Below are 230,686 nucleotides of genomic sequence, written 5' to 3'. Positions count from 1 at the left end.
GCGGTAGCTGGCGGCCCTTATAGTGAATGGAGGACGCTGCCGGACTGATGTTCATATAGCAGGAAAGTGGGTCGAAAATTTCGACCTGATGGCCGCGCTTTGACGCGGCCTCGCGCAGACGTTTACAGGACCAGAGCGTTCCGTCCCGGGACAAAATGGCTATTTTCACCCTACACCTCACTGTGATGACCTGAAAAAGGCAGACTCATCATACATGCAGGTGATTTTATCGGATAGCCCGGCGCGATTACCGAACAGCCCAGCCCTGCTTGTGCAGATACTCCAGAATAAACGGTCGGGTCTCTTTGACGATAGTCCGACGAATATGATCGCTCCAGGTATCCGCCCGGGTATTGCTGTCGCGCGACAGATAGTAATTCGCCACGTCTTCGTCGTAGCGTGCCAGTTCGGCGGCATCGACTGGCTGATAATGGTTTTCGTGCACCACGATACTGGCTGGCAAACGCGGTTTAGTGCCCGGTTCATCTGCAGGCCAGCCGAGACACATGCCAAACAACGGTAACACGTGCTGTGGCAGCTTCAGCAGTTCAGTCACCGTTTCAATGCTGTTACGAATACCACCGATATACACCCCACCCAGTCCCAGCGATTCCGCAGCGACCATAGCGTTTTGCCCCATCAGCGCGGTATCTACCGTGCCAAGCAGTAGCTGTTCCGCACGGCCTAAATGAGCATCGGGGCAAATTTGCAGGTGGCGGTTAAAGTCAGCGCAGAAAATCCAGAATTCCGCAGCCTTCGCCACATGCTGTTGTCCGCCGGTAAGCGTTACCAGCTGCTCGCGCATCTGTGGGTCAGTCACGCGCACAATCGAACTGCACTGTAAAAAGCTCGAGCTGGCCGCCGCCTGCGCGCTGGCAATAATAGCTTCACGTTGTGCTTGGGTAATTGGCTCGTCGGTAAAATGGCGAATGGAACGGTGGCTTAAGAGCAGATCAATGGTCGGCGTCATCACGTTTTTCCTGGTCAGGCGAAGTCGGTTTATCATTACGTTGCATGAGCTGTGGGGCAATGGTCTGCGCCATGCCGCGAAACAGTGCAACCGCGGCAGGGATCATCAACAGTATGCCCACAAATATCATGATTAGCCCCGCCATTGGGCTGGCGAACGGTGCGGGCAAGGCGACATAGTCTTTAAGAGAAAGCCAGGCCAGGACCAACATCACCATGCCAATGGCTTCGAGGATAAGCACGCTTTTAGGGAGGGCGCCAAGTGAGCGCATAGTCAGTCTCCGGTCATCGAGTATAACGGGGAGGATAGCAACTGTGTTTGGCGAAACAAGCCCTCTGCATAGACCCTAAATAATTCGCGTTGCAGTAACTGAAGTATGACGGGTATCGGGTTAAGCCATCGGAACAAAAGGTAGAACCTTCTTTCAACGAGACGCCAGGACGGGCATGATAGCGCCATTCGCCGAAAGGCTCAGTTTCAGGAGAGAAAACGATGTTTACCGTTATTTTTGGTCGCCCGGGTTGCCCTTACTGTGTTCGCGCTAAAGAACTGGCAGAAAAACTGACCGCTGAGCGTGATGATTTTAACTTCCGTTACATCGACATTCATGCAGAAGGGATCAGCAAAGCCGACCTTGAGCAAACCGTCGGCAAACCGGTAGAAACCGTACCGCAGATTTTTGTTGATCAGACTCACATTGGCGGTTTTACCGAATTTGAAGCCTGGGCCAAAGAAAACATGGGTCTCTACGCTTAAGCGTAAATGTGGGCGTCACTGGCGCCCACGTTTTGCCTTTATCATTCCGCTGATAAACAAGAAACATAGCGCACCCAGCGCGCACCAGAACACCGCACTGAAAGTCCACGCCAGTTCCTGCCAGAAAGACCTATCCGCAAACAACCAAAAACGCATCAACACCAGACACACCGGCGTCGCCAGAATCGCCCCGAGTAATGGCACCAATACCCGCTGCTTCGATGACAAAAAACTCGCCACCGCGCCGGGAATAATGAAGAACAGCAGGCCCAGCTCCGCATGACCGGACGCCCGAACGGCCCCTTTCATAGGCAGTAACAGAAAAAGACACACCACAATAAACAGGACAAAACAGCAAATAACGCCCGTCCAACCTCGCTCAGATCTCAAAATTCCTCCTGACTTTGTCTCTATCAAACTTCAACTACGTCCAGTTGGATAAAGTTTCCAGCAATCCATGCCGTGAAGCACCTACTTAAGGACAAACGATTGTTACTAGCCGCGGCAATCAGGAACGATTAAACTAGCGGCCTTAATTTGATGGTGAAAAACAGGCCGCCGTATATTAGATTTTTCCTGGCTACCCGGGGAAAACCTTAGCCTAAATAGCCATTCCTTTCAACAACTTACTCGTAAACAAGAAGTTAGCTTCCGTGAATATAAACGTCGCAGACTTGTTAAATGGGAATTACATCCTGTTATTATTTGTGGTACTGGCGCTAGGCTTGTGTCTTGGTAAATTACGCTTCGGATCCATCCAACTTGGTAATTCCATTGGCGTTTTAGTGGTATCTCTGATATTAGGCCAACAGCATTTTAGTATTAACACTGAAGCCCTAAATCTGGGCTTTATGCTGTTTATTTTCTGCGTCGGTGTAGAAGCTGGACCCAACTTTTTTTCCATATTCTTTCGTGATGGCAAGAACTATCTGATGCTGGCACTGGTTATGGTAGGCTCTGCGTTGGTGATGGCACTTGGCCTCGGCAAGCTGTTTGGCTGGGATATCGGCCTCACCGCCGGGATGCTGGCAGGAGCAATGACCTCCACGCCGGTGCTCGTCGGCGCCGGTGATACCCTGCGCCACTCTGGCATGAAAGGCGATGAACTCGCACTGGCACTTGATCATTTGAGTCTCGGCTACGCTCTGACCTATCTGATTGGTCTGGTGAGTCTGATCCTCGGCGCCCGCTATCTGCCAAAATTCCAGCATCAGGACCTGCAAACCAGCGCCCAGCAAATCGCCCGTGAGCGCGGCCTGGACACCGATTCCAACCGTAAAGTGTATCTGCCGGTGATCCGCGCCTATCGCGTTGGGCCTGAGCTGGTCGCCTGGACCGACGGCAAAAACCTTCGTGAATTGGGAATCTATCGTCAGACAGGCTGCTACATCGAACGTATTCGACGCAACGGCATTCTGGCAAATCCGGACGGCGATGCGGTGCTGCAAATGGGCGATGAAATTGCCCTCGTTGGCTATCCGGATGCGCATGCGCGACTCGACCCGAGTTTCCGTAACGGTAAAGAAGTCTTCGACCGCGATCTGCTCGACATGCGCATCGTCACCGAAGAAGTGGTGGTGAAAAACCATAACGTGGTGGGCCGCCGTCTGGCGCAAATTAAGCTGACCGATCATGGCTGCTTCCTGAACCGCGTGATCCGCAGCCAAATTGAAATGCCAATCGACGATAGCATTGTGCTCAATAAGGGCGACGTGTTGCAGGTCAGCGGCGATGTGCGACGCGTGAAAACCATCGCCGACCGTATCGGCTTTATCTCGATTCACAGCCAGGTCACCGACCTGTTGGCTTTCTGCGCGTTCTTTATCGTCGGCCTGATGATCGGCATGGTCACCTTCCAGTTCAGTTCCTTCAGCTTTGCCATCGGTAACGCGGCCGGATTGCTGTTCGCCGGGATCATGCTCGGCTTCCTGCGAGCCAACCACCCGACTTTCGGCTACATCCCACAGGGCGCGCTGAATATGGTGAAAGAATTCGGCCTAATGGTGTTTATGGCGGGCGTCGGTTTAAGCGCCGGGAGCGGCATTGGACACGGCCTCGGCGTTGTCGGCGGCCAGATGCTGATAGCAGGCCTGGCAGTCAGCCTGGTACCAGTGGTTATCTGCTTCCTGTTCGGCGCATACGTGCTGCGAATGAACCGGGCGATGCTGTTCGGTGCAATGATGGGCGCCCGAACCTGCGCCCCAGCGATGGAAATTATCAGCGATACCGCACGCAGTAATATTCCTGCGCTGGGCTACGCGGGTACTTACGCCATCGCTAACGTGTTGTTAACTCTGGCAGGTACACTGATTATCGTCATATGGCCAGGGTTGGGATAAATCTGAAGAATGCAATAAGCAGAAAAAAAAAGTGTGAACTACCGAACTTTTTGAAGGGGCGGTAGTCATAATTAGTGCCACTGCTTTTCTTTGATGTCCCCATTTTGTGGAGCCCATCAACCCCGCCGCTCTTCGGTTCAAGGTTGATGGGTTTTTTGTTGCCTGAAATTCGTGGCCTTTATAATCAACCAGTTAGAACACACCTTTGACGCCTGTGGCGACAAAATGGCGGCAGAGCTTTTGCCATGGCGGCAACAGCCATTAAAAAACCCGCCAGCGGCGGGTCAGATTCAGTAAGCAAATTGTTCCTGCATACCTTTGGGATGAGGTGGTGCGGCGCTAATTTTTTGCGGACGGCACACAGAGCGCACAAAAGTTTCATGCGTCACGAACGTATGCCCACACTCGATGTTAGTACACTGGTTGTAGCGTTCTTTGGTTTCGTTGGAAACCTGGAAGCTGCTTCGGGTATGTGCAGCCTGGCCGCACATAGGACAATTCATCATTTTCGTCAGCCCTCATTATTAACCAGTTCGCAATAATGATACATCATTGTTCGCAATTTGGAACTAATCATTCCATTTCGAAATCATCAATTTTAACCTCAAAATCAATGCTGGTAGTAAAACCACTGTCAGCACTGACCGTATGCGTGAGCGTGGTTATCGTCCATTCCGCTTCATCAATCGGTTGTTTGAAGCCGCTGACCTTCACGGGCATTTCCGTGTAGAGATCAGCCCGCCCTTCTGCCAGCTGCAGCGAGAAGGAAGCCACGCCACGCTGCAGACGTTCCCACTGCATTTTCGCGGCCCGTTCTGCATTGGCCCGGTTGGCATAGGTCCGGTTCAGGACCAGCACATTTTCATCCGTCCCGACCAGATAATCCCCCTGTTTTGCCTCCGGCTCTTTTGTTGTCGTGGTTTTCTTACGTCGCTTAACGCCAGTGGTTTCTTTCTTCGCAGGCTCCCGCGTGTGTAACCAGCTGGCAATCACACCTGTATAAGCTCCCCGGTCTGCCAGGCTAAAACGGTGACTGTCTCCGGCGCTGCGGGTCAGGGTGATTACCGGCAGCGGCTTTCCGCTCGCAGTTCTGCCCTGCCCCTGGCGGATAAACAGCAGATGCCCGTCTTTGACGGATGCGATGGCACCATACTGCCGGGCCAGTTTCATCAGGAAACTCGCGTCACTTTCGTTGGTCTGGTCCAGGTGTTCCAGCGGTTTGTTGGTCAGGTCTTTGCCCAGCGCCATTGTCAGATTGTGGCGGGCGGCAATGTCTTTCACCACGTCACCCACGGTTGTCTGGTGCCAGGATTTTTCCCGGCGCGTGTTCAGGGTTTCCCGAAAGTCTGCGCTACGGGCGCGGATGGTCAGCCTGTCCGGCGCGCCTGCATGTTCAATCTCATCTACCGTGAAACTGCCCTTTGGAAAAAGGGGCTGCCCTTTCCAGCCCAGCGCCAGGGTGATGACTGCCCCACGTCGGGGCAGCACAATCTGTCCGTCTGCATCATCCAGTTCCAGATCGAGCTGGTCCGCTTCAAAGCCCCGGTTGTCAGTCAGAGTCAGGCTCATCAGGCGCTTGTCCAGCACCTCCGTCACGTTCTTACCTTCAATCACGATACTGAACGCGGGCGTTTTGCTGTTGAGGTCGAGAAGGTCAGAACTGACATTCATGGCAGCAGCCCTCCCACGGTGTTTGTGATGTTACCAATCGCGCCAGCAGCGGAGTCCTGCAGGTTGCTCAACTGGTCGCTGAGGCTGCCGAACATATCAGACAGTGACTCATCCGCCCGTTTGAGCGTCAGCGTAAACTCAATCCGCCTGGCTTCTCCTCCGGCGAAAAACTCCGTTTTGGTCTGGCTCAGACTCTCAATCACAAACATGCCGTAAATGGTGCCGCTGCCCTCAATCAGAGGCCACGACTTGCCCAGCTCCGCCATCTGTTCCAGTGCCAGAAGTGATAACCTGCCGCCAGTAATTTCAGGCAGCAGCACACCGGAAAGCATCAGCGAATCATTATCCGGGCCAAGAAACTGCGTGGAGGGGCGGCGGCTCACCCGACTGTTGGTCGCGTGTCGCCAGCTGCGCTGATACTGCAGCTCCTGATAAGGAATCGTGCGCAGCTGAAACACGTATAAACCCAGCACCATCATCATGAATCGTATCCCCCTTGATCACTGAAATTACTGCGGGCTTTCGCTCTGGCCCGGCGCTCACGCTCATCGAGCTGCCTTGCCACCTCACGGGCAATGTCCTGCGCGTTTTGCCCTGGCTGGGCGACGATATGGATTGGCGCGTTAATTTCATAACGCACAACCGATGGCTGGCTGGCAGGTTTTTCCGACGGTGCCCGATATGTAGCGGCGGGCAGGCTCATCGGGTGAAGTGGCACCGCCTCTGCAGGTACCGCTGCCGTGCCCATCATCCCGGCAACCACGGAAGCCAGCGCGGCAGTGCGCCTGCGGCTGGTCACATTTGCCGGACCGTTGACGATTTCCGGGCCGTTCTCCCCGACAATGCCAAACTGACCGCGAGGAATATCGCCGCCGCTGTCATACATTCCGGCAAAGCCCATGGACGGGAATCCGCCCGGCGGCAACATTACTTTGCCGTCACTGTTCACCGTGGCGGGTTGCTGGCGAACAACCTGATCAGGCAGGCGGGCTTTAGCCGCTTCTTTGCTGACAATACCGAGTTTTTCCAGCAGCCAGGACACCCCCGACTTGAGCGACTCAAGCGGGTGCATCACCATGTTCAGCCCTTCCGCCAGTGCTTCACCAAAGACGCGCCCCATCGCTGCTGCGCTGCTCAACTCCGCAGAAGTCGATTTAATCGGAGCCAACAGATCGGTGAACCATCCCCACAGCGCCTGCACTTTGTCACCTATCCACTGAAACACGGGTTTTAACGGATCGAACGCTGCGCTGATTGGGGCTGCGGCAGCTTTAAATCCTTCAACGACGCCCCCTAAAAATGTACCGATGGGCTGCCAGTATTTCCAGATAACCAGCGCCACACCTGCCAGGGCCGCCACAACCAGTCCTATCGGACTGAGTAGGGCACCCAACAATCCAGAAAGGCCATACAACGCCATGCGCAGGACCGCCAGCGGACCGGATACCAGAAAACGCAATACCCCGCCCACTGCACCCAGGCTGCTGCGCAACAGTGCCAGCGGATTCATCACCTGACCCAGAAGCCCGCGCAACCCTGCCATCCCGGCGCGAAAGATTGCCAGCGGTGCGCCAGCTATCGCTTTCAGGGCATTTCCTGCCAGCCCGGCAGAGCGCCGCAGTGCATTCAGTGGCCCAGCCAGTAAGCCAGCACTGCCACCTGACGAGGCCATGCCACGACGCAGCAGAGAAAGAGGCGCACCTGCCAGCCACGATAATGCACTGCCGGAACGGGACAATGCCGCTGTCAGGGTTGGCAACGTTTTAATGCCCATAACGCTCAGGCCAAACCGCAAAATCGCCAGCGGCCCCAGCACCGCAGCAACGGTAATTGCCAGGGTTCCCAGCACCACGGTGATTGCAGCAACGGCGGCTGCCACCTTCATCAGCGTGCCCACTAACTGCGGATTTTGCTCCACCCAGCGGCGTAACGCGCCAGTGACTCTCTTCACTACATCCATAATATCCATCAGCGGCTGGCGCAGCGTTTCACCCAGACTGCTGAACGTGTTCTGTGCTCCGGTCTTAACCAGCAACCACTGCGAGGACAGGGAGTCTTTGTTAATGTCAGACTCTTTCTGCATGGAGCCACTGGCATCACCGCCGGACGTGAGTTTGAGCTGGCGCTGCAGCTCCGGCAGGTTGTTTGCGAGCTTCGCCGCGTCATCACCAAATTCCTTGCCAAAAACCAGCGTCATTGCGCCCAGACGCTTGTCTTTCGGCAGGTTATTGACCTTCTCCAGCACGCGCTGAATGGTGCCCATTGCATCCCGGGTCATCTCTTTTTCAATCTGCGCCGGGTTCAGTTTCAGCAGGTCCATGCCCGCAAAGAAGCTTTTGCTCTGCATGGTGGCAATGGACAGCTCACGCACCATGGCATTTGCCGCACTGGCGGCCACTTCCGGGGCGGTGCCGAGGGACAGGAACGTGGAGCCGAGCGCCGCAGCTTTGCGATAATCCAGACGGTCTGCCACCCCGCCCATGCGTTGCAGGACGTCGATAATGTCCCCACCTTTTGACATGGCGTTATCGTCCAGGTAGTTCAGCGCATCGCCCAGCTGCTCAATGTTGCGGGTCGGGACTTTGTAGAGCTGGGCAATTTTCCCCAGACTTTCAGAAAGCTCATCTGCCGGAAGTTCAAACGCCGTGGAGGCCTTTGCCGCCGTGGCGGCAAAGGCCAGCAGGTCACGCTTCTGATCAGCCCAGGAGTCATTCGGGTTTGCCACGTTCATGCGTGCGCCACCCTCAACCAGGGCGGCAAAGTCCACCGCGCCATTTGCCATCGGCAGCTGTTCACTGGCGGCCTTGATGGCGTCCTGCATTTCATAAAAACGGGCGGTGCGGTTGCCGTTGTCATCGCGCAGGCCGTTGACCTGTTTAGCCACACCCTTCATGGCATCTTCCATGCTGGCGTAGCTTTTCACCGCCGCCATTACCGGCGCACCTATTGCAACCCCAGCAGCGGTGGTGGTCGCCCCTGCTCCGGCAACACGATCACGCACTTCCAGACGGCGGGAATATTCCGCGCGGGCAGCGTGCATTTTCCGCTGCTGCTCCCCAACTCGCTTTAGCCTCGCTTCCTGGATTGAAAGCTGATTGTTATAGCGTTCTGTTTCGCGGGTAATACGCGCTGTGGCGCTTGCCCCTTCTTTTGCAGAAATCCCTGTCCGGTATAGCTCTGCGCGCACAAGCTCACTCTGGCGCTGTAGCTTTTTCTGCTTTTCCTCCAGCCGTTGCACCGCCAGCCGTTGACGCTCCAGCGCTACAACCTGCCGCTGTGATGGCGGCCCCATAGCCCCCAGCTCATTTTTAAGCAGGGATGATCGCTGCCGGGCGTAGTTAAGCCTGTCACCTAATTTCTGACTTTCGGTCTGGAGTTTGCGGAAACTGTCCAGACTGCTTCCGGCCTGGTCCAGCTGTTTGATGGCATCGCGGGATTTTTTAACGGCAGAAGCCAGCTCTTTTGTGCTGGCCTGCGCTTTTCGGAATGGGCGGGTGAGTTTATCAACCGCATTCAGTACCACCTGCAGGCGCAGGTTGTTATCACTCATCGCTGGCCCCGCTTCTCAGGATTGCTTTATGCCGCCACTCCAGCACCTCAGTCAGCGGCATAACCTCAGTGACGGACGGCGGCCAGTGAAAAATGGTGGCAATATCTGCCACCAGGTCATCAACCGTCAGGCTGTCGGCAAATCGGCAAGCACCGACTTCTTCAACAAAAAAGTGACCACCTCCACGGACATTGCGGTGAGGTCTGCCGGGTCCAGCTCCGCCATTTCCTGCGGGGTAAGTGTCGGGCTGGAAATGCGCGGAATGATGGTCATCATCGCGCTCACGTCCATATCCATAATGGCCTGCAGTCGTGTGCCACGCAGCGCGCCGGACTGGGGTTTACGCAGTACTACCTCTTTGATTTCACTTTTGCCGCGCAGGATTGGGGTATCCAGCACCACGGTTTTTTCGTTTGTTTTGTCGCTCATGTTCTTGTCCTGAAAAAGTGAGTTCTGGCGCGGTAGCCCGCGCCGTTATGGGTTACTGGAGGCCGATGGCGCGGCGGTGCGCTTCCATCAGGTCCACGCCGTCCACGATTTCAACCATGTTGATCGTGTCGACCTCGTACAGCACTTCGCCGTTAATGGTCAGTTTGGCGTAGCTGTTGGTGCTGCTGACTTTGGTGGCGTTGCTCTCCCCGGTTTTCAGCTCGCCGGAATCAATCTCTTTATGACGCCCGCGCACAACCAGCTCGACGGCCTGCACTTCTCCGGTGTCATCGCGCTGGATGGATGCGGTAAAGCGCAGCTGCACGCCGTCGGCGGTGGTCTTCGCCAGCTGTTTAAACAGCAGCGACTCCATCCCACCAATGGAAAATTCGGTATCCAGCGCGCCGTCATCCAGCCCCATGTCCACATCCACCGCGCCAGCCATGCCGCCGCCGCGATACTTCTCAAACTTGCGGGTGAATTTCGGCAGGGTCAGGGACTCAACGATCCCCTGCCAGTTGTTCCCGTCGTTGAACAGGTTCAGGTGTTTTAACTTACGTGGTAAAGCCATGTTGCCCCCCTTATGCGCTGACCTGGCTGGCGAAATTCATCAGGTACTGGTCCGTGATGCGCTGGCGTAACAGCAGATTTTCCAGTGGTGGCACTGGCGTGTAGTCGTAATCAATCAGCAGTTTCCCGGCCTTGAGCGTGTCCTTATCGTTCACGGACTCATCCAGCCAGCAGTCACCGCCAATCAGATAACCCTGACTCACCAGGCTGCGCATTTTTGCGCGGATACCTTCGATAATGTCGCGGGCCAGTGACGGGTTAAGCGGTTTGTCCACCGCCCACATATGGGCTTCTGCCATAGTGTCAGCCAGCACCTGCGCCGTGCGGGTGTAGCTCTCAAAGGCAAACAGCGGATCATCGCTCAGGCAGCGGGAACCCCAGAAGCGGAAGCCATCTTTGCGGATAAGCGTGGTGATGTCGTTCTGGTTTAGCAGGCCCGCATCGGTTGCCGGGTCCTGCAGGTCCCAGAACACATCCGCCGACAGCCCGGTGACGCCATTCACGCCGACGTTGGACAGGGTTTTGTGCCACCCGGTTTGCTCGTCGATTTTGGCGCGCAGACCCAGGGCGCGGGCCGTGGCAAACGCCGTGGCATCGGCCTGCAGCACGGTGTCAAAGTTGATGAAGTCAGGCCAGATCAACATCCCTTCACGCTGGCTAAAGTTCTCACGGTAAGTGATCGCGTCTTCCATCGTTTTGCAGCCATAGGCCGACAGGTAAGCGAACCCGCGCAGACTCTGCGCCACGCCCAGTAATTCGGTGGCAACGGCTTGCGTATCATGGCCCGGCACGCCGAGGATGCGCGGCTTCACGCCCAGCTGAGACTGCGCCGAGAGCAGCGCCTTGATGCCCGTTTTTTTGCCGTCAGCCGTCACACCGCCGATGATGTTGGTGGTGGTTTCCGCTTCGGTTTCACCCTGCGCCACGCGGATAACCACGGTGACAGGTTTGGCCTGGTCGGCAATCGCATCCAGTGAACGGGCCAGGGTGCCGGACTCACCTGCTTTGCCGCTGGCGGTCAGTACGTCGGTCAGTAAGACAGGTTTATTGAGGGGAAACACTGACGGGTCGGCGTCATCCCCGGTGCAGACCATTCCCACAATGGCGGTGCTCACCGTGGTAATAGTGCGGGTGCCTTCGTTGATTTCCTCAACGCGCACCCCGTGGTGGTAATCCTGAGCCATAAGGCATTTCTCCGGTTTACAGGGGTACGTCTATGTTCTGGTGGTTGCGCGCGCGGCGCACGTGATGGCGGTTGTGTCGGCACTGGCACAATAGGGGGCGCTACTGCGTACCCGCTGAAAACTTTCGGTATAGCGACGGAAGAAGGGACTGCCGCATTAGCTGAATGGAAAGAATACCGGGGGCTGCTGATCCGAGTTGATACAGTAGACCCGGAATGGCCTACACCTCCGGGGCACCAGGCCAGTTGATATCCGGCGCGCTGGAGGTGTCCATCGCTTCCAGCGCATCGAGATAGTCCAGCCATACGTTATATTGCTCTTTTTCAGCATCAGTTAATCTGCCTAATGCAGCCTTGCCGGGCCACTGCTTACTGTTGATATAACTATTCGCCTGATCAATTAATGACTGCTTTTGCGTCTCAGCCGCAACCATTTCCTCTTGAGGCGTCGGAGGGGGAATATCATCCCATGCAGGAAATCCGTCTTCACCAACAACACGAACTTTCCCCTTAGGGGGAGCACCAGAAAATTCAGTATATTTTGTTCCACTAATAACCACACCATCAGCAGGCCAGGTTCCTGCTTCGTTATATAAGTCGCGTAATGAAACTGGATAAAATGCATTTTCAGAAGGTGAAAAATAATATTCGCTCATTTTTATTCCTTGCTTATCGCCCAATAGTTAAATAACGACCGTAACATGCCGCATCATCAGCCGCCCGAGTGACATTCCCCCCGACAGTTGAAGCCATTAAAGTCATCGCTGACGCCTGAATAACACTCCGCGAACCAGGCTTGGGTTGCGCTGAGTAAACAGTTGGGCGGGTTGCCTGATTAACGTTGTCGTGACTCACAATTACCTGAGCAATACCTGACGGATAAGCAATAGGTAGCGTGATATCAATTACAGCGCCAGATGTAAGACCTGAACAAAAACCATACTGAATGATTGTTCCATCAGGAAAGCGCATCCACCCACTGCCATTAGTAAAATCTGTCAGATGGACGACATCTCCTAAACCAAGGTATGAGAGAAGCCCGGCAACGTCCTTTCCGCTAAGGTTTGTCAGCGTATTGTCCAGTGGTTGCTTACCTGCCAGGGCATTGGTCATGGTGGTGGCAAAATTCGCATCGTTACCCAATGCCGCCGCCAGCTCGTTCAGCGTATCCAGTGCGGCAGGCGACGAACCAACCAGCCCGGCAATGGCAGCTTTCACAAATGCGGTGCTGGCAATCTGCGTGGTGTTGTTTCCAGCAGCAGCGGTGGGCACTTTCGGCGTGCCTGTCAGTGTCGGACTATCTTTCGGCGCGTACTGGGTGTGCGGATCAGCAGCACCTATATGTTTCGCCATCTGGTCATCCACGTACACCCGCAACTCCAGCACTTTGTCATCCACATACTTGCGGGTTGCCAGCACCACTGCCGGGTCAATTTTCAGGGTGATGTTGTCGGTGCTACTGGTGATCAGCACCATCCGCACGGTCTGCGTGCGCCCGCTGCCCTCAGCCAGCTGCGGCTTGTAACTTTCCGGGCAGTTGCCGACGGCAATCAACGCGCCTGTCTCATCAAACAGTCCGACCTCACGGATCCACCACCCACCTTCTGTTTCGGGAATTACCTGCTCAGCAATAATCTGGCTGCTGTTCTGCGGGTCGATGTAGAGCATGTTCAGGTCGGCGCGGCGCTTTTCTGCAATCAGGTCAGTCTGCTGCGCACTGGGTGTCGGCAGCACACCGCCCCCGTCACCCACCGCCATTTTGGTGATTTTCAGCGGCACACCGAGCGCGGCGGCACTTGCCAGTTTTGCCGCGCCAATGTCCGTCAGCAGGGTATAAAATCTTGCGCTCATGGGTTCACTCTCACAGTGTCGATAACATGGACCGCCCCGCCCGCAAAGGCCGGGCCGCCGGAGGTAATGGTTTCGTTGATATACGGGTAGACGGTGATTTCCTCCCCGATGTAGGTGCCAGCGCCGACCCAAAACGGGCCGCTGGTCTGCAGGTTGATGGACATGCCGATCAGATGGCGGCTGCAGGGTTTGGCGTCACCTATCAGGCGCTCCAGCTCCAGATAGGTTTCCTCCGTGATGCCCTGGTCCTGCACGCCAATATCCAGCCGGAACGTGCCGGGTGCCTCGTTGGTCTGCCACCACTCCAGAATGCGGATCAGGAAACCGAACGGCTCCACCACACGCCGCACGGCACTGGTTGTGCCCTTGTGCTGATGAATGTAAAAGGCATCCTGCACCACCCGGCGTTTCACGCTCTCCGCCCAGCTTTCGTCCCAGCGATCCACGGAAAATGCCCAGGCCAGATAAGGCAAAAAGGCAACCGGACACATTGCCGGGTTCCAGAGGTCACGCAGGGGGACCTGCAGATCGGAAATACCGCTGCAGCTCTCCGCCAGTCGGCGCTCAAGCGGTGACGAACCGGACGGTAGCAGGCTATTCATCCGTGCCCCCGACGCTCACGCTCCAGTCAGTGCAGGAGGCGGCCTGGGTTTTATCCAGCACCACATCCGCCAGGGGCGAAAGCAGTTCCACCCGTTGCACGCCCTCAACATGCAGGGCCGCATAGATGGCGCTCAGGCGAATATCCCGCCCCAGCCGGGTCTGGCTGGCGATGTACTTCTGCAGACTTGCCCTTGCCGCTTCCAGAATGGGTTCAGACTCCGGTCCTGGATAGAGATAGAGCAAGGCGCGCACGCTGTAATTCACAATTGAAGCTCCGCGCACCGTCAGGCGGTCAGCCACCGGGCGCACGCTCTCGCTGTTCAGCGCTTTTTCCACCACCGCCAGCAGGTCTGCATCCGCCGTGCCGTCACCCTCCCGGCTTAATACGGTCAGCACCACCTCAGCCGGGGCCGGGCTGGTTGCGCTGGCATCTGCCACGCGCCCGTCCGCACTTTTGGCGTGAAACTCGTAGGCTGCAGTGGGTCCCGCCACAGACAACCCCTCAAAGGCTGCCGGGATGCGCAGGCGCAGTGCTTCATCAGTTTCCATCACCGCCGCCACGGGCGGTACAGCATCTTTATCGGCAGGCGTGACCGTAAGGCGCTTAACATTGTAGTTAGCGCCGAGCTGCTCCAGGTCGCTGCTATTGGCATAGGCCACCATCACCGCCAGCGCCGCCTCGTTGATACGCTGGCGTAGCAGAATTTCCCGGTAGGCACTTTCCTGAAGCTGTTTGGTTACCGGTTCAGATTCCAGCGCCAGTGTGCGGCGCACCGCGTCCTGCTGGTCAGCTGGATACAGCGCCACAAACGCTGCCTTGCGCTCAGCCAGTAGCGTCTCAAAGTCCGGCACATCCACAATCTGCGGCGGCGGTAGCTGGGAAAGGTCAATAACTGCCATTCTCTGCTCCTGTTGATACGGAAAGGGACACTGGCGCGCCATCAGTACGTCGCCCGGTCAGCTCGACCACCATCGAACCGTCAAAACTGCTGTTGATGGTGATTCCGTCCAGCGTCAGCCGTGGCTCCCAGCGCATCAGCGCGACGTACACCGCGCTCATCATCTGCAGACGCAGCGCCGGGTTTTGTGGCTGGTCAATCAGGGCAGATAGCAGCGAACCGTATTCCCGGCGCGCAATGCGACTGCCCTGCGGGGTGATAAGAATGTCCTTCACGGACTGGCGCAGATGTTCGGTGTCGGTGATGGCCTTGCCCGTGGCACTGCTCATGCCGGAATACATCGTCATACCGGACCTCCTGATGTCTCGCCGCCGGACTTCACTTTGTTGTGCGCATGGTCATCCACCACGATCTCGTTTGAACTCATCGGGCCGCCGCCCTGGGTGACGCCACCGTTGATCACCACCTCACTGTTAATGCGGGTGGTCTCAGCTTCCACAACAAACTCCCCGGTTTTAAAGGTGACATTATCCGCCGCCTCAATCACCATCGATTTAATCCCCCGGACGTACCAGCGCCCGGTTGAAGGCTCATATTCAAACCAGCCACCATCCGGGTATTCCGTCACGCTGCCGTCCTCAGAGTCGGACGGGGGAGGAAACTGATTTGAGTAGACAGCAGGCAGCGCAAACGCGGTTTCCAGATTGCCGCCCAGACTGAACAGCACAACCTGCTCCCCCACGGACGGTTTCCACCAGGTACGTGACGTGCCCGCACGCAGCGTCAGCCAGTTAATCCAGTTGGTTTCAAGGTCGCCCGTCTTCACCCGGCACAGCCAGTTCTCCCGGTCCACTTCCGTTACAGTTCCGGTGCGGATGAGGTTGGTGATAAGGCGCATGATTTCGGTAAGTTGTGCGTTCATAAGCTAATCCTGCACGAGAAGGTGCAGGATTAGTAAGTAAGGCGGGTTGTGTTATCTACTGTACAACTCAGATGGATGCTGACTTGTTGAAATAGTCTCTCAATAAATCCATCTTAAAAATGACTTGAAGATTACATCCTGGAAATGAATCATTTTCCGTCACTGTCATTCCTAGAAATTGAGATTGCGTCCTTATCAAGCCAGCAGGTATTTTCTGAATTATATCTTCGACCGTTTTTTCCACTGCCGTAGGAGCCACATTAATGCCTACAGTGAATTCACTTTCAGGATTGCCTAACACATTAGCTTTGATGTTAATTAATGCTTCTTTGTTAAGCCTGAGGGCATTGAAGATTTTTTCAAGATTATCAAATAAGACATATTGCTTTTCAAAAGCAACAATCTTAGAAGCCAAATCGTTAAAATCGGTTCTCAATCGACCTTTGGCTCCTACCGCAGACTGTAAAGACCTAAACGCGAACTCGAGCCTTGACGCCATATTTGCCTCGATTGCATTCAAGTTGCAAATAGGCTGTGGGAGAGCATTACAAGCCATACCGGAATGACAAAAAGGAAGAGCAGGAACCTCATCCTTTTCCTCCCGCTGATTTAGAGCATTTCTTATCCAGACAGCCCCCAATTCAAAGCTGATCCAACTTCTCGTTACAGAGGCAGGGCTAATTAGATATATCGCTGCAATACAATTAACAAGACCATCCTCTATTACTTTCAGAAAATTTTGCCCAGCCTTAATTGTTTCCCCATCTGAAGAGACAAAAACACTGACAAATCCTGCAAATTCATCTTCGATTGCATCTTTGATGATTTTTGCGAGTGCCTTCTCTTCAGTAATGTGAGATAAAAAAATCATTTTTCCTGACATCGCACATCTCTCTAACGAACTGATAAAGATGCAATTTAGCAGAATTTAAACCGTAAAAATAAGAAGGAGATCATGAGATCAGTAATCCTGATGCGGTATTTGTTCAATCTATACTCCCTGAGCCAGCCAGTTTAAAAGGGTGTTACTTACTAACCTTTCTGTCTTATCATTGACGCCTAATAACCCCCGCTCCGCATACCGTACCTCTGGCCCCCGACGGCTTACACGATCACGTAAGCCGTAATGATGCACCCGTGCAATGCGCTGTACCTGCCCGACAAACTGCACACTGGCAGAATCTGCGGTGGAGGCAGTTTTCAGGTATTTCGTGGTGCGAAGTTTGGCGAACATCTGCCGCTTAATGCGCCCCTTCTTTGTTCGAGCCGTTACCCGGCGCGGCTCGTAGCCGGTGCCATCAGGATTGCGCTGCAGGCGGATATTGCTCTGCTGGTTTCGACGCAATTGCAGCGCCAGTTCCCGCATCATTCGCTTTCGCACCGCTGGCTCCAGATTTGCCAGCAGCGCCGCCAGCCAGGCGTCAACTTTCTGTAGGTTATCCACGCTTCACCGTCCACATTTCTTCCGGCACATCTGGCTCCGGCTCCGCCTTGACGGTGGAGGTTCCGCCCTCCGAACTCACCAGAATGCGCTCCGTCAACTGCAGGTCCAGACTGATGTCACAAATGTCATTGCGCAGAATATCCACCTCAAAAGAAAACAGCTTTTCGCGCAGTTCCGGGTGGTTGATGGCATCAGGCTGATTCTCCGTCAGCCACAGCAGCACCGGGGCCATCAGCAGGTTTTGATCGCCGCTAAAGTCTTCAATCACCACATTCAGGGTGTAACGATATTCCCATGACATGGAACTGGCCCCGGTTGCCACCAGTGAGCCTTTATCCACAAACAGATGCAGCTTGTCCGGGTTCTCCCGAACGTAGGCCACTGACTTATTCAGCGCGGCGCGTAGGGACTGCGGCTTGTTCACTGTCTCGCTCCTGACAGGACACAATGGTGTCCACTTTGTCGGCACAGACCGCCCAGGCGGCCTCCGTTTCATCCAGCAGGGTCAGCAGATCGCCGTTACTGCGTGGCGCTGACCTTTCCAGGCGGCACTGCGTCACCTTTGGACAGCCACTCACGGTAAGCTGCACCTCCTGTGAGGGTGGGTCTGTCGCGCAGCCTGACAACATCAGCAGGCAAAAGAGTATCAGCCCAGCGGCGCAAATCTTCATTTTCACGTTTAAGCTTCTCGATCCGGTTTCGACGCTGATGCAGCAATGAGCGCGTATCTTCTGCCGCCGCATAGAGCCGCGTCTGCTCCCGGCTATTGGTTTCGGTCAGGATGGACAGGCTGATAAGCTGACTGTTTCTCTTCACCAGCTCATCAGCCTTACCTTTCAGTGTGAGGTCCTGTGCTTCGATAGTGTGGCTGGCGTTATTAAGCCGCCACGACTGCCAGCTCAACGCCGCCAGAGCCACCGCCAGCATCACTGCCAGCACGCGCGTCATGCGCCTGCCCCTTTCAGGCACCAGTCCATTTCCCGCGCGCGGCGGTTGTCCAGCCCCTGATTGAATACACCTTTGACATACACCCAGCGCGGCAGCTGGCGACATGCCTCTGCCCAGCGCTGTTGATTGAGCAACTTAACCAGCGTGGAGCTGCAGGCATTGCCCGTGCCGACGTTGAATGCAAATGACACCACCGCGTCATAGACCTTTTGCGGCACCGTCTGCCGCACACATTTTTCCAGGGCCCTTTCCACGCGCTGCACGTTGGTGATAAGCATCCCCGCCGCCTGCCGTTCAGTGATGGCCCGACCCGGCACCACGCCGGAGGTATTACCGATGCCATCAGTCCACACACCCGCGCTGCACTGGTACGGCTGCAGGCGGCAGCCTTCGTAATCCGCAATCAGTTTCAGACCATCCAGCGAGGTGTGGAGTGACTGAAAACCCGGCAGCGTGGCGGCGATGGCCAGCACCGCACCGACCAGGCAGCGCTTAACGATTGATGGAGTCATATGCCTCCCGCGAAAGCCGCCCGGCACGCAGCAGCTGGTAAGTTTTATGTTTGTAGTACCAGTTGATCAGCAGCATCAGTGCGCCAATCAATACGCCGCCCACCGTGGACGCATCCTTGATGGACAGCTCCCCCATCCACGCCAGCACAACGGCGATACACCAGGTGATAAAGGCACTGATTTTTTCAAGCGTCATGGCTCAGTCCCATAGCTGAACGGTCTGCACGGTGGGCGTTTCCGTTATATCCGGCAGCTCCACCTGCAGTCCGTGAGGTAAAAAGGGGCCATATTCAGCCAGCCCCGGATTTGCCCGCAGCACCTGCTCAGTGACACCCTGCGTGCGCCCGTAGTGACGCCAGCAAAGCGCGTCCACCGTGTCATACTGGTGCGCACGCACTTTCATCAGATAAGCTCCACCGTGCAGTGCGGCGTATCCTGCACCCGGCTGATCGCCCAGCGGGCATCACGCCAGAGATCCGCGCTGGCCTCCGTCAGCTCATCCCCGCGCTTTACTGCAGACGCCGTGGCGTCATAGTCCTGGTAACGCTCATTCAGCACCGCCCGCGCCCAGCAATACACCGCATTGCTGTAGTGGTGCAGGCGCTCACTTTTGCCGTCCAGTTCTTCTGCGGGCACATCTGCCAGCATCCGGTAGCCCAGCACCTGCTGGCGCTGGCGGAAGGTGTATAGCTCCGCGTTGACCTCTGACATTGCCGTGAGCGCCAGTTGTTTCAGCCGGGCGGGCGTTACCGTGCCGTCAGTGCGCATCACGCTGCGAAATTCGTACAGGTCCACATCAGGCCAGAACGGCGTATTTTTGATGACCTCCGCCTGTTCCGGGGCCTGCTCAGGCGCAACAAACTGCATACCGCTTTCTCCTGAAAAAGTGGGCGGTGGACGGGATTTTGATAAGGCGCTGCCTGTCGCCATCCCGTGCCGCCCGTGCGCGGGGCACGTTCCGTCACTGGCTGTCATTGCGCAGTCTGCGCTCAAGCCGTTCTTTGTCTTTTTTCACGCCGCAGCGCGGGTCCAGTTGCAGTGCATGCGTCAGGTGATTCAGGGCGGAGGCCGGGCTGGTTTCACTGAGCAAAAGGCCAATGGCTTTATGCAGACGGGCGCGAGACTGATCCGGCATGTCGCTGCCGTCGGTCATATCCAGCGCCTGCAGCAAACACTCCGTCTCAAAAGGTTGTGAGGCGGTGATAGCGACCTGCGCTGCATCTGCCAGCTCCTCAACCAGTACCGTTTGCGTGTTGCGATTGCCCAGCGGCATCACCCAGCCATGGCGCAGCGCGTGGACTGCGATTTGCAGCGCCCCGGCATAATCACCGGCATCAATGCGCCAGAGCATGGCGTACATCACTACGTCATCCTGTTGCGCAGCGTCAGCCGCCAGCACGCCCGCCACCCAGGCGGCATATTTCGGCAGCAGCTCCACCTTAATCTGCGCCTTGGTCACCGTGGACTGGATGCCTTTCAGGCGGCGCTTATCTTCTGCCAGCTGCAGCAGCATCTGGTCATAGCCCGACGCATGCCGAACACTGCCGCCTGTGCGGGCGGCCTGTTCAGCCTGAACGCGCAGGCGGTGTTGCCGTGCGGGACTCAGGCTCATGCGTTATTCCTCCGTTCCTGATTCGGCTGGTTCTTCCTCAGCAGCAGGCGGGGTGAAATCACCGATATCAATGTTTTCCACCAGAGCCACGCAGCGGTAGTCCTCCACCACATACGCCTCGTTGACGGATTCAAAGTTTTCGATGCGGTCACGCTTTGGATTGTCGATAACGGCACGGCGGCGGGTGTCTTCCTGCCAGTAAATGGACAGGTTATCCAGGCGAGTGACCAGCAGAGCATTCGCCGGGAAGAACGGCGCACGCACCGCCTGCAGACCGCCCATGCGTTTCTGGCTGATGATGAGATCGGCGGACATTTTTTCGCTGTTGTCCTGCTCTTTGTTGACCAGCGGGAAATACTTGTCCGCCAGCAGGGCGCGCCCACAGACCACCACCAGACCGTCATCGTCCTGGAAAATCGGGTCGATTAGCTCGTTAACGGCATCCATTACCACCGCGTCCAGATTGATGTACTGACCACCCGGCCCGACTTTTACCGGGGCTGCCGTGGTGGTGCCGTCTGCATCGGTGGTGCTGCCCATCACGCAGTCCGGCGCATCCTCGCGCACTTTCTGCAGCCAGCCTTTGTTCACATCCTGCAGCAGCGGGTTATCAACACGATTGGAGGTTTTGGCACGCTTCACGCCGTTAAAGCCGATCATGATGCGGTCCAGGGCCTGGCGCTGGATGATGGCGTTACGGATGCGCAGCTGAAAGTCCTGGAATTTAGCCCACAGGTCCAGCTTCGCGTAGGTCAGCACCGTGTCAAAGTTGGTCTGCTCGCACTTGTATTCCACGTCCGTCATCAGCGTTGGATCAACCGCTTCGCGCTCTTTGGCGGTGGTGTCGGTGGTCCCGGCAATGGTGCTGCCGACACCCAGCCCCAGCAGCTGCCCGGACTGCTCAGACACACCCATGACGTTAATCAGGGTCAGGAACGCGGCGGACTGCTGAATCTGGTCTTCCAGGGTCTGCTGCACGGTGGGTTCCACCGTGAACTTGCTGGACAATTCCTCCACCGGAACATTGTTCAGGCGGGCCAGCTGCATCAGGTAAGCGTTAAAGGCAAATTTGGTTTTCTGTTTCATCGGGTTGTGTGCTCCATCAGCAGTTAGTCACGGTGCCAGCCGGCGCGTCACCGCCCGGCGCACGCTGGCGGTAATCCTTGCGGCTGTCTTCAGCATTCAGCTGCTGTTGCAGCGCCGCAAAATCGGCCTGCTGCTTCCGCAGTGAGGCTTCCAGCTCAGACAGGCGCGTCTCCTGGTCTGACAGGGATTTATCGGTACGTTCGCCAAAGCTCTGCTGTTCAGTGGCAACCAGCTCCACGGCCTTATGCACATCAGAGAAGCGCGCATCATCGGTCTGCTCTTTTTTTGCAAACAGCGCGGTGACGCGGGAAAAGAGGGATGGCTTGTCGTCCTGGATTTCGTCCAGTTCGATAACCGTTTCGGCGGCAGCAGAAAACAGGTTTTCCGGGTTCTGCTTGCGGTTTGCCAGCGGGTTATGGGTGGCGGTGGCGCTGAACGTCAGCATTTCGGTGCCGAGGCTTGCAGGGTCATCGGTGGCCGCCAGTCCTACCAGATAGGCTTTCCCGGTGTCGGCAAACTGCGGACTGACTTCCATGGAGGTAAAGAGCTTCTGCCCTTTCTTCACCAGGGCCACAAGGGCGTCGGTCGGGGTGACGTCGGCATACAGCGCCATCTTGCCTGCCAGCGGTCCGTCTTTAATTTCCTCAGCAACCAGCGCAGACACGGTGCCGTAGCGGTTAAAGGTGCTGTCCGGCACGTAGGACTTGATGTGCTCAAGGTTAATCTGCGCGGTGTACACCGCCGGGTTGTAACTGGCTGCCATCTGCACCAGCCAGTCACGCTGGATTTCGCGTCCGTCAGTGGTGGCACCTTCCACCCCGATGCGGAAACGCTTTGCTTTCGCTGTCATGAGCCATGCTCCGTTAGAAATAACTTACTGGAGCCTTATGTTTGCTGGGATGGGGGGAGTGAAACAACGCGCGGGCTTTGTGGGGTTCACTACACAAAACGCAGCCGGGGAAAGGTGTCAGGCAAGGCCGTAATCTTGTGTCATGAACACCACACTGACTCCCGCAGATCTCGATCCCCGTCGGCAGGCCATGCTGCTGTATTTTCAGGGATACCGCGTAGCCCGCATTGCTGAAATGCTGGGCGAGAAAGTTGCAACCGTACACAGCTGGAAGAAGCGCGACAAGTGGGGCGAGTATGGCCCGCTGGATCAGATGCAGCTCACCACTGCCGCGCGTTACTGCCAGCTCATCATGAAGGAGCAGAAGGAAGGGAAAGACTTCAAAGAGATTGACCTGCTGGCGCGTCAGTCAGAACGCCATGCCCGCATTGGCAAATTTAACGACGGCGGCAACGAGGCCGACCTTAACCCCAACGTGGCGAACCGCAACAAAGGCCCGCGCAAGCCAGCGGAAAAGAACGTATTCAGCGACGAACAGACCGAAAAGCTGCAGGAGATTTTCCACAGCTCGATGTTCGCCTATCAGCGCCACTGGTGGGAGGCGGGCAACCGTCACCGCATCCGCAACCTGCTTAAATCCCGTCAGATTGGCGCGACCTTCTTCTTTGCCCGTGAGGCACTGATTGACGCCATCACCACCGGGCGCAATCAGATTTTCCTTTCCGCCAGCAAGGCCCAGGCGCACGTCTTTAAACAGTACATCATCGACTTCGCCAAAGAGGTGGATGTGGAGCTGAAAGGCGACCCTATGGTGCTGCCCAACGGCGCAACGCTGTACTTCCTCGGCACCAACGCCCGCACCGCACAGAGCTACCACGGCAACCTGTACCTGGACGAATATTTCTGGATACCGAAATTCCAGGAGCTGCGCAAAGTGGCCTCCGGCATGGCGATCCATAAACGCTGGCGTCAGACCTACTTCTCAACGCCATCCAGCCTGACCCACAGCGCCTATCCGTTCTGGTCCGGGGCGCTGTTCAACCGGGGCCGCGCCAAGACGGACAAGGTGGATATTGACCTAACCCACGGCAGCCTGGCCCCTGGCCTGCTCTGCCCGGACGGGCAGTATCGCCAGATTGTCACCGTGGAAGATGCGGTGCGTGGCGGCTGTAACCTGTTCGACATTGACCAGCTGCGCATGGAGTACAGCCCGGACGAATACCAGAACCTGCTGATGTGTGAATTTATCGACGACCTCGCGTCGGTGTTTCCGCTCAGCGAGCTGCAGGCGTGCATGGTGGACAGCTGGGAAGTGTGGACCGATTTTCAGGCCCTGGCGCTGCGCCCGTTTGGCTGGCGTGAAGTGTGGATCGGTTATGACCCGGCGAAGGGCACGCAGAACGGCGACAGCGCCGGATGTGTGGTCATGGCTCCACCTGCCGTGCCGGGCGGCAAGTTCCGCATACTGGAGCGCCACCAGTGGCGCGGCATGGACTTCCGCGCCCAGGCCGACGCCATCAAGCAGCTGACCCAGCAGTATAACGTGACCTATATCGGCATCGACTCGACGGGCGTGGGCCACGGCGTTTACGAGAACGTGAAAGCATTTTTCCCTGCCGTGCGTGAGTTTGTTTACAACCCGAACGTGAAAAACGCCCTGGTGCTCAAGGCATACGACATTATCAGTCACCGCCGCCTGGAGTTCGACGCCGGACACACCGACATTGCGCAGTCATTCATGGCAATCCGCCGGGCCACCACCGCCAGCGGCAATCGCCCGACCTACGAAGCCAGCCGCAGCGAAGAAGCCAGCCATGCAGATTTGGCCTGGGCGACGATGCACGCGCTGTTTAACGAACCGCTGCAGGGCGAGGCCGCCAATACCAGCAACATTGTGGAGATTTTTTAATGAGTGAACACGACGCCCTGACCAGTACCGCATCAGTGCAGGAAGCAGCGCAGATGCAGAACAGCGCCCGCGCGGAAGCGTTCAGCTTTGGCGACCCGATCCCGGTACTGGACCGCCGCGAACTGCTGGACTATGTGGAATGCGTGCAGATGGACAGATGGTTTGAGCCGCCCGTCAGCTTTGATGGCCTGGCCCGCACCTACCGCGCCGCCGTGCATCACAGCTCACCGATTGCCGTTAAGCGCAACATTCTGACCAGCACGTTTATCCCGCACCCGCTGCTCAGCCAGCAGGCTTTTTCCCGTTTCGTGCAGGACTACCTGGTGTTTGGTAACGCCTATCTGGAGAAGCGCACCAATCGGCTCGGCGGGATTCTGTCACTGGAGCCATCGCTGGCGAAATATACCCGTCGTGGGATCGATCTAGATACTTACTGGTTTGTGCAATACGGCATGACAACGCAGCCGTATGAGTTCACCAAAGGCAGTATCTTTCACTTGATGGAGCCGGATTTGAACCAGGAGATTTACGGCCTGCCAGAATATCTGTCCGCTATCCCTTCCGCCCTGCTGAACGAGTCAGCCACGCTGTTCCGCCGGAAGTATTACATCAATGGCAGCCATGCGGGCTTCATCATGTACATGACCGACGCCGCTCAGAACCAGGAGGATGTGAACAACATCCGCCAGGCCATGAAAAGCGCCAAAGGTCCGGGCAATTTCCGCAACCTGTTTATGTACTCGCCTAACGGCAAAAAGGACGGCATTCAGATCATTCCGCTGTCAGAAGTGGCGGCAAAGGATGAGTTTCTGAACATCAAAAATGTTAGCCGAGATGACATGATGGCAGCGCACCGCGTGCCGCCGCAGATGATGGGAATTATGCCGAGTAATGTTGGGGGTTTTGGGGATGTGGAGAAGGCTAGTCGGGTTTTTGTGAGGAATGAGCTGATGCCACTGCAGAAACGCCTGCAGGAGCTGAATGATTGGCTGGGTGAAGAAGTGATCCGCTTCGAACCTTACGACTTAGGCTTCAAAAGTAAACGTAGCTAATCCCGCCCAACAACTCAACAATCAGACCGCCAATCACAGCGCCTCAGTAGCTTTCTGTGGGGCGCTGTTTTTATTTCGTTCCCAACCCTCACATCATTTGAATAAGATAGCGCGACGGAAATTGCGGCCAATTTCACTGCTTTACCTCTCAGCGCGCGCAGCCCCGCCCGCCTGCCCGCTTCTCTTAATGCGCATGTTTTCATGCACCAGGCTGGATGTTGTAAGAGCCGACAGCCGGGAGGATTGAAGGGGAAAATGATTACGAGGGATCATGCGGATCCATGCGGCATAGACATGCACCAAGCTCGGTGAATGGAGGTTTGCTATTTATGCTGGGTAAAAGCACTTTCCGCATTGCATGCTGTTATAACAATGAAAGCAACTTGGAGACAAAATTAATGCAAATAAAAAAAGAAAACAATTTTTTATAGAGACATTACCTCAGCAAGTTAATCGGGTTAAGCTTAAACTCAAATTTTTGACCTGAAAAACCATACACCACCCACAATAAAACCTGAGAACCATAAATGAAAAAAATCGCACCGTAAAATGCAAAATAAAAACCAATTTTAGCATCCCCCCAGTAACCATCTGAAATGGAATTCATGGCAATTAAAAAACCGATGATGATACTGAGTGCTGCCGCTACACACGCAAGACGTTCAATACCCTTCCTAATATTAATTAACATAACAGGTCACTCATTAGTAAAACCAAGCAATGGTAAAACATAAAACATAAAACATAAACTCATATTCATTTGAGTTATTTTTTCAAGTTATCGCTAACAATATCTGAAAGCATCTTCTCTATTTTATACTCGTGACTTCTTTTTACCTTATGGTTGTACATGTATTGTTTTAAAGCCACATACAATACAAACGCAGCCAGAATAATAGCTATTACCGCAAGAAAATAACCAGTAGCGTAAATTATACCAGCGGTATCAAATCTCTCTGAAAACGAAATACCAAAGATGAGTAGTAATTTCGAGACCAATACAAATACGGCTTCCATCAATTGAGGTCCGCGCCGACTATTGCATAACTAACAATCAGAGTGTCATTTTTAGTCTTAATCTTATGAGTTTCTGTCCATCCATGTTTTATTAGGAAATAATTCGATGATGAATCTTTATTTTTCTCAATAAAACTAACATCCTCTTTTTTAAATGTTACTTTCGCATCATTTAAAGCATCTTGATTTGCATTTTCAACGTCGCTATCCGAAATATCACCAACAACGTCGTTAAACACTAACTCCTTTTTATCTTCATACATATAAATAGGTTCGTTAGGATTTTTTTCATTAAATGCCTTAACCTCATCCTTGACTTTTATCACTGAGGATTCATACATGTTTTTTGCTACCGCAACCCCTCCAAATAATGAGGCAAAAATAGCAGTCTTAGCAAATAATTTAATAGCAACAATAGCAGCTACAGCAACACCACCACTGGCGAGAGAAGATGTTTTGTTCATGATTTCCCCTAAAAATTAATCTCGTAATTATGATGCCTTAAAGTTTCAAAATTTAAGCAATAGATGCTATAAACGCCCCCATCACCCAATTATTGTTGATTCCCGCCAATATTATCCAAATTTAAATAAGATAACCCGTTGCATTCGCATATCCTTTCTATTTCTACAAAAGGAGCAACTACTAAGTTTCGGTCGCTTTAATACTTAACTCCGCAAACGAACTGGCAAGAACGGTCTTGCTGCCCATGGCTAACGCCTCGCTGTACTCGTTGTTCAACGTTACTGACGTCAGAATCACGTTCTCACGCCAGCAACGTTCCTGCTACTAACTGGGAAGATCCATCGAGCGACCGTATTCATGAGCACGAATTTTCGCCATCAGCTCATCCGTCAACTCAGAAACCCACTGGATGGCCAGCCGCTTTTCTTCGTCATCACACTCGCTAGCCGCTACAAGCTTGATAAAAAAATCTATGCGCTGGAGCTTCAACGACTCCAAGAAATAATCCTGCATCTTCCCTCCTATCGGTACTACTGAATAAATAACTGTATATATATCCACTGTTTATATATACAGTAAATGATGCTTTTCCGAATGTAAAACGCTTTTTAAGCTTTCCATAAGATATGTCTCATACTGCCATCGCCATCACGTTAAGCAACATAGCGGCTATGAGTACCACTGCCGCCACTTATCATCCTCCTGCAGCCGTTGATTCCGGTAAAACAGGCGCAGCCCGGCTCCAGATGGAATACTGCCACCACGCAGAAGCAGATCCACCTCCGCTTCACTCGCAGCAAAGCCTCTGGACCTCAGCTCAGCGTCGAGCTGCAGACGCTGGTGATCGGTAATATCCTGTTTGTACCCTTTCCGACGCTTCGGTTTTACCAGCCTCAGCCGGGCGGTCAGCTCCCGGCGTTCCTTAGCGCTCAGATTATGGAGATCCGTCTGCGCCTCCGTCTCACTGGTTTCAGGTAAATCGCCCCCTGATTGGTTCAAAATTTCAACAGGGGGACAGTTATTGCCACGAGTCCAAGGGGCGCAAGCGCCCTGGTCGGCTACCGCCTCCTGAACGTCAACGGCCTTACGGACCATCTTCCACTTGATTGCGTGCGTGCAGATCCGGCCCTCAATGATCGGGGACCAGATGCCATAGATTCGGATGCCGTGATCGCCGTAGGTGCCCGGCTCGTCGTTAAGCTCGTATGCCGTTCTGACCAGGTGATGTTTGCGGGGAACCAGTACGCCGCCCTGCTTCATGATGTAGGTGGCAAAACACCCTGCATCTGCAGCAGCCAGCACTGCGTCCAGTCGTGGATTTTCCAGAATCGGGGCACCTGCTTTTTTATCGCCCTGCACTCTGCCAGCCTGACCCGCCAGCAAACGCAGCTCGCGGTATGCCTGGCGGCCCGGAATGCCAAAAAAACGGAACTGCTGGACGCGATGCAGTGATGCCCAGGCGGTGACGTGCTCCGCGCTGTCGCGCAATGATCTGCCCGTTTCCTTGCTGACTTCTTTAGCCAGCCCGCGTCCGTCGATGTTCTTGCTGATGTATTTTGCGATGTAGCTTGTCGGCGTGCCTTTGCGTGGGTTAATCAGCTCAGACTTGAAACGCGGCCCCGTATTGTTCCCCAGCTCCTCGCGGTCTTCCCGGATGGCAAATTTACGCAGTAGCGCAGTGATGGTCCGACGCTCTTTTTTGCGCATGAAGCACAGCAGATGCCAGTGTACGGTGCCGTCGTGGTGCGGCTCTGCAACGCGGACGCCATACCAACGCAGCCCGGCTTTGTGCATAGCCTTGCGGAATGCGGCGAAGGTATCGACCAGATAATCACTGCTCTGCCGGACCGTTTCGCTGGTCCACTTTGGATTTGGCCTGCCGTTGTTGAGGGTCGCGTGGAAGCGTGACGGGCAGGTGATGGTATAGAACACGGCGCAATCACTGCGCATTTCCGCGATAAGCTCCAGTCCTTTAACACAGGCCATCATCTCGTTGCGACGGTGTGCCGGATTGCTGTTGCTGGCGTTAACCACGTCTTCCATGTCCAGCGTGTCGCCGTCGGCATTCACCAGCTCATGCGACTGGAAGAACTCCAGTGACTTGCGGCGCTGTTCGCGCTTATGGATCACAGCTTCATAGCTGACATACGGGGACGCTTTCTTGTTGACCAGGCAGACGGCGCGCAGCTGCTCCTCGCGCCACTCGCAACGCGTCCGCCATAACTTGCGATACCACCAGTCTGCGCACAGCATCCGCGCCAGCGATCCCGGAATGAGGTCATAGGGCACGGGCTTACGGCGGCGTCTTTTGCGGCGGAGCTGTTCAAAGGCTGGCGGGACAACATCAAGACGCATGGCCTCTGCCGCTACCCTCTCCCATGACTGGCGGATTTCTTCTGGCTTTACGTCATCCGTGACGAACAGATCACCGCAGGCCGCATCCAGGCAAATGCTCATGTGCGCCGCAACCAGCGTTGATAGACGTTTTACCTGGTCCTGATTCATTTCAGGCAAAACCAGCAAGCCTTCCAGCCCGTCATGGCTTGCCATAAAACGGAAGGAAGCAGACACCTGGCTTTCACGCACACGCGCCAGGCGCTCAAGGCATGGCCTGATAGTTTCGCGCAGATAGCGGGAATACGCCTTTGCCCTGCCCAGGTCATGAAAGTATTTAATCCGTTCCAGCAGCGGTTTTCTGATGTGGACTGGCTCAGCGCTTACATCAGCGATGATCACCAGGTCGGGATTTGCTCGCTGTTGTCCCCGTGCCATTTTTGCCCGGCTGATGAGGTTATCCTGCTCCATTTCACGCTGGACAGGATCACGGGATTCATTGAAGAAATAGCGTTCCCAGACCTCATCGCTCAATGCCTCGCGGCGCAGCTTTTCCTGCTCGTTATCCGCTGCGTAGAGAGTGATCAGGTTTGAAAGCGCAGAACCCGGCGTAGCTTCTGCCGGGTCGTGGTATGGATTGACTGCTTTTTTCGGGGCATTCCAGGCAAAAGCAGCGGCGGCATCAGATGCGCCGCCGTAGTTTTTAACATCGTGATGGCTCACGCGTGCACCTCATGCACTGCAGAACAATCAGGACCTCTCGCCGGATCGAATCCAACCCAAAAGCGTTGTTTAGAAACAGCGATAATTTCCGCTGCAGACTTACTGTCTCCGGCCTCAACACCCATGCTTCGTTTTGTGGTGATGCAGTGCCGGGTGAAGTTGTGATAAATGGAACGAATCAGGGAGGTATCACTATTGGAAATAATAACCGGATGACCTTCTGATGAACGACGCTCAAGAATCGACGCCAGGTGATACTGATCATCCTCAGTAAATCCTGCAGTGTGGTATGCCGCAAAAGTACCGTCATAAGGCGGATCGCAGTAAACCACATCACCCGCCTGCAACATTGCCAGCGTTTCGTCATAGCTGGAGCAGATGAACGTGGCACGTTGAGCCTTTTCGGCAAATGCACGAATTTCCTTTTCGGGAAAATAGGGTTTTTTATAGTTTCCGTAAGGGACATTGAAATGTCCGCTCAGGTTGTAGCGACATAATCCACGATAGCAGTGGCGATTAAGATAAAGGAAAAATATAGCTTTCCAGAAATCGCATACATTCGATGAATGATTAAAATCCTGCCGGGCGTTGTAATAAGCAGTCTCGCCCTTCGCGCCCTCAAAAAATCCCTGCGCGTAAGCAATAAACCGTTCACTGTTCAATTTAATCTGGCGATAGAGATTAATCAGGTCAGGGTTAATATCCGCGACAAGATAATGAGGATAGTCTGTCGCCATCATCACAGCACACGAACCCGCGAACGGTTCAACCAAACGAGAACCGGCAGGCAGATGCTTCATCAGCTCAGGCATAACAGCGGTTTTATTGCCCGCCCATTTTAGGATGGTGCTCATACAGCACCTCCGTTGTAGTGCTTGCCTTTCAGCTCTGCGATTTCCTGGCAGGTGATGCAGCACTGCACACCCGGAATAGCGCGGCGGCGAGCTGGCGGGATCGGTGCATCGCAATCAATGCAAAGAACACGGGAAACGCCCGGCGCTTTGTTACGGGCGGTGTGGATGTGCCGCTGACGTTCTTCTTCTACACGCTCTTGCACAAGGTCCATTGAATCAGCCATCAGTGGATCTCCTGCGCTTCGTTCTGGATGGTTTCTGCGGCGTTACGCAGTAGCTCTGCAGCCTCAGTGCCATTGAGTTTGTCGCGGGTGATATGCACTGCCAGTTTTTCCAGATGCGCAGCAAATACATCAGCGCGGCCCCGGCGTTCTTCCATGCGTGCATCAGTCAGCAACTGATTAAGCCCTGCATCGTCCGGGCCTGTTTTGGTAGAGCGGATTTCAATATTTCGCATCGTGTTTCTCCTGAATTTGGGCAAAAGAATGCCCGGCGGGTTTACGCCATTAATTTCTGTTGTGGGTTAATTCGGCATGGTTAGCCGTTTAGGAAATAAGCTCACCACTGCACGAAAATGGTTCATTGCCTTTATCAGCTCCCGCTTTTCGTCAGTCGTCAGCTCACTAATTTTGACGCTGTGACGTTCTGCCGGAATATTTGCCATAAAATAGATGGCGGCTAATGCACGCTTGTTTTGCTTATTGTTAGCGTCCCGTGGGTCACTCATATCTTCAATAAACCGCTCAAGCTCTGACTCAACGTTATGACCGAATATCTTTGCCCGTAATTCGGCTATGTGGTTCAGTCCCTCATAGCGCTCTCCTGGGCTTATCGAACGAGTCGTTGAAGCGCCTTCAATAGCCATGGCTTCCCCTTCTTCGTGGTAGATAGACCAGCCAGTAATTCCGCCTGTGAGCGGGACGGGTGCCAGCGTTTACCATCCTTTCCTGCAATCCAGCCGTGACCGAAATGCATTCCAGGGCTTTGCTTAACCAGTAACGACGCAAATGATGGTTCGTTGTCCAGCATAAACACCTCAACTCAGCCCGAACGATGATCCAAGGCCCGTCACGGTATCGACCACGCTCGCCATCGCTGGGTTAGCCTGCAAACGCGCCTGCAAAGAAATCGCGGTAAGAGCCATAAGCCGGGTAACGGAATTGACGCTCTCGACCACTTGACGGCGAGTAGCGGCATTTAGCTGAGCGCCAGAAACTGCACTCGCTGCTACGCGTCCGATTTCAGCGGTAGCGCTCAATACGTATTGCGGCATTTTCTCCCGAGCCACCTCATTGGTTGGTACGCACGGCAGGCAATGAATCTGTGCCAGAAAGCCATCAACCAGTGTGGAGTCTTCGGTAAGGTCGGTTAGCAGCCATATGTCCGGTGCGGTGAGCTGGTGCGGTTGCTCCGGGTTGAGCTTATTGCGCAAGGTCTGGACGTTCATTCCTGCGCGCTCTGCCAGCTTTGCCATGTTGTGGCGCAAGGCAAAGGTCCGACAGGCTTCATTGAAGTGAGGATGTTTTGATACGCGATAGTCAAACATAGTCAGATGCTCCGATGTATCTCAAAATGGAACTAGTTGATAGTTACATTGCAATCTGAGAGCGCGTCTACGGTAAGAGCAACGATGTTAATCATTACTTTTTCTCGTTTTTTATCTTTACGTAGGCGATGGCGAGGTAAGCGGCCATCAGCCAACATGTCATTGATGGTGTCGATTGGCAGGCCCGTAAGCTCGCTGTAGCGCTCAATTGTGACGTGCGGTGTATTAAGACTGATTGAAATGTTAGGGGTCATGATGCAACATCTCCTATTGGCTTGTGGTGAGCCTGTGGTAATCGTGATAAGTCCCCAAATGGGAACGAAATTGATATTAGGATCGCATAAGAGATATGTCAACACCAAAGTACCCAAGTGAGATCAAATTAAATCCCAATCAGGGTGGTAAGGCTGCGATTGAACGTCTGGTCGAGGCTTATGGTTTTACAACGCGGCAGGCTCTAGCTGATCACTTAGAAGTATCGAAAAGTACTTTGGCTAACCGGTACATGCGAGATACCTTTCCTGCCGACTGGATAATCCAATGTGCTCTTGAAACAGGCACCTCTCTGAACTGGTTAACCACCGGGCAAGGACTTAAGCAAAGTTCCCAAACTGCTACTACTGAAGAGCTTGTGAAGTTTCGTATTACTGCGGGAAAAATGGTTGAAGATGGTTCATACGTGTTTGACTCATCATTTCTTCCTGCGAAGCTTTCGACCCCAATTGTCGTTCTTGATGGGCCTACCACATACATCTGTGAGCAAAAATTCACAGATGTGCTGGATGGGCACTGGTTGATCAATATCGATGGGACGTATTCCTTTAGACTGATTACCAGACTGCCTAAGGGCATGATTAAAATTTCCACTACAGATAATAGTTTTGAGTGTGCTTTTTCAGATATAGAAGTGATTGCATGTGTAAGAAGCACGACAGTTTCAAACTGATAGAGTAAAGGATTTAGTAATGAATTTATTTATCACAGCAGTATTTTTATTAGCCTTATTTTCTCCCATCTTAGCTATCATTTTGGTCAAGAAAAACAAAAAACATAAAACAGAAATGGATATCTTGGCTGCCAGTAATAAAGCCATAGGAAATCAATTAAGCGAAACCCAAGATAAATTAGCCCAATCCATACAAGAGCACTCTGAACTTGAAGGAAATGCCTCCCCCTTATGGCAGTATCAAGAGTTACATGATGCAGTCCAGGATGCTGAGAAAAAGATAAAAACAGCTGACTCTATAGCCAAAGAAAAAATTGATGAAGCTCAAATAAAGGCTGCCAGAGCTATAAATGAAGCTCATAACCAAGCCCGGCTCACAATAAGCAATGCTAACAACGAAGCAGTAGCAATCACCAAAGATGCACGCGATGCTCGTTTGAAAGCTAAAGAGCGGTTAGATAACGCAAATAGTAAAGCTGATGAACTAATTTCCAACGCAAATGACAATGCAATGAAAATAATATCAGACGCAGAGGTCCGAGCAAAAGAGATTGCTGGTTCTGCATATGAAGCGAAAGAGTTTGCAGAAACCTACCAAGCTGTAGCCAAATCAATGAAAAATAAAATTGAAGGGTACGGTGATGAATGGATAGTGCCAAACCGAAGTGTTCTGGATGAACTTGCAGAGAATTATGAATTTACTGATGCAGGCAGAGAACTCCAAAAAGCGAGAGAGTTAACAAAATCTTTAATAAAAACGAGCAAAGCGGCAAGTTGTGAATATGTCGAACCTAATAGACGTAATACTGCAATAAAATTTGTATTAGATGCGTTCAATGGAAAAGTTGATAGTACACTTTCTAAAATCAAACATAACAATTATGGCAAACTTTCCCAAGAAATTAAGGATGCATTTCAGCTTGTAAATTATAATGGCTCAGCTTTTAGGTCAGCTAAGATCACTGATATATACTTACAGGCCCGACTCAACGAACTTAAATGGGGCGTTGCAGTTAATGAGATCATGCTCGAAGAAAAAGAAGAACAAAGACGCATCAAAGAGCAGTTGCGCGAAGAAGAAAAAGCTCGCCGAGAATATGAGAGAGCGATAAAAGAAGCCGAAAAAGAAGAGAAAACGATTCAGCAGGCTATCGACAAAGCGACTAAAGAACTAATGATTGCAGGTGAAGAGCAACGACTTGCTCTTGAGCAAAAACTGGCTGAATTACAAATTAAATTCGAAGAGGCTGAGGCCAAAAATCAGCGTGCGATTTCAATGGCTCAACAGACACGTTCAGGTCATGTCTATGTTATTAGTAATATAGGTTCGTTCGGTGAGGATGTATTTAAAATTGGGATGACGCGTCGACTTGAACCTCTAGACCGTGTTCGTGAACTTGGTGATGCCAGTGTTCCTTTCGCCTTTGATGTACATGCAATGATTTACAGTGATGACGCACCATCATTAGAGAATCACTTGCATAAAGTATTTAATGAAAAACAGGTTAACAAGGTCAATTCTCGGAAAGAATTTTTCAATGTCGGCATTAAAGATATTAAATCAACTGTAGCCAATATGAATATCGATGCACATTGGACGATGTTTGCCGATGCCAAGGAATATAGAGAATCTCTAGCAATTGAGAATGAACGCACAGCAGCGCAGGTTGCAAATGAAGAACTCGTTGTTGCCTGACATGGGTGATTTCACGTAAACATACATTGATCACTGTTTGCATATACAGTTAAATTTAGCCCTCAGATATGAGGGCTTTTTTATGGCAGTACGAAAACTCGACACAGGAAAATGGATTTGCGAATGCTACCCCGCCGGACGCAGTGGGCGTCGTGTGCGTAAGCAGTTCGCCACCAAAGGCGAGGCAATGGCTTTTGAACGGCACACCATGGATGAGACAGAAGCCAAGCCGTGGTTGGGTGAGTCAGTTGATCGCCGGACACTCAAAGACGTCGTAGAACTCTGGTTCAAACTGCACGGTAAATCCCTGACCGCTGGTGAGCATGTTTATGACAAGCTGATCCTGATGGTTGATGCCCTCGGAAATCCCCTCGCTACAGACCTTAGTTCCAAAATATTCGCACATTACCGCGATAAGCGCCTGACAGGAGAAATCTATTTCAGCGAGAAATGGAAGAATGGGGCCAGTCCGGTCACTATCAATCTGGAACAAAGCTATCTAAGCGGAGTATTTAGCGAGTTGGCCCGGCTTGGAGAATGGAGCGCACCGAACCCACTGGAGAACATGCGCAAATTCACCATCGCCGAAAAAGAGATGGCCTGGCTAACGCATGAGCAAATAACAGAACTACTGGACGATTGCCACCGTCAAAGTCCCCTTCTCGCTTTGGTTGTCAAAATCTGCCTGAGCACCGGATCACGCTGGCGCGAAGCTGTGAACCTCACTCGCTCCCAGGTCACAAAGTACCGAATCACGTTTGTCAGGACCAAAGGTAAAAAGAACCGTAGCATTCCGATCAGCAAAGAGCTGTATGAAGAAATCGTTGCCCTTGACGGCTTCAAGTTCTTCACGGACTGCTATTTTCAGTTTATGTCGGTGATGGAGAAAACCTCTATTGTCCTTCCGCGCGGTCAGCTAACCCACGTTCTGCGCCATACGTTCGCAGCACACTTTATGATGTCCGGCGGGAATATCCTTGCCTTACAGAAAATCCTGGGTCACCACGACATCAAAATGACTATGCGATATGCTCACCTTGCTCCTGATCATCTCGAAACAGCCCTTCGATTCAATCCATTGTCATCGCTCACAAATTCAGAAATCTAACAACATATTTTTAGAGGCTTTGGTTTATACCTTTATTGGTCATCAATGAGGATGATCCAAAGGAGAGTGTTAACTATGTGGCCAAGAAATCAGTATACAGGACCAGGTGGCGGACGTTATACCGGACCAGGTGGTGGACTCTATACAGGGCCTAATGGGGGCGCCTATACGGGCCCAAACGGCGGAATGTATACAGGCCCTAACGGAGGAATGTATACCGGCCCTGGCGGTGGACTTTATACGGGACCAGGAGGCGGTTTATACAATGGACCGGGTGGTGGCTTGTATACTGGACCAGGCGGTGGACTCTATACGGGCCCGGGCGGTGGTCTATACAATGGTCCGGGAGGTGGCATGTATGCTGGACCAGGAAGGTCGTACGAAAGTAATATTCCCCCATGGGAGGTATTTGTGAGAATTTTAAGGGAACATGGCTATGGTTCCATTGCAGACACCATCGAAAGATGCCTCTAGCTAGAAACAAAGAAATCGCACCCAACTCTTTGAATTTACTTCGATTATGTTTTTTAGATGTTCAAACAGCGAGCGATTTAGCGGATTAGATTTTATAAAAACTTAGGATTGGAAATAAAAACTATAAATTCTAGGATTGGTGGCGACAAAGTGGCGGCAGCGGTTGGCATTACCCCCTAATCGTCACTTCTCACCACCAACCTAACTTATTGAATATGTTACAAGTCATTGTTTTTACTAACCCGTTTACATAAATGGGTTTTTTGTTGCCTGAAATCTGAGGTGCTTTAAAAGTAGTCACCTTGCACGCGTCCATCTTTCATATTTATCATCGGCTTAAGCACTCTTTCTCGCCGAGAATCCTCTGAAAAAAGCACGCTAATTTATAAGCCGAAGTCTGGGCGACTAAGCTTAAAGTTTACGTTTTGAGGAGGTGCTATGAGCCATCATTCAGATCAATTAAGCCAGTTCCCAACCCCACCATTTAAAGAACAACCTCAGGAAGCGCCTGGCCTCGCGTCTGAGATGACACCGCAACCCGATCATGGCGAAACCAGTTATGTCGGCACCGGCAGGCTGGCGGGCAAGAAGGCGCTGATTACCGGGGGAGACTCGGGCATTGGCCGGGCTGTCGCCATTGCGTTCGCCCGGGAAGGTGCCGATGTCGCCATCAATTATTTGCCAGAGGAAGCGGCTGATGCTGATGACGTCATTGCTCTGATAAAAGCCGAAGGCAAAAACGCCGTCGCGCTGCCCGGAGATATTCGGGATGAAGCCTTCTGTAAATCACTGGTTGATGATGCCGTCAGTGCGTTGGGCGGACTGGATATTCTGGTGAACAATGCGGGTCGTCAGCAATATTGTGAGTCCCTCGAAGATCTCACCACCGAGGCATTTGATGCGACATTTAAAACCAATGTGTATGCGCCATTCTGGATAACCAGGGCGGCGCTATCGCACCTAAAATCAGGGGCTTCGATCATTAATACATCCTCTGTTCAGGCATATCAGCCCAGCGCCATTTTGCTGGATTATGCCCAGACCAAGGCCTGCCTGGCGGTATTTACCAAAGCGCTGGCGAAGCAGCTTGGGCCGAAAAATATCCGGGTGAATGCGGTTGCGCCGGGACCATACTGGACCGTCCTTCAGTCCAGCGGAGGTCAGCCGCAGGAAAAGGTCCGCGAGTTTGGTAAAAGTGCGCCATTGGGACGTCCCGGCCAGCCCGTCGAGATCGCGCCGCTGTATGTCACCCTGGCCTCAGATGCCTGCTCATATGCGTCAGGTCAGGTGTGGTGCTCCGACGGTGGCACGGGCACGCTCTGATGCACTCCGTCTAAACCAGAAGCCGTTCACCAGGCTTCTGGTTCTCTCACCATATGCACAATATTGCACGGGCTCATAATCCATCCGCCCTTAAATCCCTCAGGTAAAAGCTCGACGCTATCGCAGCGGGTGACTCCCTGCTCTGCCAGATGCTTTTCAGCGTGTTTAAAATCAGGGGTGAACAATTCCAGCCAGATCTCGGCCTGGCTCATTGCCGGGGCTTCATCAATCCACAATCGGTTTGGGCCGAGGATAAACCCGGTGGCCGGTGCTTTATCCGTGATTTCCTCCAGCCCAATCGTGTTGCGATAGAAATCCAACGTCTGCTGATACTGATGCGACGGCACTTTGAGCGCGATATCAATTCCACCTTTCATCTCTGCTTTCATAACGTGTGCTCCTGATTCAGGGTTAACGATAAGGTGATGCGTCTGACGAAACCCTGAGTATGTCGCAAGATTTGACGACTCGCCTCGCCTTGCGTCAGCCCCGTTATTACCCATACTTTTGGCAGGTCCGGCAAATGTGTGAGGAAACGCGATGTTACTTCAGGGCAAAGTCGTGGTGATTTTCGGGGGCAGCGGCGCGATTGGCAGCGCGGTTGCGCAGGCGATGGCGCGGGAAGGTGCGCATGTGCATCTTGTTGCCCGGTATCAGGATAAGCTGGACCGGGTGGCGAACAGCGTCCGCTCTGCGGGTGGAACAATTGACACCACGGTGATGGACGTTCTCGACGAGCAAATCACCGTAGATAAAACGGCGCAACTGGCTCAACAGACCGGTGGGTTTGATGTGGTGGTGAATGCCACCGGCTTTATGCACGATCAGGGTAAAAATATTTTTGCGTTGTCGCTGGCCGAATTCAGGCAAGGGTTCGATCCATTTTTGTCGGCGCTGTTCACGATTTCAAAAGCGGTCGTACCGTTTATGGGTGGCGATCGGGCGGGCGTATTCCTGACGGTCGTTGCTCCGGCGGGTGGGATGGTGATGCCGAATCATCTCGGCCATATCGTCGGCTGCGCCGGGACGGAAGCCTTTGTGAAAGCCCTCGCCAGCGAGCTGGGCCCGAACAATATCCGCGCCATTTGCGTGCGCTCGCACGCGATTGTCGATGCGGTTCAGGCGGGTTCGTATACCGGGGAAATTTTCACGCCAAAAGCGCAGGCGATGGGACTCACGGTGGACCAGTGGCTGGACGGCGCGGCGCAGAGCACGATGCTCAAGCGGCTGCCTACGCTTGCGCACGTCGCTGACGTGATGACATTTCTGGCCTCGGATTCTGCCAGCGCCATGACGGCGACGGTGGTAAATATGACGGCGGGCGCAACCACCAGCTGACGCGCCCCGGCGTTATATCGCCGCAATTCTGCCCACCATCTGGCGGATGTCCACCTTGCCAAGCGGCGCTCGGTCGGTAACGAAATGCAGCGTCATACCTTCGATAAATGCATCCAGCGCGCGGGCCGTTGCCGGGTCAAACCACTGCTCAAGCACCTGCTGGCTGTGCTGCATCCAGTTTTGCATGATGTTTTTCAGCGCCGGTTTGCAGCCAATAAACGCATAAAGCTGATACATTACCTCCATGTTTCGCGTCGTCGTCACCTGAGCGCTGAAGATTAACTGGGTGATCGCATCGCAGGCTTCCTGCGGCGACGTGACGTCTGCAAAAAACGCTTTGTACTGCGCCAGCATTTCATCGGTAAAACCGGTGAAAGCTTCCTCCAGCAGCGCATCTATCCCGCTGAAATAATAGGTCATTGAACCGAGCGGCACATCGGCACAGCTGGCGATTTTACGGTGCGTCACGGCCTGGATACCGTGGCGGGCGATGGTGTCCAGCGTTGCATGCAGGATCCTCTCCCGGCGCTGCGGATCGTTCGGTCGGCGGGCCATAATTTTTCCTCTTACGATTTGTGTACAAATGTACACAACCTTGCTAGTGTTGTCTCTCCCTCTTTTTCTACAGGCAGTTTACGGATGACGTCGCATTCCTCCCGCCAGGCCCTGCAATTGCGCATGTGGGCGCTGTTTATGTTTTTCTTTTTACCGGGCCTGTTGATGGCATCGTGGGCCACGCGCACACCCGCCATTCGCGACGTTCTCTCGGTGAATACGGCCGGAATGGGCATCGTACTGTTCGGTCTGTCGATAGGTTCGATGAGCGGCATTCTTTGTTCCGCGTGGCTGGTAAAACGCTTTGGTACGCGCAAAGTTATCCGCACCACCATGTCCTGCGCGTTGGTGGGTATGGTGATGCTCAGCCTGGCACTGTGGCTCGCGTCCCCCTTATTTTTCGCCTTCGGCCTGATGGTGTTTGGCGCCAGCTTCGGCTCTGCCGAGGTGGCGATTAACGTGGAAGGTGCGGCGGTTGAACGCGAGATGAACAAAACCGTGCTACCGATGATGCACGGCTTCTACAGCCTCGGCACGCTGGTCGGCGCGGGTATCGGCATGGCGCTGACGGCGTTTGGCCTGTCGGCCACCATCCATATTCTGCTGGCTGCGCTCTGCGGCATCGCACCCATTATTATTGCCATTAAAGCCATTCCGGACGGTACCGGTAAAAACTCCGCCGAGAACAGCGCCCATCACCAGAAAGGCGTGCCGTTCTATCGTGACGGTCAGCTGATGTTGATTGGCGTGGTGGTGCTGGCAATGGCATTTGCAGAAGGGTCAGCCAACGACTGGCTTCCGCTGCTGATGGTTGATGGTCACGGCTTCAGCCCGACCTCCGGTTCATTGATTTACGCAGGCTTTACCCTCGGTATGACCGTCGGACGCTTTACCGGCGGCTGGTTTATTGACCGCTACAGTCGCGTCGCGGTGGTTCGCGCCAGCGCCATTATGGGTGCACTCGGCATCGCGCTGATTATCTTCGTCGACGTCGATTGGGTCGCCGGCGTGTCGGTCATTCTCTGGGGACTGGGCGCTTCGCTTGGCTTCCCGCTGACCATTTCCGCCGCCAGTGATACCGGCCCGGACGCACCTACCCGCGTCAGCGTCGTCGCCACCACCGGCTATCTGGCGTTCCTGGTTGGCCCGCCGCTGCTCGGTTTCCTTGGCGAACATTACGGACTGCGCAGCGCCATGCTGGCGGTGTTATCCCTGGTCATCGTCGCCGCGCTGGTGGCTCGCGCGGTGGCAAAACCTGAATCTGAACCTGTGACGGAGCGTGCGTGATGACTATTAAACTGATTGCCGTAGATATGGATGGTACCTTTCTCAGCGATGAGAAACGCTATAACCGGGCGCGGTTTCTCGCCCAATATCAGCAGATGAAGGCACAGGGCATTCGCTTTGTGGTCGCCAGTGGAAACCAGTATTGGCAGCTGATTTCATTCTTTCCAGAAATTGCTGATGAAATCGCGTTTGTTGCCGAAAACGGCGGCTGGGTGCGGGATGCGGGCGAGGACGTATTCAACTGCGAGCTGTCGCAGACGCATTTCAAAAAAGTAGTCGATTTTCTGCATACCCTGCCGGACGTGGAAATCATCGCCTGCGGCAAGCGCAGCGCCTACACATTGAACCGTTATGACGACAAACTCAAAGCGATGGCCGCGCGGTATTACCATCGCCTTGAGCTGGTCGACAGTTTCGATAATCTTGACGATACGTTCCTGAAATTTGGTCTCAACCTGCCCGACCGCCTGGTGCCTGACGTACAAAAAGCACTGCACGAAGGCGTGGGCGATGTGATGACCGCGATTACAACCGGCCACGGCAATATCGACTTAATCATACCCGGCGTGCATAAAGCCAATGGCCTGCGCCTGTTGCAGCAGCGCTGGGGCATCGAAGACAGCGAAGTGGTGACCTTTGGCGATAGCGGCAATGACCTCAAAATGTTGCGTCAGGCCGGGTTTGGTTTTGCGATGCAGAATGCGAATGAGGCGGCCATTGCGGCGGCTAATCATCGTGCGCCGCATAATAACGAAGAAGGCGTGTTGCAGGTGATTGATCAGGTTTTGAATCGGGAAGCGCCGTTCCATTAATCCGTTGGCCCGGCAGACCTTGCGTCGCCGGGCGCAACTTCCGCCCTACTGCTGCGAATCACCGACCGTTTTATCTTTCAGGAAGTAGACAATCAGCCCCAGCCAGATAATGCCATTCGCGAGGTTAAACACGCTGAACAGGCCATTGCCACCGAACTGGTAAGCGTGTTTGCTGACTTCAATGCCGACGGTGAAAATCAGCATCTGCAACATGCCCATCGCCGCCGATACCGTGCCTTTGCTCATGTCGCTAGCGAACAGCGTCAAACGCACCAGCCCAGCATTCGCCAGGCCAATCCCGAAGGCATAAACGCTCAGGCCTGCGGTCATCCACAGATAGGCATGCGTGGAGACCACCGTTGCCGCAGCAGCCAGCATCAGTCCCGCCACAATCGGCCAGCCACCAGCAATAATCAACCAGCGCACGCTGCGACGTGAGGTCAGCTTCGCCAGCGCCAGGTTACCGAGAATCAGCGCACCAAAAATCGGCACTTGTAACATGCCGTATTCATACGCGGTGGCATGTTCGCCGCTGATAATAATTACCGGCGATTGCGCAATCCACGCCAACAGCGGCAGGCTGACAAATCCAATAGCCAGCGCTCCGGCAACAAAACGCAGATTTTTCAGTACCAGACCATAATCGTGGCCCAGCTCTTTCAGGGACAGTTTTTCGCCCAGACGGGTCGCTGTTTCCGGCATCGCCCGTTGCAAGCCGAAAAATGAAATTAGCGCCAGCACCGCAAACAGCACAAACATGGTTTCCCACGGCGCGACGTGAACCCAGGCGGCCCCCACCAGCGGCCCCAGCAACGGCGCCATCAGCGCTACGTTCGCCATCAGCGCGGTAATTTTGATGCACACCGCCTCCTCGAACGATTCCTGTATCGCGGCGTACCCCACCGCACCGATAAAGCACAGGCTTATCCCTTGCAGGAAACGCAGAAGGGTGAACTGTTCAATATTTTGCGCCAGCAGCGTCGCGAGGCAGGTAATAATGAACCACACCACGCCGGTGAGCATCACCGGACGGCGGCCAATACGGTCCGACAGCGGCCCCAGCAGCCACTGTAAGAACATGCCGCCCGCAAGATAGGCGGTCATCGATGTCGGTACCCATTCCATCCCGGCGTTGAACTGCCCGACCACCGTCAACATGCCCGGTTGGATCATGTCGTTGCCGATATAGGTAGAGAATTCGTAAAGCACCAGACAGAGCGGGAAAAGTAACGCCTGGCGACCGAGGCGTTTACCGGAAAGTGAAGAGTTGTGCATGCAATCTCTTAAAGGTTTCAAAATCGCGTGAAGTGTAATGAATGATGTGAAAAGGCGATAGCAAAAAGTACGGAAAACATCCTGTTACAGCACAATTTCACTTGTTTAAGGTTCGCTTAAGTTCGGGGCCCTATACTGCGATTCTGCAAGCAGAATTGTAAACGCTGCCGGAACAGAAATCGTAACCACCGGACATTTAAGACAATCCCCCTTTACCGCTCCGGCCACGATTTTTAAGGTGAACATCGTCATCAAACTGTAAGAGTCCGCAAGATATGCTGGAAAATTTGAATTACTCGCTGTTTTACTGGATCAACGCCACCCCGGCGTCGCCGCAGTGGATGATTTCGATGGCGACGTTTATCGCCAAAGATCTGATTAACATCGTCCCCCTTCTGGCCGTGGTGCTGTGGCTGTGGGGCCCGCGCGCGCAGGTCTGCGCTCAGCGCCAGTTAGTTATCAAGGTGGGAATGGCGATTGGTGTCAGCCTGACGATGTCATGGATTGTCGGACACGTCTTCCCGCATGACAGGCCTTTTGTCGACGGTGTGGGCTATAACTTCCTGCATCACGCGGCGGATGACTCTTTCCCAAGCGACCACGGTACGGTGATTTTCACTTTCGCCCTGGCGTTTATGTTCTGGCATCGCCTGTGGTCCGGTGTTGTGTTGTTGGTTGTCGGCGGAGCGATTGCCTGGTCCCGCGTGTATCTCGGTGTGCACTGGCCGCTGGATATGGTCGGCGGTTTCCTTGCCGGACTGAGCGGTTGTCTCGCAGCGCAGATAATGTGGGTACTTTTCGGTCAGACTATTTATCAACGTTTGCAAGCCATGTACCGTTTTTGCTTCTCGATGCCTATCCGCAAAGGTTGGATACGTGACTAAGACCGGATGCGCAGGTAAAATTGCAGCCAGATCCTCTGCCTGACGCAGAGGGCGTTTCGGTTTACAGGGGTAATATGGAAACACGGCGCGATGAGCGAATCAGTCAGCTTATTCAGGCTCTTAAACGTAGCGATAAGCTCCATCTAAAAGAAGCGGCAGCCCTGCTGGGTGTTTCTGAGATGACGATTCGCCGTGACCTGAACAGCCACAGCGGGCCCGTGGTATTACTCGGTGGATACGTGGTGCTGGAGCCCCGCAGTGCCAGCCATTATTTACTCAGCGATCAGAAAACGCGCCTGGTGGATGAAAAACGCCAGGCCGCGCGTCATGCGGCAAAATTACTGAAAGCTCACCAGATGGCGTTTTTCGACTGCGGCACCACCACGCCATGGATTATCGACGCCATTGATGACGAACTGCCGTTTACCGGCGTGTGTTACTCCCTGAATACCTTTCTCTCTTTGCAGGAAAAACCGCTGTGCCGCGCCATTCTGTGCGGCGGCGAATTTCATGCCAGCAACGCCATTTTCAAACCGCTTAGCCCGCAGGACACCCTGAGCCATCTGTGCCCCGATATCGCGTTTTATTCTGCGGCGGGCGTGCATATGCAGCACGGCGCAACCTGTTTTAATCTCGATGAATTGCCGGTGAAACACTGGGCGTTAGCCAGCGCACAGCGCCATGTACTGGTGGTCGATCACAGCAAATTTGGAAAGGTACGTCCGGCGAGAATGGGAGAGTTGAGCCGCTTTAACGTAATAGCCAGCGACCGCCGTCCGGATGATGAACTGACGGCGCTGGCAAAGCAGCATGGGATCACGCTGCTATACGATCGATCATGAGAACCAGCTGCCAAACCACTGGTGGAATTTCATCAGAACGAAATCCACCATTCGGTTAAAGAAGCTGCCTTCATTTACCGCTTCCATGACGATCAGCGGACGCTGTTCGATGGTTTTGTTATTCAGCTTGAAGTCGATGGTGCCCACTACCTGTCCTTTCTTCAGCGGTGCCGTCAGCTGAGGTTCGTTCAGGGCGTAGCTGGCTTTCAGGTTTTTCAGCTGTCCGCGTGGCAGCGTGATGGAACCGGCCTCACCCGCGCCGAGCTTGGCCTGGCTGCTGTCGCCGTACCATACGCGTTGCTCAATGAACGTTGCATCCGGTTTGATAGGGGTGACGGTTTCATAGAAACGGAAGCCCCATGTCAGCAGTTTTTCGGATTCATTAAATCGGATCCGGTCCGTTTTGGTGCCGAGAACCACCGCAATCAGACGCATATCGCCCTGCTTCGCTGACGAGACCAGGTTATATCCTGCACCCGCCGTCGTGCCCGTTTTCACGCCATCAGCGCCCAGGCTGTTGTTCCACAATAGACGGTTGCGGTTCGGCTGCTTGATGTTATTGAACGTGAACTCTTTTTCTTTGTGAATGGCGTACTCATCCGGCACGTCGTGGATCATCGCTTTGGTCAGCAAGGCCATATCTCGCGCGGTACTAAACTGTCCCGGCGCATCCAAGCCGTGAACGGTTTTGAACGTGGTATTTGTCAGGCCCAGCTTTTGCGAATAGCTGTTCATCAGGCTGATGAAGGAGTCCTGGCTGCCCGCCACGTAATCCGCAAGGGCGATACAGGCGTCATTTCCGGACTGAATAATGACCCCTTTATTGAGGTTTTCTACCGACACCTGATCGCCAGGCTTCAGGAACATCACCGACGAACCGCGCAGCGCTGGGTTACCCGTCGCCCACGCATCTTTGCCGATGGTGACCATATCGGTCATTTTGATTTTGTTTGCTTTAATCGCCTGACCCACGACATAGCTGGTCATGATTTTCGTCAGACTGGCCGGATCAAGCTTGTCATCGGCGTTGCCCTCGCTAAGCACTTTGCCGCTGGCATAATCCATCAGGATCCACGCTTTGGCATCGACCGGTGGAGCGTCCGGTTGTTGAACAGCTTCAGCCGCCTGAATGCCAGGAGCCACGAGAAGTAAAAGCAAAGAGCCTGCCGCCAGGCCGCGGGGAGAAACAACTGTACGCGTCATAAGAGCCACCCAAGTATCCATTCCAAAAAACACGCTACGTCACTGACGCCGTGTAACAACAGGCGCTGAGTAATAACGTAGAAATGACCTTAAAGAAACAATGCGTTGGTAAAGTTTTTAAAGTTTACGCAAGAACGCCGCGTTGTGCTTAAAAGTGGGCGTTTTTTTTGATCACGGTTGTGCGAATGTTGAAATTAACCGACCATGAACCTTTATTGATGCGCTGTTTACCGGAGTTTATATGATTACGCTGTGGGGCAGAAACAACTCAACAAATGTCAAAAAGGTCCGCTGGACGCTGGAAGAGCTTAACCTTACTTACGATCAGATCCTGGCCGGGCTTGAATTCGGCCTCAATCACGACGCTGACTATCTGGCTAAAAATCCGAATGGCCTTGTGCCGCTGCTGCATGACGATGCCGAGCAGATTACGCTGTGGGAATCGAACACCATCGTGCGCTATCTGGTCGCGCAGTATGGGCAACACAGCCTGTGGCAGTCCAATCCTGCCAAACGCGCGCAGGGTGAAAAATGGATGGACTGGGCCAATGGTTCACTCTCCCCGGCCCACCGCGTTATCCTGATGGGGCTGGTTCGCACGCCGCCAGAGGAGCGTGACCACGCGGCAATTGACGCAGGCATTGCCCAGTGTGAAAAGCTGTTAACCATTCTGGATGCGGCGCTTGCCGAATCGCCGTGGCTTTCCGGTGACGAATTTGGCGTGGGCGATATTGCCGTTGCACCGTTTATTTACAACCTGCTGGAAACGGTCAAAACCTGGCAACCGCACCCGAACTTACAGCGCTGGTATCAACAGCTGTCGCGCCGTCCGGCGTTCCAGAACGTGGTGATGATCCCGGTCACCTGATGCTCAGGATTGCGGGCTGACCTTCAACAGCTCGCCATCGGACTCGTCGGTTAACACATACAGATAGCCGTCGGGTCCAACGCGCACATCACGAATGCGCTGCTTTCTGTCACCCAGAATGCGTCCTTCCTCGGTAACTTTATTTCCGTCAACGTTCATCACAATAACGTTCTCATCCTTCAACGCGCCGATAAACAATTTCTTCTGCCATTGCGGGAAGGTACTGGCGTTATAGAACGCCATGCCGCTCACCGCCGGGGAGTGTTCCCAGAAGAACAGTGGCGTTTCGGTTCCCGCTACTTTTTCGCCTTTCGCTTCCGGGATCGGCATACCGCTGTAGTTGATACCGTGTGTCGCTAACGGCCAGCCGTAGTTTTTACCACGCTCCGGGATATTAATTTCATCACCCCCGCGCGGGCCATGCTCGTTCATCCACAGTGTATCGCTCCATGGGTTCATCGCCATGCCCTGCGGATTACGAATGCCGTAAGACCAGATTTCAGGCCGCGCACCGGGCTGATTCACAAACGGATTATCCGCCGGGGCTTGGCCTTGATCCGTCAGACGTACCACTTTGCCCTGCAATTTATCGAGTTCCTGCGCCGTCGCACGCTGGTTATTTTCGCCCAGACCAATAAACAGGTAGCCTTTGCCATCGAACACCAGCCGTCCGCCAAAGTGATTCCCGGTTGAGAGTTTCGGCGTCTGGCGGAACACCACCTTGAAGGCATCGATGTGCGTAAGATCATCGTTCAGCCGCCCGTAACCCACGGCAGTGCCCGCTTTGCCATCATCGCCCACTTCGGCATAGCTCAGCCAGACTCGCCGAGATTGCGCGAAATCAGGGGGTAAGGCGACATCCAGCAGCCCGCCCTGCCCGTTGGCCCACACGCGCGGTACGCCAACAATCGGGTCGGACAATCCTTTCCCTTGCTGCCAGAGGCGCAACTGCCCGCCTCGAAGGGTGATCAGCAGACCTTTGTTGTCCGGTAAAAATGCCATCGACCATGGGTGATCGAGCTTGCGCTGCAATACATCGACCCGAACATCGGCGGCGTACAGCGCCGGCGAAAGCAGCAGAGATCCCAGAAGTAAACTCAGAGCAAAACGGTGCATGGCTGGCTCCTTTTACGGCGATTGCGTTAAGGGTAGCCAGCGTGTCGAGTGTGGACGGGATTTTTACAAAAACTTAACCATGAGGGGGAGTCGCCTCCCCCGGAGGGTTCAGGCCTGCACGCGATGCGCAACAAGACAGGCTAAGGTTACTATCGGCCTAATTCCTGTTCCATTCGCGCAACTAACTGATTATCGATCCTGAAAAAGCGGACCGTGATAGCCAGCAACATATGCAGTACACCCGGTATCACCGTGGATAGCATCGTGATACCCGCGAGTGATGCAGATGTCTGATTGTCGGCACCAGACCGATAAGCCACGATAGTCAGTGTCACACTCACTATCACTCCAGCCACCGCCCACGCCAGCTTGACGAAAAACAGATTGAAGGCAAAGTTCATGCCTGATGAGCGACGGCCAGATTTCCATTCACCGTAAGTATCAGCAAAGGTCACGAGCGTAAAATGCATCGGCAATATAAAACCTAGCACCACACAGCAGATAAAGACCAAACCCAGCCACAGAGTGGTCGCCGTGCCAGGAACAAACGCAACCGCAAAGTGCGCCAATGCCAGTACCACATTGACCCAGAAGTAGATGCGTCGAATTTCAAATCTGCGGGTCAGGTACTGCACCAGAATCGAACCGGCGATCCCGCCCAGGGTTGCCATTCCAAAGAACAGCGAAGTATAGGTTGCGTCTCCATGCAATACATAAGTGATGAAATAGAGTGCAGCCCCGCCTTTGGTATTGAAGATACTGATGATCAGTAACGACATGATAAACGTCAGCAATAACTGATCATTATGCCGGATACTTTTCAGGCTCTCACGCAGGTTGAAAGTATGATTAACTTTCGCTACCACGCGTTCTTTAACACCGTAAAAACATAGCAAAAACATAATGACGGCCAGACAAGAGAGCACCCCGACACCATATTGATAGCCGCGCACAGGATCACCCTGACCAAAGTAGTCCACCATAATGGGCAGCCCCACCGATACGGCAAATCCTGCCACGCCACAGAGTGCGAAGCGCCATGACTGGCATGAGACTAACTCCAGCGGGTTGGTCGTGATTTTCGTGACCAACGCACAGTACGGAACGTTGTTCAGCGAATAGAGAACCGAAAGTAAAAAGTAGGTGACAACTGCATACAGCAGCTTCCAGTGGTAGGCCAAATCCGGAACGCTGAAGGTCAGAAACGCAATCAATCCCAGTGGAACAGCGGTCCACAGAATAAAGGGCCGAAACTGCCCCATCCGGGTGGATGTGCGATCGGCCACAATCCCAATCAGCGGATCAGACACGGCATCTATCACACGCAGAACCAGAAACAGCGTACCGACCACCGCAGGGGTTAGTCCAAAGATGTCGGTATAGAAAAAGGTTAAAAAATTCGAAATAAGCCCGGTAACGATAGTGCCACCGGCATCCCCCAGTCCGTAGCCCATTTTTTCACTGACTGAGAGTCTTGCCAGTTCACTTGAGCTTTTTGCCGTGCCGATCTCTTCAGATATTCCACTCATCGTGCTCTCCACTTTTCGCTAGCAGGATTGACGAACGATTGTCAGCACGTCTGCGCCTTCACGCGCAAACAAGGGCAACGTATCCAGTGGGGCTGAGACACAAATCGATTGTCCACCAGCATAACGTTCACCCGTTGCCACATCGACCCACGAGGTGTCGCCAGGCAGCCACACCAGCCGTTCGCGATCTCCCGCATTGACCACTGGAGCCACCAGCAAATCCTCGCCAAACAGATACTCATCGGTTATCTGCCAGGCCTGTTCATCGTGGGGATAGTGGTACGAGAGTGGGCGCATGAGTGGCTCTCCGGTTTCATGAGCCTGCTGCATCAACATACGAAGGTAGGGACGTAGTCTCTCCCGCAGTGCAGCATAACGACTCAGGATGGTGAAGGTTGGTTCGCCAAAACTCCACAGCTCATTACCCGCGCCGGTATTACATTGCGCAATACCGTCCCGATAAGGAATTTCAGGTTCAGTAATCGGATCACGATGACCATGCATACGTAAAACAGGGCTGAATACCGCCCACTGGAACCAGCGAATAAGTAGCTCATGAAATGCCGGGTCACTGACATCTCCGCCGTGAAAGCCTCCGATATCTGTCGTCCACCAGGGAATGCCCGCCATCCCCATGCTGAGGCCTGCGCATAGTTGATTACGCATAGATTCAAATGAAGAGTGAATATCGCCAGACCAAACAAGAGCGCCAAAACGCTGACTCCCCGCCCAGGCACAGCGCACAAGATTCACAGGACTCGTCTGACCGGCAGCCTGCAACCCGTCATAGAATGCCTCGGTATAATGCAACGGATAGATGTTCCCGGTTTCGAGGGTACTTCCGATATGATAGCGATAGTTATCATAGTCATAGACCCCATATTCTGGCTCAGCTTCGTCAAGCCAGAACAGATTCACCCCCTGGTCGAAATAGTTCTTTTTACATACATCCCAAACGAATTTTCGTGTCAGCGGATTAGTGGGGTCGATAAAGCGACTGTTGCCGAGAAAATCAAAATTGATGTTGAGCCCTTTGCGGGTGTTGACTAATAAACCCTGCTCGTTCATCGCTGCATAGTTTTCGCTTTTGACATCCACCGTCGGCCACACAGAAACCATCAATTCAGTACCCATATCCTTGAGCTCTGCGGTCATTGCCGCGGGGTCTGGCCATTCACGGGAGTCGAACCGCCAGTCGCCCTGCACCGGCCAGTGGAAGAAATCCGCAACAATCACCGCCAGAGGAATACCACGATCACGGTATTCGCGCGCCACGCTCAACAATTCATGCTGAGTGCGATAGCGTAATTTCGATTGCCATAATCCGAGGGCAAACTCAGGCATTAACGGGGGTTTACCCGTCACATTGGCATAATTTTTAATGATCTCTGCCGGTGTATCTCCGGCAGTTATCCAGTAATCGATTCGGGAGGTTGATTGAGCATGCCAGCGCGTTTCATTATTCGCGAAAACAGCCTCACCAACGGCAGGATTATTCCATAAAAAACCATAACCTAAACTCGATACCATGAAGGGGACACTGGCTTGTGAGTTTCGTTGGGCCAGTTCAATTGAACATCCTTTTAAATTGACAAAAGCATGTTGATACTGCCCCATCCCACATATTTTTTCATCTGGATTAGATTCGAATCTGACATTTATTTCCATCGCATTACCGACGGATGGTTTTATTTCTCGCCCAGATATTTTTAACGCACTTATTTTCTTTTGTGCAGCATGACCTGCATTCCAAAAATGTTCCCCGTTATCTCTTTGACGCCATAACTCTTCGAGCAAACACTCTTTTCTTTGGTTGTAAAATGCAACCCGACCTTGTTGATCCACGGTTGCGCTGACCTTTCCGTTAATAAGCGTCAAGCTGGATTCTGTATGCTCGAAGCATACTTCAATTTCGGGTTTTTCGAGTAGCGCCCAGCGCGGAATTTCGCCAATGTCGGGTTGAATTCCCGATAGAATACGTAAGCTGTCTTTTCCCCAGGGAAGAATGGCAAGGTAATATCCATTCCATGACCAGTAGATCGAGTTATCTTTAATTTGTAGGGTATTCATCGTGACCTCATGTTATTTATCAGGCATTTTTACAATGATTCCGGAAACGTTTCCGATCCTGATAAACATTCATGCAGTTGTCAATAGAAGATTAGACCCACCCTGCTCAGCTTCGCTTATAACTGTGATCTTCATGTCATTAATTAACTCAACAGAGGAACTTATGATATATTTATGCGACAGTTATCCCATACGGATAAAGTGAGCAAGGCACGATATAGATATGGCATAAATGTCCATATTCAGGGGAATGTATTTGTGAATATCAAAGAGCTGGCGAAAATATTAGATCTCTCTATAGCCACAGTATCGAGAGCGCTTAACAGTCACCCGGAAGTGAGTGTGGCGACGCAAAAACGCGTGCTGGAGGCGGCAAAGCACTACGGCTACCGTCCTAATGCTGCGGGTAGAAACCTTCGTAAAGGCAAGGTGAATACGGTCGCACTGCTGCTGCCTCCCGGTGAACGGGATAATTTCTACACGGCCACCTTTTTCATGCGTGTCGCGGCGGGCTTACAAGCAAGGCTGCGTCGGCACGATATCGATACTATCCTGCATCTGGCACTGGATGAAGAAGATGAGAAACTGTGGTTACAGCGAATTATCGAGCAGCATAAGGCTGACGCGGTGATCCTCACCAACACCCTGCTCCACGATCCTCGCATTGAGTACCTGCATCAGAGCCAATTTCCGTTTGCGACTCTGGGACGCAGCGCGACGTTAAATGGTGCATTTAACTGGGTTGATTTGGATTTTTCCAATGTTGCCTCAAGGGCAGTGGAACAGGGAAAACAAGCGGGTTTTAGGCATATTGCGCTGGTCACACTCGGACAAGAGAGCTCTCAGGGTGCGATCTTTACTCAGTCCTGGCGCGAAGCATTAGTTCAAAATGATCTGCCGGTGAACGAAGAGTATCTGTTTCACGGTGAGCTAAGTGAAGTCTCTGGATATGAGGCGCTACGCTACTTTCATTCGCTGCCTGTCCCGCCTGATTACATTATCTTCTTAAGCGATATTCAAATGTTGGGAGCAAGCTTTTATGCTCGGCAACAGCACTGTCATTATCCATTCTTTGCAGGTGTTTTCAGTAGCGACCTTTCCTCTTTCCTGCCGGTCAAGCCGACAGGGTTTGATATCCCTTTTACATCGTTAGGTGAAGCATTAGCCGATGCCATCCTGAATGCAATGGAGAGCGGGCAACCCCCCATTAATGCGCTGCCTCAATTGCGTCTGGTTACGCAGCGTGAGCATAAAATGGATTAACCTTTATCGTTATTATCTCTCCCTCAAGAATGGGCTCAAGAGGGAGAAGCGAATCGTGGCACCTACCCTTTTATCTTCGGATCCAGCGCATCGCGCAGGCCATCACCCAACAGATTAAACGCTAATACCGTCAGAAATATCGCCAGCGCCGGGAACAGCGCCACATGCGGCGACATCACCATATCCGCTCGCGCTTCGTTGAGCATCGCGCCCCATTCCGGGGTCGGCGGCTGTGCGCCGAGGCCCAGAAACGACAGGCTGGCCGCAGAGATTATCGACACGCCAATACGCATGGTGAAATAGACCACAATCGACGATACGGTACCGGGCAAAATATGGCGGAACAGGATCGTACTGTCGCTGGCACCGATGCTGCGTGACGATTCGATAAACGTCTGCTGTTTGAGCACCAGCGTGTTGCCGCGCACCAGGCGCGCAAACGCCGGAACGGAGAATATCGCCACCGCGATGATGACATTCGCCATGCCGCTGCCCATTACCGCCACTACAGCTATCGCCAGCAGAATGCCCGGGAAGGCAAACAGCACGTCGCAGATACGCATGATGACGCGGTCCCACCAGCCTTCATAATAACCCGCAAGCAGCCCCAACACCGTGCCGACAACAGCGCCGATCAGCACCGCAAACACGCCTGCAGCAAGTGAAATGCGCGCCCCGACCAGCACGCGGCTGAAAATGTCGCGTCCGAGGGGATCCACGCCAAACCAGTGCATCATCGACGGGCCTTCGTTCAGCCGGTCGTAATCGAAGTAGTTTTCCGCATCGAATGGCGCTATCCACGGTGCCAAAAAGGCCACCACGATCAGCAGCACAACAAACACCGCAGCAGCCATCGCCACCGGCTGATTACGGAATTTGCGCCAGAATTCATGCCACGGCGTGCGCACCTGTCCGGGAGCCACTCCGGGCAGAGCGTTCATAATTGCCTGACGTCGCCAGTTTAACAGTCGCACTTACTTGTACCTGATAGCCGGGTTGATGGCGGCATACAGCACATCCACCACCAGATTGATGAGAATAAATTCCAGCGAAAAGAGCAGCACTTCCGCCTGAATCACCGGATAGTCGCGCATCTCCACCGAATCCACCAGCAGGCGCCCAAGCCCCGGCCAGTTAAAGACTTTTTCGACCACAATTGAGCCGCCGAGCAGAAAACCAAACTGCAGACCCATCATGGTCACCACCGGGATCATCGCGTTACGCAAGCCGTGTTTGAGCACTACCCACGTTTCGCTCACCCCTTTGGCCCGTGCGGTGCGCATGTAGTCCTCGTTGAGCACATCGACGAATGACGCTCGCGTGAAACGGGCCATCACCGCTGCCACCGCAGCACCGAGGGTGATTGACGGCAGAATGTAATGCCGCCAGCTGTCCGCTCCCACAGTCGGCAGCCAGCCCAGTTCAACGGAAAAGACTTGCATCAGCAGCATGCCCAGCGCGAATGCCGGGAAGGAAATACCGGTGACGGCAATCGCCATGCCGAGCCTGTCCGGCCAGCGGTTACGCCAGACGGCCGCCGCCACGCCCATCGCCATGCCGAAAATCACCGCCCAGACCATGCTGCACAGCGTGAGCCACAGCGTTGGCATGAAACGGCTGGCAATCTCTTCCGACACTGGACGATGCGATACCATCGAGGTGCCAAAATCGCCCTGCAAAACGTTGACGATGTAGTGCCCAAACTGAACGTACAGCGGCTGGTCGAGCCCCAGCTGTTGGCGCACCATCGCCACGACTTGGGCATCCGCCTCCGGCCCGGCAATCAAACGCGCGGGATCGCCGGGCAGCAGGTGCACGAACAGAAAAACCAGCACCGCCACGATGAGCAGCGTCGGGATCAGCCCGAAAAGACGTTTAATGACGTAGTTAAGCATCGCCGCCCCTCACCCCGACCCTCTCCCCAAAGGGGCGAGGGGGAAAAAAGGATCGCACGGTTTTCTCCCTTCGCCCATAGAGGAAGCCAGGGGGAAGAAAGGAGCACACGGTTTTCTCCCTTCGCCCACAGAGGAAACCAGAGGGAAAAAAGGAGCACGCGGTTTTCTTCCTTCGCCCATAGAGGAAACCAGGGGGAAGAAAGGAGCACGCGGTTTTCTTCCTTCGCCCATAGAGGAAACCAGAGGGAAAAAAGGAGCACGCGGTTTTCTCCCTTCGCCCATAGAGGAAGCCAGAGGGAAAAAAGGAACACGCGGTTTTCTTCCTTCGCCCATAGAGGAAACCAGGGGGAAAAAAGGCACACACGGTTTTCTCCCTTCGCCCGTAACGGGAGAGTGAGAGAAAACAAGAACGCGCAGGTCTGTCCCCTCTCCCTTTTAGGGAGAGGGTTAGGGTGAGGGTCAAATCGGTCACTGCGTTAAATCCGCCTCGTCAAAGCTGAAGCCCGTATCCGGCATGATGTAGAACCCGGTCAGGTTTTTGCTGTGTGCAGAAACCAGTTTTTCCACCACCAGCGGAACCCATGGGGACTCTTTCCAGATGGTGTCCTGAGCCTCTTTGTACAGACGCTCTTTCTCTTTCGGATCATTGGTCTTCAGTGCCCCGGCAAGGTCTTTGTCCACTTGCGGATTACTATAGAACGCGGTGTTAAACAGCGTTGGTGGCCAGTTTTGCGAGGCAAATAGCGGTGACAGCGCCCAGTCTGCTTCACCGGTCGAGGCCGACCAGCCGGTGTAGAACATTCTTACGCCGCTCTCTTTCTGCCCTTTTGCTTCGACTTCTGACGCACGCTGGCCCGCGTCCATCGCCGTCAGCTTCGCCTTGATACCCACCTGCGCCAGCTGCTGCTGTGTAAATTGCAGCACTTTTTGCGCGGTGCTGTGGTTATGCGACGACCACAGCGTGGTGCTGAACCCATTCGGGAAACCGGCTTCTTTCAACAGTTCGCGGGCTTTCGCCGGATCGTACGGCCACGCTTTATACGTTTGAGCATACGCAATCGACGGCGGCAACACGCCGGTCGCCGGGGTCGCATAACCGGCAAAGGCCACTTTCACCAATGCCTGACGGTTGATGGCGTAGTTGATCGCCTCCCGCACTTTCGGGTTATCAAACGGTTTTTGCGTCACGTTCATGCTGATGTAGCGCTGCATAATTGACGGACTCGCCACCAGCTCCAGCTTGCTGTTTTTTTCCAGCAGTGGGGCCTGCTCGTAAGGGATAGGGAACGCAAACTGCGCTTCACCGGTTTGCAGCATCGCCGCGCGGGTATTGTTATCAACGACCGGACGCCAGGTGATGGTATCGAGTTTTGGCAGGCCTTTCTGCCAGTAGCCGGCAAATTTCTTCACCTTCACAAAGTCAGTCTGGTTCCAGGTCTCGAGCGAATACGGCCCGGTGCCCACCGGATGGAAGCCGATATCCTTGCCGAATTTTTTGATCGCCGCCGGGGAAATCATCGCCGTCGCCGGGTGTGCCAGAATGTTGATAAATGCCGAGAACGGCTGTTTGAGGGTGATTTTCACCGTCTGCGGATCGACCGCTTCGGTGCTGGCGATATCCTTGTACAGGTTATAGCGCTTGAGGTGGTTGTCCGGGTTGCTGGCCCTATCGAGGTTGATTTTCACCGCCTCGGCGTTGAAATCGGTCCCGTCCTGGAACTTTACCCCGGTACGCAGTTTGAGGGTGTAAACCAACCCGTCATCTGACACCGTGTAGCTTTCCGCCAACACGTTGTGCATTTTCATGTCTTTATCAAGACCAAACAGCCCCTGATAGAACGACTTCGCCACTGCCTGAGATAGCGTGTCGTTCGCGTCATACGGGTCGAGCGTCGTGAAATTCGAGCCCACCGCCACCACCACATCTTTAGCCGCAAACGCAGGTGCGGCGGCCAGGGCGGAAACAACACCCAGTGCCAGCAGCCATTTACCTGAAATATGTTGTGTCATGTTGTTCTCCTGATTGTTATAGGCGCGACAGTGCGCTGGGGGTCTCGTCCCGGGCGACAAAATGCCCTGGGCTAACCTGAACCAGCGGCACGCTGGCAATCTCTTCTCCCCGCGGATAAATATTGCCGGGCATCTCGTCGGACAGCAGTACGCGCTGCGGTCGATGGTGCGTCGGGTCAGCCACCGGCACGGCGGCCATCAGCTTGCGGGTATACGGGTGCTGCGGGTTTTCAAATACGGCATTACGAGGGCCAATTTCGACAATTCGCCCGCGGTACATCACCGCCACGCGATGGCTGATGCGCTCAACCACGGCCATATCGTGGGAAATAAACAGGTACGCCATGCCCATTTCCCGCTGCAAATCGAGCAGCAGGTTGATGATCTGCGCGCGTATTGACACGTCCAGCGCGGACACCGCTTCATCGGCAATCACCACTTTTGGGTTGAGCGCCAACGCGCGGGCGATGCAAATTCGCTGACGCTGGCCGCCGGAAAATTCGTGCGGATAACGCCAGGCGTGCTCCGGCTGTAGCCCGACGCGTTCGAGCAGCCACGCCACCCGACGCCGGGCATCCGCTTCCGGCAGCATGTTATGCACCCGCAGCGGCTCAAGAATTGAATAGCCGACGGTTTGCCGCGGATCGAGCGAGGCCCACGGGTCCTGAAAAATAAACTGGATGTCGCGCCGCAGCGGCTGAAGTTGGTTGTCCGGCAACGTATCGATGCGTTTCCCGTTGAATGTAATGTTGCCACTTTGCGACGCCACCAGCCGTAACAGCGCGCGCCCGGTCGTCGATTTCCCGGAACCAGATTCGCCCACCAGCGCCAGCGTTTCGCCTGGCCACAAATCGAAACTCACTTTTTCAACCGCGTGGACTTCGCGGGTGACGCGGTTGAGGATGCCGCTGCGCAGTGGAAAACGGGTGACCAAATCACGCACCTGCAAAATCGGTTCACCGGGAACGACGGTGTCCTGCTCAGCGGGTATGGCGTCGGTATTCAGCAGCGGGAAACTGCGCGGCAACGCGCTGCCACGCATGGCGCCCAGCCGTGGAACTGCGGCCAGTAACGCTTTGGTATACGGATGCTGTGGCGCGTGAAAAATTTGCTCGACGCTGCCGGTTTCCACCGCTTCGCCCCGGTACATCACCAGCACTCTGTCGGCGATATCCGCCACGATGCCCATGTCGTGAGTGATAAAAATCACCCCCATCTCCATCTCTTTTTGCAGCACGTCGATCAGCTGCAGAATTTGCGCCTGAATGGTGACGTCCAGAGCGGTCGTCGGTTCGTCAGCAATCAGCACCGCCGGTCGACAGGACAACGCCATCGCAATCATCACTCGCTGGCGCATACCGCCAGAAAGCTGATGCGGGTAGCGCGCCAGAATGGTTTCGGCTTCTGGAATTCGCACCTGATCGAGCATTTTCTTCGCGGCTTTCAGCGCATCATCTCGCCCTAGCCCCTGATGCAGGCGGATAGATTCGGCTATTTGCTCGCCCACGGTAAATACCGGGTTCAGCGATGTCATCGGCTCCTGAAAGATCATCGCGATATCCGCCCCGCGCACGTGACGCATGTGCGACGCGCTTTGGGCTATCACGTCAATCACTTCGCGGTTACGACGGCGAAGCATCAGCGTTTCGCTGCTCACCTCACCGCCGGACTGCTCCAGCAGCCGCATTAACGCCAGCGCGGTGACCGATTTCCCCGAACCGGATTCGCCGACAATCGCCAGCGTCTCGCCGCGTTTGAGGCTAAATGACAGATGTTTTACCGCCTGAACGGGCTGCTGTTCCTGCTGAAAAGTAATGTTCAAATCACGCACCACCAGCACTTCGCTGGGGTCGATTTCATGGCTGTGCGGCACGCTGCCTCCTGTCACCGGTAGATGCCGACGGTAGGTGTATCGCCGACGTACGCGTACGCGCGGTACATCCCTTCGCTGTTAAACGGCATCACTACGTTGCCTTCGCGGTCAATCGCAATCAGACCACCGCTGCCGCCAAGGGCGGGAAGTTTTTCCATGATCACCCGTTCGCAAGCATCCTGCAGGCTTAAATCGCTGTATTCCATCAGGGCCGAAATATCGTACGCCGCGAGGGTGCGCATAAACACTTCACCGGTACCGGTGCAGGACACCGCCACGCTGGCATTATTGGCGTAACAGCCTGCGCCCGGCAGCGGGCTGTCGCCCACGCGTCCGGGTAATTTGTTAGTCATTCCGCCGGTTGAGGTCGCGGCGGCGAGATTACCTGCTTTATCGAGCGCTACGGCCCCGACAGTGCCCATTTTTGTCTGTTCATCCAGCGGCGAATCACTGTGATCGAGCCGCGTTTCTCCCGCTGCCTGCGCCTGTCGAAGTTGGTACAGGCGTTCCGGCGTGGAGAACAAATCGTTGCTGACCTTTTCCATCCCGTGCTGCACGGCGAATTTCTCGGCCCCCTCACCCATTAGCAGCACGTGCGGGCTTTGCTCGAGCACTAAACGCGCGGCGAGAACCGGATTGCGTAAATGCTTAATGCCTGCCACCGCGCCCGCTTGCAGGGAATAGCCGTCCATCACGCAGGCATCGAGTTCGTGCGTTTCATCGGCGGTAAACACTGACCCGGTTCCGGCGTTGAACAACGGGCACTCTTCCAGCAACCGTACGGCCTCGGTCACTACGTCCAGCGCGCTGGCCCCGGCCTCCAGCATTTTCTGACCGGTTTCGACTATCGACGACAGCGCGATGACGTATTGCTGTTCGCGTTCTGGCGACATATTGCCGCGGGTTATCGCCCCGGCTCCGCCATGAATGGCGATCGCTGCATTACTCATTGCGCCCTTCCCTTCGGCTGAAATATGCTTTTTCTATAAATATCATTATTGTGCCGATTAATTAATATGATTTTTGAATATAGAAAGCGCTGTCAGTGCTGTAAAGGCATCCGCGCCCCTGACGTACAGTCGCGGTCACTTTTCTGCCATAATGGGCGCAATAGATGAATTGTCGCAGGAGTAACGTAATGGATTTTAACGCCGGACTGATACCGCTCGACGTGGCGCTGACGCAAATGCTCGACCGTATTTCCCCGCTGCCTGACACCGATACGCTGCCGCTGATGCAGGCCTTTGGTCGTATTACCGCCAAAGATGTGGTTTCCCCGCTCGACGTGCCGGGCTTTGATAACTCGGCGATGGACGGCTACGCCGTGCGTCTGACAGACCTCGCGGACGGTAAAACGCTGCCTTTAGCGGGCAAAGCCTTCGCCGGGCAGCCGTTCGACAGTGAATGGCCAACAGGCACCTGCGTGCGCATCATGACCGGCGCGCCTGTACCGCCAGGCTGCGACGCAGTGGTGATGCAGGAAGAAACCGAACAAGACGATAACGGCGTACGCATCACCGCCAGCGTTAACGCGGGCCAGAATATTCGCCGCCGCGGCGAAGACATCACCGCCGGTAGCGCAGTCTTCCCGCGCGGCACACGCCTGACCGTCGCGGAGCTGCCGGTGCTGGCCTCGCTCGGCATTCCACAGGTTGAAGTGGTGCGCAAAGTGCGCGTGGCGGTGTTCTCCACCGGCGATGAGTTAAAGTTACCCGGCGAACCGCTGGCAGCGGGTCAGATTTATGACACCAACCGCCTGGCGGTGCATCTGATGCTTGAACAGCTTGGTTGTGAGGTGATTAACCTAGGCATTATTCCTGACTCCCAGGAAAAACTGCGCGCGGCCTTTATCGCCGCTGATTCGCAGGCCGATGTGGTTATCAGCTCCGGCGGCGTGTCGGTAGGCGAAGCAGATTACACCAAAACCATTCTCGATGAGCTGGGCGAAATCGCCTTCTGGAAGCTCGCCATCAAGCCTGGCAAACCTTTTGCTTTCGGCAAACTGAACCACAGCTGGTTCTGCGGCTTGCCGGGCAACCCGGTGTCGGCCGCGCTGACGTTCTATCAGTTGGTCCAACCGCTGCTGGCGAAACTGAGCGGTAATCCGGATTCTGGCCTGTCACCGCGTCTGCGGGTACAGACCACCACCCGACTAAAAAAATCACCGGGCCGTCTCGATTTCCAGCGCGGCGTGCTAACTCGAAACGCAGACGGTGATTTAAGCGTCGCCACCACCGGGCATCAGGGTTCACACGTATTCAGTTCGTTCAGCCAGGGCAATTGTTTTATCGTGCTGGAACGCGATCGCGGCAACGTTGACGCGGGCGAATGGGTGGAAGTTGAACCGTTTAACGCGCTGTTCGGAGGCCTGTAATGAGCATGGAACTGAGTGATGCGGAGATGCTGCGCTACAACCGGCAAATCGTGTTGCGCGGTTTCGACTTTGACGGTCAGGAAAAGCTGAAAGCCTCCCGAGCATTGATTGTTGGCTTAGGCGGTTTAGGCTGCGCCGCCGCGCAATATCTGGCAGCGGCTGGTGTGGGTCAGATGACGTTGCTCGATTTCGACACCGTGTCGCTGTCTAACCTGCAACGCCAGACGCTGCACAGCGATGCCAGGATTGGTCAACCGAAAGTCGAATCTGCCCGCGATTCACTGTCTCGGATCAATCCGCACGTGCAGTTTATCTGCATAGATGCCCAGCTCGACGATGCGGCGCTCGCAGAGCAAATCGCAGCGCACGACGTGGTGCTCGACTGTACCGATAACGTGCAAATTCGGAATCAGCTCAACGCAGGCTGTTTTCAGCATAAAACGCCGCTGGTGTCCGGGGCGGCAATCCGTATGGAAGGGCAGATCAGCGTGTTCACGTATCAGGCTGGCGAACCGTGTTATCGCTGCCTGAGCCGTCTGTTCGGTGAAAACGCCCTCACCTGCGTTGAGGCCGGAGTGATGGCCCCGCTGGTCGGCGTTATTGGTTCGATGCAGGCGATGGAAGCCATTAAGCTGCTGGCCGCTTACGGCACACCTGCTGCCGGGAAAATCGTCATGTACGACGCGATGACCTGTCAGTTTCGGGAGATGAAGCTGATGCAGTTTACCGGGTGTGAGATATGTAGTCCGCTCTGAGCCACTGTGCCCAGCACCACCGGGCATAAAATTACAATTCCGTGCGGCCAAACGCCCCCAGCCAATCCTGCTCGAACTTATCAATCGCCGCATCCACCGCCGGTGAAGCGATAAACTGTTGCGCGACATCCAGCGGCAGTGTAATCGACTGACAGCCCACCAGCAGGCAATCCAGCGCCTGACGCGGCGTTTTGAAGCTCGCGGCCAGCACTTTTGACTCCGGCGCGTGCAATGCCAGCAACTGCTGCAACTCTTCCACGCTGCGAATGCCGCAGCCGCCCTGCGCATCAATGCGGTTCACGTAAGGCGCCACATATTCCGCCCCCGCCAGCGCCGCCAGCATGCCCTGTGCCGCCCCGTAAACCGCGGTGCCGAGCGTCGGAATGCCTTCCGCTTTCAGCATTTTAATCGCCGCCAGCCCTTCCGCCGTGACCGGCACTTTAACCACCAGGTCAGCAATAATGCCGCGCAGTTTACGGGCATCGCTAACCATGCCTTCTGCCGTATTCGCCATCACCTGGGCAAATAAACGGCCCTGACCGCCAAGCGCATCCTGCAATTCCGGCAGCAGTGATTCGAGCGGTTTTTTGCCCGCCGCCACGATGCTCGGGTTGGTGGTCACGCCCGCCAACGGGAAAATACGCGCCAGCTTTTTGACCGCCGCGACGTCGGAAGTATCGAGATAGAGTTCCATATCGGTTCCTCAAAATGTGAGATTCATTATGCTTTAAGACTACCACGCAGCAACCGCTCGCTTTGTTGATTCACGTCAAAATCACTTTCATTCGAAAGTTATTTAATCTTTATACGAAACAAGAGGGCGATTTATGATTTTCAATATTCAGCGTTATTCCACCCACGATGGCCCCGGCATCCGCACCGTTGTCTTTATGAAAGGCTGCTCGCTCGGCTGCCTCTGGTGCCAGAATCCGGAAAGTCGGGCCCGCTCGCAGGACCTGCTGTTTGACGCACGTTTGTGTCTCGACGGCTGCGACCTTTGCCAGCAGGCGGCGCCGAAGGTGATTGAACGCGCGCTGAATGGTCTGATTATCCACCGTGAAAAGCTCGAACAATCGCATCTGGATGCGCTCGGCGAGTGTTGCCCAACGCAGGCGCTGACGGTGTGCGGCGAACTCAAAAGCGTGGATGATATTATGGCCACCGTCCTGCGCGATAAACCGTTTTACGATCGCAGTGGCGGTGGCCTGACGCTTTCTGGCGGCGAACCGTTTATGAACCCGGAACTGGCGCTTGAACTGCTTAAAATCAGCCACGGCCTGGGCATTCATACCGCCGTCGAAACCTGCCTGCACGTACCGTGGAAATATATCGAACCTGCCCTGCCATACATCGACCTGTTCCTCGCCGATTTAAAGCACGTCGATGCAGACAAATTTATGCAGTGGACTGACGGCTCGTCAAAACGCGTGCTCGACAACCTGAAACGACTGGCGGCGGCGGGCAAAAAGATGACCATCCGCGTGCCGCTTATCCAGGGATTTAACGCCGATGAAGCCTCGATTGACGCCATTACCGAATTCACCGCGACCGAACTGCACGTCAGCGATATTCACTTTTTACCCTATCACACGCTTGGCATAAACAAATATAGCCTGCTTGGCAGGCCCTATTCTGCCCCAGATAAGCCGCTCGACGCCCCGGAATTGCTGGAATTTGCCCAGCAGACTGCACAGGCAAAAGGGCTGACTGCGACCCTACGAGGATAATACGATGACCACCCTGAAACTCGACCAACTGACCGACCGCATTCAGGCGCATAAAAATGCGCTGGTACAGATCGTGAAACCACCGGTTTGTACCGAGCGCGCGCAGCATTACACCACGGTTTATCAGCGCAACATGGATAAGCCCATTCCGGTTCGACGCGCGCTGGCACTGGCGCATCACCTCGCCGAGCGCACTATCTGGATCAAGCACGACGAGCTGATTATCGGTAACCAGGCAAGCGTTGTGCGCGCCGCACCGATTTTCCCGGAATACACCGTCAGCTGGATTGAGAAAGAAATTGACGATCTGGCGGACCGTCCGGGTGCAGGCTTTGCGGTGAGCGAAGAGAACAAACGCGTTCTGCATGAAATTTGCCCGTGGTGGAACGGCCAGACGGTGCAGGACCGCTGCTACGGCATGTTCACCGATGAACAAAAAGCGCTGCTGGCGACCGGGATTATCAAAGCCGAGGGCAACATGACCTCCGGCGATGCTCATCTGGCGGTGAATTTCCCGCTGCTGCTGGAAAAAGGCCTCGACGGCCTGCGCGATAAAGTGGCCGAACGCCGCTCGCGCATTAACCTGACGGTGCTGGAAGACCTGCACGGTGAGCAGTTCCTGAAAGGCATTGATATCGTGCTGGAAGCCGTCAGTCTGCACATCAGCCGCTTTGCCGACCTTGCGCGGAAAATGGCGAGTGAAGAACGTCGCGAAACCCGCCGGGACGAGCTGTTGGCCATGGCTGAAAACTGCGACGTTATCGCCCACCAGCCGCCGAAAACCTTCTGGCAGGCGCTGCAGTTGTGCTATTTCATTCAGTTGATTCTGCAAATTGAATCCAACGGTCATTCAGTCTCGTTTGGCCGCATGGACCAGTATCTGTACCCGTTCTACCGTCGCGACGTGGAGCTGAACCATTCACTCGAGCGCGAAATGGCGATTGAGCTGCTGCATAGCTGCTGGCTTAAGCTGCTGGAAGTGAACAAGATCCGCTCTGGCTCGCACTCTAAAGCCTCCGCCGGAAGCCCGCTGTATCAGAACGTGACCATCGGCGGCCAGAAACTGGTGAACGGCGACGCAATGGACGCGGTGAATCCGCTCTCCTATGCGATTCTGGAATCCTGCGGTCGTCTGCGCTCGACGCAGCCAAACCTCAGCGTGCGCTATCACGCGGGAATGAGTAGCGACTTCCTTGACGCCTGCGTGCAGGTGATCCGCTGCGGGTTCGGGATGCCCGCTTTCAACAACGACGAAATTGTTATTCCGGAATTCATCAAGCTCGGCGTGGAAAAACAGGACGCCTACGATTACGCCGCCATTGGCTGTATCGAAACCGCGGTCGGCGGCAAATGGGGCTATCGCTGCACCGGCATGAGTTTTATCAACTTCGCCCGCGTGATGCTGGCGGCGATGGAAGGCGGACGTGACGCCACCAGCGGCGAAGTGTTCCTGCCGCAGAGGGAAGCGCTGTCGCAGGGTAATTTCGACGATTTCGAACAGATAATGGCAGCCTGGGATACACAGATTCGCTATTACACCCGCAAATCGATAGAAATCGAATACGTGGTCGACACCATGCTGGAAGAAAACGTACCCGATATACTGTGCTCGGCGCTGGTTGAGGACTGCATTGAGCGCGCGAAAAGCATTAAAGAAGGCGGCGCGAAGTACGACTGGGTATCTGGCCTGCAGGTAGGCATCGCCAATCTCGGCAACAGCCTGGCTGCGGTGAAAAAACTGGTGTTCGAACAGGGCACTATCGGACAACAACAGCTCGCCGCTGCGCTGGCGGATGATTTCGACGGTCTGACCCACGAACAGCTACGCCAGCGTTTAATTAACGGTGCGCCGAAATACGGCAATGACGACGACAGTGTGGATGAGCTGTTGGTGCGCGCGTATCAAACATACATTAATGAGCTGAAGCAGTATCACAACCCACGTCACGGTCGCGGCCCGATCGGCGGGGATTACTACGCCGGAACGTCGTCGATTTCCGCGAACGTACCATTTGGTGCGGCAACCATGGCCACCCCGGATGGGCGCAAGGCGCATACCCCGCTGGCGGAAGGCGCAAGCCCGGCATCCGGCACCGACCATCTCGGCCCAACAGCGGTGATTGGATCGGTCGGGAAACTGCCGACGACGGCTATCCTCGGCGGCGTATTGTTAAATCAGAAGCTCAACCCGGCCACGCTCGATAACGACAGCGACCGTCAGAAGCTTATGGCGCTGCTGCGTACCTTCTTCGAAGTGCATAAAGGCTGGCACATTCAGTACAACATCGTGTCGCGTGAAACATTGCTGGAAGCGAAGAAACACCCGGACCAGTATCGTGACCTGGTGGTGCGTGTGGCGGGCTACTCGGCGTTCTTCACTGCTCTTTCACCGGACGCGCAGGACGATATTATCGCCCGCACAGAGCATACGTTGTAAGGGATTTAATGCCGGTTGCGCTTCGCTGAGCGGCCTACAGGACCGATTTTGTAGGCCAGGCAAGCAACGCGCCGCCGGGCATTTCCTCGCATCCCCTCTTTCGAATGAAATAAATTTGTGCTCCTCGTCACATTGTAATTAGAATGTTGCTGGTCGCAGTCACAGCCAGGAGCCCTCGTATGACCGTTAAAGTTATCGTCACCGATATGGACGGAACTTTTCTCAATGATGCCAAGCAGTACTCTCGCGAACGCTTTTTGGCGCAGTTCCAGCAGCTTAAGCAGCGCGGCATTGAGTTCGTTGTTGCCAGTGGTAATCAGTACTACCAGCTGATTTCCTTTTTCCCTGAAATCCGCGATCAGATTTCCTTCGTCGCCGAAAACGGTGCGCTGGTTTATCAGCATGGTCAGGAACTGTTCCACGGTGAACTGACGCGCCACGAATCCCAGGTGGTGATTGGCGAACTGCTGAAAGATCCTCAGCTGAATTTCGTGGCCTGTGGCCTGGAAAGCGCCTACGTCAGCGATAAAGCCCCCGAAGAATTCGTTAAGCTGATGTCGAAACACTACCATCGCCTGAAGCCGGTTTCTGACTATCAGCACATTGACGACAAGATTTTCAAATTCTCTCTGAACCTGCCGGACAGCGAAATCCCACAGCTGATTGATGCCCTGCACGTTTCGCTCGATGGAATCATGAAGCCCGTTACCAGCGGCTTCGGCTTTGTCGATTTGATTATCCCTGGCCTGCATAAAGCCAACGGTATCAGCCGTCTGTTGAAAAACTGGCAGCTTTCGCCGAGCGATTGCGTCGGCATTGGCGACAGCGGCAACGACGCCGAAATGCTGAAACTGGTGAAATACTCGTTTGCGATGGCCAATGCGGCCGACAGCATCAAAGCCATCGCTCGCTACCAGACCGACGACAACAATCACGACGGCGCGCTGAATGTTATTCAGGCCGTGCTGGATAACGCTTCCCCGTTCGACGCCTGACAAAAAGCCGGAGCGCCCTGTTCCGGCCAACATCTTGTTTATCCTGCCCAGATGTTCCCTACTTTTCTCAACATTCAGCAACTGTGAAATGCATCAAATTATTTAACTTGCATTAACTTTGCTTTAACTTAAAGTGTCACTTGTAAGTTAAATTACTTTCGAATGAAAGATTGAGAGGTTAATCATGGCGCTTACCTTTACCCGTTCAACTCTGCCTGCCGATCACAAAGCGGCTATTCGTGAAATGAAAAAAGCACTGCGCGCGCAAATTGGCGATGTGCAGGCCGTATTCGACCAGCTCACAGCACATATCGAAGCCCACGTGGCAGAGATCGATGCCCTGAAAACCAACGGGGATCCCGTCTGGCCGGTGGTGGACTATAGCGACCTTGCCAACGGTAAGGTGACGGAGGCCCAGCGCGAGGAAATCAGACGTCGTGGCTGCGCGGTGATTAAAGGGCAATTCCCGCGCGAGCAGGCGCTGGACTGGGATCGCTCGATGCTCGACTATCTCGATCGCAATCACTTTGACACGGAGTACAAAGGGCCTGGCGATAACTTCTTCGGCACCCTGACCGCCTCGCGCCCGGAGATCTATCCGATCTACTGGTCACAGGCGCAAATGCAGGCACGCCAGAGCAATGAAATGGCCGCGGTGCAGTCTTTCCTGAATCGTCTTTGGCGTTTTGAGAGTGAAGGCAAACAGTGGTTCAACCCGGACGTGAGCGTCATTTATCCGGACCGCATTCGCCGTCGCCCACCGGGTACCACGTCGAAAGGCCTCGGCGCGCATACCGATTCCGGGGCGCTGGAACGCTGGCTACTTCCTGCCTATCAGCAGGTGTTCGCCAACGTGTTTAACGGCGACTTCACGAATTTCGATCCGTGGGATGCCGCGCACCGCACGGAAGTGGAAGAGTACACCGTGGAGAACACCACCAAGTGTTCGGTATTCCGTACCTTCCAGGGCTGGACCGCGCTGTCAGAGATGATCCCGGATCAAGGCCTGCTGCACGTGGTGCCGATTCCGGAAGCGATGGCGTACGTTCTGCTGCGTCCGCTGCTGGACGATGTGCCAGAAGATGAACTGTGTGGCGTAGCACCGGGCCGCGTGCTGCCGATTTCCGAGCAGTGGCACCCGTTGCTGATGAAAGCGCAGACCTCCATTCCGGCGCTGGAACCGGGGGATTCCGTGTGGTGGCACTGCGACGTTATTCACTCTGTAGCCCCTGTGACCGAGCAACAGGGCTGGGGCAACGTGATGTACATCCCTGCGGCCCCGATGTGCGATAAAAACCGGGCCTACGCGCAGAAGGTGAAAGTCGCGCTGGAAAATGGCGCGTCGCCGGGCGACTTCCCCCGGGAAGATTATGAAGCCACGTGGGAAGACCGCTTTACCCTCAGTGATCTAAACATTCACGGGAAACGCGCGTTGGGAATGCCCGTATAGTGGCCTGTCATCAGGTGTCATTGATGGTCAGGCTCTTAATCGTCGTATAACCCTTCCCGCTCCACGGCGGTACGTCGCGTTCCCGGGCGTATTCGCCGCACCGATTCCCGCACCGCCAGGGTGCCATGCAGCAACAGCGATCCACAGGGTGCTTCCGGGCGAATCAAACGCTGTTGCAGCATCTGCACGGCTTCGGTGCCCAGTTCATCGCGCGGCACATGAATCGCTGTCAGCGGAACGTCCTGGATTGCAGCCAGATTAAAGCCGTCGATGCTCATGACTGATACATCTTGCGGCACCCGCAGGCCATGCTTTTGCAGCGCGCTTATCGTGCCAGCCGCCATAAAATCGCCGCCCACCAGAAACGCCGTCGGCAGCGATTTGCCTGCCTGCGCATCCAGCCAGGCACTGACTTTTTCCTCGGTTTCTTTGGCACTGAAGCTCGGCACCGCAATCAAATCACGCGCATCCTGAAAGCGTAAATTACCGTTCTTCCACGCTTCACGAATGCCCACCAGCCGCTGCTCCATGGTGTAGCGCCGCAGACACATGACGTTCACTACCGCGCGGTGGCCCATGTCAAACAGGTAGCTCGCAGCAAACTGGCCGATCAGCCGGTGATCGGGAGCAATCGATGGCAGACGCATTCGTTCATCGCGGCAGTTGATCAGCACGCAAGGTTTGGCGAAATCCGCCGCCAAATCGTGAATGTGCGGATCGTCGATGCCGAGCAGAATCGCCGCCTGCGTTTCGCCTTCATTCATCCGCGCCAGAAACAGGTTGGCGTCACTGTCGTTCTCCTCCAGCGCGCAATACCGCAGGCGCACCTCATGAGGCGATAGCGCCTTATTGATGCTCTGAATAACACGGTAATAAAAGATATCGGAACGTTCGTCAAAGGCGCGCTGTGGCGCAAACACAATCAGACTGTTGAGCAGCATTCTGCCGGCAGCCATGCCATCCATCACGCCCAGCTCTCGGGCGCAGCTCAACACCCGGTCTCGCGCCTTTTCGCTGGTATTAGCTTTGCCCGCCAGCACCCGGGAAACCGTACTGGCAGACAGCCCGGTTCGCGTGGCAATTTCAGCGATTTTGAGCTTTTTATCCATTCTGTGATCTACCTCCATTTTGCAAATGAAAGAATTTTCACGAGCATTTATCCCGCGATTTAAGGGGATAAAATGCATTCAAAGGGAGTATATCCCTGGCTCATGAAAAAACTTGCATAAATTGCACTATTGCCGCTCATTTTTCTGCCATACCCTAAATTGGCCTGACAACTTCCATACTAGTTATCCGGAAGATTACCAAAAGAAAACCATTAGGTTTCAAGAAAATATAAAAGCGGTATGACAACTCTCACGCTGAGATGGGTCATCTTTCCCCCTACAAACCGTCTTGTGGAGAATTCTATGAGCCAAGGTATTAATAACAATATGACGGCCAGCAAATCACGCCGCGTAGTGAAAAATCTGCGCTGGTGGGTATTGGTGCTTTTCCTTCTGGGCGTCACCGTTAACTACATCACACGCAACTCGTTGGGCATCCTTGCGCCTGAGCTCGAAAAAGAACTCGGGATCAATAGCGCGCAATACTCTTATATTGTCGGCGCGTTCCAGCTCGCCTATACCATTTTCCAGCCGCTGTGTGGCTGGCTGATTGACGTTATCGGTCTCAAACTCGGCTTTATGATTTGTGCGACGCTGTGGGCTATCGCCTGTATCGCGCACGCCGGGGCCGGAAGCTGGCTGCACATGGCGATGCTGCGCTTTGGGATGGGCGCGTCAGAAGCGGCGGCCACGCCTGCCAACGCCAAAACAATCGGTGAGTGGTTCCCGAAATCTGAACGCCCCGTCGCCGCCGGTTGGGCCGGGGTCGGCTTCTCCATCGGCGCGATGTTAGCCCCGCCTATCATCTACTTTGCTCACGCCTCTTTCGGCTGGCAGGGTGCGTTTATGTTTACCGGTTTTCTCGCGTTGGTGTGGGTCGTGTTGTGGTGGGCGTTCTACCACAATCCAGAACAGCACCCGAATCTGGGCAAAGAAGAGCTGGCATTCATTCAGCAGGACAATGAGCCACCGGCCGTTAAGCTGCCATTCCTCAAAGCCCTGAGCAACATTAGTAAAAACAAACGCTTCTACGGCATCGCGATCCCGGCCTTTATGGCAGAACCGGCCTGGGCGGTGATGAGTTTCTGGGTGCCGCTGTATCTGGCAAAAACCTACGGCATGGAACTCAAGCAAATTGCCCTCTTCGCCTGGCTGCCATTCCTTGCAGCCGACCTCGGCAGCATCGCCAGCGGCTATCTGACCAAACTGTATGTCCGCGTGTTCGGCTGCACTCGCGTCAACTCCGTGGTCGCCTCCTCCGTTTCCGGCGCGTTCCTGATGCTGTCGCTGGCGATGATGGCATTTACCACTAATCCCTACGTGGCAATTGCCCTGATCTCCATCGGCGGTTTCGGCCACCAGATAATCTCCTGCATGTTGAGCGCCCTGGTGGTTGAGTCATTTGACAAAGGCCAGATGGCAACGGTGAACGGCATGCGTGGCTCCGCCGCGTGGATCGCCAGCTTTGCCTTCTCGTTAATTATTGGGGTCACTGCCGACAAAATCGGCTTTAACCCGCTGTTTATCGCCATGGGGTTCTTCGACCTGATTGGCGCTGTATTCCTGGTTGCATTTATTGCTGAACGTCGCGCCAAGCGCGCCTGATAACAGGTTTGATTATTATGAAAACGCTTAAACACTGGACATTTGAAAAACAATCCGCCCATCACGTTGAACTGACCGTTGATGGTCAGCACACCCTGTGCCTGTACATGCTGGAAGAAAATCTGTTCCGCGTGCTGCTCAAACGTCAGGGTAAACTGGCCCTCGATAAAACCTGGAGCATTGCGCCTGACCAGGACGTGCCGTGGGAAGGCCGCTCCCGTGACGATATTTCCGGGTTCAGCCTGCCATCGTGGACACTCGATAAGCAGACCGACAAACTGACCATCAGCACCTCACAGCTGCGTGTTACGGTTCATCAGCCGCTGTGGCTCGAGTGGCACTACCGCAATGACGCGGGCGAATGGCAGTATCTGACCGGCGACCGCCCGACCAGCGCCTATCTGGTGAATGCCCATGGCGACGGCGTGGCCCACTATCTGAAACGTCAGAAAGACGAGCGTTTCTACGGCCTCGGCGAAAAAGCGGGTGATTTACAGCGTACCGGCAAACGTTTTGAAATGCGTAACCTCGATGCGATGGGCTATAACGCTGCCAGCACCGACCCGCTGTACAAACACATCCCGTTCACCATCACCCGCCGTGATGATGTGAGCGTCGGCCTGTTCTATGACAACCTGAGCAGCAGCTGGCTTGACCTCGGTAACGAGCTCGACAACTATCACACCGCCTACCGCCGCTGGCAGGCGGAAGCAGGTGATATCGACTATTACCTGTTCACCGGCAAACGCGTGCTGGATATCACCAAAGCCTTCGTGCGCCTGACCGGGAAAACGCTGTTTGGCCCGAAATGGAGCCTGGGCTACAGCGGCTCAACCATGCATTACACCGATGCGCCGGACGCGCAAAACCAGCTGATGAACTTTATTCGCCTGTGCGACGAACACGCCATTCCGTGCGATTCTTTCCAGCTGTCGTCCGGCTACACCTCAATTAACGGCAAGCGCTACGTGTTCAACTGGAACAACGACAAGGTGCCACAGCCGAAAGTGATGAGCCAGGCGTTCCACGACGCGGGCCTCAAGCTGGCGGCCAACATTAAGCCGTGCCTGTTGCAGGATCATCCGCGCTATAACGAAGTGGCGGAGAAAGGGTTGTTCGTGCGTGATTCCGATGCGAATGCGCCAGAACGTTCGGTGTTCTGGGACGACGAAGGCTCGCATCTCGATTTCACCAACCCGGCGACTGTCGCCTGGTGGCAGGCAGGTGTGACCAGCCAATTGTTGGAAATGGGCATCGACTCGACCTGGAATGATAACAACGAATACGAAGTGTGGGATGGCGAAGCCCGCTGCCACGGCTTCGGGAAGGAAATCGCTATCAAGCACGTGCGTCCGGTGATGCCGCTGCTGATGATGCGTGCCTCAATGGAAGCGCAGCAGCGGTTCGCGCCAGAAAAACGTCCGTACCTGATATCCCGTTCCGGCTGCGCCGGGATGCAGCGCTACGTGCAAACCTGGAGCGGCGACAATCGCACCAACTGGCAGACGCTGCGCTACAACACCCGAATGGGCGTGGGCATGAGCCTATCCGGCCTGTATAACGTCGGTCACGATGTTGGTGGGTTCTCGGGCGATAAGCCAGACGCTGAGCTGTTCGTGCGCTGGGTGCAAAACGGCGTGATGCATCCTCGCTTTACCATTCACTCGTGGAATGACGACCAGACCGTAAACGAACCGTGGATGTATCCGGGCATCACCCCGGCCATTCGCAGCGCGATTGAGCTGCGTTACCTTCTGCTGCCGTACCTCTACACCCTTCTGTGGCAAGCACACGCCGACGACGAGCCAATGCTGCGCCCGACCTTCCTCGATCACGAACACGATGCGCAGACCTTTGAAGAGTGCGATGACTTTATGCTGGGCCGCGACCTGCTGGTTGCCAGCGTTGTTGAAGAAGGTCAGCGTCAGCGTGCACTCTGGCTGCCTGACAACGAAACCGGTTGGTACGATTTCTACACCGGCGAGTGGTTCTCCGGCGGTCAGCAGATTACCGTCGATGCGCCGCTGGAAAAACTGCCGCTCCTGGTGCGCGCGGGTGCAGGTTTACCACTGAGCGATCGCATTAAACACGTTAAGCCAGAAACCGACACCCGTCGCGAGCTGAAACTGTTCCCACTGAAAGGTGTGGGTCGCGATCGCGGTATGTTGTTTGAAGATGATGGTGAAACCTGGGGTTATAAAGAGGGCAATGCGCTGTGGCTGGAGTGGGAAATGGCATGCTCCGCCAGCGCCATCAATTTGACGTTCAATCCACGCGGGGATTTCCGCCCGGCATGGAAAGCCTTGCAGGTGACGTTACCTGCGGGCGAAAAACGTCAGCTACTGATTAACGGCGAAGCCGCCAGCGAGTGGTGTCTGATGTAATCTTTGCGAGGCGCTCTCAACCGGGAGCGGCTGAGTAAAGCATGTCCAGCTGTAACAAAGTACGCCACGGGTGTAATCGCTCGTGGCGTTTTTTATGCGCCGGTTATAACGTAAGAGTGCCCTTCCCCTAGCGGAATTCACACAATGAAAGTACTGGCTGCTGTTGTTGTTGCATTGACTCTCTGTTCCACCAGCGCGATGGCATTTCAGGAGAAACCTTCGCCTGAAATCGCCGCGGCGTCGGGTACGACGAAACCCACGGCCATCAGCCGTTTTTCTGGCGATGATAACGACGGTACGATTATCCAGGCTTACGGCCCGGGAACCTTCACCAGCGCGCCGACCACCCGCAACGGTTATCCCGTTCCTGTACCTCATCATCATTAAATTCGTTCTCAATACCCTGCCAAGGCAGGGTATTTTACTTTCACACCGCAGCAATCAGAAAACCTATCAGCACACAGTACAGCGTCAAATTCAGCAGGGTCAGAACGATAATCATCGCAGTGCCTCTCCGGTCAGGTCGCCCGGTTTTAATTGTTAACCATCATCAGGCGAATAAAAGCCAGTACGGCGACGCAACAGATAATCCAGTCACGAATGCCGGTCAGGAGCACTACCCGCTGCTGAGAGTTGGCCTGCGCACTCCGTCGACGGCTGTGCGACAGACATTCCTGGATGACATCGTTGCGGGTGATATTGCGCAGCACTTTGTTGCCGATAACCTGCTCCTGTTCATCCTTGTCGGTCACGCTTATCGTCACATAGTAAACCTGCGCAGTTTCCCGCACGTGGTAACGATAGAGGGTTGTTTCGGCCCCGCTTGTGTAAAACGAAAACTCTCTCATAGCCCCTCCAGCAACTGAAAATTCAGCCGCTATTTCTCCATATAATTGTGCAGAAATGATGGCGAGATTGTGGGTTCGGAGAGTTGTTGTCGAAAGGTTGATAAAAGTGAACGGTGCGTAGTGTCGAAAAAGGGAGGAAAATACCCCGGCGACAGGCGCGCCGGGGTGATTAATGCTTAGTCGTCGATACCTTTGCTGCGCAGGTAATCTTCGTAGTTGCCGCTGAAATCAATCACGCGCTCTGGCGTAATTTCGATAACGCGGGTTGCCAGTGAAGAGACGAACTCACGGTCATGGGAAACGAAAATCAGGGTGCCCTGATACATTTCCAGCGCCATGTTCAGTGATTCAATGGATTCCATATCCAGGTGGTTGGTGGGTTCATCCATCACCAGAATGTTAGGTTTTTCCATCATCAGCTTACCGAACAGCATACGACCCTTCTCACCACCGGAGAGCACTTTCGCCGGTTTTTTGATGTCGTCCTGGCTGAACAGCAAACGGCCAAGGAAGCTGCGTACAACCTGCTCGTCGTCGCCTTCTTGCTTCCACTGGCTCATCCAGTCGAACACGCTGAGATCGTTTTCGAACTCGTATTCGTGATCCTGGGCGTAGTAACCAATTTTAGCGTTTTCAGACCACTTCACGGTCCCGCTTTCCGGCGTTAAATCACCGACCAGGGTTTTCAGCAGGGTAGATTTACCCACGCCGTTGGTCCCGAGGATAGCCAGCTTCTCGCCAACTTCCATCAGCAGATTGAGGTTTTTGAACAGCGGGCCGCTATCGAAGCCTTTGGTCAGGTTTTCCACTACCAGTGCGTTACGGAACAGTTTCTTGTCCTGCTCGAAGCGCATGAACGGGTTCTGACGGCTTGATGCTTTCACTTCGTCCAGCTTGATTTTATCAATCTGGCGGGCACGAGAGGTTGCCTGACGAGATTTGGAGGCGTTAGCACTGAAGCGGCTTACGAAAGATTGCAAGTCAGCAATCTGTGCCTTTTTCTTGGCGTTGTCAGACAGCAAACGCTCACGCGCCTGGGTAGCGGCAGTCATGTACTCATCGTAGTTGCCCGAGTAAACGCGCAGCTCGCCGTAGTCCAGATCCGCCATGTGCGTACAGACCATGTTCAGGAAGTGACGGTCGTGCGAGATAATGATCATGGTGCTGTTGCGTTCGTTGAGCACGCTTTCCAGCCAGCGAATGGTGTCGATGTCCAGGTTGTTCGTCGGTTCATCGAGCAGCAGAATGTCTGGGTTTGCGAACAGCGCCTGTGCCAGTAACACACGCAGCTTCCAGCCTGGTGCGACTTCGCTCATCGGGCCGTAATGCTGTTCCAGTGGAATGCCCACACCGAGAAGCAGTTCACCGGCGCGGGACTCTGCGGTGTAGCCGTCCATTTCGCCGTAGGTGACTTCGAGGTCTGCCACTTTATAACCGTCTTCTTCGGTCATTTCAGCGAGACCGTAAATACGATCGCGTTCCTGCTTCACTTCCCACAGCTCGGCGTGACCCATAATAACGGTATCAAGCACGGTGAACTCTTCGAAGGCGAACTGATCCTGACGCAGCTTACCGATGCGTTCGTTTGGATCGAGAGAAACGTTGCCGAGGGTCGGATCTAAGTCGCCCCCCAAAATTTTCATGAAGGTGGATTTACCGCTTCCGTTAGCGCCAATCAGGCCGTAACGGTTGCCGCCGCCAAATTTGACGGAGATGTTTTCAAATAGCGGCTTACTGCCGAACTGCATGGTGACGTTGCTGGTAACTAACACGGGCGTATCCTAAAAGATGTGACTAACGGCCTATTTTGCCACAATTGGGAATAAAAATCGCCTTGCTCGTGCAGGCGCTATAAACTGGCAGCATTAAGCCAGATGGTGAAAAAAATGTGATTTCGTCCACATCTGATTTCCCTGCGGCGTGGAATGCACATATAATGCGCTCCCATTAAGGGTTCCATTTCTCTAACAACAGCCTGCGTGGCACCGATAATTCGTATAAAATGAAAATGAAAATATCTACGCTTTTCGCGGCAGCTCTTGCCGTTATGGGCTTTTGCAATACTGCATCTGCTGTGACTTATCCTCTGCCAACCGACGGTAGCCGTCTGATTGGTCAGAACCAGGTAATCACAATCCCTGATGAGAACAAACAGCCGCTCGAGTATTTCGCAGCGCAGTATCAGATGGGTCTGTCCAACATGACCGAAGCCAACCCGGGTATTGACGTGTATCTGCCGAAAGGCGGTAGCGTGTTGAATATTCCGCAACAGCTGATCCTGCCAGATACCCCGCATGAAGGCATCGTTATCAACAGTGCGGAAATGCGCCTGTATTACTACCCGGCGGGTACAAATACAGTGATCGTTCTGCCAATCGGTATCGGTCAGCTGGGTAAAGATACGCCGATCAACTGGGTCACTAAAGTTGAACGTAAGAAAGCGGGTCCTACCTGGACGCCGACTGCAAAAATGCATGCTGAATACGCTGAAGCCGGTAACCCGCTGCCAGCCGTTGTGCCTGCTGGTCCGGACAACCCTATGGGTCTGTACGCGCTGTATATCGGCCGTCTGTACGCTATTCACGGGACTAACGCCAACTTCGGTATCGGTCTGCGCGTGAGCCACGGCTGTGTGCGCCTGCGTAACGACGACATCAAATTCCTGTTCCAGAACGTGCCAGTCGGTACGCGCGTACAGTTTATTGATGAGCCCGTTAAAGCGACCACTGAACCAGACGGTAGCCGCTACATTGAAGTTCACAACCCGCTTTCAACCACCGATGCGCAGTTTAACGGCGGAGAAATCGTACCTATTACGCTGAACAAATCAGTTCAAACGGTAACGGGTCAGGCGGATGTGGATACCAACGTGGCAGACCAGGCCGTACAGGATCGTTCCGGGATGCCAGTTCGTCTGAACTGATAACCTGATAAAGAACACAAAAAAGGCGGATTGAAAAATCCGCCTTTTTTTATGATGGCTGTTTTGATTAACCGTTATTCACAATCACAATCCCACCGTGATCGTAGCGGTAATGGCAATGGGCATACTCCAGCGGCGTGCCGTCTTCCAGATAAATGACCTGCTCGACTTCCAGCACCGGGTCACCCGCTTCGCAGATTAGATGCTGCTGCTCCAGTTCGCCCGGTTTGATGGCGCGCACCACGCGATACGACCCCATAATCTTTAACCCGAGCGTTTCGACATACTGAAACACTGAGCTTTCCAGATGGCCTTTATTCAGCCCGGGTACCAGATTCACCGGCATGACTGTCGCATCCAATGACATCGGATCGCCATTCAGCAAACGCAAACGGACAAAATCGTAGACTGGCGCATCGGCGTTAATCAGCAGCGATGACTGCTCTTTTTCGTTAGGAAAACGCAGGTCGAACCGCACGACCTGACTGCTGACCGTGCCCAGATGCTCCCAGGTTTTGGTCGCACCAAAATAGTCGGTACCGGGCAAATCCCACTGTGAAAGCTGAAGGAAATTCTTGCGCACAAAAGTGCCCTGCCCCTGACGCGTGTAAATCAGCCCTTCGACGATCAGCTGGCGAATCGCCTGCTGGATAGTCATGCGGCTGGTTTGAAACTCAGCCGCAAGTGCAAATTGATCGGGCAACGGTGAGCTGGCGGGATAGCGCTGGCTGATAATCCGCTTCTTAATTTCCCGCGCGATAGTAAGATATTTCGCCGCCATTGTTACGCATCCTGGTCATTTATCCCATTGTTTCTTAAGGCCACTCGCTCTGAAATCTTGAGGAAAGGCAGGTAGAAGAATACACCAAAGACGATGATTATCAACTGAACCACGACCGCCCTCCAGTCCCCTGCCGTCGCCAGCCAGGCGCTGAGTACCGGCGGTGTTGTCCAGGGGATCATCACCACACAACGAGACATTAATCCGAGCGTGGTACAGACCCAGGCGAAGAAAATACCGATGGCGGGCAGAAGAACAAACGGGATCATCAGCGGCACATTGAACACAATCGGCAGACCGAAAATCACCGGCTCGTTGATGTTAAACAGGCCCGGGGTTATCGCCAGCCGTGCCACCTGCTTCGACGCTTTCTGACGCGAGAACAGGAAGATGGCAATCAGCAGCGAAATGGTGCTGCCGGTTCCGCCCACCATGCCGAAGGTCGGCACGAAAATGTTGTTAATGATGTGCGGTATAGGCTGCCCTGCGGCATACGCCAGCATGTTCTCGTTGGTGTTAATCAGCAGGAACGGCTCCAGCACCACGCTGTTCACCACCGACTGATGAATCCCTAGCGTGAACAGGAAGTTACCGAAACTGTAGATAAAAAGAGTACCCGGCAGGCTGGTGTTGATCAACCGCAGCGGCTGCTGGATCAGCGTCGTTATCAGATGTATCAGGTCAGTGTGTAGCAGATTGCTCAGTAGTGCTGCGAATACCGCAAATAGCGAAAGCGTGATAATCGTCGGCAGCAGGGATGAAAAAGACTGGCTTACCGCAGGCGGCACGTTATCACCGAGATTGATTTCCAGCCGCTTAAACTGCGCAATGCGGATAAAAATCTCCGTCGACAGCAGGCCGATAATGACCCCGGCGAAAATCCCGGTGGAACCGATGTTGGCGAAGGTCAAAATCGACGTCAGGCTCACCGCCACTTTGCCACCAACCGGCACCATATCGACCTGCATCGGCATCATAATAATGAAACTGCACAGCGCAATGACGACGGCCGAAACCGGGTTACCAAAGTTTTTGTTACGCGCCAGCGACCACGCAATCATTGGCGCGATGAGCAGCGCGGCAATGTTTAGCGTGCCGTTGATAATCGCCTCCCCCCAGACCTTGAAGCGTACTAACGTTTCGCCTTCAAAAATCCACGGGAACACCACGTTGTTCACCAGCACAGCAAGCCCTGCCAGAATAAATATTGGCATGACACCGGCAAATGCGTCGCGCAACGAGCGCAGGTGAACCTGGTTCGCGATGCGCGCCGAAAACTCCACGAAGCGATCGGTAAAAGACTGCATATTGGATGTAACGTTATCAGACATTTGCAGAGACCTTTTCTTCACTCACTCGTATCCCCGCCAACGATCACGCTGACGGGGAGAAACCCGGCTGGCCCTGAGATTACATCTCTTCGCCGTTGCTGCGGATCGCCTGTTTCAACCATGCGTAGCTTTTCTTCGGCACGCGTTTCAAGTCTTTCAGATCGTGGTTATCGCGGTTGACGTACACCACGCCGTAGCGCTTACGCATGTCGCCCTGCGAGCTCAGAATGTCAATAAGCCCCCAGCCGAGATAGCCAATCACCTCTGCTCCATCCTCAAAAATCGCCTCTTTCATGGCGTTGATGTGGTCGCGGTGATAGGCGATGCGGTAGTCATCGGCGATAAGATTCTCGCCATCCCAGGATTCGATGACGCCAATACCGTTTTCAATCGGGAACACCGGCATCCGCCAGTCGTTGTAATAACGGGTGATGATGCTGCGGAAGCCGAGCGGGTCGATTTGCCAGTTCCATTCGGTGGCTTTCAGATACGGGTTATTTTTATCGCCGTACTTCAGGTAATAGTTAACGTCGGTGCCTTCCGGGATCAGATCGGTATCCAGCGTGCGGCTGGCGTAATAGCTGAACGCCATGTAGTCGTTTTTGTTGCGGGCAATCAGCGCTAAATCCTCTTCGCGATAGATATCGTCAAAGCCTTCGCGCTTCACTACCGCCATCACTTCCGGACTGTAACCTTCACCTGCGTACACGCGCAGCAGGTTCTGGTTCAGGAATTCGTCATACTGCTGCGCACAGAAAATATCGCGCGGTTTGCAGGTCGCCGGGTAGATAAGCTGGTGCGCCAGCATGCCGCCCATCAGTTTACCGGGCTTGGTTTCGTGCAGATACTGCGTCAGCTGCACATGTGCCACCATCGTGTGATGCTGAATTTCGTACAGCTCACGCAGGGTTTCTTCTCCGCGCAGATAGCCCGAAATACGGAACGCGATCGGCATGTGGAAAATGTTCTGCTCGTTGAAGGTCAGCCAGTACTTCACCTTGTCACCGTAACAGTCGATCATCTTTTGCCCGTAGCGCACGAACGCATCCATCACGCGGCGGTCGTTAAAGCCGTTGTACTCTTCGGCCAGGGCCAACGGCATGTCGAAGTGATAGAGGCAAATCATTGGCTCGATGCCGCGAGCAATCAGACCGTCGATGAAACGGTGATAAAACGCGATCCCTTCTTCGTTAAACGCGCCGTCACCGGTTGGGCATACGCGGCTCCAGGCAATCTGGAAACGGTAGCAGTTCATGCCCAAATCCTGCATTAAATCAAAATCTTCCTCAAAGCGATGATACGAGTCGGTGGCCACTTTCCAGTCGGACGCAAACTCACTCGGCTCACGAATGTCATACACCGATTTGCCTTTACCGCCCTCGTTCCATGCCCCTTCGGTCTGCATGCTGGAAACCGAGTTACCCCACAAAAAATCTTTCGGCAGTTTGTTCATTGTCGCTCTCCGCTTATATGACTAGTCATTTAAATTTCATGACTAGTCATATAGAACTAAATGACAAATCAGGCAAAAGGCTTGTGTTGTTTTTGTGAGCAGATTCGAAAAGATAGTATTGTCACGCTGGCGTTATTGCCTGTTTATCAACACTTCCTCAATGAACTGATATTTGTCCACGGCGTAAATCGACTTCAGGCTCTACGCTTGCTTCATGGCGAAGAAAACAAAAAATTACAAATAACTCACAGTAATTTTACACAACTGTACTTCACTTCAATGGGGGCACTGGCCTCATGGCTCGCTCGAGCGCCTTGGGTCTCGACAACCACCGCACTACGACCACCAACGCTGTTCAACAATTAGCAGAGGAACTATCTGATGAGAAAAAGCTGGAAAGGTGTTGGCGTCCTGGCGTTTGCCGCCGGTTCGCTAATCCGCACCGGAGGTGCAGTGGCGGAAGACCCAACGAATACGGCTGCTCCGCCCCCCGACAATAAGAAACCCAATATCATCCTGATTGTTTCGGATGATACGGGCTACGGCGATTTGGGGGTTTATGGCGGTGGCCCAGGCCGCGGCATGCCGACTCCGAATCTCGATCGCCTGGCGGATGAAGGAATGACCTTCTTCGATTTTTACGGTCAGCCCAGTTGTACTCCAGGCAGGGCCGCCATGCAGACAGGTCGTATCCCGAACCGCAGCGGGATGACGACCGTGGCCTTCCAGGGTCAGGGCGGCGGCCTGCCGAAAGAGGAGTGGACGCTGGCCTCGGTGCTGAAAACCGGAGGCTATAAAACCTTCTTCACCGGTAAATGGCATTTGGGTGAAGCGGATTATGCGCTGCCTAACGCCCAGGGCTATGACGAAATGCGTTACGTCGGTCTCTATCACCTGAACGCCTATACCTATGCCGATCCGAAGTGGTTCCCGGATATGGACCCGAAACTACGTGAGATGTTCGCGCGTGTCACCCGTGGTGCCCTGTCGGGTAAAGCCGGTGAAGCGCCACATGAAGATTTCAAAATCAACGGTCAGTATGTCAACACTCCGGTTATCGACGGTAAAGAAGGTGTGGTGGGTATACCGTTCTACGATCGCTATGTGGAAAAAGCCGCGATCGACTATCTCGATGCCAACAGCAAATCCAGTGAGCCGTTCTTCATGAGCATTAACTTCATGAAGAACCACCAACCGAACATGCCGGATCCTGACTACATCGGCAAATCGTTGTCTAAAAGTAAGTACGCCGATTCGATGGTGGAAATGGACGCCCGCGTCGGACATATCATGGATAAGATTCGCGAACTGGGTCTCGACAAAAACACCCTCGTGGTCTGGACCACCGATAACGGCGCCTGGCAGGATGTTTATCCTGATGCCGGGTATACGCCGTTCCGTGGCACCAAAGGAACCGATCGGGAGGGCGGCAGTCGCGTGCCCGCCATCGCCTGGTGGCCGGGTAAAATCAAAGATCACAGCCGCAACTACGACATCGTCGGCGGCCTCGATTTGATGGCAACGTTCGCCTCTGTGGCAGACATCAAATTGCCAACGGAGGATCGCGCTGGCAAACCGATGATTTTCGACAGCTATGACATCTCACCAGTGCTACTCGGAACCGGGAAAGATCCGCGCAACAGCTGGTTCTACTTTACCGAAGATGAGCTGTCCCCTGGGGCCGTTCGCGTTGGCAACTATAAGGCACAGTTCAACCTCCGTGGAGACGATGGCGTCAAAACAGGCGGGCTGGCGGTTGATTCTAACCTCGGCTGGAAAGGGCCATCGTCCTATGTTGCCACCGTGCCACAGATCTTCGACCTCTGGCAGGATCCGCAAGAGCGCTACGATATCTTTATGAACAACTACACCGAGCATACCTGGACGCTGGTGACCTTTAATGAGGCAATCAAGAACCTGATGCAGACCTACATTAAATATCCACCGCGTAAAAACCAGAGTGAGGGATACAGCGGCCCGATCACCTTGAGCCAATATGAACGCGTGCAGGGCGTTCGCGAGCAACTGGAAAAACAGGGCTTCCAGATAGCCCTGCCGACCGGTAACTAACGGCATCACCGGCCTCGTTTCGGGGCCGGACTTCTCATTTTTAAGGCCAGACTATGAAAGAGAGCACCTCCCTGCCGCTGACTCCGCTGGTAAATGCCGGACGCTATTTGCCGCCATTAAAACGCCGTTACCATGTGATGGCCAAACCGTCTGGTTCCACCTGTAACCTCGACTGTAGCTACTGTTTTTATCTGCACAAAGAGCAGCTCCTGCACCAGGATCGCGACAAAGGGATGAGCGATGAGGTGCTGGAAAACTTTATTCGACAGTACATCGCCACCCAGGACGGCGAAGAGATTGTTTTCTCCTGGCAAGGCGGCGAACCGACATTGATGGGGCTCGATTTCTTTCGCAAAGTGGTGGAGTTACAAAAGAAATACCAGCCAAAACATCAACGCATTGAAAACGATCTACAGACGAATGGCTTTCTGATTAACGATGAGTGGGCGCAATTTCTCAAAGAGCATCGCTTTCTGGTGGGCGTTTCGATTGATGGTCCGCGGGAACTGCACGACCGTTATCGTGTCACCCGCAGCGGGAAACCCACTTTCGACCGCGTGATGCGTGGTATCGAAACGCTGAAACGCCACGGGGTGTCGTTCAATACTCTGGTGGTCATCAACCGCGTCAATGCCCGCTTCCCGAAGGAGGTGTATCACTTTCTGACCGAGACCGTGGGTTCGACCTATATCCAGTTTATTCCCTGCGTGGAACCCGTGGAATTTAAGCATACCGCACCACAGTTCTGGCGCGATGACACTATTCCGATCACCGGCACGCGCCGGGCGCACCCTGGCGATCTGGACTCGATTGTCACCGACTGGTCAGTCGATCCGGACGACTGGGGTAGCTTCCTGATTGGCGCTTTTGAGGAGTGGGTGAATCACGATCTTGGCCGGGTACAGGTCAACGTATTTGAAACGGCTGTGGTGCAGACCATGGGACTGCCAGCACAGCTGTGCGTCACCGCCGAATTTTGCGGGAAAGCACTGGCGATGGAGAAAAATGGCGACGTTTTCTCTTGCGATCACTATGTCTATCCGGAGTATAAGCTCGGCAACATCCACCGGCAGTCGCTGGCACAAATGGTATTTTCTGAACGCCAGCAGGCGTTTGGCATGGGCAAGAAAAATACCCTGCCTGAATATTGTAAAACCTGCCCACATCTCAAACTTTGCTGGGGTGAATGCCCAAAAAATCGCATCGTCCGCGCTCCCGATGGAGAAACCGGACTCAACTATCTCTGCCCTGGGCTGAAGGCATTTTTCAGCACCGCGAAACCAACGCTGGAAAAAATTGCGGCCATGATTCAGGCCTCTCCCCCGCTATAAAAAAACCGGGTGGCCCCCTGGCCTACCCGGTTTTTATCCACGCCCCGGCACACCGCCGGGGGACATTTTATTGCTGCGCCAGCTGATTACGGCGGTATTCGCCCTGACGTTCGAGCATCCAGCCCGGATATTCACGCGGCAGTGCGCTGACCGCATCCAGCTGTTTCAGCTCGTCGTCCGTCAGACGGATCTCGGTAGCCGCGATGTTATCCGCCAACTGATCCGGACGTTTGGCCCCGATGATCACACTGCTGACCACCGACTGATGCAGCAGCCAGGCCAGTGCAATTTGCGCCACCGACACGCCTTTGCTTTCAGCGATATCGCGCATTACGTCGATGCAATCGAAACCACGCTCTTTGTCTACCGGCGGGAAGTCGAACTCCAGACGGCGTCCGCCCGCTTCGTTTTGCCCGTCGCGTCCGTATTTACCGCTGAGGAAACCGCCTGCCAACGGACTCCAGACCATCAACCCGACGCCTTCGCTTTGCATCATCGGTACCAATTCGCGTTCGAGGTCACGCCCGGCAATGGTGTAATACGCCTGTAGTGAGGCAAAACGCGACAGGCCAAGACGTTCGGAAATGCCCAGCGCCTTCATGATTTGCCACGCCGACCAGTTAGACACCCCGATGTAGCGCACATGGCCGTGCTGCACGAGATTGTCCAGCGCATAAAGCGTCTCTTCTATCGGCGTGGCCGGGTCGAAGCCGTGCAGCTGAAACAGGTCGATATGATCGAGCTGCATCCGGCGCAGGCTCTCTTTGACGCTGTTGATGATGTGATAGCGCGAACTGCCGCGGGAGTTCACGCCCGCGGTGCCGGTTTCGCCAAACGCTTTAGTCGCCACCACCACGTTTTCGCGCGGCACCTTGAGGTTTTTCAGTGCCTGGCCGGTGATTTCTTCCGAGCGTCCTTCCGAATAAACGTTGGCGGTATCGATAAAGTTGATGCCCGCATCCAGCGCGCTGCCGACCAACCGCTCAGCGTCCGCCTGCTGCAGTTGCCCGATTTTGCCCCACATTCCGCCTTCGCCGCCGAACGTCATGGTGCCAAGGCACAGCTCGGACACAAACAGACCGGTATTGCCTAATTTCTGGTAACGCATAACTGTCTCCTCAGGGGATGTCGTTGGTGTGTGTCGTATAGTTATAACCACACTCCTGCGTTTGCGAATGGGGCGATCCTGCCCGTTTCTTGCCCAATTCTCTGAACCTCAACCGTGAGGCGCATCGCCGAATACCGAATAATCCGGCAGATGCACGTCCTGATAAGTTTCCCAGCCGCCGCCCAGGGCTTTATACAGCGCGACTAAATCGATGCGACTTTGTACCTGTGCCTGAGCGTGCTGCTGCTCCGCCTGAGCCAGTTGCCGCTGCGCATCCAGCACGTCAATGAACGTCGCGAGCCCCTGTTTGTAGCTGTCACTGGCGAGGTTAAAGGCGCTTTGCAACGCGTCAATCGTGCGCTGCAATGCCTGTTCTTGTTTCTGGTCGCTGCGATAGCTCACCAGCGAATTTTCCACGTCGCCGAGCGCCGTCAGCACGGTTTGTCGATACTGAAGCACCTGCGCGCCCTGCTGGGCCCGCGCCAGTTTGACGCTGGAGACAAGCCGTCCGCCCTGGAAAATGGGAATCGAAATCTGCGGGCCGACACTGTAGAAATGGCTGCTCCAGTCGGTGAGCCAGTTGGTTTCGGTATTACGCAAACCAAACTGGCCGTTCAGCGTCAGGCTGGGGAACAGTTCTGCCACAGAGACACCAATTTGTGCCGTGGCCGCATGCAGATTAGCCTCGGCTTCGCGCACGTCCGGACGGCGGCGCGCCAGGGTCGACGGGATACCGGTTTGCACCACGTCCGGTAAATTCGGCAGCGGCTGTGGGGTGCGCAGTTCGCCATCCAGCGCGCCCGGCAGTTTGCCGAGCAGAATGGCCAGCGCATTCATCGCCTGTCGTTCCTGCGCCTCATACCTCGGGAGCTGCGCTTCGAGATTGCCCAGCTGTGCACGGGCGTTTTCGACGTCCATCTGCGGCGACAGCCCCCCCTTCTGCCGACTTTGCGTCAGTTCCAGCGTTTCCTGGGCGCTGGCTATCTGCGTATTCATGGTTGCCATAATGCTCTGCGTGCCACGCAACTGGAGCCAGGCGCGGGCGACTTCCGCCTCCAGCGACACCAGCGCATCGTTGCGCTGTTCAATTGCCGCCTGCTGTTGCGCTTTCGCCGCTTCGACCTGACGCCGCACTTTGCCCCACAAATCGAGTTCCCACTGCGCGTCAAAGCTGCCCTGATACAGGTGAATCGGCTCGGTCAGCGGCTGCAGCGCGCCTTTCAAATCCGGGTCAACGTTATCTATCTGGCTATAGACGCCCTGAGAGTTTAGCTCGCCTTCAACACCCAGCTGCTGGCGCGTGGCCTGCAAATTCCCGTTTACCGACGGGAAGAACGCGCCGTTAGCCTGGTTGAGCTGTTCGCGCGCGCCGGCGATACGCAGCGCGGTTTGTTGTAGCGAGAGATTGCCGATGATCGCCCGCTCAATCAGACTGTTGAGTTCGGCTGAATTGAACGTCGTCCACCAGCGGGTATTTACCGCCTGGGTGGCGGTTTTCGAGGCCGCCGCGTTGTCTCCGGGGTCATTCCAGTGCGACGGCGTTTTCGGCTGCGGTGACGGGAAATCCGGCCCGACGGAGCAGCCCGCCAGCAGTAGTGCTATTCCGGACAGGGCAAAAGGTAGGCTTCTGTACATCGTCAGTGTGCTCCTGCGCTGCCTTCGCTTTTGATAGGCGAAAGCAGTAAACAGAACGGGATCAGGCATAGCGCCACCACGCTCAAAATAGTAAAGACATCGACATAAGCCAGGAATCGGGACTGAGCGATGAGCTGCTTATACATTTGTCCCCCGGCCAGACTCAGTGGGTCACCCACCTGAGTGGTGAAGTTGCGGATTCCCTCCGCCACCTCTTTTAGCGTCAACTGGAAAGATTCGTTAAACGGCGTGGCGTTATAGGCCAGATATGCGCTGTGCGTTTGCGCGCGTTCGGTTATAGCCGCAGTGGAAAGTGAAATCCCCACCGATCCCGCTACGTTGCGAAACATAGTGAACAATGCGGACGCATCGGCATTGAGCCGGCGCGGAATGGAGATAAACGCAATCGTCGTCAGCGGCACGAACAGGAATCCCAGTCCGATAGATTGCGCGCAACGGAACATCATCAGCGTCTCAAAATCGATGTCAGGCGTCAGATTTCTTGACCAAAAAAACGAGGCTGCGAGCGCACAAAAACCAAAAGCGATTATCCAACGGGTCTGCACGATCGGCATCAGCTTGAGCACCAGCGGAATGGTAAGCACGATTAGCACCGCGCCCGGCGACATCACCAGCCCTGACCAGGTCGCGGTGTAGCCCAAATCCTGCTGAGCGAGCTGAGGTATCACCACCGAACTGCCGTACAGAATCATCGCCATACCCGCCATCAGCAGGCAAGAAATCGCAAAGTTACGGTCCGCCATACAGCGTAAATTCACCACCGGTTTACGAGCATAAAGCAGCCAGTAAATCGCCCCGACGATGCCAATCAACGTCAGCACCGCGAAGGTGATAATAAAGTTCGAGTGGAACCAGTCGTCGTCCTCACCGCGATCGAGCATCACCTGCAAACAGCCCAGTCCCAGAGCAATAAGTCCGATTCCGGTCCAGTCGATGCTGGCTTTACCTTCGGCTTTTTTCTCCCACGGCGGGTCTTCAAGCAGTTGATACACCGCCAGCACCGTCAGAATGCCGACCGGAATATTGATGAAAAATACCCAGCGCCAGGAGTAGCTGTCGGTTATCCAGCCGCCGAGGGTTGGCCCCATCACCGGCGCAACGATAATCGCTATCGACGACAGGCCAAACGCCTTGCCCCGGTCTTCCGGTTTGAAGTAATCGAGCAGCACCGACTGCTGCGTGGGCTGCAAGCCACCGCCGAAGAACCCCTGCATCACGCGAAAGAGAATGATTTGCCACAGCTCGGTGGCGATGCCACACAGAAACGAACAGATGGTGAACATCACGATGCAGATGATGAAGAATTGCTTGCGTCCGAGCAGGCGACTTAAAAAGGCCGAAATCGGCAGCACGATACCGTTCGCCACCAGATAGCTGGTTAACACCCACGTGGATTCGTCGTAGCTGGCCGAAAGTGACCCGGCGACGTGGGGCAGCGCCACATTGACGATAGTGGTGTCGAGAATTTCCATAAATACCGCAAGGGTGACAACGATCGCCACCGCCCACGGATTGCTGGCGGGCCGCCAGTTTTCATGGCTGCTGTCGGTCATTCCACCGTTACCTTCGGTTCGACGGACAGACCCAGTGGCAGCGGATGATTCGCATCCAGGCCTTTATCAATCACGATTTTCACCGGCACGCGCTGGACGATTTTTACGTAGTTACCGGTGGCATTTTCTGCCGGGAAGGCGGAGAACTTAGCCCCACTGCCCTGCTGAATACTGTCCACGTGCCCTTCCAGTTCGATGTCCGGCCACGCATCGACCGACACGCTGACTTTATTCCCCGGCGTCATTCTTTCGAGCTGAGACTCTTTAAAGTTGGCGGTTATCCATACGTCCGTTGAAACCAGAGAAAACAGCGCCGTACCCGCCTGCACCAGAGTGCCGTTTTGCACATTACGCTTGGTGACGAAGCCGTCAAACGGGGCGCGCACTTCGGTATACGAAAGGTTCAGATCCGCCGTTTCCAGCTGGGCTTTGGCCTGATCGACCTGACGCTCACGCGCCTCAACGTTAGTTTCCTGCTGACGGATTTGCAGCTGCACCTGATCCGCCACTTCGAGTTGCGCCTTGGCGCTGGCTAATCCTGCCTGAGCGCTGCGCAGTTGTGCATTCGCCGAATCGATATTCTGTTGAGTGGTCGCCCGCGGATCGACACCGCGCTGACGACGATAGGACGCTTCGGCATTGGCCAAATCGGCCTGCGCTTTCAGCACCTGCGCCCGCGCTTCGTCGCGTTGAGCAGGATATTGCACTTTTGACAGCGCCAGCTGGGCTTGCGCCTGATGGAGTTGCGCCACCGTCAGCCCCAACTGGGCTTTCGCCTGATCTCGCTGGGCGGTGTTATCCCGAGGATCAATAACCACCAGCAGGTCACCTTTCTTCACCCGCTGGTTATCGGATACTTTCAGCTCGGTCACGTAACCTGCAGTTTTTGGAGCGATAGTCACCGCGTTGCCGTCGGTGAACGCATCGTCAGTGGTTTCCTCATTACGGGTCAAAAACCACCACACCAGCGCAATGATCAGCATCACCACGACCACAATCCCCAGAATGATTAACGGCTTCTTTCCGGGCTTCTTGTTAGTGGGTGTCTCGTTATTTTGTTCTTTTTCAGAAGGGGGGTTCGTCTCTGCCATAGCGTCACAACGGTCCTGTGGGTTAACGGCCTAACACATTCGCCGTTCACTAAACTTAGGAGGTTGCTCTACATTTGCCAGGAATTAGCCAGGAAATCCTGACAAATCCGCACTATCTGACAAGGCTCAACAAAACAAAACCGACCAGGGCGGCCCACAGCAGCATCGGGATAGAATAGAGGTGAAAACGCCACCAGATACGGCGGCTATTGGCCATACGCAGCGCAATCAGGTTGGCGAGAGAACCGGGTAACAGGCCAAATCCGCCCACGTTTACCGCCCAGGCCAGCAGCATGGAAGGTGGAACATAGTTAATCAGCAAAATCGTCGACGGCACGTTACTTATCACCTGTGACAGACCGATGGCCGTCAGCCAGAGCCCCACGTCAGATAAACCGCCGATGCCGGACAGCGCATGATGCAGCACCGGAAGCTGGATCATCAAATGCACATCAACAAACATCGCCATGAACACCAGCAGCAGCGTCCAGTCGACGCTGAGCACCACGCGCCGCTCGAGGATCAAGAAACCGACGGCAAGAACCGCCAGACCCCAGAGCTCCTGACTCATCTCAAGACTCAGCAAAAAAATCAGGTAAAACGCGAGACAGCACCAGACCAGCTTTGGCTTCCAGTTTGGCGTGCGTTCCCCGCTCTGAAAATGCAGCACTTTGGCGGGAAAGCAAAACCAGCACAGCACCAGCAGCGTGAGCATCATCGCCAGCGCCAGCGGAGCCATTTGCCAGCTGAATGACAGGAACGACATTCCGGAACGGCCCCACAGCAGGATATTTTGCGGATTGCCAATCGGCATGAGCAACGAGCCCGCGTTTACCGCCAGTGCCTCAAAGATAATCAGTCGATTGACCGGAATGGCGCTCCACTTTTTCAGCGTCAGGGTCAGCGGCACGACGATAAACAGCGCCACATCGTTGGTGAGAAACGTCGAGAGAACCGCCGCAGCCAGCACCATAAACATCGCCAGCTGGCGTTCGGTCACGAAACGTCGCGCCATTTTACGGCCCAGCACGTCGAAATAGCCGCTCTGCTCGACGCCTTTGGTCAGCAGCATCAGGCCACTCAGGGTGACGATAGTGTGCCAGTCAATGGCGGCGGGCCAGGAAGAAGGATGAAACGGGACAAATAAAGAGAGGATAAAACCGGTAATGATCAACAGATGTAAAAAGCGGTCACGCATTAGCGACCGCAGTAAAGGGAGGTTCATTCAGCGTGCAGTCCTGCCTGAAGGGTAAACTGGCGGAAGCGTTCCAGCGTCTCTTCGCTGACGTGATGTTCCATTCCCTCAGCATCTCGGCGGGCGGTGTCCTGGCTTACGCCAATCGCCAGTAAAAAGGTTTCCACGATTTGATGACGTTCGCGGGTTTCCTGCGCCAGTTTCTCGCCTTCCGGCGTCAGAAACACGCCGCGCCACGGGATCTGCTGGATAAGCCCAACGCCTGCCAGACGTTTCAGCATTTTCGCGACCGTCGGCTGGGACACGCCTAAACGTGCCGCCATATCCACCTGCCGCGCTTCGCCCACTTCACGGATGAGGTCGGAAATGAGCTCAACGTAATCATCAATCAGCTCACGGCGATGCGCTTCTCGCACCTGACGAAAGCCTTCAACATGTTCTTCGACATTTACCAATTGCGTCACTTTTTTTATTCCTGGCGTGTCCGGGCGACGGCTCATTATGCTTCCTCTTCTCGCTGTGACGCGTCAGTGCATCAGACAAAGGAGCACCATTGTATAGGATCGTGACCAGAGCACAAAAATTTAACGTTTTAGCCATAGCTAAGTAATATAGCCTGTGCTATATCTGTATGTAATACGAACATCCTTCATGGAGTGAGGGTCTGAAACGTTCAGGAGGTTGTTATGAACGAACTCAAGAGGTGCTTAAACGTGTTTACCCATTCTCCCTTTAAAGTACGCCTGATGCTGATCAACATGTTGTGTGACCTTTTCAACAATAAACCGCAGCAGGACAAGTCTTCCCACTAATGCGGCGTCGCGGTACGCCGCTTCATTTTTTGTCATTAAAGCCAGTCATACTGCCCCGCTGACAGCAAAAACCCCTTCTTTTTTCCGGATTTGTTATCACCTTCGCAAAACAATTCGTTATGAGTAGTTGACGTAACTATTCATCAACTTTATCTTCTCGCATCCCTGCAGCTTTTGCGCTTCGTTGAACTCCTTTCTACACGCACTGCCAGGCAGGCTTTACCCTTCGACGCCAGGGGACGCACATGGCGGCTTTTTGATTGTGACCTATGAATGTAACGCTGAAAGAAACGCTTGCCGCGCGTGGTATGGCGCTTAACCCATGGACCGGATTTTACTTTTTACAATCGCTGCTGATGAATCTGGCGCTGGGATACTCTTTCAGCCTCCTGTATACCGTCGGATTTACCTGCGTCCTGCATGTGCTGTGGCGTGCGGCGCCGCGCACCCAGAAAGTCCTGCTCGGCATTTATTCCCTGGTAGCGGCTTTTTATTATCCGTTTGGTCAGGCTTACGGCGCGCCAAACTTTAATACCCTGCTGGCGCTGCATTCGACCAATGCCGAAGAATCCACGGAAATCCTGACGATCTTCCCGTGGTACAGCTATTTCATTTCTGTCTTTATCTTTGCACTGGGCGTGATTGCGGTACGCCGTAAGCAGGAAGCCAAACGCGGGTGGAGCAAAATCGACATCCTGTGCCTGCTGTTTTGCGTCGGCGTGGCGTTTGTGCGTCCGGTTCAGGAAATTGCGTGGGATGGCGTGTTCCGTATCAGCAAAATCGGTTACCCGGCGGTGCGCTTTGTCCACGACGTGGCTATCAGCAACCAACAAGTGCTGGATGAACAGGCGCGTCTAGCGCAGTTTTTCCACCTGAAAGATACCTGGAATGTGGTGGCGGTGAAGCCTAAATATCACACCTACGTGGTGGTGATTGGCGAGAGCGCGCGTCGTGATGCAATGGGCGCATTTGGCGGTCACTGGGATAACACCCCGTTTGAACGCGACGTGAACGGCACGCTGTTTACCGATTATATTTCCGCGAGCGGCTCAACGCAGAAATCACTCGGCCTGACGCTCAACCGCGTAGTTGACGGCAAACCGCTGTATCAGGATAACTTCGTGACCCTGGCGAACCGCGCGGGTTTCCAGACGTGGTGGTTCTCGAATCAGGGCCAGATTGGTGAGTACGACACCGCCATTGCCAGTATCGCGAAACGCGCGGATGAAGCGCATTTCTTGAAGAACGGTGATTTTGAAGCGGATAAAAATACCAAAGATGAAGACCTGCTGAAGATGACGGCGCAGGTGCTGTCAACTGAACGCACTCAACCTCAGCTGATCGTTCTGCACCTGATGGGATCTCACCCACAGGCCTGCGATCGTACTCAGGGTAAATACTCTGATTTCGTGAAGTCGAAAGAAACCTCATGCTATCTCTACAGCATGACGCAAACCGACCAGCTGTTGAGCAAACTCTACGATCAGCTGCGCAATTCCGGCGACAGTTTCTCACTGGTGTATTTCTCTGACCACGGTTTAGCTTTAAAAGAGCGTGGGAAATCGGTGCAGTATCTGGCACATGATGACAAGTTCCAGCAGAACTTCCAGGTACCGTTCCTGGTGCTGTCGAGTGATGACAAAACCCATCGCGTGATTAAAGCGCGCCGTTCAGCAAATGATTTCCTGAGTTTCTTCTCGCAGTGGACCGGTATTCAGGCGCAAGAAATTGCCACGCCGTACCGCTTTGTGTCGAACCAGAAGGCTGGCCCGGTCTACATCACCAACTTCCGGTTGCAGAAAGTGGATTACAATCACCTCGGCACGGATGTCTTCGACACCGCCGCCCACTGATTCCTCTTCTCGGAATTACAGACAAAAAAAATCCGCCCTTGGGCGGATTTTTTATCATCACCGAAGTGATTAGAAGCGGTAACCAACACCTGCGATCCAGGTGCCAACGTCCACGTTACGGATACGAGACTGCTCATAGGAGAAGTCCAGTGCAACGTTTTCGATTGGGTTAAACTGCATGCCCGCGCCGTAGGAGAAACCGTAGTCGCTCATGTCAGATTTGCTAGCCGGGAAGTCGTTAGCCTGGAATTTACCGTAGCCAACACCTACTACACCGTAGATGCTTGCCCAATCGTTGATGCGGTAAGCCGGACCAGCAGTGATGCCGTAGTACTGTGATTTGTTGTAAGTACCGCTGTCGTTACCATTTTTTTCGGTGTAGGTGAAAGAACCGATCACGCCGAGTGGGTTATTGTCCTGCTCGTAACGGTATTTCAGGTTGAAACCACCTGCTTTGTTCGCTTCGCCCTGCATATCGCTCTGAGCGTAGCCACCAGTAACGGTAGAAGTTGCAGCTACTGCGGTACCTGCGGTTGCAGCCAGTACAAAGGCCACTGCTGAAAGACGTGCAATTTTATTCATAACCACCTCAAATGTGCTTCAAGTAAGTCCGTAAGTTTTAAATATATCAAAATTTAATTAAAAACTCTTTGCGATTGTCGTTGTCTAAGGGTCTCAATCATGTAACTAAACGTTTCCACCACTGACAATCCCTATTGAAAATCATCAACTTCCTCGCCGATTTTGCCATTATTACGCGCATCAACTGACGCATTCATCCAGATTAATCCTAAACTGGCGGAGTTTTCATCCTTTGACTGAACTTTATTGTACGGAGGTTTTCTTCGCTTTTTTTCAACAATGCATAAACCAGAAAGGGGTAATTCATTTACACTGCCTCTTTTACTTCCTTTGACAAAAATTGACAGGAGAAAGGATGCCAGGCTTATCGCGTAAGCTCCCGGTATGGTTGCCAATACTCGTAATACTGATTGCCATGTGTTCAATTCAGAGCGGCGCGGCGCTGGCGAAATCACTTTTTCCTCTGGTGGGCGCACCCGGCGTAACCGCCTTGCGTCTGGCGCTCGGGACCCTGATTCTGGTATGCATCTTTAAGCCCTGGCGTCTGCGGTTCACGCGAGAGCAGCGTCTGCCATTGCTGTTTTACGGCTTGTCGCTCGGGGCGATGAACTACCTCTTCTATCTCTCCATCCAACGCATTCCGCTCGGCGTGGCGGTAGCGCTCGAATTTACTGGCCCGTTAGCGGTGGCGTTATTTGGTTCCCGTCGTGCAGTGGATTTTGTCTGGGTCGCACTGGCGGTGCTGGGCCTGTGGTTCCTTCTGCCGCTCGGTCAGAGCATCGCGCATGTCGATTTAACCGGCGCGGCACTGGCACTGGGTGCCGGGTCTTGTTGGGCGGTCTACATCATTACCGGCCAGCGGGCGGGAGAAGAGCATGGCCCTGCCACGGTAGCAATGGGCTCGCTGATTGCCGCGGTGGTGTTTGTGCCCATCGGCGCTTTTCAGGCTGGCGACGTGTTATGGCAGTGGTCAATTTTGCCACTAGGTTTGGGCATTGCCATTTTGTCCACGGCGCTGCCCTACTCGCTGGAAATGATCGCCCTCACTCGCTTGCCGACCCGCACTTTTGGCACGCTGATGAGCATGGAACCGGCGCTGGCGGCAGTCTCAGGGATGCTGTTCCTCAATGAAACGCTGACCGGCACGCAGACCCTCGCCCTATTGGCTATCATGGCCGCTTCGATGGGCTCGACGCTCACCATGCGCCGCGAGAGTAAAATAGAAAAAGTCGATATTAGTGAATAACATTGTGCCGCAGGGTTATATCCGCCTGCGGCCTTTAGAATTTATTTTCCTCACTCAATCATTTTCACGCGTAAATATTTCCGCAATAAACAGAACTTTCCTGGCTAATTAAGAATCACTTACAAACCCACGACCCATCCCTTTGTTTATAAACAACTTAATAACCTTCAATGACACCCACGCTATTAAACCGATAGGTATTATCTTTCCGGCAGCATGAACATCCGGTGCTATACTTATTTCCGGTAATTCACTGGGACTATTAGATCAAGAGGATATGAAATTATGAGTACCGCTAAACTGGTCAAAACCAAAACATCTAATCTGCTCTATACCCGTAACGATGTATCGGACAGCGAGAAAAAAGCGACTATCGAGTTGCTTAATCGCCAGGTTATCCAGTTCATTGACCTGTCACTGATTACCAAACAGGCTCACTGGAATATGCGCGGTGCAAACTTTATTGCCGTCCATGAGATGCTTGACGGCTTCCGCACAGCGCTTATTGACCACCTCGATACTATGGCAGAACGTGCCGTGCAGCTGGGGGGGGTCGCACTGGGAACTACCCAAGTTGTAAACAGCAAAACCGCACTAAAAAGCTATCCGCTGGACATCCATACCGTTCAGGATCACTTGAAAGAGCTGGCCGACCGTTACGCGATTGTTGCTAATGACGTGCGTAAAGCCGTTTCCGAAGCCAAAGATGAAGACACCGCAGACATCCTTACCGCCGCATCGCGCGACCTGGATAAATTCCTGTGGTTCATCGAATCTAACATCGAATAAGTATTCGTTTTACTTATCCCTCAAAACCCCTCGCCCGAGGGGTTTTGCACTTTTATGGTGCATCAAAAACCGTTCCACGCCCGCATAAGTAAACCAATTGTAATTATCACTTCACACAATCGTTAACGAAAGATTGTTTTATCAACGCAATTTGCGCTTAATAACCCTACGACCTGGCCTGCGGCTGATGCGCACCATTTTGGTGCCTCACCGTGGTGCACTTCGTGTGCCTTGCAACCTTTTTTGTGCAACAAACGGCTACCGCCTCGTTGCAAAACAACAAGTTGTAAAATTGGCACGATTCTTTCATATGCGGATTGTTCTCGCAGGGGATCGCCCCGTGGTTATAAAAGGAAATGCTATGAAGTCTGTATTTAAAGTTTCACTGGCTGCACTGACCCTGGCCTTTGCAGTTTCTTCTCAGGCAGCGGAAAAGCAGCTGGTTGTGGCCACCGATACCGCATTCGTTCCGTTTGAATTCAAGCAGGGCGACAAATACGTCGGTTTCGATATTGATCTGTGGGCCGCTGTCGCCAAAGAACTGAAGCTCGACTACACCCTGAAGCCAATGGATTTCAGCGGCATTATTCCTGCACTGCAGACTAAAAACATCGACCTGGCGCTGGCCGGGATCACCATTACTGACGAACGTAAAAAAGCTATCGACTTCTCTGATGGCTACTACAAAAGCGGTCTGCTGGTGATGGTTAAAGCCAACAACAACGACATTAAAAGCGTGAAAGACCTGGACGGTAAAGTCGTCGCCGTGAAGAGCGGTACCGGTTCCGTAGATTACGCGAAAGCCAACCTCAAACCGAAAGACCTGCGCCAGTTCCCGAACATCGACAACGCGTATATGGAACTCGGCACCAACCGTGCTGATGCAGTTCTGCACGACACCCCAAACATTCTGTACTTCATCAAAACTGCGGGTCACGGCCAGTTCAAAGCGGTCGGTGAATCTCTGGAAGCGCAGCAGTACGGCATCGCGTTCCCGAAAGGCAGCGACGACCTGCGTGATAAAGTGAACGGCGCGCTGAAAAAACTGCATGAGAACGGCCAGTACAACGAAATCTACAAAAAATGGTTCGGCACTGAACCAAAATAATGACGGTTAATTAGACGTAAATTTATCAGGGGCGGCCTTTCGCCCCTGCTCATTTTGAACCACGGTAAAACGGTAACAGGAACATATTATGCAGTTTGACTGGAGCGTCATCTGGCCTGCCATTCCAATCCTGCTGGATGGTGCCAAAATGACTCTGTGGATTTCGGTCCTCGGGTTAGCGGGCGGTATTATTATCGGCCTCGTCGCGGGTTTAGCTCGCACCTACGGCGGTTGGATTGCCAACCACGTTGCTCTCGTATTCATCGAGATTATTCGCGGCACACCTATTGTTGTCCAGGTGATGTATATCTACTTCGCCCTGCCGATGGCCTTCCCGGATATTCGCATCGATACCTTCACCGCCGCGGTTATCACCATCATGATCAACTCCGGGGCCTACATCGCGGAAATCACACGTGGGGCCGTGCTGTCGATTCATAAAGGATTCAGCGAAGCGGGACTTGCGCTCGGACTGTCGCGTCGTGAAGCCATTCGCCACGTGATCATGCCGCTGGCGCTGCGTCGCATGCTGCCATCGCTTGGCAACCAGCTGATCATCAGCATCAAAGATACTTCGCTGTTCATCGTCATCGGCGCGGCCGAACTGACTCGCAGCGGCCAGGAAATTATCGCTGGCAACTTCCGTGCTCTGGAGATCTGGACCGCCGTCGGCGTGATTTATCTGATCATCACCCAGGTCCTGAACATCGCGCTCCGCATTCTTGAAAGAAGGATGAAAATCCTGTGATTGAATTTAAAAACGTCTCCAAGCATTTTGGGCAAACCCAGGTGCTGCACAACATCGATTTGAACATCACCAAAGGTGAAGTGGTGGTGATTATCGGGCCGTCTGGCTCCGGTAAATCTACCCTGCTGCGCTGCATCAACAAGCTCGAAGAAATCACCAGCGGCGACCTCGTGGTCGATGGTCTGAAGGTCAATGACCCGAAAGTCGACGAGCGGTTGATTCGCCAGGAAGCCGGCATGGTTTTCCAGCAGTTTTACCTGTTCCCACACCTGACGGCGCTGGAAAACGTGATGTTTGGCCCACAGCGCGTGCGCGGTGCGTCCAAAGCAGAAGCTGAAAAGGTGGCGAACGACCTGCTGGCCAAAGTCGGCCTTGCCGAGCGCGGGCATCACTATCCATCCGAGCTTTCCGGCGGTCAGCAGCAGCGTGTGGCGATTGCCCGTGCGCTGGCGGTGAAACCGAAGATGATGCTGTTCGATGAACCTACATCTGCGCTCGACCCGGAGCTGCGCCATGAAGTGCTGAAGGTGATGCAGGACTTGGCCGAAGAAGGCATGACGATGGTTATCGTGACTCACGAAATCGGCTTTGCCGAGAAAGTGGCATCGCGTCTGATCTTCATCGATAAAGGCCGCATCGCCGAAGATGGCAATCCACAGACGCTGATCGACAATCCGCCGAGCCAGCGCCTGCAGGAATTTTTGCAGCACGTGTCGTAATACCCTGCTCTCCCCCGCCCTGGGGGAGAGAATCCTCCCAAAATCTGCCCACCCTCCCTGAGTCGCTATACTTATCATTTTGTTAATGATTTGAAAGGGAGTTGCCTGTGCCGTGGATCCTGTTGCTTATTGCGACGCTGTTCTGTGCCCCGCTACAGGCGGTCACTATTCCCGGCGTGACCACATCTGCCACCAGCACGACGTCTCAAACGCCGCCCGCTGAACCCGACGCGGCGCAGAAAAAAGCCGCTTACGCAGCGCTTGCCGACGTGCTGGAAAATGATTCGTCGCGTCAGGAGTTAATCAAACAGCTACGAAGTGCCGCATCTACACCGCCGCAGGAGAAAGTGCCTCAGCTCACGCCACCGTCCGTCAGTGAAGAAAAGACGGTGCTGGAAAGTGTGACTGACGTGAGTCGTCACTACGGTGAAGCACTCTCCACCCGTTTTGCACAGCTGTGGCGCAATATCTCAACCGCTCAGCATAAACCTTTTAATTCGCAGACCTTTAGCAATGCAGTGAGCCACTTTTTGCTGCTGGCGGGGCTGGTCTTCGCCTTCTATGCCCTGCTGCGCCTTTGCGCTCTGCCGCTGTATCGAAAAATGGGGAAATGGGGACGGAAGAAGAACCGCGATCGCAGTAACTGGCTGCACCTGCCCGCGATGATCACCGCCGCAATGATTATCGACCTGTTGCTGTTGGCGTTGACGCTGTTCGTCGGGCAAGTGCTAAGCGACAGACTCAACGGCGGCAGCCGCACCGTGGCTTTTCAGCAAAGCCTGTTCCTGAACGCCTTCGCGTTGATCGAGTTCTTCAAAGCCATCCTGCGCCTGATTTTCTGCCCTCGCGTGCCGGACCTGCGTCCGTTCACTATTCATGATGAGGCCGCTCGTTACTGGAGCCTGCGTCTGAGCCTGCTGAGCGGGGTGATCGGCTACGGACTTATCGTCGCGGTGCCTATCATTTCCAACCAAGTGAACGTCCAGACTGGGGCGCTCGCCAACGTGGTGATTATGCTGTGCATCACCGTCTGGGCATTGTGGCTCATTTTCCACAACAAGAAGGCCATTACCGAGAGCCTTATCGGGCTGGCATACCGTTCGCTGGCCTTCTTTAGTTTGTTCATTCGTGCCTTCGCACTGGTCTGGCACTGGCTCGCCAGCGCCTACTTTATCGTGCTGTTCTTTTTCTCACTGTTCGACCCGGGCAACAGCCTTAAATTCATGATGGGTGCATCGGTCAGAAGCCTCGCCATCATTGGTATCGCCGCGTTTATCTCCGGGATATTGTCTCGCTGGATTGCCAAAACCATCACACTTTCACCGGAAACGCAGCGTAGCTATCCTGAACTGCAAAAGCGGCTGAATGGCTGGCTGTCGGCTTCGCTGAAGGCCGCGCGTATTTTGACGGTTTGCGTATCGGTGATGCTGCTGCTCAGCGCCTGGGGGCTGTTCGACTTCTGGAATTGGCTGCAAAACGGCACGGGCGAAAAAACGGTGGATGTGCTGATCCGCATCGCGCTGATTTTATTCTTCTCGGCCATCGGCTGGACGCTGCTGGCGAGCCTGATTGAAAACCGGCTGACGTCCGACATTCATGGCCGCCCGCTGCCGAGCGCCCGCGCCCGCACGCTGCTGACGCTGTTCCGCAATGCCCTGGCGGTGGTCATCAGTACCATCACTGTGATGATCCTGCTGTCGGAAATTGGCGTGAACATTGCGCCGCTGCTGGCGGGTGCCGGTGCATTGGGGCTGGCGATTTCCTTTGGTTCGCAGACCCTGGTAAAAGACATCATCACCGGGATTTTCATCCAGTTTGAGAACGGGATGAACACCGGGGATTTGGTGACCATCGGACCGCTGACCGGCACGGTGGAACGCATGTCGATTCGTTCGGTAGGCGTGCGTCAGGATACTGGGGCGTATCACATTATTCCCTGGTCCTCGATCACGACCTTCGCCAACTTCGTTCGCGGCATTGGTTCGGTAGTCGCGAATTACGATGTGGATCGTGGAGAAGACGTTGATAAGGCCAATGACGCCCTGAAAGCGGCGGTAACGGCACTGATGGAGCAGGAAGATATTCGTGGGCTGGTGATAGGTGAACCGTCGTTTGCCGGGTTGGTTGGGCTGACTAACACCGCCTTCACGCTACGGGCGTCGTTCACTACCCTGCCGTTAAAGCAATGGACGGTGCGTTTTGCGCTAGATACGCAGGTGAAGAAGCACTTCGATAACGCGGGGATCCGTGCGCCGGTGCAGACGTATCAGGTGCTGCCTGCACCCGATAACCCGGCATTAGCAGCGCCTGAGCCGCCAACGCCGAATCAACCGACGCTATGATTAACGGGCGCGAGCCACAAAGCGACGACGTTTGTCCTCATCGAGGAAAGTCCAGGCGATGAAGCGGCTTTGCTTCTGACCCTGGGCCATCTCTTTTTTCACCACTTTCACTGCACCGGCTTCAGTCAGTGCGGAATAGAGCATCGGCAGATTATCGCCACGCGACACCAGCGAAGTGAACCACATCACCTGACGACCATACTCACGGCTTTCGGCGATCATTTTGCGGATGAAGGCCACTTCACCGCCTTCACACCACAGTTCCTGATTTTGACCGCCAAAGTTCAGGGTATCGTTTTTCTGCTGGCCGAGGTTACGACGCTTACGTTCGTTACCTTCGCGCGCACTTTCAGCGGAATCATGGAACGGCGGGTTACAGACCATCGCCTCGAAGAATTCATTTTTGTGGATCATGCCCGCGAGGACCGCCTGTTCATCCTTTTGACGACGCAAACGGATCTGACGGCTCATGCCCGGATTGGCATCAATAATCGCCTGCGCCGCAGTCAGGGCTTCGGCGCTCACTTCGGTGCCGGTGAAACGCCAGCCGTATTCGTGGCTGCCAATCAGCGGATAAATCAGGTTAGCGCCGGTGCCGATATCCAGCACGCTGGCGTTTTGCGGCAGGCTGCCGTTCGCTTCAGTCAGCAGATCCGCCAGATGGTGCATGTAATCTGCACGGCCAGGGACCGGTGGGCAGAGGAAACCTTCTGGAATATTCCACGCTTTCACCTGATAAAAGTGCGCAAGCAGCGCCTGATTCAGGGTCTTTACCGCGTCGGGATCGGCAAAGTTGATGGTCTGCTCCCCGGCCGGATTGGAGACGATAAACGCTGCAAGTGCCGGTGTGTCCTTGCACAGTGCGGGTAAATCGTATCGGTCGTGGTGACGATTACGCGGGTGTAATCCTGGCTTTTGAGCTTTCATAGCTTCCTCCTGTTGACGGCGCGTAAGATACCCGTTGACGCGGGTGGCGTAAATAAGTGAGTCTTCTTATTATTTCACGGGACAGGTGCACCATGTATTTTTATCAGCCTTCAGACGGCCACGGACTGCCGCACGACCCCCTCAATGCGATCGTCGGTCCACGCCCAATTGGCTGGATTGCCTCCGTTGATGCGCACGGAAAACGCAATCTGGCACCATACAGTTTCTTTAACTGCTTTAACTATCGTCCACCGATCATCGGCTTCGCCAGTAGTGGCTGGAAAGACAGCGTGCAAAATATCGTTGAAACGCGCGAATTTGTCTGGAACCTCACGACGCTTGAGCTTGCCACCGCGATGAATGAAACCTCGGCCAGTCTCGCTCACGGCGAAGATGAGTTTGTCCGCGCCGGGCTGACGCCTGTCGAAAGCCGTCTGGTGCGCGCCCCGCGCGTGGCAGAAAGTCCGGTGAATTTCGAGTGCCGCTTATCGCAATGCATTCAGCTCACTGGCGCAGACGGTACGGCGGTGGATACCTGGCTGGTGCTCGGCGAAGTGGTAGCGGTGCACATTGAAGAATCGCTGCTAGAAAACGGTATTTATCAGACCGCAAAAGCCAAACCGGTGCTGCGTGCCGGTGGCCCAAGCGCATATTACAGCATCGACGAAAGCCAGCGTTTTGATCTCATTCGCCCCGATGCCCGATAATTTCTCATTCGATCAGCCACTTATTTGTGGCTGATTTGTCAGCTTTTCGTCAAAAAATGTCGTTCAAAAAATGAGCAGATCATCATCAATTTTTTGCGGCATGTCACATTTCCTCAGCACCTACACTTATGTTATCCCCGTGGATACAGAGAGGATGTGCACATGAAAAGATTGTTGATTCTGGTCGCTGCTGGTGCGTTGTCGATGCTCTCTTTTTCGGCTTCCGCCGAACCTCAACAACTGATGAAAGGTGATACCGGACAATTGCGTCCGTCAGGTACAGTATCGGTTTCTGGTGCTGATGACTTTGGCGATCTTCAGGCGAAGCTTGCAGAAAAAGCGCAGCAGGAAGGGGCTAAAGGGTATGTGGTTAACTCCGCCAGCGGTGATAACAAAATGTTCGGCACCGCTACCATCTACAAATAATCTGTTGAAGTCATTCCACTCAGAAAAGCGCCTCATACAGCAGGCGCTTTCTTTTTTCCCCTTCGGAACACCCTCTGAATCGCCACAGAATAAACACTTTAAAAACACAGATAGACTGGTGTATAGTTCCGGCAAGTGGCGCTATACGCAGATTTATTGACGAAACTAAAGCCATCCATACAGCGTAAGCGTTTGTCTTTACGCGCACAGTTTTTTGCAAGAATCGTCGCAATCTGTGCCCTTAAAACATCTCACTCGGTTCCAACACGATTTTCAGCTTCGAGTCTGGTTTTATTTTATTAATAATCAGTAATTTATTAATTGTTCAAAAAATTCGATTAAGTTCATCAAGTCTATTCGATTTTATCTTTCGCAAAAAAACGTGATACTCATCACATCGACGGAACAACGTCACATTTAAAGAATAACCTGCGAGAGATTAACCATGAAAACCATTAAAACTGCTGCTGTTGCCTTCGCTCTTTCTGCTCTTTCTTTCGGCGTGTTTGCTGCACAGCCTGTGTCCCCGACTGAAGCGCAGAGCATGAATAAAATCGGTACCGTATCTGTAGAAGGCGCGACTACGCTGGATGGTATGGAAGCGAAACTGGCTGAGAAAGCCGCTGCGGCAGGTGCTACCGGTTACAGCATTACGTCTGCTAACACCAATAACAAAATCAGCGGTACTGCGGTGATTTACAAATAATCATCGGAACAGATTTAACCCTCATTGACCTTTAGGCTATGCCTGCTGTACCTGAATAACCCTCATTATTTATTCGCCCGTCCACGCCACTGGACGGGTTTTTTTATGCCTGTAAATCACCAGCATTCGTTGACCCGTTGCAGGCCCGCAGCAACATCAGACACTTCTCCGGTCGCCACCAGGCAACAGGCCATCTGAATTTTCAGTGATTCAGGTACCGGCTCGACGCCCGCGACGCAGCGCTCAATCCATCTGGCGGTCACTTCAGGATCTTTCGATTCTGGCAGCAGTACCTCCCGCAACGCATCTTCGCGCTCGACAAGCACCCGCGTCCCGAGGCTATCAATCAGGCTAATCTGCGGGCAACGCTGTGGATTGGCGTAAACCTCGCCTTCCGTGCCATGCATCAGCAGCGCGCGACCTCCGATCCCCTCAAAGAATTTCCCGACGCGCGGCACATATTCCGGGTGTGAAACGCTCGACAAGCGCAGCGCCGCGTCTTCGGCAAACGGGGTGGCGAGCTTCGCCAGGGTGTGTGCGCTGTTACGCACACCCATCCGCCAGCGCATCGCCAGCTGCTTTTCGAGCGGCGGGCAGAACGCGCCAATCGGCATATACACCGGCTGATGGCCGTCCAGCTTCGCCTGCGCCTGCCCGGCATGCAGCGTCGGTTCAATACCCAGCAGAGTGAACACGGTTTCGGTCAGCACACGAGTTGGATCGTGGCTGATGCCGTGAACCAGCACCGGGAAACCGAGTTTGTGCAGCAGCATCGCCAGCAGCGGCGTAAGGTTCGCCTGCTTACGCGCACCGTTATAACTTGGGATAACAATCGGCATCGGCTTCGCCACTGGTGGCGTAAGGCTGACCGTATGCTGCTGCATGGCCTCGAAGAAGCCCTGCATTTCGGCCTCGCCCTCACCTTTTATGCGCAGCGCAATCAGAATGCCGCCAAGTTCCAGCTCCGGCACCTCGCCTTTCAGCATCTGGGCATACAGACCTCGAGCGGTATCGGTGTCCAGGTCACGGGCGTGGTTTTTGCCACGGCCGACTTCTTTAATGATTTTGCGATAGTCCATGTCTCTCTCCTGCAGCATGCCGCGAACATCAGCGTCGCTTCCGCCGGGTCGGCTTTGTTGTGCTTTTGCTTTTTACTATACCTTCTGGCGCCTCCGGTTGCTCTATAGGAAACACCGGTAAGGCATTAAGCAACCTCGGCCCGTAATTTTTGGTCAGCAGACGCTTGTCGTAAATAATCACTTCGCCCCAGCAGCTGTGGCTGCGGATCAAACGCCCGACCTGCTGAATGAGGTTAAACGAGGCGCTCGGCAAGCTTTGCACTTCAAACGGATAGCGGTTCAGGCTTTTCAGCCATTCGCCCTCGGTGATAACCACCGGGCTGTCGATCGGCGGAAAGGCAATTTTGTGGATGTGAACCTGGCTGAGCAATTCGCCTTTCAAATCGAGCCCTTCGGCAAACGACTGCAGACCCACCAGCACGCTGCGTTCCCCGCCTTCTATCCGCTTACGATGAAGCTCTACCAGGCGATAGCGCGGCTGATCGCCCTGCACCAGCAGTAGCAAACGCAAATCAGGTACGTATTCCAGAAAACGTTGCATCGCGCGCCCGCTGGCAAACAGCACTAACATTCCGGGGTGTTTTTTGGCCTCGACCTGCTCGCGGAAATAGGCCGCCATTTCCGCCAGATGCTGCTCTTCGTTATCCATCGACGGCTCGACGCTCATCCGTGGAATGATGATTTTTCCCTGCTCGACGTGATTAAACGGCGAGTCGAGGGACACAAAACGGTCGCCCGCTTTTTCCTTCAGGCCGCTCATCTCCTGCAAGCGCGAGAAGCTGTTCAGCGAGCGCAGCGTGGCAGACGTCACGACGATATGCGGCACGCGCCGCCAGAGTAATTTTTCCAGCTGGTCGCTGACACGAATCCCCACGCAGTGGAACCAGACGTGCAGCTGGCCGTCGCGCTGGTCCCTTGTGGCCCATTTAGTGACCGGCGCACCGGAGGCCTGAACCATCGCCGAGAGCTTCCACAGCTTGCTTTGCGCCTCGAACATCCCCAACGCACGGTTCATTTGCAACAGCACGCGGTGCAGACGCACAATGTCGTGCGAGCCGGTTTTTTCACTGAGATCGTTGAGAAACAGCTCCGATAGTCCGCGCAGCATTTCGGTGAGTTTGGCCAGCCGCTGGCAATGCGCCATGATTTCGTCCGGTAATTCGCCCATCGCGAAGCGGTGCTCGGCTTCCGGCCCGGCAGGCATGTACAGACTGAGAATGTTGTTCAGAGAAACGATGTGTTCCTGCAGCTCGTCACAATGCTCTTTGAGGCGTTCGGGCGCGGCCAACGGCGGGAAGGTTTTCGGGCGAAACTGCTCCATGCAGGTCGCCACCAGCTTGATGAATAAATCCAGCTGCAGGCGATACCAGGAGGCGGTGATTTCAGCGCTCATCTGCAGCGCGTCGCGGGCAACATCCGGCAAATGGTGGCCTTCATCCAGCACCAGCAGCAGATTTTTGGCTTCCGGCAGTACCGCCTCGCTTTCCATGGCTGCCATCACCAGCGCGTGGTTGGCGACCACCACTTCCGCCTCCTGAATTTCACGGCGGGCCACGAAGAAAGGACATTCGCGGTAGTAGTGACAGTTGCGGTTGAGGCAGCTGGCTTTATCCGTGCTCATGCGGCTCCAGAGCGCGTCGTCGATAGCCTGATCGGTATGATCGCGCAAACCGTCCCATTTGTAGCTGTCCAAATCGGCTTTCAGCTTCGCACAACGCTTCTGTTCTTCTTTGTTGTTCGGCGTCAGTTCGTCGTCGAGAAACGCCAGCAAATCCTGATGCGTCGGCTCGCTGCTGGATAGCGCGGTCAGATTTCGTGGGCACACATAGCGCCCGCGGCCAAAGGCGGCGGTAAAGCGCAGATCGGGAATAATTTTTTTCAGCAGCGGCAGATCTTTGCTGTAGATCTGATCCTGTAAGGCGACGTTAGCGGTGCTGATCACCAGCGTTTTTTGTTCTTCACGGGCAATGGCGATGCCGGGAATCAGATACGAAAGGGTTTTACCGACGCCGGTCGGAGCTTCAATAGCCAAATGCCTGCCTTCATCGCCGGCGAGCGTTTTCGCCACATCGGCAATCATCTGCCGCTGCGGTGCCCGGGGGATAAAATCAGGGATCTGTTCCTGGAGCGCTTTATACCATGACGCGATTTGCGCCTTTAGCGCGGCGGTGAGTGCCATCTGAAAGTCCGAATACTGTATAAACAGCCACTATTCTGGCACTTTCCGGCGGCATGAGCAAAAAAAATGGCCGCCGAAGCGACCATTCTTGTTATTACAGCGATTACTGCGCCGCAGCAGGCTTGCGCGGACGACGACGACGCGCAGCGCCATCAGCGGCTTTGCGCGGCTGGTCACCTTCGCTACGACGCGACTGACCGTTTCCGGCAGCCGGTTTATCACTGCGGCGAGCCTGACCGTTTCCGGCTGGTTTGTCGCTGCGACGCGCCTGGCCACCGTCATTACGACGTGGCTGGCCCTGACTCTGACCACCGCGACCGCCACGGCCCTGACGACCGTTCTGAATCGGCTCCGCCTGGATGCTTGGGTCCACTTCGTAGCCTTCAACGGCGATACGTGGGATCTCTTTCTTCAGCAAACGCTCAATGTCACGTAGCAGTTTGTGTTCATCAACGCACACCAACGACAGCGCTTCACCCGTGGCCGCAGCACGTCCGGTACGACCGATACGGTGCACGTAATCTTCAGGCACATTCGGCAGCTCGTAGTTCACGACGTGCGGCAGTTCTTCGATATCCAGACCACGGGCGGCGATGTCGGTAGCGACCAGCACGCGCAGGTCGCCGGATTTGAAGTCAGCCAGTGCACGGGTACGCGCGCCCTGACTCTTGTTACCGTGAATGGCGGCGCTGCGAATGCCGTCTTTATTCAGCTGTTCAGCTAAGTGGTTCGCGCCGTGTTTGGTACGGGTAAACACCAGCACCTGTTTCCAGTCGCCTTCGCCGATCATCTGAGACAGCAGTTCCCGCTTGCGTTTCTTATCAACGAAATGCACGTGCTGGGTAATCTGCTCGGAAGCCGTGTTGCGACGCGCCACTTCTACTTCAAGCGGGTTGTGCAGCAGCTTGGATGCCAGGCCTTTAATTTCATCAGAGAAGGTCGCGGAGAACAGCAGATTCTGACGCTTTGGAGGCAGCTTCGCCAGCACGCGACGGATGTCGTGGATAAAGCCCATGTCCAGCATGCGGTCGGCTTCATCGAGAACCAAAATTTCGACTTTATCGAGGCTCACCGCGTTCTGGTGTTCGAGATCGAGCAGACGACCAGGGGTCGCGACCAGTACGTCCACACCGCTGCGCAGTTTCATCATTTGCGGATTGATGCTTACGCCACCGAAAACCACCAGCGAACGGATATTCAGGTATTGGCTGTATTCACGTACGTTCTCGCCCACCTGAGCCGCCAGTTCGCGGGTTGGGGTGAGGATAAGTGCACGGACCGGACGACGGCCTTTAGCATGGGGTTCTTTCTGCGACAGCAGTTGCAGCAGCGGCAGGGTAAAGCCTGCGGTCTTACCGGTACCGGTTTGGGCACTGGCCATCAGATCGCGGCCCTGCAGCACGGCAGGAATAGCTTGTTGCTGGATAGGGGTTGGCTGACGATAACCCTGCTCTTCGACTGCGCGCAGGATCTCGGCGTTCAGGCCAAGGGTTTCAAAAGACATAACAACTCCGAACCGCCCCGACCATGACAGGTATCGTTTTCAGGGTGATAGTGATAATACGAAAAGACAAAAACGATAATGTCAGCAAGAGGCGGAGTGTAGCAGTTTTTGTGACGCACCGCATAAAATATCCCGCATCTCTTTTTCTACGAAACAATTTACCGCCCGGCATGGACACGGTGAAAAATCAATCATACTCTTAATCAATCGATTGATTAATTTTTAGAGACACCATGAATACCACGCCAATCACCAGCAAAGGTGAACAGGCCAAAAACCAGCTGATTGCCGCGGCGATCGCCCAGTTTGGCGAATATGGCCTGCATGCCACCACCCGTGATATTACCGCGCTGGCCGGACAAAATATCGCCGCGATCCCCTATTACTTCGGCTCGAAAGAGGATTTATACCTCGCCTGCGCCCAGTGGATCGCTGATTTTATCGGGGTCAATTTCCGCCCGCACGCCGAGGCCGCCGAAACGTTATTGCACGAGCCCACGCCGGATCTCACGGCGATTCGCGCACTGATTCTGCAAGCGAGCAAAAATATGATCCTGCTGCTGACCCAAGATGAAACGGTCAGTCTCAGTAAATTTATTTCCCGCGAGCAGCTTTCGCCCTCACCTGCCTATCAGCTGATCCATGACCAGGTGATTGCCCCGCTGCACGGGCATTTGACCCGACTTATCGCGGCGTATACCGGACGGGATCCGGCAGATACGCAGACCATTTTGCACACCCATGCGCTGCTCGGTGAAATTCTTGCCTTTCGTCTCGGTCGGGAGACTATCCTGCTGCGCACCGGCTGGACCCAGTTTGACGAACAAAAAGCGGATCTGATTTTTCAGGTCATCACCTGTCATATCGATCTCTTGCTAAACGGATTAACGCAAAGGAGCTGAAGTTATGAAGAAACCCATCGTCGTCATTCTGGCGGTCATCATTATCATTGCCGCGATTGCCGGAGGAACGCTCTGGTACCAGAGCCGACAAGACACCGGCCTGACGCTGTACGGTAACGTTGATATTCGTACCGTGAATATGAGTTTCCGCGTCGGCGGTCGTTTGCAGGCGTTGCAGGTGGATGAAGGCGATGCGGTGCAGAAAGGACAAACGCTCGGCGAAATCGACCATGCCCCTTATCAAAATGCGCTACTGCAGGCCAAAGCCAACGTAGCGGCGGCGCAGGCGAAATACGATTTGCTGCTGGCGGGCTATCGCGATGAGGAAATCGCGCAGACCGCCGCCGCGGTACGCCAGGCGCAGGCTGCTTACGCGTATGCGCAAAACTTTTATCAGCGCCAGCAAGGTCTGTGGAAAAGTCGCACTATTTCTGCCAACGATTTAGAAAACGCCCGTTCGTCCCGCGATCAAGCTCAGGCCACGCTGAAATCCGCACAGGATAAACTCAGTCAGTATCACGCCGGTAACCGTCCGCAAGAAATTGCCCAAGCCAAAGCCAGCCTCGAACAGGCTCAGGCGCAGCTGGCACAGTCACAGCTGGATTTGCAGGACACGACCCTGCTCGCACCGTCCGACGGCACTATCCTGACCCGCGCCGTGGAGCCAGGCAGCATGCTCAATGCAGGTAGCACCGTATTGACGCTGTCGCTCACGCGTCCGGTGTGGGTGCGCGCGTACGTAGATGAAACCCATCTTAATCGCGCCAGGCCTGGCCAAAAACTGCAGCTGTATACTGACGGCCGCCCGGATAAGCCGTATCACGGCAAAATTGGCTTCGTCTCGCCGACCGCAGAGTTCACACCGAAAACCGTCGAAACGCCGGACCTGCGTACCGATCTGGTGTATCGCCTGCGCATTATTGTGACGGATGCCGATGATGCGCTGCGCCAGGGGATGCCCGTCACCGTGAAATTCCCGGAGGGAGAGACGCATGAGTGAAGCGGGGATCAAGCTCGACGGGCTTATCAAACGCTTTGCTGGCATGGATAAGCCTGCGGTCGCGCGGCTGGACTGCACCATTCAATCCGGGTATGTCACCGGGCTGGTTGGCCCTGACGGCGCGGGGAAAACCACGCTTATGCGCATGCTGGCCGGGTTGTTAAAACCCGACGAAGGTCAGATAAGCGTGATTGGCTACGACCCTATCCACGACAACAGCGCGCTGCACGCGGTGCTCGGCTATATGCCGCAAAAATTCGGGCTATATGAAGACCTCACGGTGATGGAAAACCTGACGCTGTACGCCGATTTGCGCAGCGTCACCGGTGAGGTGCGGGAAAAAACCTTCGCCCGGTTGCTGGAGTTCACCTCGCTCGGTCCGTTCACCGGCCGGCTGGCGGGCAAACTTTCCGGCGGCATGAAGCAAAAATTAGGTCTGGCCTGCACCCTGGTCGGCGAACCGAAGGTATTACTGCTGGATGAGCCCGGCGTCGGCGTCGACCCGATTTCACGTCGCGAGCTGTGGCAGATGGTGCACGAACTGGCGGGCGACGGGATGCTGATTCTGTGGAGTACCTCGTATCTCGACGAAGCTGAACAGTGTCGGGACGTGCTGCTGATGAACGAAGGCGAGCTGCTGTATCAGGGCGAACCGAAAGCGCTGACCGACACCATGCGCGGGCGCAGTTTCCTGATGAATAGCCCGGCGGAGAATAACCGCAAGCTACTGCAACGGGCGCTGAAACTGCCGCAGGTCAGCGACGGCATGATTCAGGGCCGTTCAGTGCGCGTTATTCTCACCAAAGACGCAAATGCCGACGTTATCCGATCGACAGACGGGATGCCTGAAATCGAGATTATCGCAACAACTCCGCGCTTTGAGGATGCATTTATCGATTTGCTCGGCGGCGCGGGGACGTCCGAATCCCCGCTGGCGGCGATTCTGCATACCGTTGACGGTACGCCGGGCGAAACGGTGATTGAAGCTAAAGCGCTGACCAAAAAGTTTGGTGATTTCGCGGCTACCGACCACGTGGATTTTGCCGTCAAACGCGGTGAGATTTTCGGCCTTCTCGGCCCCAATGGCGCGGGCAAATCGACCACCTTTAAAATGATGTGCGGGCTGCTGGTGCCCACGTCCGGTAAAGCACTGGTGCTGGATATGGATTTGAAAGTCAGCTCCGGCAAAGCGCGTCAGCATCTGGGTTATATGGCGCAAAAATTCTCGCTGTACGGCAACCTGACGGTAGTGCAAAACCTGCGCTTCTTCTCCGGCGTGTATGGCCTGCGCGGCAAAGCGCAGGCTGAAAAAATCGAACGCATGAGCGACGCCTTCGGCCTAAAAAGTATTCGTGACCACGCCACCGACGATTTGCCGCTCGGCTATAAACAGCGGCTGGCGCTGGCCTGCTCGCTGATGCACGAGCCGGATATTCTGTTTCTCGACGAACCCACTTCCGGCGTCGACCCGATCACCCGCCGTGAATTCTGGCTGCACATCAACAGCATGGTGGAAAAAGGCGTCACGGTGATGGTCACCACCCATTTTATGGATGAAGCAGAATACTGCGACCGCATCGGGCTGGTGTATCGCGGCAAGCTGATCGCCAGCGGCACGCCGGATGACCTCAAAGCCCAGGCCGCCGATGCCGAAACGGCTGACCCGACGATGGAGCAGGCGTTCATCACCCTGATTAACGACTGGGATAAGGAGCATCATGATGTCCGGTAGCGTTTTGTCCTGGCGGCGCGTGCGGGCGCTATGCGTGAAAGAGACGCGGCAAATCATCCGCGACCCCAGCAGCTGGCTTATCGCAGTGGTGATTCCACTGTTGCTGCTGTTTATTTTCGGCTACGGGATTAACCTCGATTCCAGCAAGCTGCGGGTGGGCATTTTGCTGGAACAACAAAGCGAGGAGGCGCTGGATTTCGCACACGCGATGACCGGGTCACCGTATATCGACGCCACAATCAGCGACAACCGCCAGGATCTTATCCAAAAAATGCAGGCCGGTCGCATTCGTGGCTTAGTGATTATTCCGGTGAACTTCGCCGCGCAGATGGCGCGTGAGGGCGATACTGCACCGGTGCAGGTGGTAACTGACGGCAGCGAACCCAATACTGCGAACTTTGTGCAGGGTTACGTGCAGGGCATCTGGCAAATCTGGCAAATGCAACGGGCGGAAGATCGGGGCGAAAAGTTTGAACCGCTAATAGACGTGCAGATGCGCTACTGGTTTAACCCGGCAGCCATCAGCCAGCACTTCATCATTCCTGGCGCGATCACCATCATTATGACGGTGATCGGTGCGATCCTGACGTCACTGGTCATCGCCCGTGAATGGGAGCGTGGCACCATGGAAGCGCTGCTGTCGACGGAAGTGACCCGCGCGGAACTGCTGCTGTGCAAACTGATCCCCTACTATTTCCTCGGCATGCTGGCGATGGGCCTGTGCATGTTGGTGTCAGTGTTCATTATGAACGTGCCGTTTCGCGGTTCGCTTCTGGTGCTATTTTTCATCACCAGTCTGTTTTTACTGAGCACGCTCGGCATGGGACTGCTGATTTCTACCATCACTCGCAATCAGTTTAACGCCGCTCAGGTGGCCCTGAATGCCGCCTTCCTGCCGTCGATTATGCTGTCCGGGTTTATCTTCCAGATAGACAGCATGCCCGCCGCCATCCGCGCGGTGACCTACGTAATTCCTGCACGCTATTTCGTCAGCACCTTGCAAAGCCTGTTCCTCGCCGGAAATATTCCGGTGGTGCTGTTCATCAATACGCTGTTTTTGATTGCCTCGGCGGTGATGTTTATCGGCCTGACGTGGCTGAAAACCAAGCGTCGGCTGGATTAGGGAGATGTTATGTTTCATCGTTTATGGACACTGATCCGCAAAGAGTTGCAATCACTGCTGCGTGAGCCGCAAACCCGCGCGATCCTCATCGCGCCGGTGCTGATTCAGGTATTACTGTTCCCGTTCGCCGCCACGCTGGAGGTGACCAACGCCACCATCGCCATTTACAACGAAGACAGCGGCAAGCACGCAGTGGAGCTGACCCAGCGTTTCGCCCGCGCCAAAGCATTTACCCACGTATTGTTGCTGCACAGCCCGCAGGAAATTCAACCGACTATCGACACGCAGAAAGCACTGCTCCTGGTGCGCTTCCCGACGGATTTTTCGCGCAATATCGACAGCGGACACACCGCACCTATGCAGTTGCTGCTCGACGGGCGTAACTCCAACAGTGCGCAGATTGCGGCGAACTATTTGCAGCGCATCGTTGAGGATTATCAGCAGGAACTGATCGACGGAAAGCCGAAACCGAATAACAGCGAACTGGTCGTGCGCAACTGGTACAACCCGAATCTGGATTACAAATGGTTCGTGGTGCCATCACTGATTGCGATGATTACCACTATCGGGGTGATGATTGTCACCTCGCTGTCTGTTGCCCGCGAGCGCGAGCAAGGTACGCTCGATCAGCTGCTGGTATCCCCGCTCGCCACCTGGCAGATCTTCGTCGGCAAAGCAGTCCCGGCACTCATTGTCGCCACCTTCCAGGCCAGTATCGTGCTGGCGGTCGGGATTTTCGCCTATCACATTCCGTTCTCCGGATCGCTGCTGTTGTTTTACTTCACGATGCTGATTTACGGGCTGTCACTGGTAGGATTTGGTTTGCTGATTTCTTCGCTGTGCGAGACGCAGCAGCAGGCGTTTATCGGGGTGTTTGTGTTTATGATGCCGGCGATTTTGCTTTCGGGTTACGTGTCGCCCGTGGAGAATATGCCGGTATGGCTACAGAATGTGACATGGATTAACCCGATTCGTCACTTTACGGATATTACCAAGCAGATTTACCTAAAGGACGCCAGCGTCGATATTGTCTGGCAAAGCCTGTGGCCGCTATTGGTGATAGCGACCACGACCGGTTCGGTGGCGTACTGGACGTTCAGGCGTAATGTTGCGTAAGGGATGCCATGCGTCGGGCGGCGATTATGCCGCCTTAGTGCCAGCGGAAGGTTTTAGCGGCGCGCTTTTTCTCTTTAATCAGTAAGGAAAGCAGCGCAGGTCCGGCAAGGATCACAACGGCCGCCAGGCCCAGTAGCAAGTGGTTTTGCACCACGCGGGACAACAGCCACAGGACAATCACCGCCGCGCCAAAATACCAGGTGGTGGTGAGTTCTTCAAGAAAATCACCGATGTCGCGCCAGCGCTCTTCGTGATGACGTTGCAGGAAAAGCATCAGGACAACCGTCACGGCATAAAGCGCGCACAGCCCCAGTCCTACCTGGACCAGTGTGCCGCTCATCCATCCCATTACCAGAACTGCAACAACCAGCAAATGCGAAATAATCTGCCAGCAGCTCAGGCCAGTTACGACACGAATTTGTTGTTGCCACTTCATGTCTTGTCTCCAGAAGCATATTCAACTGTTAATTAGAGTACCGGACTTTACGGAAAATTCCGTAACACCGCACCTTTTTGTGACGGCTACTACACTATTTCATTCAGGACAGTGATGCGGACAGGAGAAATATGAATCAGCCGTCGCGACATTTTTCATTGAAAATTTTGACTATCAACACACACAAAGGTTTTACCGCCTTCAATCGCCGCTTCATTTTGCCCGAACTCCGCGATGCGGTGCGGGCCGTCGGAGCCGATATCGTCTGCCTGCAAGAGGTGCTTGGGGCGCATGATGCCTGGTCTCTTCGCGTCGAAAACTGGCCGAACACCAGCCACTACGAGTTTCTCGCCGATACGCTGTGGAGCGATTATGCCTACGGACGCAATGCGGTGTACCCGGAAGGCCATCACGGGAATGCGGTGCTGTCACGCTTTCCGATTGAGCATTTTGAAAACCGCGATATTTCGGTCGGGGAAAGTGAAAAACGCGGGCTATTGTACTGCCGTATCGTCCCGCCAGAATTGGCGACACCGGTTCACGTCATCTGCGTGCATCTGGGACTGCGTGAAGCCCACCGCCAGGCGCAATTAACGATGCTGAGCGACTGGGTGAACAGCCTGCCCGCAAATGAGCCGGTAGTGGTGGCTGGAGATTTTAACGACTGGCGCCAGCGCGCCAACAGCCCGTTACAACAGCAGGCCGGACTCGAGGAAATTTTCACTGCCGCAAATGGACGCCCGGTGCGTACTTTTCCGGTGAGCTTTCCACTGCTGCCGCTGGACCGGATCTACGTCAAAAATGCCCAGGCAACCCACCCGGCCGCGCTCCCGCTTCGGGAATGGCGACACCTTTCTGATCATGCGCCGCTCAGCGCGGAGATCCACTTATGAAATGCGGCTGGCGTGAAGGTAATCAAATTCAGCTCCTGGAAAACGGCGACCAGTTTTACCCGGCCGTATTCAGCGCGATTGAGAATGCTGAAAGCAAAATCATTCTCGAAACCTTTATCTGGTTTGAAGACAGCGTCGGCTGGGAGCTTCACGAAGTCTTGCTCAACGCCGCCCGGCGCGGGGTGAATGTTGAAGTGCTGCTCGACGGCTACGGTTCGCCGGACCTCAGCGATAAGTTTGTGAGCGAACTGACCATGGCGGGCGTGGTGTTCCGTTATTACGATCCGCGCCCTCGCCTGTTCGGCATGCGCACCAATCTGTTCCGACGGATGCACCGCAAAATTGTCGTGGTGGACGCCGTGGTGGCCTTTGTTGGCGGAATTAACTACTCCGCGGAACACATGACCACGTATGGCCCGGAGGCCAAACAGGATTACGCAGTGCGCGTGGAAGGCCCGGTGGTGGAAGACATTCTGCAATTCGAGCTGGAGAATCTGCCCGGCAATGCCGAAGCCCGACGCTTCTGGCGTCGCCGCCATCGTCCGGAAGAAAATCGCACCCCCGGTGAAGCGCAAACGTTGTTTGTCTGGCGCGACAACAATGAACATCGCGATGATATTGAACGTCACTATCTGAAAATGCTGGCCAATGCGCGTCGGGAAGTGATCATCGCCAATGCCTATTTTTTCCCTGGTTATCGGCTGCTGCACGCGATGCGTAATGCCGCGCGGCGAGGGGTGCGGGTCAAACTGGTGGTTCAGGGCGAGCCCGATATGCCGATTGTGAAAGTCGGGGCGCGGCTGCTGTATCGCTACCTTTTGAAAGGCGGCGTGCAGATTTTCGAATATCAGCGTCGGCCGCTGCACGGCAAAGTGGCGCTGATGGATGATCATTGGGCGACGGTAGGCTCCAGCAATCTCGACCCGCTGAGCCTGTCTCTGAATCTGGAAGCCAACCTTATCGTTCACGACCGGGCGTTTAACCAGACGCTGCGCGACAATCTCAGCGACATTATTGCGCAAGACTGTCGGCAGGTGGACAGCTCGATGGTACCCAAACGCAGCTGGTGGAATCTCAGTAAAAGCGTTCTGGCGTTCCACTTTCTGCGCCATTTCCCGGCGATGGTCGGCTGGCTGCCCGCCCATACACCGAAACTGGCCCAGGTCAGCCCGCCGGTGCAAAATTCGCTTGAAACCCAGGACCGCATCGACCCTGAGAATCCGGGAGTGAAACCCTAATGAGCCACTCTCACCCTCGCTGGCATTTGGCGAAAAAAATCCTGACGTGGCTGTTCTTTATTGCGGTTGCGGTGCTGCTGGTGGTGTATGCGCAAAAGGTCGACTGGCAGGAGGTGTGGAGCGTCATTCGCGACTACAACCGCACCGCCCTGCTCAGCGCCGTTGGGCTGGTTGTCATCAGCTATCTGCTGTATGGCTGTTATGATTTGCTCGGCCGGGCATACTGCGGTCACCGGCTGGCAAAGCGCCAGGTAATGCTGGTGTCGTTCATTTGCTACGCCTTTAACCTGACGCTCAGCACATGGGTCGGCGGCATCGGCATGCGCTATCGCCTCTATTCGCGACTTGGCCTCCCAGGCAGTACCATCACCCGCATTTTCTCACTCAGCATAACCACCAACTGGCTCGGCTATATTCTACTCGGCGGGGTGATTTTCACTATTGGGATGGTCGATTTGCCTGCACACTGGTACATCCGCGATAGCACGCTGCGGATTATCGGCGGCGTGTTGTTGCTGATGATTGCGGCCTATCTTTGGGCCTGTGCGTTTGCCCGGCGCCGTCATATGACCATCAAAGGGCAAAAACTGGTGCTGCCGTCGTGGCGATTTGCTCTTCTGCAAATGCTGATTTCCAGCACCAACTGGATGGCGATGGGCGCGATTATCTGGCTGCTGCTCGGTCAACAGGTGAACTACTTCTTCGTGCTGGGTGTGCTGCTGGTGAGCAGTATCGCCGGGGTTATTGTGCATATCCCGGCAGGAATTGGCGTGCTGGAGGCCGTGTTTATCGCGCTGCTGGCTGGGGAACATACCTCACAAGGAACGATAATCGCCGCACTGCTGGCGTATCGAGTGCTCTATTTCTTTATTCCGTTGGCGCTGGCGACGGTGGGATATTTATTGCTGGAGAGCCGGGCGAAGAAGCTAAAGGCGAAAAATCAGAAGGCGATGGCGGAGTAAAATTCAGGAGTAGGCCCGGCAAGCGTATGCGTCGCCGGGCACCACAAATTAACGGCGGTTGCCCATGATGCGCAGCAGCATCAGGAACAGGTTGATGAAGTCGAGATACAGCGTCAGCGCACCCAGGATCGCGTATTTACGCAGGTTGCTGCTGTCACTGGTGTCAATCTGCTCACCAATCGCTTTCAGTTTTTGGGTGTCGTACGCCGTCAGGCCCACAAACACCACCACACCAATATAGGTCACGGCCCACATTAGCGGTGTGCTCTTAAGCCAGATGTTAACCAACGACGCCAGAACGATACCAATCAGCGCCATAAACAGCATTTTGCCCATGCCGGTCAGGTCACGTTTGGTGGTGTAGCCGTACAGGCTCATCCCACCGAACATCCCCGCAGTCACGATAAAGGTGCTGGCAATGGAGCTATAGGTATAGGCGATAAAAATACTGGAAAGCGTGAGTCCGGTTAGCGCCGAATAGAGCATAAACAGCGTGGTCGCCATGCCCGCGCTCAGGCGCTGAACCATGCCGGAAAGCACAAATACCAGGCCCAACTGAGCGATGATCAGCCCAAAGAACGTGATTTTGCTGGAGAAGACAAACATCATCACTGCCGGGGTGTTTGCTGCAAACCACGCAACGAACGCAGTCAGCAGCAGCCCGCAGGTCATCCAGCCGTAAACCTGCGCCATGTAGGTCTGCACGCCAGAGCGTGACTGCACAATTGAATTGGGACGCGAGTATCGGTCCATGATGGAACCCTCAGATTAAAGGTGTGTGTTCATTAAGCGTATCACAAGCGCAATACACGCATGTCCTAAAAACAGGCATTACCAGCGCTTGGCCGCTTCCTGGTCGCTCTCTCGAGACTCGACCCAGCGCTCGCCTTCCGGCGTGGCTTCGCGTTTCCAGAACGGGGCGCGGGTTTTCAGATAATCCATGATGAATTCCCCGGCGGCAAACGCGCTACCTCGGTGCACGCTGGTGACACCAACAAAGACAATTTCTTCGCCCGGCCACATTTCGCCGATGCGATGAATGACCGACACGCGTCCTAACCGCCAGCGCCCACGGGCTTCTTCAACGATTTCAGCCAGCGCTTTTTCGGTCATGCCTGGGTAGTGTTCCAGCATTAATGCGCTGACGCTGTCGCCGAGATTATGATTACGGACTTTACCGGTAAACGTCACTACCGCGCCGTCTTCATCGCGCTCGGCAAGCCAGGCGTATTCGGTGCCGACGTTAAAGCGCGCAGTTTCAACGCGAATCAAAGTTTCGCTCATGATCAGCCTCCCGTCACCGGTGGGAAGAACGCCACTTCATCCCCGTCAGTGAGCGGATGATCGGCGCTCACCAGCGTCTGATTGACCGCTGTCAGCAGTTTGCCCTCTTCCAGCGCCAGCGCCCAACGAGAACTCTGCGCCGCTAACTGCTGACGCAGTTGTTCCACGGTTTGCGCATCGGTGTCCAGCGTCAGACCATCGGTGCCCACCAGCTCGCGAACCTGGGCGAAAAATAAAATTTTAATCATCAGCATCAACCCTGAAATCACCGGATTTACCGCCACTTTTCGCCAGCAGGCGCAGCGGGCCAATCACCATGTCCTTTTGTACTGCTTTGCACATATCGTAGATGGTCAGCGCGGCGACCGAAGCAGCCGTCAGCGCTTCCATTTCGACGCCGGTTTTACCGGTCAGGCGGCACAGCGATTCGATACGCACCCGGTTGTGTTCCGGCTGCGCCTGTAAATTGACTTCCACTTTGCTGAGCATCAGCGGATGACACAACGGGATCAAATCCCAGGTGCGTTTTGCCGCCTGAATACCGGCGATACGTGCGGTGGCGAAAACATCACCTTTGTGATGACTGCCATCGATAATCATCGCCAGGGTTTCCGGCAACATGGTGACAAAGGCTTCAGCGCGCGCTTCGCGAACGGTCTCCGCTTTGGCGGACACGTCCACCATATGGGCTTCACCGGCGGCGTTAATGTGCGTCAGTTGAGACATGGCTTATTTCTTCAAATGAGGGTGGAAATTACACGGGCGCGTGCGCGCATCGAGCTGCGGCGCAATGATATTTTCCCATGCGGTGCGGCACGCTTTGGTCGAGCCGGGCATGGCAAAAATCAGCGTATCGTTCGCCATCCCGGCGACGGCGCGGGATTGCAGCGTGGAGGTGCCAATTTCTTCAAACGACAGCATACGGAACACTTCACCAAAGCCCTGGATCTCACGGTCAAACAGCGGCAGCAGCGCTTCAGGCACCTGATCGCCATCGGTTAATCCGGTTCCACCGTTAATCAAAATCACTTGTACGTCGTCGCTGGCAATCCAGGCAGAAATTTGGGCGCGAATGACGTAGCGGTTCTCTTTGACGATAGTTTTTTCGACCAGGGTGTGGCCCGCTTCGTGCGCGCTGTCGCGCAGATAATGGCCGGACGTGTCGTCCTCTTCGCCGCGACGGCTGGAGACGGTAAGAATAGCAATGCGGGTCGGGATAAATTCAGCACTCACCTGACTCATGATAAACCTCCTTATTCAATATTCAGTTACGGCTCAGCCGCCGATATATGAGAGATTCTGAGTAATACCGGTCTGGCCCTGATGCAGGAAATGGGTCTGCTTTTTCTGCGCCAAAGCGGCAGAAATACGCGCTTCAAGCTCAGGCTGCTGAGCGTCTTCGGCAAGCAAATCGCGAAGATCGACCCCGCCATCGCCAAACAGGCACAGGTGCAGTTTTCCGGTAGAGGAGACGCGCAGCCGGTTGCAGCTGGCGCAGAAGTCTTTTTCATACGGCATGATAAGCCCGATTTCCCCGGCGTAATCAGGGTGACAGAAGACCTGTGCCGGGCCGTCGCTGCGGCTGCGAATCTGATGGATCCAGCCGCGTTTGAGCAGCTCATCGCGCAGCACCATGCCGGAAATGTGGTGTTTGCGGAACAGATCGCTGCCCTCACCGGTCTCCATAAGCTCGATGAAACGCAGTTGAATCGGACGCGGTTGGATCCAGGCCAGGAAGGTGTCGAGCTGGTGATGGTTAACGTCGCGCATCAGCACGGTATTAACCTTCACTTTGGCAAAACCGGCGTCAAAGGCGGCGTCGATGCCGTCCATCACCTGCTGAAATTTGTCTTGTCCGGTAATGGCGTGAAACTGACGGGCGTCAAGACTGTCGACGCTGACGTTAACGTGCGTCAGTCCCGCATCGCGCCACTGCTGTGCATCACGGGCCAGGCGATAGCCGTTGGTGGTCACCGCAATCTGACGGATAGCGTCGTTTTCGCGCACGGTAGAAATGATGTCGGTAAAGTCACGACGCAGAGAAGGCTCGCCGCCGGTCAGGCGCACTTTTTCGGTGCCCATGGCGGTAAACGCCCGGGTCACGCGGCGCACTTCATCGACGGAAAGAAAGCCGTTATTACTGACGGGGCCCGGCTTGTAGCCATCGGGCAGACAGTAGGTGCAGCGGAAGTTGCACACGTCGGTAATCGACAAACGCAAATAGTAAAACTTGCGTGCGAATGCATCGGTAAGTTGTGGGGCCATACACCTTTCCAAATACGGGAGGCACAGTTATTTCTTTCTGTACCCTGGTGACATCGTCACGGCCAGAGCGCCATATCTACAGACTTAGGCACAAGGGCTAGAGTGTAGCTTCTGATTTTAAGAAGCGGGTTATGCCGATAGTAGCGCGTAAATGACAGTTTCGCCATTTCACCCTTTCGCTATATAATTTTATACATAACGAGCTGATCGTGCACTTTCGCTACAGAATACGCAAAAATCCTGCTTTTGCATTGATATGCGTCATTTTGACGGGATCCGACCATCGTCTTTTAGGGGTAGTTACGCTAAGGTAACAATGTCCGTCTCTGATAAGGAATACTATGCGCAATCGTACTTTTGCGGATCTCGATCGTGTTGTCGCGCTAGGCGGCGGGCACGGTTTAGGGCGAGTGATGTCTTCTCTCTCCTCGCTGGGTTCGCGCCTGACAGGTATTGTCACTACTACCGACAACGGCGGCTCCACCGGCCGCATTCGTCGCTCCGAAGGCGGGATTGCCTGGGGAGATATGCGCAACTGTCTCAACCAGCTCATCACCGAACAGAGCGTCGCGTCGGCGATGTTTGAGTACCGTTTTGGCGGTAATGGCGAACTTTCCGGGCATAACCTCGGAAATCTGATGTTAAAGTCGTTAGACCACCTGAGTGTGCGGCCCCTGGAAGCCATCAACCTGATCAGAAACCTGTTAAAAGTCGACGCGGCGCTGATCCCGATGTCGGAAGTGCCGGTGGATTTAATGGCTATCGACGACGAAGGCCATGAAATTTACGGAGAAGTGAATATTGACCTGCTGAAACTGCCGCCGCGCGAGCTAATGCTCTCGCCGTCGGTGCCCGCCACGCGCGAAGCGGTGCACGCTATTGCCGAGGCGGATTTGATTCTGATTGGCCCTGGCAGTTTTTACACCAGCCTGATGCCGATTATTCTGCTTGATGAGATGGCCCAGGCCTTACGCAGAACGCCCGCGCCGATGGTGTACATCGGTAATCTGGGCCGCGAACTGAGCCCGGCAGCGGCCAGCCTGACGCTGAAAGATAAACTCGCGCTGATGGAACATTACGTCGGCAAACCGGTTATCGACGCCGTCGTCGTCGGGCCGAAGGTCGATGTTTCCGGCATTGAAGACCAGGTCATCATTCAGGTGCCGTTGGAAGCCAGCGACATTCGCTATCGCCACGACCGTCATCTACTGCGCGATGCGCTGGAAAAGGCCGTTCAGGCGCTAGGTTAGCCCTGTTGTCCGGCGTGCAACCCTCGCCGGGCCTGCGTTGTCTGCCCACATTAAGGATAACCTTAATTTCTTAAGGTTGTCTTAAAACTCTCTTGTCATCATACCGTCATCTTATTCTGCCGGATGCCCAATGATGTCTCGACTTTCCCTTCGTCGCCCAGCGATGGGGCACGTTTTCTACCTGGCCCTGTTTGCCCTGTATATCTCGTTGTTCCTCAATATCAGCTTCTACAAACAGGCGTTTGCCCTGCTCCCTGTCGATTCGCTGCACAACGGTCTGGTGTACGCCACCATGCCCGTTGTGGCGTTTTGCGTCATCAATATCATCGTCACGCTGGCGTCCTTTTTGTGGCTCGACCGACTGTTAATCAGTCTGTTTATTCTGGTCAGCGCTGCGGCGCAGTATTTCATCATGACCTTTGGCGTGGTCATCGACCGCGCGATGATCGCCAACATCATTGACACCACCCCGGCAGAAAGCTTTGCCCTGATGTCGACCAAAATGGTGCTGACCCTCATGTTTTCAGGCCTGCTGGCAGTGATTATCGCCTGGTGGATCCGCGTGAAGAAGCCCCTGAGCGCCTGGCGCAGTATGGCGTTGCGCGTGGTCAGCATTGTGATTTCCGGCCTGCTGATTGTGCTTATCGCCCTGCTGTTCTACAAAGATTACGCGTCGCTGTTCCGCAACAATAAAGAACTGGTGAAATCCCTGAACCCGTCGAACAGCATCGTGGCGGTTAACTCCTGGTACTCGCACAATCGTCTCGCGCATCTGCCGCTGGTTCGCATCGGCGAAGACGCCACGCAGAAGCCAGTGATGAAAAATGGCCCGCGCCATAACCTGACCATTCTGGTGCTCGGTGAAACATCGCGGGCGGATAATTTCTCGCTGGGCGGCTACAGCCGTGATACCAACCCGCGCATGAAGCAAGACAACGTGGTCTATTTCCCGAATACCACTTCCTGCGGCACTGCGACGGCAATTTCCGTGCCATGCATGTTCTCGAATATGCCACGCGACCATTATGACGAGCAGCTGGCGCAGCATCAGGAAGGTTTGCTGGATATCGTGCAGCGAGCCGGAATAAACGTGCTGTGGAATGATAACGACGGTGGATGCAAAGGTGCGTGCGATCGCGTTCCGCATCAGGACATGAACCGTCTGAATTTACCCGGCCAGTGCATCGACGGTGAATGCTATGACGACGTGCTGTTTCACGGGCTGGAAGATTATATTAATCATCTGAAAGGCGACGGCGTCATTGTATTACACACCATCGGCAGTCACGGTCCGACCTATTACAATCGCTACCCGAAAAACCTGCGCACCTTTTCTCCGACCTGCGACAGCAATGAAATTCAAAACTGTTCGAAGGCGCAGCTGGTGAATACCTACGACAACACCATTGTTAACGTCGATTATATTGTCGATAAAGCCATCAAATTATTACAGTCGAAGCAGGACACCTTAACCACAAGCCTGGTCTATCTGTCGGATCACGGCGAATCACTGGGTGAGAACGGGGTTTACCTGCACGGGCTGCCGTGGTCTATCGCCCCGGATACGCAGAAACATGTCCCGATGGTTATCTGGCTGTCCGATGATTATCAGCAGCGCTATAAAGTGAATTATCAGTGCCTGAAAGACCATGCGAAAGCGAACCACTATTCGCAGGATAATCTTTTCTCTACCATGCTAGGCTTGGCGGGTGTGAGTACCAAGGAATATAAGGCGAGCGACGATATTCTGGCGCCGTGCAGAGGAGCAAATTAAATGAAAGTGTTGGTAGTAGAAGACGATTCATTATTGCTGCAAGGGTTAATCCTTGCGATGCAAAGCGAAGGCTATGTCTGCGATGGCGTGACGACGGCACACGAAGCTGCGCTCTGTCTCGCTAACGGGCATTACAGTGTGATCGTGCTTGATTTGGGCCTGCCTGATGAAGACGGCTTACAATTTCTGGCGCGTATTCGCCGGGAAAAAATCAGCCTGCCCGTGCTTATCCTTACTGCGCGTGACACCGTCGACGATCGCATCGCGGGCCTCGACACCGGGGCCGACGATTATCTGGTGAAGCCTTTTGCGCTTGAAGAACTCAACGCTCGGGTGCGCGCCCTGCTGCGTCGTCATAATAATCAGGGCGATAACGAAATCAGCATCGGCGATCTGCGTCTCAACGTGACGCGTCGTCTGGTCGCCCTCGGCGAAACCCAGCTTGAGCTTACGCCGAAAGAGTATGCCCTGCTCTCTCGCCTGATGACCAAAGCGGGCAGCCCGGTTCACCGCGAAATTCTCTATAACGACATCTATAGCTGGGATAACGAGCCGTCAACCAACACCCTTGAAGTGCATATCCACAACCTGCGCGACAAAATCGGCAAGACGCGCATTCGCACGGTTCGGGGTTTCGGCTACATGCTGGTGAAAACCAGTGAGGATGCGTAAATGAAACTGCCGTTCATTCGCGACGTGCAGTGGACCATGCGCCACCAGCTACTGCTGACCATCGCCAGTATACTGGTGGTGTGTCAGGTGATAAGCGTGTTCTGGCTGTGGCATGAAAGCCAGGAGCAAATTCAGCTGCTGGTGCAAAGCGCCATTCACGGGCATAACAACCACAAGCACATCGAACACGAAGTACGTGAAGCCGTTGCCAGCCTGCTGGTGCCGAGCATGCTGATCATCGGCCTGGCGCTGTGGATTTGCCTGCATGCGGTGAAGCGCATTACCCGACCGCTCTGGGATTTGCAGCAGGAGCTCAACAACCGCACGCCGGATAACCTGCAGCCGATTGAGCTGCCAAAGTCCGTCAGCGAAGTGGACGCGGTAATATCCGCCATTAATCAGTTAGTTGATCGTCTGAATCAAACGCTGGAACGTGAACGTCTGTTTACCGCTGACGTGGCACACGAACTGCGCACTCCGCTCGCCGGGCTGCGTCTGCATCTGGAACTGATGGCGAAATCGCACAGTATGATGGTTGACCCGCTGCTGCAGCGACTGGATCAGATGACGCAAAGCATTTCGCAGCTGTTACAGCTGGCACGCGTTGGCCAGTCGTTTTCTGCAGGTAGCTATCAGCGAGTGCCGCTGGTAGAAGAAGTGATCCTACCGATTCAGGGCGAGCTGGAAACGATGCTCAGCCTGCGTGGCCAAATATTGAGCCTGCCATCGGCAGACAACAAGGTGACGGTGTCGGGTGATGCCACGCTGCTTCGGGTGCTGTTACGTAATCTGGTGGAAAACGCGCATCGCTACAGCCCGGAAAACTCCACCATTACCGTGACCATTGAGGCAGGTTTGCTGGCCGTCGAAGACGAAGGGCCTGGAATTGATGAAGCGAAAAGCGGCGAACTCAGTAAAGCGTTCGTGCGAATGGACAGCCGTTACGGCGGAATTGGGCTGGGATTAAGTATTGTCACCCGCATCGCACAGCTGCATGACGCGCAGTTCTTCCTGCATAACAGAAAGCCAGGGCCTGGTGTGAAAGCGTGGATTAAATTCCCACGGCGTACGCGGTAATCAGTACGTCAGGACCCACTGGTGAAAGAAACCAATCACGATCAAAAAGGAAACGAGTACGGTCAGAGTGGTGACGAAATTATCTTTTTGCATGGCGCTATCCTCAGTAAAGAGAGGACAGTTTGGACTACGAAGATTAACGCAACATTAAGACATCCCCTTCATACTTCAAGTGACAGGTGCGTTGGCCGCGCCTGCTCACCCCAGTCACTGACTTATGTAAGCGCCTGGGGACTCACAGACTTACCGTCTGCCTGTAACTCGAATTATTGTAGAAATGCGTTCGGCGTGTAATATCAATAGATTACGATGCAGCGATAAACAGATCGCGCAGCTGATGCAGGCGGTCGCGCACCTCTGCCGCTTCTTCGAACTCGAGGTTCTGCGCGTGTTTCATCATCTGCGCCTCCAGCTCGTTGATTTTCTGCTGTAGCGCTTTCGGTGACAGTTCCGCAGCCTGCGTGACTTCTGCTGACTTCGACTTGCCTCGACCTTTACCGCGCGTTTTCGCCAGGCTCTGACCCAACGACAGAATATCAACAACTTTCTTGTTCAGGCCCTGCGGCACTATGCCATTTTCTTCGTTATAGGCCTGTTGTTTCTCACGACGTCGCTCGGTTTCACCCATCGCTTTCGCCATCGAGTTGGTAATTCTGTCGGCGTAAAGAATCGCCCTTCCATTGATGTTACGCGCGGCACGGCCAATGGTCTGAATCAACGAGCGCTCGGAACGCAGGAAGCCCTCTTTATCAGCGTCCAGTATCGCCACCAGCGAGACTTCTGGCATATCGAGACCTTCCCTTAACAGGTTGATCCCCACCAGTACATCAAACTCTCCGAGGCGCAAATCACGGATGATTTCCATCCGCTCGACGGTGTCGATATCGGAGTGCAAATAGCGCACACGCTCACCGTGCTCTTCCAGATATTCCGTTAAGTCTTCGGCCATCCGTTTGGTCAGCGTGGTGACCAGTACGCGTTCATTGATGGCGACACGCAGACGAATTTCTGACAGCAAATCATCCACCTGTGTCCCGACCGGGCGTACTTCGATAATTGGGTCCAGTAATCCCGTCGGGCGCACCACCTGGTCGACGATTTCATCACCCGATTTTTCAAGCTCGTAGTTGCCTGGCGTGGCCGACACATAAATAGTCTGCGGTACCAGGCTTTCAAACTCTTCAAACTTCATCGGGCGGTTATCCAGTGCCGACGGCAAACGAAAACCGTACTCTACCAGCGTCTCTTTACGCGCCCGGTCACCGCGATACATACCGCCAATCTGCGGCACGGTCACGTGGGATTCGTCGATAACCAGCAGGCCGTCGGCAGGCAGGTAATCAAACAGCGTCGGCGGTGGCTCGCCCGGACCACGCCCGGAAAGATAGCGCGAGTAGTTTTCAATGCCCGAGCAGTAGCCCAGCTCGTTCATCATTTCCAAATCAAACTGGGTACGCTGGGAAAGACGTTGCTCTTCCAGCAGCTTGTTATTTTCCAGCAGCACTTTGCGACGGTCGACCAGCTCAACTTTGATCTCTTCCATGGCTTGCACAATGCGCTCACGCGGCGTGACGTAGTGCGTTTTCGGGTAGACGGTAAAGCGCTGAATGGTTGATTCAAGATGGCCGGTCAGCGGGTCAAACAGCGACAGTCGCTCAACTTCTTCGTCGAACAGCTCCACGCGCAGTGCAATGTCGTCAGATTCCGCCGGGAAGATGTCGATAACTTCACCGCGCACGCGGAACGTGCCACGCTGGAAAGCCTGATCGTTACGGGCGTATTGCAGCTCGGCGAGACGACGCAGAATCGAACGCTGGTCGATTATCATTCCCACCGTCAGGTGCAGCATCATCTTCAGATACAGGTCCGGGTCACCCAGGCCGTAGATAGCGGACACAGACGCCACCACAATCACGTCACGGCGTTCAAGCAGTGCCTTGGTGGCAGAAAGACGCATCTGTTCGATGTGCTCGTTCACAGAGGCGTCTTTTTCGATAAAGGTATCTGAGCTTGGGACGTAGGCTTCCGGTTGGTAGTAGTCGTAGTAGGAGACGAAAAACTCGACTGCGTTTTCAGGGAAGAACTCTTTCATCTCGCCGTACAGCTGAGCCGCCAGCGTTTTATTCGGTGCCAACACCATCGTCGGGCGCTGAAGGTCAGCGATGACGTTAGCGATAGTAAACGTTTTCCCTGAGCCGGTTACGCCGAGCAGCGTTTGGTGCGCCAGACCATCTTCAAGCCCTTCTTCCAGACGACGAATGGCCTCAGGCTGATCGCCAGAGGGTTTGAAAGAGGAATGCAGTTTTAACGGTTTACTCATTAACGACAACCTGATGAAGGGGAAACGGGCAGACGATTAATTCTACTCGCCGCACCAAAATTTGCCAATAATAAATACTGGATAAAAAAACAGTAACGCATTATCGTATTTGTGTTACCGGTTCCACGGGCGAGCAACTGCGGGGCAAATTTCCCCTGCGACGAGATAAAACACCAGACGCAGCAGGTTATCCCCAGAACATTCCCACATTTAACATTTGTCAAGATGCGTAATGAATCTTTTATGGCAGTCAGTGACACTTTTCTTACAGACATTGCTTTTATCGAAGTGATTGATAAAAAAAGAAAATATCGAAAAGCCGCGTTTCGCATCAATTTGGACGCAGGCCGCGTCTTCTCTCGCCTACCGTGAGTTTTCTAACTCTAATGCACATGGTTATCCACAGGAATGGTGGATAACTACCTGCAGCCCAACTCCCCTGCCACTCGCGCAAAACGCACCGGCACCGCAAAAGGCTCCAGTAAAAATTTTTTATCGCTCTTTTTTGTCTTTAATCATCTAAATGTGCCCTTATTTTTTGATGAGATATTGCTCACAAAATCAGTATCTGCACTGCACCACCAGCCGACATGTTGACTCCACTGGAGCACTGACAAAGTGCAGCGGCTGCGTTCTGACGCCATCTCAATGGGCTGATTTAAGAGTTAAATCCGAAATATGCGTCATTCCGCAGCGGCATCTCTCTTCTGGCAAGGGATTTGCAGAATCCTATCGCCGCTGACGGCCACACCGAAGGAGAAGCCGATGTTGAGTTTACGCGCAGTGAATCACTATTACGGAAGTCAGCATATTCTGTGGAATCTCAGCCTCGACCTCACGCCCGGAAAGTGCACCTGCGTGCTGGGGTTGCCCGGCATGGGAAAAACCACGCTGGTTAACTGCATTGCGGGCTTTCAGGCTATCGAAAGCGGTACCATGGTCTGGCAGGATGTCAGCGGGCCGCCGCGCGATCTATTGATGCTCTCGCCGCCGCTAAGGGCAGCCATGGGCATTGGCTATGTGACGCAGGATAAGCGTATTTTCTCGCAGATGACGGTAGAGGAAAATTTGCAGATTGCGATGAAGGCGGGCCATGAAGGCTCCGGCGCTATTGGCAGCGATATCTTCGACCTGATGCCAGATTTGTATCCGCTACGCCACGTCAAAGGCGCACTCATGTCGGACGACGATCAATACCAACTGGCGTTGGCCTGCGCAATGGTCACCAAACCGAAATTGCTGATCCTCGATGAACCGACGCGCGGCATGGGTCAGGGATTTATGCACAAGCTTGGGGAATGCCTGCTTCGCCTGAATCGCGATCTGGGTCTGACGGTGCTGCTTGCTGAACAGCACCTGCCTTTTATTCGCCGGGTGGCAGACAAATTTTGCCTGCTGCATCGCGGGCGTAACGTCGCGCAGGGCGCGGTCGATCAGCTCGACACCCGGCTGTTAGAGCAATTTATGACGCAGGACGAAGCGCCCTAAGGTCGAGATATTGTCCCGGTTCGGCGGCTTCTGGCCCGTGCTCCAGGTACGGGATCTCGCCGAGCAACGGTGCGGGGAGCAGACGCGTTAAGGTCGCCAGATATTCCGCATGGCGTTTGCCTGGCGGGATAACGTCATTGGCAATCCAGCCCACAAGCGGCAATCCCGCCTGCGCTATCGCCTGAGCAGTCAGCAGCGCATGGTTGATGCACCCGAGCTTAACGCCGACCACCAGAATCACCGGCAGCCGCTCGGCCTGTACCCAATCGGCAAACGTCCAGTCGGCCGCCAACGGCGTATACCAGCCACCCGCACCTTCTACCAGCACCCAATCCGCCTTATGCGACAGCGCCTGTAACCCGGCAGACAGCGTATGGGCATCTATCGGCCGCCCTTCATCCTCGCTCACGATATGCGGCGATGTCGGCTCGGCGAAGGTGTACGGATTGACTTCGTCGTAGTTCAACGTCAGACCGCTGTTGCGCTGTAAGGCCAGCGCATCGGTATTGCGCAGTCCGTTGGCGGTCATTTCGCTTCCGGAAGCCACCGGTTTAAACCCTGCAGTACGAAATCCCGCCCGGTTTGCGGCCTGTAAAAGCGCACAGCTGGCCACGGTTTTCCCGACTTCGGTATCAGTCCCGGTGACAAAATAACGTTCAGTCACGTTCAATCACTCCTGTAAAAATATGGTACGTCAGGGCGCAGCGCCCGTTTTGTTTGGGCCATGCCAGTTGAAGCTGCTGCAAATGGTGGCGAGTCAGGGTTTGCGCCGTCCTGCCTTCGTGCAGATGCGTCGCACCAATGCCTTTCAGCGAACGCATGGCGCTCAGCGCGTCTTCAAACGTAACGCTTAAGGTGTGGATATGTTGCTGACAGCGATAGCCCTCAAGCGCCGAAAGAATCTCATCCTGCGTTAAGAATCGATTGGCATGCGGCTGGCGGTCAATAGCCTGCCACGCCAGGTTCAGCTCCGGCAGCGAATCGGCCACCAGCGTGCTAAACGCCACCAGCCCCCCCGGACGCACCACGCGATGTAATTCCCGCAGCGCTGACGCCAGCGATTCACACCACTGCACCGCCAGATTGCTCCACGCCAGGCAAAACTGCCTATCGGCAAGCGGCATGGCTTCGATATCTGCCTGCACGTAGTGCTGCGCCGAATGTTGCCGCTCGGCTTCAGCCAGCATCTGCGGCGATAAATCCAGCGCCGTGACGTTGCTCCCGGCCTCGGTCCAGACACGGCTTATGCTGCCCGGACCACAGCCTGCGTCCAGCACCTGTTCGAATGGCCGTTGAGGAAGCTGAGCGAGCATCGCCGCAGCGCTCTGGCGTTGCAGCTCGTCATGCTGCTGATATTGGCTGGCGGCGCGACCGAACGCCGCCGCGATCGCTGGTTTATTCACGGGCGGCATGCAGCACCTCCAGCAGCGTGTCAATATCGTGTGTTTGGTGCGCCGCCGTTAGGGTCACCCGCAGACGTGCGGTGCCTGCCGGGACCGTTGGCGGACGGATAGCCGTCAGCCAGCAGCCCTTGTCACGCAGCCGTTCGGCCATCTGCAATGCACGCATATTTTCACCGACGATCAACGGTTGTATGGCACTTTTCGATGCGGTTAACTGCATGTCCAGCTGCTCTGCACCCTGACGAAAACGTGCGATGTGGCGGTTCAACGTCTGCCGACGGGCTTCGCCCTCATCGGAACGGACAATCGACAGCGCCTGACTGAGCGCCACCGCCTGGGCAGGTGGCATACTGGTGCTGTAAATCAGGTGGCGAGCGAACTGCAGCAGATAATCCGCAACGTCTTCGCTACACAGCACCGCCGCGCCGCTCAGGCCGAAGGCTTTACCAAAAGTCACCACCAGCAAATCGGGTTTCACCTGCTGGACGGAACAACTCCCACGCCCTTCTTCGCCGCACACACCAATTCCGTGGGCGTCATCCACCAGCAGCCAGCCGTCGGCGGCGCGGGTTACAGCTGTAATCTCAGCTAACGGGGCACTGTCGCCGTCCATACTGAAGATGCCCTCTGTCACCGCAAGCTGCAGGCCGTCTATCGGCTTCGCGAGCAGAGTTGCCAACTGTGCGCTGTCGTTGTGCGCAAAGCGCCGCAGCTGTGCCGGGCTGTGGCTGGCGGCCTCCAGCAACGAGGCGTGGCTCAGGCGGTCGGCAACTATTCTGTCCTTTTTGCTCATCAACGCCGTAATCAGCGCCTGATTGGCGGCAAATCCTGAGATAAACAGTAGCGCTCGCGGGTAGCCCAACCAGGCCGCCAGCCCCTGTTCAAACTGCTGATGTGCCTCGCTGTAGCCGGTGACATGCCCCGACCCGCCGCTCCCGGTGCCGTAACGGTCGGCACCCTGTTGCCAGGCGGCGATGATCTGCGGATGCTGACTCAGACCTAGGTAATCGTTGCTGGAGAAATTGAGCCAGCGCTGCTCGCCCTGCGCCAGCCAGCGCCCGGCGCCATGGGTAACGGGATAACGACGACGAAAAGTATCGGCATGACGCCGATCGCTTAGCGCGCTGTCGATGCGTTGCTGCCAGCTCATACCGTCGCCGCGTTGTAATACGTTTCAGTGTCTGGCGTCATCAGCGCCTGCTCAAGTTTTTGCTGCTGTTCGATATCGCCCGATAGCACTGCTATCTGCTCCGGGTTCATCCCCAGCTTACGGAACAGCAGCAGATCTGTGTCTTCTTCCGGATTCGGCGTGGTCAGCAATTTGCAACCGTAGAAAATCGAGTTGGCACCGGCCATGAAACACATCGCCTGCGTCTGCTCGTTCATCTTTTCACGCCCGGCTGACAGACGCACGTGAGAGGTCGGCATCATGATCCGTGCCACCGCAATGGTGCGAATAAAATCAAACGCATCGACGTCTTCGTTATTTTCCATCGGCGTGCCTTTGACCTTGACCAGCATGTTGATGGGCACGCTCTCCGGCGGCGTCGGCAGATTCGCCAGCTGTAGCAGTAGCCCGGCGCGATCGGTAACGGTTTCGCCCAAACCGACAATCCCGCCGGAGCAGACTTTAATTCCCGCGTCGCGGACTTTGCCGAGCGTATCGAGGCGCTCCTGATAGGTGCGGGTGGTGATGATGTTGCCGTAGAACTCCGGTGAGGTATCGAGGTTGTGGTTGTAGTAATCGAGCCCGGCCTCACCCAGACGCAGCGCCTGAGTGTCCGACAGCGTGCCCAGCGTCATGCAGGCTTCCAGACCCAACGCCTTGACGCCTTTTACCATTTGTTCGAGGTACGGCATATCGCGTTCGTGTGGGTTTTTCCACGCAGCACCCATGCAGAAACGCGTCGAACCGGCATTTTTCGCCTTACGCGCCGACGTCAGAACCTCTTCCACTTCCATCAGGCGTTCGACCTCAAGCCCGGTTTTATAACGCGCACTCTGCGGGCAGTATTTGCAGTCCTCCGGGCATGCGCCGGTCTTGATCGACAGCAACGTGCTGACCTGAACCTGGCGTGGATCGAAGTGCTGACGGTGAATCGTCTGCGCGTCAAACAGCAGTTCCAGCAGGGGTTTGTTAAACAGTTCAGTAACCTGCGACATTGTCCAGCGTACGTGGTGAGCCATTGGCATCTCCAAAAGGGGTTCAGTTGTTTCTCGGTTCGGTGTAGGATCGTAAACCTAAAACTTTTCAAAATGGTTTACAAGTCGATTATGACCCAGGACGATCTCAATTTCGATCAACGCCATATTTGGCACCCCTACACATCAATGACCGCCCCGCTTCCTGTTTATCCGGTGGTGGCTGCTCGCGGCTGTGAGCTGGAACTGGCTTCCGGCGTACAACTGGTGGATGGAATGTCGTCCTGGTGGGCGGCGATCCACGGCTATAACCACCCGCGGCTGAATGCCGCGATGACCGAGCAGATTTCGCAGATGTCGCACGTGATGTTCGGCGGGATAACGCATCCGTCCGCGGTGGCGCTGTGTCGCCGACTGGTGTCAATGACCCCCGAATCGCTGGAGTGTGTTTTCCTCGCGGATTCCGGTTCGGTGGCGGTGGAAGTGGCGATGAAAATGGCGTTGCAGTACTGGCAGGCCAAAGGCGAACCGCGCCAGCGTTTTCTCACTTTCCGCAACGGCTATCACGGCGATACCTTCGGTGCGATGTCGGTATGTGACCCGGACAATTCAATGCACAGCCTGTGGAAAGGCTATCTACCGGAAAACCTGTTCGCACCCGCACCTCAGAGCCGTTTCGACGGAGAGTGGGATGAAATGGATATGGTGCCGTTTGCCCGCCTGATGGCTGCACATCGCAGCGAAATCGCCGCCGTTATCGTCGAACCAATTGTTCAGGGCGCGGGCGGAATGCGGATGTATCACCCGGAGTGGCTGCGTCGACTGCGCAAAATGTGCGACCGCGAAGGCATTCTGCTGATTGCCGATGAAATCGCCACCGGATTCGGCCGAACCGGTAAACTGTTTGCCTGCGAACATGCAGGCATCACGCCGGATATTCTGTGTCTCGGCAAAGCATTAACCGGCGGCACGATGACACTTTCTGCGACGCTCACCACCCGCGCAGTAGCCGAAACCATCAGCAACGGTGAGGCGGGCTGCTTTATGCACGGCCCGACATTTATGGGCAATCCGCTGGCCTGCGCCGTGGCGGCTGAAAGCCTGGCCTTGCTGGAAGAAGGCCACTGGCAGGAGCAAGTTGCCGCTATCGAAGCGCAGCTCAAGCGTGAACTGGCTGAAGCACGGATTTCGCCGCAGGTGGCGGATGTGCGGATTTTAGGGGCCATCGGCGTGGTGGAAACTCACGCGCCGGTGAACATGGCACGGCTGCAAAAATTCTTCGTGGAGCACGGCGTGTGGATCCGGCCGTTCGGAAAACTTATCTACCTGATGCCGCCGTACATTATCAGACCAGAACAGCTGACACGTCTGACGGATGCCGTAAAAGCCGCTCTCAGTGACAACACGCTTTTCACGTCCTGAGCTAAACTTCGTGATTATTCAGCACCCTGAAGAGGCACAAAGATGAAATTGATTAGTCACGATTTTAAGGATGGCGACAAGCTACCCCATCGCCAGGTTTTCAACGGCATGGGCTACGATGGCGACAATCTTTCGCCACATCTGGCCTGGGATGACGTGCCGTCCGGCACCAAGAGTTTTGTGGTTACCTGCTACGATCCGGACGCCCCAACCGGCTCTGGCTGGTGGCATTGGGTGGTGGTGAATATACCGGCTGATACCCGCGTGCTGCCTCAGGGTGCCGGGTCAGGCATCGCTGATTTACCGGATGGCGCGCTGCAAACACGCACCGATTTTGGCAAAGCGGGCTACGGCGGCGCGGCGCCACCGAAGGGTGAATCGCATCGCTACATATTTACCGTTCATGCGCTGGACGTGGCCGCTCTCGAGGTGGATGAAGGTGCCAGCGGCGCGATGGTGGGGTTTAATGTGCATTTCCACAGTCTGGCGAGTGCGTCGGTGACGTCGAAGTTTAGCTGAGTGCCGCCTGATCCCCTCTTCCCGGATTGTACACCCGCAGGGAGAGGGAGAAAAAACGCTGAAGGCCCGGCAGCCAGTGCCGCCGGGCAATGAATTACAGCACCGGCTCCACCAGCTTCTGCAATTGCCCTTCGGCAATCATCGCTATTGCCGCTTCGATATCCGGCGCGAAGAAGCGGTCCTGCACGTAGTGCGACACTTTTTCACGCAGCAGATGACGCGCTTGTTCCAGCAGCGGACTGGTGGTCAGCCCTTCACGCATATCAATGCCCTGCACTGCCGCCAGCCATTCCACGGCAATCACGCCACGGGTATTGGCCGCCATTTCCCACAGACGACGCCCGGCGGCAGGTGCCATGGAAACATGGTCTTCCTGGTTAGCGGACGTCGGCAAGCTATCAACGCTGTGTGGATGCGACAACGCTTTGTTTTCACTGGCCAGCGCCGCAGCAGTCACCTGAGCAATCATAAAGCCGGAGTTAACCCCACCATTTTTCACCAGGAATGGCGGCAACTGTGACATGTGGCTGTCCATCAGCAGCGCAATTCGGCGTTCCGCCAGAGAGCCAATTTCAGCAATCGCCAGCGCGAGGTTGTCCGCCGCCATCGCCACCGGTTCCGCGTGGAAATTGCCGCCAGATATGACTTCATTCTCGTCAGCAAACACCAGCGGATTGTCCGACACCGCATTCGCTTCGACGAGCAACACCTCTTTCGCCTGACGCATTTGCGTCAGGCATGCCCCCATCACCTGCGGCTGGCAGCGCAATGAGTACGGGTCCTGCACTTTGCTGCATTTAGCGTGAGACTGCGAAACGGCGCTGGAATCGGTCAGCACGTGACGATACATCGCCGCCGCATCAATTTGCCCACGCTGGCCGCGTGCTTCGTGAATGCGGGCATCGAACGGACGACGCGATCCCAAGGCAGCTTCGGTCGTCAACGCGCCACAAATCACCGCTGAGCTGAACAACTCTTCGGTTTCAAACAGGCCACGTAGCGCAAAGGCGGTCGATGCCTGCGTGCCATTTAACAGCGCCAGCCCTTCTTTCGCTGCCAGCGTCAGAGGCGCCAGCCCGGCCTTTTTCAGTGCATCTTTGGCCGGTAGCCATTCGCCTTGCCAACGAGCTTTGCCTTCGCCCAGCAGAGTCAGCGACATGTGCGCCAGCGGAGCCAGATCGCCGGATGCGCCGACAGAACCTTTCGCCGGAATACAGGGATAGACGTCGTGATTCACCAGCGCCATCAGGGCTTCAATCACGCTCAGACGGATACCGGAAAAACCGCGCGCCAGGCTGTTAATTTTCAGCACCATAATCAGACGCACCATCGCGTCATCCAGCGCTTCGCCTACACCCGCCGCGTGTGAAAGGACCAATGAACGCTGGAGATTTTCCAGGTCAGCGGTAGCGATGCGGGTTGAAGCCAGCAGACCAAAACCGGTGTTGATGCCATAGGCGGTGCGCCCTTCGGCCATGATCGCGTTCACGCAGGCGACGCTGGCATTGATGCCTGCAATGGCGCTTTCGTCGAGCGTCAGTGTTTGCGGCTGGCGATAGATATCCAGCAGTTGGGCAAGGGTCAACTGACCCGGAATCAGGTTAAGTATGCTCATTTTTTCTGCCCCTGGGTTGCAGCAATCATCGGTAAATTCAGTCCTTGTTCAGCGGCACATTCTACCGCGATTTCATAACCTGCGTCGGCATGTCGCATTACGCCGGTGGCCGGGTCGTTATGCAGGACGCGGGCGATACGCGCCGCAGCCTCGTCGGTGCCGTCGCAGACAATAACCATTCCGGCGTGCTGTGAAAAGCCCATGCCGACGCCACCGCCGTGGTGCAGTGACACCCAGGTGGCACCGCTGGCGGTGTTGAGTAATGCGTTCAGCAGCGGCCAGTCTGATACCGCATCGGAACCATCGCGCATGGCTTCGGTTTCACGGTTAGGGCTGGCGACAGACCCAGAATCCAGGTGGTCGCGGCCAATGACAATCGGGGCCGATACTTCACCGGAACGCACCATTTCGTTGAATGCCAGGCCAAGTTTTTGACGCCATTCCAGGCCCACCCAGCAGATGCGCGCCGGTAAACCCTGGAAACTGATGCGCTCGCGGGCCATGTCCAGCCAACGATGCAAATGAGTGTCGTCGCTGACAATTTCTTTCACTTTGGCATCGGTTTTGTAGATATCCTGCGGGTCGCCGGAGAGCGCTACCCAGCGGAACGGCCCGATACCGCGGCAGAACAGGGGCCGAATATAGGCCGGGACGAAGCCCGGGAAATCAAAGGCGTTGCTGACGCCCATTTCTTTTGCCATCTGGCGGATGTTGTTGCCGTAATCGAAGGTCGGGACGCCCATCGCGTTAAACGCCAGCATTGCGCTGACGTGTTCCGCCATCGACTGTTTGGCGGCTTTTACCGTGCCCTGCGGGTCGCTTTCGGCCTTCTGCTGATACTCTTCCCACGTCCAGCCCTGCGGCAGATAGCCGTGCAGCGGATCGTGCGCGCTGGTCTGGTCGGTGACCATGTCCGGACACACGCCGCGTTTGACCAGTTCCGGTAGAACGTCGGCGGCGTTAGCGCACAACGCCACGGAAACGGCGCGGCCTTCCTCGGTGTATTTCTTGATGCGAGCCAGTGCGTCGTCCAGCGATTCGGCCTGTTCGTCGATATATTTGGTGCGAAGACGGAAATCAATGCGACTCTGCTGGCATTCAATGACTAGCGAGCAGGCCCCGGCTAAGGTGGCGGCTAACGGCTGTGCGCCGCCCATTCCGCCAAGCCCGGCGGTGAGTACCCAGCGCCCTTGCAGGTTGCCGTTGTAATGCTGGCGTCCGGCTTCGACGAAGGTTTCGTAGGTGCCCTGCACGATGCCCTGACTGCCGATGTAAATCCAGCTGCCGGCGGTCATTTGGCCGTACATCGCCAGCCCTTTCGCATCGAGTTCGTTGAAGTGTTCCCACGTCGCCCAGTGTGGGACGAGGTTAGAGTTGGCAATCAGCACGCGCGGCGCGTTGTCGTGGGTTTTAAACACCCCCACCGGTTTACCTGACTGCACTAACAGGGTTTCATCGTTTTCGAGGTTTGTCAGAGCCTCGACAATCGCGTCGTAGCAATCCCAGTTACGGGCCGCACGTCCGATCCCCCCGTAGACCACCAGCTCGTGCGGATTTTCCGCTACGTCCGGATCGAGGTTGTTCATTAACATGCGCAACGGCGCTTCGGTGAGCCAGCTTTTGGCAGTGAGCGTGTTGCCGCGCGGCGCACGGATTTCCTGCGGGCGGTATTTATTCTGGGACATCGGAATACTCCTGACGGATACGATGAAGACAAGAAATATATACTTGTCTATACAATTGTTCGCAAGCCAGGGTTTAACAAGATTGATACATTTTTGTTATCTTGCGTCAGCAATCACGCTTTTGCTGACGCCACGAGAGTTAAGAACCGAAATGGCCCTGGAGCCGATAACGGTTCCCAGGGAAAATCAGACGGGCATGCGACACGATCCCGGTACGTGACCAGGTGCGGCGGCGAATTAACAGGCACGGATCGTGTTCATGGATAGTGAGCAAGTGGCACTCTTCGGCGCTGGCTTTTACCGCTTCAACGATGTGCTCCCCTTCGGTAAGTGGCGCAATCAGCGACAGGTAGTCGTGTGCAGTGGTGGTGGTGTAATCCTGTTGCAGGTATTCCGGTACCACCTCGGCATTCACGCAGCGATCTTCAATCTGTACCGGCACATCGTTTTCGAAATGCACCATCAGCGAGTGGAAAATGCGCGTACCTTCGGCCACGTTCAGCGCCTGCGCCTGCTGTTTATCGGCATTGACCTCTTCCAGCAGCAGCACTTCACAACGATGCTGATGTTGACGGGCGGCGATTTCATCGGCAATGCTGTGCACTTCAAACAGCGCCGACTGCCCCTTTGGCTCGGCCACAAAAGTGCCGACACCTTGCAAACGAACCAGCAAACCTTCGTCAGTCAACTCACGCAGCGCACGGTTGATGGTCATCCGGCTGAAGCCAAACTGCGCCACCAGCTCCGCCTCCGAGGGAATGCGATCATGCGGACGCCAGATACCCGCGGCAATATTGTCGCTGATAACGCGTTTGATCTTCTCATAGAACGGCGCGGGGGCGCCGGTTCGCGGTGAATACATGTGTCATCCTTTATTATTGCGGGTGCTGTCACGCATGCCAGCAATGAACAATTTGCCAGGCCAGTCTGGCCGCGGTGCGGGCACCCTGTCCGTCTCTGTCGTACTGCGGATTGAATTCAACCAAATCAACCGCCTGCAGTTTGCCACTCTGACACAGCGGCATGACTATTCGCAACAAGATTGCCAACGGGACGCCAAGCGCTGCGGGAGCCGATACCGCAGGCATTTCACAGGCCGGGAGCACATCCAGGTCGATGGTCAGATAAATGCGGTCATGCTCCACAACCACCCGCTGAAGATCCTGTTGCAGCGCGCCGACAGGGTCATCCAGCAGGGTTAAATCTTCCAGCACGGTGACGTGACGCTCACGCGCCTCTTGCCACAGCGCTTGCGTGTTTGCCGCGCGGCTTGCACCGTAGCAAGTGTAATTAAAACGCCGGTTCTGGCTTTCGCAGTGCAACGCCAGTTGGCGGAATGGTGTACCAGAGGTGGCCTCTGCGGCATGACGTAAATCCAGGTGTGCATCGAGATTGACGATAGCGACATTTTCATTCGGGAAGGCGTCGAGCACACCGGAACCATGTGGCCAGGCCGTTTCATGACCGCCGCCGAATACCAGGGTTTTCATCTGCGCACGCTGACAGGCCAGCACTGCATCGTGCAGTGCCTGCTGCGCCGGTTCCAGTAATTCCGGTTCGGCATGCACATTGCCGAGATCAACCAGCAAATCGTGTCCACCATGACTCGCCATGTTGGCTAGCGCCTTGCGCAGCGCGTCTGGTCCCTGATGCGCGCCGGGCCGTCCTTGATTGCGCTTTACGCCTTCGTCACAGGCAAATCCGATCAGGGCTATTTTCCCACGATGCGCTTCCGGGGCAAAGTCGCGCGTAACCGTTACTGTCTGAAAAAGACGTTTTGCCGCAGGCGATTCGGCGCTGTCATCACGCCCCTGCCACAGTTCCTTCGGCGTCGGTTGCCATAGATTCATTGAGTCACCTCGCCGCGAAACACGCGCTGCCAGAGCGGATTACGCCCCGGCTCGTACACCATTTCAACCGGATGTTCTGCATCCCAAATGGCAAAATCGGCCACAAAGCCCACCGCCAGCTGCCCGTGTGAATGCTCGCGGCCCAGCGCACGCGCGGCGTGACGGGTGACACCGATCCACGCTTCTTCCGGCGTTAAGCCGAATTTAACACAGGCCATGTTCATCGTCAGATGCAGGCTGGCGAACGGGCTGGTGCCGGGGTTGTAATCCGTCGCGACCGCCATCGGCACCTTGTAACATCGAAGCATATCCACCGGCGGTTTTTGCGTTTCGTTGAGGAAATAAAATGCACCGGGAAGCAGCACCGCAACCGTGCCGCTGTCGGCCATCGCCGCGACACCGTCTTCGGTCAGATATTCGATATGATCGGCGGACCGCCCTTTATAGCTGCTGACCAGCTGCGCACCGCCCAGCGAAGAGAGCTGCTCGACGTGGCCTTTAACCGGGATATTAAGCACCTGCGCGGCGCTGAATACTCTGTCGGTCTGATCCGGACTGAACCCGACGTTTTCACAGAAAGCATCCACGGTTTCAAATAACCCTTCCTGCCACAGCGTCGGCATCATTTCTTCGCAAACCAGGGTGATGTAATCATCGCCCCGGCCTTTATATTCTGCTGGGATCGCATGTGCGGCTAATAATGTCGGGCTGATATCGACGGCGTTGGTCGCCGCCAAATGCTGCGCGACGTGCAGCATTTTACGTTCGTTGGCCATGTCCAGACCATATCCGGACTTCACTTCCACCGTGGTAACGCCTTCCTGCATCAAACGCGTCAGACGCTGCTGCGCGAGGCGAATCAGCTCGTCCTCACTGGCGGCCCGAGTGGCCTGCACGGTGGCGTTAATACCCCCGCCGTTCGCACTGATGGTCTGATATGAAACTCCATTCAGCCGCTGCTCCCATTCGGTGGCGCGACTGCCGCCAAACACCAGATGTGTGTGGCAGTCGATCAGACCCGGCGTGATCAGCCGCCCTTGCAGATCAATGCGTTTTCCTTTTCGCGACGCCAGCGCCGCTTCAGGAAGAATTTCCACGATCCGCCCGTCCCGGACTACCAGCGCGTGATGTTCCAGTAGACCATAAGGCTGGGCGTGGTTGGGATCGAAGGTGGCAAGCCGGGCGTTATGCCAGATTACGTCGGTATCAGTATGTTCAGACATGAGAGAACCACTTGTCATAGGTTGTATAGACATTTATTAATGGCAACATCGGGGATGTCAACCTCCTGACCGGATATGTTGCTTTTTTGTGACATCCCACATGCAGTGTCCACACTACGCCTCAAATCACTGCGTTTTTGAAATAGCATCCAACCGCATAGCCCAAGGATCGCGGATATCAGCCGTCTCTTTTGCGCCTCCATTCGGGAACATCAGAAGATTATCGCTCTCGCGCTGATACGGTTTCCAGGAAGGCAATCCCTCACCATTCGGATTGCCCGTTTTGACGAAGTTGACCCAATAATGGTGCATTTGTGTCGCAACCGCTTCGTCCTGGGGGGTGACGGCTTTCGCATAACGACCTTTCAGCGTGTCAAAGACATACGGAATTTCGGTGGCGTGCTCCGCACCCTGAACATTTTTTCTGAGGGACTCTGCGACGTATCCAAAACGGTATTGCCATACAGGAACATTCTGACGACTGATTTCCTGCGCCATAAACCGCGCAGGCTCTACCATAAACCTGTCGCTGGCAATGGTGTCTGCCAACTGTTGTGGCGTCAGCTTTTCTTGCGGATCCCAGTGGTGACGCATTTGTGTTAAATCGACCTTGCCAAACGATGCCAGCGCCTGTTGATAATGACTGACACGCGGTGCAAAACCGATATCAGAATTTGTCGCCCCAACAATCAATGGAATGTGGGCGAATTTACCCTGACGAAATTGCACCTGGGGTTCGTCAGCTATCAACTCACCGTCGATCATGGGGCCAGAATATCCCTTATCGATAAACATATTGGCCATATTCAGGCCGTTTACCAGGGTCACAGCAGGGAGATTACGCAACGCATCTAATACTTTTCCCCCCTCGCCCTCCACCCCTTGCTGTCTGGAAAAAGCCAGCCCTGCCTTTTCGGCCTGTTGATAGGTAAGGTGTGGATTAATGTTGTAGCGCCCGGAACCGGACTCGATAATCGCCTGCTGGAACAGTCCCTTCGCCTGCGGCGTCGTTAACAAGCTGATGACAGAAAACCCGCCAGCAGATTCACCAAATAACGTGACTTTACTTGCATCTCCGCCGAAATCGGCAATGTTTTGTTGTATCCATTTCAGGGCCGCAATTTGGTCCATAAGCCCGTAATTGCCCCGCAGCGATTGTGGAGCCAACGCAGGATGCGCAAAGAAACCAAAACGCCCGAGACGATAGTTAAAACTGACAAAAACCACTCCGTCACGTGCAAATTCAGCACCACTGTATATTGTGGGGGAAGAGCCGCCGTTAACAAAACCACCGCCATGGATCCACACCATCACCGGGAGTGATTTTCCTTCAGCATCTGATGGCCGCCAGACATTCAGGGTCAGGCAGTCTTCGCTAAATCCAGCGTCTCCAACCGGAGCCGCATCACCGGGGAAAGGATTTTGCAGGCAATCGTTACCATAACGAACCGCTTGCCGCTCACCCTGCCATTGACTCACAGGCTTTGGCGGTTGCCAACGCAGTGCCCCTGTTGGCGGTTGCGCATAGGGAATACCTTTGAAGGCATCAACACCCGCCGACTGTGAACCCAGTAATTTTCCATTGCCAATGGTCACAGCAACACCCTGTGCTATTGCGAGACTGCTCAATGCGAAGATTGCGGACCCCAGTCCCACTATTAACGTTCTCTTCATACCTTGTTCTCCATGAGTCAATATCAAAGAAAACAATAAGAAAAATACTGACATAACATATTGAACATATTCACAAAAATGAATCTCACCGATCACTAACTGAGAGTAGAGCACAAAAGATTCATTTACCTGTACAAAACCAGAAACGGGTACTGTCCGTTAGCAACTTTTTTGCAGCATTGCTTCCCGTTTCGCTCAACTTAGTATAAAAAGTCAGGTTTTAAGGACTCTTTCCACTACATTCAGCCTGGAGCACCATGAATACATTCTCGGTTTCTCGTCTGGCGCTCGCGCTCGCTTTTGGCGTGACGCTTACCGCCTGCAGCTCAACGCCACCCGATCAGCGGCCTTCTACTCAGGAAGCACCGGGTACGTCTTCTCGCCCAATTTTAACGGCTGGTGAAGCGAAAAACTTCGTGCAGGAACGTTACTTCACCACCATGGATCCGAACGCGGCTCCGTGGTCACCTTCTGCAATTGCCACTCCCGCTAAAGCGGATTTCGTGGTCGGCCCAGCCGGTACTGAAGGCGTAACGCACACCACCATTCAGGCAGCCGTGGATGCCGCAATCGCGCGTCACAGCAGCTCACGCACTTATATCGCAGTCATGCCGGGTGAATATGAAGGCACCGTGTATGTGCCAGCCGCTCCGGGCAGCCTGACCATTTACGGCATCGGTGACAAAGCCGCAGACGTTAAAATCGGCCTGGCTATCGATTCTGAAATCGACCCGACCACCTGGCGTCGTCTGGTTAACCCGGCGGGCAAATACATGCCTGGTAAGCCGGCGTGGTATATGTTCGACACCTGCCAGAGCAAGCACACCGCTACCGTAGGCGTAATGTGTTCTGCTGTCGTCTGGTCGCAGAATAACGGTCTGCAATTGCAGAACCTGACCATCTCTAACACCCTGGGCGACAGCGTCGATGAGGGTAACCATCAGGCCGTGGCTTTGCGTAGCGACGGTGACAAAGTGCAGCTGAATAAGATCAATCTTCTTGGCCGTCAGAACACCTTCTTCGTCACCAACAGCGGCGTGCAGAATAAACTGCAAAATGACCGCATCGCCCGTACGCTGGTCACGAACAGCTACCTCGAAGGCGACGTGGATATCGTTTCCGGTCGTGGCGCAGTGGTGTTCGATAACACCAGTTTCCAGGTCGTGAACTCCCGCACCCAGAAAGAAGCGTACGTGTTCGCGCCGGCAACGCAGTCCAACCTGTTCTACGGTTTCCTTGCCACCAACAGTCGCTTTAACGCGACCGGTGACGGCGTAGCGCAGCTCGGTCGTTCTCTGGACATTGACGGCAACACCAACGGTCAGGTCGTTATCCGCGACAGCGCGATCAACGAAGGCTTCAACAATGCCAATCCGTGGGCCGATGCCGCTATCTCCAAACGTCCCTTCAGCGGCAACACTGGCGCTAAGAACGATAAAGGCGAAGATCAACGTAATCTGAACGACACCAACTTCAACCGCATGTGGGAATACAACAACCGCGGCGTCGGCAGTTATGTTGTGGCTGAACCGAAGAAATAATCGGACGTTAAGCCATAAAAAAACCTCGCTTCGGCGAGGTTTTTTATTCGTCGGCGAATAGCCTTAGCGGGCGTTAACCACTACCCACATTGGGCCCTGACCCACCGCATAACGTCCTTTCTCTTCCAGCAGCCCCTGCTCGCCTTTAATTTCATAGACCGCAAGGTGATGAGATTTCTGACCTACCGCCAGCAGGTATTTCCCGCTGTGATCGACGTTGAAGCCGCGCGGCTGCGTCTCGGTCGGCTGGAAGCCCTGTACTTCAAGAACGCTTCCGTCTTCAGAAATGGTGAACACCGTCAGCGTGCTGGAGGTGCGATCGCAGGTATACAGGTGACGTCCATTCGGGGTGATGTGGATGTCTGCCGCCCAGCGGGTGCCGGTAAAATCTGGCGGCATCATATCCAGCGTTTGCACGCATTCGATTTCGCCATGCGGGTCACTCAGTTCCCACACGTCAACGCTGCTGTTCAGCTCATTCACACAGTAAGCGTATTGCTGATTCGGATGGAATGCCATATGACGCGGGCCTGCACCTTCGACGGTGGTCACTTCCGCTGGAGTTTGCGCAACCAGTTTGCCGTCGTCGCTCAGCGTAAACAGGCAGATACGATCCTGCTTCAGCGCTGGCACCCATAGGGTGCGGTTGTCCGGCGTGATGTTCGCTGAGTGGCAGCCCTCCAGGCCTTCAACCACATCAACCACGCCCACCGGCAGGCCTTCTTCCAGACGCATCACGCTGACGCAAGCCTGGTTATAGGAACCGCTGAACAGGAATTTACCTGAATGGTCGGTGGAAATGTGGGTCGGGCTGCCCGGCAGCGCAGACTCACCGGCAAACGTCAGCGCGCCATCGTCCGGCGCAATACGGTAGGCAATAACGCGAAACTCCGGGCGAACACCAACGTACAGATAACGCTTGTCCGGGCTGATGACCATCGGCTGAACCTGGCCCGGAACATCAACCACCTGCACCAGAGTCAGTTTGCCGTCCTGATGAAGGCTCCAGACATGGATCTGCTGGCTTTCCGGGCTCGCGGTATATACGGTTTGTTTCATGAATACTCCTTTCCTTACTGCACGTGGAAGCAAATTAACAGGATAGTTAGTGCTGAAAAATTTGCCCTGCGCGCGCTGCGGTGTACCATCGTGAGCTGCATATTTTTCAACATTAACCTGGATGACAACATGACATCACGCGTGATAGCCCTCGATTTAGACGGCACCTTGCTGACCTCAACGAAAACCATTCTTCCGCAATCGCTTGAAGCGCTGTCGCGCGCGAAAGAAGCGGGCTATCAAATTCTGATCGTGACCGGCCGACATCACGTTGCTATCCATCCTTTTTATCAGGCACTGGCGCTCGATACACCTGCAATTTGCTGCAATGGCACCTATTTGTATGATTATCAGGCAAAAAAGGTTCTGGAAGGCGATCCGATGCCGGTCGAAAAAGCCCATGCGCTGGTGAACCTGCTGGCGGAGCACAACATTCACGGCCTGATGTACGTGGATGACACCATGATGTACGAAGAGGCTACCGGGCACGTGACGCGCACGTTGAACTGGGCGCAGAAGCTGCCAGAAGAACAGCGCCCTTCCTTTACCCAGGTCGATTCTCTGATTCAGGCCGCGCAGGATGTGAAATCGGTGTGGAAATTCGCCCTGACCGACGAAGACACACAAAAGCTGAACACTTTTGCCAACCTTGCAGCCCAGACGCTGGATTTGGAGTGTGAATGGTCGTGGCACGATCAGGTCGATATTGCGCGTAAGGGCAACAGCAAAGGCTACCGCCTGGCACGTTGGGTCGAGTCTCAGGGGTTATCGATGAAGGATGTGGTCGCGTTTGGCGATAACTTTAACGACATCAGTATGCTCGAAGCGGCAGGAACCGGCGTGGCGATGGGCAATGCCGATGACGCGGTAAAAGCCCGGGCCAACGTGGTGATTGGCGACAACTCTACCCACAGCATCGCCGAATATATCTACACCCACCTGCTGTAATCAGGCGCTGATCGACACGCTTTTTATCTGCGCATACAGCCACTGACCTGGTTTCACCGCCAGGTCATCGCGAGCCCACGGGCTGATGCGCGCCCACAACGTACGGCCGCCCACTTCAAGCTGCACTTCCACCTGGCCGTTATTGTCATAGCACTGCACCACCTTCGCGCGCAGCACGTTGCGGATACTGGTTTGCACCGGCGGTTGTAACACCAGCGACACGTCGGACGCCTGAACGCGAATACGCACCGACGACTGCTCCGGCTGATCGAGTTTATTAACCCACAGATGCTGATCGCCCAGCGCCAGTGCCGTCATCGCATAATGCGGATGGTGTTCCAGTACGGTGACTTTCAAGACGCTGCTCTGCTGATCCTGCGGCAGCCACGGATGCATCACGCTGCTGCCCCAGACATCCTCCAGATTGCCAAACGCTTTCACATTTCCGTCTTCCAGCACCAGCACTTTGTCAGCCAGATGCAGAATTTCTTCCAGCGAGTGGCTGACGTAGAGCATCGGAATGTTGATTTCGCGGGCCAGGCGCTGTAAATACGGCAGCAGCTCACGCTTGCGAGGAATATCCAGCGAGGCCAGTGGTTCGTCGAGCAGCAGCAATTCTGGTGCGGTCAGCAGCGCACGACCAATTGCCACACGCTGTTTTTCACCGCCGGACAGGCTTCCGGGCAGACGGTCGAGCAGCGCTTCAATGCCGAGCAACGACACCATTTTGTCGAACTGTCCGGCCATGCTTTTCGCCATGCCGTAACGCAGATTACCGCGCACTTTGTAATGTGGGAACAGGCGCGCATCCTGAAACACATAACCAATACGGCGTTTTTCTGGCGACAGACAAATCTTTTTCTCGGTGTCGTTTAAAACGCGATTGTTGAGCACGATTCGCCCCTGCTGGGGTTTTGTCAGCCCGCTGATGGCGTTGATCAGCGACGTTTTCCCGGCACCTGACACACCGAACACGGCGGTTATCCCGACAGCGGGAAGAGATTCATTGATGCTCAGGCAGTGATTGCCCAGCGTCTGGGTGAAATTGAGTTCCAGCATGATTATTTCCCCGTCCGTTCGCGGCTCAGTTTCGCCAGCCATTCCGATATCAGCAGGGAAACCAGCGCCAGCACGATGGAAATCAGGCACAGCCGCGCAGCCGCGCCTTCACCACCCGGGGTCTGAATCAGGGTATACATCGCAGAAGGAATGGTGCGCGTTTCGCCCGGAATGTTAGACACAAAGGTAATCGTGGCCCCAAATTCGCCGAGCGAACGGGCAAAAGCCAGCACGGTCCCAACGATAATACCCGGCAGCATCAGCGGCAGCGTGATGGTGAAAAACACCCGCCAGCGCCCTGCTCCGAGCGTGCGTGCCGCCTGCTCAAGCTTGATATCGACGCCTTCCAGCGCGAGGCGAATGGCACGCACCATCAGTGGGAAAGACATCACCGCAGCGGCGAGCACTGCGCCGCGCCAGCTAAAGGCAAAGGTTAGACCGAACCAGTCGTACAGCCAGGAGCCGATAAAACCGCGCCGCCCCATCGCAATCAGCAATAAATAACCGACCACAACCGGGGGCAACACCAGAGGAAGATGGATGAGGCTGTCGAGCAGCGCTTTGCCCGGGAAATTCCGCCGCACCAGCAGCCAGGCAAAGAAGATCCCAAAGGGTAAGCTGAACACTACCGCCAGGGATGAGACTTTCAGGCTCAGCATTACCGCCTGCCATTCGGGATCGGTCAATATCATTAGTGCGTAGTAAATCCGTACTGTTTAAAGATAGCCGCTGCCTGCGGGCCTTTCAGATAATCGTAGAAAGCGTTTACCGTGGCGTTATTATGCCCGTCGGTGATGGCCATCGGGTATTCCACTTTTTTATGGGAATCTTCAGGGAAGGTTCCGACAACTTTAACCCCTTTGCTGGCTACGGCATCAGAACCGTAAACGATGCCCAGCGGCGCTTCGTTACGTTCCACCAGCGCCAATGCACCGCGCACGTCTTCGGCCGGAGCCAGTTTCGGTGACAAGGTATCCCATGCGCCAAGTTTGGTCAGCGCTTCTTTGGCGTAGATGCCCGCCGGAACGTGGTCCGGATCGCCTACTGCCATGCGGCCACCTTTCAACAGGCTGGTCCAGTTGGTTTTCGCATCAATGGTGAATTCGCCCTGCTTGCTGGCTTTCGGCGCGACAACCACCAGGCTGTTGCCGAGCAACGTTTTACGGGTCGCCGTATCAATGGCTTTTTTCTCTACCGCGTAATCCATCCACTTCTGGTCAGCAGAAATAAACAGGTCGGCTGGTGCACCCGCTTCAATCTGGCGCGCCAGGGTCGATGAAGAAGCAAAAGAAGAGACGACATCGACGTTCTTCTCTTTTTTATATTCTTTAGCAATGTCCTGCATCGCATTGGTGAGCGAGGCGGCTGCGAAAACGGTAATTTTGCCTGTATCTGCCGCCGCAGCGTGACCCACAACCGCAAGGGATAATGTAGCGCCCGCAAAAAGGCGTAACCATGTACGTTCCATCTGTAACTCCTGTGAGTGTCGTTATGTACTCAATAATATAACGATAACGGTAGGGTTTTCCCAGCGTAAAATGGCGGTTGTTCTGAGGGACTATCGGCAGTAAGAAGAGGAACTTAAATGAGAAGAGAGAATAAAAAAACACCCGGCGGTGCCGGGCGTCTCGAAATCAATGGTTTTGCTGGCGGCCATTTTCTTTGTGGCCGACGTTCGACAGAACGTTAAATACTTCACCCAGACCGTAAATCAGCCCCAGGATGATAGCCATCACCACAGGAACCATGATTAAGGCAAATACCAGACTTTTCAACAACTCTAACATGGTCAGCTCCAGACATTGTGATTCCTTCATTGTAACCCGATAATCAGGAAATTCACTCCCCTTTTGTGCGGTGCCCTGTGCAATAATATCGCGGTGCGACCCCCTAACATCAGAGCAGGACATTGATATGCAGGCCGAAATTCTTCTTACCCTAAAACTCCAGCAGCGTCTTTTCGCCGATCCACGGCGTATATCATTGCTGAAGCAGATAGCCATTACCGGCTCCATTAGCCAGGGGGCGAAGAATGCCGGGATCAGCTACAAGAGCGCCTGGGACGCCATCAATGAAATGAATCAGCTGAGCGAACAGCCGCTGGTTGACCGTGCGACCGGGGGAAAAGGCGGTGGCGGTGCGGTTCTCACCCGCTACGGCCAGCGCCTGATTCAGCTCTACGACCTGCTCGCACAAATTCAGCAGAAAGCGTTCGACGTGCTCAGCGATGACGACGTTCTGCCGCTGAACAGCCTGCTGGCCGCCATTTCGCGCTTTTCCCTGCAAACCAGCGCCCGTAATCAATGGTTCGGTACCATCACCCGTCGCGACCACCAGCAGGTGCAGGAGCATGTCGACGTGCTGCTTGCCGACGGCGAAACCCGCCTGAAAGTGGCGATCACTTCCCAGAGCGGCGAACGTCTTGGCCTGGAAGAAGGCAAAGAGGTGCTGGTGCTGTTGAAAGCCCCTTGGGTGGGCATTACGCGTGATGCAAAGATTGCGCAAGCCGCCGACAATCAGCTCACCGGTGTTATCAGCCATATCGAGCGCGGCAGCGCGCAATGCGAGGTGCTGATGACCCTGCCTGACGGACAGGTGCTGTGCTCTACGATGCCAATGGAAGAAGCACAGGATTTGCACGAAGGTGAATCGGCCCTCGCGTGGTTTAACGCCGACCGGGTTATCCTCGCCACCCTCTGCTGATGGCTTGACTTTAGCTTCCAGAAGACGTATCCCTGATAAAAATCGCTGCAATAAACGGGATACACAATGTCATCATTGCAAATTTCGCAAGGCACGTTTCGTCTTAGCGATACTAAAACCCTCTCCATTGAGAATTTAACGCTGCGCTCGGGTGAGTCCTGGGCGTTTGTCGGCAGTAACGGCAGCGGAAAATCTGCGCTGGCGCGGGCACTGTCGGGCGAACTGACGCTGCTGTCCGGCGGACGTGAAAGCGCGTTCACGCGGACCACTCGCCTCTCATTCGAACAGCTGCAAAAACTGGTCAGCGACGAATGGCAACGCAACAATACCGATTTGCTCAGCCCTGACGAAGACGACACCGGCCGCACTGCCGCGGAAATCATTCAGGAAGACGTGAAAGATGCAGCGCGCTGCCAGGCGCTCGCCAATCGTTTTGGCATTAGCTACTTACTGGAACGTCGCTTTAAATACCTTTCCACCGGTGAAACCCGCAAAACGCTGCTGTGTCAGGCGCTGATGAGCAACCCCGATTTGCTGATCCTTGACGAACCGTTTGACGGGCTGGACGTGGCCTCGCGTCAGGCACTGGCGGAACTGCTGGCGGCGCTGCATCATGACGGCATCACCCTGGTGCTGGTGTTGAACCGCTTCGATGAGATCCCTGATTTCGTGCAGTTTGCAGGCGTGCTCGCTGACTGTATTCTGCTGGAAACCGGCACCAAAAAAGCACTGCTTGCGCAGGCGCTGGTCGCCCAGCTGGCACACAGCGAAAAGCTGACCGGCATTGCGCTGCCAGAACCCGATGCACCGTCTGCACATCTTTCGCTTCCGGAAGATGAGCCGCGAATAGTGCTCAATCACGGCAGCGTGTCATATAACGACAAACCCATCATCGACGACCTGAACTGGACGGTAAATGCCGGCGAACACTGGCAGATTATCGGCCCGAACGGCGCCGGGAAATCAACCCTGTTGAGCCTGGTCACCGGCGATCATCCGCAGGGCTACAGCAACGATTTAACGCTGTTTGGCCGTCGGCGCGGCAGCGGGGAAACCATCTGGGACATCAAAAAGCATATCGGTTATGTCAGCAGCAGCCTGCATCTGGATTACCGCGTCAGCACCAACGTGCGTAACGTGATCCTCTCCGGCTTTTTCGATTCCATTGGGATTTATCAGGCGGTATCTGACAAGCAGCACAAGCTGGCTCAGGGGTGGCTGGATATTCTGGGCATCGACAACCGTACCGCTGATGCCCCTTTCCACAGCCTGTCGTGGGGACAACAACGGCTGGCGTTGATCGTTCGAGCACTGGTGAAGCACCCCACGGTGCTGATTCTGGATGAACCGCTCCAGGGACTGGACCCGCTCAATCGCCAGCTGGTACGGCGCTTTATCGACGTATTAATTGGTGAAGGCAAAACCCAGTTGTTGTTCGTGTCACACCACGCTGAAGACGCGCCGGACTGCATTACGCATCGTCTGGAATTTGTGTCACAGGCCGAAGGCTACGGCTACGCCGTCGGTCCTTTGTAACCCTTGTGCCCGCATCGGGAGCCTCGCGCTCCCGCTTTTCGGATAAAGAGTATCACCCCTTCGTACCCACCTTGATTTATAATGCAAAACGTTCGGCATTCAGGATGGAAACTGACTGTGTAAACGATTCCACTAATCTATTCCATGTCACACTTTTTGCATCTCTGTTATGCTAGTCTTATTACATACCATAAGCCTGATGGAGCGAAAAATGAGAGTATTGGTTACGGGTGGTAGCGGTTACATAGGCAGCCATACTTGCGTGCAATTACTGAAACAAGGCCACGACGTCATCATTCTGGATAACCTCTGTAACAGTAAGCGCAGTGTGTTACCGGTGATTGAACGCCTTGCGGGCAAACAGGCCCTTTTCGTAGAAGGCGATATTCGCAACGAAGCGCTGATGACCGAAGTTTTGCACGATCACGCGATTGACACTGTTATCCATTTCGCCGGGCTGAAAGCCGTGGGTGAGTCTGTCGAGAAACCGCTGGAATACTACGATAACAACGTTAACGGAACCCTGCGTTTAATCGCCGCCATGCGCGCCGCGAACGTTAAAAACTTCATCTTCAGCTCTTCCGCTACCGTCTACGGCGATCAGCCAAAAATTCCCTACGCGGAAAGTTTCCCGACCGGCACGCCACAAAGCCCGTACGGCAAAAGCAAATTGATGGTTGAACAAATCCTGACCGACCTGCAAAAAGCGCAGCCGGAATGGAGCATTGCGCTGTTGCGCTATTTCAACCCGGTTGGCGCGCACCCGTCAGGCGACATGGGTGAAGATCCTCAGGGCATTCCGAATAACCTGATGCCGTATATCGCGCAAGTTGCCGTCGGTCGTCGTGAATCGCTGGCCATTTTTGGTAACGACTACCCGACCGAAGACGGTACCGGCGTGCGTGACTATATCCACGTGATGGACCTGGCCGACGGCCACGTTGCCGCGATGGAAAAACTGGCTGAAAAACCGGGCGTACACATTTACAACCTCGGTGCCGGCGTCGGCAGCAGCGTGCTGGACGTGGTTAACGCCTTCAGCAAAGCCTGCGGCAAACCGGTCAATCATCACTTCGCCCCGCGTCGCGATGGCGATCTCCCGGCCTATTGGGCCGATGCGAGCAAAGCTGACCGCGAACTCGGCTGGCATGTTACCCGTACTCTCGACGAAATGGCGCAGGATACCTGGCACTGGCAATCGCGTCATCCGCAGGGTTACACCGACTAAGGACCTGTCATGACGCAATTTAACCCCGTCGATCATCCGCACCGCCGTTTTAACCCGTTAACCGGGCAGTGGATCCTCGTCTCTCCGCACCGCGCAAAACGTCCCTGGCAGGGGGCGCAAGAAACGCCTGCCAAACAAACGTTGCCGAAACACGATCCTGACTGCTTCCTGTGTCCAGGCAATACCCGTGTCACTGGCGATACCAACCCGCAGTACACCGGTACTTACGTGTTTACCAACGACTTTGCCGCGCTGATGACCGATACGCCAGACGCACCGCAAAATGTCGATCCGCTGATGCGCAGTGAAAGCGCCCGCGGCACCAGTCGCGTTATTTGCTTCTCACCCGATCACAGCAAAACGCTGCCTGAACTGAGCGTCAGCGCGCTGGAAGAAGTGGTGCAAACCTGGCAACAGCAGACGGCGGAGTTAGGCCAGCAGTACCCGTGGGTGCAGGTTTTTGAGAATAAAGGCGCGGCGATGGGCTGCTCCAACCCGCATCCGCACGGCCAGGTTTGGGCTAACAGCTTTTTACCGAACGAAGCCGAGCGCGAAGACCGACTGCAAAAAGCCTATCTCGACGAGCAGGGTTCGCCGATGCTGGTCGACTATGCGCAGCGTGAACTGGCGGACGGCAGCCGGACCATCATCGAAACCGATCACTGGCTGGCGGTGGTGCCCTACTGGGCTGCATGGCCGTTCGAAACGCTGCTGCTGCCGAAAGCGCATGTGCAACGTATTACCGATTTAACCGATGCTCAACGCAGTGATTTGGCGTTGGCGTTGAAAAAACTGACCAGCCGTTACGACAACCTGTTCCAGTGCTCCTTCCCTTACTCGATGGGCTGGCACGGCGCGCCGTTCAATGGCGAAGATAATTCTCATTGGCAGCTCCACGCCCATTTCTATCCGCCGCTGCTGCGCTCGGCCACCGTGCGCAAATTCATGGTCGGCTATGAAATGCTGGCAGAAACCCAGCGCGACCTGACGGCAGAACAAGCCGCCGAACGTCTGCGCGCCGTCAGTGACGTCCACTATCGCGAATCAGGAGTATAAAAATAATGAGTCTGAAAGAGAAAACCCTGTCCCTGTTTGCTGAGAAATTTGGCTACCCTGCCAACCATACGATTCAGGCGCCTGGCCGCGTGAACCTGATCGGCGAACACACCGACTACAACGATGGTTTCGTGCTGCCCTGCGCCATTGATTACCAGACGGTGATCAGCTGCTCACCGCGTGAAGACAGAACCGTGCGTGTCATCGCAGCCGATTACGAAAACCAGACCGACGAATTCTCGCTTGATGCGCCAATCATCAGCCACGATACCCAGCAGTGGTCCAACTACGTGCGCGGCGTGGTGAAACATCTGCAAAAGCGCAATCGCAATTTCGGCGGTGTGGATATGGTCATCAGCGGCGACGTGCCGCAGGGCGCGGGCCTGAGCTCTTCTGCATCGCTTGAAGTGGCGGTCGGTACTGTTTTCCAGCAGCTGTACCATCTGCCACTCGACGGCGCGCAAATTGCGCTGAACGGTCAGGAAGCAGAGAACCAGTTTGTCGGCTGTAACTGCGGCATTATGGATCAGTTGATTTCAGCTCTGGGCAAGAAAGACCATGCGCTGTTGCTGGACTGTCGCTCGCTCGGCACCAAAGCCGTGTCGATGCCGAAAGGCGCGGCCGTTATCATCATTAACAGTAATTTCAAACGCACCCTGGTTGGCAGCGAGTACAACACCCGCCGCGAGCAGTGTGAAACCGGTGCCCGCTTCTTCCAGCAGCCTGCTTTGCGCGATGTGTCACTGGAAACATTCAACGCCGTGGCACATGAGCTGGACCCTATCGTTGCCAAACGCGTACGTCACGTACTGACCGAAAACGCCCGCACCGTCGAAGCCGCGTCCGCGCTGGAAAAAGGCGACCTGAAACGCATGGGCGAACTGATGGCAGAATCACACGCATCAATGCGCGATGATTTTGAAATCACCGTTCCACAGATTGATACGCTGGTCGAGATTGTGAAAGCCACCATCGGCGATCAGGGCGGCGTGCGTATGACCGGCGGCGGTTTTGGCGGCTGCATCGTAGCACTGGTGCCAGAAGCGCTGGTGCCGACAGTGAAAGAGGCCGTCGCTGAGCAATATGAAGCGAAAACCGGCATCAAAGAAACCTTCTACGTCTGCAAAGCATCACAAGGAGCGGGCCAGTGCTAAAAGAAATTCCCACTCTGGCGCCAGACGGCCTGCCCTTCCGCCTGCTGACCCTGCGCAATAGCGCGGGGATGGTAGTGACATTAATGGACTGGGGTGCAACGCTGCTGTCCGCGCGCATTCCGATGCAGGACAGTTCGGTACGCGAAGCTCTTCTCGGCTGCGCCAGCCCGGAACAGTATCCGCAGCAGGCGGCGTTTCTCGGTGCATCGATTGGTCGTTACGCCAATCGCATCGCCGACAGCCGTTTTACCCTCACTGGCACGACCTATGAACTGGCCCCGAGCCAGGGCCCGAACCAGCTGCACGGCGGCCCGGAAGGGTTTGATAAGCGTCGCTGGCAGGTTGTGAATCAGAACGATGAATCGGTGTTGTTTGCGCTGGAATCTGCCGATGGTGACCAGGGTTTCCCTGGGAATCTTAGCGCCACAGCACTTTACCGTCTGACCGAAGACAACCGTATTGCCATTGAATACCGTGCCACGGTGGATAAAGCCTGCCCGGTCAACCTGACCAACCACGTCTATTTCAACCTTGATGGCGGTCAGAGCGACGTGCGCGAGCACAAGCTGCACATCGCGGCGGATGCGTATCTGCCTGTAGATAGCATGGGCATTCCGCGCTCCGGTCTGAAAGACGTGGCGCAAACCAGCTTCGATTTCCGCCAGCCCAAAATCATTGCCAGCGAGTTCCTGAGCGATGACGATCAGCGTCAGATGAAAGGCTACGATCATGCCTTTTTACTCTCGACCCAGGGCGAGCTGTCGCAGGCCGCCGCGACCGTCTGGTCTGCGGATGAAAAGCTACAGCTGAAGGTCTACACCACTGCGCCGGCGCTTCAGTTCTACACCGGTAATTATCTCGGCGGCACACTGTCGCGCGAAACCGAGCCGTATGCCGACTGGCAAGGGCTGGCGCTGGAAAGCGAATGTCTGCCGGACAGCCCAAATCACCCGGAATTCCCGCAACCAGACTGCGTGCTGCTGCCGGGTGAAGAATACGTCAGCATCACCGAATACCAGTTTACCTCGTTGTGATCTCTGCCCTCCGTCCGGAGGGCTTTTTTTTCACCAGATTGTTGAAAGTAGCGCCAATCACCGACAAAAAGACAACCTCCGATTCACAAGCTGCTTACACTACGTCGCTATTTTCGCTATGGTTAAGGATAAGCGTTGCCGTCCGTCGCGAGGCGGCAATATAATGAGAATTGTTATCATTCAATCTAGTTCAGGAGTAACGGTATGGCTGTAACTAAGCTTGTGCTTGTTCGCCACGGCGAAAGCCAGTGGAATAATGAAAACCGCTTCACCGGTTGGTATGACGTTGATCTGTCTGAGAAAGGCGTTGGCGAAGCGAAAGCAGCAGGGAAACTGCTGAAAGACGAAGGCTTCAGCTTTGATTTTGCTTACACCTCTGTGCTGAAACGTGCCATTCACACCCTGTGGAACGTACTGGACGAACTGGACCAGGCCTGGCTGCCGGTTGAGAAATCCTGGAAACTGAACGAGCGTCACTATGGTGCGCTGCAGGGTCTGAACAAAGCTGAAACCGCTGAAAAATACGGTGATGAGCAGGTTAAGCAGTGGCGTCGTGGTTTTGCCATCACCCCGCCAGAACTGACCAAAGATGACGAGCGTTATCCGGGCCACGATCCGCGCTACGCGCAGCTGACTGACAAAGAGCTGCCGGTAACGGAAAGCCTGGCGCTGACTATCGACAGGGTTGTGCCTTACTGGAACGAAACCATCCTGCCACGCCTGAAAAGCGGTGAGCGCGTGATCATCGCCGCTCACGGTAACTCTCTGCGTGCCCTGGTGAAATACCTGGACCACATGGGTGAAGACGAAATTCTCGAACTGAACATCCCAACTGGCGTACCGCTGGTGTATGAGTTCGACGAAAACTTCAAACCTATCAAACACTACTATCTGGGTAACGCTGACGAAATCGCTGCAAAAGCGGCGGCCGTTGCGAACCAGGGTAAAGCGAAATAAGTTTTCGCCAGACGTAAAAAAGCGTGGAGCATTCCACGCTTTTTTATTGCCCGCTATTCAGCAAACCCGCCCTATTTTACCGGGCGTTGGGCTTAACCGCGACGCGCTTTAACGGCGTTAGCCAGCTGGCGCAGCACCGTGTCGGTGTCGTCCCAGCCAATGCAGGCATCGGTGATGCTTTTGCCGTAGGTCAGCGTTTCACCGCCTTCCAGATTCTGATTCCCTTCCACCAGATGGCTTTCAATCATCACGCCGACAATCGCTTTCTCGCCGGAAGCAATCTGACCCGAAACATCGGTCGCCACATCCATCTGCTTTTTGAACTGCTTGCTGGAGTTAGCGTGACTGAAATCGATCATCACCTGAGATGGCAGGCCTGCTTTCTGCAACCCTTCTTTGACCATTGTCACGTGATGCGCGCTGTAGTTTGGCTCTTTACCACCGCGCAGGATGATGTGGCAGTCGCCATTCCCGCTGGTGTTCACAATCGCCGAATGGCCCCATTTGGTGACCGACAGGAAACAATGTGGCGCACCGGCAGCGTTGATCGCGTCAATCGCTACTTTGATGGTGCCATCAGTACCGTTCTTGAAGCCAACCGGGCAAGAAAGACCGGAAGCCAGTTCACGGTGAACCTGAGATTCCGTCGTGCGCGCACCGATTGCGCCCCAGCTCATCAGGTCAGCCATGTACTGCGGGGTAATCATGTCGAGGAACTCACCCGCCGCGGGCAAACCGCTGTCGTTGATTTCCAGCAGCAGCTTACGCGCGATACGCAGACCGTCGTTGATCTGGAAGCTGTTATCCATGTGCGGATCGTTAATCAACCCTTTCCAACCCACGGTGGTACGCGGCTTCTCAAAATAGACGCGCATGACAATTTCCAGCTCGCCTTTCAGTTCGTCGCGCAGCGTGAGCAGACGGTTCGCGTATTCCTTCGCCGCCACAGGATCGTGAATCGAGCACGGACCAATCACCACCAACAGGCGATCATCGTTGCCTTTGAGGATCTTGTGGATCGCTTTACGGGCATGAGAAACCGTGTTGGCAGCATTCTCAGTGGCAGGGAATTTCTCAAGGAGCGCTACAGGAGGTAATAACTCATTGATCTCTTTAATGCGTAAGTCATCGTTCTGATAATTCATGATCTTTCCAGCGTTGCCATACTTATATAATTGAGTGCAATGCCTTCAATCTAACTTGTCGGCCTAAGAGTGTAAACGGGCTTTTACAGTTGAGCAGGATAATTCCTGGAATTACCTTAAAAAATGCCAGAAAGTAGCGAGAAGTGAGATGTCCGCTACACTTTTTAAGTGTAAATACTGACTTTTGTATCTTTAACGGGATTCCAGACTGACATAATTCAGAATTGTGGAATCTTTAGCCATGGTGCGACGACGCACAGGCAGATATGCACTGTTGGAAGAAGTTATCCGACCTAACGACCATAACAGGAGCATCCCCATGAAAAACAATACACTGGCAACGCTTTTCCTGACAGCAACCCTTTCAATGATGAGCGGCGCGGCGATGGCTGCCGACAGCGCTTCGAATGCTTCCGATAACAACGGCCAGGCAAACTCCTCGGCCGATGCGGGCCAGATGGCACCCGATGCCCATCAGAATATCGCGCCAAATGGCGTCGATAACAGCAATGTGAATACGCAGTCCAGCGGCACAATGCTGCACCCGAACGGATCCAGCAGTGATGCGCAGCACATGAGCAAAGATGAGATCCACAAAAACTCGATGTGTAAAGACGGTAAATGCCCGGATATCAACAAGAAAGTTGAAACCGGTGATGGTATGAATAACGATGTGAACACTAAAACTGATGGTACTACGCAGTAATCCTCGTTCCGCCCTTCCCCAAAAAGGAGAGCCCTGCTCTCCTTTTTTATTTGTATGCGAAATGGCAAAATATCTGTAATCATGTCATGCACTAACACTTAAATTTTGCAGGATTTGTGTATGCCACATTCACATTCCCACTCCCCATCACCGCAGACCGATAACGGCAACGCTCGCCGTTTGCTGCTGGCGTTCATCATTACCGCTGCCTTTATGGTAATCGAAGTCATCGGCGGGCTTATCTCCGGTTCACTGGCGCTGCTGGCCGATGCCGGGCACATGTTGACCGATGCCGCCGCGTTGCTGTTCGCGCTGATGGCGGTGCATTTCGCTCGCCGCCCGCCGAATTCCCGCCACACATTTGGCTGGCTGCGACTGACGACCCTCGCTGCGTTCGTGAACGCGATCGCTTTGGTATTGATAACGGTCCTGATTGTCTGGGAAGCGATTGTGCGTTTCCGCCATCCGCAGCCTGTCGCGGGTGCAACCATGATGGTCATCGCCGTGGCAGGTTTGTTGGCCAATATCCTGTCATTCTGGATTTTGCATCGCGGGAGCGAGGAGAAAAACCTGAACGTGCGCGCCGCAGCTCTGCACGTTCTCGGGGATTTGCTCGGTTCGGTGGGAGCGATTGTCGCGGCTATTGTTATTCTGACCACCGGCTGGACGCCCATTGACCCGATTTTGTCCATTCTGGTGTCATGCCTGGTGCTGCGCAGTGCCTGGCAACTGCTGAAAGAGAGCGTGAATGAACTGCTGGAAGGTGCGCCCGGCTCGCTGGATATTGGCGCGCTCAAGCGCGGGCTGCGCCGCGAAATCCCGGAAGTTCGCGACGTGCATCATGTTCACATATGGCTGGTTGGGGAAAAACCGGTGATGACCTTACACGTGCACGTGATCCCGCCGCACGATCACGACGGGCTGCTGGATAAAATCCAGCACTATCTGGAACATAATTACCAGATAGCGCATGCCACAATCCAGATGGAATACCAGCCCTGTAACGGCCCTGAATGCCATCTAAGCGAGACACAGGCCGAACACGCGCATCATCACCATCATTAATGGGAAAGCGCGCGAGAGCCTCGTTCACGCGCGCTATTAATCCACATCCGGCTCCCGTTCAGCGCGATAAATGTTAGCAGCAGATATTCGAGCGACATCGCATACACGCCCTGCCGCGCAAAAATCACCACGCTGATAACGTTGATAATCACCCACAGCAGCCAGTTCTCGACGTATTTACGAGTCATCAGGATCATAGCCACAATCGACAACACCATCATGCAGGAATCCCAGAATGGGAAGGCATCCGGCTGCAGCTCGGGCATCGCGACGTTAAGCCCTACGGTTTGCATGAAAGAGACGGCCACACGCGTCAGGAAAGCAAAAACAGGATTGATAAACACGGTCATCAGCCCGATGGCCACCACGCATACCGCCAGCCAGGCAAGCGCTTTGCGTAAGGGCAGCCAGCGGATTTGCAATTCAGCCTGATTCTGGCTGGTTTGCCGCGACCACGCATACCAGCCGTAGATATTCGCCGCGAAGAAGAAAAGCTGCAGCAATAGGCTGGCATAGAGCTGAATCTGGTAGAAGATTATCGCAAACAGCGTGACGTTCAGCAGACCAAACGCGTAGTTGCTGATTTTCTCAAGGCTGGCAAGCCAGATACAGATCAGGCCAGCCACGGTTCCCACCGCTTCAATCCACGACAGGTCGTAACCGCCAGCACCAATCGGGATATGTACCAGAATGTTTTGTGTACTGAAGAAATCCATTTTATCTCCGTCCGGTCAGCCAAAAGTGTTGTTATGGGCGTGTTTATTAACGTGTTTATGAACGTAGTGTAGCTGCAAAATCCAGCATGCGGTTAAGGGGCAGCAGAGCACGCTCTCGCAGCACGGCATCAACATGCATCTCATGTTCAGCGCCACCGTGCTCCAGGCCATCTGCGATGGCTTTCAGGCCGTTCATTGCCATCCACGGACAATGTGCACAGCTACGACAGGTCGCGCCCTCTCCCGCCGTTGGTGCTTCCAGCAATTCTTTCTCCGGTACCGCCTGCTGCATCTTGTAGAAAATCCCACGGTCGGTGGCGACAATAAGCTGCGGATTAGGCAACGTTTTCGCGGCCGTGATCAGCTGGCTGGTTGAACCTACCGCGTCGGCCATATCCACAATCGACTGTGGCGACTCAGGATGCACCAGAATCGCCGCCTCAGGATAAAGCGCCTTCATGCGAGCCAGCGCCTGCGTTTTAAACTCGTCATGCACGATACACGCGCCCTGCCAGCAGAGGACATCTGCGCCGGTCTGTTTTTGGACGTAGCGACCAAGATGACGGTCCGGTGCCCAGATAATTTTCTCTCCGAGGCTGTCCAGATGCTCGATCAGTTCAACGGCAATGCTCGACGTGACCACCCAGTCAGCACGTGCTTTGACCGCGGCGGAGGTGTTGGCGTATACCACTACGGTGCGATCCGGGTGGGCATCACAGAATTTATTGAATTCATCAATCGGGCAGCCCAGGTCAAGTGAGCATTCTGCATTCAGCGTCGGCATCAGAATGGTTTTTTCCGGACTGAGGATTTTTGCCGTTTCGCCCATGAAGCGCACGCCTGCGACCAGTAGCGTGGAGGCCGTGTGCCGGGCGCCGAAACGCGCCATCTCGAGGGAGTCTGAAATACAGCCGCCCGTTTCTTCTGCCAGCTGCTGAATTTCCGGGTCGGTATAGTAGTGCGCGACCATTACCGCATCTTTCTCTTTAAGAAGGCGCTTTATCTTTTCACGATAAAACTGCTTGTCATCCGTGCTGAGTGGCACAGGCTTCGGCGGGAAAGGATAAATTGCGGTTTCAGGATCAAACATTACGCTCATCTTGGGCTTCTCGTTTTACTGGCTTAACCAAACCATCGCCAATCAGCAGTGTTTTGTGAGTACTGAGGTGATGGTGTTTTATATACTAAACAAGATAGCGAAAATTTGGGGAATTGTCGTGGGGAATTTTCCCCCTCCCCCCAACCCTCTCCCTCAGGGAGAGGGAGAAGAGCGACAGCGCGCTTTTGTCAGAATTTAGCGGGTTGAGCAAGATAGCTTTCTGCCCGAATCGCGCATAGCAAAAAGGCGCCTTTAGGGCGCCTTTCTACATTGGTGGGTCGTGCAGGATGACTCGCTTCGCTCACCCTTCGGGCCGTCGCCGCAAACGGCTCCGTTGTCTCACTGCGTGAGGCTCGAACCTGCTGCAGGTTCTCATCTTTCCCGAATCGCGCATAGCAAAAAGGCGCCTTTAGGGCGCCTTTCTACATTGGTGGGTCGTGCAGGATTCGAACCTGCGACCAATTGATTAAAAGTCAACTGCTCTACCAACTGAGCTAACGACCCCTTTCGGGATTTTCTTCGAAGACGTCACCAAATAGATGGTGGGTCGTGCAGGATTCGAACCTGCGACCAATTGATTAAAAGTCAACTGCTCTACCAACTGAGCTAACGACCCATAAGGTCTTGCTTCGAAGAGATACTGCTTTTTACTCAGCACCAATCATTAAATTGATGGGTCGTGCAGGATGACTCGACTTCATCTCGCCCTACGGGCCGTTGCATAGCAACGTTATCCTTCACGCTTAACACCTGAGTAAGATGTTAAATTGGTGGGTCGTGCAGGATTCGAACCTGCGACCAATTGATTAAAAGTCAACTGCTCTACCAACTGAGCTAACGACCCGAGTGGTGGGTGATGACGGGATCGAACCGCCGACCCCCTCCTTGTAAGGGAGGTGCTCTCCCAGCTGAGCTAATCACCCGATACTGCGCTGGATACTGCTTACTAACTGAGTTAGTAGTGGGTCGTGCAGGATGACTCAACTTCGTCTCGCCCTTTGGGCCGTTGCTTACGCAACGTTATCCTTCACGTTTTACAATCGCATCCACTAAACGATTGGTGGGTCGTGCAGGATTCGAACCTGCGACCAATTGATTAAAAGTCAACTGCTCTACCAACTGAGCTAACGACCCACTATTTTCGCCGCTTTCAGGATGTTTGATATCCCTTGGCAACGGCGGCATATATTACTGGTTTCAGATTTGAGCGCAACTAAAATTTCGAACAACTGCGCTTAACTGCTTATGATTCAGGCGGCATGACCAGAAATACTTCAATTTCAGGTCATGCCTTAAGCATCAGAGTCCACTCAGGCGTTTTTGCGCTTGTTTAGCGCCTTCAGTGCCTGGGTATTTGGTCACCACCTGCTGATAAACCGCTTTGGCTTTAGCAGTGTCGCCTTTGTCCTGCATGATGACGCCAACTTTAAACATCGCGTCTGCAGCTTTTGGGGATTTCGGGTAATTTTTCACCACTGAGGCAAAATAATACGCCGCATCATCTTTTTTACCCTTGTTGTAATTCAACTGTCCGAGCCAGTAATGGGCATTCGGCTGATACGTTGAGTCAGGGTATTTTTTGATGAAGTTCTGGAATGCCGCAATCGCGTCATCCTGGCGAGAGCTGTCTTTCACCAACGCTATCGCCGCGTTGTAATCCGTATTGGCATCACCGCTTTGCACTGGCACACCAGACGCTGCAGCGCCTGCTGCTGGCGCTGGAGTGGCCGCTGTTGCATTCCCACTCTGCTCGCCGGCTGCTGGCTGTGCTGGCGTCGCAGCGGCGCCGCTACTCATCCCATCAAGCTGGGTCTGGATCTGCTTTTGGCGATCGACGGCCTGATTGAGCTGATATTGGCTCTCCTGGATTTGACCACGCAGGGAATCAATATCGGCCTGGTTGTCCTGAAGCTGCTGCTGGAGTTGAGTCAAAAGTTGACTGTGAGCGTTGGAAATACGCTCGAGTTGAGTGACACGGTCTTCGACCGAGCCTGAGCCGACACTACTGATTGGCGCCTGAGCATTAGCGGCCCAAGGGGCCGCTATGCCAACCAGTAACGACAGACTCAACAAATGATGTCTGAAGTTACTGCTCATGCAATTCTCTTAGTAAACCAGTACGGCACGACGGTTTTTGGAGTAAGCCGCGTCGTCGTGACCCAGTACTGCAGGTTTTTCTTTACCGTAAGAAACGATGGAGATCTGATCAGCTGAAACGCCTTTACCCTGCAGGTACATTTTAACAGCGTTTGCACGACGTTCGCCCAGGGCGATGTTGTACTCAGGAGTACCACGTTCGTCAGCATGACCTTCTACGGTGACTTTGTAAGATGGGTTGCTACGCAGGAAGTTTGCGTGCGCGTCCAGCATCGCAGCGAAGTCAGAACGGATATCGTACTTATCGAGATCAAAGTAAACGATGTTGTTCTGCTGCAGCTGCTGCATTTGCAGACGAGCTTGCTCTTCGGAAGACATGTTGCCTTGACCGTTAGCGTCCATACCAGTGCCGGCACCAGTCATGCCTTCGCCGCTCTGATCGTTGCTTGCATTCTTGTTGGAAGAACACGCCGCGATAGCCATAACTGGCAGAGCGATCATCAGTCCTTTCAGCACTTTGTTCAGTTGCATTTCTTTGATTCCTATAATATTCAATTAATTATTATTACAGATACGGCGACCAGGCAGGGAATTTAACCTGTCCATCAGTAGCCGGAAGACGCGCTTTGAAACGCCCATCTGTAGAAACCAGATTCAGCACAGATCCCATCCCCTGAGAAGAGCTGTAGATAACCATTGTGCCGTTCGGTGCCAGACTTGGCGTTTCATCCAAGAACGTTGACGACAGAACCTGTACGCCACCCGCTGCCAGATCTTGTTTGGCAATGTGCTGCTGGCCATTAGCCGAGCTCACCATTACCAGGAACTTACCGTCAGTGCTCACATCAGCATCCTGGTTCTGAGAACCTTCCCAGGTAATACGCTGCGGAGTGCCACCGTTAACATTAACTTTATACACCTGCGGACGACCGGCCTGGTCAGAGGTAAAGGCCAGATTCTGACTGTCCGGGAACCAGGTTGGTTCGGTATTGTTGCTGCGACCGTTCGTAATCTGGCTGATTTGACCCGAGCCCAGATCCATCACATAGAGGTTCAGGCTACCGGTTTTCGACAATGCGAAGGCCAGTTTAGAACCGTCAGGTGAGAACGTTGGTGCACCGTTATGCTGCGGGAACGAAGCAACCTGACGGATAGCGCCGTTTGCCAGCGTCTGAATAACCAGTGCTGAACGACCGCTTTCGAAGGTGACATACGCCAGCTTAGAGCCATCCGGAGACCACGCCGGAGACATCAGCGGCTGCGGAGAACGGTGAACCACAAACTGGTTGTAGCCATCATAGTCAGACACGCGCAGTTCATACGGGAATTGGCCGCCGTTGGTTTGCACCACGTAAGCGATACGAGTACGGAACGCACCTTTAATGCCAGTCAGCTTCTCGAACACTTCGTCACTGGCAGTATGGCCCGCGTAACGCAACCATTGCTTGTTCACTTTGTATGAGTTCTGAGCCAGAACGGTACCCGGCGCACCACCGGTATCCACCAGCTGGTAAGCAACGGTGTAAGAGCCGTCCGGGTTTGGCGTAACCTGACCTACAACAACGGCATCAATGCCGAGTGCAGACCATGCCGCCGGTTGAACTTCCTGTGCGCTACCCGGCTGCTGTGGCAGACGAGAGCGATCCAGTGGGTTAAATTTACCGCTGTTGCGCAGGTCAGCCGCCACAATGCCGCCGATATCTTCAGGGGCGGCACCTGGGCCTGCCCATTTAAATGGCGCAACGCCGATTGGGCGTGCCGAATCCACCCCTTGAGTGATTTCGATACGTACTTCTGCGTGCAGCACAGCTGCCCACAGCATCAGAAAACCAAATGCTACTCGTAATGCCTGCTTCATCATATCTCCCTTATCCAGGCGGAAAGCCCACGATAATTTAGCAGAATGTTAACAAACTCAAATACACAAAACTACCAAAACCCTGTGACTTACATTAGCCAACATTCAGGCTTTCGCTGCGAAAAATCACAGTTTGAAAGCCAGAGTGGCATTCTTGATTTTTTCGTAAACAGCCTCACTCGGCGGTTTAGGAATTGTCGCCGTCTTAGCCGCCGTTAACGCCGCCTGACAGAGAGCAGGATCGCCTCCAGCAGACGTGATGCTTTTCAACGTACCATCAGGTGCAAGACTGATGTGCAAGTCACACTGTTGTCCAGCGTAAAGCCCTGCATCATAGAGACGACTTTGAATCGCCTTACTAATCTGATTGGCATAAGCGCTGATATCCGCGCCTGTCGCCCCACCATTTGCACCACTAGTACCACTATCTTTCGAAGGCGTCCCGGAGCCTTTCGCCCCACCACCGGTTTTCGGTGCATTCTTACCTGAACTGAGATCGCCCAACAGGTCATCAACACCAGAAGCATCTTTTGCTTCAGCCGCTTTCTTGGCTGCGGCTGCTTTCGCTGCTTTCGCGGATGCTGCTTTTTCTGCCGCAGCCGCTTTGTCTGCGGCTGCTTTATCGGCGGCGGCTTTCGCGGCAGCAGCTTTTTCAGCGGCAGCGGCTTTCTTCGCGGCATCCGCGGTGGCTTTCTTCTCAGCGTCTTGCTGAGCTTTCTTAGCCGCCTCGGCTTGTGCTTTTTTCTGTGCGTCAGCAGCAGCTTTCGTCGCTTCTGCTTCGGCTTTCTTCTGAGCATCTGCGGCGGCTTTCTTCGCAGCTTCTGCTGCAACTTTTGCCTGTGAATCCGCTTTGGCTTTCGCCAATGCAGCGGCTTTCACTGCGGCTTCTTCCGCCTGTTTCTGCTGCTCTTGCGCTTTCTTCGTCGACTCTTCAGCCTGCTTCTGCGCATCGGCCTGCTTACTGGCTTCTTCCTGTGCCTTCAGACGGTCTTGTTCGAGTTGTTTCAGGCGTTCCTGCTCGGCGGCCTGCTTTTCACGCATCTCTTCCGCCTGCTGCTGCGCCTGTTTTTCACGCTGCTCTTCGGCACGACGCGCGCTGGCCTGCTGATTCTGTTGACGATTATAGTTCTGAACGACCGCACCTGGATCGACCATCACCGCGTCAATAGACGAGCCACCGCCTCCGCCTGCCGAAGCATCTATGTGCTCATCGAACGAACTCCAAATCAGCAGTGCAATCAGAATGATATGCAGAATGACTGAAACGATGATCGCGCGTTTAAGCTTGTCGTTTTGTTGCTCGGTTGCCTTTGACACTCTCGGTTCCCAAAAACTGTTAGCCTGTCAGACGGGTCAGATTGGCTGGGTCATTAAACCCACTGATTTCACACCCGCGCTGTGCAACAGGTTCAGCGCTTTAATGATTTCATCGTAAGGCACATCTTTCGCGCCACCGATCAGGAAGACGGTTTTCGGATTTTCTTGCAGATGACGCTGAGCTTCAGCAACCACCTGCTCTGGCGGCAATTGTGGCATTTTATCCTGCCCCACATTGACGCTGTACTGTCCGATTCCGGAAACTTCCACAATCACCGGCGGATCGTCATTGGTACTGACGGCCTGCGACTCCGTTGCATCTGGAAGATCGACTTCCACGCTCTGCGTGATGATCGGCGCTGTCGCCATGAAGATCAGCAACAGCACCAGCAACACATCAAGCAGCGGAACGATGTTAATTTCGGACTTCAGCTCGCGACGTCCGCGTCCACGACGTGCTCTGGCCATGGTTTACCCCTTGTTGCTTTCGCTGCTGGTAAACGCCTGACGGTGCAGAATCGCGGTGAACTCTTCCATAAAGTTGTCGTAGTTCAGCTCCAGTTTATTCACGCGCTGGTTCAGGCGGTTGTACGCCATTACCGCCGGGATAGCCGCGAACAGACCAATCGCCGTGGCGATCAGTGCTTCTGCGATACCCGGTGCGACCATCTGCAGCGTCGCCTGTTTTACCGCACCAAGCGCGATGAAGGCGTGCATGATCCCCCACACCGTACCAAACAGGCCGATATATGGACTGATAGAACCGACGGTGCCAAGGAATGGAATGTGGTTTTCAAGGTTTTCCAGTTCGCGGTTCATGGAGATACGCATCGCACGCGACGCCCCTTCCACGACAGCTTCCGGCGCATGGCTGTTCGCCCGATGCAAACGCGCAAACTCTTTGAAACCGCTGTAGAAGATTTGCTCCGAGCCGGTCAAATTATCGCGACGGCCCTGGCTCTCCTGATACAGACGAGAGAGTTCAATCCCAGACCAGAACTTGTCTTCAAACGCTTCAGCTTCGCGTGTGGCGGTGTTAAGGATGCGCGTTCTCTGGATAATGATTGCCCAGGACGCGATTGAAAAACCAATCAAAATGAACATGATAAGTTTAACCAGAAGGCTCGCCTTCAGGAACAAATCAAGGATATTCATGTCAGTCACTGCTTAAACTCCGCGACAATAGACTTGGGAAGCGCACGAGGCTTCATTAAGAGTGGATCAACACAGACAATCAGTACTTCAGCTTCGTTGAGTACCTTGTTTTCTGCGTTGACAATCCGCTGCGTAAACACCAGAGAGGTGCCCCGCATCGCTGTAATTTCCGTTTGGACTTCGAGCATGTCATCGAGTCTGGCAGCGGCGAAATACTCCAGCGTCATCTTGCGCACCACAAAGGCAACGCGTTCAGCCAACAGAACCTGCTGGCTAAAGTGATGGTGGCGCAGCATCTCAGTGCGTGCTCTTTCATAAAAAGCGACGTAGCTGGCGTGGTAAACCACACCACCGGCATCGGTGTCTTCGTAATAGACACGAACCGGCCATCGAAACAGCGTTGTATTCACTTTACATCCCGGTAATGCAACAAATATGTAGGCCTTTCAAACTTCGCTACTATACGCGCGGGAATGCTGGTTTGGAATGGGATAAAGTAAACGGAGAGTAAATTTTTATGGGCTTGAACAAGCCCATAGCGATTAACGGATGTTTCTGAATCAGGCGAAGAAGAAAAACAGTCCGGCGACGAGAACAAGGTCGGCAATCAGCGGGCAGAAAATCCCCTGCCAGTGAATCGCCTTCGGGCGGAAACCGACGCCGTGGATCACGCCAGCACAAACGGCCCACATGATCAGAAAGCCGTGCCAAATTTCCAGCTCGCTGGTTTTCGCCGCAAAGCGCGACGGGTCCCAGATAACGCACCCTGCCAATGCCAGTGCCATCAGTAACGAAAGGGCCCGTAACGGGCCCTTATCCATTACCGCATATAACATCGCGATAATTTTACTCATTAATGATCTTCTTGTTGTCCAGACTCAATGTGCTCGAGCGCCAGTGCGGTGATCACACCAAATGCACAAGCAAGCAGCGTTCCCAGAATCCATGCGAAGTACCACATACGTTGCTCCTTACTTAGTACAGAGAATGGGTGTTGCGTTCAATGTCTTCTTTGGTGATACGACCGAACATCTTCCAGTAACACCAAGTGGTGTAGAGCAGGATAATCGGAACGAACACCATAGCCGCGTAAGTCATCACGTTCAGCGTCAATTGGCTGGAAGTGGCATCCCACATGGTCATACTTACATTCGGCATGGTGCTAGAAGGCATGATGAACGGGAACATAGCTACACCGGCAGTCAGGATAATGCATGCCAGAGTCAGTGAAGAGAAGATGAACGCCCAGGCGCCCTTCTCCATACGTGACATGACAACAGTCAGCAGCGGCAGAACCACACCCAGAGCAGGGATTACCCACAGAATCGGCATGTTTTTAAAGTTCACCAGCCATGCGCCTGCTTCACGAGCCACTTCTTTGGTCAGTGGGTTAGACGGTGCAGTATGGTCCAGCGCGGATTTCACCACGTAGCCATCAATACCGTACATCACCCAAACGCCTGCCAGTGCGAAGCACACCAGCGTAACCAGCGCTGCAACCTGCGAGGTCGCACGAGCACGCAGGTGCAGCTCGCCAACGGTACGCATTTGCAGGTAGGTCGCGCCCTGAGTCAGGATCATCGCCACGCTAACAATACCAGCCAGCAGACCAAATGGGTTCAGCAGCTGGAAGAAATTGCCAGTGTAGTAAAGACGCATGTACTCATCGAGGTGGAACGGTACGCCTTGCAGCAAGTTACCGAACGCTACGCCAATCACCAACGGTGGAACGAAGCTACCAATGAAGATGCCCCAGTCCCACATGTTGCGCCAGCGGGTGTCTTCAATCTTAGAACGGTAATCAAACCCGACTGGACGGAAGAACAATGATGCCAACACCAGAATCATCGCCACGTAGAAACCCGAGAACGCGGCGGCGTAGATCATTGGCCAAGCGGCAAACAACGCGCCACCGGCGGTGATCAACCACACCTGGTTACCGTCCCAGTGTGGGGCGATGGAGTTGATCATGATTCGACGTTCGGTGTCATTACGACCGAGGAACCGGGTGAGCATGCCCACCCCCATGTCGAAACCATCGGCAACGGCAAAACCGATTAGCAGAATACCAACCAGCAGCCACCAGATAAAACGCAATACTTCATAATCGAACATTTGACGACTCCTGTCTTAGCGTGCCGGCTGAGTAGACGCTGGGGTCTGCTCAAAGTGGTAACGACCGGTTTTCAGGCTGCTTGGTCCCAGACGTGCAAACTTGAACATCAGGAACATTTCAGCCACCAGGAACACGGTGTACAGACCACAAATAAGCAGCATCGAGAAAAGCACATCGCCGGTCGTCAGGGATGAGTTCGCCACAGCGGTTGGCAGAACTTCACCGATAGCCCAAGGCTGACGGCCATATTCCGCCACAAACCAACCGGATTCGATAGCAATCCACGGCAGCGGGATCCCGTACAGTGCGGTGCGCAACAGCCATTTTTTCTGACCGATACGGTTTCGAATCACAGACCAGAACGACGCCGCAATAATCAGCAGCATGATGATGCCGCAGCCAACCATGATACGGAAGGCGAAGTACAGCGGCGCAACGCGAGGAATCGAGTCTTTAGTCGCCAGCTGAATCTGTGCTTCCGTCGCGTCAGAGACGTTCGGGGTATAGCGTTTCAACAGCAGGCCGTAACCCAGGTCTTTTTTCACACTGTTGAACTCATCGCGAACGGTCTGATCTTTAGAACCAGAACGCAGCTGTTCCAACAGAGAATACGCTTTCATTCCGTTACGGATACGTTCTTCATGCTGCGCCAGCAGGTCTTTCAGGCCAGTAACCTGTTTATCGACTGAGCGGGTAGCGATGATACCCAGCGCGTAAGGAATTTGAATTGAGAAGTGGTTTTCCTGCGCATCCTGGTCCGGAATACCAAACAGCGTAAACGACGCCGGAGCCGGCTGCGTTTCCCATTCAGCTTCAATAGCGGCCAGTTTGGTTTTCTGCACGTCACCCATTTCATAACCGGATTCATCACCCAGCACGATAACGGAGAGGATAGCGGCCATACCGAAGCTCGCCGCGATGGCGAAAGAGCGCTTGGCGAACGGGAAGTCGCGGTTACGCAGCATATAGTAGGAGCTGATACCCAGGATGAACATCGCGCCACACACGTAGCCGGATGCCACGGTGTGAACGAATTTCACTTGTGCAACAGGGTTCAGGATAAGCTCAGAGAAGCTCACCATTTCCATGCGCATGGTTTCAAAGTTGAAATCGGAGGCGACTGGGTTTTGCATCCAGCCGTTCGCGACGAGGATCCACAGCGCGGACATGTTTGAACCCAGCGCAACGAGCCATGTCACCGCCATATGCTGGACTTTGCCCAGACGGTCCCAACCGAAGAAGAACAGACCTACAAAGGTGGATTCGAGGAAGAAGGCCATCAAACCTTCAATGGCCAGTGGCGCACCGAAGATATCGCCCACATAGTGAGAAAAATAAGACCAGTTAGTCCCGAACTGGAACTCCATGGTCAGACCGGTAGCCACACCCAGCGCAAAGTTGATACCAAACAACTTGCCCCAGAACTTGGTCATATCTTTATAAATCTGTTTGCCGGAAAGGACGTAAACCGTTTCCATAATGGCCAGCAGGAACGCCATACCGAGCGTCAGTGGCACAAATAGGAAGTGGTACATCGCGGTCAAGGCAAACTGTAAGCGCGACAGTTCGACTATATCTAACATCATGACTCCTTGCTCATCGCATGAAGACTCCGAGAGTGAAACCCGTTAGAAAGGATTCACACGCATGCCCCAATACAAAATTATTTGCTTCCCGCTTCGCTGCCGCTGTCACGATGTGAAAGCGGCGATGAGCAAAGGTTACAAATACGTTAATAAAAAACCCAAATTGATCCCTTGAATATATTACGCCGTAAAACCCTTACAATAAACAGGTTTTTATTGAACCGGATTTACGTTTTTCGACGCTGATCAATATATAGCTAAGATGACTCATTTCGACCACTTTGATCCGCGACAATTTACCGCTTTATCTCGCATTTATCCAAGGTTTGCGCCTTGATTTAAATCAATTTTACAATTACATGTTAATTGTGTATGCACTTGATGGTGCATAGTAAAATCAATGTTAAAAACATGTTTTTATGATGACATTGCCGGTTATCAAATAAGGAATAATTAGAATGAGAGGTAATTCATTTTTAACCACCGTCGCGATACGGTGTTGTGAAGGGTGGGCTCTGGAAGCAGGCAAAGGACATTCCCCTTTTTTGAGCGGATAAGTATAGCTGCTTTTATTACATTTTATTCACCATAATGAGTTTTAAAATTAACACCGCTGCGTGATTATCGGATAAAACAAAAACGACCACGCATAGCGTGGTCGGGTATCGTTTGCGGAGTTATTCATCAATCCTGATGCGCCAGGTCCGTGATTGTCCTGGTCTGAAACGCATCGGCTGGCCATGCATCTGGCTCCCCTCCCCTGGCAACTGCTCATCCATGCCCGTTTCTTCACATACGGGATGATGATGATTAAACCGCATCACCGACTCACAACATTCGCTGTCGGACGGGTTAAACAACCTGATAATCAGCGCCTCGTCGTCTTCCGCCTTTTTCAACGCGCTGAGCTGGCATCCCGTGGCCGGGAGCGTACACAGACTGAACGTTTCCGGCGCGGTAATCGCCGTGCGGTTCAGTTTCATCGCATCCCACGGGATTTTGTTGTAGCACTGCACTGGCGTCAGCCAGCTGCGCGCCTGCTGCGCCACGCCGGCATTCAACGCCGAGCCACTGAACGGCAGCAGGCTGAAACGGCAATGCAGTTCGCCGCGTACCTGGGAATCCGGTACCGGCATTTTGATACCAGAAGGACGCCCCGGGCGCAGCAGTAAATCTTCTTTACCCAGTACCCCCACACCACGCAGCAACGTCAGGGCAAAGGCACTTTGCGTCTCCCCGATGATTTCCACTTCACGCAGACCTTCTGTGAACAGCGCCAGCCCATTCGGCCCTTGCTGAAGTACGGCATAGTTGAGGAAATTCCACACCGGCACCGGCGCCTCTTTCCAGCCCTCTGCCTGCCAGACGTTCATCGCCTGATCCTGGACTGGCCGATTGAGCGAACCAAACTGAGTATCCGTCAGCACACTTTCCGCTTTATACGGGACAGGAATGCGCACCCGCACGCGGTGATCGTCAGCCTGATTCAGCACCTTCACATCAAACTCCACCCGGCGGCCGTGATGGCTGAGGGTGATGGTGGTTTCGCAGGCCAGCGACCCGCTGGTTTGACGCGCTGCGCGTTCCGCCAGATTTAGCGGCACCGCCAGCGTAGAACGTATCACCGCCCTGCTCTGCCACGCATCGTGTGTCACCGAATGCTGATGCGTGCCTTCGGCGCTGGTAAGTAACCACTCTTCCCGCGACGGCGAGTAGTCATACTCATCGCCGTCGTCAGAGCCGTCTTCAAACTCCAGCACCCGGTCATAAACAAGCCCGCTTTCCTTATCTTCCATTTTCAGCGTACCGTCCGCGTTAAGCGTGATTCGCCAGGCGCTGTTTTCCAGCAGCGCATCGCTCTGTTCCGGCACGTTCGCCTGTTGTCCTTCCGCGCCCGGTAGCACATGCAGCGTCAGCCAGCCCATCGCTGGCAGTACCTGACGCAACTGAATGTCGTATTCCATAAACGGCTCGTAGTTGCCGTAATGGACAATCTGGCGATCCACCAGCCCTGGGTCGATTTCTCGCTTATCGCGAATAAAGTACGGCACATCCTGGCCGTCGCGGTCGGTCAGGCGGAAACGACTGGCGCGCAGACGGATAGTGGTGTTGATCACTTCATCACGCGGCCACGGCATCAGGTTGAACAACGTCAGCTTGTCACCCTCGCTGTGCGCCATGTTGTCGACGATTTTACGCATATAGAAGGTGACCAGGCTGTCGGCCATGTCCTCCGCCAGCCAGAAGCGACTCATGATTTCCCGATGCACTTTGTCACTACAGCAGCAGCCGATGCTGTCGTGGGCGTGATTTTTGAGGATCTCCTTCCACATTTTTTCCAGCAGACCGTGGTGATATTCAAAGCCGAGCGTCCAGGCCAGCGACGCCAGCGGTTCGAGCACATTGACGATTTTGTTTTCGATTCGCGCATGGGCGATTTTGATGTCCATCCGCGTCGAGCCGATGGTGCGGTGCACGCGCATATATTTGCCGTCGTTGAACTCGCCGGTTAGCGTCGCCAGCGCATCGCGCTGCTGGTCAATCCGTTCAAACACCTCTTCAAATCGGCTCATCACAAATTCACGCTGCGGATAAATTTCCCGCAGTTTGTCCATCACCGCGAAAATGTTCTGCTGGAGCGGCATCTGATCGTGGCCGTTTGGCAGCAAAATCTCTTTGGTTTGCGAGGCTTTTTCCAGCACTTCAAAGTAGTTATCGAGACGTTTACGCAGGCCTGCTTCGTCCTCCGGTAAGTACTTACCAATCGCGTAGCCCAGGGGTAACACCTGCGTCGTCACTTCGCTGCCATCCTGACTGCGCCACAGAAACTCCGTTTTATCTGTACCGTGACGCTCCGAACAGCCGCGCCAGAACATCGCCCGTTTAATACCAAAGCCGTTATAGATGTGCGGCAGCTGGCCCGACATGCCGAAGGAATCTGGCAGATAACCAATTTTCATCGGCTCGCCGAACGACAGGCAGTCGCGCATGCCGTACATCAGGTTGCGGACAATCGATTCCCCGGCCACCACCGTGGTGTCCGTTTGCGTGTACCACGGCCCAATAATCAACTTTCCGGCCTGAACCAGGGCTTTTACGCGGGTGTGGTTTTCCGGCTTAACGGCAAAGTAATCCTCGAGAATAGCGGTCTGTCCATCGAGTACGTAGTACTTGTATTCGGGGTCCTGCTCAAGACGTGTCAGGATCTCTTCCATATTATTGACCAGCAAAATGCGCGACTCTTCGGTGGTGAAATACCACTCACGGTCCCAGTGCATATGCGGCGTGATGTGAACGCGAGATACAGCTTTCATCTTCGTTTCCTGTTCTGTTCAGTTAAGGCATGACGCTATCGGGAATATATTTACCGGCTTTGACCGCCTGGCGACGCCAGAGGACAAGCACACAGGTGGAGATAGCCGCGCCGATAATGGCTGAGGCAAACCAACCTACAGCGGCCAGCACGCCACCCAAGCCGCCATCGTGCAGTAAAAAGAGTGAGAAAATACCGGCGCCCGGCGTCGACAATCCGAGATCCATGCTGCCCACCAATGCGCCAGTGACCATTGAGCCCAGAACGAATGAGCCAATCACCCGCAGCGGATCTTCAATCGCCATCGGAATCGCCCCTTCGGTGATACCCGCCAGCCCCAGCAACCAGGTTGATTTGCCGGTTTCAATTTCGAAGGGTTTAAACAGACGAGGCGCAATCATGGTGGAAGCGGTGACGGTGAAGGCCGAGACCATTTTCACCGAGGCAAAAATGGCGTACGGGCCATACACGCCGTTGGCCATCGCCCCAAGGCAAAATGCGTAGGCTGCTTTATTCACCGGACCGCCGAGGTCAAACGAACACATAAAGCCGAGGATCGCGCCCAGCACTAGCGCGTTGGTGCCTGACAGACCGTTCAGCCACGCGGTTAAACCGTTGTTGACCCACGCCACCGGTTCGCCGACCACAAACAGCATCAGGCTGCCTGCGCCAAGCGTACCGAGCACCGGATAGAGGTAATATGTGAGGAAGCCGTTGTAGCGATTGTTTAATCGGATGTGGTTTTTCACCCAGCGCATCAGATACCCGGCAATCAGGCCGCCCGCGACCGCGCCGAGGAAACCAGAGCCAATCATGTTTGCCGCAAGCCCTGCCGCAAAGCCCGGCGCCAGCGCGGGTTTATCCGCCAGGGAATACGCGGTGTACGCCGCCAACACCGGCACCATTAATATGCCGAGCATCCCACCGCCCAGTTTGCGGTACATCCACAGCCACGAGTTTTCCTGATCGAACAAATGCTGCAAACCGAGCATTTGCGCCAGTAAAACCGCCACCGCCAGCACCGTTCCGCCCGCGACGATCAGCGGCACGGCAAACGAAATCCCGCTCAGCAAGGCCTGCTTGAGTTCAGTTTTCAGGCTTTTAGTGTCGTGATTTTCAGTCTGAACATCGCGCTGTTCGGTGGACGGTTTCAGCGCCAGCGCCTGCTGGATAAGTGCTTCGGCATGACGAATCGGCTCAGCAACCGCCACCGAAAGGGCCGGAATACCGTTAAAACGCTCCGATTCTTTGATCGCCACTTCTGCCGCAAAAATACAGGCCTGAGCGTTATTCAGCTGTTCGACGGTCAGGCGGTTTTCAATTCCGTTTGCGCCCTGCCGTTCGACACAGACGTTTACGCCGAGCTTCTGCCCTGCTTTTTCCAGATATTCAGCCGCCATATAGGTGTGGGCGATGCCTGCCGGACAGGCGGTAACGCAGACGATGGTTGGGGCGTTTTTCTCAACGGGCGTTGCAGCCACTTCCAGCGGCGCGTCCAGCACCCGTAATAATTGTTCCGCAGTGGTGGCCGCACACACGGCGGCGCGCACTTCGTCGTCCACCAGCCGGGACGTCAGCGCCGTGAGCAGCTGCATGTGCGTGGAACCCGCCTGCGCGGGCGGGATAGCCAGCAGCACAACCAGGTTCACCTCTTCCTCACCGTCCACGCCTTCCCACAGAATCGGCTGAGGGAGCGTCGCCACGGCAAATGCCGCTTCGTTTACGGCAAGGCTTTTGCCGTGTGGTACCGCCAAGCCTTCACCGAGCGCAGTCGGCCCTTCACTTTCACGGGCAAACACATCCCGAAGAAAATCGTCGAGGCTGGAAATGTTACCGAGCGCAGCCAGCCGTTCGGCCAGGGCGCGGATCGTTTCATCGCGGCTGGCAAAATTGGCCTGCAAGCAGAGCGCGTCCGGGTGCGTTAACGTCGTCAGGTTCATCACGATCCTCACTGTAAAAGTGTAAAAACGGCCAGTCGGCCATTCAGCTGGAAGGATCCTGCCAGATAAAAAAATACATTTATGTGATCACTTTCTCTCAAACAAAAAATTTGCATTTAATTTGTATTGTTTACAAATTCACCCATACAGGCATAATTCGTATTACTGATGCAGTGAGAAGGCAGACAACATGACCAAGAAACCGATGTATCGGCAGATTGCCGATACCCTGCGAGAACGCGTGCAGCGCGGAGAATTAAAGCCCGGCGATGCCCTGCCCACCGAGTCTGCACTCCAGGAAGAGTTTGCCGTCAGCCGCGTGACCGTGCGCCAGGCACTGAAACAGCTCACCCAGGAAGCCATTATCGAGAGCATTCAGGGCAGCGGGTCATACGTTAAGGCCGAGCGGGTCAATTACGATATCTATCAGCTCACCAGTTTTTACGAGAAACTGGCCGACCGAAACGTGGAAACGCACAGCGACGTGCGAGTATTCGAGGCGATTGATGCCTGCCAGGAGATGGCGGAAAAATTGCAGGTCGCGGTGGGCGATAAAATCTGGCACGTCAAACGGGTGCGTTTTATCCAGCAAAAACCGGTCACGCTGGAAGAAACCTGGATGCCGCTGGCGCTGTTTCCCGATCTCACCTGGCAGGTGATGGAAAACTCCAAATATCACTTTATCGAAGCCGTCAAAAAGCGGGTTATCGACCGCAGCGAACAGGAAATCGTGCCGGTGATGCCGTCGGAAGAAGCCGTGAAGTTGCTCGGTTTAGACCCCAACCAGCCGATTCTGGAAAAAATCTCGCGCGGCTATCTGGATGACGGAAAAGTATTTGAATACAGCCGTAACGCCTTCAAAAGTGACGACTATAAATTCACCCTCGTGGCTAAGCGCAGACAATAGAGACAGGCATGCCCGGAGGAAATCCCAACGGGCAACGCCATGATACCTACAGTGTGAAGGTCATCCCAATGCGGTAACGTGATTCCGAGAGATTATCTTCACCTTCGTAATAGCCCTGCTGATCAAGATAATCATATTCGATATACTGACTGAACCAGCTATTCCACTTATAGCGTAACGTAAACGCATTCTCCATCGCCCACGTTTTATCATTCTTATATTTGTAATCATCATCAACATGCTTATACGCTGTTCCCTGATATCCGACGCTCCATTTTGGGTTGATCTTATATCCTAAATAGATATCCACGCGTCTGACACTGTCACGATGTTCTTCTCCTGAGGTATCTTTCGTTTCATACATGTTAAAATCATGTCGATAACGAATCCCTGTAGACAGTACGGGGGTAATTTTGTAATTGAGTCGGAGGTAGGGACGAATCTGTGTCCCATTGCTGCTCCAGTGATAAACACCACCCGGTTGAAAATCCCATTTATCGGATAAATGCAGCGTGTAGTTGCTCTCTATTTCATTGTAGTCAGTGATACTGTCCCCGAAAGAATGCGCACTGTCTGATTTATCCGCGCCATTTTCGCCTCGGCCATTATTTTTATTGTTTTTATTATCCGTTTCAATACTCGCCCATCAGCCTGTTTTCCAGGATTCACTCACCTTGTAGCGCGACTCGTAAGAATGGCTTCCCGCCTTGTAGCCCCCGCGCACATCAAACGTCAACGCATAGCTGCTACCCGGCCCAGCAGCTAACAACGCGATCACCAGCCCCAGCACTTTATTTTGCATTATCTATTCCCTTTAAATGTTGAGATAAATCGGCACTCATGATTGCATCAACAAATAAATACCGATCAGACAAAGCGGGATGATATTGATAAATAAAAACACTTCACCATTAATTTATCCAAAACAAGATCGATCTCTAAATTTAAAATGAAATATCGTTTTGTTTTTATAAAAATAAAAAATAGATCATCCGCGTGAATAGTTAAAATAAACACATACGAACGCTAAATACATTTTCCATTTAGTTTGAAACCACGTTAAATCAGTCTTTTACATTTCATCCGTTATACACACACTCTTAACGTGAAAGGGGAAGAGGAATAGAAATAAACCCATTTCAGGAACTGTGACAATTATCATGAAAACTCTCAACACTTTGTCATAACATAAAATGAAATCGTGTTTTATTTTTAATCAAACAAAATTCCACTTAACTAATAAGGATTTCTAATGAAGATCAGAAAACTACGGTGGTATATTATTTCGCTGGTAATGGTGGGTACCGTCATTAACTATCTGGCACGAAGCACTCTGGGAGTGGCCGCGCCTGAGATGATGCGGACACTGCATTTATCCAGCGAGCAATACTCATGGATAGTATCTGTATTTCCGTTTACCTACGCCATTGGCGGCATTGCCTGCGGTTTCATCATTGATAAATTCGGTTTGCGCATCAGCTTTGCTGTGCTGGCCACACTGTGGTCACTGTGTAACATGCTGACCGCACTGTTCAGCAGCTGGCTGCCTATTGCCGTGCTACGCGGGGGCCTGGGCCTGACCGAGGCCGCCTTCAACCCCGCGGGCATGAAAGTGACTGCAGAGTGGTTTCCCAGCAAAGAGCGCGGCTTGGCCTGCGGGATTTACAGTCTGGGCACCTCTGTGGGAGCCATGTTGGCACCACCTTTAGTTGTCTGGTCAATTCTCAACTACAACTGGGAAATGTCCTTTGTTGTCACCGGGGGAATGGGCCTCATCTGGGCCGTGTTGTGGGTGGTCTGCTATCGCGCCCCCGAAGAGCATCCGGCATTGATCAAGGCTGAGTATGATGAAGTTCTGGACGATCAGATTGAAGTGGTGCAGGAAAAAACAACCCTCAGATCGATGTTGAAAGACAAAAATCTTTGGGCTATTTCGTTGCCGCGCTTTATGGCCGATCCGGCCTGGGGCACGCTTCATTACTGGATGCCGCTGTACCTGGTCACCGTTCGCCATATGAACTTGAGTGAGATCGCGATGTTTGCCTGGCTGCCGTTCCTGACCGCGGATCTCGGCTGCATTGCTGCGGGCTATATCTCGAAATTTCTCAACGCGCGCGGAGTGCATATTATCAATGCGAAACGCATCACCTTCACCTTTGCCGCAGTGTTAATGCTGTCAATGGCGGCGGTAGGCTACGCCAGCAACGTGTATGTCGCTATTGCGCTGTTCTGCATTGCCGGCTTCGCGCATCAATGTCTGTCCATTACGGTGATCAGCATGTCTTCTGACCTCTTCCCGAAACAGAAAGTCGCCACGGTGACGGGCTTTGCCGCTTTCACCGGTAGCATGGGCAACTTTGCTTTCAGCCTGTTCCTCGGCGCGATGGTCGCGGTGGTTGGTTACAATATGTTCTTCATTGGGTTGGGTATTTTTGACCTGATTGGCGCCGCGTTCTTATGGCTGCTTATCAAACAACCCGCTGCAACATTGCAGCCCTCAGCCGCCTGATATCAGGGAGCAGATAAATGAAAAAGAACGTCGCGATACTCATTGGGATAGTTTTGTTCGCCAGTACAGGAACGCAGGCTGAGACTCAGGTCATTAGTGCGGCAGACAGTGCTTGCCTGACCTACGATTGCGCACAGATGGCGGAGATAAAAACGGGTATTCAACGCGAGGACAGCACCTACGCCCCCGCTTACAGGGCCATGCTGGCGAAGGCCAACCAGGCCCTTCAGCATGCCCCTTATTCGGTGACGGATAAAAAACTGCTGCCCGCTTCCGGCGATAAACATGATTACTACAGCTTTGGCCCCTACTGGTGGCCGAATACAGAAATCAAAAGTACCCTGCCTTATATTCGCAAAGACGGGCAAATTAATCCTTCTTCAAAAACGGATGATACCGACAGTGCGCGAATGGTGCATTTCGCGAATGATATTCGGGTGCTATCGCTAGCCGCTTTTTACGGTCAGGACGCACGCTATGCGCAAAAGGCCAGAACACTGCTACAGGCGTGGTTTATCGATAAAGAGACCCGAATGAATCCTAATCTTGACTACGCGCAGGCGATCCCTGGGATCGTCAACGGACGTGGAATTGGGATTATTGATACGCGGCTACTGATTGATGTCGCCGATAGCATCGCCCTGCTGCATAGCATAGGGAAACTGCCCGATCAGGAGTTAGTGCAGTATCAGCGCTGGTATACGGAGTACACCACCTGGCTGTTGACCAGTCGTAATGGTCTGGAAGAAAGTAACTGGCATAACAATCACGGGGCCTGGTATGACACGCAGGTCACAGCCTTTTCTCTTTTCACCGGTAACATCCCGCAGGCCACCCGGCAGATTGAAATCTTCAAGCACCGTCATCTCGCCGCCCAGATCAATATGAAAGGTGAACAGATGGCTGAGCTGGAACGTACGCGATCATTCCATTACAGCAATTTCGCCCTCGCCGCCTACGCACGCATGGGGCGCTATGGGGAAATTACGGGCGATGACCTATGGAAATTCGAGCAGGACGGTCGACGAATGGAAAGCGCTTTCTTATTTATCAGCCAGCAAACCGGTAAAGCCGCGACGGAATGGAAATATCCTGAGCTTAAGTACGAGCCTAAAGAAGCCACCGGCCCGGTTCTTGCCGCATTCAGAGCCTATAAGAGCGAGGATTTCCGCCACAGTGCCGAGACGTTAATCAAAGAGGATCCGGCGAACATTAACCGCCTGATGCCTGGCAACGCGTTAGTGAATTAATTCGCTCGCACGGATAAGAGGAATGACGACGTTTATCATGAAACAATTTTCCCCTCAACAAATCCAGGATGCTCGGGAGAAGGCTACACCCGAGCTGCTGCAACGCTTAATCAACGACAACAGCGATGTACTTAACCATGACACGCTGGTGCCGGAAACGGGTTGTGCGACCTGGAATCACTACTTTTTTTGCCCGGAGCATAGCGTGCGCCTGCTCTGGGATCGTCACTCGCCAAACAAACATCGCTGCCCTGTTGACGGGGCAGTTTTCACCGGCGAACCGTACTACGGCGCCTGGTGGCGCTGGCTGAATGGCTTAAACGCCAAAGCCTGCTATGAACTCGCGGTTGTCTGGCTGCTGAATGGAGAGCAACGTTATTTCGATAAGGTTGTCGACATCCTCACCCAGTACGCGACGTATTATCCTGACTACCAGGAACACGGCGGTATTCCCTACAATGGCCCCGGAAAAGCCAATGCGCAGACCCTCTGTGAGGCCAACTGTCACGCCGATTTTGCCCGCGGTTTCGACATCATTTCCTCCGGACTCACGTCGGAGAAATATGAGTACATTGCGACCCGTCTGCTGCGCTGCGGTGCAGATTTTCTGATGCTGCATCGCGGCAGGCAAATTCATAATCATGAAGTTAAAATCAGCGCCACGATAGGTATCATCGGTGCTGTACTTGACGATAATACCTATCTCGATTTTGCGGTAAACAGCTCCTACGGTCTGCTGTATCAGCTGGAACATGCGCTGTTGCCTGGCGGTTTATGGTTTGAAGGCTCGCTGCATTATCACTATTACGCTCTTCAGGCATTTATGGCCTTTGAGAAGTTCGCCTGCCACACGCCGTTTAGCCTGCTGAATAGGCCTTACTACGCGCGAATGCTGTCGATGCCGTTGCAACTCCTGCTACCGGATATGACTCTGCCAAAGGTCAACGACTGCGTAGACGGTCAGGAGAAACTCAGCCACAGCGATATCTACGAATTCGCCTGGTACTATTACGGCAAAGCGGAATACGGCCAGGTGTTATCGTTCCTTTACCGCACTGCGCCGCGACACAATCTTGACGCTCTGTTTTACGGCATACCGTTGCCAGACCAGCAGCTGCAAGTTCCGCTCGGACACGAGCACAATCCCGGGGCGGGTTTTACGATTATCAGAAATGCGCCAGGCCGTGCAATTTGCCTGAAGCATGGCCCATATGGCGGTGAACACGATCACTACGATCGCCTGAACCTGATCGTTTTCAACAACGGGCAAGCGCTGTACCCCGATCTGGGCACCACCGGTTACGGCGCGCCGCTGCACTATGGTTACTACAAAAACAGTTTCTCGCACAATACGTTATGTGTGAACGGTCTGAGTCAGCCGCCCGCCATCCCACGGGTTATCTCGTGGCAGACAACGCCTGATGAAACGCGACTGGTGATGGAAGTCGACTGGAAAACAGAAGCGCCCCTGCCTGACAGCAAAACGCGCGTCGAGTGGGATGACGTTGCCTACCGTGGCGTGGTCTTCCGCCGAAGTATCCTGGTCACCGACAACTTACTGATCGACAGATGGGATATTGAGAACCCAAACCAGCAGTGCGTGGATGCGATTTACCTCGTCAAAGGCAACCCAACGCCCAGCCCGCACCAAATGGAACTGAATATTTGCTATCCGTATGTTCGGCAGGCGTCTCAGCAGCCGCTGGCGGGGCAAATTGATATTCATTATCAGACCGAGTCCCTGATTACCCTCAGCTGTTTTTGCCCGCACGACGCCCGTCTCATTCAGGCTAAGGGACCGGATAATCCATCCACGTCTATGATTGATTATTTGATTGCGCGAAGTCATGAAAAACAGGTTTCAGCCCTGTTTGTGACTGATTTTAACGGAGAGAGTCGCGTGAAAATTAACGCCGAAGGAGAGATATTTACCGTGACTGATGCACATACAGGCCGCATCTGGCGGATATAAAAAAGGCCACTGCTAAAGTGGCCAACCATGTCGAAAACGGACATATAAAGCTCCCCGCATGGGGAGCAGAGAGGATTATCAGGCGATAATGGTTTTCAGCGCTTCGCCGATGTCTGCCAGGCTACGAACGGTTTTCACACCGGCCGCTTCCAGAGCTGCGAATTTCTCGTCCGCAGTCCCTTTCCCGCCGGCGATGATCGCGCCCGCGTGGCCCATACGTTTACCTTTCGGCGCAGTAACACCCGCGATGTAGCCAACAACCGGTTTGGTCACGTGTTCTTTGATGTAGGCTGCCGCTTCTTCTTCAGCGCTACCGCCGATCTCACCGATCATCACGATCGCTTCGGTCTGCGGATCTTCCTCGAACATTTTCAGGATATCGATGAAGTTAGAGCCAGGGATCGGGTCGCCGCCGATGCCTACACAGGTAGACTGGCCAAAACCGTAATCGGTGGTCTGCTTAACCGCTTCATAAGTCAGGGTACCTGAACGGGAAACGATACCCACTTTACCCGGCTTGTGAATGTGGCCTGGCATGATGCCAATTTTGCTCTGACCTGGGGTGATAACCCCTGGGCAGTTCGGGCCAATCATGCGCACGCCAGCTTCATCCAGTTTCACTTTCACGGTCAGCATATCCAGAGTCGGGATGCCTTCGGTGATGGTGATGATGAGCTTAATGCCTGCGTCGATGGCTTCCAGAATGGAGTCTTTGCAGAACGGTGCCGGAACGTAGATAACCGAGGCCGTTGCGCCCGTTGCTTCAACAGCTTCACGCACGGTGTTGAAAACTGGCAGATTCAGATGGGTAGTACCCCCTTTGCCTGGGGTTACGCCACCAACCATGTTGGTACCGTAAGCAATCGCTTGTTCAGAGTGGAAAGAACCCTGGCTACCGGTAAAGCCCTGGCAGATAACCTTGGTGTTTTTATCAATTAAAATAGACATTATTTGCCCTCCACTGCGGCAACGACCTGCTGAGCGGCATCCGTCAGACTCTTCGCTGCAATAATATTCAGACCGCTGTCGGCGAGTTTTTTCGCGCCAAGTTCAGCGTTGTTACCTTCGAGACGTACAACAACCGGCACGTTTACACCGACTTCTTCAACAGCACCGATGATGCCATCAGCAATCAGGTCGCAACGTACGATCCCACCGAAGATGTTAACCAGTACGGCTTTCACGTTGTCATCAGAGAGGATAATTTTGAACGCTTCGGTTACGCGCTCTTTGGTTGCACCACCGCCAACATCGAGGAAGTTAGCCGGTTCGCCGCCGTGCAGCTTAACGATGTCCATCGTACCCATCGCCAGGCCTGCGCCGTTTACCATGCAACCGATGTTGCCGTCGAGGGCAACGTAGTTCAGCTCCCACTGTGCAGCCTGCGCTTCACGTGGATCTTCCTGAGACTGGTCGCGCATTTCACGCAGATCCGGCTGGCGGAACAGCGCGTTACCGTCAGCGCCCAGTTTGCCGTCGAGGCAAATCAGGTCGCCCTGCTTAGTGATAACCAGCGGGTTGATTTCGATCAGGGCCAGGTCACGATCCAGGAAGATGTTCGCCAGACCCATGAAGATCTTGGTGAACTGCTGAACCAGTTTGCCTTCCAGACCCAGTTTGAACGCCAGCTCGCGACCCTGATATGGCATAGGACCTGCCAGCGGATCGATAGCAACTTTATGGATCAGGTGCGGGGTTTCTTCCGCGACTTTTTCGATTTCCACGCCGCCTTCAGTAGACGCCATGAACACCACGCGACGGGAGCTACGGTCAACCACAGCACCCAGATAGAGTTCTTTCGCGATATCGGTCGCCGCTTCAACCAGAATCTGGTTTACCGGCTGGCCATTCGCATCTGTTTGATACGTTACCAGGCGTTTGCCGAGCCAATGCTCAGCAAATGCGCGAATCTCTTCTTTGCTGTTAACAACTTTAACGCCACCCGCTTTACCACGGCCACCAGCGTGTACCTGGCATTTTACGACCCAAGGGCCTGAACCGATTTTAGACGCCGCTTCTTCAGCTTCACGTGGGGTCGAGCAGGCATAGCCTACTGGCGCAGGTAAACCGTAGCGGGCAAACAGCTGTTTGGCCTGGTATTCATGTAAGTTCATGGGTTCTATCCACTCTTCAAATAATCGTTATCATTTTACCTCCAGGCCGCAACCGACCCGGAGGACAGGTGATACAGGTCTTAACTACACGTCCAGCAGCAGACGTGTTGGGTCTTCCAGCAGCTCTTTAATGGCGACGAGGAAGCCCACAGACTCACGACCATCGATCAGGCGATGATCGTAGGACAGCGCCAGATACATCATCGGCAGAATTTCAACTTTGCCATCAACCGCCATCGGGCGATCTTTAATGGCGTGCATGCCAAGGATCGCACTCTGCGGTGGGTTGATGATTGGGGTAGACATCAGGGAACCGAAAACACCGCCGTTAGTGATGGTGAAGTTACCGCCGGTCAAGTCTTCTACCGTCAGCTTGCCATCACGGCCTTTCAGCGCCAGCGTTTTGATGTTCTTCTCGATATCAGCCATGCCGAGCGCGTCAACATCACGCAGAACTGGCGTTACCAGGCCACGTGGCGTGGACACCGCCATGCTGACGTCGAAGTAGTTGTGGTAAACCACATCTTCACCATCGATGGAAGCGTTCACTTCCGGGTAGCGTTTCAGCGCTTCAACCACGGCTTTCACATAGAAGGACATGAAGCCCAGGCGGATACCGTGACGTTTTTCAAACGCGTCGCCGTACTGCTTACGCAGATCCATGATTGGCTTCATGTTGACTTCATTGAAGGTTGTCAGCATGGCGGTTGAGTTTTTCGCTTCCAGCAGACGCTCGGCCACGCGTTTGCGCAGGCGGGTCATCGGTACACGTTTTTCAGAGCGGCCGCCCAGCGGAGTCGGAGCGGCTACTGGGGCTGCTTCTGGTGCTTTCGCTTCAGATTTAGCAGGCGCTTTCGCCAGATGTTTTTCAACATCTTCGCGAGTCAGACGACCACCCACACCGGTGCCTTTGATAGCACTGGCGTCGAGGTTATGCTCAGCCAGCAGGCGACGAATCGCCGGGCTCAGTGCGTCATTACTCTGTTCTTCCAAAGAAGCCTGCTGGCGCTGGGCAGGGGTAGAATCTTTGGCTTCGGATTTCGCGCTGGACTCTTTCCCGGCGCTGTTGCCTTCACGCAGGCGACCGAGGATCTGGCGCGAGGTCACAGTGGTGCCTTCGTCTTCCAGAACTGCATCCAGAATGCCGTCGGCCGACGCCGGTACTTCCAGTACCACTTTGTCAGTTTCGATTTCTACCAGAACTTCATCGCGGACTACCGCATCGCCTGGCTTCTTGTGCCAGGTAGCAACCGTTGCATCGGCTACAGATTCCGGCAGGTCGGGAACAAGAATATCTACGCTACTCATTTTGTATCCTTTAATTAATCGACGTTCAGCGCGTCATTGACCAGATCTTGTTGCTGCTTCTGGTGAACGGACATATATCCTACCGCCGGAGAGGCGGAGGCCGGGCGACCTGCATAACGCAGAGCTGACCCAAATGGAATCACTTCACGTAAGTGATGTTGGCTGCAGTACCATGCGCCCTGGTTGAGCGGCTCTTCCTGGCACCAGACAAAATCATGCACGTGAGCATAAGCTTTCAGCACATCCTGCATCGCCTGATGCGGGAATGGATACAGCTGTTCGATACGCACAATGGCGACATCTTTTTGATCGTTCTTGCGACGCTGTTCCAGCAGGTCGTAGTAAACCTTACCAGAGCACATCACTACGCGTTTCACGCCTGAAGGATCCTGCTCGTCAACTTCGCCAATTGCAGGCATAAAGGTGCCGCTGGCCAGTTCTTCGAGGGAGGACACCGCCAGTGGGTGACGCAACAGAGATTTCGGTGACATAACCACAAGTGGACGGCGCATCCCGCGCAGCGCCTGACGACGCAGCATGTGATAAACCTGAGCCGGAGTGGACGGCACACAAACCTGCATATTTTGTTCAGCACACAGCTGCAGATAGCGTTCCAGACGGGCGGATGAGTGCTCAGGACCCTGCCCTTCGTAGCCGTGCGGCAGCAGCATGGTCAGGCCACACATACGGCCCCATTTCTGTTCACCGGAGCTGATGAACTGGTCGATAACCACCTGTGCGCCGTTGGCGAAGTCACCGAACTGCGCTTCCCAGATAGTCAGGATGCGTGGCTCTGCGGTGGCATAGCCGTATTCAAATGCCAGCACCGCTTCTTCAGACAGCACGGAATCCCAGACTTTGAACTGGCCCTGACCGTTATGCACGTGTTGCAGCGGGGTGTATGTGGAACCGTTAGTCTGGTTGTGAATGACCGCATGGCGGTGGAAGAAGGTACCGCGACCGGAGTCTTCACCGGACAGACGCACAGGAATGCCTTCGTCTACCAGCGTGGCGTACGCCAGGTTTTCCGCGCCGCCCCAGTCAAACATTTTCTCGCCTGCGGCCATCGACTGACGATCGCCATAGATTTTCGCCACGCGAGATTGCATTTCAACGGCGTCCGGCACGGTGCTGATACGCTTCGCCAGCTCCTGCAGACGCTTCATGTCGACTTTATTCGGGTAGCTCTCATCCCACTCGTGGTTGAGGTACGGCGACCAGGTAAAGGAGTGCATGTTCATCGGACGCCACTCTTTCACCACGCATTCGCCCGCATCCAGCGCGTCGCGGTACAGATTGACCAGCTCAGTGGCATCTTCCAGGGTGGCAACGCTATCGCCTTCCAGCTTGTCAGCGTAGATTTTACGCGGCGTCGGATGCTTTTTGATTTTCTGATACATCAGCGGCTGAGTTGCGCTCGGCTCGTCGGCTTCGTTATGACCGTGACGGCGATAGCAAACCAGGTCGATGAACACATCGCGTTTGAAGGTGTTACGGAAATCAAGCGCCAGACGGGTGACAAACGCCACGGCTTCCGGGTCATCCGCGTTCACGTGGAAAATCGGCGCCATCACCATTTTACCGATATCGGTACAGTACGGTGTAGAACGCGCATCCAGCGGGTTGGACGTCGTGAAGCCTACCTGGTTGTTGATGACGATACGCACGGTACCGCCCACTTCGTAACCGCGAGCTTTAGACATGTTCAGGGTCTCCTGAACCACGCCCTGCCCGGCAACCGCCGCATCACCGTGAATGGTAATCGGCAGCACTTTATTGCTGCTTGGCTCTTCCAGACGATCCAGACGTGCACGTACGGAGCCAATGACCACCGGACTCACGATTTCAAGGTGCGACGGGTTGAACGCCAGTGCCAGGTGCACCAGGCCGCCTTCGGTTTCGATATCAGACGAGAAGCCCATGTGGTACTTCACGTCACCCGTTCCGAGGTGTTCTTTATGCTTACCCGCGAATTCGTCGAACAGGTCCTGCGGTTTTTTACCGAGCACGTTAATCAGAACGTTCAGACGTCCGCGGTGCGCCATACCCAGCACCACTTCGCGCGTGCCACTTTTACCCGCATGGCGGATAAGTTCTTTGAGCATTGGCACCAGCGCGTCGCCGCCTTCCAGCGAGAAACGTTTCGCGCCCGGGAATTTCGCGCCCAGGTAACGTTCCAGGCCTTCGGCCGCAGTCAGTTCTGTCAGGAAGCGTTTTTTCTCGTCCACACTGAAGGTTGCGTGACCGACCACCGATTCGATACGCTGCTGGATCCAGCGTTTCTCTTCAGTGGACGTGATATGCATATATTCCGCACCGATGGAGCCGCAGTAAGTCTGCTTAAGGGCAGCGATCAGTTCGCCCAGCTTCATCGTCTCTTTACCGATAGCAAACGAGCCTACGTTATAGCTGTCCTGGAAATCCGCCTCGGTCAGGTCATGGAAAGCTGGGTCTAAATCAGACACCCGCTCTTGTTTCCACAAACCCAACGGATCGAGATTGGCGTCCTGATGACCACGGAAACGATACGCGTTGATCAGCTGCAGGACTTTAACCTGCTTCACATTGGTGTCAGGATCAGAAATCGAGGAAGAGTAACGTGAGGCATCCTTCGCCAGACGACGGAAATAATCACGCGTAGTAGAATGAAATTGATCCGGTTTGACTCCGGTACCAGGTAACTGCTGGAACATTGAACGCCAGTTGGCGTCGACAGAGTCAGGATCGGTTAAGAAGTCTTCATAGAGCTGTTCTATCCAGCTCTGGTTAGAGCCAGAGAGGTAAGAAGAGTCCAGCCAGGCTTTCATTGCGCCGTTCTGCATCGTGATCCCTTAAGCATTTTTATGCTTACTTTCGCCGTAGAAACTACCACGTATACCAGATACAAGGTGTACGTGCCGGGGTTCACTTGCGAGCTCTTCTCTTCGGGCCCGCGAAGGAACCTTTAAAAACTGTCTTAGGGATTGACCCTTTTCCGCCTCTCTTCTTTTCGCTGAGAGGGAAATACATCTGGCAGTTTTTAGAGGTTTCCTGCAATTCCGTTTTCCCGGTGGCGCTGCGCTGGCCGGGCCTATGTAAATGTAGGCCTGATTAGCGTAACGCCACCCGGCGTTATGACTTATGCACTGCGTTGCAGCAGCATCGACTTAATATGGCCGATGGCGCGCGTCGGGTTAAGACCTTTCGGACATACACTGACGCAATTCATGATGCTATGGCAGCGGAATACGCTGAAAGCGTCACTTAAGCCTTCAAGGCGGCTATCAGTTTCAGTATCACGGCTGTCGATCAGGAAGCGGTACGCTGCCAGCAGACCGGCTGGGCCGATAAACTTATCCGGATTCCACCAGAATGATGGGCATGAAGTGGAACAACATGCACAGAGAATACACTCGTACAGACCGTCCAGTTTTTCACGTTGCTCAGGCGACTGTAAATGTTCGCGAGCTGGTGGATTCTGCCCATTATTCAACAGGTAAGGCTTAATCTTCTCATATTGGGCATAGAACTGCCCCATGTCTACCACCAAATCGCGAACCACGGGTAAACCCGGCAGAGGGCGAATCACAATCTTCTGCCCGGCACGCTGCAGAGCAGAAATTGGGGTAACACACGCCAGACCGTTTTTGCCGTTCATGTTCACGCCATCGGAGCCACACACCCCTTCACGGCAAGAACGGCGGAACGACAGCGTCGGGTCCTGTTCTTTCAGCTGGATTAACGCATCCAGCAGCATCATGTCGCGCCCTTCATCCGCTTCGAGGGTGTATTCCTGCATGCGCGGAGCATCATCGACATCCGGGTTATAACGATAAACTGAAAACTCGAGTCTCATTTTCCTGTCTCCGCAATTAGTAGGTACGCACTTTCGGCGGGAATGCCGGACGCAGTTTCGGTTCCATGTTCACTTCACGACGGGTCATGGATTCTGACTGCGGCTGGTACAGGGAGTGGCAGAGCCAGTTTGCGTCATCACGCTCAGGGAAGTCGAAGCGGCTGTGTGCGCCACGGCTTTCAGTACGGAAGTTTGCCGATACCGCCGTCGCGAAGGCCGTTTCCATCAGGTTATCCAGCTCCAGGCACTCAACGCGCTGGGTGTTGAATTCGCTTGAGGTGTCGTCCAGACGGGCATTTTTCAGGCGCTCGCGGATCTCTTTCAGCTGTTCCAGACCTTTGGCCATCGCATCACCTTCACGGAAGACCGAGAAGTTGTGCTGCATACATTCCTGCAGTGCTTTACGGATTTCCACCGGATCTTCACCGTTACGGGTGTTGTTCCAGCGGTTGAGACGTTCCAGAGAAGCGTCAATGTCAGATTCGCTTGCGTCACGCAGCGCACCCTGCTCGGCGATTGATTCTTGCAGATGCAGGCCAGCGGCACGACCAAAGACCACCAGGTCCAGCAGCGAGTTACCACCCAGACGGTTAGCACCGTGTACGGATACACACGCGATTTCGCCCACTGCGAACAGGCCTGGGATCACTACGTCTTCGCCCTTCTCGTTCACGGTCAGCGCCTGGCCGGTCACTTTGGTCGGAATACCGCCCATCATATAGTGGCAGGTTGGGATAACCGGGATCGGTTCTTTAACCGGGTCGACGTGTGCAAAAGTACGGGACAGCTCGAGGATGCCCGGCAGACGGGATTCGAGAACATCTTTACCCAGATGATCGAGTTTCAGTTTGGCATGCGGACCCCACGGGCCTTCACAACCGCGACCTTCACGAATTTCGATCATGATGGAACGCGCCACTACGTCACGGCCCGCCAGGTCTTTCGCGTTTGGCGCATAGCGCTCCATGAAACGCTCACCGTGTTTGTTCAGCAGATAACCGCCTTCACCACGACAACCTTCGGTCACCAGCACGCCCGCACCGGCGATACCGGTTGGGTGGAACTGCCACATTTCCATATCCTGCACCGGAACACCGGCGCGGATAGCCATACCGACGCCATCACCGGTGTTGATATGCGCATTGGTTGTGGACTGATAAATACGGCCTGCACCACCGGTCGCCAGCACGGTGGCATTGGCTTTGAAGTACACGACTTCACCGGTTTCGATGCACAGTGCCGTACAACCCACCACCGCGCCATCCTGATTTTTCACCAAATCCAGCGCATACCACTCGGAGAATATCGTGGTGTTGTTTTTCAGGTTTTGCTGATACAGCGTGTGTAACAGCGCGTGACCGGTACGGTCAGCCGCCGCTGCGGTACGTGCCGCCTGCTCGCCACCGAAGTTTTTCGACTGGCCGCCAAACGGACGCTGATAAATAGAGCCATCATCCAGACGGGAGAATGGCAGACCCATATGTTCCAGCTCCAGAATCGCTTCCGGGCCGGTCTTACACATATATTCGATAGCGTCCTGGTCACCGATGTAGTCTGACCCTTTTACGGTGTCATACATGTGCCATTCCCAGTTATCTTCATGGGTATTACCAAGCGCAACGGTGATACCGCCCTGCGCAGACACGGTATGGGAACGGGTCGGGAAGACTTTAGAGAGCAGCGCACAGGTCTGGCCGCCTTGGGAAATTTGCAGTGCGGCACGCATGCCTGCACCACCTGCGCCGATTACAACAGCATCAAATTCTCTGACTGGTAGTTTCATTACACACCCCACACCACAACAAATCCATAAATCACGTAAACCACCAGTGCAACGACGATAGCCAGTTGCAGAGGCAGGCGAATCGCCAGCGGTTTAACGTAGTCGGTCAACACCTGCCACATGCCAATCCAGGCATGGATCAAAATAGAGAACAGAGCCAGCAGGGTGAAGACTTTGGTGAAAGCGGAAGAGAAGAAACCCATCCAGACTTCCCAGGTGAGCGAGCCGTGGGTCGCGAAGAAACCAACTATGTAGATAATGTACAGAGTCAGAACGATCGCGGTGGCACGTACGAGGATGAAGTCATGTACGCCGTTGCGTCCTAGTGCTGAGGCGTTGCTTACCATACGAGGACTCCTGCGAGAAGTGAAAGCACGACAGTAATAACAAAAGATATCTTGGCAGACCGCACACCCACTTCGAAGGTCTCTTCCAGATAGCCAAAGTCCATCATCAGATGGCGAATGCCCACCACGGCGTGATACGCCAGTGCGGTCAGAATGCCCCAGAGGATGAATTTGACGAAGAAGCCGCTCATGATGGAGCTCGCGACCTGGAAACCTTCAGGAGAGGAGAGACTGGTGCCCAGTAACCACAACAGGATGCCAACCGCCACAAATGTAATCACGCCAGAAACGCGGTGGAGGATGGACGCTATCGCCGTTACAGGAAATCGGATCGTTTTGAGATCCAGATTGACAGGTCTTTGTTTTTTCACATTTTTTATCATGAATAACGCCCACATGCTGTTCTTATTGTTTCCCTTCCTCCGGTCTGCGTGCGGGTCAGACAGCGTCCTTTCTATAACTGCGCGTCATGTAAAAACTCCATATAAAAGAGCTAAAACGGCACATTACAACGCTGGGTGGCTCGGGATTGCAGGGGGTTCCGGAGACCTGGCGGCAGTATAGGCCGTTCACAAAATCATTACAATTAACCTACATATAGTTTGTCGGGTTTTATGCGGAACAGTGATCAGGGTCACGATAACAACATTATTTTAATTTTTACTCACCTGATTTGACAAACATTAAACATTATTGTTACAACCATCACTTAGAAAGGCATATAATGCGTAAAAGTTATGGTGTCACTCTTTCTCCTGACAAATAGTTATGTAATGGTGAGAAAGTATTGACCGATGTAATCAGGACAGTTAATAGTGATACACAGGTTTGAAAAATCGGACTGCTAAGACCCTGATTTGCTGTTGTTTCACGGTGGATTGAACGTATGCCCCAAGGCGCCCTTTGCTCTGTACCCTGGTTTACCCTCGCGAGCTGAGCGGTGAGCCGAATAACAAACTGGTAAAGTCGAAAATCACCCTGAAAGCGAATCCGGCATCCGGCAGTCTTATGTAATAAGGCGCTAAGGAGACCGTAAATGGCTGATACAAAGGCAAAGCTCACTCTCAACGGTGATACTGCTATTGAACTGGATGTGCTAAAAGGCACACTCGGCGAAGACGTTATTGATATCCGTACCCTCGGTTCAAAAGGGATGTTCACTTTTGACCCTGGTTTTACCTCCACCGCATCCTGCGAATCAAAAATCACGTTTATCGACGGTGATGAAGGTATCCTTCTCCATCGCGGTTTTCCTATTGATGAGCTCGCAACACAGTCTAACTATCTCGAAGTCTGCTACATCCTGCTGAACGGTGAAAAACCGACCCAGGAACAGTACGAAGAATTCAAAACCACCGTGACCCGTCACACCATGATCCACGAGCAGATTACCCGTCTGTTCCACGGCTTCCGTCGTGACTCGCATCCAATGGCGGTCATGTGCGGCGTGACCGGCGCGCTGGCGGCGTTCTATCACGACTCCATGGACGTGAATAACCCGCGTCACCGCGAAATCGCTGCGTTCCGTCTGCTGTCTAAGATGCCGACCATGGCCGCGATGAGCTACAAATATTCCATCGGTCAGCCGTTTGTATACCCGCGTAACGACCTCTCCTACGCGGGCAACTTCCTCAACATGATGTTCTCCACCCCATGTGAAAACTACGTGGTGAACCCGGTTCTGGAACGCGCAATGGACCGAATTCTGATTCTGCATGCCGATCACGAGCAGAACGCCTCTACTTCTACCGTCCGTACTGCGGGCTCTTCCGGTGCGAATCCGTTCGCCTGTATCGCCGCGGGCATCGCGTCTCTGTGGGGACCCGCACACGGCGGCGCCAACGAAGCTGCACTGAAAATGCTGGAAGAGATCAGCTCTGTTGAGCATATTCCAGAATTCGTACGTCGCGCCAAAGATAAGAACGATTCGTTCCGTCTGATGGGCTTCGGTCACCGTGTTTACAAAAACTATGACCCGCGCGCCACCGTGATGCGTGAAACCTGTCACGAAGTGCTGAAAGAGCTGGGCACCAAAGACGACCTGCTGCAGGTGGCGATGGAGCTTGAGCACATCGCGCTGAACGACCCGTACTTCATCGAGAAGAAACTCTACCCGAACGTGGACTTCTACTCCGGTATCATCCTGAAAGCGATGGGTATTCCGTCCTCCATGTTTACCGTCATCTTCGCCATGGCGCGTACTGTTGGCTGGATTGCACACTGGAGCGAAATGCACAGCGAAGGCATGAAAATTGCCCGTCCACGCCAGCTGTACACCGGTTACGACAAACGTGAGTTCAGCTCAGACGTTAAGAAGAAATAATTGACGTTGGGGGCGGGGCAGCCTGATGACCTCACCCCACCCCTCTCCCACGTGGAGAGGGAGCAAACACTAAAACGGTAACCCTCGGGTTACCGTTTTGCTTTTACCTTGTGTGGCGGATCTCCGGTCCTTCAGGCATAACGCGTTCTTACTGTTCTGCGTTGAGACGCCAGGCCAGCTGTTCGAAATAACGGTGCTGATCGTCTCGCGCTTTCAGTGCTTCTTCCAACGTGCATGGCACAAAGTGAATCGGCTGCCCCAGTGGAATTTGCGCCAGTTGATACATATCGGCTTCGATAATGCAGGCAATACGCGGATAACCGCCGGTAGTTTGCGCATCATTCATCAGCACAATTGGCTGGCCGTTGTGCGGCACCTGTACCACGCCCGGCAACAGGCCGTGTGATAACAGCTCGCGGTCCGTGGTACGCACCAACGGTTGGCCCTGTAAACGATAACCCATGCGGTTACTTTGCGGGCTGAGTTGCCACGGCGCACGCCAGAAGTTCTCCTGCGATGCAGCATCAAATTCATGATATTCCGGCCCCGGCAATGCTCGAATCCAGTTCCCGCGCAGCAGTTGTTTCACACCCTGCGGACCGTTAAATGTGCGCGAAGCTGGCAGCAATTTCAGGGTATCGCCATCCTGAAGACGACGCCCTTCCAGCCCGCCAATCCCGACATTAAGATCGGTACTGTACGAACCCAGCACTTTCGGCACATCAATGCCGCCCGAAATGGCCAGATAGCTGCGAATACCGTGCAACGGTCGCTTCATCACCAACGTTTGCCCGGCCTTAACTTGCAACCGCCATCCCGCCCAAACGGGTTTATCGTCGAGCATCGCTTCGCATCCCGCACCCGTCAGCGCAAACCAGCCGTCGCGTTCAAACTGAACCGTCAGCTGGCCCAGCGTAATTTCGAGAGCTGCCGCGCTCGGGTCATTACCCACCAGCAAATTAGCAGTGAAAAGCGCCGGTTTATCCAGCGCGCCGCAGCGGCTGACGCCGGACTGACGCAGGCCATAACGCCCGTCGTCCTGGACCGAAGTGTAGAGGCCTGAACGTATAATTTTCAGCATACGCCCTCCTTTTGCGGCACAAAGCGCACCGTATCTCCCGGCCTCAGTAAAACCGGCTCTGACAGGCGTGAATCAAACATCGCCAGCGAGGTATGGCCAATCAGCTGCCAGCCGCCCGGCGTTGCCAGCGGATAAATGCCAGTATGCTGACCGCCAATCCCAACGGAGCCCGCAGGTACCTGCACTCGCGGCTCTGCCCGACGCGGCATCGCCAGTTTTGGCGACAGCCCACCCAGGTAAGCAAAGCCAGGCTGGAAGCCTAAAAACCACACCACATAATCCTGCGATGCGTGAAGCTCTACAACCTGCTGCGGCGTAAGGCCGCAATGCTCGGCCACCAGCGGTAAATCCGCCCCCAGTTTGCCGCCGTAAACCACGGGGATATCAATCTGGCGGGAATCCGGCTCCAGTACTTCGCTCTCTTCCCACCAGCGCTGAATACGCTCGATGGCATCCAGCGCTAGCGACTGCGGATCACGCAGGATAACGGTGATATTATTCATCCCAGGAATGGCTTCGAGCACTTCCGGGTATCCAGGTAAACGCTGGGTCAGATGCCAGATACGTTTCTGGCTCTCCAGCGTCACAGGCGGTTCAAGTTCCAGAACGACTGCCGTTTCGCCCAACAGGTAACAACGCGCTCGCTGCACTTTCGCCCTCTCTCATCAGGCCGGGTTAGGGATGTCAATAAAGGTGACATCCAGATCGGTATTTTCTGTCAGCCATTCGCTTAATGCACGAATGCCGCCGCGTTCGGTCGCGTGATGACCGGCGGCATAAAAATGCAAGCCCTGCTCACGCGCTGAATGGATGGTTTGTTCCGACACTTCACCGGTAATAAAGGCATCCACGCCAAAACGTGCCGCGCTGTCGATAAAACTTTGACCACCGCCGGTGCACCACGCCACGCGCGATATTTTGTCCGGCCCGGTATCCCCGCTCCACAGCGGCGTACGACCGGTGCGGGTTTCAATCCACGACGCCAGCTCCAGTCCGGAAACGGCCATCGACAGTTCGCCCCAAGGCACCAGCGGCTCTATTTCGCCCTTGATGTTGATGCCGAGCAGCGCGGCTAACTGGGCGTTATTACCAAGTTCAGGATGTGCATCCAGCGGCAAATGCCAGCCGTAAAGGTTGATATCATTGGCCAGCAACGTTTTAAGCCGGTTGCGCTTCATGCCGCGAATCACCGGTGACTCCCCTTTCCAGAAATAGCCGTGATGTACGATAACGGCATCGGCTTCCAGACGAACGGCTTCATCCAGCAGTGCCTGGCTTGCGGTCACGCCGGTGACGATTTTGCGGATCTCTTCCCGCCCCTCAACCTGCAGCCCATTTGGTGCGTAATCGCTGATCGCTGCACTGTTGAGTTTGTCGTTAATCAGTTGTTCCAGTTCACTGTTTTTCATCGTCACTCCAGACTTTCCTTCAATACTGTTGGATACCATAGCCGCCTGACGGCTTCACGTCGATACCCGCACAACGCCTGACAAAAAACCGCTCTGTTGATTTGCGCAAAAAACGCTTAACGTCACGCAGCACGATCATGTATATTTATGCATAAGGACAGCATATAAATTGAGCTTTTACGTTCAAGGCCCATGGAAAGAATATAAGAAACGAATAATGCGGAATGATTATCTTCTGCACTTCTGGCAAGACTGAGAGCAACATGAAGACACCATCGTCACAACCACGCGCTATCTATTACGTGGTCGCACTGCAAATTTGGGAATATTTTAGCTTTTATGGGATGCGCGCGCTGCTGATCCTGTATCTCACCAACCAACTGAAATACAACGATAACCACGCTTATGCGCTGTTCAGCGCCTACTGCTCACTGGTCTATGTCACGCCAATCCTCGGCGGCTGGCTGGCGGATAAAGTGCTTGGCAACCGCATGTCGGTGATGATCGGCGCCTTTTTGATGGCCGTCGGCCACCTGGTGCTCGGCGCCAGCGAAATGTCATCGATGTTCCTGTACCTGTCATTGGCAATTATCGTTTGCGGCTACGGTCTGTTTAAATCGAACGTTAGCTGCCTCCTCGGCGAGCTTTATGAACCCACCGATCCGCGCCGTGATGGCGGTTTCTCCTTACTTTACGCCGCAGGTAACGTCGGCTCTATCATCGCACCAATCGCCTGTGGTTACGTCCAGGAAGAATACAGCTGGGCGATGGGCTTCGCACTTGCCGCCATCGGTATGCTCGCCGGTCTGGTGATTTTCCTCTGCGGGCACCGCCATTTCAGCCATACCGTCGGCGTGAACAAAACCGTCCTGTGCAGTAAGAAGCTGGCCGTTCCGGTCTGGGGTTGGTTGCTGGCGCTGATGGTTGTGTCGCCGATTGTCATTGCTGTGCTGTTCTGGAAAGAGTGGTCACTGTATGCGCTGATTGTTGCCACCGTTATCGGTCTGGTCATGCTCGCGCACATCTACAAAAAAGCAGAGAACCAGAAGCAACGAAAAGAGTTGGGGCTTATTGTGGTCCTGACCTTCTTCAGCCTGCTGTTCTGGGCCTTTGCCCAGCAGGGCGGCAGTTCCATAAGCCTGTATATCGATCGTTTCGTGAACCGCGATATTCTTGGCTATGACGTGCCAACGGCGATGTTCCAGTCGGTCAATGGTTTTGCCGTGATGATGTGCGGCGTGTTCCTCGCCTGGGTGATCAAAGAATCGGTGACAGGTAATCGCGCGGTGCGCATCTGGGGTAAATACGCCCTGGGACTTGGGCTGATGAGCGCAGGTTTCTGCATTCTGACCCTGAGCGCACGCTGGTCTGCGACCTACGGTCATTCATCGATGCCACTGATGGTTCTGGGCATGGCGGTAATGGGCTTTGCCGAGCTGTTCATTGACCCGGTTGCGATGGCGCAAATCACACGCATCGAAATTCCGGGCGTGACCGGCGTGCTGACCGGCATCTACATGCTGCTTTCCGGGGCAATCGCCAACTACGTCGCGGGTGTGATTGCCGATCAGACATCGCAAAGTGCCTTTGATGCTGCGGGGGCGATTAACTACTCTATTGATGCATACATCGACGTGTTCAGCCAGATAACCTGGGGTTCACTGGCCTGTGTGGCCGTGATGCTGGTCATCTGGCTTGGCCACGCGATGAAAGTCAGATCCCGTCGTCTGGCGCTGGAGTCTTAAGATTTTCTGGCGGCTTCATATGCCGCCAGCGTATCTAACCGTGCCTGTTTGTGATTTACAATCGGGCGCGGATATTCAAGCGTTATCCCCTCTTTTTCCGCCCACAGCCACGGCTCATGAATCCCCTTCTCTGGTACTGTATTCAATTCAGGTAGCCAGTGACGAATAAACACGCCTTCTTTATCAAACCGTTCGCCCTGCGTAGTCGGGTTAAAGATTCGGAAATACGGTGCTGCGTCGGTGCCGGTGGACGCCGCCCACTGCCAGCCGCCGTTGTTGGCCGCTAAGTCGCCGTCTACCAACTGTGACATGAAGTAACGCTCGCCTTCCCGCCAGTCAATCAGCAAATCTTTGACCAGGAAGCTGGCGACAATCATCCGCAAGCGGTTGTGCATCCAGCCTGTTTCATTGAGCTGACGCATCGCCGCATCGACTATCGGGTAACCTGTTTTCCCCTGCTGCCAGGCGGCAAGTGCCACACTATCGTTGTTCCACGCAACGTTATCCGTCCAGGCGATAAAGGGTTTATAGCGGCACAGTTCGGGATGATAGGTCATCAGATGGCGGTAAAATTCACGCCAGATAAGTTCATTTAGCCAGACCGCGCCAGGGCCGCCCTCTGGCGCGAACGGACATTCCGCGAGAAGCCGATGTAGGCACTGGCGCGGAGACAGTACGCCCAAGGTGAGGCACGCCGATAACCGACTGGTGCCCTCAATCGCGGGGAAATCTCGCTTTTCTTGGTACTCCCCGGCCTGCTGTTGGCAGAAGTGGCGCAGCCTGGCAATGGCGGTTTTCTCATCCGCCGGAAACAGCCCGCTATCAAATGGCTCTTGAGGGAGATTAAGTACAATCTCAGACGTTTCACACGCCCCATTGTCACGATGCGCCGGAGCCTGGACGCATTCCGGCAGCCCTTCTTTTAGTCGTCGCAGATACGCATTTTTAAACGGCGTAAACACCTTATACATCTGATGATTCCCGGTCATTACGCTTCCGGGCGCCAGCATCACGCTGTCATCAAACCCCTGGCACGTCACGGTATCCAGAGTTTTTTCCACGCAGCTGTCGCGCTGACGCTCGTTAATTTCATATTGATAGTTATAGAAAAGCCGATCGACTTGTTGCTCATCGCAGACATTTTTCACTACCTTTACCGACGCAGCGAAATCCGCCACTTCACGAAATAATAAAGGAATGCCTTTTTGCGCCAGCTGCGTTTGTAACGCGTTTAGTTGAGCCTGCAAAAATGCCGCCTGGCGTGGCGCCATATGATGCTGCTGCCACTGTTTCGGCGTGGCAATAAACAACGCGATCACCTTCGCCTGACGATCCCGACAGGCGGCGGCCAGCGCCAGATTATCGTGCAGGCGTAAATCGGTGCGAAACCAGACCAGATGGGTGGTCATAACTCTCCGGTTAATGTCCGTAACGTAAGCGTAAGGCTTCCGGCCAAGGATCGAAATAGCGCTGCCCGGCCAGATAAGCATCAGGAAATTCAGCCATATAGTGTTTTAACAACGTGACGGGTGCAAGCAACGGCTGCGTGCCCTGCCGATAGCGATCGATAAGGTCTGCCAACTCTTGCCGCTGTCGACTATTAAGCTGTTTGCGAAAGTAGCCCTGCACGTGCATCAAAACATTGGTGTGATTGCGGCGAGTTGCCGGATGTGACATCAGCGTCATCAGACGCTGGCGATAGTCGACAAAGTAGTCCTCCAGCGACGTCCATTCCGCCATCGCCGCCACAAAGCGCCCGAGATCACGGTACAGCGGCTGAGAATGCGCCAGCAGTAACAACTTATAGCGGCTGTGAAAGGCCATTAATTCACCGCGATTCAGGCCCCGTTCGCGAAGAGCATGCAACTCATGCAGAGCATAAATACGCTCGACGAAGTTCTCGCGAAGAACAGCGTCCTGTAGACGCCCGTCTTCTTCCACTGGCAGCCACGGGTACGTTTCCATCAGGATCTGGGTGTAAATGCCTCGTCCAGATTTGCGGCTATATTGACCGTCGGTCTCGTATACCCGCACTCGCTCCATACCACAGCTTGGCGATTTTGCGCACACGATATAGCCGCACAGCTTTTCGAAACGGGTAATCCGCTGACGGGTAAAATCGCGCATCGCCTCGGTTAAATCACCGTCGCGTCCATCGCTAAAACGCAAATTCGTGCTGCCCTGCTCGTCTTTCATCAATCGCAGCGCGGGTCTCGGCACCGGTAAGCCAATGGCCATTTCCGGGCAGACGGGCTCAAACGCCACCAATGGGCTGAGATCCTCTACTGCAAAAGTCAGGCGTTTATGCCCGCCGTCAAAACGAACGGGCTCGCCTAATAAACAGGCGCTGATGCCAACCGGGATTTTCTCACTCATAACCGCTCCTTTCAGGCATATGAAAGAAGTGTAGACGCCCAAAAAACGAAAAAGGCCGCACAAGGCGGCCTGGACGTAATTCGGTAAAATTTTAGGATTCTATCCAGCGGGATCGCGACAGATCAGTAAAAATCACAGGTCGCTTTTTCGGCCTGATCCATCCATACCGGTTTTTCACTGGTTTTAGACCAGACACGGTGCAGATAGCTGTAAAAACGTCCACGATCTTTCCAGAATAGCATCACTGGCAGCGCCAAAACACCCGCCACAACGGCGAAAGTACGACGCATCAATACAACATGTGCAGGAAACTCTTTGTACATAATCTCTCTCCCCTTTTATGGCCGGCAACGCACGCCGGTAAACGTTATCTGGGTCAAATAATACCGCTTTGGTTGTAATTTTGCTACTCATCCGACCACTTTTTTTGGCCGCCCTGGGCTGATTTACACTTCTCACCGTAATAAAGTTACATAAAAGTTAAATTAATACTAACCAGTAGTTAATTAATGGTCTTTGCCATTTTTATATTATTTTTACACCCGGCCCTGCGTTTTTTGCGAAATCTTTGCACCGAAAAACTTACCGTTACCGCACGTCATTAAACACCTGGAGGTGGACTGTGAGTGCAGGCGTGCTAACTGGTATGGTACTGGTTTTCCTGTTATTGGGTTATCTGGTTTATGCCCTGATCAATGCGGAGGCCTTCTGATGGCAGCGCAAGGGTTTTTACTCATTGCCAGTTTTTTACTGGTCCTGTTCATTCTGGCGCGCCCTTTAGGCATCGTGCTGGCACGGCTCATTGCCAATACGCCTCTGCCCGGAACAGCCAGAGTTGAAAGCGGTCTTTGGCGCCTGATGGGCATATCCGCCCAAGAGATGAACTGGCGGCAATATCTGCTGGCTATCATGATGCTCAACGTATTGGGGATAGTGGCGCTGTTCGCCATGCTGATGTTGCAGGGCGTCCTGCCGCTGAATCCGCAACACTTTCCGGGGCTCTCCTGGGACCTGGCGATGAACACCGCCATCAGCTTTGTCTCCAACACCAACTGGCAGGCGTACAGCGGTGAAAGTACGCTGAGCTATTTCAGCCAGATGTCCGGGCTGGCAGTGCAAAACTTCTTATCTGCCGCGACTGGCATCGCAGTCGTGTTCGCGCTAATCCGCGGTTTCTGCCGCCACAGCACCACCACGCTGGGTAATGCGTGGATGGACATCGTGCGCGTTACGTTGTGGATCCTGCTGCCGCTGTCGCTGTTGATTGCGCTATTTATGATCCAGCAAGGCACGCTGCAAAACTTTCTCCCGTACCAGCATTTCACTTCGCTGGAAGGCGTAAAAGGTCTGCTGCCAATGGGACCGGTAGCGTCGCAGGAAGCCATCAAAATGCTCGGCACCAACGGCGGCGGCTTCTTTAATGCCAACTCCAGCCATCCATTTGAAAATCCAACGGCGCTGACCAATACGGTGCAAATGCTGGCGATTTTCCTGATCCCAACCGCGCTGTGTTTCGCCTTCGGTGAAGCGGTCAACGACCGCCGCCAGGGACGCGCGATCCTGTGGGCGATGTCGGTCATTTTCGTCATTTGCGTAGCGGTGGTGATGTGGGCTGAGCTCAGCGGGAATCCTCACTTCCTGAAACTCGGGGCCGACAGCGCCATCAATATGGAAGGCAAAGAGAGCCGGTTCGGCATTCTGCAAAGTAGTCTGTTTGCGGTGGTGACGACCGCGGCGTCCTGCGGCGCAGTGAACGCCATGCACGACTCCTTTACCGCGCTCGGTGGAATGGTGCCAATGTGGCTGATGCAGATTGGTGAAGTGGTGTTTGGCGGTGTAGGTTCCGGGCTGTACGGCATGCTGCTGTTCGTGCTGCTGGCGGTGTTTATCGCCGGGCTGATGATTGGCCGTACGCCGGAATATCTTGGTAAAAAAATCGACGTGCGCGAAATGAAAATGACCGCGCTGGCGATCCTCGTGACTCCGACACTGGTCCTGCTTGGCACCGCGCTGGCGATGATGACCGACGCCGGGCGCGCCGGGATGTTCAATCCGGGTATTCACGGTTTCAGTGAAGTGCTGTACGCCGTGTCATCCGCCGCCAATAACAACGGCAGCGCCTTTGGTGGCCTGAGTGCTAACTCTCCATTCTGGAACTGCCTGCTGGCCTTCTGCATGTTCGTCGGACGCTTCGGGGTGATCGTGCCTGTCTTGGCCATCGCAAGCTCGCTGGTCAGCAAGAAAATTCAGCCCGCCAGCACCGGCACGTTACCGACCTTCGGCCCGCTGTTTGTTGGCTTGCTGATAGGCACCGTGATTTTGGTTGGCGCCCTGACGTTTATTCCCGCCCTGGCGTTAGGCCCGGTCGCAGAACATCTCTCTTCGTTATAAGACAGCTGGAGACACGTTTTATGAGTCGTAAGCAAACGGCAATTTTCGAACCGGCCCTGGTTCGCCAGGCCCTGCTGGATGCCGTAAAAAAACTGAGTCCAGCCGTACAATGGCGCAACCCGGTGATGTTTATCGTCTGGCTGGGCAGCGTGCTGACTACCTTGCTCGCCGTGGCGATGGCCTTTGGAAAAGTGCCCGGTAGCGCCGGTTTCACGGCGGCAATCAGCATCTGGCTGTGGTTTACCGTGCTGTTCGCTAACGTCGCCGAAGCGCTGGCGGAAGGCCGCAGCAAGGCGCAGGCCAACAGTCTGAAAGGCATTCAGAAAACGTCTTTCGCCCGTAAACTTCGCGCGCCGCAGCATGGTGCTCAGGTCGATCACGTTCCGGCAGATGACCTGCGCAAAGGCGACATCGTTCTGGTGGAGGCGGGTGACATCATCCCATGCGACGGTGAAGTTATCGAAGGTGGTGCGTCGGTGGACGAAAGCGCGATTACCGGGGAGTCCGCGCCAGTTATACGCGAATCCGGCGGCGACTTCGCCTCGGTAACGGGTGGCACACGCATTCTTTCCGACTGGCTGGTTATCCGTTGCAGCGTTAACCCTGGCGAAACCTTCCTTGACCGAATGATCGCCATGGTCGAAGGTGCTCAGCGTCGTAAAACGCCAAACGAAATCGCCCTGACCATTTTACTGGTCGCTCTGACCATCGTGTTCCTGCTGGCTACCGCCACCCTGTGGCCGTTCTCCGCGTACGGCGGAACGGCGGTCAGCGTGACAGTGCTGATTGCGCTGCTGGTTTGTCTGATCCCGACGACCATCGGCGGGCTGCTGTCGGCTATCGGCGTGGCCGGGATGAGCCGGATGCTTGGTGCCAACGTGATTGCCACCAGCGGTCGTGCAGTTGAAGCGGCGGGCGATGTGGATGTCCTGCTGCTGGATAAAACCGGCACCATCACGCTCGGCAATCGTCAGGCATCTCAGTTCCTGCCTGCTCCTGGCGTCGATGAGAAAACCCTCGCAGATGCCGCGCAACTGGCGTCATTGGCCGATGAAACGCCGGAAGGCCGCAGTATCGTGGTGCTGGCAAAACAACGCTTCAATCTGCGCGAGCGTGACGTACAGGAATTGCAGGCCACATTTGTGCCCTTTACTGCGCAGACCCGCATGAGCGGTATCAATATTCACGACCGCATGATCCGTAAAGGCTCTGTGGATGCGATCCGTCGTCACGTAGAAGCCAACAACGGGCACTTCCCGAAGCAGGTCGATACGCAGGTCGAAGGCGTGGCGCGTCAGGGTGGCACTCCGCTTGTGGTGGCGGAAGGTGCGACGGTGCTCGGGGTGATTGCACTGAAGGATATCGTTAAAGGTGGCATTAAAGAGCGTTTCGCACAGCTGCGCAAAATGGGCATTAAAACGGTGATGATCACCGGCGATAACCGCCTGACGGCCGCCGCCATCGCCGCTGAAGCAGGCGTGGATGATTTCCTGGCGGAAGCGACACCGGAAGCCAAGTTGGCACTGATTCGTCAGTATCAGGCAGAGGGCCGTCTGGTGGCGATGACCGGCGACGGTACCAACGACGCCCCGGCGTTAGCGCAGGCTGACGTGGCCGTGGCGATGAACTCCGGAACCCAGGCCGCAAAAGAAGCAGGCAACATGGTCGATCTGGACTCCAACCCGACCAAGCTGATTGAAGTGGTTCATATCGGTAAACAGATGCTGATGACCCGTGGGTCGCTGACCACTTTCAGTATTGCCAACGACGTGGCGAAGTATTTTGCCATCATCCCGGCGGCGTTTGCGGCTACCTATCCGCAGCTCAACGCGCTGAACGTGATGCACCTGCACTCGCCCGCGTCGGCCATTCTCAGCGCCGTTATCTTTAACGCCCTGATTATTGTGTTCCTGATCCCGCTGGCGTTAAAAGGCGTGAGTTATAAGCCACTGACGGCCGCAGCAATGCTGCGGCGTAACCTGTGGATTTACGGCCTCGGTGGCCTGCTGGTGCCGTTCATCGGCATCAAAGTGATTGACCTGTTGCTGACCCTGTCTGGTCTGGTGTAAGAGGAAATGAAAATGACGACGTTACGCCCTGCTCTGGTAGTTCTGATTTTTTTAACCCTGGTCACCGGGGGCGTGTATCCGCTGCTCACCACTGCGCTTGGACAATGGTGGTTCGCTGACCAGGCCTACGGCTCGTTGATTCATCAGGACAACCAGATGCGTGGTTCTCGCTTGATTGGTCAGCAGTTTTCCGCGCCGGGATATTTTCACGGTCGCCCTTCCGCCACCGCCAATAGCCCCTATAATCCAGAGGCATCCGGCGGCAGCAACCTGGCAGGCAGTAATCCCGAGCTGGATAAAGAGGTGGCGGCGCGGGTGGCGCAACTGCGTCAGGACAATCCGCAGGCAGACGCACAGGTTCCCGTCGAACTGGTGACGACGTCCGCGAGCGGGCTTGATTACAGCCTGACGCCGCAGTCGGTAGACTGGCAAATACCGCGTGTGGCGCAGGCCCGTCACGTGTCGGTAGAAATGCTGACAACGCTGGTTGCCGAACACACACAGCAGCCACTGGTGAGTTTCCTCGGCCAGCCGGTGGTGAATATTGTTGAGCTGAATATGGCGCTGGATGCCCTGAAACAACCGTAAGGATTGAGCATGACCGACGAGCCCTTTCGTCCCGATCCCGACCGCCTACTGGAGCAATCCTCCGGCTGGCATCGCGGAAAACTGAAAGTCTTTTTTGGCGCCTGTGCTGGCGTAGGAAAAACCTACGCCATGCTGCAAGAGGCGCAGCGCCTGCGGGCGCAAGGGCTCGATATTCTGGTGGGCGTGGTTGAAACCCACGGCCGTCAGGAGACCGCCGCTCAGCTTAAGGGACTGGCGACTCAGTCCCGAAAACGCATTCACTATCGCGGTCGACAAGTCGAAGAATTTGACCTCGATGCCGCCCTCGCCCGCCGCCCGGCACTGATCCTGATGGACGAACTGGCGCACACCAACGCACCCGGTTCACGTCACCCCAAGCGCTGGCAGGATATAGAAGAACTGCTGGAAGCGGGTATCGACGTTTTTACCACCGTCAACGTTCAGCATCTGGAAAGCCTGAACGACGTAGTCAGCGGTGTGACCGGTATCAAAGTGCGCGAAACCGTGCCGGATCCTTTTTTCGATTCTGCTGACGAAGTGGTTTTGGTGGACCTGCCGCCGGACGATTTGCGCCAGCGCCTGCATGAAGGCAAAGTGTATATCGCCGGGCAGGCCGAACGTGCCATCGAGCATTTCTTCCGTAAAGGCAACCTCATCGCCCTACGCGAACTGGCACTGCGACGCACCGCTGACCGCGTGGATGATCAGATGCGCGCCTGGCGAGACCGGCAAGGCGAAGAAAAAGTCTGGCATACCCGCGATGCGATTCTGCTGTGTGTCGGCCACAGCGGTGGGAATGAAAAACTGGTGCGGGCCGCCGCCCGTCTGGCCGCCAAGTTCGGCACCGCATGGCATGCAGTCTATGTCGAAACCCCCGATTTACACCGTCTGCCAGAATCACAGCGGCGCAATATTCTCAGTGCACTGCGTCTGGCACAGGAGCTGGGCGCGGAAACCGCTACGCTGTCAGACCCGGCGGAAGAGAAAGCTATTCTGCGCTACGCCCGCGAACATAATCTCGGCAAAATCATTATTGGTCGGCGTAATAAACGACGCTGGTGGAGCCAGGAATCGTTCGCCGACAGGCTCGCCCGTCGTGCGCCGGATCTCGATTTACTGATTGTTGCCCTTGAAGATCAGCCGAGCACCAGCCCAACCCGAGGCGCCGATAATCGCCCGTGGCTAGAACGCTGGCGCGTTCAGCTTCGTGGCTGCATCGTTGCCGTGGTGCTCTGCGCCTTAATTACGGTCTTCGCCAGCCATTTCCTGATGGCGTTTGATGCCGCCAACCTGGTGATGCTCTATCTGCTCGGTGTGGTGATTGTGGCGCTGTTCTACGGACGCTGGCCATCGGTGCTGGCTACTGTCGCCAACGTCGTCAGCTTTGATCTGTTCTTTATTGCTCCGCGCGGCACCCTCGCCGTTTCCGATGTGCAGTACGTTTTAACCTTCGGCGTGATGCTGACCGTCGGGCTGGTTATTGGGAATTTAACCGCAGGCGTGCGCTATCAGGCCCGCGTCGCGCGCTATCGTGAACAGCGCACCCGGCATCTGTATGAAATGTCGAAAGCGCTGGCAACCGGCCGCCGCGCACAGGATATTGCCCAAACCAGCGAGCAGTTTATTCACTCCACTTTCCAGGCGCGCAGCCAGGTGTTGCTGCCCAATGCCGATGGCGGGCTTCACCCTCTGACCGACGGCAACGACATCACGCCGTGGGACGACGCCATCGCCCGCTGGAGCTTTGACAAAGGCCAGCCAGCAGGTGCGGGAACCGACACGCTGCCCGGCGTACCCTATCTGATCCTGCCGTTAAAAAGCGCCGAGAAAACCCACGGCGTGGTGGTGGTTGAACCGGGTAATTTGCGCCAGTTGATGATCCCCGAACAGCAGCGACTGCTGGAAACCTGCACCTTGTTGGTCGCCAGCGCCCTGGAACGTCTGGCGCTGACCGCAAGCGAAGAGCAATCGCGGCTGGCGAGTGAGCGAGAAAGCATTCGCAACTCGCTGCTGGCGGCACTTTCACACGACTTGCGCACGCCATTGACCGTGCTGTTTGGTCAGGCGGAGATTCTGACGCTGGATTTGGCCAGCGAAGGTTCAAAGCACGCCCCACAGGCCAACGAAATTCGCCAGCATGTGCTGAACACCACCCGGCTGGTGAACAATCTGCTCGATATGGCGCGCATTCAGTCCGGTGGATTTAACCTGCGCAAAGAGTGGCTGACGCTGGAAGAAGTGGTGGGCAGCGCTATTCGCACCCTGGAAATGGGCCTCGGCGGGCGGCATATTCAGCTGGCGCTGGGCGACCCGCTGACGCTCATTCACGTTGATGGCCCGCTGTTTGAACGGGTGCTGATTAACCTACTGGAAAACGCCGCGAAGTACGCGGGCCCGTCGGCCACCATTGGGATTTCCGCCGAACGCCTGCCCGAACAGCTACAGCTGGACGTGTGGGACTCCGGTCCCGGTATCCCTGCTGGTCAGGAACAGGCGATCTTTGCTAAATTCTCCAGGGGCCATAAAGAGTCGGCCATTCCCGGCGTGGGGCTTGGCCTCGCTATTTGCCTGGCGATTGTCGATGTACATGGCGGTGAACTGCACGCGTCTAACCGCCCCGAAGGCGGGGCCAGTTTCAGGATTATCCTACCGCTTGATGCGCCCCCGGAGCTGGATGAACTTCTTGAGGAACTGTGATTAACGTACTTATCGTTGAAGATGAACAGGCTATTCGCCGTTTTCTGCGCAGTGCGCTGGAAGCCGATGGTCTGCGCGTGCACGAAGCCGAAACGTTGCAACGTGGGCTGCTGGAAGCGGCCACGCGTAAACCTGATCTGGTCATTCTCGATCTCGGTTTACCGGATGGCGACGGCATCGATTTCATTCGCGATTTCCGTCAGTGGAGCCAGGTGCCGGTGATTGTGCTTTCCGCTCGCGCCGAAGAGACGGATAAAATTACCGCGCTCGACGCCGGGGCCGACGATTACCTCAGCAAGCCATTTGGCATTGGCGAATTACAGGCCCGTTTGCGTGTCGCCCTACGCCGTCACGGGAGCGCGGAACAAAATCAGCCCGTGTTTAATTTCGCCAATATTCAGGTCGATATTGCCAGCCACCGCATTCAGCGCGACGGCGAGGAAATCCACCTGACGCCTATTGAATTTCGCCTGCTGGCGGTGTTACTCAACAACCACGGCAAGGTATTGACCCAGCGCCAGTTGTTAAGTCAGGTCTGGGGGCCGAATGCAGTTGAGCATAGCCACTACCTGCGCATTTATATGGGCCATTTACGCCAGAAGCTGGAAATTGACCCGGCGCGTCCGCAGCATCTGTTAACCGAAACCGGAATTGGTTATCGGTTTATGCTTTAATTTCGTCGTATGCCAAATAGTTTTGACCATTATTATTGAGCATACGCCACTCCATTTAAACAATAAAAACCCACAGTTCATTCACATTAAAATAACAACCCAGCATTTAATTCGGAAAAACCTCAACACCTCAATCAATTAATTCTGTAACGATCATTTTTTGTTGATCATCTTCACAGATTGCAATCCATATCCAGATAGAATGCCTGTGCTTTCACACATTCATGAAGGTATATATTATGGAAAACAATAGCCGACTCATGCCCCATATAAGGCGAACGACGCACATCATGATGTTCGCCCACCGCAACAGCTTCGATTTTCACTTCTTTAATGCCCGATAGTCTTCCGACTACGGGCGCTCAGCATACAGGTCACTCCTGACTTCCTGATAATACAGGCACTTGCCTGTAGCTCCTGCGCTCGCCTTGATAAATTCTGTATTCCGGCAACCGGGCCGGTGGGATTTATGACTTCTGAAAAAGCAATAACCTGATTTTATTATCAGTGGGACACCATTGCCTTTTCACCGGAATAATCAATTTCGTGTTTAAGAAATTGAGGACCTGCTATTCCTTGAAATTAAAGAGATGAAAAATGTCAGAATTAAAAATCGCCGTCAGTCGCCATTGCCCTGATTGTTTTAACAGCACCCGCAGTATTGTTGACACATATAACACGCAGTTCATCGATGTCGCCGCTGCGGTATTATCTGTAAAAGATGTCGAGTGTGGGAAACTCGATGAGATAGATGCCACCGGTTATAACCTGCCGGTGTTTATCGGTATTAATAAAGATGAAATCGTGCCCGCAGAATATCTGTCGCGCATTCATGGCGTGTTTGAACATGATGACACACGCAACGACTTCTATGGTCGCCAGCTTGAAGCCGCCGCGCATAAATATGAAACGCAGCTACGCCCGCCGTTCTTCCGTGCATTAGTGGATTACGTTAATCAGGGCAATAGCGCGTTCGACTGCCCTGGCCATCAGGGCGGTGAGTTTTTCCGTCGCCATCCGGCGGGCAACCAGTTTGTCGAATACTTTGGCGAGACGCTGTTCCGCGCAGACCTCTGCAACGCCGACGTGGCGATGGGTGATTTGCTGATCCACGAAGGCGCGCCCTGCGTGGCGCAGCAGCATGCAGCTAAAGTGTTCAACGCCGACAAAACCTATTTCGTCCTGAACGGCACGTCATCGTCGAATAAAGTGGTGCTTAACGCGCTGCTGACGCCGGGCGATCTGGTGCTGTTTGACCGCAACAACCACAAATCCAACCATCACGGTGCACTGTTACAGGCTGGCGCCACGCCGGTATATCTGGAAACCGCGCGTAACCCGTACGGCTTTATCGGCGGAATTGATGCGCACTGCTTTGAAGATACTTACCTGCGGGAATTGATTGCCGAAGTGGCACCACAGCGTGCGCGACTGGCCCGCCCTTTCCGTCTGGCCGTCATTCAGCTCGGGACCTACGACGGCACCATTTATAACGCTCGTCAGGTGGTCGATAAGATTGGTCATCTGTGTGACTACATCCTGTTTGACTCCGCATGGGTCGGCTACGAACAATTCATTCCGATGATGGCTGACTGTTCGCCGTTACTGCTGGAGCTTAATGAAAACGATCCGGGGATTCTGGTGACCCAGTCGGTCCATAAACAGCAGGCCGGTTTTTCTCAAACCTCGCAAATCCACAAAAAAGACAGCCATATCAAAGGCCAGTCGCGCTACGTACCGCATAAACGCCTTAACAACGCCTTTATGATGCACGCCTCTACCAGCCCGTTCTATCCGCTGTTTGCCGCGCTGGACGTCAATGCGAAAATGCATGAAGGTGTGAGCGGCCGTAATATGTGGATGAGTTGCGTGGAAAATGGCATTGATGCGCGCAAACTGATCCTGGAGAACTGCCATCATATTCGCCCGTTTGTGCCGCCGATCATCAATGGCAAGCCTTGGCACACCTGGCCTACCGAGCAAATTGCTCGCGATCTGAGCTTCTTCCATTTCGTGCCGGGTGAGCGCTGGCATGCGTTTGAAGGCTACGCTGAACACCAGTATTTCGTCGATCCGTGCAAGCTTTTGCTGACCACTCCGGGCATTAATGCCGCCAGCGGTGAGTACGACGCGTTTGGCGTTCCGGCAACTATTCTCGCTAATTTTCTGCGTGAGAATGGTGTGGTGCCTGAGAAGTGCGACCTTAACTCGATTCTGTTCCTGCTGACCCCGGCGGAAGATATGGCGAAGCTGCAACAACTGGTTGCACTGCTGGTGCGCTTTGAAAAACTGCTCGAGGTCGATGCGCCATTGCAGGAGGTTTTACCGTCACTGTATCGCCAGTACGAGCATCGCTACGCCGGATATACTTTGCGTCAGCTGTGTCTGGAGATGCATCAGCTATATGCTCGTCATGACGTGAAACAGCTGCAAAAAGAGATGTTCCGCAAGACGCATTTCCCGCGCGTCAGTCTGAATCCGCAGGAAGCGAACTACGCCTATCTGCGCGGTGAAGTTGAACTGGTGGCGCTGCCGCAGGCTGAAGGTCGCATTGCGGCGGAAGGCGCCCTTCCTTATCCACCGGGCGTGCTGTGCGTCGTGCCGGGGGAAATCTGGAGCGGTGCGGTACTGCGTTATTTCACCGCGCTGGAAGAAGGCATCAACCTTCTTCCAGGCTTCGCGCCAGAACTTCAGGGGGTTTATATTGAGGACGTCGACGGCCGTAAGCAGGTGTGGTGCAACGTCATTAAGTCCCGCGATGCTCAACAGCCGCTCCTGAAAGGGGAGGCATTATGAGCAAATCGAACAAGATGGGCGTCGTTCAGCTCACCATTCTGACCATGGTGAACATGATGGGTTCCGGGATAATCATGCTGCCGACCAAGCTTGCGGAAGTGGGCACGATTTCGATTATCTCCTGGCTGGTGACCGCCATAGGCTCTACCGCACTGGCGTGGGCATTTGCCAAATGCGGGATGTTCAGCCGTAAATCCGGTGGCATGGGCGGCTATGCGGAGTATGCCTTCGGCAAATCCGGCAACTTTATGGCCAACTATACCTACGGCGTGTCGCTGCTGATTGCCAACGTGGCAATTGCCATTTCAGCGGTGGGTTACGGGACCGAACTGTTCGGGGTCACGCTCAGCCCGATTCAGATTGGACTGGCGACCATCGGCGTACTGTGGCTGTGCACCATCGCCAACTTTGGTGGGGCGCGGATCACCGGACAAATTAGTAGCGTCACCGTCTGGGGCGTTATTATTCCGGTCGTGGGATTGTGCATTATCGGCTGGTTTTGGTTCAGCCCGACACTGTACGTAGAATCCTGGAACCCTCACCACGTGCCGTTCTTTAGCGCGGTCGGGTCGTCTATCGCAATGACGCTGTGGGCGTTTCTCGGTCTGGAATCTGCCTGTGCCAATACCGATGTGGTGGAAAACCCGGAGCGTAACGTGCCGATAGCGGTTCTCGGCGGGACGCTCGGTGCAGCGGTGATTTACATCGTCTCCACTAACGTGATTGCCGGGATTGTACCTAACGTCGATTTAGCCAGCTCCACCGCCCCATTCGGCCTGGCCTTCGCGCAAATGTTCACCCCGGAAGTCGGGAAAGTGATCATGGGCCTGATGGTAATGTCATGCTGTGGTTCGCTGCTGGGCTGGCAGTTTACTATCGCCCAGGTGTTTAAATCGTCAGCGGATGAGGGCTATTTCCCGAAAATATTTTCGCGCTTATCCCGCGCTGAAGCCCCGGTTCAGGGCATGCTGATGATTGTGGTGATTCAGTCCGGTTTGTCGTTGATGACCATTAGCCCGTCGCTGAATAATCAGTTCAACGTGCTGGTGAATCTGGCGGTGGTGACCAACATTATTCCCTACATCCTGTCGATGGCGGCGCTGGTTATTATTCAGAAAATGGCGAACGTCGCGCCGGGCAAAGCGAAGGCCGCGAACGTGGTGGCGTTTATCGGGGCGATGTATAGCTTCTACGCGCTGTATTCGTCTGGTGAAGAAGCGATGCTGTGGGGTGCCATTGTGACCTTTATGGGCTGGACGCTGTATGGCCTGGTGTCTCCGCGATTTGAGCTGAAGAATAAACACAGTTAAACAAAACAAAAACGGCAACCCTGAGGTTGCCGTTTTTACTATTTTCGCCCTCTCCTTCAGGGAGAGAACATCAGCCCGCATTGAGTCTTTTACCCGGCAGCGCTTTGCTTGCCGGGCCGACAAAACACTATGCGTTTTTCAGCACTTCACTAACAATCTCTACCGCTTCTTTCTCAATCAGCTTACGGTGCTCGGCACCGAGGAAGCTTTCACAATAGATTTTGTAGGCGTCTTCTGTGCCGGATGGACGTGCTGCAAACCAGCCGTTTTTGGTCATCACTTTCAGACCGCCGATGGATGCGCCGTTGCCTGGCGCTGCCGTCAGACGCGCGGTGATGGGATCACCGGCCAGCGTATCAGCGCTAACCATCTCCGGAGAGAGTTTAGACAGCGCAGCTTTCTGGGCAGAAGTTGCAGATGCCTGCAGACGGTTGTAGCTCGGTGCACCAAAGCGCGCGGCCAGTTCGTCGTAATGCTGCTGCGGATTTTTGCCCGTGACGGCAGTGATTTCAGCCGCCAACAGGCACATGATGATCCCGTCTTTGTCGGTAGACCACGGTGTGCCGTCGAAACGCAGGAAGGATGCACCCGCGCTCTCTTCGCCGCCAAAACCAAAGCTGCCGTCGAACAGACCGTCAACAAACCATTTGAAGCCTACTGGCACTTCCACCAGCTTACGACCCAGATCATCAACCACACGGTCAATCATCGCAGACGACACCAGGGTTTTACCCACGGCGACATCTTTGCCCCACAGTGGGCGATGCTGGAACAGGTAGTTGATCGCTACGGCCAGGTAGTGGTTCGGGTTCATCAGACCAGCCGGCGTCACGATACCGTGACGGTCGTAATCCGGGTCATTGGCAAACGCCAGGTCAAATTTGTCACGCAATGCCAGCAGGCCTGCCATCGCACACTCTGATGAGCAGTCCATGCGGATAGCGCCATCTTTGTCGAGGTGCATGAAACGGAATGTCTGATCGACGTGATCGTTGACGATGGTCAGATCAAGCTTGTAGAACTCCGCGATACGTTTCCAGTATTCGATCCCGGAGCCACCCAACGGATCAACACCAAGCTTCAGGCCCGCTTTCTGAATGGCTTTGATATCAACGATATCTGCCAGCCCTTCGATAAACGGCTGAACCAAATCTTGCTCTTTGATATGCCCGGATGCATACGCCGCATCCAGAGACATGCGCTTCACGCCGTTCAGGCCATCAGCCAGTAATGCGTTTGCGCGGTCTTCAACCACTTTGGTAACGTTGGTATCAGCCGGACCACCGTTTGGCGGGTTGTACTTGATACCACCATCGTCCGGCGGGTTATGGGACGGGGTGATGACGATGCCATCAGCCTGTGCGCCACCTTTTTTATTGTGAACCAGGATAGCGTTGGAGACCGCAGGCGTTGGAGTGTAGCCGTTGTTTTCCTGCACAATCACATCCACACCGTTGGCCGCCAGCACTTCCAGTACAGAAATGATCGCTGGCTCTGACAGGGCGTGGGTATCCTTGCCGACATAGCACGGCCCGGTAACGCCATTTTTTGCGCGTTCTTCCGCAATCGCCTGCGCAATGGCCAGGATATGCGGTTCATTGAAGCTGTGACGCGCAGCGCTACCACGGTGGCCGGACGTTCCGAATTTTACCGCATGTTCTGCGTTACCCACTTCCGGTTTCAGCACGTAGTACTGAGACGTCAGCTGGGCGACGTTGATCAAATCACTCTGCTGTGCAGGCTGACCCGCACGGTTATGAGTTGCCATTGCCTGGTCCTTCTTATGCTTAGATGGTGCCGCAAACCTTTTCAATTAATTCCGCGGGGAACTGCATTGACTGCATGATGTGTTCAACCATGCTGCATTTACGACCGGTATTGGTGTTGGTGATAACCCAGTAAGGGGTTTCTGGTACCTGCTTAGGCTTGGTCTGATTGCCGTTTTTCAGCAGCGTTGCTTCGTCAGAGGAGAAGTAAACGCGCGTACGGCCATGCAGCGACTCGGTAGCCTGAGCAAATGACTTGCTGTCTAAAGCGTAAAGTGTAGTCAGCACCAGCAGGAAGCGGTTGACCGCTTTTTTCTGCTCGGCGTATTCGTCAGAAAGCATCAGCTCGCGCATGGCGCGAACGTTATCTTTTGTTGAAGACACTTTTTTAACCGCAGCGACGACCGGTGCAGACGCGGATGCCGGAGTTTCTTTGGCTACGGTTGATGCTGCCGCCTGCGATACGGCAGAAAATTTCAGCATACGCCTTAAAATGTCGGATGCGCTCTCGCCAATGTGCTTAGTGTGGCTGGCAATAAAGCCGTAGAGTTCGTCATCAACTTCGATCGTTTTCATCTTAATCCAGTGAGATATCTTTTCTGAATACAAGTTGTTGGGATTATAAGGACAAAACCCAACAGCGGATAGCGTGTCGGCAAAAACTCAGACGACTACTGAGTGTTGCAGCCGGGCGGCAGAATGTTCAACATGATACCCTAACCCGACGTAGCGAAAAAAAGAACTTTGCCATGAAATTAAACAGCCGAGCGCAAACTGCACAAAACCTGCACACTAATTCTCCCATCGTCCTCGTTCACGGCCTTTTCGGTAGCCTTGATAACCTCGGGATCCTCGCCCGGGATCTGGTTGCCGACCACAATATCCTGCAAGTCGATATGCGTAACCATGGCCTTTCCCCTCGCGACCCGGAGATGACCTACGCCGCAATGGCGCAGGATCTTGTCGATACGCTCGATGCAAACGGCATTGAGAAGGCGAGTCTGATTGGCCATTCAATGGGCGGTAAAGCGGTGATGGCGTTTACGGCGCTAGCCCCTGAACGTGTTGAAAAACTGGTGGCGATTGATATCGCTCCGGTGGCTTATCAGGTGCGCCGTCACGATGAGATTTTTGCCGCCATTAACGCCGTGACCGACGCAGGCGTGTCCAGCCGCCAGCAGGCCGCGGATGTAATGCGCCAGCATATAGATGAAGAAGGCGTGATTCAGTTCCTGCTGAAGTCGTTCGTCGACGGTGCGTGGCGATTCAACGTGCCAGCGTTGTGGGATCAATATCCCCATATCGTTGGCTGGGAACCGATTCCTGCCTGGGACCACCCTGCCCTGTTTATCCCTGGTGGAAATTCGCCTTACGTCACCGCAGAGTACCGCGACGCGTTACTTGCACAGTTCCCGCAGGCCCGCGCGCACGTGATCGCGGGTGCCGGACATTGGGTTCACGCAGAAAAACCGGATGCGGTGCTGCGTGCGATTCGTCGATACCTGGCAGAATGATTAAAATCCGAGCAAGCAAGCGCCATTGTGCCTCCCGGCGTTGGCGTCCGGGTTTCGCTGATGTATGATTGCGCGCTATCTGCGCCGGGCCTGTCGTCTGGCGGCTTGTTTCCCCGAAGTCACTCTGAATCATGGCAAAAGAACAAACGGACCGAACGACATTAGATTTGTTCGCAAATGAGCGTCGCCCGGGAAGGCCGAAAACCAATCCGCTCTCGCGCGACGAACAATTACGCATAAATAAGCGTAATCAGCTTAAACGCGACAAAAGCAACGGTCTCAAACGCGTTGAGCTAAAGCTCAATAACGATGCCGTGGATGCGCTCAATGAACTGGCTGATGCCAGAAATATGAGCCGCAGCGAGCTTATCGAAGAGATATTGTTGCAACAACTGGCTGCATTACACGGCCAGGAACTTGTCTGAAAATACGGCAAAAAATCACTTTCATTTAGCAGAGAGTGCAGTACGGCGCGATTGCAGTTTCCGCGCACTTCTCCTCCTGCTATCATTGCCTTTATCTGTGGGCAACATTCCACCATCATTTCAATACGTTTCAAGAGGTTATTTTACTCATGGCAATCACAGGTATTTTTTTCGGCAGCGACACGGGTAACACCGAAAATATCGCGAAGATGATCCAGAAGCAGCTTGGCAAAGACGTTGCCGAGGTGCATGACATTGCCAAGAGCAGTAAAGAAGATCTCGAAGGTTTCGATATTCTGCTGCTGGGTATCCCTACCTGGTACTACGGTGAAGCACAGTGTGACTGGGACGACTTCTTCCCGACGCTGGAAGAGGTAGACTTCAACGGTAAGCTGGTCGCACTGTTTGGCTGTGGCGATCAGGAAGATTACGCAGAATATTTCTGTGATGCGTTGGGTACCATCCGCGACATCATCGAACCGCGCGGCGCAACTATCGTTGGCCACTGGCCGACCGAAGGCTACCATTTCGAAGCCTCTAAAGGTCTGGCTGATGACGCCCATTTTGTGGGTCTGGCCATTGACGAAGATCGCCAGCCAGAGCTGACCGCTGAGCGTGTCGAAAAATGGGTGAAACAAATCTCCGAAGAGCTGCACCTCGAAGAGATCAAGAACGCCTAATGATTTAGTACGGTGCAGCATCCGTGCTGCGCCGTATTAGCGATACGTTGTGTTAAATTAATAGATAAAAGCAATTAAATTAATCGCTACAAATTTTTAACTTTTGAGCACATGTCTGTACAATGTCACCTGTTTTGACGAGGTCGGATGTTTCGCTTTGCAGATGATGCCTCGTTTTTGAAAAGCATACTTTGCTCAGGGTTTACGTTCCCATTTAGGCCAGGCAGTCCTATAATGAGACGCATTATCCTGAATTCATTCTTAGTAATACTTCCCCATAGGGAAGTGTATCGCCTAGCAACAGGACTGATTCCGCATGACTGACAACAATACCGCATTAAAGAAGGCAGGCCTGAAAGTCACGCTTCCTCGTTTGAAAATTCTGGAAGTGCTTCAGGGGCCGGACAATCACCATGTCAGTGCGGAAGACCTTTATAAACGCCTCATTGATATGGGCGAAGAGATTGGTCTGGCAACGGTTTATCGCGTTCTGAACCAGTTCGACGATGCCGGCATTGTCACCCGCCACAACTTCGAAGGCGGCAAGTCTGTTTTCGAACTGACTCAGCAGCATCATCACGATCACTTAATCTGCCTCGACTGCGGCAAGGTTATTGAGTTCAGTGATGACTCTATCGAAACGCGTCAGCGCGAAATCGCCACTCGACATGGCATTCGTCTGACCAACCATAGCCTTTATCTTTATGGCCACTGCGCAGAAGGCGACTGCCGTGAAGATGAACACGCACACGACGCCGCTGAGAAATAATCAGCGTTTGCTCAAAAGCAAAAAGCCAACCTCGCGGTTGGCTTTTTTTGGCATAAATTTCAGGCAATCACAGAGGCCGATAGTTGAGGGTTATGGCTTTGTGGTTGTCGTGTTGTTGTTACGAATTTCCTTCCAAATCTGGTCACAGCGGGCTTTCACCGCCTGATCGTTGCCGGTATGCGTCGCCTGGATGCACTGTTGATAATCCAGAACCCGCACGGTTTCCTGATTGGCAAACTGCTGATGTGACTTCTCGGTTTTCAGTACGTCCAATACATTCTGACACGCCTGGATTTTATCCGGGTTGCCTTCGGCGGTGTTAATACACGCGCTGTACGCCTCTTTGAGCTTGTTATCTTCCTGTGGCGCCTGGGGTTGTGCGCATGCAACCAGCCCGGATGCCATCATAGCGATGAGAATCAATTTTTTCATGATACGGCCTCATAGGCGCGCGGCGACGTTAACGCTGCCGCGCGACTTGTCAGAAAATGGTGAACGGGGCGATAACAATGAATTTCACGTCACGCTCATCCTGGAAGATATTGCCGTACCCCCCGCCATAGCTCGGGATGTCGGAGTGGTTGTCGTATTGAGTAAAGTGCAGCTTGAACAGCGTGCCTTTCGCTCGCCCTTCCTGAACGGTGTACATCGCGTCGAGGCTGTAAGCTGACTCTTTAATTTTGTTTGAGGCGATATCTTCGCGCTGACCTGCACTATTGATAAGCCAGTCAGACGGTTTAGCATCCCAGGCATAAACATAAGACGCGCCCACGGCCCAGCCCGGCATATCCCAGTTTTTCAGATCATACATACCGCCGAAGAACACCGCTTTTTCGCCGTTGGCGTTGAAGTCTGAGCGGTTATCCCACCAGATATCCAGTCGGCCGTTGGAAGAAGCATAGGTTGGGGTCATACGCTGAAGGAAGTAACCCTGCTGCCCTTCCGCTTTTACCCATGTTCCTTCGAGACGCAGGTCAACAACGTCGCCCACTTTATAACCTAAGGTCAGAGCCTGTAGCCACGCGGTACCGTCATAGATATCGTTGATAGTGTTGCTGCTGACGGTGTCACGCGCACCGTAGAACTGGTAGCTGGTCGAGAGCGGCGCCCCGGCGACATCAAATTTATAGCTGGCTTTGGCGAAGTACTGATCCATAAAGCCTTCAGCCTGACCAAATGCTGCTTCGAGCACCAGGTCATTTTTGAAGTCGTATTTAGCACCGATGGAGTGCAGATACTCCACTTTGGTTTTCTTGTCGTTCTGATAGAAATGATCAGTTTCAAGGTGCCACGGAGCTTTGTACTCGTTGGTCCACATATACGAGAAGCTCAACGCCCCGGCATCCCCGTAGTCAAAGTTTGCCCCGGCTTCAGCACCCTGATAAGTACCCGGCATGAAGCTCCAGTGCGGCGCTAACAGGGTCTGGCCAGTAGGCTGAATATAACCTGCGCGTGCCCAGGTCGGCCCCAGTTTAAATTTCGCGGCGGCTTTATACAGACTGATCCCACTCTTATCGCCAGACCAGTCTTCGTCATAGCCTTTATTAACAGAGGAGAACGCGATTTCGTTTGGGTGACCGCTTTCGGCGGATTCAGCCATTTCGATTGCGGTGAAGGCCGCAATATCCAGGCCGATAAAATCTGCAGCATAACCCGACTGGAAGTCGAGATTGGCGTTCCAGGTGGAGTGAGAAAGGTTGGTTTTGTACTTGTCGCCGTCGGTTACATCTTTACGGTCACGCTCGCGCTGCCAGTAATAGATGCCGCCGGTTAAGGTTGAATCGTCTATGAATCCTGCTGCACTGGCTTGCGGAACTGCCAACCAGCCCGACATTGCGGTGACCCCGGCAATAGCCAGCGCCAGCGTACTACGTTTGCCACTGAACGTACGCATGTGTATATCCTCTTTGACTTTTAAAAACGCGTTCGCAAAGCGAACAGCGATAAAAATTAAGTACTGCAAAAAAGTAGCGAGGCAGAAAAGTCCTAACGCTATGCATGTAGACTATTTTTCGCGACGCGAATTATCAATCCTTTTTCCGCACGAAAATGCAAGATTATGACAGGGCGCACATATTTGATTGCGTTTTGTTACACATGCACGTTTCAGCATGAAGCGACGAAAACCGCTAATAGCAGGGGCTTATCAATAAGAAAGGGAAAATGGCACTAAAAAATGTAACAAGGCCGAGGCGCTGTTTCATGAATGAAAATGATATTATTTCGCATCACGAAAATGACATAAAAAAAGCGCCGCATTGCGCGACGCTTTTTATTTTCAGCAAAAGCGAAACTTATTCGCCCGCTTTTGCCCAGGTATCACGCAGGCCAACGGTACGGTTAAATACCAGCTTCTCTGCGGTGCTGTAGCGGCTGTCGAGACAGAAGTAACCTTCACGTTCGAACTGGTGCGCTTTACCCGTTTGCGCGGCTTTCAGCGACGGCTCAGCATAGCCCTGCTTGATAACCAGTGATTCCTGGTTAATGACGGACAGGAAATCTTCTGCCGCGCCCGGGTTTGGTACGCTGAACAGACGATCATACAGGCGAATCTCAACCGGCAGCGCGTGACCTGCGCTTACCCAATGGATAACGCCTTTCACTTTACGGCCATCAGCCGGATCTTTACTCAGGGTTTCCGCATCGTAAGTACAGAAGATGGTGGTGATGTTACCTTCCGCATCTTTTTCAACGTGTTCGGCTTTGATGACGTAGGCATTACGCAGACGCACTTCTTTACCCATCACCAGGCGCTTGTACTGTTTGTTCGCTTCTTCTCGGAAATCAGCACGATCGATCCAGATCTCGCCGCTGAACGGTACATCACGGCTCCCCATTTCTGGTTTGCTCGGGTGGTTCGGCATAGTGACGATTTCGCTTTCGCCCTGCGGATAGTTTTCGATAACCAGTTTAACCGGATCGATAACCGCCATCGCACGTGGCGCATTTTCATTCAGATCTTCACGAATGCAGGATTCCAGAGAGGCGATTTCTATGGTGTTGTCCTGTTTGGTCACGCCAATGCGCTTGCAGAACTCGCGGATAGACGCGGCGGTGTAACCACGACGACGCAGACCGGAGATGGTTGGCATACGCGGGTCATCCCAGGCTTCCACATGCTTGTCGGTCACCAGCAGGTTCAGCTTACGCTTCGACATTACGGTGTATTCCAGGTTCAGGCGTGAGAACTCGTACTGACGCGGATGAACCGGGATGGAAATGTTGTCGAGCACCCAGTCATACAGACGACGGTTGTCCTGGAATTCCAGCGTACACAACGAGTGCGTAATGCCTTCCAGCGCATCGCTGATGCAGTGGGTGAAGTCATACATCGGGTAGATGCACCACTTACTGCCAGTCTGGTGGTGATCGGCAAATTTAATGCGATACAGCACCGGGTCACGCATGACGATAAACGGAGACGCCATGTCGATTTTGGCACGCAGACAGGCTTTACCTTCTTCGAAACCACCCGCACGCATTTTTTCAAACAGCGCCAGGTTCTCTTCCACGCTGCGGTCGCGATACGGGCTGTTTTTGCCCGGCTGCGTCAGGGTGCCGCGATATTCACGGATTTCGTCGGCAGAAAGTTCGTCCACATACGCCAGACCTTTATTGATAAGCTCAATCGCATACTGATGCAGCTTATCGAAGTAGTCAGAGGAGTAGCAAATCTCGCCGGACCAGTGGAAACCTAACCACTCAACGTCTTGCTTGATGGACTCAACGTATTCGATGTCTTCTTTCACCGGGTTGGTGTCATCGAAACGCAGGTTGCATTGGCCCTGGTAATCCTGAGCAATGCCGAAGTTCAGGCAGATAGATTTTGCATGACCAATGTGCAAATACCCGTTCGGCTCAGGCGGAAAACGGGTATGAACGGTCGTGTGCTTACCACTGGCCAGATCTTCATCGATAATCTGGCGAATAAAGTTAGTCGGGCGGGCTTCTGCCTCACTCATCGCGGGTTCCTCAAGGCGTAAACAACATATAACGGCGTATGATCTTATAAGCTGCGTGCAGAGACAACCCTTACTTAGAGAAAAAGCGCGGTTAGCTGTTGATCTGGGTTGTCCTGGCTCCATAAAAAAGCGGCGGAGGATAACCCCCGCCGCTAAGGCACATAATATTACCCGTCATACTTCACGTTGCTTGTACGTTGGCTGCATCCGCTCACCCCAGTCACTTACCTGAGTAAGTGACTGGGGATCCTCAGACTTGCCGCCTTCCTGCAACTCGAATTATTTTGGGTATACTCAGGAACGATTACTTGCCTTTAATCTCATACAGTGGTGTTACGCCTGCAACAACCTGACCCTGCGCCTTGATAACCAGACCGCTGAAGTCGTCGATGTTGCTGCAAACCACCGGGCTTATCATCGAGCGCGCATTGGCGTTCAGGAAGTCCAGATCCATTTCCAGGACCGGCTGACCTGCCACCACTTCTGCACCCTCTTCTACCAGGCGAGTAAAGCCCTGGCCGTTCAGCGCAACGGTATCGATACCCATATGGACAACGATTTCCGCGCCATTCTCGGTTTCGAGACAGAACGCATGATTGGTGTTGAAGATTTTAACGATGGTGCCTGCAGCTGGAGAAACGACCATTTTTTCGGTTGGTTTCACTGCCACGCCTTCACCGACAGCTTTGCTGGCGAAGGCTTCATCAGGAACCTGCTCAAGGGCAACCACATCTCCGGTCACTGGCGAAACCAGCGTGGCGATAGTTGCTGCATTTGGCACCGCCTGCGGTTTTGCTGCTGGTGCAGCGGCTGCAACCGGAGCGGCTTCTGCTGCCGCTACAGGTCCGGTGGTTTTCATCGCGTTAGCGATTTTTTCTGCAACAAAGCCGACGATAATCTGCACGCTGGTTTTGTTCAGACGAATCACACCCGACGCACCCAGGCGTTTCGCCAGCGCTTCGTTGACCAGAGAGGAGTCTTTCACGTTCAGACGCAGACGGGTGATACACGCATCGATCCCGGTCAGGTTGTCTGAGCCGCCAACGGCTGCAATGTACTGGCGAGCCAGTTCAGTTGCGTCCTGCTCTTTGCCACTGCTCACATTCACGTCCTGGCCATCGGCTTCGCTACCGGCAACAGCCAGTTCACGACCCGGAGTCATCAGGTTGAATTTGTTGATAGTGAAACGGAACACCACGTAGTAGATAACGAAGAACACCAGACCCTGAGGGATCAGCATGTACCAGTGGGTTGCCAGCGGGTTACGGACCCAAAGCATCATATCCACCAGACCGGCGCTGAAACCAAATCCGGAGATCCAGTGCATGTTGGCAGCGATGAACACGGAAATACCGGTCAGTACCGCGTGAATGAAGTACAGAACCGGCGCCACAAACATGAAGGAGAATTCCAGAGGCTCGGTGATACCGGTGAAGAAGGCCGCGAACGCGCCCGCCATCATGATACCCAGCACTTTGGCTTTGTTTTCCGGACGGGCACAGTGGTAAATCGCCAATGCCGCACCTGGCAGACCGAACATCATAATCGGGAAGAAGCCCGCCTGATAACGACCGGTGATACCAATTTCAGCTTTACCGGCAGCAATAGACTGCGCGCCGCCAAGGAAGTTAGGGATATCGTTAATACCGGCAACATCAAACCAGAACACGGAGTTCAACGCGTGGTGCAGACCCACCGGGATCAGCAGACGGTTGAAGAAGGCATAAATACCCGCACCCGCAGAGCCCAGCTTTTGGATGTGCTCACCGAAGTTCACCAGACCGTCGAAGATTATCGGCCAGATGTACATCAGGATGAAGGCTACGACGATCATGACGAAGGAGGTCAGGATTGGCACCAGACGGCGGCCGCTGAAGAACGACAGCGCTTTTGGCAGCTCAACGCCGCTGAAGCGGTTGTACAGTTCCGCAGAGATGATACCGACGAGGATACCGACGAACTGGTTTTCAATTTTCCCAAATGCCGCCGGAACCTGGTCCGCTGGAATTTTTTGGATCATTGCTACTGCAGCCGGTGAGCAGAGAGTTGTTAATACGAGGAAACCAACAAAGCCGGTCAGTGCTGCTGCACCGTCTTTATCTTTGGACATACCGTAAGCCACACCAATCGCAAACAATACGGACATGTGATCGATTATAGCCGAACCCGATTTGATCAATAGAGCAGCAAGAGCGTTATCACCGCCCCAACTCACCGGGTCAATCCAGTAGCCGACACCCATCAGGATGGCTGCGGCAGGCAGCGTGGCCACTGGCACCATCAGTGCGCGACCAACTTTTTGTAAATAACCTAGAACACTCACTTTTATTCCCCCTATGAGACCCCGAGCCGACTTAGTTAAAGCCGTATATTTTTATAGTGTGACTATCTTAAAGCACAGCAATGTATCACTAGCTCTAAGAGTGTGTGGAAAATTAATTCGCCTCGCAAATTAAAAGCACCTTTTTTGTGACTTTTATCACCAAATATCGTCTTCACCCCCTCTTCCGACTGGCTAACAGTGAAAACTTATTTTATCATTCGAAAAATCAGGACGGATTACCGCCTCTTGCAACCAAACCAGGTTACTCTTAACAGAGATACGGTACCAATCCGCCAACATTTATATTAACTATTGAGGTGAACAATGAGACTGATTCCCCTGGCGACAGCAGAACAAGTAGGCAAATGGGCCGCCCGTCATATCGTCAACCGCATCAATGCGTTCAAACCAACCGCGGATCGTCCATTTGTTTTGGGCCTGCCAACCGGTGGTACACCACTCACCGCATATAAAGCTCTCGTAGAGATGCACAAAGCGGGCCAGGTTAGCTTCAAACACGTTGTGACCTTCAACATGGATGAATATGTTGGTCTGGCAAAAGAACATCCGGAAAGCTACCACAGCTTCATGCACCGCAATTTCTTCGATCACGTTGATATTCCGGCGGAAAACATTAACCTGCTGGATGGCAATGCACCAGATATCGATGCAGAATGCCGTCAGTATGAAGAAAAAATCCGCTCTTACGGCAAAATTAACCTGTTCATGGGTGGCGTAGGTAACGATGGCCACATTGCATTCAACGAACCGGCTTCTTCCCTCTCTTCACGTACCCGTATTAAGACCCTGACCCATGACACCCGCGTGGCAAACTCCCGCTTCTTCGACGGTGACGTGACTCAGGTGCCAAAATACGCACTGACCGTGGGCGTGGGCACGCTGCTGGATGCTGAAGAAGTGATGATTCTGGTGCTGGGCCATCAGAAAGCACAGGCGCTGCAAGCGGCTGTTGAAGGTAACGTGAACCACATGTGGACCATCAGCTGTCTGCAGCTGCACCCGAAAGCGGTGATGGTGTGTGACGAGCCGTCCACCATGGAACTGAAAGTGAAGACGCTGAAGTACTTCAACGAATTAGAAGCCGAAAATATTAAAGGTCTGTAATTGAATCCCCGTCCCTTTTCGGAGGGGCGGAAGCATTTTTGATACCGGGGGTCGTATGTATGCATTAACCCATGGCCGAATTTATACCGGCCACGAAATTCTGGATGACCATGCGATTGTTATCGCCAATGGCCTGATTGAACGTATCTGCCCACAGGCCGATTTGCCGTCCGGGATTGAGCAACGCTCGTTAAATGGCGCCATCCTTGCTCCCGGTTTTATCGACGTCCAGCTGAACGGCTGCGGCGGCGTGCAGTTCAACGACAGCCCGGATGCGGTGACCGTTGAAACGCTGGAAATCATGCAGAAAGCCAACGAGAAATCGGGCTGCACCAGCTATCTGCCGACACTCATTACCTCCAGCGACGAATTAATGAAGCAGGGTATCCGTGTAATGCGCGAATACCTGGCGAAGTACCCGAATCAGGCGCTGGGTCTGCACCTGGAAGGACCATGGCTCAACATCGTCAAAAAAGGCACTCACAATCCGGATTTCGTGCGCAAGCCAGACCACGAGCTGGTCGATTTCCTGTGTGCTAACGCCGATGTGATAACCAAAGTCACCCTGGCCCCGGAAATGGTACCTGCCGAAGTGATCACCCGTCTGGTTGACGCCGGGATTGTGGTCTCTGCCGGTCACTCCAACGCGACGCTGAAAGAAGCGAAAGTCGGTTTCCGCGCAGGTATCACTTTTGCCACGCATTTATATAACGCCATGCCTTACATCACCGGGCGTGAGCCGGGTCTGGCAGGCGCGATTTTCGATGAAGCTGACGTTTACTGCGGCATCATTGTTGATGGCCTGCATGTTGATTTCGCTAACGTACGTAACGCCAAACGCCTGAAAGGGGACAAGCTGTGTCTGGTCACCGACGCCACGGCTCCGGCAGGCGCACACATTGATGAGTTCATTTTTGCTGGTAAAACAATATACTACCGGGATGGACTGTGTGTGGATGAGAACGGCACTTTAAGCGGTTCAGCATTGACCATGATCGAAGGCGTGCGTAACCTGGTAGAACACTGCGGAATCGCGCTGGATGAAGTACTGCGTATGGCGACACTCTACCCGGCCCGCGCTATCGGCGTTGACAAACAGCTGGGAAGCCTCGCACCAGGCATGGTAGCCAACCTGACCGCGTTCACGCGCGATTATAAAATCACTAAGACCATCGTTAATGGTAACGAGGTCGTTGCTGAGTAAGTAAAGTATGACATCAGGCGGACAAGCTCAAATTGGTAATGTTGACCTCGTTAAACAACTTAACAGCGCGGCCGTTTACCGCCTGATTGACCAGCATGGTCCTATCTCGCGCATTCAAATTGCCGAACAGAGCCAGCTTGCTCCCGCCAGCGTGACCAAAATCACGCGTCAGTTAATAGAACGCGGCCTGATCAAAGAAGTCGATCAGCAAGCCTCCACGGGGGGCCGCCGCGCTATTTCGATAATTACCGAAACCCGCAATTTTCACGCTATCGGCGTGCGCCTTGGGCGTCATGACACGACCCTCACGCTCTACGATCTGAGCAGTAAAGTCATCGCCGAAGAACACTACCCGCTGCCGGAGCGCACCCAGGAAACGCTGGAACACGCGCTGCTCAACACCATCGCCACCTTTCTTGAAAACAGCCAGCGCAAAATCCGCGAGCTGATTGCTATCTCGGTCATCCTGCCGGGGTTGGTCGATCCGGAAAGCGGCGTTATCCGCTATATGCCGCATATTCAGGTGGAAAACTGGGGCCTGGTCGGCGCGCTGGAAAAACGCTTCAAAGTGACCTGCTTTGTCGGCCACGATATCCGCAGTTTGGCTCTTGCAGAGCACTACTTTGGTGCGACGCACGACTGCGATGACTCTATTCTGGTGCGCGTTCACCGCGGAACCGGCGCCGGGATCATCTCTAACGGTCGCATTTTTATCGGTCGTAACGGCAACGTCGGCGAGATAGGTCATATTCAGGTCGACCCGCTGGGCGAACGCTGTCACTGCGGCAACTTCGGCTGTCTCGAAACCGTCGCCGCCAACGCTGCCATCGAACAACGGGTACGCCTGCTGTTGGAAAAAGGCTATCAGAGCAAAGTCTCGCTGTCTGATTGTTCCATTAAAGCTATCTGCAAAGCTGCGAATAAAGGCGATGCGCTGGCCAGTGAAGTGATTGAACAGGTTGGCCGCCATCTGGGTAAAACCATCGCCATCGCCATTAACCTGTTTAACCCGCAGAAAGTGGTTATCGCGGGTGAAATCACCGACGCGGAAAAAATCCTGCTGCCCGCGATTGAAGGTTGCATCAATACGCAGGCACTGAAAGCGTTCCGTCATAACCTGCCTGTGGTGAAATCTGAACTGGATCACCGCTCCGCGATTGGCGCTTTCGCCCTCGTCAAACGCTCCATGCTCAACGGAATGCTGCTCCAGCGTCTGCTGGAAGGTTAACCGCCCTTCCCTCCTCCCGCAGCACAGGCAGACGGGAGGATAATGTGTATAATTACGCCTTTCCTAAATAAGACGTCGGACAGTCCATGACCCTTCAGAACATCATTTGCGATATTGACGGCGTGCTGATGCACGATAACGTCGCCGTTCCCGGCGCGGCGGAGTTTTTGACCCGCGTGCTGGAGAAAGGCATGCCGCTAGTATTGCTGACTAATTACCCTTCGCAAACCGGTCAGGACCTGGCCAACCGCTTCGCCACCGCGGGTGTCGACGTGCCGGACAGCGTGTTTTACACCTCAGCAATGGCAACGGCCGATTTTCTGCGTCGTCAGGAAGGTAAAAAAGCGTATGTGGTCGGCGAAGGGGCGTTGATTCACGAGTTGTATAA

The 230,686-nt window shown here is 54.4% G+C and carries 220 protein-coding genes, 5 tRNA genes, 1 other RNA gene, 1 pseudogene and 1 riboswitch (2 of these 228 running past the window's edge); of the genes and pseudogenes, 88 read left to right on the top strand and 139 right to left on the bottom strand.

Going from position 1 to position 230,686, the window contains the following annotated elements:
• The 3 genes from rimK to MUU46_RS18405 all read right to left on the bottom strand — a co-directional run.
• Positions 1-169: the 5' portion of a 30S ribosomal protein S6--L-glutamate ligase gene (gene rimK / locus MUU46_RS18415; RefSeq protein ID WP_159753944.1), read on the bottom strand. The gene continues 734 nt to the left of window position 1, outside the view; only the first 169 of its 903 coding nucleotides appear in the window; the start codon lies at positions 167-169; its stop codon lies off the left edge, out of view.
• A gap of 78 nt (positions 170-247) precedes the next feature.
• Entirely contained in the window at positions 248-970 is a 723-nt protein-coding gene (gene nfsA, locus MUU46_RS18410) for an oxygen-insensitive NADPH nitroreductase (RefSeq protein ID WP_159753946.1), read from the bottom strand.
• Positions 954-1,241 (bottom strand): DUF1418 family protein, encoded by a 288-nt coding sequence (locus tag MUU46_RS18405; RefSeq protein ID WP_125353840.1) that lies wholly within the window; start codon positions 1,239-1,241, stop codon positions 954-956. Before MUU46_RS18405 ends, nfsA begins: the two co-directional genes overlap by 17 nt.
• 221 nt (positions 1,242-1,462) lie before the next feature.
• Between MUU46_RS18405 and MUU46_RS18400 the strand changes: the two genes are divergently transcribed.
• On the top strand, positions 1,463-1,726 hold the full coding sequence (locus MUU46_RS18400) for a GrxA family glutaredoxin (protein ID WP_159753948.1): 264 nt from the start codon (positions 1,463-1,465) through the stop codon (positions 1,724-1,726).
• 15 nt (positions 1,727-1,741) lie between these two features.
• On the opposite strand, the gene MUU46_RS18395 is transcribed toward MUU46_RS18400, so the two are convergent.
• Positions 1,742-2,116 (bottom strand): inner membrane protein YbjM, encoded by a 375-nt coding sequence (locus MUU46_RS18395; protein WP_258966280.1) that lies wholly within the window; start codon positions 2,114-2,116, stop codon positions 1,742-1,744.
• A 263-nt stretch (positions 2,117-2,379) separates the two neighbouring features.
• Here MUU46_RS18395 and MUU46_RS18390 point away from each other — a divergent pair, with 263 nt between their 5' ends.
• The gene (locus MUU46_RS18390) at positions 2,380-4,065 is read left to right on the top strand and encodes an aspartate:alanine antiporter (protein WP_159753952.1); all 1,686 of its coding nucleotides are present in this window, start codon (positions 2,380-2,382) and stop codon (positions 4,063-4,065) included.
• A gap of 290 nt (positions 4,066-4,355) precedes the next feature.
• Here MUU46_RS18390 and MUU46_RS18385 read toward each other — a convergent pair whose 3' ends face one another.
• The 8 genes from MUU46_RS18385 to MUU46_RS18350 all read right to left on the bottom strand — a co-directional run bounded on the left by MUU46_RS18385 (position 4,356) and on the right by MUU46_RS18350 (position 11,469).
• Complete coding sequence (locus MUU46_RS18385; protein ID WP_058842448.1) at positions 4,356-4,571, bottom strand: ogr/Delta-like zinc finger family protein; 216 nt, start codon at positions 4,569-4,571, stop codon at positions 4,356-4,358.
• A gap of 67 nt (positions 4,572-4,638) precedes the next feature.
• The gene (locus MUU46_RS18380) at positions 4,639-5,736 is read right to left on the bottom strand and encodes a phage late control D family protein (RefSeq protein WP_258966279.1); all 1,098 of its coding nucleotides are present in this window, start codon (positions 5,734-5,736) and stop codon (positions 4,639-4,641) included.
• Positions 5,733-6,218: a phage tail protein gene (locus tag MUU46_RS18375; RefSeq protein ID WP_258966278.1), complete on the bottom strand. Its 486-nt coding sequence runs from the start codon at positions 6,216-6,218 to the stop codon at positions 5,733-5,735. Before MUU46_RS18375 ends, MUU46_RS18380 begins: the two co-directional genes overlap by 4 nt.
• Positions 6,215-9,286 (bottom strand): phage tail tape measure protein, encoded by a 3,072-nt coding sequence (locus MUU46_RS18370; RefSeq protein ID WP_258966277.1) that lies wholly within the window; start codon positions 9,284-9,286, stop codon positions 6,215-6,217. Before MUU46_RS18370 ends, MUU46_RS18375 begins: the two co-directional genes overlap by 4 nt.
• Positions 9,279-9,398: a GpE family phage tail protein gene (locus MUU46_RS18365; RefSeq protein WP_166430180.1), complete on the bottom strand. Its 120-nt coding sequence runs from the start codon at positions 9,396-9,398 to the stop codon at positions 9,279-9,281. Before MUU46_RS18365 ends, MUU46_RS18370 begins: the two co-directional genes overlap by 8 nt.
• A 14-nt stretch (positions 9,399-9,412) precedes the next feature.
• Positions 9,413-9,715 carry a phage tail assembly protein gene (locus MUU46_RS18360; protein ID WP_110512038.1) on the bottom strand — a complete coding sequence of 101 codons (303 nt, stop codon included), beginning with the start codon at positions 9,713-9,715 and terminating at the stop codon, positions 9,413-9,415.
• Positions 9,716-9,767: 52 nt separating this feature from the next.
• A complete protein-coding gene (locus MUU46_RS18355; RefSeq protein WP_110512037.1) occupies positions 9,768-10,286 on the bottom strand; it encodes a phage major tail tube protein in 519 nt (172 codons plus the stop codon).
• A gap of 10 nt (positions 10,287-10,296) precedes the next feature.
• Complete coding sequence (locus MUU46_RS18350; protein ID WP_258966276.1) at positions 10,297-11,469, bottom strand: phage tail sheath protein; 1,173 nt, start codon at positions 11,467-11,469, stop codon at positions 10,297-10,299.
• Between MUU46_RS18350 and MUU46_RS23000 the strand changes: the two genes are divergently transcribed.
• Complete coding sequence (locus MUU46_RS23000; protein ID WP_374685015.1) at positions 11,449-11,718, top strand: tail fiber assembly protein; 270 nt, start codon at positions 11,449-11,451, stop codon at positions 11,716-11,718. The two genes, MUU46_RS18350 and MUU46_RS23000, sit on opposite strands and share 21 nt — an antisense overlap.
• Here MUU46_RS23000 and MUU46_RS18340 read toward each other — a convergent pair.
• The 18 genes from MUU46_RS18340 to MUU46_RS18255 form a co-directional block, all read right to left on the bottom strand.
• A complete protein-coding gene (locus MUU46_RS18340) occupies positions 11,690-12,124 on the bottom strand; it encodes a tail fiber assembly protein (RefSeq protein ID WP_258966275.1) in 435 nt (144 codons plus the stop codon). The two genes, MUU46_RS23000 and MUU46_RS18340, sit on opposite strands and share 29 nt — an antisense overlap.
• Before the next feature lie 13 nt (positions 12,125-12,137).
• Entirely contained in the window at positions 12,138-13,319 is a 1,182-nt protein-coding gene (locus tag MUU46_RS18335) for a phage tail protein (protein ID WP_445326603.1), read from the bottom strand.
• Complete coding sequence (locus MUU46_RS18330; RefSeq protein WP_258966274.1) at positions 13,316-13,921, bottom strand: phage tail protein I; 606 nt, start codon at positions 13,919-13,921, stop codon at positions 13,316-13,318. Before MUU46_RS18330 ends, MUU46_RS18335 begins: the two co-directional genes overlap by 4 nt.
• Positions 13,914-14,822 carry a baseplate assembly protein gene (locus MUU46_RS18325; protein ID WP_258966273.1) on the bottom strand — a complete coding sequence of 303 codons (909 nt, stop codon included), beginning with the start codon at positions 14,820-14,822 and terminating at the stop codon, positions 13,914-13,916. Before MUU46_RS18325 ends, MUU46_RS18330 begins: the two co-directional genes overlap by 8 nt.
• Positions 14,809-15,168, bottom strand: a complete 360-nt coding sequence (locus tag MUU46_RS18320; RefSeq protein ID WP_258966272.1) for a GPW/gp25 family protein — start codon at positions 15,166-15,168, stop codon at positions 14,809-14,811. The genes MUU46_RS18325 and MUU46_RS18320 overlap by 14 nt, the downstream gene beginning before the upstream one ends.
• Positions 15,165-15,743: a phage baseplate assembly protein V gene (locus tag MUU46_RS18315; protein WP_258966271.1), complete on the bottom strand. Its 579-nt coding sequence runs from the start codon at positions 15,741-15,743 to the stop codon at positions 15,165-15,167. The genes MUU46_RS18320 and MUU46_RS18315 overlap by 4 nt, the downstream gene beginning before the upstream one ends.
• A gap of 67 nt (positions 15,744-15,810) precedes the next feature.
• On the bottom strand, positions 15,811-16,626 hold the full coding sequence (locus MUU46_RS18310; protein WP_258966270.1) for a toll/interleukin-1 receptor domain-containing protein: 816 nt from the start codon (positions 16,624-16,626) through the stop codon (positions 15,811-15,813).
• Between the two features lie 108 nt (positions 16,627-16,734).
• On the bottom strand, positions 16,735-17,187 hold the full coding sequence (locus tag MUU46_RS18305) for a phage virion morphogenesis protein (protein ID WP_258966269.1): 453 nt from the start codon (positions 17,185-17,187) through the stop codon (positions 16,735-16,737).
• Positions 17,180-17,611, bottom strand: a complete 432-nt coding sequence (locus MUU46_RS18300; RefSeq protein ID WP_258966268.1) for a phage tail protein — start codon at positions 17,609-17,611, stop codon at positions 17,180-17,182. The genes MUU46_RS18305 and MUU46_RS18300 overlap by 8 nt, the downstream gene beginning before the upstream one ends.
• Positions 17,574-17,816, bottom strand: coding sequence for an Rz1-like lysis system protein LysC (gene lysC / locus MUU46_RS18295; RefSeq protein ID WP_258966267.1), 243 nt, complete (start codon positions 17,814-17,816; stop codon positions 17,574-17,576). Before lysC ends, MUU46_RS18300 begins: the two co-directional genes overlap by 38 nt.
• Positions 17,707-18,135 carry an Rz-like lysis system protein LysB gene (gene lysB, locus MUU46_RS18290; protein WP_258966266.1) on the bottom strand — a complete coding sequence of 143 codons (429 nt, stop codon included), beginning with the start codon at positions 18,133-18,135 and terminating at the stop codon, positions 17,707-17,709. Before lysB ends, lysC begins: the two co-directional genes overlap by 110 nt.
• Entirely contained in the window at positions 18,132-18,647 is a 516-nt protein-coding gene (locus MUU46_RS18285; RefSeq protein ID WP_258966265.1) for a lysozyme, read from the bottom strand. The genes lysB and MUU46_RS18285 overlap by 4 nt, the downstream gene beginning before the upstream one ends.
• The gene (locus MUU46_RS18280) at positions 18,628-18,843 is read right to left on the bottom strand and encodes an HP1 family phage holin (protein WP_258966264.1); all 216 of its coding nucleotides are present in this window, start codon (positions 18,841-18,843) and stop codon (positions 18,628-18,630) included. Before MUU46_RS18280 ends, MUU46_RS18285 begins: the two co-directional genes overlap by 20 nt.
• 3 nt (positions 18,844-18,846) lie before the next feature.
• Positions 18,847-19,050: a tail protein X gene (locus MUU46_RS18275; RefSeq protein WP_166515006.1), complete on the bottom strand. Its 204-nt coding sequence runs from the start codon at positions 19,048-19,050 to the stop codon at positions 18,847-18,849.
• Complete coding sequence (locus tag MUU46_RS18270; RefSeq protein ID WP_258966263.1) at positions 19,050-19,514, bottom strand: head completion/stabilization protein; 465 nt, start codon at positions 19,512-19,514, stop codon at positions 19,050-19,052. The genes MUU46_RS18275 and MUU46_RS18270 overlap by 1 nt, the downstream gene beginning before the upstream one ends.
• A gap of 94 nt (positions 19,515-19,608) precedes the next feature.
• Positions 19,609-20,259, bottom strand: a complete 651-nt coding sequence (locus MUU46_RS18265) for a phage terminase small subunit (protein ID WP_258966262.1) — start codon at positions 20,257-20,259, stop codon at positions 19,609-19,611.
• A gap of 3 nt (positions 20,260-20,262) precedes the next feature.
• Positions 20,263-21,345 carry a phage major capsid protein, P2 family gene (locus MUU46_RS18260; protein ID WP_258966261.1) on the bottom strand — a complete coding sequence of 361 codons (1,083 nt, stop codon included), beginning with the start codon at positions 21,343-21,345 and terminating at the stop codon, positions 20,263-20,265.
• A 16-nt stretch (positions 21,346-21,361) separates the two neighbouring features.
• Complete coding sequence (locus MUU46_RS18255) at positions 21,362-22,195, bottom strand: GPO family capsid scaffolding protein (RefSeq protein WP_258966260.1); 834 nt, start codon at positions 22,193-22,195, stop codon at positions 21,362-21,364.
• Between the two features lie 142 nt (positions 22,196-22,337).
• On the opposite strand from MUU46_RS18255, the gene MUU46_RS18250 reads away from it, so the two are divergent.
• Both MUU46_RS18250 and MUU46_RS18245 read left to right on the top strand, forming a co-directional pair.
• A complete protein-coding gene (locus MUU46_RS18250) occupies positions 22,338-24,104 on the top strand; it encodes a terminase ATPase subunit family protein (protein ID WP_258966259.1) in 1,767 nt (588 codons plus the stop codon).
• Entirely contained in the window at positions 24,104-25,156 is a 1,053-nt protein-coding gene (locus MUU46_RS18245) for a phage portal protein (protein ID WP_258966258.1), read from the top strand. The genes MUU46_RS18250 and MUU46_RS18245 overlap by 1 nt, the downstream gene beginning before the upstream one ends.
• A 436-nt stretch (positions 25,157-25,592) precedes the next feature.
• Here MUU46_RS18245 and MUU46_RS18240 read toward each other — a convergent pair whose 3' ends face one another.
• The 12 genes from MUU46_RS18240 to MUU46_RS18185 all read right to left on the bottom strand — a co-directional run bounded on the left by MUU46_RS18240 (position 25,593) and on the right by MUU46_RS18185 (position 32,349).
• Positions 25,593-25,847: a hypothetical protein gene (locus MUU46_RS18240; protein ID WP_258966257.1), complete on the bottom strand. Its 255-nt coding sequence runs from the start codon at positions 25,845-25,847 to the stop codon at positions 25,593-25,595.
• A 74-nt stretch (positions 25,848-25,921) separates the two neighbouring features.
• Positions 25,922-26,173 carry a hypothetical protein gene (locus MUU46_RS18235; protein WP_258966256.1) on the bottom strand — a complete coding sequence of 84 codons (252 nt, stop codon included), beginning with the start codon at positions 26,171-26,173 and terminating at the stop codon, positions 25,922-25,924.
• Positions 26,173-26,637: a hypothetical protein gene (locus MUU46_RS18230; RefSeq protein WP_258966255.1), complete on the bottom strand. Its 465-nt coding sequence runs from the start codon at positions 26,635-26,637 to the stop codon at positions 26,173-26,175. The genes MUU46_RS18235 and MUU46_RS18230 overlap by 1 nt, the downstream gene beginning before the upstream one ends.
• 325 nt (positions 26,638-26,962) lie before the next feature.
• Positions 26,963-27,151: a hypothetical protein gene (locus MUU46_RS18225; protein WP_258966254.1), complete on the bottom strand. Its 189-nt coding sequence runs from the start codon at positions 27,149-27,151 to the stop codon at positions 26,963-26,965.
• A 156-nt stretch (positions 27,152-27,307) separates the two neighbouring features.
• Positions 27,308-29,695 (bottom strand): replication endonuclease, encoded by a 2,388-nt coding sequence (locus MUU46_RS18220; protein WP_258966253.1) that lies wholly within the window; start codon positions 29,693-29,695, stop codon positions 27,308-27,310.
• Entirely contained in the window at positions 29,692-30,549 is an 858-nt protein-coding gene (locus tag MUU46_RS18215) for a DNA adenine methylase (RefSeq protein ID WP_258966252.1), read from the bottom strand. The genes MUU46_RS18220 and MUU46_RS18215 overlap by 4 nt, the downstream gene beginning before the upstream one ends.
• Positions 30,546-30,773, bottom strand: coding sequence for a TraR/DksA family transcriptional regulator (locus MUU46_RS18210; RefSeq protein ID WP_258966251.1), 228 nt, complete (start codon positions 30,771-30,773; stop codon positions 30,546-30,548). Before MUU46_RS18210 ends, MUU46_RS18215 begins: the two co-directional genes overlap by 4 nt.
• Complete coding sequence (locus MUU46_RS18205; RefSeq protein ID WP_159464969.1) at positions 30,773-31,006, bottom strand: DUF2732 family protein; 234 nt, start codon at positions 31,004-31,006, stop codon at positions 30,773-30,775. The genes MUU46_RS18210 and MUU46_RS18205 overlap by 1 nt, the downstream gene beginning before the upstream one ends.
• A 66-nt stretch (positions 31,007-31,072) precedes the next feature.
• Positions 31,073-31,414: a DUF5347 family protein gene (locus MUU46_RS18200; RefSeq protein WP_258966250.1), complete on the bottom strand. Its 342-nt coding sequence runs from the start codon at positions 31,412-31,414 to the stop codon at positions 31,073-31,075.
• On the bottom strand, positions 31,378-31,578 hold the full coding sequence (locus MUU46_RS18195) for a phage filamentation protein Fil family protein (protein WP_258966249.1): 201 nt from the start codon (positions 31,576-31,578) through the stop codon (positions 31,378-31,380). The genes MUU46_RS18200 and MUU46_RS18195 overlap by 37 nt, the downstream gene beginning before the upstream one ends.
• Positions 31,579-31,585: 7 nt before the next feature.
• Complete coding sequence (locus MUU46_RS18190) at positions 31,586-32,095, bottom strand: phage regulatory CII family protein (protein ID WP_258966248.1); 510 nt, start codon at positions 32,093-32,095, stop codon at positions 31,586-31,588.
• A gap of 32 nt (positions 32,096-32,127) precedes the next feature.
• On the bottom strand, positions 32,128-32,349 hold the full coding sequence (locus MUU46_RS18185; protein WP_258966247.1) for a regulator: 222 nt from the start codon (positions 32,347-32,349) through the stop codon (positions 32,128-32,130).
• A gap of 95 nt (positions 32,350-32,444) precedes the next feature.
• On the opposite strand from MUU46_RS18185, the gene MUU46_RS18180 reads away from it, so the two are divergent.
• The 4 genes from MUU46_RS18180 (at position 32,445) to MUU46_RS18165 (ending at position 37,642) form a co-directional block, all read left to right on the top strand.
• On the top strand, positions 32,445-33,041 hold the full coding sequence (locus MUU46_RS18180; RefSeq protein WP_258966246.1) for a phage repressor protein CI: 597 nt from the start codon (positions 32,445-32,447) through the stop codon (positions 33,039-33,041).
• A gap of 19 nt (positions 33,042-33,060) precedes the next feature.
• On the top strand, positions 33,061-34,737 hold the full coding sequence (locus MUU46_RS18175; RefSeq protein WP_258966245.1) for an SNIPE associated domain-containing protein: 1,677 nt from the start codon (positions 33,061-33,063) through the stop codon (positions 34,735-34,737).
• A gap of 82 nt (positions 34,738-34,819) precedes the next feature.
• Complete coding sequence (locus MUU46_RS18170) at positions 34,820-35,845, top strand: phage integrase (protein WP_258966244.1); 1,026 nt, start codon at positions 34,820-34,822, stop codon at positions 35,843-35,845.
• A gap of 912 nt (positions 35,846-36,757) precedes the next feature.
• Positions 36,758-37,642, top strand: a complete 885-nt coding sequence (locus MUU46_RS18165) for an SDR family oxidoreductase (RefSeq protein WP_159753954.1) — start codon at positions 36,758-36,760, stop codon at positions 37,640-37,642.
• 26 nt (positions 37,643-37,668) lie between these two features.
• On the opposite strand, the gene MUU46_RS18160 is transcribed toward MUU46_RS18165, so the two are convergent.
• On the bottom strand, positions 37,669-38,031 hold the full coding sequence (locus MUU46_RS18160; protein ID WP_159753956.1) for a hypothetical protein: 363 nt from the start codon (positions 38,029-38,031) through the stop codon (positions 37,669-37,671).
• Positions 38,032-38,182: 151 nt separating this feature from the next.
• On the opposite strand from MUU46_RS18160, the gene MUU46_RS18155 reads away from it, so the two are divergent.
• Positions 38,183-38,980, top strand: a complete 798-nt coding sequence (locus MUU46_RS18155) for an SDR family NAD(P)-dependent oxidoreductase (protein WP_258966243.1) — start codon at positions 38,183-38,185, stop codon at positions 38,978-38,980.
• Positions 38,981-38,992: 12 nt separating this feature from the next.
• On the opposite strand, the gene MUU46_RS18150 is transcribed toward MUU46_RS18155, so the two are convergent.
• The gene (locus MUU46_RS18150; RefSeq protein ID WP_258966242.1) at positions 38,993-39,535 is read right to left on the bottom strand and encodes a TetR/AcrR family transcriptional regulator; all 543 of its coding nucleotides are present in this window, start codon (positions 39,533-39,535) and stop codon (positions 38,993-38,995) included.
• 84 nt (positions 39,536-39,619) lie between these two features.
• Here MUU46_RS18150 and MUU46_RS18145 point away from each other — a divergent pair, with 84 nt between their 5' ends.
• Both MUU46_RS18145 and MUU46_RS18140 read left to right on the top strand, forming a co-directional pair.
• Positions 39,620-40,822, top strand: a complete 1,203-nt coding sequence (locus tag MUU46_RS18145) for an MFS transporter (protein WP_159753963.1) — start codon at positions 39,620-39,622, stop codon at positions 40,820-40,822.
• The gene (locus tag MUU46_RS18140; protein WP_258966241.1) at positions 40,822-41,634 is read left to right on the top strand and encodes a Cof-type HAD-IIB family hydrolase; all 813 of its coding nucleotides are present in this window, start codon (positions 40,822-40,824) and stop codon (positions 41,632-41,634) included. Before MUU46_RS18145 ends, MUU46_RS18140 begins: the two co-directional genes overlap by 1 nt.
• A gap of 45 nt (positions 41,635-41,679) precedes the next feature.
• Here MUU46_RS18140 and MUU46_RS18135 read toward each other — a convergent pair whose 3' ends face one another.
• On the bottom strand, positions 41,680-42,909 hold the full coding sequence (locus tag MUU46_RS18135; RefSeq protein WP_258966240.1) for an MFS transporter: 1,230 nt from the start codon (positions 42,907-42,909) through the stop codon (positions 41,680-41,682).
• Between the two features lie 275 nt (positions 42,910-43,184).
• On the opposite strand from MUU46_RS18135, the gene ybjG reads away from it, so the two are divergent.
• Positions 43,185-43,793: an undecaprenyl-diphosphate phosphatase gene (gene ybjG / locus MUU46_RS18130; protein WP_258966239.1), complete on the top strand. Its 609-nt coding sequence runs from the start codon at positions 43,185-43,187 to the stop codon at positions 43,791-43,793.
• A gap of 74 nt (positions 43,794-43,867) precedes the next feature.
• Entirely contained in the window at positions 43,868-44,635 is a 768-nt protein-coding gene (gene deoR / locus MUU46_RS18125) for a DNA-binding transcriptional repressor DeoR (protein ID WP_258966238.1), read from the top strand.
• Here deoR and dacC read toward each other — a convergent pair.
• Positions 44,630-45,838, bottom strand: coding sequence for a serine-type D-Ala-D-Ala carboxypeptidase (gene dacC / locus MUU46_RS18120; protein WP_159753975.1), 1,209 nt, complete (start codon positions 45,836-45,838; stop codon positions 44,630-44,632). The genes deoR and dacC overlap by 6 nt on opposite strands.
• Positions 45,839-46,079: 241 nt before the next feature.
• Here dacC and MUU46_RS18115 point away from each other — a divergent pair, with 241 nt between their 5' ends.
• Positions 46,080-46,706, top strand: a complete 627-nt coding sequence (locus MUU46_RS18115; protein WP_258966237.1) for a glutathione S-transferase family protein — start codon at positions 46,080-46,082, stop codon at positions 46,704-46,706.
• Between the two features lie 3 nt (positions 46,707-46,709).
• Here MUU46_RS18115 and MUU46_RS18110 read toward each other — a convergent pair whose 3' ends face one another.
• From MUU46_RS18110 to MUU46_RS18100, 3 genes are all read right to left on the bottom strand, one after another.
• Positions 46,710-47,822: a PQQ-dependent sugar dehydrogenase gene (locus MUU46_RS18110; protein ID WP_258966236.1), complete on the bottom strand. Its 1,113-nt coding sequence runs from the start codon at positions 47,820-47,822 to the stop codon at positions 46,710-46,712.
• A gap of 149 nt (positions 47,823-47,971) precedes the next feature.
• Positions 47,972-49,351: an MFS transporter gene (locus MUU46_RS18105; RefSeq protein WP_258966235.1), complete on the bottom strand. Its 1,380-nt coding sequence runs from the start codon at positions 49,349-49,351 to the stop codon at positions 47,972-47,974.
• Positions 49,352-49,369: 18 nt separating this feature from the next.
• A complete protein-coding gene (locus MUU46_RS18100) occupies positions 49,370-51,421 on the bottom strand; it encodes a glycoside hydrolase family 31 protein (protein WP_258966234.1) in 2,052 nt (683 codons plus the stop codon).
• 258 nt (positions 51,422-51,679) lie between these two features.
• Here MUU46_RS18100 and MUU46_RS18095 point away from each other — a divergent pair, with 258 nt between their 5' ends.
• Positions 51,680-52,684: a LacI family DNA-binding transcriptional regulator gene (locus MUU46_RS18095; protein WP_159753987.1), complete on the top strand. Its 1,005-nt coding sequence runs from the start codon at positions 51,680-51,682 to the stop codon at positions 52,682-52,684.
• A 62-nt stretch (positions 52,685-52,746) separates the two neighbouring features.
• On the opposite strand, the gene gsiD is transcribed toward MUU46_RS18095, so the two are convergent.
• From gsiD to iaaA, 5 genes are all read right to left on the bottom strand, one after another.
• Entirely contained in the window at positions 52,747-53,658 is a 912-nt protein-coding gene (gene gsiD / locus MUU46_RS18090; protein WP_258966233.1) for a glutathione ABC transporter permease GsiD, read from the bottom strand.
• Positions 53,659-54,579, bottom strand: a complete 921-nt coding sequence (gsiC, locus tag MUU46_RS18085; RefSeq protein WP_159753992.1) for a glutathione ABC transporter permease GsiC — start codon at positions 54,577-54,579, stop codon at positions 53,659-53,661. It lies immediately after the preceding gene.
• Between the two features lie 468 nt (positions 54,580-55,047).
• Positions 55,048-56,589, bottom strand: coding sequence for a glutathione ABC transporter substrate-binding protein GsiB (gene gsiB, locus MUU46_RS18080; RefSeq protein ID WP_258966232.1), 1,542 nt, complete (start codon positions 56,587-56,589; stop codon positions 55,048-55,050).
• A 16-nt stretch (positions 56,590-56,605) separates the two neighbouring features.
• Positions 56,606-58,462, bottom strand: a complete 1,857-nt coding sequence (gsiA, locus tag MUU46_RS18075; RefSeq protein ID WP_258966231.1) for a glutathione ABC transporter ATP-binding protein GsiA — start codon at positions 58,460-58,462, stop codon at positions 56,606-56,608.
• Positions 58,463-58,473: 11 nt separating this feature from the next.
• Positions 58,474-59,412 (bottom strand): beta-aspartyl-peptidase, encoded by a 939-nt coding sequence (gene iaaA / locus MUU46_RS18070; protein WP_258966230.1) that lies wholly within the window; start codon positions 59,410-59,412, stop codon positions 58,474-58,476.
• A 188-nt stretch (positions 59,413-59,600) separates the two neighbouring features.
• On the opposite strand from iaaA, the gene moeA reads away from it, so the two are divergent.
• Entirely contained in the window at positions 59,601-60,836 is a 1,236-nt protein-coding gene (moeA, locus tag MUU46_RS18065) for a molybdopterin molybdotransferase MoeA (RefSeq protein WP_258966229.1), read from the top strand.
• Positions 60,836-61,591, top strand: a complete 756-nt coding sequence (gene moeB / locus MUU46_RS18060; protein ID WP_159754007.1) for a molybdopterin-synthase adenylyltransferase MoeB — start codon at positions 60,836-60,838, stop codon at positions 61,589-61,591. Before moeA ends, moeB begins: the two co-directional genes overlap by 1 nt.
• Before the next feature lie 31 nt (positions 61,592-61,622).
• Here moeB and fsa read toward each other — a convergent pair whose 3' ends face one another.
• Complete coding sequence (gene fsa / locus MUU46_RS18055) at positions 61,623-62,285, bottom strand: fructose-6-phosphate aldolase (protein WP_258966228.1); 663 nt, start codon at positions 62,283-62,285, stop codon at positions 61,623-61,625.
• Positions 62,286-62,418: 133 nt separating this feature from the next.
• Between fsa and MUU46_RS18050 the strand changes: the two genes are divergently transcribed.
• From MUU46_RS18050 to MUU46_RS18035, 4 genes are all read left to right on the top strand, one after another.
• On the top strand, positions 62,419-63,318 hold the full coding sequence (locus MUU46_RS18050; RefSeq protein WP_258966227.1) for a glycyl-radical enzyme activating protein: 900 nt from the start codon (positions 62,419-62,421) through the stop codon (positions 63,316-63,318).
• Positions 63,319-63,322: 4 nt separating this feature from the next.
• Complete coding sequence (locus MUU46_RS18045) at positions 63,323-65,755, top strand: formate C-acetyltransferase/glycerol dehydratase family glycyl radical enzyme (RefSeq protein WP_258966226.1); 2,433 nt, start codon at positions 63,323-63,325, stop codon at positions 65,753-65,755.
• A 179-nt stretch (positions 65,756-65,934) separates the two neighbouring features.
• Entirely contained in the window at positions 65,935-66,750 is an 816-nt protein-coding gene (locus MUU46_RS18040) for a Cof-type HAD-IIB family hydrolase (protein ID WP_159754019.1), read from the top strand.
• A gap of 184 nt (positions 66,751-66,934) precedes the next feature.
• Entirely contained in the window at positions 66,935-68,200 is a 1,266-nt protein-coding gene (locus MUU46_RS18035; RefSeq protein ID WP_258966225.1) for a DUF1479 domain-containing protein, read from the top strand.
• A gap of 35 nt (positions 68,201-68,235) precedes the next feature.
• Here MUU46_RS18035 and MUU46_RS18030 read toward each other — a convergent pair whose 3' ends face one another.
• Positions 68,236-69,387 carry a LacI family DNA-binding transcriptional regulator gene (locus MUU46_RS18030; RefSeq protein WP_258966224.1) on the bottom strand — a complete coding sequence of 384 codons (1,152 nt, stop codon included), beginning with the start codon at positions 69,385-69,387 and terminating at the stop codon, positions 68,236-68,238.
• Positions 69,388-69,612: 225 nt separating this feature from the next.
• Between MUU46_RS18030 and MUU46_RS18025 the strand changes: the two genes are divergently transcribed.
• The 3 genes from MUU46_RS18025 to MUU46_RS18015 all read left to right on the top strand — a co-directional run bounded on the left by MUU46_RS18025 (position 69,613) and on the right by MUU46_RS18015 (position 73,685).
• Complete coding sequence (locus tag MUU46_RS18025) at positions 69,613-70,914, top strand: MFS transporter (protein ID WP_159754028.1); 1,302 nt, start codon at positions 69,613-69,615, stop codon at positions 70,912-70,914.
• A 17-nt stretch (positions 70,915-70,931) separates the two neighbouring features.
• Positions 70,932-73,298 (top strand): glycoside hydrolase family 31 protein, encoded by a 2,367-nt coding sequence (locus MUU46_RS18020; RefSeq protein WP_258966223.1) that lies wholly within the window; start codon positions 70,932-70,934, stop codon positions 73,296-73,298.
• A gap of 144 nt (positions 73,299-73,442) precedes the next feature.
• A complete protein-coding gene (locus tag MUU46_RS18015) occupies positions 73,443-73,685 on the top strand; it encodes a hypothetical protein (RefSeq protein WP_258966222.1) in 243 nt (80 codons plus the stop codon).
• 146 nt (positions 73,686-73,831) lie between these two features.
• Here MUU46_RS18015 and MUU46_RS18010 read toward each other — a convergent pair whose 3' ends face one another.
• Together MUU46_RS18010 and MUU46_RS18005 are read right to left on the bottom strand one after the other, a co-directional pair.
• The gene (locus MUU46_RS18010; RefSeq protein ID WP_258966221.1) at positions 73,832-74,146 is read right to left on the bottom strand and encodes a hypothetical protein; all 315 of its coding nucleotides are present in this window, start codon (positions 74,144-74,146) and stop codon (positions 73,832-73,834) included.
• Positions 74,147-74,322: 176 nt separating this feature from the next.
• Entirely contained in the window at positions 74,323-75,918 is a 1,596-nt protein-coding gene (locus tag MUU46_RS18005) for an ABC-F family ATPase (RefSeq protein ID WP_159754040.1), read from the bottom strand.
• A 230-nt stretch (positions 75,919-76,148) separates the two neighbouring features.
• Between MUU46_RS18005 and ldtB the strand changes: the two genes are divergently transcribed.
• A complete protein-coding gene (ldtB, locus tag MUU46_RS18000; protein WP_258966220.1) occupies positions 76,149-77,069 on the top strand; it encodes a L,D-transpeptidase in 921 nt (306 codons plus the stop codon).
• A gap of 67 nt (positions 77,070-77,136) precedes the next feature.
• Here ldtB and MUU46_RS17995 read toward each other — a convergent pair whose 3' ends face one another.
• The 3 genes from MUU46_RS17995 to MUU46_RS17985 form a co-directional block, all read right to left on the bottom strand.
• A complete protein-coding gene (locus MUU46_RS17995; protein ID WP_159754046.1) occupies positions 77,137-77,850 on the bottom strand; it encodes a GntR family transcriptional regulator in 714 nt (237 codons plus the stop codon).
• A gap of 2 nt (positions 77,851-77,852) precedes the next feature.
• Complete coding sequence (locus MUU46_RS17990; RefSeq protein ID WP_159754048.1) at positions 77,853-79,181, bottom strand: PTS sugar transporter subunit IIC; 1,329 nt, start codon at positions 79,179-79,181, stop codon at positions 77,853-77,855.
• Between the two features lie 79 nt (positions 79,182-79,260).
• Entirely contained in the window at positions 79,261-80,634 is a 1,374-nt protein-coding gene (locus MUU46_RS17985) for a glycoside hydrolase family 1 protein (protein WP_159754051.1), read from the bottom strand.
• A 381-nt stretch (positions 80,635-81,015) separates the two neighbouring features.
• Between MUU46_RS17985 and MUU46_RS17980 the strand changes: the two genes are divergently transcribed.
• Positions 81,016-82,704, top strand: a complete 1,689-nt coding sequence (locus MUU46_RS17980; protein WP_258966219.1) for an arylsulfatase — start codon at positions 81,016-81,018, stop codon at positions 82,702-82,704.
• Positions 82,705-82,757: 53 nt separating this feature from the next.
• Positions 82,758-84,035: an anaerobic sulfatase maturase gene (locus MUU46_RS17975; protein ID WP_159754057.1), complete on the top strand. Its 1,278-nt coding sequence runs from the start codon at positions 82,758-82,760 to the stop codon at positions 84,033-84,035.
• Between the two features lie 67 nt (positions 84,036-84,102).
• Here the strand turns inward: MUU46_RS17975 and MUU46_RS17970 are convergent, their stop codons facing one another.
• From MUU46_RS17970 to mntR, 6 genes are all read right to left on the bottom strand, one after another.
• A complete protein-coding gene (locus MUU46_RS17970) occupies positions 84,103-85,143 on the bottom strand; it encodes an aldo/keto reductase (protein ID WP_159754060.1) in 1,041 nt (346 codons plus the stop codon).
• A gap of 108 nt (positions 85,144-85,251) precedes the next feature.
• Positions 85,252-86,778 (bottom strand): efflux transporter outer membrane subunit, encoded by a 1,527-nt coding sequence (locus tag MUU46_RS17965; RefSeq protein WP_258966218.1) that lies wholly within the window; start codon positions 86,776-86,778, stop codon positions 85,252-85,254.
• 2 nt (positions 86,779-86,780) lie between these two features.
• Entirely contained in the window at positions 86,781-88,352 is a 1,572-nt protein-coding gene (locus MUU46_RS17960) for a DHA2 family efflux MFS transporter permease subunit (RefSeq protein ID WP_258966217.1), read from the bottom strand.
• Positions 88,349-89,443, bottom strand: coding sequence for an HlyD family secretion protein (locus tag MUU46_RS17955; RefSeq protein WP_159754069.1), 1,095 nt, complete (start codon positions 89,441-89,443; stop codon positions 88,349-88,351). The genes MUU46_RS17960 and MUU46_RS17955 overlap by 4 nt, the downstream gene beginning before the upstream one ends.
• A gap of 112 nt (positions 89,444-89,555) precedes the next feature.
• Positions 89,556-90,668, bottom strand: coding sequence for an anion transporter (locus MUU46_RS17950; protein ID WP_258966216.1), 1,113 nt, complete (start codon positions 90,666-90,668; stop codon positions 89,556-89,558).
• Positions 90,665-91,138, bottom strand: a complete 474-nt coding sequence (gene mntR / locus MUU46_RS17945; protein ID WP_159754075.1) for a manganese-binding transcriptional regulator MntR — start codon at positions 91,136-91,138, stop codon at positions 90,665-90,667. The genes MUU46_RS17950 and mntR overlap by 4 nt, the downstream gene beginning before the upstream one ends.
• 186 nt (positions 91,139-91,324) lie before the next feature.
• Here mntR and mntS point away from each other — a divergent pair, with 186 nt between their 5' ends.
• Together mntS and MUU46_RS17935 are read left to right on the top strand one after the other, a co-directional pair.
• Entirely contained in the window at positions 91,325-91,450 is a 126-nt protein-coding gene (gene mntS / locus MUU46_RS17940; protein WP_159754078.1) for a manganase accumulation protein MntS, read from the top strand.
• Positions 91,451-91,719: 269 nt separating this feature from the next.
• Positions 91,720-93,303 carry a phosphoethanolamine transferase gene (locus MUU46_RS17935; protein ID WP_258966215.1) on the top strand — a complete coding sequence of 528 codons (1,584 nt, stop codon included), beginning with the start codon at positions 91,720-91,722 and terminating at the stop codon, positions 93,301-93,303.
• A 69-nt stretch (positions 93,304-93,372) separates the two neighbouring features.
• On the opposite strand, the gene ompX is transcribed toward MUU46_RS17935, so the two are convergent.
• Complete coding sequence (gene ompX, locus MUU46_RS17930) at positions 93,373-93,885, bottom strand: outer membrane protein OmpX (RefSeq protein ID WP_159754084.1); 513 nt, start codon at positions 93,883-93,885, stop codon at positions 93,373-93,375.
• 355 nt (positions 93,886-94,240) lie between these two features.
• Here ompX and rhtA point away from each other — a divergent pair, with 355 nt between their 5' ends.
• From rhtA to ybiO, 6 genes are all read left to right on the top strand, one after another.
• Positions 94,241-95,131, top strand: a complete 891-nt coding sequence (rhtA, locus tag MUU46_RS17925) for a threonine/homoserine exporter RhtA (RefSeq protein ID WP_258966214.1) — start codon at positions 94,241-94,243, stop codon at positions 95,129-95,131.
• Between the two features lie 285 nt (positions 95,132-95,416).
• The gene (dps, locus tag MUU46_RS17920) at positions 95,417-95,920 is read left to right on the top strand and encodes a DNA starvation/stationary phase protection protein Dps (protein WP_110510008.1); all 504 of its coding nucleotides are present in this window, start codon (positions 95,417-95,419) and stop codon (positions 95,918-95,920) included.
• 361 nt (positions 95,921-96,281) lie between these two features.
• Positions 96,282-97,028: a glutamine ABC transporter substrate-binding protein GlnH gene (gene glnH / locus MUU46_RS17915; RefSeq protein WP_159754090.1), complete on the top strand. Its 747-nt coding sequence runs from the start codon at positions 96,282-96,284 to the stop codon at positions 97,026-97,028.
• A gap of 88 nt (positions 97,029-97,116) precedes the next feature.
• Positions 97,117-97,776 carry a glutamine ABC transporter permease GlnP gene (gene glnP, locus MUU46_RS17910; RefSeq protein ID WP_159754093.1) on the top strand — a complete coding sequence of 220 codons (660 nt, stop codon included), beginning with the start codon at positions 97,117-97,119 and terminating at the stop codon, positions 97,774-97,776.
• The gene (gene glnQ / locus MUU46_RS17905; protein ID WP_159754096.1) at positions 97,773-98,495 is read left to right on the top strand and encodes a glutamine ABC transporter ATP-binding protein GlnQ; all 723 of its coding nucleotides are present in this window, start codon (positions 97,773-97,775) and stop codon (positions 98,493-98,495) included. Before glnP ends, glnQ begins: the two co-directional genes overlap by 4 nt.
• A 107-nt stretch (positions 98,496-98,602) precedes the next feature.
• Positions 98,603-100,837: a mechanosensitive channel protein gene (gene ybiO, locus MUU46_RS17900; RefSeq protein WP_258966213.1), complete on the top strand. Its 2,235-nt coding sequence runs from the start codon at positions 98,603-98,605 to the stop codon at positions 100,835-100,837.
• Here the strand turns inward: ybiO and rlmF are convergent, their stop codons facing one another.
• Positions 100,838-101,764, bottom strand: a complete 927-nt coding sequence (gene rlmF / locus MUU46_RS17895) for a 23S rRNA (adenine(1618)-N(6))-methyltransferase RlmF (RefSeq protein WP_185153724.1) — start codon at positions 101,762-101,764, stop codon at positions 100,838-100,840.
• A 92-nt stretch (positions 101,765-101,856) separates the two neighbouring features.
• On the opposite strand from rlmF, the gene MUU46_RS17890 reads away from it, so the two are divergent.
• From MUU46_RS17890 to ybiJ, 3 genes are all read left to right on the top strand, one after another.
• Entirely contained in the window at positions 101,857-102,471 is a 615-nt protein-coding gene (locus tag MUU46_RS17890) for a flavin reductase family protein (protein ID WP_159754102.1), read from the top strand.
• Positions 102,472-102,633: 162 nt separating this feature from the next.
• Positions 102,634-102,897 (top strand): YdgH/BhsA/McbA-like domain containing protein, encoded by a 264-nt coding sequence (locus MUU46_RS17885; protein ID WP_159754105.1) that lies wholly within the window; start codon positions 102,634-102,636, stop codon positions 102,895-102,897.
• A 445-nt stretch (positions 102,898-103,342) separates the two neighbouring features.
• Positions 103,343-103,603: a DUF1471 family protein YbiJ gene (gene ybiJ, locus MUU46_RS17880; RefSeq protein WP_159754108.1), complete on the top strand. Its 261-nt coding sequence runs from the start codon at positions 103,343-103,345 to the stop codon at positions 103,601-103,603.
• A 116-nt stretch (positions 103,604-103,719) separates the two neighbouring features.
• Here the strand turns inward: ybiJ and ybiB are convergent, their stop codons facing one another.
• From ybiB to rhlE, 3 genes are all read right to left on the bottom strand, one after another.
• Positions 103,720-104,682: a DNA-binding protein YbiB gene (ybiB, locus tag MUU46_RS17875; RefSeq protein WP_258966212.1), complete on the bottom strand. Its 963-nt coding sequence runs from the start codon at positions 104,680-104,682 to the stop codon at positions 103,720-103,722.
• A gap of 28 nt (positions 104,683-104,710) precedes the next feature.
• A complete protein-coding gene (gene dinG / locus MUU46_RS17870) occupies positions 104,711-106,861 on the bottom strand; it encodes an ATP-dependent DNA helicase DinG (protein WP_258966211.1) in 2,151 nt (716 codons plus the stop codon).
• A gap of 103 nt (positions 106,862-106,964) precedes the next feature.
• On the bottom strand, positions 106,965-108,365 hold the full coding sequence (gene rhlE, locus MUU46_RS17865) for an ATP-dependent RNA helicase RhlE (RefSeq protein WP_159754119.1): 1,401 nt from the start codon (positions 108,363-108,365) through the stop codon (positions 106,965-106,967).
• Between the two features lie 233 nt (positions 108,366-108,598).
• Here rhlE and cecR point away from each other — a divergent pair, with 233 nt between their 5' ends.
• Genes cecR through MUU46_RS17840 form a run of 5 tightly spaced genes read left to right on the top strand, consistent with a single transcriptional unit; the run spans position 108,599 to position 114,238 of the window.
• On the top strand, positions 108,599-109,267 hold the full coding sequence (cecR, locus tag MUU46_RS17860; protein WP_258966210.1) for a transcriptional regulator CecR: 669 nt from the start codon (positions 108,599-108,601) through the stop codon (positions 109,265-109,267).
• Positions 109,268-109,271: 4 nt separating this feature from the next.
• The gene (gene hlyD, locus MUU46_RS17855) at positions 109,272-110,267 is read left to right on the top strand and encodes a secretion protein HlyD (RefSeq protein ID WP_258966209.1); all 996 of its coding nucleotides are present in this window, start codon (positions 109,272-109,274) and stop codon (positions 110,265-110,267) included.
• Positions 110,260-111,999 (top strand): ATP-binding cassette domain-containing protein, encoded by a 1,740-nt coding sequence (locus MUU46_RS17850; RefSeq protein ID WP_258966208.1) that lies wholly within the window; start codon positions 110,260-110,262, stop codon positions 111,997-111,999. Before hlyD ends, MUU46_RS17850 begins: the two co-directional genes overlap by 8 nt.
• A complete protein-coding gene (locus MUU46_RS17845) occupies positions 111,989-113,122 on the top strand; it encodes an ABC transporter permease (protein WP_159754131.1) in 1,134 nt (377 codons plus the stop codon). Before MUU46_RS17850 ends, MUU46_RS17845 begins: the two co-directional genes overlap by 11 nt.
• Before the next feature lie 9 nt (positions 113,123-113,131).
• Positions 113,132-114,238 (top strand): ABC transporter permease, encoded by a 1,107-nt coding sequence (locus MUU46_RS17840; protein WP_159754134.1) that lies wholly within the window; start codon positions 113,132-113,134, stop codon positions 114,236-114,238.
• Positions 114,239-114,272: 34 nt separating this feature from the next.
• Here the strand turns inward: MUU46_RS17840 and MUU46_RS17835 are convergent, their stop codons facing one another.
• Complete coding sequence (locus MUU46_RS17835; protein ID WP_159754137.1) at positions 114,273-114,674, bottom strand: YbhQ family protein; 402 nt, start codon at positions 114,672-114,674, stop codon at positions 114,273-114,275.
• Positions 114,675-114,805: 131 nt separating this feature from the next.
• On the opposite strand from MUU46_RS17835, the gene MUU46_RS17830 reads away from it, so the two are divergent.
• Genes MUU46_RS17830 through MUU46_RS17820 form a run of 3 tightly spaced genes read left to right on the top strand, consistent with a single transcriptional unit; the run spans position 114,806 to position 117,767 of the window.
• Positions 114,806-115,567, top strand: a complete 762-nt coding sequence (locus MUU46_RS17830; RefSeq protein ID WP_258966207.1) for an endonuclease/exonuclease/phosphatase family protein — start codon at positions 114,806-114,808, stop codon at positions 115,565-115,567.
• A complete protein-coding gene (clsB, locus tag MUU46_RS17825) occupies positions 115,564-116,805 on the top strand; it encodes a cardiolipin synthase ClsB (protein ID WP_258966206.1) in 1,242 nt (413 codons plus the stop codon). The genes MUU46_RS17830 and clsB overlap by 4 nt, the downstream gene beginning before the upstream one ends.
• Positions 116,805-117,767, top strand: coding sequence for a lysylphosphatidylglycerol synthase domain-containing protein (locus MUU46_RS17820; RefSeq protein ID WP_258966205.1), 963 nt, complete (start codon positions 116,805-116,807; stop codon positions 117,765-117,767). The genes clsB and MUU46_RS17820 overlap by 1 nt, the downstream gene beginning before the upstream one ends.
• Before the next feature lie 48 nt (positions 117,768-117,815).
• Here MUU46_RS17820 and MUU46_RS17815 read toward each other — a convergent pair whose 3' ends face one another.
• The 6 genes from MUU46_RS17815 to moaA form a co-directional block, all read right to left on the bottom strand.
• Complete coding sequence (locus MUU46_RS17815) at positions 117,816-118,520, bottom strand: Bax inhibitor-1/YccA family protein (RefSeq protein WP_159754149.1); 705 nt, start codon at positions 118,518-118,520, stop codon at positions 117,816-117,818.
• Positions 118,521-118,598: 78 nt separating this feature from the next.
• Entirely contained in the window at positions 118,599-119,051 is a 453-nt protein-coding gene (gene moaE / locus MUU46_RS17810) for a molybdopterin synthase catalytic subunit MoaE (protein WP_258966204.1), read from the bottom strand.
• 2 nt (positions 119,052-119,053) lie between these two features.
• Positions 119,054-119,299 (bottom strand): molybdopterin synthase sulfur carrier subunit, encoded by a 246-nt coding sequence (moaD, locus tag MUU46_RS17805; protein WP_159754155.1) that lies wholly within the window; start codon positions 119,297-119,299, stop codon positions 119,054-119,056.
• Positions 119,292-119,777: a cyclic pyranopterin monophosphate synthase MoaC gene (gene moaC / locus MUU46_RS17800; RefSeq protein WP_159754158.1), complete on the bottom strand. Its 486-nt coding sequence runs from the start codon at positions 119,775-119,777 to the stop codon at positions 119,292-119,294. The genes moaD and moaC overlap by 8 nt, the downstream gene beginning before the upstream one ends.
• A 3-nt stretch (positions 119,778-119,780) precedes the next feature.
• Positions 119,781-120,293: a molybdenum cofactor biosynthesis protein B gene (moaB, locus tag MUU46_RS17795; RefSeq protein ID WP_159754161.1), complete on the bottom strand. Its 513-nt coding sequence runs from the start codon at positions 120,291-120,293 to the stop codon at positions 119,781-119,783.
• Between the two features lie 33 nt (positions 120,294-120,326).
• A complete protein-coding gene (gene moaA, locus MUU46_RS17790; RefSeq protein WP_159754164.1) occupies positions 120,327-121,316 on the bottom strand; it encodes a GTP 3',8-cyclase MoaA in 990 nt (329 codons plus the stop codon).
• A riboswitch (molybdenum cofactor riboswitch) is annotated at positions 121,302-121,433 on the bottom strand. (Overlaps the previous gene by 15 nt.)
• Positions 121,434-121,657: 224 nt before the next feature.
• Between moaA and yvcK the strand changes: the two genes are divergently transcribed.
• The 4 genes from yvcK (at position 121,658) to pmrB (ending at position 126,089) form a co-directional block, all read left to right on the top strand.
• Complete coding sequence (gene yvcK, locus MUU46_RS17785; RefSeq protein WP_258966203.1) at positions 121,658-122,566, top strand: uridine diphosphate-N-acetylglucosamine-binding protein YvcK; 909 nt, start codon at positions 121,658-121,660, stop codon at positions 122,564-122,566.
• Positions 122,567-122,699: 133 nt separating this feature from the next.
• A complete protein-coding gene (gene eptA, locus MUU46_RS17780; RefSeq protein WP_258966380.1) occupies positions 122,700-124,340 on the top strand; it encodes a phosphoethanolamine transferase EptA in 1,641 nt (546 codons plus the stop codon).
• The gene (gene pmrA / locus MUU46_RS17775; protein WP_159754170.1) at positions 124,341-125,012 is read left to right on the top strand and encodes a two-component system response regulator PmrA; all 672 of its coding nucleotides are present in this window, start codon (positions 124,341-124,343) and stop codon (positions 125,010-125,012) included. It abuts the gene before it with no gap.
• Positions 125,013-126,089: a two-component system sensor histidine kinase PmrB gene (gene pmrB / locus MUU46_RS17770; RefSeq protein WP_258966202.1), complete on the top strand. Its 1,077-nt coding sequence runs from the start codon at positions 125,013-125,015 to the stop codon at positions 126,087-126,089. It begins immediately after the preceding gene.
• A gap of 304 nt (positions 126,090-126,393) precedes the next feature.
• On the opposite strand, the gene uvrB is transcribed toward pmrB, so the two are convergent.
• Complete coding sequence (gene uvrB, locus MUU46_RS17765; RefSeq protein WP_258966201.1) at positions 126,394-128,409, bottom strand: excinuclease ABC subunit UvrB; 2,016 nt, start codon at positions 128,407-128,409, stop codon at positions 126,394-126,396.
• 765 nt (positions 128,410-129,174) lie between these two features.
• Between uvrB and MUU46_RS17760 the strand changes: the two genes are divergently transcribed.
• Positions 129,175-129,897: an ABC transporter ATP-binding protein gene (locus tag MUU46_RS17760; RefSeq protein WP_159754179.1), complete on the top strand. Its 723-nt coding sequence runs from the start codon at positions 129,175-129,177 to the stop codon at positions 129,895-129,897.
• Here the strand turns inward: MUU46_RS17760 and bioD are convergent.
• Genes bioD through bioB form a run of 4 tightly spaced genes read right to left on the bottom strand, consistent with a single transcriptional unit; the run spans position 129,872 to position 133,487 of the window.
• Positions 129,872-130,561: a dethiobiotin synthase gene (gene bioD / locus MUU46_RS17755; RefSeq protein WP_159754182.1), complete on the bottom strand. Its 690-nt coding sequence runs from the start codon at positions 130,559-130,561 to the stop codon at positions 129,872-129,874. The genes MUU46_RS17760 and bioD overlap by 26 nt on opposite strands.
• Complete coding sequence (bioC, locus tag MUU46_RS17750) at positions 130,554-131,309, bottom strand: malonyl-ACP O-methyltransferase BioC (protein ID WP_258966200.1); 756 nt, start codon at positions 131,307-131,309, stop codon at positions 130,554-130,556. The genes bioD and bioC overlap by 8 nt, the downstream gene beginning before the upstream one ends.
• Entirely contained in the window at positions 131,293-132,450 is a 1,158-nt protein-coding gene (bioF, locus tag MUU46_RS17745) for an 8-amino-7-oxononanoate synthase (RefSeq protein ID WP_258966199.1), read from the bottom strand. Before bioF ends, bioC begins: the two co-directional genes overlap by 17 nt.
• Positions 132,447-133,487: a biotin synthase BioB gene (bioB, locus tag MUU46_RS17740; RefSeq protein ID WP_258966198.1), complete on the bottom strand. Its 1,041-nt coding sequence runs from the start codon at positions 133,485-133,487 to the stop codon at positions 132,447-132,449. Before bioB ends, bioF begins: the two co-directional genes overlap by 4 nt.
• Positions 133,488-133,574: 87 nt before the next feature.
• On the opposite strand from bioB, the gene bioA reads away from it, so the two are divergent.
• Complete coding sequence (gene bioA / locus MUU46_RS17735) at positions 133,575-134,864, top strand: adenosylmethionine--8-amino-7-oxononanoate transaminase (protein WP_258966197.1); 1,290 nt, start codon at positions 133,575-133,577, stop codon at positions 134,862-134,864.
• Between the two features lie 42 nt (positions 134,865-134,906).
• Positions 134,907-135,383, top strand: a complete 477-nt coding sequence (locus MUU46_RS17730; RefSeq protein ID WP_159754197.1) for a kinase inhibitor — start codon at positions 134,907-134,909, stop codon at positions 135,381-135,383.
• A gap of 94 nt (positions 135,384-135,477) precedes the next feature.
• On the opposite strand, the gene hutH is transcribed toward MUU46_RS17730, so the two are convergent.
• The 6 genes and pseudogenes from hutH to MUU46_RS17700 form a co-directional block, all read right to left on the bottom strand.
• A complete protein-coding gene (hutH, locus tag MUU46_RS17725) occupies positions 135,478-136,998 on the bottom strand; it encodes a histidine ammonia-lyase (RefSeq protein WP_258966196.1) in 1,521 nt (506 codons plus the stop codon).
• On the bottom strand, positions 136,995-138,683 hold the full coding sequence (hutU, locus tag MUU46_RS17720) for a urocanate hydratase (protein ID WP_159754203.1): 1,689 nt from the start codon (positions 138,681-138,683) through the stop codon (positions 136,995-136,997). The genes hutH and hutU overlap by 4 nt, the downstream gene beginning before the upstream one ends.
• Positions 138,684-138,822: 139 nt before the next feature.
• Positions 138,823-139,545, bottom strand: a complete 723-nt coding sequence (locus MUU46_RS17715) for a histidine utilization repressor (protein WP_159754206.1) — start codon at positions 139,543-139,545, stop codon at positions 138,823-138,825.
• A 28-nt stretch (positions 139,546-139,573) separates the two neighbouring features.
• Positions 139,574-140,533, bottom strand: coding sequence for a formimidoylglutamase (gene hutG / locus MUU46_RS17710; protein ID WP_258966195.1), 960 nt, complete (start codon positions 140,531-140,533; stop codon positions 139,574-139,576).
• A pseudogene (gene hutI / locus MUU46_RS17705) lies at positions 140,530-141,805 on the bottom strand (imidazolonepropionase). The gene hutG and the pseudogene hutI overlap by 4 nt, the downstream one beginning before the upstream one ends.
• 77 nt (positions 141,806-141,882) lie before the next feature.
• A complete protein-coding gene (locus tag MUU46_RS17700; RefSeq protein ID WP_258966194.1) occupies positions 141,883-143,544 on the bottom strand; it encodes a carboxylesterase/lipase family protein in 1,662 nt (553 codons plus the stop codon).
• 143 nt (positions 143,545-143,687) lie between these two features.
• Here MUU46_RS17700 and MUU46_RS17695 point away from each other — a divergent pair, with 143 nt between their 5' ends.
• Positions 143,688-144,971 carry a putative acyl-CoA thioester hydrolase gene (locus MUU46_RS17695; protein ID WP_258966193.1) on the top strand — a complete coding sequence of 428 codons (1,284 nt, stop codon included), beginning with the start codon at positions 143,688-143,690 and terminating at the stop codon, positions 144,969-144,971.
• Between the two features lie 63 nt (positions 144,972-145,034).
• Here MUU46_RS17695 and pgl read toward each other — a convergent pair whose 3' ends face one another.
• Positions 145,035-146,030, bottom strand: coding sequence for a 6-phosphogluconolactonase (gene pgl, locus MUU46_RS17690; protein WP_258966192.1), 996 nt, complete (start codon positions 146,028-146,030; stop codon positions 145,035-145,037).
• A gap of 129 nt (positions 146,031-146,159) precedes the next feature.
• Here pgl and MUU46_RS17685 point away from each other — a divergent pair, with 129 nt between their 5' ends.
• Entirely contained in the window at positions 146,160-146,978 is an 819-nt protein-coding gene (locus tag MUU46_RS17685) for a pyridoxal phosphatase (protein WP_159754220.1), read from the top strand.
• Here MUU46_RS17685 and modC read toward each other — a convergent pair whose 3' ends face one another.
• The 4 genes from modC to MUU46_RS17665 form a co-directional block, all read right to left on the bottom strand.
• Complete coding sequence (gene modC / locus MUU46_RS17680; protein WP_258966191.1) at positions 146,979-148,037, bottom strand: molybdenum ABC transporter ATP-binding protein ModC; 1,059 nt, start codon at positions 148,035-148,037, stop codon at positions 146,979-146,981. It lies immediately after the preceding gene.
• A 2-nt stretch (positions 148,038-148,039) separates the two neighbouring features.
• Positions 148,040-148,729 (bottom strand): molybdate ABC transporter permease subunit, encoded by a 690-nt coding sequence (gene modB, locus MUU46_RS17675; protein WP_159754226.1) that lies wholly within the window; start codon positions 148,727-148,729, stop codon positions 148,040-148,042.
• On the bottom strand, positions 148,729-149,505 hold the full coding sequence (modA, locus tag MUU46_RS17670; protein ID WP_258966190.1) for a molybdate ABC transporter substrate-binding protein: 777 nt from the start codon (positions 149,503-149,505) through the stop codon (positions 148,729-148,731). Before modA ends, modB begins: the two co-directional genes overlap by 1 nt.
• Positions 149,506-149,671: 166 nt before the next feature.
• Positions 149,672-149,824, bottom strand: a complete 153-nt coding sequence (locus tag MUU46_RS17665) for an AcrZ family multidrug efflux pump-associated protein (RefSeq protein WP_159754232.1) — start codon at positions 149,822-149,824, stop codon at positions 149,672-149,674.
• A gap of 127 nt (positions 149,825-149,951) precedes the next feature.
• Between MUU46_RS17665 and modE the strand changes: the two genes are divergently transcribed.
• From modE to gpmA, 7 genes are all read left to right on the top strand, one after another.
• Positions 149,952-150,740 (top strand): molybdenum-dependent transcriptional regulator, encoded by a 789-nt coding sequence (modE, locus tag MUU46_RS17660; protein ID WP_258966189.1) that lies wholly within the window; start codon positions 149,952-149,954, stop codon positions 150,738-150,740.
• Between the two features lie 66 nt (positions 150,741-150,806).
• Complete coding sequence (gene modF / locus MUU46_RS17655) at positions 150,807-152,276, top strand: molybdate ABC transporter ATP-binding protein ModF (protein ID WP_258966188.1); 1,470 nt, start codon at positions 150,807-150,809, stop codon at positions 152,274-152,276.
• A 211-nt stretch (positions 152,277-152,487) separates the two neighbouring features.
• Entirely contained in the window at positions 152,488-153,504 is a 1,017-nt protein-coding gene (gene galE / locus MUU46_RS17650; RefSeq protein WP_258966187.1) for a UDP-glucose 4-epimerase GalE, read from the top strand.
• Positions 153,505-153,513: 9 nt separating this feature from the next.
• Positions 153,514-154,560, top strand: a complete 1,047-nt coding sequence (gene galT / locus MUU46_RS17645) for a galactose-1-phosphate uridylyltransferase (protein WP_159754244.1) — start codon at positions 153,514-153,516, stop codon at positions 154,558-154,560.
• A gap of 5 nt (positions 154,561-154,565) precedes the next feature.
• Positions 154,566-155,714, top strand: a complete 1,149-nt coding sequence (gene galK, locus MUU46_RS17640; RefSeq protein WP_258966186.1) for a galactokinase — start codon at positions 154,566-154,568, stop codon at positions 155,712-155,714.
• Entirely contained in the window at positions 155,708-156,748 is a 1,041-nt protein-coding gene (gene galM / locus MUU46_RS17635; RefSeq protein WP_159754250.1) for a galactose-1-epimerase, read from the top strand. Before galK ends, galM begins: the two co-directional genes overlap by 7 nt.
• A 204-nt stretch (positions 156,749-156,952) precedes the next feature.
• A complete protein-coding gene (gene gpmA / locus MUU46_RS17630) occupies positions 156,953-157,705 on the top strand; it encodes a 2,3-diphosphoglycerate-dependent phosphoglycerate mutase (protein ID WP_110510067.1) in 753 nt (250 codons plus the stop codon).
• A gap of 92 nt (positions 157,706-157,797) precedes the next feature.
• Here the strand turns inward: gpmA and aroG are convergent, their stop codons facing one another.
• Positions 157,798-158,850: a 3-deoxy-7-phosphoheptulonate synthase AroG gene (gene aroG / locus MUU46_RS17625; RefSeq protein ID WP_258966185.1), complete on the bottom strand. Its 1,053-nt coding sequence runs from the start codon at positions 158,848-158,850 to the stop codon at positions 157,798-157,800.
• A 319-nt stretch (positions 158,851-159,169) separates the two neighbouring features.
• Here aroG and MUU46_RS17620 point away from each other — a divergent pair, with 319 nt between their 5' ends.
• Positions 159,170-159,556 (top strand): YbgS-like family protein, encoded by a 387-nt coding sequence (locus tag MUU46_RS17620; RefSeq protein ID WP_110510069.1) that lies wholly within the window; start codon positions 159,170-159,172, stop codon positions 159,554-159,556.
• Positions 159,557-159,676: 120 nt separating this feature from the next.
• A complete protein-coding gene (gene zitB, locus MUU46_RS17615; RefSeq protein WP_258966184.1) occupies positions 159,677-160,621 on the top strand; it encodes a CDF family zinc transporter ZitB in 945 nt (314 codons plus the stop codon).
• Here the strand turns inward: zitB and pnuC are convergent.
• The 21 genes from pnuC to mngA form a co-directional block, all read right to left on the bottom strand.
• Positions 160,618-161,337: a nicotinamide riboside transporter PnuC gene (gene pnuC / locus MUU46_RS17610; RefSeq protein WP_258966183.1), complete on the bottom strand. Its 720-nt coding sequence runs from the start codon at positions 161,335-161,337 to the stop codon at positions 160,618-160,620. The genes zitB and pnuC overlap by 4 nt on opposite strands.
• 55 nt (positions 161,338-161,392) lie before the next feature.
• On the bottom strand, positions 161,393-162,436 hold the full coding sequence (gene nadA / locus MUU46_RS17605; RefSeq protein WP_258966182.1) for a quinolinate synthase NadA: 1,044 nt from the start codon (positions 162,434-162,436) through the stop codon (positions 161,393-161,395).
• A 271-nt stretch (positions 162,437-162,707) separates the two neighbouring features.
• Positions 162,708-162,833: non-coding RNA, RtT sRNA (locus MUU46_RS17600), on the bottom strand.
• A 31-nt stretch (positions 162,834-162,864) separates the two neighbouring features.
• Positions 162,865-162,940, bottom strand: a tRNA-Lys gene (locus tag MUU46_RS17595).
• Positions 162,941-162,976: 36 nt separating this feature from the next.
• A tRNA-Lys gene (locus MUU46_RS17590) sits at positions 162,977-163,052 on the bottom strand.
• A 152-nt stretch (positions 163,053-163,204) separates the two neighbouring features.
• Positions 163,205-163,280 (bottom strand) — tRNA-Lys (locus MUU46_RS17585).
• 3 nt (positions 163,281-163,283) lie between these two features.
• Positions 163,284-163,359 (bottom strand) — tRNA-Val (locus MUU46_RS17580).
• A 135-nt stretch (positions 163,360-163,494) separates the two neighbouring features.
• Positions 163,495-163,570: transfer RNA gene (locus MUU46_RS17575), tRNA-Lys, on the bottom strand.
• Between the two features lie 165 nt (positions 163,571-163,735).
• Complete coding sequence (cpoB, locus tag MUU46_RS17570) at positions 163,736-164,533, bottom strand: cell division protein CpoB (RefSeq protein ID WP_258966181.1); 798 nt, start codon at positions 164,531-164,533, stop codon at positions 163,736-163,738.
• A gap of 9 nt (positions 164,534-164,542) precedes the next feature.
• Positions 164,543-165,064: a peptidoglycan-associated lipoprotein Pal gene (gene pal, locus MUU46_RS17565; protein ID WP_159754268.1), complete on the bottom strand. Its 522-nt coding sequence runs from the start codon at positions 165,062-165,064 to the stop codon at positions 164,543-164,545.
• 34 nt (positions 165,065-165,098) lie between these two features.
• Positions 165,099-166,391 carry a Tol-Pal system beta propeller repeat protein TolB gene (gene tolB / locus MUU46_RS17560; protein WP_159755246.1) on the bottom strand — a complete coding sequence of 431 codons (1,293 nt, stop codon included), beginning with the start codon at positions 166,389-166,391 and terminating at the stop codon, positions 165,099-165,101.
• 126 nt (positions 166,392-166,517) lie between these two features.
• Positions 166,518-167,708, bottom strand: coding sequence for a cell envelope integrity protein TolA (gene tolA, locus MUU46_RS17555; RefSeq protein ID WP_159754271.1), 1,191 nt, complete (start codon positions 167,706-167,708; stop codon positions 166,518-166,520).
• A 36-nt stretch (positions 167,709-167,744) separates the two neighbouring features.
• The gene (gene tolR, locus MUU46_RS17550; protein ID WP_110510077.1) at positions 167,745-168,176 is read right to left on the bottom strand and encodes a colicin uptake protein TolR; all 432 of its coding nucleotides are present in this window, start codon (positions 168,174-168,176) and stop codon (positions 167,745-167,747) included.
• Positions 168,177-168,179: 3 nt separating this feature from the next.
• On the bottom strand, positions 168,180-168,872 hold the full coding sequence (gene tolQ / locus MUU46_RS17545; protein WP_110510078.1) for a Tol-Pal system protein TolQ: 693 nt from the start codon (positions 168,870-168,872) through the stop codon (positions 168,180-168,182).
• A complete protein-coding gene (gene ybgC / locus MUU46_RS17540) occupies positions 168,869-169,273 on the bottom strand; it encodes a tol-pal system-associated acyl-CoA thioesterase (RefSeq protein ID WP_097164735.1) in 405 nt (134 codons plus the stop codon). The genes tolQ and ybgC overlap by 4 nt, the downstream gene beginning before the upstream one ends.
• 150 nt (positions 169,274-169,423) lie before the next feature.
• The gene (gene ybgE, locus MUU46_RS17535) at positions 169,424-169,717 is read right to left on the bottom strand and encodes a cyd operon protein YbgE (RefSeq protein WP_159754277.1); all 294 of its coding nucleotides are present in this window, start codon (positions 169,715-169,717) and stop codon (positions 169,424-169,426) included.
• Complete coding sequence (gene cydX, locus MUU46_RS17530) at positions 169,717-169,824, bottom strand: cytochrome bd-I oxidase subunit CydX (RefSeq protein ID WP_110510082.1); 108 nt, start codon at positions 169,822-169,824, stop codon at positions 169,717-169,719. Before cydX ends, ybgE begins: the two co-directional genes overlap by 1 nt.
• Before the next feature lie 14 nt (positions 169,825-169,838).
• Positions 169,839-170,978, bottom strand: coding sequence for a cytochrome d ubiquinol oxidase subunit II (gene cydB, locus MUU46_RS17525; protein WP_159754280.1), 1,140 nt, complete (start codon positions 170,976-170,978; stop codon positions 169,839-169,841).
• A gap of 15 nt (positions 170,979-170,993) precedes the next feature.
• Positions 170,994-172,562 carry a cytochrome ubiquinol oxidase subunit I gene (gene cydA / locus MUU46_RS17520; RefSeq protein ID WP_159755249.1) on the bottom strand — a complete coding sequence of 523 codons (1,569 nt, stop codon included), beginning with the start codon at positions 172,560-172,562 and terminating at the stop codon, positions 170,994-170,996.
• Positions 172,563-173,242: 680 nt separating this feature from the next.
• Positions 173,243-175,879 (bottom strand): mannosylglycerate hydrolase, encoded by a 2,637-nt coding sequence (gene mngB / locus MUU46_RS17515; RefSeq protein ID WP_258966180.1) that lies wholly within the window; start codon positions 175,877-175,879, stop codon positions 173,243-173,245.
• Positions 175,880-175,901: 22 nt separating this feature from the next.
• Positions 175,902-177,818, bottom strand: coding sequence for a PTS 2-O-a-mannosyl-D-glycerate transporter subunit IIABC (gene mngA / locus MUU46_RS17510; RefSeq protein WP_258966179.1), 1,917 nt, complete (start codon positions 177,816-177,818; stop codon positions 175,902-175,904).
• 190 nt (positions 177,819-178,008) lie between these two features.
• Between mngA and MUU46_RS17505 the strand changes: the two genes are divergently transcribed.
• Positions 178,009-178,725 carry a GntR family transcriptional regulator gene (locus tag MUU46_RS17505; protein WP_159754289.1) on the top strand — a complete coding sequence of 239 codons (717 nt, stop codon included), beginning with the start codon at positions 178,009-178,011 and terminating at the stop codon, positions 178,723-178,725.
• 46 nt (positions 178,726-178,771) lie between these two features.
• On the opposite strand, the gene MUU46_RS17500 is transcribed toward MUU46_RS17505, so the two are convergent.
• Together MUU46_RS17500 and MUU46_RS17495 are read right to left on the bottom strand one after the other, a co-directional pair.
• Positions 178,772-179,362, bottom strand: a complete 591-nt coding sequence (locus tag MUU46_RS17500; protein WP_258966379.1) for an oligogalacturonate-specific porin KdgM family protein — start codon at positions 179,360-179,362, stop codon at positions 178,772-178,774.
• Between the two features lie 9 nt (positions 179,363-179,371).
• Positions 179,372-179,527, bottom strand: a complete 156-nt coding sequence (locus MUU46_RS17495; RefSeq protein ID WP_258966178.1) for a hypothetical protein — start codon at positions 179,525-179,527, stop codon at positions 179,372-179,374.
• A gap of 450 nt (positions 179,528-179,977) precedes the next feature.
• On the opposite strand from MUU46_RS17495, the gene MUU46_RS17490 reads away from it, so the two are divergent.
• The 3 genes from MUU46_RS17490 to MUU46_RS17480 are packed head-to-tail and all read left to right on the top strand — an operon-like array spanning position 179,978 to position 184,456.
• The gene (locus tag MUU46_RS17490; protein WP_258966177.1) at positions 179,978-181,234 is read left to right on the top strand and encodes an MFS transporter; all 1,257 of its coding nucleotides are present in this window, start codon (positions 179,978-179,980) and stop codon (positions 181,232-181,234) included.
• Positions 181,235-181,251: 17 nt separating this feature from the next.
• A complete protein-coding gene (locus tag MUU46_RS17485; protein ID WP_258966176.1) occupies positions 181,252-182,484 on the top strand; it encodes an alginate lyase family protein in 1,233 nt (410 codons plus the stop codon).
• 22 nt (positions 182,485-182,506) lie between these two features.
• A complete protein-coding gene (locus tag MUU46_RS17480) occupies positions 182,507-184,456 on the top strand; it encodes a heparinase II/III domain-containing protein (RefSeq protein WP_258966175.1) in 1,950 nt (649 codons plus the stop codon).
• A 78-nt stretch (positions 184,457-184,534) separates the two neighbouring features.
• Here the strand turns inward: MUU46_RS17480 and sucD are convergent, their stop codons facing one another.
• From sucD to sdhC, 8 genes are all read right to left on the bottom strand, one after another.
• A complete protein-coding gene (gene sucD / locus MUU46_RS17475) occupies positions 184,535-185,404 on the bottom strand; it encodes a succinate--CoA ligase subunit alpha (protein WP_159754303.1) in 870 nt (289 codons plus the stop codon).
• A complete protein-coding gene (gene sucC / locus MUU46_RS17470) occupies positions 185,404-186,570 on the bottom strand; it encodes an ADP-forming succinate--CoA ligase subunit beta (protein WP_159754306.1) in 1,167 nt (388 codons plus the stop codon). The genes sucD and sucC overlap by 1 nt, the downstream gene beginning before the upstream one ends.
• Positions 186,571-186,654: 84 nt before the next feature.
• Positions 186,655-187,878: a 2-oxoglutarate dehydrogenase complex dihydrolipoyllysine-residue succinyltransferase gene (gene odhB, locus MUU46_RS17465; protein WP_159754309.1), complete on the bottom strand. Its 1,224-nt coding sequence runs from the start codon at positions 187,876-187,878 to the stop codon at positions 186,655-186,657.
• A gap of 14 nt (positions 187,879-187,892) precedes the next feature.
• On the bottom strand, positions 187,893-190,700 hold the full coding sequence (sucA, locus tag MUU46_RS17460) for a 2-oxoglutarate dehydrogenase E1 component (protein WP_159754312.1): 2,808 nt from the start codon (positions 190,698-190,700) through the stop codon (positions 187,893-187,895).
• Between the two features lie 296 nt (positions 190,701-190,996).
• A complete protein-coding gene (gene sdhB, locus MUU46_RS17455; RefSeq protein WP_159754315.1) occupies positions 190,997-191,713 on the bottom strand; it encodes a succinate dehydrogenase iron-sulfur subunit SdhB in 717 nt (238 codons plus the stop codon).
• A 16-nt stretch (positions 191,714-191,729) separates the two neighbouring features.
• Complete coding sequence (gene sdhA / locus MUU46_RS17450; protein WP_159754318.1) at positions 191,730-193,496, bottom strand: succinate dehydrogenase flavoprotein subunit; 1,767 nt, start codon at positions 193,494-193,496, stop codon at positions 191,730-191,732.
• Positions 193,496-193,843, bottom strand: a complete 348-nt coding sequence (sdhD, locus tag MUU46_RS17445; protein WP_258966174.1) for a succinate dehydrogenase membrane anchor subunit — start codon at positions 193,841-193,843, stop codon at positions 193,496-193,498. The genes sdhA and sdhD overlap by 1 nt, the downstream gene beginning before the upstream one ends.
• Positions 193,837-194,241, bottom strand: a complete 405-nt coding sequence (gene sdhC, locus MUU46_RS17440) for a succinate dehydrogenase cytochrome b556 subunit (RefSeq protein WP_168927187.1) — start codon at positions 194,239-194,241, stop codon at positions 193,837-193,839. Before sdhC ends, sdhD begins: the two co-directional genes overlap by 7 nt.
• 638 nt (positions 194,242-194,879) lie before the next feature.
• Here sdhC and gltA point away from each other — a divergent pair.
• Positions 194,880-196,166: a citrate synthase gene (gltA, locus tag MUU46_RS17435; RefSeq protein WP_159754324.1), complete on the top strand. Its 1,287-nt coding sequence runs from the start codon at positions 194,880-194,882 to the stop codon at positions 196,164-196,166.
• A gap of 148 nt (positions 196,167-196,314) precedes the next feature.
• Here the strand turns inward: gltA and pxpC are convergent, their stop codons facing one another.
• Genes pxpC through MUU46_RS17420 form a run of 3 tightly spaced genes read right to left on the bottom strand, consistent with a single transcriptional unit; the run spans position 196,315 to position 198,656 of the window.
• Entirely contained in the window at positions 196,315-197,247 is a 933-nt protein-coding gene (gene pxpC / locus MUU46_RS17430; protein WP_258966173.1) for a 5-oxoprolinase subunit PxpC, read from the bottom strand.
• Positions 197,241-197,897, bottom strand: coding sequence for a 5-oxoprolinase subunit PxpB (gene pxpB / locus MUU46_RS17425; RefSeq protein ID WP_258966172.1), 657 nt, complete (start codon positions 197,895-197,897; stop codon positions 197,241-197,243). Before pxpB ends, pxpC begins: the two co-directional genes overlap by 7 nt.
• A gap of 15 nt (positions 197,898-197,912) precedes the next feature.
• The gene (locus MUU46_RS17420; protein ID WP_258966171.1) at positions 197,913-198,656 is read right to left on the bottom strand and encodes a type 2 GTP cyclohydrolase I; all 744 of its coding nucleotides are present in this window, start codon (positions 198,654-198,656) and stop codon (positions 197,913-197,915) included.
• A gap of 263 nt (positions 198,657-198,919) precedes the next feature.
• Between MUU46_RS17420 and dtpD the strand changes: the two genes are divergently transcribed.
• Entirely contained in the window at positions 198,920-200,401 is a 1,482-nt protein-coding gene (gene dtpD, locus MUU46_RS17415; protein WP_258966170.1) for a dipeptide permease DtpD, read from the top strand.
• Here dtpD and phrB read toward each other — a convergent pair.
• The 3 genes from phrB to MUU46_RS17400 all read right to left on the bottom strand — a co-directional run bounded on the left by phrB (position 200,398) and on the right by MUU46_RS17400 (position 203,100).
• Positions 200,398-201,810 (bottom strand): deoxyribodipyrimidine photo-lyase, encoded by a 1,413-nt coding sequence (gene phrB / locus MUU46_RS17410; RefSeq protein ID WP_258966169.1) that lies wholly within the window; start codon positions 201,808-201,810, stop codon positions 200,398-200,400. The genes dtpD and phrB overlap by 4 nt on opposite strands.
• Before the next feature lie 10 nt (positions 201,811-201,820).
• The gene (locus MUU46_RS17405; protein WP_258966168.1) at positions 201,821-202,777 is read right to left on the bottom strand and encodes a YbgA family protein; all 957 of its coding nucleotides are present in this window, start codon (positions 202,775-202,777) and stop codon (positions 201,821-201,823) included.
• Positions 202,778-202,899: 122 nt separating this feature from the next.
• Positions 202,900-203,100 carry a YbfA family protein gene (locus MUU46_RS17400; protein WP_110510102.1) on the bottom strand — a complete coding sequence of 67 codons (201 nt, stop codon included), beginning with the start codon at positions 203,098-203,100 and terminating at the stop codon, positions 202,900-202,902.
• A 299-nt stretch (positions 203,101-203,399) separates the two neighbouring features.
• On the opposite strand from MUU46_RS17400, the gene kdpF reads away from it, so the two are divergent.
• The 9 genes from kdpF to potE all read left to right on the top strand — a co-directional run bounded on the left by kdpF (position 203,400) and on the right by potE (position 215,302).
• A complete protein-coding gene (gene kdpF / locus MUU46_RS17395; RefSeq protein ID WP_159754348.1) occupies positions 203,400-203,489 on the top strand; it encodes a K(+)-transporting ATPase subunit F in 90 nt (29 codons plus the stop codon).
• Entirely contained in the window at positions 203,489-205,168 is a 1,680-nt protein-coding gene (gene kdpA, locus MUU46_RS17390) for a potassium-transporting ATPase subunit KdpA (RefSeq protein WP_258966167.1), read from the top strand. Before kdpF ends, kdpA begins: the two co-directional genes overlap by 1 nt.
• A 20-nt stretch (positions 205,169-205,188) precedes the next feature.
• Positions 205,189-207,237: a potassium-transporting ATPase subunit KdpB gene (gene kdpB / locus MUU46_RS17385; RefSeq protein WP_258966166.1), complete on the top strand. Its 2,049-nt coding sequence runs from the start codon at positions 205,189-205,191 to the stop codon at positions 207,235-207,237.
• 12 nt (positions 207,238-207,249) lie between these two features.
• On the top strand, positions 207,250-207,825 hold the full coding sequence (kdpC, locus tag MUU46_RS17380) for a potassium-transporting ATPase subunit KdpC (RefSeq protein WP_258966165.1): 576 nt from the start codon (positions 207,250-207,252) through the stop codon (positions 207,823-207,825).
• 9 nt (positions 207,826-207,834) lie between these two features.
• Positions 207,835-210,522, top strand: coding sequence for a two-component system sensor histidine kinase KdpD (gene kdpD / locus MUU46_RS17375; protein ID WP_258966164.1), 2,688 nt, complete (start codon positions 207,835-207,837; stop codon positions 210,520-210,522).
• Positions 210,519-211,196, top strand: coding sequence for a two-component system response regulator KdpE (kdpE, locus tag MUU46_RS17370; RefSeq protein ID WP_159754363.1), 678 nt, complete (start codon positions 210,519-210,521; stop codon positions 211,194-211,196). Before kdpD ends, kdpE begins: the two co-directional genes overlap by 4 nt.
• 239 nt (positions 211,197-211,435) lie before the next feature.
• A complete protein-coding gene (gene speFL, locus MUU46_RS17365; RefSeq protein ID WP_110510109.1) occupies positions 211,436-211,540 on the top strand; it encodes a leader peptide SpeFL in 105 nt (34 codons plus the stop codon).
• A 253-nt stretch (positions 211,541-211,793) separates the two neighbouring features.
• The gene (speF, locus tag MUU46_RS17360) at positions 211,794-213,992 is read left to right on the top strand and encodes an ornithine decarboxylase SpeF (RefSeq protein ID WP_258966163.1); all 2,199 of its coding nucleotides are present in this window, start codon (positions 211,794-211,796) and stop codon (positions 213,990-213,992) included.
• Complete coding sequence (potE, locus tag MUU46_RS17355) at positions 213,989-215,302, top strand: putrescine-ornithine antiporter (protein WP_159754370.1); 1,314 nt, start codon at positions 213,989-213,991, stop codon at positions 215,300-215,302. Before speF ends, potE begins: the two co-directional genes overlap by 4 nt.
• A gap of 127 nt (positions 215,303-215,429) precedes the next feature.
• On the opposite strand, the gene pgm is transcribed toward potE, so the two are convergent.
• Positions 215,430-217,070 (bottom strand): phosphoglucomutase (alpha-D-glucose-1,6-bisphosphate-dependent), encoded by a 1,641-nt coding sequence (pgm, locus tag MUU46_RS17350; RefSeq protein WP_159754373.1) that lies wholly within the window; start codon positions 217,068-217,070, stop codon positions 215,430-215,432.
• Between the two features lie 19 nt (positions 217,071-217,089).
• The gene (seqA, locus tag MUU46_RS17345; RefSeq protein ID WP_258966162.1) at positions 217,090-217,644 is read right to left on the bottom strand and encodes a replication initiation negative regulator SeqA; all 555 of its coding nucleotides are present in this window, start codon (positions 217,642-217,644) and stop codon (positions 217,090-217,092) included.
• A 173-nt stretch (positions 217,645-217,817) separates the two neighbouring features.
• On the opposite strand from seqA, the gene ybfF reads away from it, so the two are divergent.
• The 4 genes from ybfF (at position 217,818) to fur (ending at position 220,456) form a co-directional block, all read left to right on the top strand.
• On the top strand, positions 217,818-218,582 hold the full coding sequence (gene ybfF / locus MUU46_RS17340; protein WP_258966161.1) for an esterase: 765 nt from the start codon (positions 217,818-217,820) through the stop codon (positions 218,580-218,582).
• A gap of 131 nt (positions 218,583-218,713) precedes the next feature.
• A complete protein-coding gene (gene ybfE, locus MUU46_RS17335; protein WP_110510115.1) occupies positions 218,714-219,007 on the top strand; it encodes a LexA regulated protein in 294 nt (97 codons plus the stop codon).
• 149 nt (positions 219,008-219,156) lie between these two features.
• Complete coding sequence (gene fldA / locus MUU46_RS17330) at positions 219,157-219,687, top strand: flavodoxin FldA (RefSeq protein ID WP_200849699.1); 531 nt, start codon at positions 219,157-219,159, stop codon at positions 219,685-219,687.
• 316 nt (positions 219,688-220,003) lie between these two features.
• Complete coding sequence (gene fur, locus MUU46_RS17325) at positions 220,004-220,456, top strand: ferric iron uptake transcriptional regulator (RefSeq protein ID WP_159754382.1); 453 nt, start codon at positions 220,004-220,006, stop codon at positions 220,454-220,456.
• 90 nt (positions 220,457-220,546) lie between these two features.
• Here the strand turns inward: fur and chiQ are convergent, their stop codons facing one another.
• The 4 genes from chiQ to nagE all read right to left on the bottom strand — a co-directional run bounded on the left by chiQ (position 220,547) and on the right by nagE (position 226,741).
• Entirely contained in the window at positions 220,547-220,888 is a 342-nt protein-coding gene (chiQ, locus tag MUU46_RS17320) for a ChiQ/YbfN family lipoprotein (protein WP_258966160.1), read from the bottom strand.
• A gap of 49 nt (positions 220,889-220,937) precedes the next feature.
• Positions 220,938-222,350, bottom strand: coding sequence for a chitoporin ChiP (gene chiP / locus MUU46_RS17315; protein WP_159754388.1), 1,413 nt, complete (start codon positions 222,348-222,350; stop codon positions 220,938-220,940).
• Between the two features lie 400 nt (positions 222,351-222,750).
• The gene (gene glnS / locus MUU46_RS17310; RefSeq protein ID WP_159754391.1) at positions 222,751-224,418 is read right to left on the bottom strand and encodes a glutamine--tRNA ligase; all 1,668 of its coding nucleotides are present in this window, start codon (positions 224,416-224,418) and stop codon (positions 222,751-222,753) included.
• 304 nt (positions 224,419-224,722) lie between these two features.
• On the bottom strand, positions 224,723-226,741 hold the full coding sequence (gene nagE / locus MUU46_RS17305; RefSeq protein WP_258966159.1) for an N-acetylglucosamine-specific PTS transporter subunit IIBC: 2,019 nt from the start codon (positions 226,739-226,741) through the stop codon (positions 224,723-224,725).
• Positions 226,742-227,065: 324 nt separating this feature from the next.
• Between nagE and nagB the strand changes: the two genes are divergently transcribed.
• The 4 genes from nagB to nagD all read left to right on the top strand — a co-directional run.
• A complete protein-coding gene (nagB, locus tag MUU46_RS17300) occupies positions 227,066-227,866 on the top strand; it encodes a glucosamine-6-phosphate deaminase (protein WP_097164779.1) in 801 nt (266 codons plus the stop codon).
• A 55-nt stretch (positions 227,867-227,921) separates the two neighbouring features.
• On the top strand, positions 227,922-229,070 hold the full coding sequence (nagA, locus tag MUU46_RS17295; protein WP_159754397.1) for an N-acetylglucosamine-6-phosphate deacetylase: 1,149 nt from the start codon (positions 227,922-227,924) through the stop codon (positions 229,068-229,070).
• A 7-nt stretch (positions 229,071-229,077) separates the two neighbouring features.
• Entirely contained in the window at positions 229,078-230,298 is a 1,221-nt protein-coding gene (nagC, locus tag MUU46_RS17290; protein ID WP_159754400.1) for a DNA-binding transcriptional regulator NagC, read from the top strand.
• Positions 230,299-230,384: 86 nt separating this feature from the next.
• Positions 230,385-230,686 carry the 5' end (the start) of a ribonucleotide monophosphatase NagD gene (nagD, locus tag MUU46_RS17285; protein WP_110510123.1) on the top strand. 451 nt of this gene lie beyond the right edge of the window, so 302 of the gene's 753 nt are visible here — the first part of the coding sequence; its start codon is at positions 230,385-230,387; its stop codon lies off the right edge, out of view.

The sequence above is a fragment of the Scandinavium tedordense genome, from assembly GCF_024764965.1.
In the GTDB taxonomy this organism is placed as follows: Bacteria; Pseudomonadota; Gammaproteobacteria; order Enterobacterales; family Enterobacteriaceae; genus Scandinavium; species Scandinavium tedordense.
The sequence above is the reverse complement of the archived record's forward strand: the minus strand, read 5'-3'. Positions and strand labels throughout refer to the sequence as shown.

Bases quoted from the DNA above. Each gene is read 5' to 3' on its own strand.
- MUU46_RS18225 (WP_258966254.1), bottom strand. From the start codon at position 27,151: ATGCAGGATTATTTCTTGGAGTCGTTGAAGCTCCAGCGCATAGATTTT.
- MUU46_RS18350 (WP_258966276.1), bottom strand. From the start codon at position 11,469: ATGGCTCAGGATTACCACCACGGGGTGCGCGTTGAGGAAATCAACGAA.
- seqA (WP_258966162.1), bottom strand. From the start codon at position 217,644: ATGAAAACGATCGAAGTTGATGACGAACTCTACGGCTTTATTGCCAGC.
- eptA (WP_258966380.1), top strand. From the start codon at position 122,700: ATGTCTCGACTTTCCCTTCGTCGCCCAGCGATGGGGCACGTTTTCTAC.
- nadA (WP_258966182.1), bottom strand. From the start codon at position 162,436: ATGAGCGTAATGTTTGATCCTGAAACCGCAATTTATCCTTTCCCGCCG.
- MUU46_RS17890 (WP_159754102.1), top strand. From the start codon at position 101,857: ATGTATTTTTATCAGCCTTCAGACGGCCACGGACTGCCGCACGACCCC.
- MUU46_RS18385 (WP_058842448.1), bottom strand. From the start codon at position 4,571: ATGATGAATTGTCCTATGTGCGGCCAGGCTGCACATACCCGAAGCAGC.
- dps (WP_110510008.1), top strand. From the start codon at position 95,417: ATGAGTACCGCTAAACTGGTCAAAACCAAAACATCTAATCTGCTCTAT.
- nagB (WP_097164779.1), top strand. From the start codon at position 227,066: ATGAGACTGATTCCCCTGGCGACAGCAGAACAAGTAGGCAAATGGGCC.
- modA (WP_258966190.1), bottom strand. From the start codon at position 149,505: ATGGAACGTACATGGTTACGCCTTTTTGCGGGCGCTACATTATCCCTT.
- MUU46_RS18250 (WP_258966259.1), top strand. From the start codon at position 22,338: ATGAACACCACACTGACTCCCGCAGATCTCGATCCCCGTCGGCAGGCC.
- MUU46_RS17815 (WP_159754149.1), bottom strand. From the start codon at position 118,520: ATGGACCGATACTCGCGTCCCAATTCAATTGTGCAGTCACGCTCTGGC.
- phrB (WP_258966169.1), bottom strand. From the start codon at position 201,810: ATGACCACCCATCTGGTCTGGTTTCGCACCGATTTACGCCTGCACGAT.
- hutH (WP_258966196.1), bottom strand. From the start codon at position 136,998: ATGAGCATACTTAACCTGATTCCGGGTCAGTTGACCCTTGCCCAACTG.
- bioA (WP_258966197.1), top strand. From the start codon at position 133,575: ATGACCCAGGACGATCTCAATTTCGATCAACGCCATATTTGGCACCCC.
- MUU46_RS17400 (WP_110510102.1), bottom strand. From the start codon at position 203,100: ATGTACAAAGAGTTTCCTGCACATGTTGTATTGATGCGTCGTACTTTC.
- MUU46_RS17420 (WP_258966171.1), bottom strand. From the start codon at position 198,656: ATGAAAAACAGTGAACTGGAACAACTGATTAACGACAAACTCAACAGT.
- MUU46_RS17830 (WP_258966207.1), top strand. From the start codon at position 114,806: ATGAATCAGCCGTCGCGACATTTTTCATTGAAAATTTTGACTATCAAC.
- rhlE (WP_159754119.1), bottom strand. From the start codon at position 108,365: ATGTCTTTTGAAACCCTTGGCCTGAACGCCGAGATCCTGCGCGCAGTC.
- pmrA (WP_159754170.1), top strand. From the start codon at position 124,341: ATGAAAGTGTTGGTAGTAGAAGACGATTCATTATTGCTGCAAGGGTTA.
- MUU46_RS18360 (WP_110512038.1), bottom strand. From the start codon at position 9,715: ATGAGCGACAAAACAAACGAAAAAACCGTGGTGCTGGATACCCCAATC.
- MUU46_RS18155 (WP_258966243.1), top strand. From the start codon at position 38,183: ATGTTACTTCAGGGCAAAGTCGTGGTGATTTTCGGGGGCAGCGGCGCG.
- MUU46_RS18370 (WP_258966277.1), bottom strand. From the start codon at position 9,286: ATGAGTGATAACAACCTGCGCCTGCAGGTGGTACTGAATGCGGTTGAT.
- fldA (WP_200849699.1), top strand. From the start codon at position 219,157: ATGGCAATCACAGGTATTTTTTTCGGCAGCGACACGGGTAACACCGAA.
- MUU46_RS17970 (WP_159754060.1), bottom strand. From the start codon at position 85,143: ATGCGTTACCAGAAATTAGGCAATACCGGTCTGTTTGTGTCCGAGCTG.
- MUU46_RS17695 (WP_258966193.1), top strand. From the start codon at position 143,688: ATGAATACATTCTCGGTTTCTCGTCTGGCGCTCGCGCTCGCTTTTGGC.
- MUU46_RS18240 (WP_258966257.1), bottom strand. From the start codon at position 25,847: ATGTTAATTAATATTAGGAAGGGTATTGAACGTCTTGCGTGTGTAGCG.
- dtpD (WP_258966170.1), top strand. From the start codon at position 198,920: ATGAAGACACCATCGTCACAACCACGCGCTATCTATTACGTGGTCGCA.
- MUU46_RS18380 (WP_258966279.1), bottom strand. From the start codon at position 5,736: ATGAATGTCAGTTCTGACCTTCTCGACCTCAACAGCAAAACGCCCGCG.
- ybiJ (WP_159754108.1), top strand. From the start codon at position 103,343: ATGAAAACCATTAAAACTGCTGCTGTTGCCTTCGCTCTTTCTGCTCTT.
- potE (WP_159754370.1), top strand. From the start codon at position 213,989: ATGAGCAAATCGAACAAGATGGGCGTCGTTCAGCTCACCATTCTGACC.
- MUU46_RS18405 (WP_125353840.1), bottom strand. From the start codon at position 1,241: ATGCGCTCACTTGGCGCCCTCCCTAAAAGCGTGCTTATCCTCGAAGCC.
- galT (WP_159754244.1), top strand. From the start codon at position 153,514: ATGACGCAATTTAACCCCGTCGATCATCCGCACCGCCGTTTTAACCCG.
- MUU46_RS18190 (WP_258966248.1), bottom strand. From the start codon at position 32,095: ATGTTTGACTATCGCGTATCAAAACATCCTCACTTCAATGAAGCCTGT.
- pmrB (WP_258966202.1), top strand. From the start codon at position 125,013: ATGAAACTGCCGTTCATTCGCGACGTGCAGTGGACCATGCGCCACCAG.
- sucA (WP_159754312.1), bottom strand. From the start codon at position 190,700: ATGCAGAACGGCGCAATGAAAGCCTGGCTGGACTCTTCTTACCTCTCT.
- ybfE (WP_110510115.1), top strand. From the start codon at position 218,714: ATGGCAAAAGAACAAACGGACCGAACGACATTAGATTTGTTCGCAAAT.
- iaaA (WP_258966230.1), bottom strand. From the start codon at position 59,412: ATGAGTAATGCAGCGATCGCCATTCATGGCGGAGCCGGGGCGATAACC.
- MUU46_RS18025 (WP_159754028.1), top strand. From the start codon at position 69,613: ATGAGCCAAGGTATTAATAACAATATGACGGCCAGCAAATCACGCCGC.
- MUU46_RS17485 (WP_258966176.1), top strand. From the start codon at position 181,252: ATGAAAAAGAACGTCGCGATACTCATTGGGATAGTTTTGTTCGCCAGT.
- lysB (WP_258966266.1), bottom strand. From the start codon at position 18,135: ATGACGCGCGTGCTGGCAGTGATGCTGGCGGTGGCTCTGGCGGCGTTG.
- MUU46_RS17840 (WP_159754134.1), top strand. From the start codon at position 113,132: ATGTTTCATCGTTTATGGACACTGATCCGCAAAGAGTTGCAATCACTG.
- mntS (WP_159754078.1), top strand. From the start codon at position 91,325: ATGAACGAACTCAAGAGGTGCTTAAACGTGTTTACCCATTCTCCCTTT.
- gsiC (WP_159753992.1), bottom strand. From the start codon at position 54,579: ATGCTTAACTACGTCATTAAACGTCTTTTCGGGCTGATCCCGACGCTG.
- sdhC (WP_168927187.1), bottom strand. From the start codon at position 194,241: ATGTGGGCGTTATTCATGATAAAAAATGTGAAAAAACAAAGACCTGTC.
- MUU46_RS18310 (WP_258966270.1), bottom strand. From the start codon at position 16,626: ATGTCAGGAAAAATGATTTTTTTATCTCACATTACTGAAGAGAAGGCA.
- MUU46_RS17975 (WP_159754057.1), top strand. From the start codon at position 82,758: ATGAAAGAGAGCACCTCCCTGCCGCTGACTCCGCTGGTAAATGCCGGA.
- gltA (WP_159754324.1), top strand. From the start codon at position 194,880: ATGGCTGATACAAAGGCAAAGCTCACTCTCAACGGTGATACTGCTATT.
- MUU46_RS17965 (WP_258966218.1), bottom strand. From the start codon at position 86,778: ATGTACAGAAGCCTACCTTTTGCCCTGTCCGGAATAGCACTACTGCTG.
- MUU46_RS18215 (WP_258966252.1), bottom strand. From the start codon at position 30,549: ATGAGCACCATCCTAAAATGGGCGGGCAATAAAACCGCTGTTATGCCT.
- MUU46_RS18320 (WP_258966272.1), bottom strand. From the start codon at position 15,168: ATGACGATGTATTCCGGCATGAGCAGTGCCACGGGCAAGGCCATCACC.
- pxpC (WP_258966173.1), bottom strand. From the start codon at position 197,247: ATGCTGAAAATTATACGTTCAGGCCTCTACACTTCGGTCCAGGACGAC.
- uvrB (WP_258966201.1), bottom strand. From the start codon at position 128,409: ATGAGTAAACCGTTAAAACTGCATTCCTCTTTCAAACCCTCTGGCGAT.
- MUU46_RS18045 (WP_258966226.1), top strand. From the start codon at position 63,323: ATGACCACCCTGAAACTCGACCAACTGACCGACCGCATTCAGGCGCAT.
- MUU46_RS18150 (WP_258966242.1), bottom strand. From the start codon at position 39,535: ATGGCCCGCCGACCGAACGATCCGCAGCGCCGGGAGAGGATCCTGCAT.
- ybgE (WP_159754277.1), bottom strand. From the start codon at position 169,717: ATGAGTAAAATTATCGCGATGTTATATGCGGTAATGGATAAGGGCCCG.
- deoR (WP_258966238.1), top strand. From the start codon at position 43,868: ATGGAAACACGGCGCGATGAGCGAATCAGTCAGCTTATTCAGGCTCTT.
- mngB (WP_258966180.1), bottom strand. From the start codon at position 175,879: ATGAAAGCTGTATCTCGCGTTCACATCACGCCGCATATGCACTGGGAC.
- MUU46_RS18145 (WP_159753963.1), top strand. From the start codon at position 39,620: ATGACGTCGCATTCCTCCCGCCAGGCCCTGCAATTGCGCATGTGGGCG.
- MUU46_RS17820 (WP_258966205.1), top strand. From the start codon at position 116,805: ATGAGCCACTCTCACCCTCGCTGGCATTTGGCGAAAAAAATCCTGACG.
- kdpD (WP_258966164.1), top strand. From the start codon at position 207,835: ATGACCGACGAGCCCTTTCGTCCCGATCCCGACCGCCTACTGGAGCAA.
- dinG (WP_258966211.1), bottom strand. From the start codon at position 106,861: ATGGCACTCACCGCCGCGCTAAAGGCGCAAATCGCGTCATGGTATAAA.
- cecR (WP_258966210.1), top strand. From the start codon at position 108,599: ATGAATACCACGCCAATCACCAGCAAAGGTGAACAGGCCAAAAACCAG.
- MUU46_RS18180 (WP_258966246.1), top strand. From the start codon at position 32,445: ATGTCAACACCAAAGTACCCAAGTGAGATCAAATTAAATCCCAATCAG.
- MUU46_RS18175 (WP_258966245.1), top strand. From the start codon at position 33,061: ATGAATTTATTTATCACAGCAGTATTTTTATTAGCCTTATTTTCTCCC.
- ybjG (WP_258966239.1), top strand. From the start codon at position 43,185: ATGCTGGAAAATTTGAATTACTCGCTGTTTTACTGGATCAACGCCACC.
- sdhD (WP_258966174.1), bottom strand. From the start codon at position 193,843: ATGGTAAGCAACGCCTCAGCACTAGGACGCAACGGCGTACATGACTTC.
- cydB (WP_159754280.1), bottom strand. From the start codon at position 170,978: ATGTTCGATTATGAAGTATTGCGTTTTATCTGGTGGCTGCTGGTTGGT.
- MUU46_RS17985 (WP_159754051.1), bottom strand. From the start codon at position 80,634: ATGAACAAACTGCCGAAAGATTTTTTGTGGGGTAACTCGGTTTCCAGC.
- MUU46_RS18165 (WP_159753954.1), top strand. From the start codon at position 36,758: ATGAGCCATCATTCAGATCAATTAAGCCAGTTCCCAACCCCACCATTT.
- MUU46_RS17955 (WP_159754069.1), bottom strand. From the start codon at position 89,443: ATGGCAGAGACGAACCCCCCTTCTGAAAAAGAACAAAATAACGAGACA.
- MUU46_RS18265 (WP_258966262.1), bottom strand. From the start codon at position 20,259: ATGAGCCTGAGTCCCGCACGGCAACACCGCCTGCGCGTTCAGGCTGAA.
- speF (WP_258966163.1), top strand. From the start codon at position 211,794: ATGTCAGAATTAAAAATCGCCGTCAGTCGCCATTGCCCTGATTGTTTT.
- bioC (WP_258966200.1), bottom strand. From the start codon at position 131,309: ATGCCGCCCGTGAATAAACCAGCGATCGCGGCGGCGTTCGGTCGCGCC.
- galE (WP_258966187.1), top strand. From the start codon at position 152,488: ATGAGAGTATTGGTTACGGGTGGTAGCGGTTACATAGGCAGCCATACT.
- MUU46_RS17935 (WP_258966215.1), top strand. From the start codon at position 91,720: ATGAATGTAACGCTGAAAGAAACGCTTGCCGCGCGTGGTATGGCGCTT.
- chiQ (WP_258966160.1), bottom strand. From the start codon at position 220,888: ATGAAAAAATTGATTCTCATCGCTATGATGGCATCCGGGCTGGTTGCA.
- pgm (WP_159754373.1), bottom strand. From the start codon at position 217,070: ATGGCAACTCATAACCGTGCGGGTCAGCCTGCACAGCAGAGTGATTTG.
- kdpA (WP_258966167.1), top strand. From the start codon at position 203,489: ATGGCAGCGCAAGGGTTTTTACTCATTGCCAGTTTTTTACTGGTCCTG.
- MUU46_RS18040 (WP_159754019.1), top strand. From the start codon at position 65,935: ATGACCGTTAAAGTTATCGTCACCGATATGGACGGAACTTTTCTCAAT.
- MUU46_RS18330 (WP_258966274.1), bottom strand. From the start codon at position 13,921: ATGAATAGCCTGCTACCGTCCGGTTCGTCACCGCTTGAGCGCCGACTG.
- MUU46_RS17480 (WP_258966175.1), top strand. From the start codon at position 182,507: ATGACGACGTTTATCATGAAACAATTTTCCCCTCAACAAATCCAGGAT.
- bioB (WP_258966198.1), bottom strand. From the start codon at position 133,487: ATGGCTCACCACGTACGCTGGACAATGTCGCAGGTTACTGAACTGTTT.
- kdpC (WP_258966165.1), top strand. From the start codon at position 207,250: ATGACGACGTTACGCCCTGCTCTGGTAGTTCTGATTTTTTTAACCCTG.
- MUU46_RS18115 (WP_258966237.1), top strand. From the start codon at position 46,080: ATGATTACGCTGTGGGGCAGAAACAACTCAACAAATGTCAAAAAGGTC.
- MUU46_RS17715 (WP_159754206.1), bottom strand. From the start codon at position 139,545: ATGTATTCACCGCGAACCGGCGCCCCCGCGCCGTTCTATGAGAAGATC.
- MUU46_RS18285 (WP_258966265.1), bottom strand. From the start codon at position 18,647: ATGACTCCATCAATCGTTAAGCGCTGCCTGGTCGGTGCGGTGCTGGCC.
- sdhA (WP_159754318.1), bottom strand. From the start codon at position 193,496: ATGAAACTACCAGTCAGAGAATTTGATGCTGTTGTAATCGGCGCAGGT.
- tolB (WP_159755246.1), bottom strand. From the start codon at position 166,391: ATGAAGCAGGCATTACGAGTAGCATTTGGTTTTCTGATGCTGTGGGCA.
- modE (WP_258966189.1), top strand. From the start codon at position 149,952: ATGCAGGCCGAAATTCTTCTTACCCTAAAACTCCAGCAGCGTCTTTTC.
- MUU46_RS17490 (WP_258966177.1), top strand. From the start codon at position 179,978: ATGAAGATCAGAAAACTACGGTGGTATATTATTTCGCTGGTAATGGTG.
- moeA (WP_258966229.1), top strand. From the start codon at position 59,601: ATGGATTTTAACGCCGGACTGATACCGCTCGACGTGGCGCTGACGCAA.
- modF (WP_258966188.1), top strand. From the start codon at position 150,807: ATGTCATCATTGCAAATTTCGCAAGGCACGTTTCGTCTTAGCGATACT.
- ybfF (WP_258966161.1), top strand. From the start codon at position 217,818: ATGAAATTAAACAGCCGAGCGCAAACTGCACAAAACCTGCACACTAAT.
- MUU46_RS18400 (WP_159753948.1), top strand. From the start codon at position 1,463: ATGTTTACCGTTATTTTTGGTCGCCCGGGTTGCCCTTACTGTGTTCGC.
- nagC (WP_159754400.1), top strand. From the start codon at position 229,078: ATGACATCAGGCGGACAAGCTCAAATTGGTAATGTTGACCTCGTTAAA.
- modB (WP_159754226.1), bottom strand. From the start codon at position 148,729: ATGATATTGACCGATCCCGAATGGCAGGCGGTAATGCTGAGCCTGAAA.
- moaA (WP_159754164.1), bottom strand. From the start codon at position 121,316: ATGGCCCCACAACTTACCGATGCATTCGCACGCAAGTTTTACTATTTG.
- moaB (WP_159754161.1), bottom strand. From the start codon at position 120,293: ATGAGTCAGGTGAGTGCTGAATTTATCCCGACCCGCATTGCTATTCTT.
- moaD (WP_159754155.1), bottom strand. From the start codon at position 119,299: ATGATTAAAATTTTATTTTTCGCCCAGGTTCGCGAGCTGGTGGGCACC.
- modC (WP_258966191.1), bottom strand. From the start codon at position 148,037: ATGCTGGAACTCAATTTCACCCAGACGCTGGGCAATCACTGCCTGAGC.
- MUU46_RS18230 (WP_258966255.1), bottom strand. From the start codon at position 26,637: ATGAACAAAACATCTTCTCTCGCCAGTGGTGGTGTTGCTGTAGCTGCT.
- MUU46_RS17850 (WP_258966208.1), top strand. From the start codon at position 110,260: ATGAGTGAAGCGGGGATCAAGCTCGACGGGCTTATCAAACGCTTTGCT.
- MUU46_RS18325 (WP_258966273.1), bottom strand. From the start codon at position 14,822: ATGGCAGTTATTGACCTTTCCCAGCTACCGCCGCCGCAGATTGTGGAT.
- MUU46_RS18280 (WP_258966264.1), bottom strand. From the start codon at position 18,843: ATGACGCTTGAAAAAATCAGTGCCTTTATCACCTGGTGTATCGCCGTT.
- MUU46_RS18170 (WP_258966244.1), top strand. From the start codon at position 34,820: ATGGCAGTACGAAAACTCGACACAGGAAAATGGATTTGCGAATGCTAC.
- mngA (WP_258966179.1), bottom strand. From the start codon at position 177,818: ATGAACCTGACGACGTTAACGCACCCGGACGCGCTCTGCTTGCAGGCC.
- sucC (WP_159754306.1), bottom strand. From the start codon at position 186,570: ATGAACTTACATGAATACCAGGCCAAACAGCTGTTTGCCCGCTACGGT.
- MUU46_RS18235 (WP_258966256.1), bottom strand. From the start codon at position 26,173: ATGGAAGCCGTATTTGTATTGGTCTCGAAATTACTACTCATCTTTGGT.
- MUU46_RS17995 (WP_159754046.1), bottom strand. From the start codon at position 77,850: ATGGCGGCGAAATATCTTACTATCGCGCGGGAAATTAAGAAGCGGATT.
- MUU46_RS17960 (WP_258966217.1), bottom strand. From the start codon at position 88,352: ATGACCGACAGCAGCCATGAAAACTGGCGGCCCGCCAGCAATCCGTGG.
- rhtA (WP_258966214.1), top strand. From the start codon at position 94,241: ATGCCAGGCTTATCGCGTAAGCTCCCGGTATGGTTGCCAATACTCGTA.
- ybiB (WP_258966212.1), bottom strand. From the start codon at position 104,682: ATGGACTATCGCAAAATCATTAAAGAAGTCGGCCGTGGCAAAAACCAC.
- chiP (WP_159754388.1), bottom strand. From the start codon at position 222,350: ATGCGTACGTTCAGTGGCAAACGTAGTACGCTGGCGCTGGCTATTGCC.
- hlyD (WP_258966209.1), top strand. From the start codon at position 109,272: ATGAAGAAACCCATCGTCGTCATTCTGGCGGTCATCATTATCATTGCC.
- MUU46_RS17990 (WP_159754048.1), bottom strand. From the start codon at position 79,181: ATGTCTGATAACGTTACATCCAATATGCAGTCTTTTACCGATCGCTTC.
- MUU46_RS18020 (WP_258966223.1), top strand. From the start codon at position 70,932: ATGAAAACGCTTAAACACTGGACATTTGAAAAACAATCCGCCCATCAC.
- nfsA (WP_159753946.1), bottom strand. From the start codon at position 970: ATGACGCCGACCATTGATCTGCTCTTAAGCCACCGTTCCATTCGCCAT.
- lysC (WP_258966267.1), bottom strand. From the start codon at position 17,816: ATGTTGTCAGGCTGCGCGACAGACCCACCCTCACAGGAGGTGCAGCTT.
- MUU46_RS18100 (WP_258966234.1), bottom strand. From the start codon at position 51,421: ATGAATACCCTACAAATTAAAGATAACTCGATCTACTGGTCATGGAAT.
- ompX (WP_159754084.1), bottom strand. From the start codon at position 93,885: ATGAATAAAATTGCACGTCTTTCAGCAGTGGCCTTTGTACTGGCTGCA.
- kdpB (WP_258966166.1), top strand. From the start codon at position 205,189: ATGAGTCGTAAGCAAACGGCAATTTTCGAACCGGCCCTGGTTCGCCAG.
- fur (WP_159754382.1), top strand. From the start codon at position 220,004: ATGACTGACAACAATACCGCATTAAAGAAGGCAGGCCTGAAAGTCACG.
- MUU46_RS17620 (WP_110510069.1), top strand. From the start codon at position 159,170: ATGAAAAACAATACACTGGCAACGCTTTTCCTGACAGCAACCCTTTCA.
- sucD (WP_159754303.1), bottom strand. From the start codon at position 185,404: ATGTCTATTTTAATTGATAAAAACACCAAGGTTATCTGCCAGGGCTTT.
- MUU46_RS17885 (WP_159754105.1), top strand. From the start codon at position 102,634: ATGAAAAGATTGTTGATTCTGGTCGCTGCTGGTGCGTTGTCGATGCTC.
- MUU46_RS17495 (WP_258966178.1), bottom strand. From the start codon at position 179,527: ATGCAAAATAAAGTGCTGGGGCTGGTGATCGCGTTGTTAGCTGCTGGG.
- MUU46_RS18010 (WP_258966221.1), bottom strand. From the start codon at position 74,146: ATGAGAGAGTTTTCGTTTTACACAAGCGGGGCCGAAACAACCCTCTAT.
- moeB (WP_159754007.1), top strand. From the start codon at position 60,836: ATGAGCATGGAACTGAGTGATGCGGAGATGCTGCGCTACAACCGGCAA.
- hutG (WP_258966195.1), bottom strand. From the start codon at position 140,533: ATGAATCTATGGCAACCGACGCCGAAGGAACTGTGGCAGGGGCGTGAT.
- pal (WP_159754268.1), bottom strand. From the start codon at position 165,064: ATGCAACTGAACAAAGTGCTGAAAGGACTGATGATCGCTCTGCCAGTT.
- MUU46_RS17980 (WP_258966219.1), top strand. From the start codon at position 81,016: ATGAGAAAAAGCTGGAAAGGTGTTGGCGTCCTGGCGTTTGCCGCCGGT.
- MUU46_RS18210 (WP_258966251.1), bottom strand. From the start codon at position 30,773: ATGGCTGATTCAATGGACCTTGTGCAAGAGCGTGTAGAAGAAGAACGT.
- MUU46_RS18140 (WP_258966241.1), top strand. From the start codon at position 40,822: ATGACTATTAAACTGATTGCCGTAGATATGGATGGTACCTTTCTCAGC.
- MUU46_RS18260 (WP_258966261.1), bottom strand. From the start codon at position 21,345: ATGAAACAGAAAACCAAATTTGCCTTTAACGCTTACCTGATGCAGCTG.
- moaC (WP_159754158.1), bottom strand. From the start codon at position 119,777: ATGTCTCAACTGACGCACATTAACGCCGCCGGTGAAGCCCATATGGTG.
- cydA (WP_159755249.1), bottom strand. From the start codon at position 172,562: ATGTTAGATATAGTCGAACTGTCGCGCTTACAGTTTGCCTTGACCGCG.
- tolR (WP_110510077.1), bottom strand. From the start codon at position 168,176: ATGGCCAGAGCACGTCGTGGACGCGGACGTCGCGAGCTGAAGTCCGAA.
- MUU46_RS18355 (WP_110512037.1), bottom strand. From the start codon at position 10,286: ATGGCTTTACCACGTAAGTTAAAACACCTGAACCTGTTCAACGACGGG.
- MUU46_RS18200 (WP_258966250.1), bottom strand. From the start codon at position 31,414: ATGGCTATTGAAGGCGCTTCAACGACTCGTTCGATAAGCCCAGGAGAG.
- MUU46_RS18245 (WP_258966258.1), top strand. From the start codon at position 24,104: ATGAGTGAACACGACGCCCTGACCAGTACCGCATCAGTGCAGGAAGCA.
- yvcK (WP_258966203.1), top strand. From the start codon at position 121,658: ATGCGCAATCGTACTTTTGCGGATCTCGATCGTGTTGTCGCGCTAGGC.
- ldtB (WP_258966220.1), top strand. From the start codon at position 76,149: ATGAAAATGAAAATATCTACGCTTTTCGCGGCAGCTCTTGCCGTTATG.
- nagA (WP_159754397.1), top strand. From the start codon at position 227,922: ATGTATGCATTAACCCATGGCCGAATTTATACCGGCCACGAAATTCTG.
- mntR (WP_159754075.1), bottom strand. From the start codon at position 91,138: ATGAGCCGTCGCCCGGACACGCCAGGAATAAAAAAAGTGACGCAATTG.
- pgl (WP_258966192.1), bottom strand. From the start codon at position 146,030: ATGAAACAAACCGTATATACCGCGAGCCCGGAAAGCCAGCAGATCCAT.
- gpmA (WP_110510067.1), top strand. From the start codon at position 156,953: ATGGCTGTAACTAAGCTTGTGCTTGTTCGCCACGGCGAAAGCCAGTGG.
- MUU46_RS18110 (WP_258966236.1), bottom strand. From the start codon at position 47,822: ATGCACCGTTTTGCTCTGAGTTTACTTCTGGGATCTCTGCTGCTTTCG.
- MUU46_RS18135 (WP_258966240.1), bottom strand. From the start codon at position 42,909: ATGCACAACTCTTCACTTTCCGGTAAACGCCTCGGTCGCCAGGCGTTA.
- MUU46_RS17665 (WP_159754232.1), bottom strand. From the start codon at position 149,824: ATGTTAGAGTTGTTGAAAAGTCTGGTATTTGCCTTAATCATGGTTCCT.
- galK (WP_258966186.1), top strand. From the start codon at position 154,566: ATGAGTCTGAAAGAGAAAACCCTGTCCCTGTTTGCTGAGAAATTTGGC.
- cydX (WP_110510082.1), bottom strand. From the start codon at position 169,824: ATGTGGTACTTCGCATGGATTCTGGGAACGCTGCTTGCTTGTGCATTT.
- sdhB (WP_159754315.1), bottom strand. From the start codon at position 191,713: ATGAGACTCGAGTTTTCAGTTTATCGTTATAACCCGGATGTCGATGAT.
- MUU46_RS17835 (WP_159754137.1), bottom strand. From the start codon at position 114,674: ATGAAGTGGCAACAACAAATTCGTGTCGTAACTGGCCTGAGCTGCTGG.
- MUU46_RS18270 (WP_258966263.1), bottom strand. From the start codon at position 19,514: ATGCAGTTTGTTGCGCCTGAGCAGGCCCCGGAACAGGCGGAGGTCATC.
- MUU46_RS18105 (WP_258966235.1), bottom strand. From the start codon at position 49,351: ATGAGTGGAATATCTGAAGAGATCGGCACGGCAAAAAGCTCAAGTGAA.
- clsB (WP_258966206.1), top strand. From the start codon at position 115,564: ATGAAATGCGGCTGGCGTGAAGGTAATCAAATTCAGCTCCTGGAAAAC.
- dacC (WP_159753975.1), bottom strand. From the start codon at position 45,838: ATGACGCGTACAGTTGTTTCTCCCCGCGGCCTGGCGGCAGGCTCTTTG.
- MUU46_RS18035 (WP_258966225.1), top strand. From the start codon at position 66,935: ATGGCGCTTACCTTTACCCGTTCAACTCTGCCTGCCGATCACAAAGCG.
- MUU46_RS18335 (WP_445326603.1), bottom strand. From the start codon at position 13,319: ATGAGCGCAAGATTTTATACCCTGCTGACGGACATTGGCGCGGCAAAA.
- MUU46_RS18340 (WP_258966275.1), bottom strand. From the start codon at position 12,124: ATGAGCGAATATTATTTTTCACCTTCTGAAAATGCATTTTATCCAGTT.
- bioF (WP_258966199.1), bottom strand. From the start codon at position 132,450: ATGAGCTGGCAGCAACGCATCGACAGCGCGCTAAGCGATCGGCGTCAT.
- cpoB (WP_258966181.1), bottom strand. From the start codon at position 164,533: ATGAGCAGTAACTTCAGACATCATTTGTTGAGTCTGTCGTTACTGGTT.
- glnS (WP_159754391.1), bottom strand. From the start codon at position 224,418: ATGAGTGAGGCAGAAGCCCGCCCGACTAACTTTATTCGCCAGATTATC.
- speFL (WP_110510109.1), top strand. From the start codon at position 211,436: ATGGAAAACAATAGCCGACTCATGCCCCATATAAGGCGAACGACGCAC.
- fsa (WP_258966228.1), bottom strand. From the start codon at position 62,285: ATGGAACTCTATCTCGATACTTCCGACGTCGCGGCGGTCAAAAAGCTG.
- MUU46_RS18195 (WP_258966249.1), bottom strand. From the start codon at position 31,578: ATGCTGGACAACGAACCATCATTTGCGTCGTTACTGGTTAAGCAAAGC.
- MUU46_RS18050 (WP_258966227.1), top strand. From the start codon at position 62,419: ATGATTTTCAATATTCAGCGTTATTCCACCCACGATGGCCCCGGCATC.
- MUU46_RS17950 (WP_258966216.1), bottom strand. From the start codon at position 90,668: ATGAACCTCCCTTTACTGCGGTCGCTAATGCGTGACCGCTTTTTACAT.
- MUU46_RS18160 (WP_159753956.1), bottom strand. From the start codon at position 38,031: ATGAAAGCAGAGATGAAAGGTGGAATTGATATCGCGCTCAAAGTGCCG.
- hutU (WP_159754203.1), bottom strand. From the start codon at position 138,683: ATGTCCCAGAATAAATACCGCCCGCAGGAAATCCGTGCGCCGCGCGGC.
- MUU46_RS17730 (WP_159754197.1), top strand. From the start codon at position 134,907: ATGAAATTGATTAGTCACGATTTTAAGGATGGCGACAAGCTACCCCAT.
- MUU46_RS18275 (WP_166515006.1), bottom strand. From the start codon at position 19,050: ATGAAAGTGCGTGCGCACCAGTATGACACGGTGGACGCGCTTTGCTGG.
- zitB (WP_258966184.1), top strand. From the start codon at position 159,677: ATGCCACATTCACATTCCCACTCCCCATCACCGCAGACCGATAACGGC.
- MUU46_RS18030 (WP_258966224.1), bottom strand. From the start codon at position 69,387: ATGCATTTTATCCCCTTAAATCGCGGGATAAATGCTCGTGAAAATTCT.
- aroG (WP_258966185.1), bottom strand. From the start codon at position 158,850: ATGAATTATCAGAACGATGACTTACGCATTAAAGAGATCAATGAGTTA.
- glnH (WP_159754090.1), top strand. From the start codon at position 96,282: ATGAAGTCTGTATTTAAAGTTTCACTGGCTGCACTGACCCTGGCCTTT.
- MUU46_RS17760 (WP_159754179.1), top strand. From the start codon at position 129,175: ATGTTGAGTTTACGCGCAGTGAATCACTATTACGGAAGTCAGCATATT.
- rlmF (WP_185153724.1), bottom strand. From the start codon at position 101,764: ATGAAAGCTCAAAAGCCAGGATTACACCCGCGTAATCGTCACCACGAC.
- MUU46_RS17505 (WP_159754289.1), top strand. From the start codon at position 178,009: ATGACCAAGAAACCGATGTATCGGCAGATTGCCGATACCCTGCGAGAA.
- moaE (WP_258966204.1), bottom strand. From the start codon at position 119,051: ATGAGCGAAACTTTGATTCGCGTTGAAACTGCGCGCTTTAACGTCGGC.
- MUU46_RS17685 (WP_159754220.1), top strand. From the start codon at position 146,160: ATGACATCACGCGTGATAGCCCTCGATTTAGACGGCACCTTGCTGACC.
- MUU46_RS18205 (WP_159464969.1), bottom strand. From the start codon at position 31,006: ATGCGAAATATTGAAATCCGCTCTACCAAAACAGGCCCGGACGATGCA.
- pnuC (WP_258966183.1), bottom strand. From the start codon at position 161,337: ATGGATTTCTTCAGTACACAAAACATTCTGGTACATATCCCGATTGGT.
- glnP (WP_159754093.1), top strand. From the start codon at position 97,117: ATGCAGTTTGACTGGAGCGTCATCTGGCCTGCCATTCCAATCCTGCTG.
- MUU46_RS17845 (WP_159754131.1), top strand. From the start codon at position 111,989: ATGTCCGGTAGCGTTTTGTCCTGGCGGCGCGTGCGGGCGCTATGCGTG.
- MUU46_RS18375 (WP_258966278.1), bottom strand. From the start codon at position 6,218: ATGATGATGGTGCTGGGTTTATACGTGTTTCAGCTGCGCACGATTCCT.
- MUU46_RS18185 (WP_258966247.1), bottom strand. From the start codon at position 32,349: ATGACCCCTAACATTTCAATCAGTCTTAATACACCGCACGTCACAATT.
- gsiB (WP_258966232.1), bottom strand. From the start codon at position 56,589: ATGACACAACATATTTCAGGTAAATGGCTGCTGGCACTGGGTGTTGTT.
- MUU46_RS17405 (WP_258966168.1), bottom strand. From the start codon at position 202,777: ATGAGTGAGAAAATCCCGGTTGGCATCAGCGCCTGTTTATTAGGCGAG.
- MUU46_RS18255 (WP_258966260.1), bottom strand. From the start codon at position 22,195: ATGACAGCGAAAGCAAAGCGTTTCCGCATCGGGGTGGAAGGTGCCACC.
- MUU46_RS18015 (WP_258966222.1), top strand. From the start codon at position 73,443: ATGAAAGTACTGGCTGCTGTTGTTGTTGCATTGACTCTCTGTTCCACC.
- MUU46_RS18315 (WP_258966271.1), bottom strand. From the start codon at position 15,743: ATGAACGCACAACTTACCGAAATCATGCGCCTTATCACCAACCTCATC.
- odhB (WP_159754309.1), bottom strand. From the start codon at position 187,878: ATGAGTAGCGTAGATATTCTTGTTCCCGACCTGCCGGAATCTGTAGCC.